Source organism: Pedobacter sp. CFBP9032 (assembly GCF_034045265.1).
Lineage (GTDB): Bacteria > Bacteroidota > Bacteroidia > Sphingobacteriales > Sphingobacteriaceae > Pedobacter.
In genome coordinates, this window is the sequence record NZ_JAXCWE010000010.1 from 57672 (window position 1) to 242781 (window position 185110).

The window sequence follows — 185110 nt, forward strand, 5'->3', positions numbered from 1 at the left end:
TTATTAGAAATGAAAGATAATAAGGAAGGTAAATTCACTATTATTAAATTTCGAGAAAGAACCATTTAATGTTGCAATGGGTGCTAAAATCTAAGATTGATACTAAATCGAATTAATGATGCTATAGGAGATTTCAAAATTAGATAGTTATTCCATCATAGTTTATATCATTGTAGTATTTTCTACAACCTCATCCCCCTTAAAAAATCCGCTATCAGCATACGTTTCTTACCTTCAAACTGAATATCCAGCAGCTTAATAAAACCATCTTTAGTCGCAAATTTTAGGTAAGTTTTATTATCTGTTAAAAAGCCTCCGGCAGCAATTGCAGGTTCTGTATGTTCGGGTTCGGCTTTAAAAATTTTTAGTGTTTTATCATTTAATAGCGTAAAGGCGGTAGGATAAGGACTTAAGCCTCGAATCAGGTTATGTATCTTTATTGTTGAATTGTTCCAGTCTATTTTGCAATCTTCTTTGAAAATTTTCGGTGCATGTTTTAATTCATCACTTTTAGGTTGTGGTTGTTCTGAAACATTACCTTCAGCAATTGCAGTAACTGTTTTTACCAACAGATTAGCTCCAATTACCATTAATTTATCATGCAATTCACCAGCTGTTTCATCATCACCAATGGGTGTACGATCACTTAAAATAATATCGCCGGTGTCAATTTCGTGAGTTAAAAAGAAAGTGGTGACGCCACTTTCCTTTTCGCCATTAATAATGGCATGGTTAATCGGTGCAGCCCCACGATATTGCGGAAGCAACGAACCATGAAGGTTAATTGTTCCTTTAGATGGCATATTCCAAACCACTTCAGGAAGCATTCTAAAAGCAACAACCACTTGTAAATCGGCTTGATAAGATTTTAATGCTTCCAGGAATTCAGGGTTTTTTAGTTTCTCAGGTTGTAAAATGGGAATGGATTTTTCTATTGCATATTTTTTTACCGCACTTTCATTAAGTTTTTGCCCGCGACCAGCAGGTTTGTCTGGAGCCGTTACCACTGCAACAATATCAAAATTTGCTTGTACCAAAGCATCAAGAGAAGCAACTGCGAAATCGGGCGTACCCATAAAAACTATTTTCATACGGAAGTGTTGTGTTCTAAAATAATGTGATCAGTCACCTTAAGTTTTACAAAATAACTAAAAATTAATTCATCCTGATTAGTAAAAATGGTACAAGGCGAAGATGTTGTTAAAGCAAGTGGGTTAGTTTATGTAACCGATTCTATGCCTGGTATTTATAGAAAAGGCATGCCAGGTAAATTTTACTACGAAGATAAAAAAGGCGATAAAGTTACAGATGAAAAGCATCTTTCGCGGATCAAAGCCTTGGTTATTCCGCCTGCATGGCAAAATGTTTGGATTGCCAATAAGCCAAATGCATATTTACAGGTAACCGGAACTGATGCCGCAGGCCGTAAGCAATATCGGTATCATGCTAAATGGACAAGCAGACGCTCTGAAGACAAATATTTCAGACTTTACGAATTTGGAAAAATTTTGCCCGAAGCCAGAAAGCAACTTGCTAAAGATTTAAAGCGTAAGGAATTGGATGAGCGAAAAGTACTTGCTATATCGGTAGATGTATTGCAGAAATCGCTCATTAGAGTAGGTAATGAAAATTACAAAGAGCTTTACGGTTCTTTTGGTTTAAGCACCCTGCGAGACAAGCATGTGAAAATCGAAGGGAGCAAGATTAATATTGATTTTATTGGTAAAAAAGGTGTTCGGCAGACGCTGGTATTAAACGATAGAAGTCTTGCCAAACTGGTAAAGAAATGTCGCGATATTCCCGGTCAGGAGTTATTTCAATACTATACCGATGGCAAAGCGCACCGGGGAATTGATTCAGGAAAAGTTAATAATTACATTAAAGAGATTACACAAAACGACTTTACGGCGAAAGATTTTAGAACCTGGGGTGGAACGTTAGAAGCGTTAAGGCAATTTGCCAAATGCTCGGTTGATGCCAACGTAGAATTAAATACCAAGAAAACGGTAATTAATGTACTTGATTGTGTGGCGAGAAAGTTAGGGAACACGCGGGCAGTTTGTAAAAGCTCTTACGTTTATCCCTTGCTGATTACCGCTTTCGAAAATAACGAATTGGTGAAGTACATGAAAAAAATGAATAACAATAAAACAGTTGGTAAATTAGGTTTGGAGCACGATGAGAAGGTTTTGCTCTCTTTCCTGAAATCGACAGGAAGCAAATAATATTTTATAGTTGTTTTGCATATGCATCAAAACTTAACAGACAAATCAGATTTCTTCAATATTTTAATAGAGGAATCAGAAATGCCGATTGGCCTTTACGAAGGCGAAAACTTTATTATCAGGGTGGCGAATAAGGCGATTTTAAAAGCCTGGGGTAAAGATGCTGGTGTTATAGGTATGGAAATTGCTGAGGCGCTGCCAGAAATTTTAGATCAGCCATTCTTACACATTCTTAAAAATGTATTTCAAACTGGAGTTGCCTACGAGGCAAAGGAAGACAAGGTAGTGCTAAGCATTAACGGCAGCATGCAAACATTCTACTTCGATTTTGTGTACAAACCTTTATTTAACGAAGAAGGAAAGGTGTGGGCCATCCTCAACAATGCTACTGATGTAACTGAGCTTGTAAATGCAAAATTTAAGTGTAAAGAGAGCGAAGAGTTATTTCGGCAGATGATTTATGATGCACCAATTGCCATCGGAATTTTGCGCGGGGAAGATTTTATCATAGAGGATGCCAATGTTGATCTTCTTAAGATCTGGGGGAAAACAAATCAGGTGATTGGCTTGAAATTGTTCGATGGCTTGCCAGAAATAGTAAACCAGGCTTTTCCAAAAATATTGGAGCAAGTATACAAAACGGGTGAAGCGCATTATGGTTACGAGACGCTGGCACGCCTTGAACGCAATGGTATTATAAGCGATTATTATTTCAATTTCGTTTACGATCCGATATTTGATCAGGAAAAAAAAGTGTCGGGCATTATGATTGTTGCCAACGAAATTACCGCACAGGTTGTCTCGCGACTTGAATTACAGGAAAGTGAAGAACGATTTAAAAACCTCGTACTCGACAACCCTGTGCCAACTGCATTTTATGAAACTGAAAACATTGTAATAAAAATTGCCAATAATGAAATGCTGAAGTTGTGGGGAAAAAGCGATAAAATTATAGGGCTACCGATGGGCGAGGGTATTCCAGAATTGGTGGGTCAGCCCTTTATTCCCCTCCTGCAGGAAGTGTACAGGACTGGTATTCCTTATCATGCCGATCAGCAGGAAGCGACATTGGTTTTAGATGGAGTACCCACTACGAACTGGTATAATTTTACCTATAAGCCACTGCGTGATGCGGAAGGGAAGGTGTTTGGAGTTCTTCACGCTGCCATCGATGTAACCCGGCAAGTTCAGTTGCAACATCAAAAAGACGAATTTCTGGGGATTGCTAGTCATGAATTAAAAACTCCGGTCACGAGTATTAAAGCTTATGCGCAGGTTTTAGAGAAGATGATTAGAGCAGAGGGGGATGAAAAAAAGGCAGGTATGGTACGCAAAATGGATCTTCAATTGAATCGTTTAACCGGGTTGATTGGAGATTTGCTTGATGTAACTAAAATCCAGGCGGGGAAAATAACTTTTAATGCTGTAGCATTTGATTTCGATCAATTGATTTATGATATGGTTGAGGAAATGCAACATACCACTTCGCAACACCATTTAAATGCAACACTTAACAGCAAAATAACAGTTATTGCTGATCGCGAAAGAATCGGGCAGGTCGTAACTAACTTTTTATCAAACGCGATTAAATATTCTGTAGATGCAGATAGTATTATTGTAAAAAGCTATCGAATGGGAGACGAAGTAATTCTGAGTGTACAGGATTATGGGATTGGGATTTCTGAAAACCTACAAAAATTCGTATTTGACCAGTTTTATCGCGTTAGCGGCAATCAGCAACATACTTACCCCGGTTTAGGTTTAGGATTGTATATATCAGCTGAAATTATAAAAAATGAGGGCGGGAGAATTTGGGTTGAAAGCACAGAAGGGTCGGGCTCGACTTTTTATTTTGCTTTGAAAATCAAAAAATAAATCAAGGTGATTAGCTTTTTTGAAGTTAAATCACCTCGATAAATTAATCTTCTTTGGGTGCATCTTTAACGGGGTGAACGGGTTGTTCCTCATTTTCCCGCTGCTTCGCCGGTTCATCTGTTTTAACAGGCTTGTTCGGTTTACTATCATTCGGCTTTCTAACCGTTTGATTATCTACAGGCTTGCGTCCTTTAGGCACCTCTTCTTTGTAATTGCTCCCGGGTTGATCACTTGTTTCTTTCGGTCCGCTCATGATATTAGTTATTGAATTAGTGAGTGATTGAATGTTATTAGCAATATTCTTAGTCTGCTGAATACACAACAAAGCTTGATAAATATTGTTTAAAAGTATTGTTGCCTGAGCAAATTCTGAAGGATGAATACCAAAAACTGCCAATCATTACTTGCATATTTTACCATGTATTCATGTTCTCCTTGGATTATTACGTAATCATTCTCTAATTCACTCCTTCAATCATTAACTCGTCAATACCTATTTATAAATCAAGTATTTTAAACGCATTTTTTTATAAGCATTTAATCCCGGTTCCCAGCTGGCTCTGATTTGCTTTTCACTTTTGCCTGCAATAATTTGTTGTCGGAAATCGGCTACACCAACTAAACGTTCAATAACACCCATTTCTTTACTGAGCTTGGTATTAAAAAAATCTTCTTTTTTTGGTGATGCATTGTAAAGCTCAATCAGCCAGGAAATATTAAGTTGTTTCGATTTCCTCAATTTTGCAGTATCATAATCTCTTAAATCCAGTCCATAACAAAGCTGATCTTGAAACAATGGAGTTTCTGACATTCCCTTGATGCTTTTTGGTGTAAAGTTGAACGCGAATTTACCTTTAAGGTAGGGTGCGCCTACAACTGTAAATGGAAACATCGTTCCACGACCATGGTTAAGATAAGTACCCTCAAACAGGCAAGTAGATGGATAGAGCAAAATGGCTTGCTGCGTATTTAAATTGGGTGACGGCTTTACTGGCAGAACATATTCCATGTCGTGATCATAGTTCAGATTTTCAATCACAGTAATCTTACATTTCACTTTATTCTTTAACCAGCCTTCGCCATTTAACATCTGCGCATATTCGCCAATAGTTAAACCGTGTGCAATCGGAATAGGTTGTACGCCAATGCCTGATTTAAATTTAGGATCTAAAAGTGGTCCATCAATTAAATAGCCATTAGGATTTGGACGATCTAAAATAATAAGCTCTTTATTATTCGCAGCACAGGCTTCCATCACATTTTGCAGGGTGTTAATGTAAGTGTAGAAACGTACGCCAACATCCTGGATATCGAATACCATAATGTCAATGTCAGCCAAATCTTCTGCAGTTGGTGTGCTATGTTTTCCATATAAAGAAACTGCTTTTATCCCTGTCTTAGCATCAATTGAATCGTCGATTTTTACACCCGCACTGGCATTGCCTCTAAAACCGTGCTCCGGACCAAAAATTTTTTGAATTTGTATGCCCAAACTAATCAGGCTATCTACAGAAGTTTGTGTGCCAATAATGGAGGTTGGATTCACCACCATGCCTACCCGTTTCCCTTGTAAGAGCGGAAGGTATTTTTCAGTCTGCTCTGCACCAGTTTTAATAGAAGTTGGTAATTTAAAATTATCTTTAATAAGCGTTTTTCTGGTTCGAAATGTACCTTGCCCAATTTGTTCGTCTCCAGGTTTTGGGTTCTGGCCACAGGCAGAAAAAGCAATTAAACAACCAAAGGCAAAGCTGATGTGTTTTTTCATATTCAATCTTTATAAATCAAGAATAAAACAATTTAAGATTATAATGATTAAGTAATAAACTATTGCCATTATATTCCAAATATATGTCATTTTTAAAAAGGATTTAAGCATTTTTGCTGTTACAAAATTATCAAATTGAATTTCGAATATTTCATAGCAGGCCGTATAGCCATCAAATCTGAACGGACTTTTTCCAAGTTAATTGTTCGTATTGCCATTGCAGGCGTGATGCTGAGTCTGGCAGTCATGATTCTGTCTATTGCCATTATTAAAGGTTTCAAGACTGAGATTCAGGATAAAGTAAGGGGTTACCTCGGCGATGTACAGATTACCCGTTACGATCTGAACAATTCCTTTGAGCATTCTCCTTTTATATTGGATGCTGATACTAAAAGGCAGCTTAAAAATAATCCGGATATCGATTTTTATTATCCATTTGCCACCAAACCAGCCATTCTTTCTGCCAATAATGAGATCGAAGGCATCAATTTTAAAGGCGTAGATAAAAGTTATAATTGGGATTACATTAAACAACACATTATTAGTGGCACCATTATCGATTTTACTGATAGTACCGCCGCCATGCAAGAATTACTGATTTCGAACTATACGGCAAATAGATTGAAGCTTAAAACTGGTGATGATTTCATCATGTACTTTGTACAAAACCAGTTGAGGCCAAGGAAATTCAAAATAGTAGGGGTTTATGATATTGGCGTAGAGGATATAGATAAGGGGTTTGTATTGGGAAATCTGAATATTATCAAACGTTTAAACAACTGGAAGCCGGAAGAAATTGGAGGTGTTGAAATCCGGATTAAAGATTTTAACCGATTAAAACCAGTTGCTGACGAAATTTTTGAAGGCTTACCGCAAACTCTCAGGTCATTTTCCATTAAAGAAAACTTTCCAAATATTTTTACCTGGCTCGGTTTGCTGGATGTGAACACACGAGTACTATTAATTTTGATGTTGATTGTTGGCGTTATCAATATGGTAACTGCATTGCTTATCATGATCCTGGAACGTACTAATATGATCGGAATGCTAAAATCTTTTGGGGCGAGTAACTGGTCTATTATGAAGATTTTTCTTTATAACTCTGCTTATCTGATTGGCATTGGATTGCTGCTTGGAAATATTTTAGGCCTCGGGTTAGGCTTTTTTCAACAATCTACGCATATTTTTAAATTGAATCAGGCTTCTTACTTTCTGGCGTATGCACCTATAGAATTCCATTTTCTGGATGTGCTGGCATTAAATGTAGTTACTGTTGTGGTGTGTTTGGCTGTATTAATTATTCCTTCTTTATTAATCAGTAAGGTATCTCCATTAAAAGCAATCAGATTCAAATAAGAAGACTTTTAATTCAGATGGTATTGATGTTTAAAATTAATGCGGCAATAAAATCGCCGCACCAATTTATCATTATAACATTGCCAGGTAAGCTTCTCTCCATCCGGAGAGAATACTTATGGCTTTAACTAACCATTCCAAATCGGAACAGAACTAAGAATTGAGATTTTATAAAATATAATATGAGCCTACTGATGCCAGTTCAGTTTGTGGCTTATCTTCATATATTTTATCGTCGTCGATCATTTGCAAAAGATCCCGCTCTATATTTCTACAGATGGTTGTGGTTGGCGTATCTGTAGGTTTATTTTCAAACGGATCCTGTAAATGAACGGCCATTTTTTCTACCAATAAAAAGAATGCTGCAATGGCTATCACTAAAGGCACTTCCATGTAGCCAAAATATTCTATCAAACCAAAAGGCAAAAGCACAATAAACAGGTGGATAGACATATTGATGTATTTACTGTAAGTAACAGGAAACACCGTGTTTTTGATCCTTTCACAGCCGCCCATATGGTTACATAATGCAGTAATCGATTTATCAATTTCAATTTGCTGGTATTTATTAATCCAACCCTCATTTAGTGCTTTTTTCAAGTCCATTCCATGTAACTCCAATAAAGATGCGGTTACATTTCTGCGTTTTTTAATAAAAGCAAGTTCTTCAGGACTTAGAAATTCTTCCAATCCTTTGCGGGCATTGAAACCCCGTAGCGTTTGACTCAAGGCGTAGCACCACGCAATTTGTCTTTTAAGAAAACGATCTTTAAATTGATTCACATCTTCTAATCCATAAGGATTTTCTACGAAGGACAAGATCTGGCGGGAGATTGATCTCGAATCATTTACGATCGCACCCCATAGCGTTCTGGCTTCCCACCACCTATCATAAGCCTGGTTAGATCTGAAAGCCAGTAAAAGAGATATTATTGTTCCCAATAAAGCTGGCACAGCAACAGGAATAGAGATTCTGGTGACGTGAAAATTCTGATAAAGCACTACAATACCTACAGAATAACTGATTACAAAAAGTAATTCGGTCTTGATTTTTCCAAAGGTGTAGGTGAGTGGAATGTTATTTCGTAGTAGCATAATATCTGATATTTATTCGTTAAAAACTAGGCGTTCGACTCTTTTAACTGTGATTCCGGAATGCGGCTCTCGATTAAACTTTCATGAACATGGATGGTCATGATGTTTAAATAAATCACTTCGCAGCCTGATCTCTCGGTTAAAAACTTAGGATCGATGCTGTATTTATTTAGGGCTTTAAAATTATAATCCTTTGGATACGCAATGCAGTCAACATCAAATGCCTCTATAAAATTTTTGAAAGCCGATACCGTACTTCCATAAAAGTATTCTATGCCTATATTATTGATTTGATGGGCATATCTTTTTTTGTAATCATTTAATTTCTGATAGAACTCATCGCTTACGTTTTCATAATCACGGCTGCGACGACTTAACATAAGCATATCACTTATAGAGTCTGATAATTTGAAAGCATGTAGAAATATCACGTTCAAGGTTTCAAGAGGTTGAGCCTGAACAAGCGCATCAATAATCTTTGTACTTTCTAAATTGAAGTCGGTTGGTACTAATACTGTTTTCATTGCTTACTTGTTTAAATGAATAATTAATACAAGTTTAAGCCAATGAGATTATAGCCAAATAAGAACGGGATTAGAATGAGATTAGAATTTCAACTAGGAGGGGTGTATAATGACAAATATATAAAAAATACTGCTACAGGCTAAATAATGGTAGTATTATTTTGATTTCCGTTCCAATTCCCTCCTGAGATTTGATGGCGATGCTCCCGCGGTGCAACCTAATAATATTTAAAGATAGGGGTAAGCCAACACCATAACCTTTATAAGCGTTGGTGTTGGATGCCCGATAAAATGGTTCAAAAATATGCTGAATATCAGTTTGCGGAATGCCTATTCCCCGATCTGTTACCGCGACTGACAGGGTTTGTCCATTACTTTCAATTCCTATACTCACGGGCTTCTCGTTAGAATATTTGCAGGCATTGCTTACCACATTAGATATAGCCAGCTTGATCAGGTTTTTGTTAACCTTCAGTACTAACAGCGATTCCTCTTCTGGTAATTTACTAAAGTCAATTTGAATAGTGCTGTGGGGATAAACCTGATTCACTGAATCTTTGATTTCCCAGAGCAGTTCATCCATCCGTACTTCTTCCCAAGGCTGGTTTTTTCCATTAAAGCCTGATTGTGCCAGGCCCAGTAAGCTGGTGAGGATATGTTCCAGTCGTTCAGCTTCATCTTTAATTTTAACCAGCGCCCGTTGCTGTTGGGTCGGATCCTGACCAGGTTTCATAGCTAGTTCAACTTCTCCGCTAATGACTGTTAGGGGTGTTCTCAGTTCGTGAGAGGCATTGCTGATGAAATTATTTTGTGTCTCGAATGCAGTTTCCAGGCGGTTTAACATATTGTTAAAGGTTTGGGCCAGTTGCGACATTTCATCGCTTCCTTTTTTAACCTCCAGGCGCATGTGTAAATTTTCTGCCTTTATTTTCTTTACACTTTTAATGATGTTTCTAAGCGGAGTAAGCATGTAATCGGAGAACTTCCACCCCACTACAAATGATAAGATAATGGAGAGGAAAAATCCAATGATTAGAATTTTCTGCAAATCCTCCAGCTCGCGAAAGCCAAAAGGATCGTTGGCTGAAATAATAACAATGTAGCCGCCTTTGGATGTTTTAAAATATTTTCCCGCATAAAAATGATTTTCCACCCTGTAGCGAGCCATTGCACCCGAATTTATTTTGCTGTAAAAACTTTTAGGTAGCTCACGGTCAACCTGTGAGGTGGTCTTTTTAGGATCGATGATAAATTCCTGCTCCGATGGAAGACGCTCCAGATATTGGTTACGCATTTTAGCATAAACACCATTGTTATGGTCTTCGTATAATTTAATTTGTGCCGCGATATTTACCCTGGCTTCCAGTCTTTTATAGAAATCTTCAAAAGCAAATTCATTAGAGAAATACCAGACAAAACCACTTAACAACGAAATGATTACCGCCGAAAGAATAGCAAAAAGTAAAGTGATTTTTTTGGCGATTTGCATTATTTTTCTTTTAGAACATAGCCCAGGCCTACCGCAGTATGAATTAGTTTTTGGTCAGCAATTTTATCAATTTTCTTCCGAAGGTAATTCACGTAAACATCTACCACATTGGTTCCAAGGTTGAAGTCAATGTCCCAAACATTTTCAAGGATATCGATTCTGGAGAGTATTTTACCTTTATTTTTTGCCATATATTCCAACAAGCGGTATTCTGTTGCGGTAAGCACCACGTCGGTTTTATTGCGATTAACCGTTTTTGCACTGAGGTTAATCTGTAAATCCGCAATGCTGATAATCTGATCGAGGTTAACCGTGCCGTGGTAGCGGCGTAGTAGCATTCTGATTCTTGCGAAAAGTTCGGCAAATTTGAAAGGTTTAACCAGGTAATCGTCCGCACCATTATCTAATCCGTTGACTACATTTTCGGTAGTACCTAAAGCAGTAAGCATAATTACAGGCGTACTGGGTTTAAGGTCTTTGATAATTTTACAAAGTTCAAGACCGTTAATGCCAGGAAGCATAATGTCCAGAATGATCAAATCGAAGTTATTCTCAATTGCCATTTGCTTGCCAATGAGTCCATCAGGAGCGATACTTACCGTAAAACCTTCATCTGTTAAACCTCTCGAAATTACTGAAACCACATTTGGCTCATCTTCTACTACTAATAAATTCATTTAGGGCAAAATAATTGTAAAAATTGCAGATTTACAAAATCTAAATTCATGTAATTTTCCAATATAATTGTTTTCAATGAAAGGAAGGTATAATTATTTGCCATTTTCTTAGCAGGTGTGGCCAATGGTGGGGAAAATGCTTTTCAAGTTTTAGGGTAATGTCAATAAAGCTTGCGAAATTCTTGAGTGCACAGGCGTTTGAAATTTTGTGAATTGATATCTAATTATTTCAGACAGCTTCTTAATGGGTTGCAGAACGCACAGCTTATTTAGCCTGTATGTTAATTTTTGCTTAGGTCTGAGATTCAGAAAATTAATTAAATGCCTTTTGCCACGAATACAATAGCGAGCACGATAATGATGTCGATCAGGATTTTAAAGGATTTCATATTAAGTTTATTTGGTTAAATAAATTTAGTATAAAACGCTCAAATCAAAGTGTTTAAATGATGTTGAGTTTTGATTTCGGAGAATTAATTTTGAAATGCATCAAATCCGCAATAGATTGGGCTTTTTGCTTAATGGTCTCTGCGTTTTCTCCAGCGAAAAGTTCATCAACAACCTCGTAAAAGATTGTTTTCCAGGTATTAAATTCTTCCGTTTTTAGAGGTGCTTTCTCGTTAAGTGCAAAGTGTGTGAGCATGGGGTTGCCTTTGTAAATCGCTTTTCCAAAAAGAACACTTTCCCAGAAATCGTACATTTTAGGCAAATGATGAGACCAATCAACATTGGCCACCTGGGTAAAGATAGGACCAATGGTTTGGTTATCTTGTACTTTACTATAAAAGTGATCAACTAAAAGGATAATGTCGGCTCTGGTTTCAATATCTTTCATAGTAAAATTTTCAATTACAAATGTCAACGAAAATGCCTGTATAAAAATGACTTAGGTTACTAAATGAATATGTTTGTTATTTATATAATCTCATAAGGAGTTTATCATAATTAATGACGGCTTTATATTGCATTAAAATATCGCCGCCAATGATTCCAACTATGGGTGGGTGACCAAACTGCTGATAAGTTTCACTAACCGATTGTAGATCAAACGCAACTGTTTCATAATTCTTCAACTTTAATTTGCCAATTTTAAGTTCTGGAATGGTGGCTTGAATAGTGGTAGTGGTGGTGAAGAGTGTTGCTGCATTAATTTCATCTGAAACATGAAGGGTTTCGGAAAGATGCTTTTCTATAATCGCTTTGTCAAACACACTTCTTGAAGCACCGGTGTCTAATACGGCAAAATGCGTTTCTTTAAAAACAACGATTTCAACCAGTAAGTGGAAACCATCATCTTGTAAGTTTATTAGTTTTAAAGGGATAGGGATTGATTTCATGTTTGTTTTTACCACCTGAGGCTAACGAGTTTTAATCATCTGGTTTATTTGGTGGTTGATTTATATTTTTACCACCTAAGACACCTAAGTAAGTTGAAGTTGCCTTAACTACTTATTCTAAGGTGTCTTAGGTGGTTAACTTATATTTTACCACCTAAGACACCTAAGTGAGATTAAGTTACCCTAACTACTTATTCTAAGGTGTCTAAGGTGGTTGATTTATATGTTTTACCACCTAAGACACCTAAGTAAGTTGAAGTTAACCTTATTCTAAGGTTTCTAAGATGGTTGATTTATGTGTTTTACCACCTAAGGCACCTAAGTAAGTTGAAGTTAACCTAACTACTTATTCTAAGGTGGTTGATTTATATTTTTGCCATCTAAGACACCTAAGACATCTAAGTAAGTTAAAGTTATCCAACTAATTATTCTAAGGTTTGTAAGTTGGTTAATAATGGTTTAAACTAACTTCATTTCTGCCAGCACACTGTTCATATTTCTAACCGCATCAGCACTTTTATTAAATGCCGCTTGTTCCTCTTCAGTTAATTTGAAATCGATAATTTTTTCCCATCCCCCACGGCCAATAATTACAGGAACCCCTAAGCAGATATCTTGCTGACCATATTCACCTTCCAGAGAAACACAGCACGTAAATAGTTTTTTTTCATCACGAACAATAGCTTCTACCAAAGTTGCACCAGCTGCACCGGGCGCATACCATGCAGATGTGCCAATTAATCCTGTTAAGGTAGCACCACCGACCATAGTATCTGCTGCAACTTTTTCAAGTGTTGCCTCATCTAGTAAATTGCTTACAGGTAAACTTTGGTAAGTGGCCAAACGTGTAAGTGGAATCATAGTTGTATCGCCATGACCGCCAATTACGAAACCTTGTAAATCATTTGGATTACAATCTAAAGCCTGAGATAAATAGAATTTGAAACGGGAGCTATCTAAAGTGCCACCCATACCAATAATACGGTTTTTAGGTATACCTAACGATTTCAGTGCCAGGTAAGTCATGGTATCCATTGGGTTGCTGATTACGATGATAATGGCTTCCGGAGAGAATTTTAAAATATTCTCTGCAACACCTTTCACAATGCCTGCATTGATACCAATCAAATCTTCACGAGTCATTCCCGGCTTGCGCGGCAGACCAGAGGTTATCACCACGACATCAGAACCGGCAGTTTTACTGTAATCATTAGTTACACCAATAATCTTGGTGTCAAAGCCGAGCAGGGTAGCGGTTTGCATCATGTCCATTGCTTTGCCTTCAGCAAAACCTTCTTTGATATCGAGTAGAACGAGTTCGTTGGCTAATTCCCTACGGGCAATATTATCTGCACAGGTAGCACCAACAGCGCCTGCACCTACAACCGTTACTTTCATATATCTATATTTTAATGGTTTGCTTCTCTAAATATTAATCGAAGGTAGAAATAAATATAAGGTTAAAAAATGCTTTTAAAACTTTATAATTCTGCCGGGGTTAATGATTGAGTAGAAAGGCTAAGGTTGAAAGATAAAGCAGAAAGGGCTAAGGCTGAAAAAATGATAATATAATAAAAAAAATATGGAAAATAAACCCATCCCCGATATTGATTATAAGGCCTTCGAAGGCAAGTGGTATTCTCTTTACTCCATCCCAGCTTTACTGGATAAAAATTGGAAACAGACCACTGAGACTTATACACTTAAAGATGACGATCATTTTGATGTACTGACGACATACCATAAAGAAGGTAATCCGGAAGAGAAAACGATTACTTCCAAACTGTTTTTCGATCACAATAAGGCTGATGGAGATATGAAAGCTCAGTTTTTATGGCCGTTTAAAATTGGCTATTGGATTATCGAAATTGGAGATGATTATAGCTACGTAGTGGTGGGGCATCCAGATGAAAAATATCTCTTTATTATGGCCCGTGAACCAAAGATGGAAGCTGATTTATTGGTAGATATTATTGAGAATTGCCGGGTGATGGGTTATGATGTGAGTGAATTGGTAAGCCAGGAACATTTTTAATCTGGGTCAATCCTGCATTTAGTTCGGGACGATTCAATGCGTAAAATTATCATTGAGAGGAGGCACGACGAAGCAATCTCTTTTATAGATTTCTTTGATGGAAATTGCGTCGGTACCGCATTTGGTCAAAATAATTTTCCCGCAGATTAAAAAAATTTCCACTGAAGTGAATCATAAAATTTGCGATGATCATTTAAATCTGCGGGAATAACCTTTATATCATGCTCGTCCATTTATATCCAAAAGATGCTAAATCAAGTTCAGGAGGACGATTCGCTGAGTAAAATCGTCTCTGAGAGGAGGCACGACGAAGCAATCTCTTTTATAGGTTTCTTTGATGGAGATGGCGTGAGTACCGTATTTGGTCAAAATAATTTTCCCGCAGATTAAGAAGATTTCCGCTGAAGTGAATCATAAAATTTGCGATGATCATTTAAATTTGTGGGAATAACCTTTACATCATGATCGTCCATTTATATCTTTAAGACTGAATCAAGTTCAGGGAGACGATTCTTCGAGCGGAATGGTCTTGGAGAGGAGGCATGACGAAGCAATCTATTCTGTGATTTCTTTGGTAGCGATTGCTTCAGAGCTGAAGTATCCGCTCTGCAATGATTTTTTCAAAACCCTGTTACTCAACTCTTAGCTATTGTTGATAAAATGTGACAAATACCCCTGTCAAATTCCTTATTTTTGAAGAACCGTTATCATTCCTGAACGGCTAATTCTTTAGATTACAATATGTACTTAATTTTCGATACAGAAACCACGGGTTTGCCTCGTAACTACAACGCACCAATTACCGATACGGATAACTGGCCACGTTGTATTCAAATTGCCTGGCAGCTACACGATGAGATGGGGAGGATGGTTGAGCATCAAGATTATTTGGTTAAGCCAGAAGGTTTTAACATCCCATACGATGCTGAACGCATTCACGGAATTTCGACCGAACTGGCCGACGAACAGGGCATCAGCTTAGCAGAAGTGCTGGAAAAGTTTAATGCAGTTCTTGCAAAATCAAAATTTATTGTCGGCCAGAATGTTGGCTTCGACGTAAATATTATGGGCTGTGAATTTCACCGTTTCGGGGTAGAAAATCGCATGGTAGAGATGCCTGTATTAGATACCTGTACCGAAATTACAGCAGATTTATTAAAACTTCCTGGCGGTAGAGGTGGCCGTTTTAAATTGCCAACATTAACAGAGCTGCATTCTTACCTGTTTGGCGTTCCTTTCAATGAAGCACACAATGCAACTGCCGATGTGGAAGCCACAACCCGTTGTTTCCTGGAGTTAATTAAAAAAGAAGTTTTCAAGAAAGAAGAATTACTGGTTGATGCGGAGTATTTTCCACGTTTCAGGGAAGTAAATCCCGTATCCATTCCCAGCTTTGGTATACAGCACGTCAATCTAAAATCAGCTTCTGATGAGATTCGCAAGCGACTGCAAAAAGCCGAAGGTGGCGGTGTTTCTAAACAGGAAATTGCCAGAAACAAAGAGGAACTGGCTTCTGCAACTTTCGTTCACCTGCATAACCACACCCAGTTTTCAGTTTTACAAAGTACCATTAGCATCCCCGCATTGATTAAAGCCGCTGCATCATTAAAAATGCCTGCTGTAGCCATGACGGATCACGCGAATATGATGGGTGCGTTTCACTTTGTAAATCATGTTTTAAATCATAACAAAGCAGCAGAGGCTAAAAATGCGGCCTCTATTGAAGCTGGTGAAAGACCTACCGAAGTGGTGATGACGCCGATAATTGGCGTTGAGTTTTTTGTTTGTAATGATCACCTGGATAGAAAGGTGAAAGATAATGGCTACCAGATGGTATTGCTGGCGAAGAACAAAGCTGGCTATCATAACCTGGCGAAAATGTCATCCATTGCTTATACCAAAGGGTTCTATTACGTACCCCGGATAGATAGGCAGGTAATTGAGCAATATAAAGATAATATCATTGTACTTTCAGGAAACCTTTCCGGAGAGATTTCTAACAAAATCTTAAATATGGGTGAAAACCAGGCAGAGGAAGCTTTGATCTGGTGGAAAGAACAATTCGGCGATGATTTTTATGTGGAGGTAATGCGCCACAGCCAGGAAGATGAAGACCGCGTAAATGCATCTTTAATTTCATTGGCCAAAAAGCACGAGGTGAAATTAGTCGCAACTAACAATACCTATTATATTAATAAAAAAGACGCCAATGCCCACGATATTTTACTTTGTGTAAAAGATGGGGAAAAGCAGGCCACGCCAATAGGTCGCGGACGTGGTTACCGTTACGGTTTACCTAACCAGGAATATTATTTCAAATCGGGCGATGAAATGAAAGCGCTTTTTGCCGATTTGCCCGAGGCGATTTTAAACATACAGGAGATTGTAGATAAGATTGAAATCTACAAACTTGCCCGTGAAGTACTCTTACCTAAATTTGATATTCCATCACAATTTCTGGTAGAAGAAGATGAAGTTGATGGCGGAAAGCGTGGGGAAAATAAATTCTTAAAGCACCTCACTTACGAAGGTGCTAAAATCAGGTATGGAGAACTTACGCCACCCATTATTGAGCGGTTAGATTTCGAACTGGCCACGATTGAGAAAACGGGTTATCCGGGTTATTTCTTAATTGTGCAGGATTTTATTGCCGAAGCGCGACGAAGAGATGTATCTGTAGGGCCGGGCCGTGGTTCTGCTGCGGGTTCTGTAGTAGCCTATTGTTTGTGGATAACCAATATAGATCCAATCAAATACGATTTGCTTTTTGAGCGTTTCCTGAATCCGGATCGTGTTTCCATGCCCGATATTGATATTGATTTTGATGATGAGGGCCGTGGACGCGTAATGGAATACGTAATTAACAAATATGGTTCCAGCCAGGTGGCGCAAATTATTACCTATGGAACAATGGCGGCTAAGTCATCCATTCGCGATACGGCTCGTGTGTTGGACTTACCATTGTTTGAAGCAGATAAAATTGCGAAGCTGATTCCAAATATGAAGCTGGCGAAAATTTTCAACCTCGATGAAAAGAGTTTGAAAGATGCTTTACGTCCGGATGAATATGAGCGGGTTCAGGAGTTGAAAGCAATGGGCTTGCTTAAAGATTTAAGTGCAGAAACCATTCAACAGGCGCAGGTTTTAGAAGGTTCATTAAGAAATACAGGGATTCACGCCTGCGGGGTAATTATCACCCCGAGCGATATCACCAATTTCGTTCCCGTTGCAACGGCTAAAGATTCTGATTTATATGTTACCCAATTTGATAACTCCGTTGTAGAAAGTGCCGGTTTATTAAAGATGGACTTTTTGGGGTTAAAAACATTAACCTTAATCAAAGACACCGTTAAACTGGTGAAGAAAAGGCATGGCATTGATCTCAACCCAGATAATTTCCCGATTGATGATGTCATGACTTATGAGCTTTTCCAGCGTGGAGAAACCATCGGTATCTTCCAGTACGAAAGTCCGGGAATGCAAAAGTACATGAAGGAATTGAAGCCTACCGTTTTCGACGATTTAATTGCCATGAACGCATTATATCGACCGGGACCAATGGAGTATATTCCAAGTTTCGTTCGACGTAAAAATGGGGAAGAGGAAATTCAGTACGATTTAGATGCCTGTGAAGAATACTTAAAAGAAACTTATGGAATTACCGTTTACCAGGAACAGGTGATGCTTTTATCGCAAAAATTGGCAGGCTTTACAAAAGGTGAGGCCGATGTTTTGCGGAAGGCGATGGGTAAAAAACAGAAGGAAGTTCTGGATAAAATGAAACCTAAATTTGTAAAGCAGGCCGCAGAAAAAGGCCATAATGCCACAACTTTAGAAAAAATCTGGAAAGATTGGGAGGCATTTGCGTCTTATGCATTTAACAAATCTCACTCCACCTGTTATGCCTGGATTGCCTATCAAACGGCTTATCTGAAAGCACATTACCCGGCAGAGTATATGGCTGCGGTACTGTCTAACAACATGAGCGATATTAAGCAAGTGGCTTTCTTTATGGAGGAATGTAGACAGATGGGCGTGGTGGTTTTAGGCCCGGATGTTAACGAATCAGACCTCAAGTTTTCCGTAAATGCCAAAGGCGAGGTTCGTTTTGGGATGTCTGCAGTAAAAGGTGTGGGAGAAAAAGCCGTAGAAAGCATTATTGAAGAACGCGGCGCTAACGGTCCTTATGCTTCAGTTTATGATTTCGCAAAACGCTCCAACACGCGGATTGTCAATAAAAAAGCTTACGAGAGTTTCGTATATAGCGGTGCGTTTGATGCTTTTGGAGGTCATAGGGCACAGTATTTCTATATTGGTCCAAATGATAAAATGAATGGTATCGAAAAGATAATCAAATTTGCCAACGACTTCCAGAACAATGAAAATACCTCACAGGCATCATTATTTGGAGGTTCGAAAGCGGATCTGATTTTAGAACCCTCCTTACCGGTTTCACCAGAATGGGCATTGATGGACCGTTTAAAATATGAAAAGGATGCGATCGGGATTTTCCTTTCGGGCCATCCCCTGGATAACTATAAGCTGGAACTTGATAAATTCTGTACCCATGGCGTGAGGCAATTGAGTATTATTAATAAAGTGCGGATGGGCGATACCAATGAAGATATTTTGGCTGAGTTTGCCAAACTTCAGAATAGGGAACTTTGTGTAGGAGGATTAGTGGTTGCAGCTTCTCAGCGAATTACAAAAACAGGTAAGCCTTTCGGTACATTTGTTTTCGAAGATTATGAGGATGCTTGCGAAATGGCACTTTTTGGAGAAGATTTCCTGAAATTTAAATCGTTCCTAACCGAAGGATATTTCTTGCAAATAAGGGGTAGGGTAGGCGAAAGATTTGGAAAGGCAGGCGATTGGGAGTTCAAAATTACGGCGATTAATTTAATGTCTGAGTTGCGGGATAAACTTACCAAAAGCCTAACTATCCAGGTACCAATCGAGCGGGTTAATGATGAGTTGATGAAAGAAATAGAATTGATTTTATCAGACAATAAGGCAAATTCCGATCAGCAAAACTGCCAGCTTAACTTCGCCGTTTTTGATAGTGAGAAGCAGATTATGCTAGATTTATCATCTAAGAATATAAAAATCAACCCTAACAATAAGTTTCTAGAACAATTGCTGGGTCTTAATGTTGTTAATTACAAGCTAAACTAAAGGTTTATTGTTGGTTATAGTTACGAGTTAAATGTTTAGATGTTAAATGAAAAGCTTAATTTTTATTCCCTCAATTAACAGATAACTTATAACCCATAACCTGTAACACAACAATGTCAAATTGACATTACATTATAGTTGGCATTGCAATTGAATACATATATTTGAACATAAAAAAATAATTATGGCATTAGAAATCACAGATGCAAACTTCGAGGAGCTTGTATTAAAATCAGATAAACCCGTATTAGTAGATTTTTGGGCAGAATGGTGTGGCCCTTGTCGCATGGTTGGTCCTGTAGTAGAAGAGATCGCTAAAGAATATGATGGGAAAGCAGTAGTTGGAAAAGTAAACGTTGATAACAACCCACAAATTTCAATGCAGTTTGGTATCCGTAACATCCCAGCTTTATTGTACTTTAAAGATGGTCAGGTTGTAGATAAACAAGTAGGTGCAGTTCCAAAATCAGTGTTGGCTGATAAATTAAACAAGCAATTAGCTTAATCATAATTAAGTTAGTCTACATATACTACCCGAATTCGTTACAGAGTTCGGGTTTTTTATTGCTTTATTTTTTGTTTATTTAATAAAAATATTTGATCATGCCTATCAATCTATTCAACAACAAAACATTAGGAATTATTATTGCGGGATTTGCCTTAAACTGCGTAAACGTGAAAAGCGTTTTAGCTCAAAATCCGGTAGAAACAGAGAAGCCTACTGCAGATTATAAACCTGCTTTTGCAGGCCAAACCAGAATAGCAGGGGTAAAAACAGAAACACCTTTGTCTATTTCCATCCTCAACGAAAAACTGGAAAACCCCTGGGGAATTGCGGTATTGCCGAATGGTGGATTTCTAATTACGCAGAAACAAGGATCGATGGTGATTTTAGGTGCGGATGGAAAACTGCTAAAGAAGGTTGAGGGTTTGCCAAAGGTTGATGCCTCCGGACAAGGTGGTTTATTAGACGTAACATTGGATCCTGATTTCGCAAAGAACAGAATGGTTTACTGGGCTTATTCTGAACCTCAGGCAAAGGGCGTTTTATTAGCTATTGCCAAAGGGAAATTATCCGCCAGCGAAACTAAGATAGAAAACCAAACCATTATATATCGGGCTACACCCGCACATACAGGTAAATTACAGTATGGATCAAGAATTGTTTTTGATCAATCTGGAAATCTTTTTGTAAGTGTAGGGGAAAGATCTGATAAAGAAGTCAGAATCCAAGCACAGGCTTTGAACTCTTCGCTCGGCAAAATTGTGCATCTCACAAAAGATGGTAAGCCAGTGCCTAACGGGCCATTTGCGGGTAAAGCAGGAGCAAAATCAGAAATTTATGCTTATGGATTTAGAAATCCAGATGGTTTGGCCATAAATCCTTTAACTGGCGACCTATGGGAGGCAGAATTTGGCCCACGTGGTGGTGATGAAGTTAACCTGATTAAACCAGGTAAGAATTACGGTTGGCCGATAATTACTTATGGGATTGAATATAGCGGAAAGGCTGTTGGCGATGGAATTCAGCAGAAAGAAGGAATGGAGCAGCCAGTTTATTACTGGAATCCAGTAATCTCGCCGGGCTCAATCGCCTTTTACAACAGCGATAAGATTCCGTCATGGAAAGGGAATTTATTTGTGGGTGCATTAAGCGGCTCACATATTATCCGTTTGGTAATCAAAGACAACAAAATTGTAGGCGAAGAAAGATTACTGGAAGGAAAAGGCGAACGCTTCCGTGATTTAGTAGAAAAAGATGGTGCTTTGTATGCGGTGACTGATAACGGCAAACTGTACAAAATAGCGGCTAAATAATTCCTGTTTCTGCAGGTGGAGACACACCCACCAATTGAAATGTCAACCTCGTAGAACTTAAAATCTACGAGGTTTTATTTTATTGCATATCGCTTTTTAGGCGCTTCAGTATACCAGCTGATAGAATAATGCTAAATTAATAACTCCTTTTTTATTAGCTTTACGATATGCAGGCAGTAAACTATGATCATGAAACCAGTTTTGGAAATCTCGAATTATTAGCGAGCCAGGTGGTAGAAGGTTTTATCACCGGATTACATAAAAGCCCTTTTCATGGTTTTTCTGTCGAGTTTGCTGAACATCGCCAATATAACAGTGGCGACAACGTCAAAAATATCGATTGGAAATTATTCGCCAAAACAGATAAGCTTTACAGCAAAAGGTTTGAAGAAGAAACTAATCTTCGTTGTCAGTTCGTAATTGACGTTTCTTCCTCAATGTATTTTCCAGAACCGAAAAGCAATAAATTAACCTTTTCTATTCAGGCGGCGGCATCATTAATGTATTTGCTCAAAAAGCAGCGGGATGCCTTTGGCCTAAGCCTTTTTACCGATGAAGTTTTGCTAAACTCACCTGCAAAATCAACCACTGTTCATCAAAAATTTCTCTTCGCAAAATTAGAAGAGCTTTTGGAAAAACCGAAAGTTAATGCTCAAACAAATATCAGCGAAGCCCTTCATCAGGTGGCAGATCTGATTCACAAAAGGTCGCTTGTAATTATCTTCAGTGATTTATTAAATACACAAAGCAGCCCGGAGCAAACCGATCAGTTTTTCGACGCTTTGCAGCACCTCAAATTCAATAAGCATGAGATCGTAGTTTTCAATGTGGTTGATCAAGCTAAAGAAGTGGATTTTAATTTTGAAAATCGTCCGTACCAGTTTATTGACATGGAAACTGGTAGTACCATTAAAGTGCACACCAATCAGGTAAAAGAGAATTATCAGATCGCCATTAATGCTTACCGTCAGCAAATTGCGTTGAAATGTGCGCAATACAAAGTAGATTTAATTAATGCTGATATTGCAGCTGGTTTCTACCCGGTACTTCAGGCCTATCTGATTAAAAGACAAAAGCTGGGATAATCAGTTTCTTAGTCAAATATTACAAAACCCTGTAAATCCCTGCAAACAATCCCATTGGTTTTGAAGTATAAATAGTAATCATAATAACTAAGGCGAATTGCCTAAACTTTAAGAATTATATCATGGCTAAAAATGTTGCAGAGCAATTAGTAGAAATGCTGGTTGAAGCTGGCGTAAAGAGAGTTTACGCGGTTACCGGCGATAGTTTGAATTACTTTAACGATGCAGTACGAAGGAATGGAAAAATTAAGTGGATCCATGTTCGGAACGAAGAAGTAGGTGCATTCGCCGCTGCCGCAGAAGCGGAACTGGATGGCTTAGCTTGCTGTGCAGGAAGCTGCGGCCCTGGTCACGTACACCTTATTAATGGTTTGTATGATGCACATAAATCTCACGTTCCGGTTATTGCCATAGCCTCTACCATTGATACCGGACAATTTGGAATGGACTATTTTCAGGAAACCAATACCACAAAATTATTTGATGATTGCAGCTCCTATAATCAGATTGCAACCACTGCCGCGCAGGTTCCCAGAATGTTTCAGGCTGCGATACAGCATGCTGTACACAATAAAGGCGTTGCCGTTTTTGGTTTGCCGGGTGATGTTGCGCAGCTGGATGCTATTGAAAGTGAAACTTCGATGCAATTATTTAATAGTAAACCGGTAATCAGGCCGAATGATAGCGACCTTAGTTTATTAGCACAAAGCCTCAACGAAGGTAAAAAAATCACCATCTATTGCGGTATTGGTGCTGCTGAGGCACATGATGAAGTAGTGGCTCTTGCAGAAAAACTCAAAGCACCAGTTGGCTTCTCTTTTCGGGGAAAAATGGGTATCCAACATAATAACCCTTACGAAATTGGAATGACGGGTTTGCTTGGTCAGCCATCTGCCTACCACAGCATGCACGAATCTGATGTGGTAGTGCTATTGGGAACGGATTTCCCTTACGAGAAATTCATGCCCGAAAAAAACAAAATCATTCAGATTGATGAAAGCCCGGAACGACTGGGAAGAAGAGCAAAACTTCATATGGGGCTTTGCGGCGATATCAAAGACTCGTTATCCGCTTTGCTCCCGTTAATTACTCCAAAAACAGACGACAGCTTTTTAAAGGCTCAACTGGAGTTTTATGGAAAGGTAAAAGAACATCAGCTTAGTTATGTGAAGGATCAGGGAACGGAAAATAAAATTCAACCAGAATTTGTAGCGGATACCATTAACAGATTAAGCGATCAGGATGCAATTTATACTGTAGATACCGGTATGTGTTGCGTTTGGGGTGCCAGATTTATAGATGGAACCGGACAGCGGAAAATGCTTGGATCTTTTAATCATGGATCAATGGCGAATGCGATGCCCATGGCGATAGGTGCGGCTCTTGCTTATCCTGAAAAACAAGTGATTGCCCTTTGCGGTGATGGTGGTTTATCGATGCTGCTTGGCGATCTGGCGACCATCAAACAATATAACCTGCCAATAAAAATCATCGTGTTTAACAATCGTGCATTAGGAATGGTGAAACTGGAAATGGAAGTTGATGGTTTACCTGATAATGAAACTGATATGATTAACCCCGATTTCGCACTGGTGGCACAAGCCATGGGTTTCAAAGGAGTTACGATCAGTAATCCTGATGATGTTGAAACAGGTATTGCAAATGCATTTGCCGAAAAAGGGCCTGTGTTATTAAACATCATGACTAATCCTAATGCGCTGGCAATGCCGCCAAAAATTGAATGGGAACAAGTAAAAGGAATGACCATTTCTATGACCAAATTAATGCTGGGTGGAAAAATGGGAGAAGTTTTCGATACCATAAAATCTAATTACAAACACCTGGGTGAAGTTTTATAACTTGAAAAAAATATAAAAAGATGTTAGAAAAAGGAACAGTAGCACCTGACTTTGAACTGCATGCCACTCCAGATCAAAAAATTAAATTGTCAGATTTTAAAGGCAAGAATGTTATTCTGGCATTCTATCCTGCAGATTGGAGTCCGGTATGTGGCGACCAGATGGCGTTGTATAATGAAATGCTAAAGTTTTTTAGTAAACACGATGCGCAGATGATTGGCATCTCTGTAGATAGTACCTGGTGCCATAACGCTTTTCAGCAGGATAGGAAATTGCATTTTCCGCTCCTGGCAGATTTCGAACCGAAAGGTGGAGTTTCAAAAGCTTACGGCGTTTACGATGATGAAGTAGGCGAGAGTAAACGGGCACTTTTCGTAATTAACAAGGAAGGGAAAGTTGCTTGGAGTTATTTATCACCAACGGCAGTAAACCCTGGCGCTGATGGAATATTAGATGCATTGGAAGAATTAGAAAAATAATAGACGCTTTATGAGCACATTAAAACCCGAAGTAAGCGGCAAAGATCATGTAGAAGGATCTGAGTCTGCATCCATTACCATTGTAGAATATGGTGATTACCAGTGTCCGCATTGTGCGCATGCCTATCCAATTATCAAAGAAATAGAAGAGACCTTTGTTAATCAGATCAAGTTCGTTTTTCGTCACTTCCCGCTTCAGGAATCGCATGAATTTGCCTTTCCGGCGGCAGTTGCCGCAGAAGCAGCTGGCCTGCAAGAAAAATTCTGGGACATGCACGATGCCCTATATGAAAATCAGTATAGACTAAGTGAGGATCTCTTTGCAGAACTTGCGGAAACCATTGGTTTAGACGTTGAGCAATTCCAAAAAGATGTTTTAGACAGTGGTGTAAAACAAAAGGTGGAAGATGATTTTGAAAGTGGTGTGCGGAGTGGTGTTAATGGAACGCCTTCTTTTTATGTAAACGGAACCAAGTTCGATGGCGGCCCGGATGAGCTTTTCGAAATGCTAAAAGAAAGCGCTGAATAACAAACAAAAAAACCTCATGTATTTTGCAATACATGAGGTATCAGATAAGGGTAACCGGAAAACTAAAAAACTAATTATGAAGTTTTTAGAATTTAACAAAACGGAAATCGCTTCTGGTGTTTTGTTATATCAAAGGTGCACTTCGTTTATGAAGTTTTAGTGAAGAAATCAATTAGGAGAAATGATTAAAGGCTTTTACTGCACATCAATCCTTGTTCCTTAATCTTTGCTCTTTTTTCTTTGCTCCTTAATCTTTGCTCTTTGATCCTTGATCTTTGCTCTTTGCCCTTTGATCTTTGCTCTTTGATCCTTGCTCCTTAATCCTTGATCTTTACTCCTCCTTACAAATTTCCTCTTAATTCCTGCTCACGTTCCAACGACTCGAAAAGTGCCTTAAAATTGCCAGCACCAAAACTTTGAGCGCCTTTCCGTTGAATAATTTCGAAGAATAGTGTAGGTCTGTCTTCAATTGGTTTGGTAAAGATTTGCAATAAATAGCCTTCCTCATCGCAATCCACTAATATCCCCAGGCTTTCTAACAACGCAATTTCTTCATCTATTTTACCTACACGTTGAGGCATCATATTATAATAAGCCTCTGGTGGCGCACTTAAAAACTCTACCCCACGAGACTTTAATTCCTTCACGGTCTTTACGATATCTTTTGTAGCTACGGCAATATGCTGTACACCTTCACCTTCATAATATTCTAAATATTCTTCAATCTGTGACTTCTTTTTACCTTCAGCAGGTTCATTGATTGGAAATTTCGAAAAACCATTCCCGTTGCTCATTACCTTGCTCATCAGCGCAGAATATTCCGTGTTGATCTGTTTATCATCAAAAGAAAGGATATTAACAAAACCCATCACTTCTTCGTACCATTTCACGGCTTCATTCATACGGTTCCAACCCACATTGCCTACACAATGATCAATGTACAAAAGACCGGCATCTGCAGGTTGGTAATCACTTTCCCAAACCCTGTAGCCAGGCAGAAAGGCACCTGTGTAATTCTTGCGTTCAATAAACATATGCACCGTTTCACCATAAGTGTAAATACCACTCATTTTAACTTCACCATTTTCATCAGTGAGCGTTTTCGGTTCCATATAAGGTTTTGCGCCGCGTTTAGTGGTTTCTGCAAAAGCACTATAAGCATCATCAACCCATAACGCAAGGATTTTAACCCCATCGCCATGCTTTTTTACATGCGCTGAAATGGGATGATCAGATTTTAAAGCTGTAGTTAGGATCAACCTGATTTTCCCTTGCTGTAATACATAAGATGCACGATCGCGAACGCCTGTTTCTGGCCCGGCATAAGCGAGACTTTGAAAGCCAAAAGCTGTTTTGTAATAATGAGCGGCCTGCTTGGCATTTCCTACATAGAATTCAATATAATCCGTTCCGTTTATGGGCAGAAAATCTGGTGCCTTTGATATCTTTTCTGCAAAAGTTTGTGTTTCCATTTGTGGTATTTTTGATGATCATTTTTCAGATCGTATATTAATAATTGTAAAGTTGTTTCTTGTGAAATAGACTATAGACTTTGAACTAAAGACTTCCGACTAACCATTACACCTGCCAGCTTTTGTGGTAATTTTCATCCTCAATCGAAATTGCATCTTCCGTGAGCATCAGGGGTTTAAAAGGATCAATCATTACCGCCAGTTCATCCGTTTTTTCTTTGCCAATAGATTTTTCCACAGTACCTGGATGTGGTCCATGCGGAATACCACCCGGATGCAAAGTGATTTGCCCTTTTACCACACTTTTACGACTCATAAAATCGCCATCTACATAATACAGTACCTCATCGCTATCCACGTTGCTATGGTTATAAGGGGCAGGAATAGAATCCGGATGGTAATCGTATTTACGCGGAACGAAGGAGCAAACTACAAAATTATGTCCCTCAAACGTTTGGTGTACGGGTGGCGGTTGGTGAAGGCGGCCGGTAATGGGTTCGAAATCGTGAATGGAAAAGGCGTAAGGATAGTGATAGCCATCCCAGCCTACGTAATCAAAAGGGTGTGTGCCATAAGTATATGGGTAAATTAACCCTTGTTTTTTAATCAGCACTTTGAAGTCACCATGCTCATCGTGGGTTTGAAGATGCTCTGGCAATCGCAAGTCCCGTTCGCAGTATGGGGAGTGTTCCATCAATTGCCCGAACTGGTTGAGGTATCGTTTTGGCGGTCTTAGCGGACTAAAACTTTCTACAATGAATAGCCTGTTTTGCTCATTATCAAATTCCAGTTGGTAAATTGTTCCCCGGGGGATGATCAGGTAATCGCCATAAGCAAATTTTATCTCACCAAACCCTGTTTTAAGCTTTCCTGATCCTTCATGAACGAAGATCATTTCATCAGCCTGGCTGTTCTTGTAGAAATAATCGGTCATTGATTTTTTTGGTGCCGCAAGTACAATGTGTAAATCACTGTTCACCAAAACGGGTTTCCGGCTTTTTAAGTAATCATCCTCTGGCTTAATATTAAAACCAATCAGGCTGGTATGTTTAAGGTGTTTCGCTCTCGCAATTTTTGGTTCTACGTTATAAGGTTCACCCAGGTGTTTTACAATGGTAGGTGGATAACAGTGGTAAACAAGCGAATATAAACTCGAAAAGCCTTCAGTAGAAACGAGTTCTTCAGCATAAAGATTTCCATCTGGCTTGCGAAAAACCGTATGGCGTTTTGCGGGTATCTGCCCCAATTTATGATAAACAGGCATATAGATTGATGTTAGGTTAGAAATAAAATCTAAAACAGTAAACAATAAAAAACGACGAGGCGTTCTAATTAAATACGATGGCGGAAAAGGCTATTAAGAATATTGTGCCATGATCAACTTAGATAGCATTTTATAGCGACGTGCAGCAATGGCGTCGTTCACTAAATTGATATGTAATGCTTTTAAGATCATGGTTTTGATGTTGCTAAAGTAAGTAATTTTTTGGCAAGAAGAAACTTTTAGGAATTTTAATTCGTTTGCTTTTATAGGTTAGAGATCTGAAATTTTTATCCAACGCAGATTTCTTCCTTTGGGCCTAACTCTAGTTGTGATGATTTTGAACACTATACCTTTTTACTATATTTACCACGTATTTTAACCAAATCCTATGAAATTCGTATCCTATAAAACCGAAGAAATTGTCCATTTAGGTCTGTTCATCGACGGACATATTTATAATTTAAATAGCTGTGATAAGTTACTGCCAGATAACATGAATGAGTTTTTGCAAGGTGGCGAAGTATTAATGGAGCGGGCTAAAAAGATTGATACGCAGATAAAAGAGGGAAGCCTGGAAGCCAAGGAAGAAATTTTTTACGAGATCCTTGCGCCAGTGCCAAACCCTACCAGCTGCAGAGATGGATATGCATTCAGACAGCATGTAGCTTCCGCTCGACGGAACCGGAAATTAGACATGATTCCGCAATTTGATGAATATCCTATCTTCTATTTCACCAACCATAACGCTATTCAGGGTACTGGCGAAATTGAGTGTATGCCAGATCATTTTGAAAAACTGGATTTTGAACTTGAACTTGCTGTGGTAATCGGCAAAAAGGGCAGAAATATTAAAGCAGCAGAGGCTGATGAATATATCGCCGGCTATATGGTGATGAATGATATGAGTGCCAGAACCCTTCAAATGGAAGAAATGCTATTAAATTTAGGGCCTGCAAAAGGAAAAGATTTTTCGACTGTTATTGGTCCGTGGTTAGTTACGCCAGATGAAATAGAACAATATAAAGTTGCCGCTAAAGATGGCCATATGGGGAATGCTTACAATTTAAAAATGACCTGCAGGGTAAATGGAATTGAAGTGTCTAAAGGCAATGCCGCAGATATGGACTGGACTTTTGCAGAAATTATTGAGCGTTGTGCTTATGGTGTGGATGTTCTTCCAGGAGATGTAATTGGATCGGGTACCGTTGGAACAGGTTGTTTCTTAGAACTGAATGGCACCGGGTTACTAAATGATCCCGCTTACAAAGCGCAATGGTTACAACCGGGTGATGTGGTAGAAATGGAAATCACCGGCTTAGGTGCCTTAACCAATACCATCACGAAAGCAGAAACTGATTTTTCTATTTTAGCTTTGAAGAAATAAGTTTATCGTTGAGAAAAGGTTGGGGAAAGTTGAAAGGTTCGAATGTTTTGGGCGTGAGTTGTATGTTAAAAGGTTGAAAAGTTTCTAAGCGTTTGGTATGCTTATCGCTGAATAATAGTATTCATGTTTTCTACAATATATTTTGAGAATGGCAAAAATTGAGAAATTTGAAGATTTAGAAATATGGCAGATTGCAAAACAGGTTGGGGTGGAAGCTTATCGTATTTCCGATTTGGAACCAATGAAATCTGATTTTGGATTAAAAGATCAGTTTCGACGGGCTGCAATGTCAATGTCTGATAATGTAGCAGAAGGATTTGAGTATAACAATAACCCTGATTTTATCCGTTTTCTGACCTATGCAAAAGGCTCATCTGGAGAGTTTCGAAATAAAATAATTATCATGTCAGAAGCAAAGAAACTATCTGATGTTAATTTTAAATTTCTCTATGACAAATGCATAGAATTCTCTTCCAAAACGAAACGATTCATCGATTATCTTCGAGACTTCGAAATGAAGAAAAAAGCATTGAAGAAAGGTATTTAGTCACCTATATTTCCGGTTGCTTATAGCTTCAACAATTTTACCCAAAGTGTAATGCATGCAAACTTTTAAACCATTTTCCACGTTAACTTCAATTGTTTTTAGCTTCAACAAGCTCTTAATTAGGCGCAATGCAAGCAACTTTTTACCCTTATTCCAACATTTAAACTTTCCAACATTTAACCCCTAACCCACACTAACCGCTAACCAATACTAACCCCTTTACTCAAAATGTTAACCTTAAAAACTGAAGACTTATCACCGGTGCAATTGCAGGATTACCTTCAATATGCGATAGCGCCTCGGCCGATATGTTTCGCCTCAACAATCGATGTTGATGGAAATATTAATTTAAGCCCATTCAGTTTTTTCAATATGTTTAGCACTAAACCGCCGATTTGTGTTTTTTCACCCGCCCGAAGGGTGCGCGATAATACAACAAAGCATACGCTTGAAAACGTGCTCGAAGTAAAAGAATGTGTCATTAATATTGTGGATTACGATATGGTGCAGCAGATGAGTTTAGCCAGTACAGAATATGCCAAAGGAGTAAACGAGTTCGAAAAAGCAGGTTTCACAATGCTTAAATCTGAACTCGTTTCACCACCAAGAGTGGCAGAAGCACCCGTGCAGTTTGAGTGTATTGTGAATCAGGTTATCCCATTAGGGGAGAGTCATGGGGCTGGTAATCTTGTTCTGGCAGAGATCAAGCTCATTCACATCAATGAAAACATTCTGAATGATGAAGGGAAAATTGATCAGCAGAAGATCGATTTAGTTGCCCGTTTGGGCGGTGATTGGTATTGTAGGGTAACAGCAGAAAATTTGTTTAAGGTAGCCAAGCCACTTGCTAAATTAGGGATTGGGGTAGATGCCTTGCCTAAATCGGTTCGCTTATCTAAAGTATTAACCGGGAATGACTTAGGGATGTTAGGGAATGTAGAGCATTTGCCATCTGATGAAGAAGTTGACCTGGTCGCTTCACTTCCGGAAGTAAAAGAAGTTCTAGACGCCACCATTGGTGATACCACGAATCGTGAGCGGGAATTGCACGAGCTTGCCCGGCAGTACCTAAGCGATGGTAATGTAGATGTGGCATTGAAGATTGTTTTGCTTTAGTTTATTTTGAGCAGACCAATCATAAAACGTTCGTTTAGATTTAAGGTCTTTTGATAGCTTTGATTATGCCTGGGGTTTTTACGATCCTTTCGAAGACAGAAAGTTGGGCTATTTAAGCTTTCTCAGGGTGAGTTATGATCTAATATTTTAAGTGACGCTAAGCGGCAGATTACAAAAGAATTTAAAGTCAACTTCAGAATGGGTACATTTAGGGGCGTAATTAATATTTTCGGTAAAGAAGCAAGTTTGCCGCTTGTTAAGCTTCAAACTTCAAAACAGATTATTTGGTAATTTTACAGCTATGCATACCTCTGTACAAGTAGATCAATACATTATAAAATCGGCGCCGTTCGCCATTCCAATTCTGGAGCATTTAAGAATCCTTGTGCACCATGCGGATGCCAGAATTGTAGAAACCATCAAATGGGGAATGCCATTTTTTGATTTGAAAGGTTCTGTTTGCCATATCGCCGCTTTCAAACATCATTGTGCATTTGGTTTTTGGAAGGGTTCATTAATTGAAGATGATTTTAATATTTTCGAAAAGAACACCAGTAATATGGGAATGTTAGGGAAGATTAAATCTTTAGCTGATCTTCCTGCTGATGATATTTTGATTGCCTACATTCAACAGGCAATTCAATTAAATGAAGATGGCGTCAAACTGCCTGCTAAACCAAAGGTGACACCGCAAGAATTGATTATTCCAGAATATTTCATTGATGCCCTGCAAGAAAATTCTTTGGCGCTGCAGGTGTTCCAAAATTTCAGCGCTTCCAATAAAAAAGACTATGTACTTTGGCTGGAAGAGGCAAAAACGGATGCGACAAAGCAAAAGCGTTTAGAAACGTCGATAGAATGGATTAGTGAAGGAAAAACCAGGATGTGGAAGTATAAAAAGTAATTAGATTATACTCACAATCTTCATGAACCGATTTCTATAGTGACCATTCAGTTCGGTAATGGTAACACTGTGTGCTTTACCAGAAGAGGCATGAATAAATTTTATTCCATTTTCATCAATAGAGTAAACAATGGCTACATGTCCAATTCTTCTCACGCGAGAGTTGCTTCCGGTAAAGATTAATACGTCGCCAACTTTAGCATTCTCGAGGGTGGTTTCTTTACCTGCGCCGCTGAATTCTCTGGAAGAACGTGGAACCTTGAAGCCAAAATTACTGAACACGTAACTCACGAAGCCTGAACAATCAAAACCGATCTTAGGGTTACTGGTAGCGTAGCGGTAGCGAATCCCAAGCATGCTTTTGGCAAAATCAATTAGGGTTTCAGAATTTGCAGATGAGCTATTGCTGTAATTGGTAGAAGTAGTTTTTGGTAAAGTAGCAACTAACTTTTTAACCAGATCCTGATATTGGGCAGGGATGATGTTTTGAGCTTTCACTGCTGTTGCAGACAAAATGAAAAACAGAATTGCAAATGTTATTTTCTTCATATGTTGATTGGCAAGATATAAAAAAAAAACAACCGAGGTTCAGAATGTGGAAAACTCGTTAAAACAAAAAAAGCCTGAACGAATGTTCAGGCTTCCTTCAAAATACAAAAAAGTATTAAATACTTGAAAATAACGTTTGTGCTTTATCGCCAATAACTGGCAAAGGCTTATTTTGTAAATTGCTTGCACTAATTGCACCCATTACGATAAAGATTAAATAGATAATACCAATTGCGTAACTGATATAAGCTAAAAATGCTAATGGCGCAATCGTCAGGATTATCGTAATTAAAATATTAATAACGATCATGCTTAAGTGAAGCAATAATGACTGACGTAAGTGATAGGTTGATAAAGAAGTTTTATTTTCTTTATAAATTGCGAAAAAAGAGATCAACCAGCCGATTAAAAAAATGTAGCTTACAATTGCAGCGCCTTTACCATTGTCTGTTGATGTTGTGAAATTTGTCTTTGTTTCCATGATTTATTAATTTTAGATTTAGACTCTTTAACAAACAAACCATGAAAATGTTGGAGCAAATCAAAAATTTTTATGGTGTACTTACTGCCACTGGTAAAATCTTACCATTAAAAAATTTACTACCCGTTTTAGCGAAGTCTGCTACATATTTCCCCATTTCAAAAGCCATTACCGGACTCTGATAACCTGGGAATGCAGTCTCCAACATTTCAGTTTGCGCTGACCCCAAAGCCAGGCAATTGACTTTTATACCAGTTTCCGCCAGCTCAAAAGCCAGGCATTCTGTTAACGTGTGTAATGCGGCTTTACTGGCAGAATAGGCAGATAAACCGGGGAATTTAACGCTTCCCTGAAAGCCGCCCATGCTACCGATATTTACAACATGGCTTCCGCTTTGCAGCAAGGGTAACACATTTTGTATCATTCTGAAATGCGAGATCACATTGCTTTGCAGCATTTCGCCTAAATCAACTTCTGTGGTCTCAATAAAAGGTTTGTTAATGAGTGATCCGGCATTATTAATCAAAATATCAACATGACCTAATCTTTCTTTCAAGAAGGGAATCAGCGCTGCGTAATCATCATTTACGATATCAAATTCTACAGGAAAAAGCGTACAATCAGGGTTAATTCCTCTGGCAATTTCCAAGAGTTTACGCAGTTTTTCTGCCGAACGGGCAATGGCAACAATTTTATTCTCTTTCTGTAAACTAAATTCTAATGCGGTTTCAAATCCAATTCCGCTGCTCGCTCCTGTAATTATAATGTTCATTGTAAAGTATATTTTTGATGGATATAAGGATCATTGGTTTATAGAGAATAGCTATTCTCCGTTGTCTAACTCATTAAAGGATTAAACAAGCCAACTGGTCCGTTTATTTTGTCGAAATCTGCAATATTGTTTGTGAAAAGTTTTCCATGTAGTACTTGCGCGGTTGCATAAACAATTGCATCAGGCAACTTAATTTTATTATTTTTTCTTAGTGTTATCGTTGTATCTACAATAGCGTCACTAAGAGGTACTACATTTAGCGAATTGATTAAATTGGTCAGAAATTCTTCCTCAAACCTATTTCTAAATGCGTAACCCAATAATTCCATTTTAGAAATAACAGAAATATAGTAAACTACATCTTTTTCAAAAATTTTTTCTGGCTTGATTATTTTTTTAGATAGATAGATTAGAATGTTGGTGTCGAATATAATATTACCATTCATCCCTTATATTCTTTTGCCATTTTGATGGATCATCAATGTCTGTTAAAAGATCATGTCCCTCGGCCTTATCAATTGCTTTTTTAAGTTTTTTATAAGATCCTTTGGGTTCTTCCGCCAAGAAAGGGTGATCAATATTAACAGTTTCTACAAAAGACAATGCCCTTAGCATCTTTTCCAAAAGAGCCGCGTTTTGTTCATTGTCTACAAGTACAGTTACGGTTGTCATAATCGTAAAGTTAATAAATTAATCGCTAACAATTAACTGGCTTACCGGGTTTTTAATCACATGCAAACCATCATTAATGAGTTTTTTATGATCCGGTTCTCTTCCCGCCTTTATTTCCAGATAGACCTGAATTTCTTTTTCTAATTGGTGGTAAATCTTTTTATGATAAACAATCTCTAGAACTTCTAATGCACAAAGCCAGTCTTGACGGTGGTTTCTCTTTAAATGGTCAAATATTTTGCTTAGTTCTTCCAGATTCTGGCCGCTTTCGCGAATCTCACGAACCCTCTTATACAATTGATGCAATTGTAAGGTCTTCTCATCATAGACCATGCGATGTGTTTTTTCTTCACTGATCAATGTGATCACTTCAAAGGCATCCTTATCAGCCGCTCCATTAAAGACTGAAACTATTTTCTCGCCCACAGCCATATCATAATTGCCCCATTCAGGTTTGAAAAGGATATTTTCGTTACTTTCTGTTACTGTGCAGTTCGTAAAAGTGATTAATAAAATTTTTCCATCTTTTCTTAAGGTATTAGTGATTTGCCCTTCTACTTTTATTCCACTTTCAAAAATCAACCGTGAAGTGTGGTCATCTGTTTTCAAGCGCTTAATATCGTCGTCACTATAATCTTCTAATGGCTTACTTCCATCTTTAAGTTGACCAACAGGCGATGAAAATCCATCTGCGTGGTATGTTTTTCCATGGTTATCCAATTGCTTTCCTTTATAAGCTAGGGCAGAGGCACCAGTAGTTTTAATAAAGGTTACTTCATCAGCTAAGCCTACACCTATATCTGTAAACACACCACTTACCTGCAAGCCAGAAGAGTAAACAGCGGTAGCAACATTTTTGCAGGCAATGGCTTTCATAATGCTTTCCATTCCGCCCCGGCGGAAAGCCATAGTATCTGCAAATTGCTCCAGTACGTCTTTTAAATTTTGAAACGTCTCAGTGACGAAAAGCTGCGGCTGCGTTTTGGTTATATCATATTGATAATTTATGGTATCAATGTTATACCATAATTTTTCTACCTTTTGAGTCATGCACGATGCACTTTCCCCAATGGATGACAATAAACCTGCACCGTAAATTTTTGGGTTTTCCAGCGTTCCAATCAATCCATATTCCACTGTCCACCAGTGTAATCGGCCGAGCAAAGCCATTTCCGAAGGCTCGCCCATATTTTCGCTGATGTAACGTAATGCTTTTTCTGCTTTTGCGATTTGATCTTCATCGGCATCAACCGCTTCCTTTAAAATGGAAAGCTTTCTGATGGCTTCATAAAGTTCGAAATCTTTAGCAGAAAACATGGCTTTTGCGCCAATTGAACCAAAGTAGCTGAGGTAATTGTTGTAGTCTGTATCAGCGATTATTGGTGCATGGCCAGCACTTTCATGGATAATATCTGGCGCCGGAGTATATTCTATGTGATTAATCTGGCGGATATCAGCCGCAATTACCAGCACCCGATAAGCCTGGTACTCCATAAAAGCAGCAGGTGGAATGAAACCATCAACGGTAACTGCGCCCCAGCCAATTTTCCCCAGGTTGTCATTCATGGTTTGTAGATCCGGAATATATTCAATACTTAAACCTGCCCTTTGCAAACCTTTGATGTATGGATAATAGGCGACGTCTTTTAAGTAGCTATAATTCTGACGCATCACATAGCGCCAAACCGCCTGATCTATCGGAGTGTATTTTTCGTAATGCTGATTAACAATAAATTGCTTTAAATGATTAGGCAATTTTGCTACCTGAGCATTATTAAAGTCATTAAAATGGCTCATAGGGATCATGAAAATAAGTTGGTCGAAGGCTAAGTTAGGATGTTGAATTTATCCAAACAAGAAACCCGCCGACTAAATTAACAGCTAGGCGTAATAATTGGTTTGCACAGTATTTACAGGAATTGCAATCTAAAGGTTATTGTTCCGGGGTTTTACTAGTGCCATTAAGTTTCTTCACACTAAAAGTAAAATAGTGCTGATATAAATAGCTGAATAACGCCATTAGAATCGAAACAGCGATTCTGGAAAGCATTGCCAATGTTGGGTAATCTCTTAACAATTCAAGCAAAAACTTAAGCAATACATAATTAGCAAGGATGTTAATGAACTGAAGATTTAAAAAACGAAACAGTTGAACTCTTCCTTTTAATTCACTGTGCGTAAAAATAACGTATTTATTGAGCAAGAAACTGGTGGGAATGGCTACGGCATAATCTACCAGAAGAGAAGCAGTTTCTCTTTGCAAAACGATAAATCCGAAATTAACCTCAGAAGTTTTGAAGATGAAAAAGTAAGCAAAATAGTAACTTAAAATGCCAAGAAGCAAAGTGCCGCCGCCTGTAGCCAGATACCGGAAGTTATGCAAGGAAATGAATTTTTTAAACGGTGGATAAAAAAAATCTATAAAGGCGAGAATAGCTTTACGCATTGTTGTTTCAATAGTTTTGGCTGCAAAGGTAAATTATTTTTTTACTTGTTAGTTTTTCGAGTTTAAAGTAATAAGTTGATTTTACTCTGGCTGCAAAATGAATTTAGTTAGCAGTTTGATTCAATGGATTGGCATACTTTGGTTTAGCGACATAGTCGATCACGGCGCACCAGCTGTAAGATGGGTGCCGTTGAATGCTTACGCCAACTATGTTCATCTTATTTTTCTGATCCAAAATAGTAAATCGGTGGCCAAGTGAGGGCACGCCGCAGTCTAAGAGCAAATGACATACAATATCCAAACCATTGGCATTTCCAAAATCTATATTCTCACTCATGGTTCTGTTGGGGTAATACTTAGAGATTCTTTTCGAGAACTTATCGCCGTTACTGCTTTCGTGGGTATCTAAATTATTTCTGTTCAGATCAATCGCATGGTTGCGACTTACGAAAGATAATTTGTCTTCGGGATAAAACATGGGGAGGTTTTTAATACCACGTAAATGCGTAAGTAAAGAAAGGTAATAAGGGTTATTATTAGAAATTTTCAGATCATTATAATTGCGGAACTTGCGGACTTTTGAATTGTAATTATTAATGTAATCCTCGATAACAGTATAATAAAATTTCTCTCCATCAATACGGGCCAAATTCATGTACAACACGATATTTTTTTCCTCATTACTGAGATAAGTCACATTTGCGGCGGTGTTGGCTTGCTGATATTCTGTATCAGTCCAGCTTTGCGCCTGAGCCAGGATAGCTGAGGAGAAGAATAAAATAGCAGTTAAAACTTGCTTGATCATTAGGGGGCGATTTACAGAGATAACGCCAGGAAAAACGGTTTATTTTTAAATTTGATTTTTATTGGTCAACGATTATTCTAAAATATACAGTAGGTGAATTAAATAATTTGAGGAAAGGATTACAAGCAAGAGCTTGCCGAAGCACTATTTAGCGCATCAACAAGCTCAAATTGATAACTTCGATTTACAAAAACATACCACCAGAAATCTCGATGCGTTGTGCATTGATCCATCTGGCTTCTTCCGTACATAAAAAGGCAACTACACCGCCAATATCGTCTGGCAAACCAACACGGCCCAGAGCCGTTTGTGAAGCTATTCCAGCATTCATTTGTTCGTTATCACGTACCACACCACCACCAAAATCAGTTTCAATGGCGCCAGGAGCGATAATGTTTACGCGAATGCCTTTAGCACCCAGTTCTTTTGCCTGATACTTAGTAAGTGTTTCCATAGCACCTTTCATTGCGCCATAAGCGGCGTAGCCTGGCAAAGAAAAACGGGCCAATCCTGATGATATATTAATAATTGCGCCACCATTATTGATAATCGATAATGCTTTTTGGGTAAGAAAGAAAGGTCCTTTGAAATGGATATTAACCAGACTGTCGAACTGTTCTTCTGTTGTTTCTGCGAAAGAAGCATGGATTCCGATTCCGGCGTTATTTACCAGGAAATCTAACTGATCAGCCTGAAAAGTTGATTTCAAAGTTGTCTTTACTTCAGTTATGAAGTGATCGAAAGTGCTGCTGTCAGATACATCAAGCTGTAATGCGGCGGCATTTACACCCAATTGCTTTATTTCTTCAACCGTTTTTTCGGCTTCTTCCTTTTTAGATTGATAAGTAACAATTACATCAATCCCTTTTTTAGCTATTTTGATTGCTGCATTTTTTCCTAAGCCACGGCTCCCGCCGGTAACTAAAGCAATTTTATTTTGTTTTTCCATGTTTTTTAATTTGATAAACAAAGTTAAATGGAAACTGATTAAAAAAATGGTGACTGCTTAAGTATTATATGGCGATCATTTCCTTATTTGCCAAAGACATAATATATTCTTCACGATATTGCTTTGGCGTTTGGCCTGCAAAATGTTTAAAAAACTTGGTGAAGTTTGAAGGATCGTAAGTCAAAGTACGTGCGATTTCTGAAATAGCCATATTGGTGTTTTCCAACATTGATTTTGAAATTTCCATCAGGCGCTTTTCAAAGAAATAACATGGAGAGTGGCCGGTAGCGGCTTTAATGGTATTGCTTAAGTGAACCGCGTGCACATGAATGATATCAGCAAAATCTCGCACTTCGAGCATTTCTGTCGCTCTGCCACAAACGATATCGTCAAGATGTTTATCTAGCTCCTTTAAATAATCGGCCGTAATTTCATGCCGGCGGGCAAATAATTTTTCAGGAAGTTTCATCTGACAATATAATTAAGGGGTAGACAAATATAATTTACAATTCAATAAACCAGAATCCTCAAATATTAATTGTCTTCTTTTTTTACTTTTGAATTACCTTCAAGATTCTATTTTGTTATAAACGAAATTCGTGTAGTTTCTTTACAAACTTTTTGCGTTGATACCAGTCATTATAAACCAATTCCATTTCCTGTACATCAAAGGTGCCAAAGTCGAAGTCTCGGTATTTCTCTACTATTTCCAGCAATTGATCTTTATTTTTTAGCGCCTGTTTGAATCTGATAATGGTTGAATGTGCAGTTTGAATAGCATAACGTTTATCAATACTTTGCTGCAGATCAGTGGTTTTGAAGCCAATGCGCAAATCATCTCTTATCTCGTTTAAAGTATCAGTTAAAAATCCTTGAAGCAAAATGCAGGAAGGAGAGGCTGTAAGTCCTTTAAACTGAATTTTGAAACTTCGGTGTTTCAATAAAACATCCTCAATGAGCTTCACATATTCCTGTATGTTAATTTGCTCCAGCTCGAAACCAACGTAGCAAGAAATAATAGACATTACCGTGATGTGAAGATCGCTGTTCTGATAATAATACTGGTTTGGGTCTATGGCCTTAACCTCATCCAAAAAATGCTGAATGTTAGCTTTCGTGCTTTGATCTGGTCTGATGACCAAAGTAATTCCAAAACGACAATCATCTTTCGAGTCAATCAACTCATCTATCTCATAATTCCCGCCAGCAATTTTAGCTTTTGATTCTTGATAGAGTTTGTTGTAGTGTGCTGGTAAATCCATTTTTTACAAAAAAAGTCGCAGGTTTAAACCTACGACTAAATGTGATAACCTAACTAGATTATTCTTAGGTGGTTAATTATGCGAGTAGGTTTTTCCAGCTCACTGCGTTGCCAATGATGGTGGCTAAATCTGCAATGGCAACACGCTCTTGTTCCATACTGTCGCGATGGCGAATGGTTACTGTATTATCTTCTAAACTTTGGTGGTCTACCGTAATACAAAATGGCGTACCAACAGCATCCTGACGGCGGTAACGTTTACCAATGGCATCTTTTTCTTCGTAAATACAGTTGAAATCGAATTTCAATGTATCCATAATTTCGCGTGCTTTGTCTGGTAAACCATCTTTTTTAGTCAGTGGGAAAACAGCCACCTTATATGGTGCTAAAGCAGGGTGCAAACGCAATAGAGTACGACTATCCTGTTTGTCTTCAGTGCTTAAATCTTGTTCTTCAAATGCATTAATCATCGTTAACAAGAACATACGGTCTAGCCCGATAGAAGTCTCAATTACATAAGGAACATAATTACCATAAGGTTTACCATCTTCATTTAAGTCGTTATCAAAATATTGCATTTTTTTGCCAGAAAATTCCTGGTGTTGCGTTAAATCGAAATCCGTACGACTGTGAATTCCTTCTACTTCCTTAAATCCGAATGGGAATTCAAATTCAATATCCGTAGCGGCATTAGCGTAGTGTGCCAATTTAACATGGTCGTGGTAACGGTATTTTTCAGGTGCAGTTCCCAAGGCTTTGTGCCATTTCAAACGTGCTTCTTTCCAATATTCGAACCATTTTTTATCATCACCCGGGCGAACAAAAAACTGCATTTCCATTTGCTCAAATTCGCGCATGCGCATAATGAACTGCCGGGCAATTACCTCATTTCTGAATGCTTTCCCAATTTGTGCAATACCGAAGGGAATTTTCATCCTTCCTGATTTCTGCACATTTAAAAAGTTCACAAAAATACCTTGTGCCGTTTCCGGGCGAAGATAAACCTCATCGCTGCCTTCTGCCATCGCACCAAATTGTGTGCTAAACATTAAGTTAAACTGACGAACATCTGTCCAGTTCGAAGTTTTAGAAATTGGGCAAATTACTTTATAGTTAACAATTAAATCTTTCAGCTGTGCTAAATTTTCAGATTTAAGTGCCAGGTTCATTTCCACTTCAAGTGCTAAGCCTTTCTTTACAAATTTCCAGCTGGCTTCATTGATAAATGGATATTTTTCGCTTTCCAGAATATCGTTTTCATCTTTGAAACCTGGAATCCACGCTGCCTGACCTTCATCACTCAGGCCTAAAATTTCTTGTTGAAATTCCTGAAATTTCGTTTTGTTTTCGGGGCTGAAATTGTTTAACTCCGAATATAGCTCATCAATTTTATTTTCTAATAACTGGTCAGCACGGTAACGTTTATTCGAGTCTTTATTGTCAAGCATTGGGTCGTTAAAACCATCCACGTGTCCGCTGGCTTTCCAAACCTTAGGGTGCATAAAGATAGCGGAATCAATTCCTACTATGTTTTCGTGCATTTGTACCATGGCTTTCCACCAGTACGATTTAATATTATTTTTTAACTCGGCACCTAGTTGCCCATAGTCGTAAACAGCACTTAAGCCATCATATATTTCGCTGCTTTGAAACACGAAACCGTATTCCTTAGCATGTGAGATTACATTTTTAAATTGTTCGTCGTTATTCTTTTGAGCCATAATGGAGGCAAAGATAATAAAAAGGTAGAGGGTTTAAAGGTATAAGGCTGAAGGTTTTTAACCTGCCTTTTATAATTGGCTTACTTGATTATGAACTTAGATTTTGCTAAGGTGCCTGACGTGGTTGAAGGTTTTAGAAAAGCGGTTATCATGCTAATCGGTGTCTACTGTCCCGCTGTACGCTTTACTTCGTTGCACTTTGTGTTCGCTGCCATCGGGTTTAGGTGGCTAAAACAGTAATAATATGGATGTTCTAAAGGCTTAAACATTTCATTTTTCCACTTTAAAACATTGCAAATTTTAATCTATTTTTGCCTTATGAAATTTTATCATCTCCTATTATTGAGTTTCCTGGCAATTTTCTCAGCCTGTGGCCAGGAGGAAGCTCACCAATATATTAAGTTTAAAACCACCCAGGAATTATATCAATTTTTGAAATGGACACCAGAAAACCGATTTCCATTAATCAGTGCACACCGCGGCGGACCAATGCCTGGCTTCCCGGAAAACTGTATCGAAACGTTTATAAATGCCACCACTTATAACCCGATGATTATCGAATTTGATATCGCTTATAGCAAAGACTCGGTGATGGTAATTATGCACGATGATAATTTAGACCGGACTTCAACCGGAAAAGGGCCGATTGGAAATTACACTTACGAAGAGCTTAAAGCCTTCAATTTAAAAGATGAAGACGGCAAGGAAACCAGTTTCAAAATTCCTACACTGGATAGTGTTTTAAGCTGGAGTAAAGGAAAGGTATTGTTAACAATCGATTTGAAAAAAGGTGTTTCTTACGCGAAGGTGATTGAGAAAGTGAAACAATATCACGTAGAAAGTAACTCCATCATCATTACTTATAATGCAAATCAGGCTGAAGAAGTTCATCGCCTGGCACCGGATTTAATGATTTCTGCTTCTGTACAGAAACAAGCAGAATTGAAACGACTGAACGATTTAGGTATTCCAAATGAGAGAATTGTTGCTTTTGTTGGCGTGTCGGCACCTGATAAAGAGTTATACCAGTTTCTGCACGGAAAAGGAATCACCACGATATTAGGTACAATGGGTAATATTGATAAAAGTGCGATTGCCAGTCCGGCCAGAAACATTTATTATCACCTGGTAAACAATGGAGCGGACATTTTATCTGGCGATAATATTCCGCAAGCTGCTGAGCAACTGGATAAATTCAGATATAATAAGAAATTGAAATCAGTACATGTGAATTAAATCCTTTACTCAACCAACTTTGCGGTCTTTGCGAACGACTTAGCGTTCTTTGAGGTTAAATAAAACACAAATGAGTATATCAGTTAAAAACCTATCCAAACATTATGATGCGCAAAAGGCTGTAGATTCAATTAGCTTTGAAGCCAGGCCCGGTCGGATTTTAGGCTTTCTAGGTCCAAATGGTGCAGGGAAATCGACTACCATGCGCATGTTAACTGGTTACTTAACGCCAACAGCGGGTGAGGCAGCGGTTTCTGGTAAAAACATCATCAGTCAGCCTATTGAGGCTAAAAAACGTATTGGTTATTTGCCAGAAAATACACCGCTCTATCCAGATATGTACGTAAAAGAGTTTCTTCGTTTTGTTGGCGAAACCTATGCCTTAAACAATCTTTCAAACCGGATTGATGAAGTAATTAAGTTAGTGGGCTTAACGCCGGAACAGCATAAAAAAATTGGGATGCTATCTAAAGGCTATCGCCAAAGGGTTGGCCTGGCGCAAGCGATTATTCACAACCCGGAGGTTTTAATTCTGGATGAGCCGACATCAGGTTTGGATCCTAACCAATTAGTAGATATTCGTGCGTTGATAAAAGAACTCGGCAAAAATAAAACGGTGATTATTTCCACACATATTATGCAAGAAGTTGAAGCCATTTGCGATGACATTATTATCATCAATAAAGGTAAAATTGTTGCCAATAACTCATTGGAAGGGATAAAGAAAGCACATAACCAAGATTCACTCGAGGATATTTTTAGAAAACTTACTGCCTGATTTTGGTTAATATTTTATCGGGCTTTAGCTATTTCTTGGCATTTTATTTAATAAATTATTAATCTGTGTTTTAAGTTTTTTTTATAACTTTCTCTTCTCTAAAATAACTTATGAAAAAGCTCTTCACTGCATTATCCATCCTGGTCACATCTGTTTGTGCATTCTCTCAAACTAGTCAGGTTAAATTCGGCATCAAGGCTGGCGTTACTTTTCCTACCATATCTGCTAAGGGCGGTGCTTCTGCCTATGATGGACCTGAACCTCCGGATTTTAAAACGAATACATCTTTTTATTTAGGTGGTACAGTTGATATACCTGTTTCGGCAGTATTTTCTATTCAACCTGGCTTAACATTAATTGGAAAAGGAGGTAAAGCATAGGTTTATAATTCAAATTTTGAACCTGGATCAAACTTATATATTTTCGAAGGTTCTTATAAACTAAATACAATGTATTTGGAAGTTCCTGTAAATGCAGTTTTTAGTTTTAATGTTGGTGATGGGAATATCTTTTTGGAGCTGGCCCATATTATGGATTTGGAATAGGCGGTAAAATAAAATTAGATGGCGTTGAAACCAGGTGAGATATTAAAGCAAATGAAAAGTCAGAGCAAGATGTTAAATTTGGCAATGATGAGGTTTTTAAAAGAGGAGATTTCGGTTTAAATTTTTTAGCTGGTTATCAGCTGCGAAACGGTTTTAACTTACATGCAGGTTATGGCTTGGGTTTAAAAACCATCACTGGCCGTTCAGTTGCATATTATCAGGAAAAAAATCGGGTCCTCTCCGCTGGAATAGGTTTCACTTTTTAACTGAAAATAACCAGTTGGTATTTCTCTCTATAATCCGATAGCTAACATCACTTAAACAATTTAGTACTTTTAATATGCCCGAATATTTAAGTAACTTCGGCATTTTAACGTGGTATGTACGCAGTTTTTAAACGCGAGTTATTCAGTTTTCTAAGTTCGATGGTTGCCTACATCACCATTGGCATTTTCTTGTTGGTATCCGGGCTTTTACTCTGGTTTTTTCCAGATACTTCCATTCTGGAGTATGGTTATGCTGAAATGGGTGGTTTCTTTAGCCTGGTGCCCTATTTATTTATGTTCCTGATCCCTGCCATTACCATGAGGTCTTTTGCGGAAGAGCGCAGGGAAGGAACTTATGAACTTTTAATTACACGACCCATTACCCTTTGGCAAATTATTTTTGCTAAGTTTTTGGCCAGTTTAGTGCTGGTGTTTTTTGCTTTAATTCCAACATTGGTTTATTATTATTCCATTTCAAAATTGGGTTTTCCGGAAGCTAATATAGATTCTGGAGCGGTAATTGGATCTTATATTGGGCTGTTTTTTCTGGGTGCAGCATTTACAGCCATAGGAATTTTTGCTTCTTCATTAACGAAAAACCAAGTGATTGCCTTTGTAATTTGTGCTGCGTTATGTGCCTTTGCCTTTTTAGGTTTTGATTATACCAGTCAGGTTGCTGCCCTCGGAGCCATTGAGGGAAGTATCACAAGCTTGGGTATCAATCAGCATTACACTTCCATGAGCAGGGGCGTACTTGATACACGAGATTTGATTTACTTCATCAGCTTTGCAATGTTCTTTTTATTACTGACTAAATTAACTGTGGGAGGGAAGCGATAATGGTGAAAAATAAAAAATGGCTGAATATAATACTGTTGTTAATTGCCCTCCTTGCCATCAATATTATTGGTAGCTATGTTTTCTATCGTTTTGATTTTACTGCAGATCAACGGTTTACTTTAAGCGGAAAGACCAAAGCCATTTTAGCGAATAACAAAAAGCCGATTATGGTTACGGTTTTTTTAGATGGAGAACTGCCACCTGCATTTAAACGTCTGCAATATGCCGTAAATGATATTTTAACAGATTATGAAGCGTATTCAAAAGGAGATTTAAAAATTGTTTTCGTTGATCCATTGGCTGGATTAAATCAGTCGGACCAGGATACGGTGATCAATAATTTATATGAAAGAGGTATTGAAGCGACCAATTTAAGTGTGAAAACCGAAGCCGGGTTGACACAGAAACTGGTTTATCCGATGGCGATGATTGAAACCGATAATAAGGAATTTCCGGTTAAGCTTTTCCAGAATCTGGATACCCGTGGCAGTTACGAAGACAATATTAACCGGGCAATTGAAAACCTGGAATACGTATTCACTTCAAGTTTGAAGAAGGTAATTGAAGGGAAAAACCCACGGATCGGATTTACAGAATCAAATGGCGAACTGAACGATTTACAAGTAGGAGATGCCATTCGTAGCCTTTCGAGTAGCTATGAAGTTGGCCGGGTAGATTTAAACACGATAGATAAAGCCGGGCTGGATAAACTCAATATGTTGATTGTGGCGAAGCCCACTAAGCCCTTTACAGAAACGGAAAAATATAAAATCAATTATTTTGTAATGAATGGCGGTCGGGTACTTTGGAGTATCGATCAGGTGAAGGCTGAATTAGATAGTTTGAGGGGGCGAAATGGGCAAATGGCCACCAATAGCAATTTGAATCTTGACGATATGCTCTTTATGTATGGTGCTAGAATCAATTATAACATCATTGCAGATCCGGCAAACTGTGCAGAAATTCCGGTTTCAACCGGTATGGTTGGGGGACAAAGCCAGATGGAACTCCTGCCATGGATTTATTATCCGATTTTACTTCCGGATACGAGCCAAAATGTGGTTAAAAAACTGGATGATGTGAAAGCTGAATTTCCAAGCACTGTAGATAGCATTGGTGTTAGCGGAATAAAGAAATCTTTTATTTTAAGTACATCGGCGTTTAATAAAGTTTACAATACGCCTAAGCCATTTAGTTTACAGATGGTAAGCGAACAACTAGACCCAAGGTCTTTTCAAAGTGTATCACAACATGTTGGTTTAATGCTGGAGGGTAACTTTCCGTCTGTATTTGCCGGCAGACCACTACCTGCAGAAATTGCTTCGGCGTATACCACGGTGGCCAATGGTAAAGCCAGTAAAATGATCGTACTGGGTGATGGTGATATCTTCAGAAATCAGGTTTCAGAACGAGAAGGTACGCCTTATCCATTAGGTTTTGACCGCTATAGCCAGCGCACTTATGGAAACAAGGCGTTGCTGTTGAATATTGTAGATTATTTTACGGATGATGATAACCTGATTATGCTTAGAAATAAAGAAGTAAAAATCAGATTGCTGGATAAATCAAAAATAAAGCTCGAAAAAACCAAATGGCAATTTATAAATATTGTGGTTCCTTTGTTATTGTTAATATTCTTTGCAATTTTTCAACATTATTACCGTAAATACAAGTACGCTAAATAATTTTTATATTTTTGAAGAAGACTAAATGATATCATGAGATTTATTGTATCCACATCAACTTTATTAAAACACCTACAAACTGTAAATGGTGCTTCCAGCAGCAGTACAGTTTTACCTATACTAGAAAATTTTCTTTTCGAAATTAAAGACGGAAACTTAACGATCTCAGCTACCGATTTACAAACCAGCATGACCACCTCGTTAGCTGTTGAGTCTAAGGAAGAAGGTAAAGTGGCTGTTCCATCGAAAATTTTATTAGATACCCTCAAAACACTGCCAGATCAACCAATCGCTTTTAATATCGATGATAGCACTTTTGCAATCGAAATCAGCGCTGGTGATGGTAAGTATAAACTGAGTGGAGAAAATGGTGATGATTTTCCAAAAATTCCGGTGGTAGAAAATGCATCATCTGTTAATTTGCCTGCTTCGGTTTTAACTGAAGCGATTACGAAAACCATTTTTGCAGTAAGTAACGATGAATTACGTCCGGCAATGACGGGTGTATTTTGCCAGTTATCTCCTCAGCACATTACCTTCGTAGCAACAGATGCGCATAAACTGGTTCGCTACCGCCGTATGGATAGCAAGGCAGATAAGGCAACATCATTTATTCTTCCTAAAAAAGCATTAACACTTTTAAAAGCCGCACTGCCATCTACAGATATTAATGTTTCAGTAGACTACAATGCAACAAGTGCTTTCTTTAAATTTGATAACATTAATTTGGTGTGTCGTTTAATAGACGAGCGCTATCCAGATTATGAGGCAGTTATTCCTCAAAATAATCCAAATAAATTGGTGATAGACAGGGGCTTGTTTTTAAATACCCTTCGTCGTGTAGTTATTTTTGCTAATAAAACTACGCACCAGGTAAGATTAAAAATCAACGGTAGTGAGTTAAATATCTCTTCAGAAGATTTAGATTTCGCTAACGAAGCACACGAACGTTTAAGTTGTCAGTATGATGGTGAAGATCTTGAAATTGGCTTCAATGCACGTTTCCTGATTGAAATGCTTACTAATTTAAGCGGTGATGAAGTAACATTAGAACTTTCTACTCCAAACAGAGCAGGTTTATTAATTCCTCAAACCAATGATGAAAATGAAGATGTTTTAATGTTGGTGATGCCAGTTATGCTTAACAATAGCTATTAATGTACTAAGTACTTAGTTTAAATATTAGGAATGGCTTGGTTTTTGACCAGGCCATTCTTGTTTGCAACCAAACCTAACCTATGAAACGCTATTCTAATCACCTTGCCTTTATTCTACTTTCTATCATTTTATTCTCTGTATTTGCTTCCTGTAAAAAAACAGATCCAGATCCGGTAGTAAAGGGTGAATCAAAAGTCAAACTCGTTAACGCGGTGCAAACGGAATCAATAGCGGATATTTCGATAGATGGAGAAAAAGTTTCCAATTCGACTTTAGCTTTTGCAGAATCTACAGATTATTTAAAACTGGTATCTGGTGATCGGAATTTAAAATTTACAAGTGTGAGCAATGCAGAGACAATAGGTGCTATGAAGTACACATCATCTATTACTTATACCACTTTTTTGGTAAGCAATAGAGCAGGTGCAAAAGAAATTGTATCGTACGAAGATAATTTAAGCAATACCGAAGCGGGCAAAGCAAAGATTAAGCTGATCAATTTAAGCCCTTTTTTTACCACCGGAATTAATGTTAGCGTACAGGCGGGAGCACTTTTTGTAAATGCCTTACTCTATAAGGAGGCTTCTGCTTATTTTTCTGTTGATGCAGACTTGAACCTCAGGTACAACGTTGTGGGCTCTGGAACAACGAAGACAATCGATAACTCCAACTTTGCGGCAGGTAAAATTTACACCATCTGGTTTAGTGGCAATACGGCTGCAACCATACAAGCTCATGTAATCACAGATAATTAATTGCCTGTTTTAATATGCTTTCTGCTATCTTTACGTTTTAATAGTGTTTATATATTTATGAAGGTCAATTCGTTTCTAATTCCTAAACTTGTTCTCTTAGCTTTCACTACTATATGTATCGGTGCATGTATAAAAAATGACAATTTCATCAGAGGCGATGCAAAAGTTAGAATATTCAACAATGTGATCAATGATACTTCAAGGAATTTTTTCTTTAATAATGTTCTTCTTCAAACTGCGCTCACTTACAATACCAATTCGGCCTATCTAGTTGTTGAAGGCGATAAAAATTATACCATTGAAGCTAAAAACAACATCACTTCGGCTGCAAGCGGTTCTTTAGTTTTGCGTGATAGTTTCAAGCTGGGCAAAAACTATTCGATCTACTATACGAAAGATGATTCACTGCGATCAACCGTTCCGAAGATGTTAATGTTTGAAGATGAGGTTAAACAAAATATAAATGAGGCACGCGTAATGTTCATTAATTTAGGATATACTTTAGGTTCCAACGTGCATTTCAGAAGCGAAGACCGAAAAGTAGACCTGAACTTAAAAAAAGGTGAAAAAACCGACTATATTTCCTTCCCTAACGTAGATTTTAATGCCAGACTTTACTTCAATCTCGTAGATTCGGCTACGGTAGTTGATACTATCTCCTATACTAACTTCGTTAAAGGCAGAGTTTATACCATATTATTCGATGGTACCCGTGCCGGCAAAGTTAAGTACAGAGTGGTAACAAATTAAATTTATTAATCTACCGTTAATCACTTTCATATTCATATTTTTGCCCAAAATAAAATAACTTGGATTTACTACATCAACTGCTGGATTTTATACTTCACATCGACGTTCATCTGGCTCAAATCGTTAACGATTATCAAACCTGGACTTATCTCATACTGTTTCTTATCATTTTTGCAGAAACCGGGCTGGTGGTTTTACCATTCTTACCAGGCGATTCTTTATTGTTTGCCATGGGCGCGTTAATTGCCGGAGAGCATGAAACTGGCTTAAGCATTTGGGTGATGCTGGTGATTCTGATTATTGCTGCAATTTTAGGCAATACCGTCAACTTTAAGTTGGGTAGTGTTCTAGGTGCTGGCGTTTTTAAAGAAAGTAATAAGGTCTTAAAATTAAAATACTACGAACAATCACACGAGTTTTTCGAAAAGCACGGCGGAAAGGCGATCATCTTCAGCCGCTTTTTGCCAATTTTCAGAACAATTGCACCCTTTGTTGCGGGGATAGCGAAAATGCCTTTCGGTCGTTTCACCTACTTCAACGTAATTGGCGGTGTAGCATGGATTGTTGCATTACTATTAGGTGGCTTTGTACTAGGACAAATTCCGATCATTAAAAATAACTTTGAACTTGTTATTGTTTTCATCGCGGTGGTAACTTTTGTGCCTGCAGTATGGGCTGCGGTAAAAAGCAGGTTGCAACCTAAAAAGATTGAAGAAATTATAGAAGGAGATGATGTTAAAAAATAACATCACAAGTAAATAGATTTAAAGAGGCGAGCATTGGTGTTCGCCTCTTTTGTTTTAACTTAAATTTCTCGTCCGATGATTGTACCTTTTTGATATTTCTGCTCTGTTTCCACATCTTTCTTTTTTACATCAGGCTCAAGTTCTATCTTGATCAGGTTCTTGAGTGCAGGCTGCCCGGCATCTACCCAGGCTGAAAACCAGAAATTCCCGATTTCTAATACTGCAGATCGCATCTGTTTCTCTACCATGTTATTCATTCTGTCATGATAAGCTTTAGAATACGCAAGAGAATACTGTTTCAAAACTACATTGTTGCGTTCAGAGAAGCTATATTTTTGATCAGAAGGGAAGGATGCAGTAAGTTGGGCCTCGAAGGTTAATACCGTATCAACAAGGCTGTGTGTATGCTTTAATATTTTCCAGGCTTCTTTTAAAGGGTTTTCAAGGTAGCTTGCGCGGCCGACAACGTAATTGTATTTAGTCGAGAATAGTTCTGGTAAACGACTTTCCCAAAAAGCATGAATTCCAACCTGATTGGTTAGTTGCCCATTGTGATTCGATGTAGTGTGAAGCGGAACGTGTGCATCACCAATGTAATGACCTAAATCTGCACTGTATTTTAAAATTTTAATGGAATCTCTTGTTTTAAATGCTTTAACCAGGCTAAAGTAAGTACGCTGAATCTGCCAGGGAAGTATACCGTTGTTGCTTAGTGATTTTGCTCCATATTTTGCTAAAGCATCGTTCCATTTTTCTGGAATGCTGTCAATTTTCTGCTCATAATTTTCAACGTCCAGATAGTGTCGGGGAGGTTCCAGGGTATCTGCATACCTGCGTTTATCTGGATCTACCGCATGTTCTGTAATGTATTTGATATTCTGTTTATAGAAACCAATCATGCCAGATGGCAAAGTAAAAATGGCGAGGTTGTTAATTCTTTGGTGTGCAAAGAAACCCCAGGATGTACACAGAAATAGTGGGATGATTAACGCTGTTAAAATCGCTAATCTTTTCATGCCCTAATGTAAAACAAATATTGCTAATGATTTATTCCGATCTAATTTAAATCAATCTCATTTCGGTAGATATTAAAAATTTCGGATCCTATTTTATCTAATTTTTCATGGAAAGGTTCAAATCCATTGTCCATAATATAAATTCTTTCATTTTCACTAATAGGTACCATCCATAAAATATTCACCTGACTATCCCGGTAATCATCAAGTTCTATATCAGGTAAATGAGTTAAATGTTTTACCAGTACTACCGATTTCATTTTAGTATCGCTGAGCACATTAAATGTAATAGTATGTCCATTCCCAAACCAAGAGATTCTTTTCCATGGAATGCTTGCCTGGCCGCTAATCCAACTCCCGATGAGATTAAGTTCTTCCTGAGACAGACCAGCATTTACGAGTAAGCCTAACTCTATTCTGTTAACCTCAAGAGGATGTTCGTTATACATTTCAACTGTTGGCATAGGTAGTAGTGAAAGGCCTACGGTTACAAATACATCCTTAACTTCTCCTTTTTTTAAGAATAAGCCTCTGGGTGGCCATTCATTGCCATCTATCGCGAAATATTGATCATTAATACCTAAGTTATTTTCATATTGTTGAAGTAATTGAGGTTGAATAATCTGAAATGGATCAATTACCTGATCCCACAATTGCCAGTATTCTTTTGACTTTTCAACTCTTTCTAACAAGGTATTAGAAGATTTAAGTTCCCAGCCATATTCTGCTTCTCCAACAGCATCTCTAGTATAGCCCGAAAAACCGTTTATACCTGCCCAGGATGGAATAATGGTAATAACTTGTCCCTGTTCAATTAATGCCGCCCCATCTCCTTCTTCAAACCAAACAATTTCCAAATCATTGATTTGCAAAGGTGTCTGTCCTTCCGGAAATTTGCAGTATGCTCTGTTCAACATTGGTGGAGTTCCTTCTTCCAATTGTTTTAAATCCGTCTCAGGCGGGGCTTCATCCAGATTTCTGATCCAGCATGCTTTAACCCCGAAATCTGAATCCTCATCACCCCACAAATAAAAATAGGCAACTTGATTATCCTGCTCAACAATGGCAGTAATCGGACAACTCGGACTTCTTAACTCTATGAGTACTTTTGGCTCTTCTCTCTTTGGAGAATCTGAACCAAATAGTTTTTTTAAAAAGCTCATTTAGTAATTTAATTTTTTAACATTTTAAAAGAAAACCAGCCTAGAAGACCAATAATAACTACCATTAAAGCCCAAAGCCAGAGTTTATTTTCAAATAATGGTTTTTCCGTTTTAATAGCATAGGCCGGATTTTTTTCTTCTTGCCCAACAGAAACTGAAGTCAGGTTTAAGGGAATTTTATTCTCAAATTTTTCAATTTCATAACTTGGTGCGGTTACCATTTCATTGCCGTAATAAATGGAATAATTACCCTTAGGGTCATCAAAGCGTGCTAGAATCTCATATACATTGCCTTTCATTTCCAGATGACTAATACGCAAGGGCTTGTTGTCGTTATTTTGAATGGTTATTTTGAGTTTTGAGGTAATGGTGTTGGGAAAGGTAAATGCAGCATCTTCTAACGAACTGATTGTACCATCATAAATCTGTGCATAGTTATACTGCATCCCTTTTTCGCTTTTAAAGCTGTCTATTGCTGCTTCAATTTTGAAAGAACGATAGAAGTCAAAATCACTTTGTGCTTTCAATTTCAAGTACGAAAGGGGTACAGGATTCTTTAAGTTGACATCTATTATGGTTTCCTTGTGTACAGCATCATTAGATAAACGATAGTTTAAAGCATTGGCTTCCTTATAAATTCCACTAATGGTATCTGTTTTGTTCAGCTTGGCCGAGATCAAATCAGGTTGAATGCTACTTTTAATCGCAATCCGGAAATATTGATATTTGGAATCTGGAAACTTCAGTGTGGTAAACTGATAGTCTGTATCATTATTTTTAATTGATAGTATCCGATAATTTTTTAAAATGCCGAACCACTCTTTATTGTTATTGCTGCCCTCTAAAATTACCTGCCAATCAAAATTGGTTTGTTGAAAATTCAGTTCGATTTGATTAATTGTATTTCCTCCAGGTGATTGAAAGGTGTAATAATAACCACTGTTGTTCGCGCTTTGATTAAGCTGTTTAAAAGAAATTTCTTTGGTATTAACCTGGTCAGCGCGTTGTTTAAGCAAATAAGGCACCTCAATGGTATCTTTTCCGCTTATGCCGTAAATCCGAAGATCGTTAAAACCTGCATTTGCATTTTTATAAAGTTCATCTGGCAGGGAGATGCGATGCCAGATCGTATTTACACCCGTAATTTGCCTCTTAAATTTATAAATATTGGTCTGCGCATGCGTTGTTGCAACGTAGACAAGCAATAATAGGAGCAGCTTAATCTTCTTTTTGAACATCATCTATTATTAAATGTTTGTATTTATTGTAAAGGAAGGAAATGATGAGTAACAATATCCCCAGTGATACAAAAACGATCGTTTTGGAAATGGTACTCAGGTAGGACATATCGTAAACAAAAAGCTTTATCAGCGTGATGCCAAACAAAACCATGGCGCCAATGCGTAAATGTTTTTTGTTTTTCGCTATGCCCAAACCAATCAGGAATAATGAATAAATACCCCAAACTATACTTAAGCCGAGTTTGTAGCTATCTGTTAAACGTGATAACGATAAAATGTTAATTAATTCACTGCTGATGATCCACAATAAAGAAATGTAAAGCAGGTAATCGAACATGACTGTTAAATCTTTTTTCAAAAGATCTGATTTCATTAGTTTATAACACTGAAAAATTAACAATGCAAAAAAAGCAATGCTTAAATAACGGATGCCGATATTAAATGAACTCACATTGAAGTAGCTACTCTCATTAAATAAGTACCCATCTCTAAGCTCACTTAAGTTATACAAGCCATGAGTCAGATAGGCAATTATCGTAATTAAGCTAATGATTAGGTTGGCTACAGCAAGTTCTCCGTTCCTGAATTTTCTGATATTCACAAATGTTAATAACGATACAAAGAATAAGGTGTAGATATAAGTCCAGGCCGTTTTAAGTTGGTCGTAATTATTATTGTATATGTATTCTGCATACTCTTCCTTAACGGTAGGCGTGGCGTTAATCCTTGTAAGTTCACTGAGGTTGTTAAAATATTTGGAAATTTCTATGCTAAAAGTTAAATAAGTAACTAACAATAAAACTGATGGGATAAAATAACTGAGGATTTGTCTCATCCATATCCATTCCAAAGGTTTTTCCATCGATTTTTTTCCAACAAAATATATCCAGGTAAAGCACGAAATAAAAATAACAGCGGTTAAGAAACCAACATTAAATATCGGGGTGACATTAGTATCATAAGAATCTATTCGGACACTCCAGTCCTGGATCAAACTAAAGAATGCCAGAATGATCAGCGGAAAAGAAAGTTTCTCGTAAATGGCAATTGCTTTTACCCTGCCAAGATAGAACAATATGGAGGCTTCAATCGTCCAGAAAATAGTTACCCAGCCACCATCCAGTTGAACAGGAATAGCCATGGTGATGAAGGTAATTACTGTCGCAAGAATGAGGTAGAAAAGATTTCTATCAGCCAATTTTCTTTTGTAAATAATCACACTTACCACAAAGTGAATGATGGCATTTGCCAGCGTAAACAAACCCAGTAATTCCACACTGTTTTTATTTTGAGAAAGGATCGAATAGCCAATTACGTAATAAATAAAGGCGTTTAAAAGAATCAACGCCACATCACTTAAACCAAATATTTCTTGTTTGCTTACTTTGTATGCGAGATTGGTAACGTAGAACGTAATAAAGAAAACACCAGAGAATAACAATGACAAAAGAAAGAATGGGTTTTCGTTAGGTAAATTCATCCTCCAGGAGAGAAAAATGATCCAGGTTAGGACAAAAGATGCATACAGCAAGGGTTTCCAGAATTTTTTGAAACTGAGTATTAAAATGCCGATGTTAATGATCGCCATGTAGGTAAAAAGGACGCCAACCTGCCCGGAGCCGTTGCTTAATAAAAAAGGGACACCATATGCACCAACGAGTCCTATGTGTGCAATAACCTGCTTGTCGTATTTGATTGCTGCAACAACAGTAAATGAGGTAAAAATCACCATCAACGCAAAGGCAAGAGGCTGGGGAATGAGTGAATAAAAATCGTAAGCGGCATAAGTGATGAAGTACATAATCGCGATAGCGCCACTAACCAGCACAGCTGAAAAATTCTCATATTTGTTTTTTAGTTTAATGGCAAAAGCCATCAAACCTGCACCCATAGCATAACCCAATACAATTCTGGTAAGTGGACTAATCATTTCGTGATCAATGGCATACTTTGCACCAATGGCTACCCCAATAATTAAAATCAGAATACCGATTTTGCTAATCAGATTTTCTCCGATAAACTTTTCAAAATCAGACTTAACCAGGTTTTCTCGCTTAAATTTCTCGGCAAAGTTTGGCTCCTTCTGATCATTCTTAGGTGGCGGAACAACAGCGGGCCTGGCTGGTAATGGCCTAATAGATGAAACTTCTGGAATAGACTGATCTGCGATTGGAGCGGGTGGAATATTAAGCACATTCGTTTTTTCTATTTCTAGGCTATAACCCGGAGATTGTAATGCCCTTACTTCTTCTCTTAAGGCTGTGATTTCTTCTTCAAATCCCTGTTGCCGAATTAGCAAATTCTCGAGCTTAATTAACAACAGATTCAATTTTTTCGAATCATCCATTCTATATTTCTAAGTGCGTTATATTTTTTAAATATAGGAATGAAATTAAAAACTAAAGAATTAATGTAAATGGATACAGGATGGAGGCCGACAGTAATCGGCGCAATAAAGGAATTTGATTCAAGCTTGTTAAAAAAATAATATCTTTGAGATGAAAAATATACTATGGAAATTTCTTGTCCGATATCTGCTGAACGAGTAAATGAAAATGTGGTCAGAATTATTGCTTTTATGGTTGCAGTAATAGCAATGTTCTGTTTAATTTTTTCAAACTATTGGGCTATGGTATTTTTATTGCTTGATTTTGCAGCAAGGGCATTTAGTGCTGGTAATCTAAGCCTACTGAAGTTGGTTTCCGTTCAAATCGCCAAAACTTTAGCCTTAAAACCAAAGATGAAAGACCTGGCACCAAAAAAGTTCGCCGCAACTTTAGGCTTTGGATTTAGCTTACTGATTACGGCGATGTTTTTATTTAATTTTTCTATTGCGGCAATGGCTTTCACTTCAATCATGATTGTTTTTGCCCTTCTGGAAAGTTTGTTTGCAGTTTGTGTGGGCTGCTATGTTTACAGCTTTATTCAGACTTTTAAAAGGGCAAAAATTTAAATTTTATTTCTGCAACGCTTTCCTTACTGCTGGTGCGATCTGATTCCCGAAAATTTCAATGGATTTCATCATAGCTGTATGAGAGGGGCCGCCAACATCCATATGTGCAGAGAAACGCGTTAGACCAAAGGTTTCTTCCATGGCCAGGATTTTATCTACCGATTCATTTGCATCGCCAATAATCAAAGCGCCATTGGTACTTCTTCCGGCTTCAAACTGGTTTCTCTGGAATGGTGCCCATCCACGGGTTTTGCCAATTCTATTCATCTGCGCAGAATATAATGGAAAGTAGTAATCTGAAACCTCCTGACTGTTTTCTCCAAATAACGAGTGCATGTGTACGCCAACCTCAAATTTTGCCATATCATGACCATAAGCCTGGTATACTTTTTTGTAGTAATCAAAAAGGGGCTTAAATTGATTGGGCTGTCCGCCAATAATGGCGAACATTACGGGTAAGCCTAATCTTCCTGCCCGTTCCACTGATTCTGGTGTTCCCCCAACGGCTACCCATATTTTCAGATGATCATTCACTGCTCTGGGTAAAACTTCCTGATTAACCAGGCTGGCTCTGAACTTGCCCTTCCAGTTAATTTTTGGTTCGCTGTTTATTTTGAGAAGCAGTTCTAGTTTTTCTTCATAAAGTTCATTATAGTCTTGCAAATTATAACCAAATAGCGGAAATGATTCAATGAAACTTCCACGGCCAGCCATTAACTCGGCTCTGCCATTTGAGATTAGATCTATGGTAGCGAAGTTCTGATACAACTTTACCGGATCAGATGAGCTTAACACCGAAACGGCGCTGCTTAATTTAATGTTTTTGGTAACGGTCGCCGCTGCGGCCAGAATAATTTCCGGGCTGGAAACGGCATAATCAGGCCGATGGTGTTCGCCAATGCCGTAAAAATCCAAACCCACTTCATCCATGAGTTTAATTTCTTCTATAATTTCCTGAAGTCTTTGTTGTGCGGGTTGAATTTCTCCATTTGCATTGATTTGCAAATCTCCAAACATGCCAATACCTAGTTCCATAATTACTAAAATTTGTTAAACAAAGTTAAGATATTGTGAGTTGATGGCATTTGATTTATGGTAAGAAAAGATAGTTTACTAAATTGGAGATCTTTGTTAATTAACCGCAAAGGACGCAAAGTACAGCAAAGGTTTAGTTGATGAGAAACATAGAAGCTTCTAAAATAACATCATCGAACTTTGTATTTAACCGCAAAGGGCGCTAAGTTTTTCGCAAAGTACCGCAAAGGTTTAGTTAATGAGAAACATAGAAGGTTTTAAAATAACATCATCGGACTTGTTTTTAACCGCAAAGGGCGCAAAGTTTTTCGCAAAGTACCGCAAAGGTCTAATCGACGAGAAACATAGAAGCTTTTAAATATAATATCATCGGACTCAGATTACGGACTTTAGACTCAAGACTTGAGATTTTAGACTACGGACTCAGGACTAAAGACTACGGACTCAAGACTAAAACCCACCACTACTCTATCTTCTTTCCCTTCATTGCTGTCGAAATCGCGGCATCCATCACACGTTCGGCAAAGGGGCGGGTGAATTCATTTAATTCATCAGCTTTTTTAAGGATCGTGTCTTTATCTGCATCGGCTAAGGCCGTTCTTAAGGCTTCAATATGAGTTTTCGTTTCCGAAATTTCAGTTTCTGTTAAATGTTCAGCATGTTTTTGAATGAAACGTTCTGCAGTGTAAAGCAATTGTTCGCCTTCGCTTCTGGCTTCAATCAACATACGTTGTTCCACATCACTTTTCGCATGAGTAATGCTATCAATCAGCATTTTCTCCACGGTATCGTCACTTAAACCGTAGCTAGGTGTAATTTCTATTTCTTGTTTCACTCCAGAACGGAGTTCGATGGCTTGAACAGTTAAGATGCCATCGGCATTTAACAGGAAGTTGATGTCAACTTTTGGCAGGCCGGCAGGCATGGCAGGAATTCCCTTTAGCTCAAATTCAGCAAGTTTACGGTTTTCCTTCACTAAATCACGTTCACCTTGATAAACTGAAATTTTCATGTTCACCTGTCCGTCAATAGAGGTCGTGTATTGTCGTCCGGCCTTCGTTGGAACTTTACTATTTCTGGCGATGATTACATCCATCAAACCACCCATGGTTTCGATTCCCAATGAGAGTGGCGTAACATCGAGCAATAAAATGTCAGAGCGGTTTCCGGCCAGTACATCAGCCTGGATAGCGGCACCAAGGGCGACAACTTCATCGGGGTTAATATTATCCTGTGGACTTTTGCCAAAGAAATTTTCCACCTGCTGTTTTACAAAAGGGGTACGGGTAGAGCCGCCAACTAAAATCACTTCATCAATATCTGCGGCAGTTAAATCAGCATCTTTCAATGCATTTTTGCATGCTGTGATGGTTTCCTCAACTTTGGAAGAAATGAGTTGCTCAAAAGTTTGCTTATCCAATGTACACCATATTTCACCAACTTTTTCATTATATAAATTTTGCGTTGATAAAGCTTTTTTCGCCGCTTCGGCCTGTAAGCGTAAGGTTTGCATCAGAATATTATCTTTTGCCAACACTTTAATGTCTAAATTATTTTTTTCTATCCAATGGTTTAAAATGGCATTATCAAAATCATCACCGCCTAAATAAGTATTCCCATTTGTAGATAATACCTCAAAGATTCCATTTTGAATTTGAAGGATAGAGACATCGAAAGTTCCGCCACCTAAATCGTAAACAGCAATAGTTTTTTGTTGTGAAGGATCTAAGCCTATGCCGTAAGCTAAACTAGCTGCGGTTGGTTCATTTACGATGCGCATTACGTCTAAACCGGCAAGTTTACCGGCATCACGTGTGGCCTGGCGTTGACTGTCATTAAAATAAGCAGGTACGGTGATAACTGCCCTGTTTACAGGTGTTTTCAGTGCGTGTTCTGCTCTTGCTTTCAACTCCTTTAAAATTTCTGCTGATAATTCAATAGGTGTATAAAAGCGGTCTCCAGCCTGGATTTTTACCAGGGCATCACTGTCATCATCAATAATTTTGTATGAAAAAGTAGCCGCATGATCGGCAACATCTTTATAAGAGCGACCTAATAATCTTTTAACCGAGAAAATTGTATTAGCAGGGTCAGTAGTTAAAAATTCCTTCGCCTCGTTACCTACAATGGCTTCATTCTGGCCGTTAAAATAAACTACAGATGGTACCAATAAGCCCTTGCCGGCATCGTTTATAACTTGTGCATTTTTATCAGGATTAATAAAGGCAACTAAACTATTTGTAGTGCCCAAATCAATGCCAACTATAATTTCTTCTTTCTGAAACGAACCTGTAGCAAGGTTAATTGATATTTTTGCCATGGGAACAAAAATATGATTTTTAACTAAAGGTTATGTCATTCATTTGTTAGCAAGAATATCCGGTCATTATAGGGGGATTAACAGTCAAATTAATTCTTTACTGCATTTTAATTTCTTTAATCACTGAAAATTAATGTTTGTGATTATTTTTAGTTCGATAAATTAAATTTTATAGTTAAAATGATTGCCTTGGTTTGTAGTTGGTTTGTTTTATTGGTATTTGGTTGATATGTAGGGTGTAAAAATCAGAATTTAACCTATATTGCTTCTATAATCTATTTAAATACTATGAAAAAACAATTACTTTGCATTTTTATTTGGGTTTTTATGCTCCCAATTGTCTCTTTTGCACAGAATGTGATCAAAGGAAAAGTTAAATCAACCAAAGGAGATGGCGTAATCTCTGCTACTGTTAAAGAAAAAGGAACAACAAAGGCTGTGGTTACCGATCAAAATGGAGACTTTCAAATTTCAGTTGCAGATCAAGCCACTTTAATTATTAGTGCCATTGGCTATGAAACGAAAGAGGTTGTGGCATCAAATGGATCACTAACCATTACTTTGGCAGAAAATACGCAGAGCCTGGGCGATTTTGTAGTGGTTGGAACGCGTGGTAAAGGTCGTTCTTCTATTTTGACTCCCGTTCCGGTAGATGTAATTAAAATTAACCAGGTAAATATGCCAACTGCTAAAATGGATTTAACTTCCATTTTAAATTCAGCTTCTCCATCGTTTAATTTTAACAAACAAAGTGGTTCTGACGGTGCTGATCAAATAGATTTGGCTACGCTAAGGGGCTTAGGTCCTGATCAGACTTTGGTTTTGGTAAATGGCAAACGCCGCCACCAAACTGCTTTCGTTGCCGTTTTTGGCACCAGGGGAAGAGGCAATTCTGGAACAGATTTAAATGCGATACCTGAGTCTTCTATAGATCGTGTGGAGATTTTAAGGGATGGGGCTTCGGCACAGTACGGATCTGATGCAATCGCAGGGGTAATCAATTTGATATTGAAAAAGGATGTTGGTGTTTTAAGTGTAAATACAGGTTATTCCGGCTATTATGATCCTAGAAATAATACCCATTATGCAAAGGAACTTGGGCAATATCGCCATGCTGGTGCAATAGACGGGAATGCTTTTTCTTTAGGTACTAATTATGGGGTTGCACTGGGTAAAAACAATGGTTACATTAACTTTTCCGGAAACTTCTTTGCCAATGGTAAAACCTTTAGGCAAAACTTAAATACTGATTTAAGCACAGAAGATGGTCTTCCCATAAATACGGTAAGAAGAGCTACCGGAGATGGGTCCGTAACATCCGGCGGATTGATGTACAACATGGAATTGCCTGTAGCCAATACCAAAACTGTTATTTATTCATTTGGTAGTGGAAATTTTAAGGCTTCTGAATCATTTGCCTATACCAGAAATTTATCAGAAAGACCAGAACGTTTTCCTGATGGTGTTGCCGGAAATCCGATTTTACAAACCACTATAGACGGGGAAACGTATTTTGATCCGCTAATTCAGACTAAAATTCTGGATTTATCTTTTGCGGCAGGGGTAAAGGGAATCTGGGGAAATGACTGGAATTGGGATTTGAGCAATACTTTAGGTCGCAATAATTTCCATTTCTATGGTGATCAAACTTTTAATGCGTCTTTAGGTGCTGGTAAAACCCATTTTGATGACGGCGGATTTTCGTTCCTGCAAAACACAGTTAATTTTAATTTAAGTAAAGCGATACCAGATGTTGCCTCTGGATTAAATTTGGCTTTCGGTTTGGAGCATAGGTATGAAAACTACCAGATCAATGCAGGAGAACCGGATTCTTACGCGAATTATAACTCCAATAAAGCTACCGGAGCTCAAGGTTTTCCAGGTTACCAGCCAGCCGACGAAGTGAATGCAAGCCGATCGAATGTTGCGGCTTATGTTGATGCAGAATTAGATGCAACTGATAAATGGTTACTTGGTGTAGCCGTAAGGGCCGAAAACTACAATGATTTTGGTTTCACTAGTAATTATAAGTTTGCTACCCGTTACAAACTAACCAATAACTTTAATGTACGGGGATCAATCAGTACTGGTTTCCGTGCCCCATCATTACAGCAAATTAATTTCAGCAATACTTTCACTAATGTTCAGGGTGGTAATGTTTTTGAAGTTAAGATTGCACCTAACTATAGTCCGATTACCAAAGCAGCAGGAATTCCAGATCTGAAACAGGAAAAATCTGTTAATGCTAGTCTGGGTTTTTCCTGGAAGCCAGCACCTGCGCTTACCGTAACATTGGATGGTTATCGCATTAACATTAAAGATCGAGTGGTGCTTTCTGGTCAGTTTGATGAAAGTATTCCGGCGTTGCAACCCATTTTAAATCAACTCAACGTTTCGCAGGCACAGTTTTTTGCAAATGCAGTTAACACTACAAATTATGGTTTGGATTTGGTGGTAGATTACAACAAACGTTTCGATAATAAGAGCATCAGGGTCCTATTTACAGGGAACCTTAATCACCTAAATATCGATCAGATCAATATTCCAAATGCCTTGAGTGCTACTTATGAGAATCAACAGGCTTTTTTTAGCGACCGGGAGCAGGCATATATTAAAGCATCCGCTCCTCCTGTAAAACTAGGTTTGAATTTAGATTATGGTTTCGGCAACTGGATGCTTGGAACGCACTTTCTATACTATGGAAAAATTTCTATTTTAGGTTATGGTTATGAAAATACTTATCCGCCATTGGTAGCGCTTGATAATGATCCTAATTCGAGGGTGCTGGAACAATTTAATTATTCGGGCAAAATGGTAACCGACCTTTATGGATCATACAAATTTTCAAAAAGAGTAACCATATTTTTTGGGGCAGATAATGTGTTTAATATCCACCCGGATTATGGTTATGTGAAAGGCGCAAAACTATCAGCTTACGATGGTGAAACAGGTGGTGCCTGGGATGCCGTTCAAATGGGCTTTAACGGTCGGAGATTATTTACTAAACTTGCCTTTAATTTCTAGCAAACCACTTAAATTCAGGAGTGGCATTTCAATTAGATACCACTCCTGAATAATTAATTTTTTTCTTCTTCTTTTTACCTAGCCAGATTAAGAAACCAGTTGTTGGTAAGGTAGCTATAATCAGTGATGCTAAAAAGGCGAGTACCTGGGTAGGCCAGCCAAATATTCCGCCATCATGAATGTCGAGATTTGAATTCCGCCACTTCATCCCCAATGATTTATCCTGATGTAATATCTTATCGAAAAGTGTTCCGGTATTTGGATTGAAGTAAAAATAGCTTAATCCCCGCCAGGCATCTCCGGTTTTAACAATTTGAACAGTAGCCATCATACTCATTTTTTCATCTTCCGGATAATTAAGCAGGATAATTTTAAAATTACCATTATTCAATTTTTTGATGGTATTTAATGCAATGTTGCTTGCTGTTTTTGTGCTTACCTCACCAGGAAGGGATACGTATTCCTTTAACAGGTTCGGTCTTTTAGCTGTACCTAAAGATTTATAAATCCCCAGTTCCCACCATCTGAATGACCACACTAATCCAGTAATGACAAGTATAAGGGCAAATGGAATTACATAAAAACCAAACACGCTGTGAAGATCCCAGTTCAGCCGTTTAAATTTTGCATTCCATTTAACAACTAAACGTTGCTTTAAATTCTTTAATTTTTTTGGAAGCCAGATTACGAATCCGGTAAGGATGATAAATAGAAACATTAGAACCGAAGAGCCAACAATTAAACTACCTATTTCTTTTTTTAATAATAGAAATTGGTGCGTCATTCTCACCAGTCTGAAAAATTCATATTTGCGGTTAATCACGCCCTTTACCTTCCCTGTAAACTGGTTAATGTAAACATCTTTATTGTAAGCAACCTGATCCAGGAAAAAAATAGATTTAGATTTTTTGTTGGCCTTGTTTGCTGAAAACAGATAGGCATCTGAATCAGACTTTACCTGGAGTAAATTAATTTTTTCCCCTTTAGGAAGTGCTTTTTGTGCATTTTCCTCCAAAACGTAAAGGGGCAGCGGTTTCGCCGCTGCCTTTACATAAACAATATCCTGATGGAAAAAATTAAAGAGCTCGTCTTCGAAAACGAAAATACATCCGGTTATCGCCACAATGGTAATAATGACTCCGCTGATTAAGCCTAGCCAAAGGTGAAGAAATGCGGCGATCTTTTTAAAGTTTTTCAAGCGGTTTAATTAAATGTATAACCCAAAGTAAATAAGTAATTTGAAGGTGTACCAGGAAATAACCTGATATAATCGTATCCACCAACCCAATGTTTTTTATTGGTAATGTTATTCATATTAAATTGCACCTGCACCTTGCCGATGTTGTAATATAGTGCAGCATTAAATAAGGTATAGCTTGGAATCGTTTGGTTAAAATTCAAAGATAAAATTCTTGAATCTACATAATTTGAACCACCACCAATTCCCAGGCCTTTTAACGCTCCATCAGTAAAGTTATATTTGGCCCAGATATTGGCTGTATTTTGTGGGGCATTGGGTTTTTGTACCCCAATTTCTGCTGCAACAGGACTATCTGTAATTGATGCCTTATTGTAGGAATAAGAAGCTAAAACACTCAACTGAGGGATAATTCGCCCGATAATATCGAATTCAATTCCTCTTGAACGTTCTTCGCCTACGGCACGTAAAAGATCTGGCTGGCCTACCACATTTGCGTTGTATAGTACGTTGGTTTGTTTGATCTGGTAAATGGCCGCAGAGGCGGTTAAGCGGTCATCCAGCCAACTTGTTTTTGCGCCAAATTCGATCATATTACTTTTTAAAGGATCAAATGGTCCGCCGGCATTTGGGTTAGAAATGGCCGAAGCAGTTTGTGGTGTATAACCCATTACATAAGTTCCGTAAAGATTAATATTTGATGTGGCAGAGTAAACCAGACCAAATCGAGGGAGCAAAGCTTTAGAATGTGCTTTTGCTTCAGTAGGTTTCAGGTAATTTGCGAAATCTGTATAATATTCATAGCGAAGCCCAAGTAATGCCTGCAATTTGCCAAACTTAATGTTATCCTGTACATAACCTGCATGTAAAAAATAGTAAGTTGGATCAAACGGGGCCTGGACAAAAAAGTTTTTACTGTCATCCTGCAATCTTTGCGAAGCCATTACATCGTTTAAGTTAAACGATGGCACGTTTGGAACTAGTAAATTGTTCACTACAAGAAAACGTTTGATATAGTTGGTTGGATCTTTATCATATTCAGATTTAACAAATGCAATTGAACCCGTATTTGCTGCATTCCGATAATTTGAGGCCGTCAATTGTGAGGCACCGACAGGAAGTTTTTCACTGGCATAATCGTAACCGGCAACAATTGTTTGTTCTATCTTCCCCGTGCTAATCTTATAATTAATAAAGCTGGAGAAGTTATCAATGTACCGTTTACGGATTCGATTGAAAATCTGCATGGCTATCAGATTGTCCACTACCTTTCCGGTAGCATCCAATGCATATGAATTGGCACTTCTATGTTCATATAAATCTTCACTATAACCAGTCTTCATGTAGGAAGCCGTAAAATTCAGGTTATCGCTGAAACGGTGATTTAGAGAAAGCGCAACATTATAAGTTTTCTCATTTAAACGATCGTTTCCAGTATTTAATGAAGTTGATTGTGGCGTAGAATACAAGTTTCCATTTCCAAAAACTGATTGTCCGCGATCTAAGCGGCTTTTCGAATCATTATAAACCAGGTCGAAATTTAAACTGGTATTTTTTGATGGTAGAAAAGTGAGGGAAGGTGCAATGACTACATTCTTATCAAATTGTAAATCACGGAATGAATTGGCATCTTCATAACCAAAGTTTAAACGATATAGTAAGGTACTGTCTTTATTTGCAGGTCCGGTTACATCTGCAAGTGCACGGAAGGTGTTATAACTCCCCATCGAGAGACTCAATGATTTACGGGTTTCTGCTAAAGGTTTTTTGGTAACCCGGTTAATCACACCACCTGGACTTGCATTTCCATACAATGCTGATGAAGGGCCTTTTAATACTTCTACACGTTCCAGGTAATTTGCCAAAGGCTGTTTCCAGAAACCAGTGCTTGTGCGCATGCCGTTAATTAGCTGGGTATTACTGCCTCCGTTTATTCTAAAGCCTCGGATGGTGATATCATCATAAAAAGTAAATTGGTTTACACCGCTGAAGTTTTTCACCACATCGCCCACACGTACGGCGCCCTGATCTGCAATTAGTTCTTTACTGGCATAAGAAACCGACTGGGGTAAGTCTTTCAATAGAATTTCAGATTTACTTCCGATAAATGTTGCGGTATTTTTATAAGTTTTTTCTTTTCTGCCCGTAATTTCAACTTGCTGTAAATCTGATTTTGTAGGCGATAGGCTAACGTTTAAAGTGACTTTATCCCTATTTAAATTGATATTTCTGCTGGTAGTGATATAACCAACATAACTGAATTTAATCGTTGCCGTGTTTTTAGTTACAGACAAAATGAAGTTACCCTTATTATCGGTAGTTGTTTTTTCATTCCCGTTTTCAGCGTAAACATTTACGCCAGGGATGACGTCACCAGATTCATCAGTAACTTTTCCGTTAATTGTGATAAGGTTTTGAGCTGAGGCAAGGGCATAAGCGCCCATAAAAATGATCAATAATGATAATTTTTTGTAGATATGGTACATTCGATTCTGTTTGGTTTTTATTTAGACTTAATTTAAATAATGCGCAAATCTATAATATATTTCGGAAATGTTACAAACGAAATCTAAAAAAAATATTAATGCTGTTTAGGGTTGTGGCTAACTTATTGGAAATCGCTAATCAAGCAGATTATTTGTGCTTATTTTTTTCTTCAATCCACAGTGACATGTATTTGGTGTATTGAATGGCCTGGTGATTTAGAATTTGTCCGAAAAAATTACGCTGACGGTGTATCATGAGTTGCGTTCGCAATTCTGTAATTCTGTAGTTAAAATCTGTGGTAAAATGGTGTGAGTGATAACGCTGGTTCAGAATTTGGATCCCATTTGCCTGAGCGGCGTGCCAGAGTGTTTTATTGTGGTAGAGATCTGCAGCTTTATTTGTAAAAATTTCATAATCATCTTCCACAAAACCATTCCAGGGCAGGTTGCCTTTCATTGCTTCGGCACCAATAGTTGTCGTTACAGATGGCGTTCCAACTTGCATAGAATCAATGAATTTTCCCTTAACACCGGCTCCAAACTGAATCGGAGCAAGCAGAATTTTATGTTTTGCCAAGGTTGCCCTAGCACTATCTGTTCTGCCTTTAATAAAGAATTTCTCTTTTTTATTCTCCAGTTGTATTACTTTTTGAGAAACATAGGCCCCATAAATATTCAGGTTAGCATCAGGACATTTTTTTCTTAAGGCTGGCCAGATCCTGGTTTTCAAGGTTTGCACCGTGTGCCAGTTTGGTTCGTGAAGAAAGTTCCCAATAAAAACAAAGTCTGCACGTTGTTCAAATGGAATCCAGTATGCTGCTATCTCTGGTGTAATTTCATTTTCTAAAAATGGCAAATAATACAATATTGAACTATCAATTTTGAACTGTTCCATTAAAATTTTCATCTCCGCTTCGGAAATCATTAATGATAGATCACAGCGTAAGATAGAGGCGATCTCCCGTTTTGCAAGATCTGAGAATAAATTTGTTTCTGTTTGCTTTTTGATGCTTTGTTCTCTCGCATTTCTTAAAAAGTGCAGGTCTTCGGTGTCTAGAATTCTTATCGCATCAGGGCATTCCTGCTGAACGCGCCAGCCATATTGTTCTTCAACCATGAATCTATCGAACAATACCATTTCAGGGTTTAAGTCCTTTACAAATGTATTGAAGCTACTATCGTTCAACTTGATTTTATATTCAAGCACATTTCTGCCCGTGAAATCGAAACTAAAATCGGTTTTTAATGCTGCACACGCAAAGGTAATCTGATAGCCGTTGGTTAAAAATAAATCGATCAATTGGATCATCCTCGTTCCTGCTGCGGAAGAAGTAGGTTCCGGCCAGACTAATCCAATAATCAATAATTTTTTTACGCTTCTACTCATTTTCTACAAAATAAGCTCTTTTTTTTTGCTCCCGCAGATAAATGTGATTTTCGTAGATTAAAATATAGATCTGTGATTATCCACTAAATCTTCGGGAGACATTAAACGTATCTTAAATATTCCTAATTTTGCAACTCAATTACAAGTACCAGATGTTAGGATTAAAATTGTTGACAGACCCCCGTTGGGCAAATATTGCCGAATCTAATTTAGAAGAAATTTTATCTGATCACGCCTGGTGCGAACAAAAAGCAGCTACAAATGCCATTACCTTAATTACACAGAACTCCGAACATCAGGATCTGGTAGAAGAATTGACAGCAATTGCAATCGAAGAAATGCAACATTTTCAAATGGTAATTGATATTATTAAGAAACGCGGTTATACGCTTAGTCGCGAGCGAAAAGATGACTACGTTGGGCGTTTGGTGAAATTCAGTAAAAAAGATGGCAGCCGGAATCAGTCGTTTATTGATCGGCTTTTATTTGCAGCAATGATTGAAGCAAGGAGTTGTGAACGTTTTCGTGTACTTTCTCAAAACATTAAAGATGAGAAACTGGCTAAATTTTACCATGAATTAATGGTTTCTGAAGCCGGACACTATACTACCTTTTTAAACTTCGCCCGTAAATATACCATTGATGTGGATGTAGATCAGCGCTGGAAAGAATGGCTGGAATTTGAAGGTGAACTCATCCAAAGTTTTGGGACGAGGGAAGCGATACACGGGTAGGAGGTTACAGGTTGCCAGTGTTGAGTTAAAAGTTGTGGGTTACGGGTTGCGGGTTTGGATGCATAGCCTTTGAACTTTTAACCTTTAACTTTCAATTCATCCTTATGTATATTCCACAACCAGATCACAATATCCTGGTAACTATCAATTCCTTTTTTCTGGTTGTTTAGTTTCAGAAAGCGATCAAAAGCAGCATCCATATAGGCGAACATTTCTCCATTGTACTTGCGCCAGAATTCTTTTTCAGTTTTAAAATCAGCTAAAACTGAAGGCGATAACGTATCATGGAGCCGCTTGTAATCTTCTGGCGATTTCATCCTGATTTCGAATAAGATGTACCTCAGCATTTCATAGTTTGCAGAATATTTATAATTCACATCAGAACTGTTGCTGGCTGTTAAATAACCTAAAAGGTTGGCTTCATCTTCATAAGCAATGCCTAATTGATGGGCAATCTCATGACAGGAAACATAGGGCTTCACAAATTCAGGCAAATTCATGTTCATATTGGCTTCGCCAGATAATGGTGCATAATAGCCTTCAATTCCGACTTTACTCACGATCCATGGAATCAAAACTGATTTTAAACATGGATTTGGATAGCTGAACAATGGATTTTTTTTCTCCATCAAAGTATAAGCTTTCGCTGAATTGGTTTCTAAATCTTTAATAGAATATGCAGACGCTTTGGTTTGTTTAAATTTTAAGTCGTTTGTCTTTTTAGCAAAGTAATCGCCCAATAAAACTAATTCTTTGACAGTATACTTTTCGTTTCCAATGCCCAATTCCTCACTGATGCTCGGCCTGCTGTAATTCAATCCCCAAACCAGTTTGAAAATGATATAAAGAATGAGGAAGAAGTTTAAAATTTGAACAGGAACTATGATCCTATGTTCACGTTTTAATGTTTTTCTTTTTTTAATAAATCTGATGATTTTGTATAGTACAAAACCGATTAGTACCGCATAAACGATATCGCCAATGGCAAAGGGAAAAATCGCGGATATGAATCTTAATGAGGAAGAAATATAAGGATAAACCCCTGTAGAATAATATTTTTGAACAAGCGCAGAAAATAGGCCGAAAATGAAAATCAGTACAGAGATACTGATTGAAACAAGGATAGATCTATATGAGGAAGGCTTAAACACTACTAATAATGGCCTTTCAAAGATAGAATCTCGAGGATAATAATAGTGGAATCATCGTGGATTTCGTAAACAATTCTATGCTCTTCGTTTATTCTTCGAGACCAGGCCCCAGATAATTCATATTTAAGTGCCTCGGGCTTGCCAATACCTGTAAATGGATTTTCTTGAATGGCTATAATTAACTGCTTAATTTTGTTTTGAACAGCCTTGTTGCCAGATTTTTTCCAGTAATTTAGATGCTCAAGAGCTTTTGGAGCAAATATTACTTCCATAACTCTTCGACCGCTATTTTTACGCCCTTGCCACCTTTGATGTCTTTGCGTGCCTGTAATATGTCTTTAACAAACTCAGGATTATAAGAATTTTCCGCTGTTTCGAAATCGATGCTCAAAACCTTCATCACCGCTTTTAAGGCTGCCGCCTGGTCTTCATTTTTCGGGTGTGCAATTAAAGTTTCCATATCATTTAAATTCTCTTACAACAAATATAGCAAACAATAATTTGAAATGATAGGTCAGTTTAAAAGTTTCAAGTCTTTAATATCCTGAAAATGCCTCTGATTGAGGGTGTCGAAAGTTAGGTTGTTTGCCATGGCTTCAAAAAGCCGAAGGTTATGGAAAAGGTTATAGAAGAGGTTAGATAGGTTATAAGGTTAGAACCTTGGACTTTTAACTTTAAAAAGGATTATAGAAGAGGTTAGATGGGTTATAAGGTTATGTATCCGGAACTTTAACTTTAAAAAGGATTTATAGAAGAGGTTAGATCGATTATAAGGTTAGAGCCTGGAACTTTTAACTTTGAAAGGGTTTATGGAAGGGGTTAGATAGGTTATAAGGTTAGAACCCGGAACTTTTACTTTAAAAAGGGTTTATAGAAGAGGTTGGATGGGTTATTGGCTAGGCATCCAGACTGCAGACCAATAATTTTGAAATATTCTATTAATACTGATGTATCAACCATTATCAGGTTCGCCAATCATTTATTGAATTGCTTTTTTTTATTTTGTTGATTTGATCTTCTGAAAATACAGGCCCCTGAAGCAAGAAAGTGGTTAAATCTGACTTATAGATTGCCGGAGGTTTTTCCAAGATTTTTTGTGACCAGTCTCTCTATTATTTTACAAAAAAAGCTACCTGCTCCTTAGGGTTAGAAGGCAATGAGGATATTCCGGAAAATAGTCTTAAAACATTAATTATGAGTTATTGAATAGACAAATTCGTCAAAATATCCTCAAAATCTCTTAAAAATAAATGATTTTGCATTGAGAATCTATCTCTCAAATGTTAATCGCTTGCCAATCTGGTCGGTGGTGAATCTGCCTTTTTTATAGGCCAGGTTTCCTGATACAAAAGTATGGGTTACGCTAGCCTGGAAAGTATCACCATCAAAAGGACTCCAACCACATTTATAGAAATTGTTTAAGGTAGTTACCTTCCATGAATCTTTTAAATCTACTAAAACCAAATCCGCCCAGTAGCCTTCGCGAATATAACCACGTTTTTCAATGTCAAAGCAAATGGCCAGGTTGTGAGCAGTTTTCTCCACAATTTTTTCTAAAGAAATTTTGCCCTGTAAGTGCATTTCCAATAGCGCTGGCAAAGCGTGTTGAACTAAAGGTCCGCCGGAGGGCGCTGTTGCGTAAGGTTGCTGTTTTTCTTCCAGCGTGTGTGGTGCATGGTCAGTTGCGATAACATCAATATTGTCATCTAAAACACCCTGGAGCACACCATTTTGATCTGCTTCGGTTTTTACTGCCGGGTTCCACTTAATAAAGTTTCCTTTCGCCGCATAATCCTGATCATTAAACCAAAGGTGATGAACGCAAGCCTCGGCAGTAATTTTTTTATCTTTTAATGGAATACTATTATCAAATAGTGCAATTTCTTTTGCTGTCGAGATGTGAAGGATATGCAATCGGGTTTGATAACGTTTCGCTAGTTCAACTGCAAGTGATGAAGATTTGTAGCAAGCCTCCGCACTGCGGATCAATGGGTGCATATCAATAGTGAGATCATCACCATATTTTGCTTTATATTCTGCCAGATTATGTCGGATGGTCGCCTCATCCTCACAGTGTGTGGCCACTAAAATTGGTGCTTTGCTGAAAATGTTTTCCAATGTTTTTTCATTGTCGACCAGCATATTCCCAGTCGAAGAGCCCATAAAAACTTTAATGCCACATACATTTTTAGCATCTGTTTTTAGCACTTCTTCGATGTTATCATTGCTGGCGCCCATATAAAATGAGTAATTGGCTAAAGAAGTTTCTGCCGCTATTTTATATTTATCAGCCAATAAATCTTGCGTCAACGTATTTGGAACGGTGTTAGGCATCTCCATAAAGGAAGTAATCCCGCCAGCTACAGCAGCCATGCTTTCTGTAAAAATATCCGCCTTATGTGTTAAACCAGGTTCACGAAAATGCACTTGATCATCAATCATTCCTGGCAAAAGGTATTGTCCTTCGGCATTAATTTCCTGTGTTCCAGGTGCAGAAAGATTTTGACCAATTTGAGCAATTATGCCATCTTTAATAAATACATCGGCTACAATCTTTTGTCCTTCGTTTACTATTGTGGCGGCTTTTATCAGGTAAGAGTTCATGGTTTCAAAGGTAGTAAATTAGTGTTAAGTTAGTAAGTATCGGGGAGAAAGGGTTACGTAGGAAGTTTTAAGTGTTAAGTTTTAAGTATCAAGTATCAGGTATCAAGATTGGGTGGATAAAAGTGGATTGTGGGTAAATCATCTGCCTTACGTCTTCAAATCCTCAACCTTAACAATAAATTAGATTTTTTTAATTGCGTTTAAACCTTATGTCTTACGCCTTCAAACCCTCAACCTTAATCACTATCTTTGTGCGCTATGGCAAAATCGTTTGAAGAATTTAAGTTAAACAGGCAAATTTTAAATGCAGTTGCCGATGCAGGTTATACCGTTGCCACTCCAATCCAGGAAAAAGCAATTGCACCTGTATTATCAGGGCAAGATATTTTTGGGATTGCGGAAACAGGAACAGGTAAAACTGCAGCTTTTGTTTTGCCAATTTTAATGCAATTGAAATATGCGCAGGGCGAAAACCCGAGGGCTTTGATTTTATCACCCACGCGTGAATTGGCCATGCAAATTGCAGAGCAAGTGAAGCTATTTTCTACTTATACTGATCTGCGTTCGCTTGTTATTTTTGGTGGCATCGGACCAAAAACACAGAAAGAACAAATAGCCAAAGGTGTTGATATTTTAATTGCGACCCCAGGAAGATTCCTTGATTTGTACTTGGCAGGCGATATAAACACGCAAAGTTTAAAGTTTCTGGTGTTAGATGAAGCGGATAAAATGATGGATATGGGCTTTATTGGTTCCATCCATAGGATATTAGAAATTGTGCCGCGTAAGCGTCAGAACCTACTTTTTTCTGCAACAATGAGCGATTTAGTGCAAAAGATAGCTGGCGATTTCTTAAATAATCCGCTAGTAATCGAAGCTTCTGCCCAGGCTACACCAGCAGCTAATGTTACGCAGGCTTTGTATTATGTTCCGAATTTTAAGACGAAAATTAATTTGTTGCAACATTTGTTGAAGAATGATGAAGCTTTTAGTCGCTTAATTATTTTCTGCAAGACAAAAACGGTTGCCGATAATATTTTTAGTTTCATTGAGCGTAGATATGGTGCTGATAACGTTCGCGTAATCCATGCCAATAAAGGGCAGAATACCCGGATTAACTCGATCAACAGCTTTAAAGAGGGGAATATTCGTGTTTTGGTAGCAACAGATGTAGCAAGTAGGGGAATAGACGTAAGTGATGTGAGCCATGTAATTAACTTCGATGTGCCAATTATTATTGAAGATTATGTACATAGAATCGGTCGTACAGGAAGGGCTTTTTCTAAGGGCGATGCCATTACCTTTGCAACAGATGCAGAAAAATATTATATCCGAAAAATTGAAAAACTAATACGTCAGTATATTCCGGTTGCCGAAATTCCAGAAGGTGTTTTTATTGATGAAACACCTTATGAAGAGCGCCAGCATATTGCCAAAGAAATTGACATGCAAAAGCGCAAGGAAGATCCTGATTTTCAAGGTGCCTTCCATGAGAAGAAACATGCTGCCGCAATAGAGAAAAAAGCAAGGGAAAAGGCTAAGGCCAAGGCTGGAAAAGAAATTAAGAGTTTCAAAAAAGGTAAAAAATTCGATAAGAAAAAATAAATGAAGCTTAGGATTACCCCTTTAAATATCATTGGCGCAATTGCATTGGGATTGGCAGCTCTTAATATTTTAAGCCCTAAAAACAATGCGCCAGGGCATGTTGATATGAGTGGTTTTTACCTGCTGATTTTAGGTTGTTTAATTCTGGTTACTTTTGTTACAGATTTGATTTTTCGATTTACTTTAAAAGATTTAAAAAGAATCTGGATTATTGAATCATTATTTATAGTTTTCACCACAATTCTTATCCTGATCATTCAAAAGTTATCGTAATTCGATAGTAAAAAAAACAGGTGTAATACAGTCATCCACGTAAGCAAACCAAAAATTAAGCATCTTTGCAACCGTAAAAAAAATAAAATAATGCAGGTTAATCTTTATAATCAGTTTTAATCTGCGAAAACATTGTATGAAGACAGCAGAAATAAAATTAACAGTTGAGTTAGACGAAGGAAATAATCCAGATAATATTCTTTGGGAAAGTACTGATTCTGGAAATGCAGATAAAGTGCCGGCAAAAGCTATGTTTTTATCAGTATGGGATCATAATTATAAAAATACCCTGAAAATAGACTTATGGACTAAAGATATGCCTGTTGATGAAATGAAAAGATTCTTCTATGAAACTTTACAAACCATGGGCGATAGTTTTTTAAAGGCCACGAATGAAACTTTAATTGTTGAAGATTTACGCGATTACTGTGCGCATTTTGCAGAAAAAATGGGTATTGTAGAAGGGCAGTAGGTAGTCATTAGTCATTAGTCATTAGTCATTAGTCATTAGTCATTAGTCATTAGTCATTAAAAAATACCAGGTAAGTTAGCGATTAAACCATTAACTTCCATTACAAACAATTACCAATCAGTGGAATCGTTAAAATCAGTGTAATCATTTTTAAGTATGTTAATCTTAAATAAATTCAGGGCTTTTGTAGGTATTTTGCTTTGCATCATTGCCAGTTTTTGTCCGATGTTGAAGGTGCCAATTAAAGGAAATTGGAATCTGTATCAATCTGATGCACGTCTTTTTATGATTACTTATGCTATCATAGTGATCTCAGTGCTTTTCTTTTTTATAAGGAAAGCTGGTGCATTCAGGTTCATGAGTTTTGTAATGGCCATCTGGTATATATTAGCCGTTGTGGCAGTTTATTTTACGGCTAATAACTATACAAAATACGGCTTCGCAAATAAACTAATTGGTAAAGTTGTTCATTTTCAATGGGGTTGGATTGTGTTTTTGGTTGGCGTATTATTTATGCTTTTTAGCACCAAACGCGGTGATAAAATTATAGCTACAACTAATCCTGAAATGGTGAAGTAAGCTTGCTTACTCAATATCCTTTCGCTTTAATGCAGGAGATTATTTCATCATGGATTTTTTTGTAATGGTTGGAGTGCGAATCATGATGAATAGCAATTTAATTATAGGCGTTGAATAACCCATTATTCAACGCCGCAACTTGAACTTTGCTTTCTTTGCGCCTCCTCTTTGCGGCCTTTGCGGTTAAACTTTTTCATCCTGAAATCACCTCGTTAAAACGAAAGCAACTACTTCGCGTTCTTTGCGCCTCCTCTTTGCGACCTTTGCGGTTAAACTTTTTACCACCACTTCCTCTTCTCAATCTGCTATAAAAAGATCATCTGTATCATCATCTAATGGGATATAAATTCTCTCCCATTCATCACCTTCTACAATTTCCCAGGTATGTCCGATGCCTTTAGTGTCATTCGCAATTAAAACTATTCCGGGTTCAAGCATAAATGTTTCGCCATTGGTTACACCAAATTTTAGCTTGCCTTTAATGGTAATTACATATTGCCTGCGCGGCGCCGGATGAGGAATTCCTTCTAAAGTAGAAACATCAGTTTTAGCAAAGAAATAGCTTGCCTTAATATTTTGTAGGACTGGAATTTTTCCGATCTCAAATGCACAATCATCATTTTCTGTATTAATTAGCCTAATGGCTTTTAGGTAATCTTTTGTTTCGGCTTTTTTTAATATCATCCTTAATATATTTTTAAAATTTAATTGTGGTTTGTCCCTTTTGCGCAATTGCTCTTTCGTGTTCCAATAACCACTGTTTTCGCCACAACCCCCCAGCGTAACCAACCAGTTTACCAGTGCTTCCAATTACCCGGTGGCAGGGAATAGCGATGGCGATATTGTTTTTTCCGTTGGCTGCGGCAATGGCCCGAATGGCTAAAGGCTGATGCGCAGAGAAATTCGCATAGGATATTGTTTCTCCATATGGAATGTTCAATAAGTTCTGCCAAACTCCTTTTTGAAATTCTGTCCCCTTTTGTCTTACCGGGAAATCGAAATCTTTTAAATCCCCTTTAAAGTAGGCTTCCAATTGCCTGGCGACCGCTTTGGTGAGCTCATTTTCCTTCAATAACTCGATATCCTTATCAGAAAAGGTAATGGCATAAACAAAATCGTCATCAGCGAAGATGGTGATTCTGCCTACAGGAGATTCGAGGGTTGATGCGTAATGATTTTCCATTTGTGTGCAGCAGACTCGCGGATTTTGTTTTTGATAATTACAAACCAATAATATTAAAAATAATCTGCTAATCTGCGGTTAAAAATTATTTTCTGTAGAAGTTTAAATCTAAAATTGTAATTCTAAAATCTGATTGCAATATTACAACAATCCAACAAAATTACCCTTCGATAATTTATCAATAAAAGTATCTTTGCAGTTATGCAACTGGCCAAAGAGGTTAAATATTTAATCCATAAGGAAGTACTGTTAGAGTGGCGCTCCAAATATACCATCAATGGAATTCTATTGTATGTAGTTTCTACCATTTTTACTTGCTACTTATCTTTTGTTAGTCTGGGTGATAAGCTGGCCTGGAATGCTTTATTCTGGATTATTATACTTTTTGCATCCATTAACGGAGTTTCAAAGAGCTTTCTGCAGGAAACGAAGGGGCAGCAGTTATACAACTATATATTGGCGAGTCCGGCGGCAATATTAATTTCGAAAACGGTTTATAATATTGTGTTGATGCTGGTTTTAACCACCATTGCTTTAGGTTTTTATACCTTGGTTTTTGATACGTTTACGCCACCAGATTTGTTACTCTATTATGTTGCCGTAATTATGGGAAGCATAAGCTTTTCAACTGTTTTTACCATGGTGTCTGCGATTGCAAGTAAAGCCGGCAATGGTGGAATGCTGATGGCTATCCTCAGTTTCCCGATTATTATTCCGGTATTAATCCTGTTAATAAAGTTGGCTAAAAATGCGGTAGACGGTTTGCCATGGGAAAATAGCTATGATGAAATCGGGATGTTGCTTTTGGTAAATGTATTAACCGTTGCTACCTCTTTGTTGTTATTTCCTTACCTTTGGAAAGATTAAAATTAACGATTAAACGAGAAAATAATTGGCTTATAGAATGACTGAATCACTATTTGGCAAATATTCTCTCATTCAAAATTCACGCAGTCAATAATTAAATATATATGAATAAAATTTGGTGGAAAATTCTGGGATCGGTGTTGGTAATTTATACGGCAATAGCAGGATTATTGCTTGGTGTTCCACGGTTACCTATTCTTAACGAATCAATCCGGAATTTATATTTTCACGTTCCGATGTGGTTTGCCATGATTGTTTTGTTTTCTATATCTGTTTTTTATAGCGTAAGGTCGCTAAGCTCCAAGAGCGAAATAGACGATATGAAGGCTGTTGAAAGTGTTAATGCCGGGATTGTATTTGGTCTTTTAGGTTTGGTTACCGGGGCATTTTGGGCAAAATATACCTGGGGCCAGTTTTGGAGTTTCGATCCGAAACAGAATTTCGCTGCCATTTCAGTTCTATTGTATTTTGCTTATTTAATCCTTCGCAATGCGATAGACGAAGAACAAAAAAGAGCTAAAATATCGGCCATCTATAACATTTTCGCTTTCCCAATGATGGTGGTTTTACTATTTGTATTACCCCGGTTGAAAGATTCACTTCATCCCGGTAATGGGGGCAATCCGGGCTTTAACAGTTACGATTTGGATAGCAGAATGCGGATGGTCTTTTATCCTGCTTGTTTAGGCTGGATTTTAATAGGTTACTGGGTTTATACCATTCGTTTCAGATTACGCTCAATTGAAAATAATCAACAACAAAATTAATGGGAGCGAAGAGTAAAGAGCAAGGAACAAAGAGTAAAGAACAAAGAATGAGGAACAAAGAGCAAAGATTAAAGATGTGTTGCACAACCTTTACCATTTTGTCTTTTAGCGCTCCATTATCATAACTTTTCAATCTCCTAACAATCCAATAAAAACTTACATGAAAAAAATATTGTTCTCCCTAATATTAATGCTTTTAACTGTACAATTATTTGCACAGGAAAACGGTATAGAAATGGCTGATCAGTTGCGCAGCGACGGTAAAATCTACGTAGTGGTTACTTGTATCGTGATCATTTTAGTCGGTTTATTAGCTTATCTTTTCTCAATCGATAAAAGATTAAAAAAAATAGAAAAAGAAAACGACGGCAAAAAGTAAGCTTAAACGTTTTAAACCTGTTTTTTCTGTTATTTTCAATTGGTGTTTCCTTTACACTAAGTCTTTTTTCATTTGGATATATGCAGTTTTTTTAGGCAATTTTGCGGCATACTTAATTCATAAAAGATAAATAATGGCTAATCTAGCAGACGAGAACAAGTTTTTTGCAGATGTATGCAAGAACTTTGACAGTGCGGCTCAATTTACCAACCACCCGGAAGGTTTATTGAACCAGATTAAAGCGTGTAATAGTGTGTATCGTTTCCAATTTCCTATTCGTAGGGGAAACGGTTTTGAAGTGATAGATGCATGGCGTGTAGAGCATTCGCATCACATGAGTCCAACCAAGGGCGGTATTCGTTACAGCGAAATGGTAAATGAGGATGAAGTGATGGCACTTGCCGCCTTGATGACATACAAATGTGCCATCGTAAATGTACCTTTCGGAGGTGCAAAGGGTGGAATTAAAATTAACACCAAACAATATAGCGTAGCTGAGTTAGAAACCATCACTCGTCGTTATACCACAGAATTAATCAAAAAGAACTTTATCGGCCCTGGTATTGATGTTCCCGCTCCGGATTACGGGTCAGGTGAACGTGAAATGAGCTGGATCGCCGATACATACATGACCATGAATCCTGGTCAGCTGGATGCTTTAGGTTGTGTAACTGGTAAACCAATCGCATTGCACGGTATCCGCGGACGTAAAGAAGCTACTGGTCGTGGTGTTGCTTATGCGGTGCGGGAGTGTGTGGATGTTGCTGAAGATATGGCTAAAATTGGCTTGAAAGCCGGTTTAGGAGATAAACGTGTAATTGTTCAGGGTTTGGGTAACGTAGGTTACCATTCCGCAAAATTCCTTGCCGAATTTGGTGCAACTATTGTTGGTTTGTGTGAGTACGAAGGGGCAATCTACAACCCTAACGGTTTAAATGTTGATGAGGTTTTCGCTCACCGTAAAAATACAGGTTCTATTTTAGGTTTCCCTGGTGCAACAGATTTCAGAAATTCAATGGAAGGCCTGGAGCAGGAGTGCGATATCATTGTTCCTGCAGCCTTGGAGAATCAATTTACCGAACTAAATATCCGCAACGTAAAAGCAAAAATTATTGCTGAAGGTGCAAACGGACCAACTACACCAGAGGCTGAAGCCATCTTTACTGAAATGGGTGGAATCATCATTCCGGATATGTATTGTAATGCTGGTGGTGTTACGGTATCTTATTTTGAATGGTTAAAAAATCTTTCTCACGTAGCCTTCGGACGTATGGAAAACCGTTATGCGGCAAATTCAAACGCCAACTTAATCGCTACTTTAGAAAATTTAACAGGAAAAACCATTCTTCCGGAACACCGGTTAATGATTGTTAAAGGCGCATCAGAAATGGAATTGGTAAACTCTGGTTTAGAAGATACCATGATTCATTCCTACCATGAGATCCGTGAAACTTTAAAAGTAAAACCGGGCACACAAACGCTTAGAACAGCTGCTTTCGTAAATTCGATCGATAAAATTGCAGTTTCTTACATGAACCTCGGCGTTTGGCCATAATTATAATCAGGTAAAGGGTAGAAAGGCGAAAGCTTTAACAACCCTGAAGCTAAAAGATAAAAATCCTTGCAGATATAGCATTTGCAAGGATTTTTTGTTTTGGAAAAGTACGGTTCTGTGCGATGTAGGATAAGATCGGCCCCGCTTTTTGTTTCTGCCGATAGAAAAAAAATCGGCATCCACTTCAATCGGGTTTAGATACAGCAGTTTGTTTAGCGAGTGTTAGATCAGCCATCAAACCCATCAGAACCAACTAAGAAGTGATACTTAACTCTTCCAGATCTAACCGCCATTCCTCTTTTCTGATAATATCATCATCATAGCTTTTATTACCCTTTAAATGGTGCAATTCATCCCGCTGAACCTGAATCAAAGCCAGCACAATTTCGTTGTATGCTTTTAAGTCAACAGCATTAATCTCGCCCTTTTTAAAGGCATGGATGGTATCTTTCTTCTCCTTTAACGAATGCTGCAATTCAGCTTTTAAGTTCACCATTAACTCATTGTGAGTGCACTGAAACTGATAATCTTTTACCAATTTATCAAGTGAAAGGTCAACCAGTTTTAACTTAATCTGATTAATTTGTTCCTGTTCCGGTAATTTATGTTTTGCTTCAGGAATTTTCAATAGTTTGATAAAAAGCGGCAGCGTTAGGCCCTGCACTACCAGCGTTACAAAAATAACGACGAAGGTGATGAATAGAATCAGATTCCTTAAAGGAAAAGGAATTTGATCTGTGATCATTATCGGAATAGAAAGTGCTGCGGCCAATGATACCACACCCCTCATGCCTGCGTAAACAATCACCAATGAGGAATGCCAGGTAAGATCCTGATAACGGATTCTGCTTCTTTTATTCACTATCCTGGTGATGCTCGAGGTAGAAAAAAGCCATATAAAACGAACAATAAGTGCCAGGAAGCTGATGACAACACCATAACCAATTGCCCTGGTAATTGGATAATCCGGACCTAAGCCAGCCACAATATCTGGTAAAGCCAATCCGATTAAAATGAAAACCACGCCGTTAAGCAGAAATATTAATGCAGACCAAACCGAAACGGCTTTAATTCTGGAGTTGGAGGTGAGAATGATATGCGATTGACTAGAAAGTAATAATCCGCCAGAAACCACGGCCATTACCCCTGATACCTCGAAATGCTCGGCAACGATGTACATAAAATAGGGGGTAAGCAAAGTAAGTACCGTATCGATGTTTTCGGTTGTGGGCAACCAGCGATGAATGGCGTAAAATATGCCGCCAATAGCTAAACCGACAATTATACCTAAACCCGCAACAGAAACGAAGTTGACAGCAGCATCCTGCAGGATAAAAGTTCCGGTAGTTACTGTTGCCAGTGCAAACTTGAACACAATTAAACTTGACGCATCATTCACTAAACTTTCTCCTTCTAAGAGTGCAGTTACTGTTTTAGGGATTTTCATTCCCTTAAGCACTGCCGCGGCTGCTACCGCATCTGGTGGCGAAACAATTCCACCCAAGAGAAAACCTAGCGCTAAGGTAAACCCAGGAATAAATGCTACTGAAGCATAAGCAACGGCCACAGAGGTGATAAAGACCAAGCCTACAGCCATCAAAAAGATAGCCCCCTTATATTCCCAAAAAGCTTTCCATGAAGTGAACCAGGCCGCTTCATAAAGCAGGGGTGGTAAAAACAGAAGAAAAACAAGATTCGGATCAATTTTAATATGCGGCATCCCCGGGATAAAACCAATAATTAGTCCTGCCAGAACCAAAAATATAGGGTAAGAAATCTTAAGTTTCTGGCCCACCATCACTAGGAAGGTTACGCCAAGTAAAAGCACAAGAATGAGAATTAGATTGTCGTGTAGCATGTTAAAGAGATGATCATTCAAATATCAGAAATATAAAAAGAAAATCGATGCGAAAAGTACCGATCTAACACTTAAAAATCTTTCAGCAACTGGTACAAAGAATTAATATCACCATTAACTAAAGTAGCTTTTCCATCTAATTGAATCTGCTTAGGATCTACAGCCTTACCTTTAACTGTTAGTCGATCCAAATGCTTTAGATATTTGCCAAGCCCTGGAACATTAAGTTGGTTATTTAATTTCTTGAAATTAACATCGAGAGAAAAGAAATCTGTGGAGTTAATATTGCGACTATCTATTTTACCAGGTTTTTTAGTTCCCAGAACAAGATATTGACTATTCCCCCCAACAAAAGTTTTATAAAGTGGAAAAACCGATTTGTTCACTGTAGCACTATCGGGATTAATTATTTTTTGCCGACTTAAATAAGTGCTTAAACCCATGGCATCAGCAGCGACAATGAACGATGCATTTGGAATATTTTTTTCCTGAAGGGTTATTTTTTCTACCTTTTCAAAATCATCATTGTATGCGTAAGTAACAATAGAATCAGTTTGTTTGATGCTATTGGTCCATTCAAAATCCAGGTAACCTTTATAATATTTAAGCAGGCTATCTCGCTTTAATGTGGCGTTTTTAAGTCGATATGTTTTAGTTGAAGTTTTGGGGAAATCGGCGTTTAACCACATACTTACCACGCTTCCGGCATTTAACATACGGTGTTTAGGATTTGCGGAAGGCGTAATGGCAGATGTCGAAAAATCAGCATTAAAATTGATTGCTCCAGCAATAAAGTCTGTGGTGAAATTATAGTCATTATCGCTATAAGCAATGTGATGAGTTGACTTTTTGATTTTATTGAATTTACTTTCGCTCAGCTTTACAAAGTCATTTTGCCTCAGCAGGTCGATTAATACCGAATCGAAGTTTACCACTTCTCCAGAAAATGCAATTGCTGCGGCTTCAGTGTTGTAACAAATAATCACGTTACCTAAACTCGAAGATGCAAAGCTCATCCCATGCTGTTGCTTTAAAATTTTAAATCCAAGCCTATGTTTTATAAAAGTTTCAAAATCGCTAGGTGATTTCACTTCAAACCGTGTAAAGACCGCGGTTTTAGGCTGTTTTTCTAGAGAGTACAAATACAAGCTTGCCGGAATCTTTAAGCCGGCACCTGGTTCGCTTTTCCCATCTTTGGGTTTTTTCTTGTCACCTGATTTCAGATAAAAACCTGCATTTGAAACGATATTAGCTGCAAGGCTCTTAAGCATTTCATCAACACTGATTTTCAACACCGACGTTGCATTACGTGGAATAGAAACCTGGTTGGCCTGATATTGCCTGTATTTAAAAATGCCCACAAAAAATATTAGCAGTGATAGGATTATCACTGCTAATATTTTGAAAAAAATTTTCATAAATTTTTCAATCATAATTTTGCCACCGCATCACGAAAGGCAGAGAAGTACTTTTTTCCGTGACTTCTGTGTTTCCGTGGCAAATGTTTTTTTAATCAATCAATTTGTAAACTGAAAACTGCCAACTGAGAACTGTTAACTGAAAACTGTCAACTGAAAACTGAGAGCTGTCAACTGAAAACTACCTACTTCGCTGCATTTTCAATTAACGAGAATAAATATTTCAAAGCATTTTCATGTCCATTCGGAATTTCAGCGCTAATATCAGCAGAAACCATATTTCCTTTTATCGGATTTGATTTCATATAAACGTTACCCATTTTACCAAGCGTTTCATTATATTTCTTTGCTGTTTCTTCGCCGCCAAATTCCTGATCTGGCACCTTTCCAACCAAATTTTTTGCGTTAAACAAGAAGCTGAAATTATTTTTGCTAAGCAGGGTTTTATGTGCTTTACTGATGTTTGTGCGGAAATTATTGTTATTGATGTTTTTCATTTCCGTTAATGAGTTTCCGAAAAACACGATATTGTTTTTAATCATAAAATAGATATCAACCGGACTTTTCTTTTCCTCAATTTTATAAATATTATCTTCAATGCTTACCCGATTTTTATTGATGCCGTACTTAATTAGTTTATTCATCAGGCGCTGATCTTCAGAAGAAAACATGAAAAGAAAATCTGGTAAGGTTTCTTTTTTAGTTTTCGTTACCTCCGTCTGGTTATAATCTTCATCATAATCATAAGTAGTATAGGTGACATCGCGTGTATTTAAACCATTGATAATAAATAAAGCATCGCCCTTAACCACTTTGCTTACTGCTTCTTCGTCTAATAAAAGCGTAAATAAATCAGTGCCTAAAGAAAGCTCATCATCCATTCTGCCGCCCAAAAAGGAACCATAAGTTTGTTGCATCAATTTAGGAAACTCCTCTAAATAGGCCTTTGTATCTATGGCATAACCCATAAACCCAATTGCTTTTTCGCTATCTACATAGTTCAGGAACTTTTTGTTGATCTTCCTGTTCATGATTTTTTTGTAAGAATCAGCCTGCTCTTTTGCCAGTTCTAAGCCAGTAGAGATACGGAAACTTTTATCATCCATAAACAACTTAGCAGTTAAACTGCCATAGCCCTTCATAATCCCTGCTTTTCCATAGCTTCCAAATTCTGGTGAGATCGAATTGTAAACGTCTTGCAAACTGGAAACCCAGATTTCGGCAATGGCGTTTTTGTCTAGGCTGGCATTATAAGATTTATTACTTTCGATCGACTCGTAATTGGTATTAAAGATTTTATCTGCCTGTTCGCTGACCCAGATATAGGTTAAAGCTTTTGTTTTTGCATCCTGTTCAGCTTTTTCTTTTTGATAGCCATCATATTGGTCTGAGTAATTTGATCCTACAGAATCTGTTGCATAGTCTGTTGTTTCAATGGCTTCACCTTCTGCTACTTCTACCTGTCGAATTTTTTTGGCTTTAACAGATGGCTTTTTCTTTCCTGCTTTCTTTTTTGTACTGTGTTTCTTTTTTGCAGGTGTTTTGTGCGCTTTCGTGGGTGCAACTACAGGAGGCATAACTTCCGTTTCCACCATTGGCGCTACCGTATAGGTAGAATCTACCACAACTGTAGAACTATCTGCTAGCACATCATCGCTTTGATAGCGGAGATCTTTGATTCCGTATTTTGCAGACTTTAAAGAATCTGCAAAGAAAGCGCTTTTAATGCTACCCGTAACATAGTACATCATGGTATTATTCCATTTTATCAGACTGGTACTATCGGGCAGAAATAGGATCCTGGTTTCGCCATTAACCTTGAGTTTTTTGTCTTTATCTGTAATCAGGTTCTCGAATTTCGAAGCATCTTTGAGTGGAATAAGGAAACAATTATAAGTAATACTATCGCTCAACTGATTAAAATAATACATGTTTTTCTCCAGGTTGATTCCGAAGTCTTCAATACTGGTAAAGTTTTTATCAAGCGATTTGGAAGTTTCTGTTAATAACTTTTTGCCTAGAAAAGATTCGTTAAAATCTTTAACAAACATCAGTTTAAATACATTATCACCTTTAATGGTGGCAACGGTAAAGGCGTTGGCAGGAATTTTCTTTACTAAATCCTGAGCATAATTTTGGATGCTAAAGAACAGCAAAGCGAGCGCAAAGAGAAGTTTTTTCATTTTATTTCGATAGTTGTATTTGATTGGAAACGTTAACTTTTCCATTTATTAAATTGGTGATACTACTTTTCAGCATCACTGCCTTTTTAGTTTTCGACAGGTTTGATGCCAGGTTAGTTACATTTGTTACAGGAGATTCAAATCGGTAGATGCTGGTATACATGGCACCATTAAAAACGGCTTTATCCTGATTTTTCAATTTATTAAACTCGGATTTAGCAGTAGTTACGGGTTGATACTTTCGTGCAAATGTTTTAGTGGCTTTGTTAAAGCTATAAGAAGAAGTATTGGTGGCTTTAATTTTTTGCTTGGCCAGGATGTTCCTCGTGATGTTATTGATATTTGACACATCTTTAAATGTGAAACTGATGGTTGCAATGTAATTGGTAAAGTCGCTGCTGCTTTTTACATTAGAAATGCCCTCCGATTTTTTGAGGTAGGCAACTGCTTCTGCCAGTTCTTTTTGAATTTTTTGCTTGCTGGGCACTTTATAGCCCTGTACACTATCTAAAAGCATTACCGAAGCTACTTTTGTTTTACTCTGGCTAAGGTTGATCGTCAGTATCACATCACCAGTTCCATCATTACGGAGGTTAATTTCTTCCACTACTTCGAAGCAGGAAGATAAAGTGGGAATTAAAAAAATAAAGAGCAGAAGTTTATAAAACTGCTTAACATCCATATCTATAGCATTAAGTTATTCGGTGCGTTAAAGGACAATTATCTGATCGCCAAACTTAATCATTTAACCTATGATTATTGTTCTTCTTTTTCTTCAATGGCGATAATCAGTGCTGGGCATATTCAGCGCAGGCAATGCATGAAAAAAATTGAATTCAGAATTATCATTACAAATTAATTTCTTAATTGTTTTAGGGATGAAAATAGATAATCAGTTAATTGTCAATATAACGACACGAAAAAGCTAAAAGAATGTTCGCTAAGGCTATTTTTCTATCTTTGTTGCCAGCTTTTACCACAACAACACAACATGAAAAAAAGTGCAATCATTGGATTAATTACAATCGCAATTTCTGTAGGCATCTTATTCAGCTTAAATGCAAATACAGATACTTATTCAAATTTTAAAGAAGCTGCTTCTTCTCAAAAGGAAGAGCATGTAATGGGCTATTGGGAAAAATCTAAAGGAACCTATTATGATGCCGCGAAAGATGCGAATCATTTTGCTTTCCACATGAAAGATGAGAAAGGTGAAATCAGAGAGGTCGTTTATAATGGTACAAAACCTCAGGATTTTGAAAAATCTGAGAAGCTGGTATTGATTGGCAAAATGGATGGAGAGAAATTTTATGCTTCAAAAATTTTGATGAAATGCCCATCTAAATATAACGATAACCTGGTTGAAGTGAATCAGAATGGTAAGGTTGATACTGTTGGTAAGTACGGCGAGAAAAAATATAACTAATTTTAATGGATATTCAATTTGTAGGCGAAAACCTATTGCCGGGTAAAATCGGACAATTTTTCATTGTGCTGGCGTTTAGTGCATCGTTACTTTCAACCATATCATATTTCTTCGCCAGTCGTGATAAAGAATTACAGGATAAATCTTGGCTTAATCTTGGAAGAATTGGTTTTTTAATTAACTGGGCCAGTATAATCGGTATCGGTGTTACTTTATTTTACCTCATATTAAGTCATCGTAATGAATATAGTTATGTGTATTGGCACTCTTCAAAAGAATTACCAATCTACTACATTGTTTCTGCTTTCTGGGAAGGGCAGGAGGGGAGTTTCTGGCTTTGGGCTTTCTGGCAGTCCTTTTTAGGCGCATTACTCATTTGGAAAGCAAAAACATGGGAGCGCCCGGTAATGACTGTTGTGGCTTTTTCTCAAGTTTTTCTAACCTCGATGCTTTTAGGTGTCGAAATTTTTGGTGAGCGGATCGGGAGTTCGCCATTTATCCTTTTAAGAAATTCGCTTGATTTGAAATCGATGGCTCCTGTAGTTTTCGCCAATCCAGAGAATTTTGCCAACTATTTAAAGTTTATTACCGATGGAAGAGGATTGAATCCATTGCTTCAAAACTATTGGATGGTTATTCACCCGCCAACACTATTCTTAGGTTTTGCAAGTATGGTTGTTCCTTTCGCTTATGGTATAGCCGCCCTTTGGCAAAAACGATATAAAGAATGGATTAAGCCTGCAATGCCATGGACACTCTTTGCCGTTATGGTTTTGGGAACTGGGATTATTATGGGTTCATTCTGGGCTTATGAAGCTTTAAACTTCGGTGGTTTCTGGGCATGGGATCCTGTAGAGAATGCTTCTATAATTCCTTGGTTAACTTTAATTGGGGCAGTTCACGTGATGATCGCTTATAAAAATACTGGTCATGCTTATTTCACGGCTATTGCCTTGGTTTTTTTAAGTTTCTTATTGGTGCTTTACGCATCATTCTTAACCCGAAGTGGAATTTTAGGTGATACTTCCGTACACTCATTTACCGATATGGGCATGTTCGGACACCTGATTCTTTATAACGTGGTGTTTGCAGTATTGGCTATAGTGCTCATCATCATAAGATGGAAAGAATTGCCCATCACTACTAAAGATGAAGAAACCTATTCCAGAGAATTCTGGATGTTTATTGGTGCCTTAGTGGTTACCGTTGCTTGTATTCAGATCATTTTCTCTACCTCAGTTCCGGTATTTAATAAAGCTTTTGGAACAAATTTCTCTCCGCCAATTGATGCGGTAAAATATTACAACCAGTGGCAGGCACCATTTGCTGTTTTAATCACTTTAATTTCTGGTTTTTCTCAATATTTAAAATACAAACGTACTGATCCACGTAAATTCTACAGCAGTTTAGTTTCTGCAATTTTATTTGCACTGGTAATCACTGCTGGCCTGGTTTGGGTAGCAGATATTTACACCAACACGATGTACATCATGATTACATTTAGTTGTGTATTTGCGGTGCTCTCCAATGCGGCCATTTTGTATCAGGCTTTTGGTGGTAAAGCCAAATTAGCTGGTTCTGCAGTGGCACACATTGGTTTTGCCTTTTTAATTTTAGGTGCATTAATTTCAGCTGCTACGAATAAGCCATTATCCATTAATGCCAATAACTTTATTCCGGTAAAGGATTTCGAAAAAACAGAGAAGCCTGGTGAAAACATCATGTTATACAAAAACGAGCCTAAAGAAATGGGCAAGTACACCGTAACTTATGTAAGCGATACTACAGAGGCTCCAAATACGATTTATACGCTTAATTTCAAAGTCTTGGATAAAGAGACCGGAAAGGTTAAAGAAGATTTTAACTTACATCCCCATGTTCAGGATAATGAAAAAATGGGACTGATTGCATCACCGGATACGAAGCACTACTTAACTTATGATGTGTATACCCACATCACCAGTGCAGCAATTAAGCAAGAAAGTCATGGTGATCATGAAGGTCATTCTGACGATGAAAATTATAAGGCACCAAGAATTGTTAAGGTTTCTGCCGGCGATACCATTCACACCTCAAGCGGTGTGGTTACAGTGAAAGCACTTAACAATAAGCCTGTGGCGAAGGATTTGGTACTCGCTCAGGGCGATTATGCAGTTGGTTTGCCTTTGGAAATCAATTCAGCAGGTAAAATCTACAATGCTGAGCCCATGTTCTTAATTAAAGGAAACAATACATTTGATTTTGCTCGTAAAGTAGAAGGCCTAGACCTTAAATTCCGCTTCTCGAGGGTTTTGCCAGATGAGAAAAAAGTAGAATTACAGATTTTTGAAAAACCTCAGCAAGCGAAAGACTGGGTTGTTTTCAAGGCTATAGAATTTCCATTTATCAATTTATATTGGGCCGGAACTATTGTGATGGTTGTTGGTTTCTTACTTTCTATTTTTAGAAGAAGAAAAGAAGCGAAAATCGTATAGCTGATGAAGATTGTTTTATTAGGTTCTGGAAATGTGGCAACACATCTTGCTCAGGCTTTGGTAGCCAAAGGCGAAGAAATGGTGCAGGTTTTTAGCCAGAGTCTAAGAAATGCGATCTCATTAACAGATTTAGTTGGTGGGGAGCCGATTGATGATTTGACCCAGGTAAATAACAGTGCTGATTTATATATAATCGCAGTTAAGGATGATGCGATAGCAGGAATTGCAGATCAGTTAAAATCAGTTACTGGTCTTGTAGTGCATACATCCGGAACAACCGATATGACTGTAATATCATCGAAGGTTGAACATGCCGGAGTATTTTATCCGCTGCAAACTTTTTCGAAAGCTAAGCCAGTCTTTTTTGATGAGATTCCATTGTGTATAGAAGCAACTGATGAAAAACAGTTAAAGGTGTTAAATACCCTGGCTTCAAAATTAAGCAATCGTGTTTACCAGGTTGATGGAAATCAGCGGAAAATACTACATCTTGCTGCTGTTTTTGCCTGCAACTTTCCTAATCACCTGTATGCTTTGGCGAATCAATTGCTTCAGCAACATCAGTTGGATTTTGAGATCATCAGGCCGCTAATTAAAGAAACTGCAGATAAGGTAATGACTAATTTACCAGAAAGCGTGCAAACCGGGCCAGCGATACGAGAGGATGAAACGACTTTAAATAAGCATTTTAGCATGTTAAGTAACGTGCCTGAACTGCAAAATATTTATCAAACTTTAAGCGATAGCATAAAATTAAAGGCAAAATAGCATATATACCGCTTTAGCTTATTACTTTTGCAATACAATTATGAGCATTTTTAAACTAAAAATAAATTTTGAAGAGGCCGATCACGAGTCTCTAGAGTTACCCATTGCAGCCGGTGAATCTGTGTTAGACGTTTGTCTCGATAACGGAATCGATCTTCAGCACAATTGTGGTGGCGTTTGTGGCTGCAGTACCTGCCATGTTTATGTAACTAAAGGAATGGATAATATCGAAGAGATATCTGATAAAGAAGAAGATTTTATCGATAGAGCTGTTCGTCCGAGGATTACTTCCCGCCTGGGTTGCCAGTGCGTGGTTATTAATGGCGATATCGAAGTAACAATTCCAGATCAGTCTGGCTTTATGGGGCATTAGATTAGTCTTTAGTCCAGAGTCTTCAGTCTCAAGTCTGCAGAATTCTTTCAAAAAAGCACGATGCTACTGATAGCGCACATAGATACGTACCTTTCAACCCGTAACCCTTAACTTTAAACCTTTAACTTTCAACTTTACAATAACATGAACAACGATAAATTTGCATTACCTTTTTACTGGAACGATTATGAAGATATTGCAATGTCTTTGTACGAAAAATTTGGCGACGACTTTACAGAAGCTAAAATCTATCGTGTCCGTTTCACAGAGCTTTTAGAATGGATTTTAACGCTTCCAAACTTTAAAGGTACCCGCGAAGAAAGTAGCGAAGGGCATTTGGAGCAAATCCAATCTGCCTGGGTTTACGAGTGGAGAGATAACCAAGATTAGTGCTAAGTCTAAAGCCTGTAGTCAAGTCTAACACTTATCGCCAAACACCACGCTAAATGTTTCTTCAGAAGTTAAAAGAAATTACTACTTTCATTTTTGATGTTGATGGTGTATTAACCGATGGATCGGTACAGGTAACTGATAACGGACAATCGCTGCGGACTTTCAATATCAAAGATGGTTATGCCATGCAGCTAGCTGTTAAAAGGGGTTATCATCTTTGCATTATTTCTGGCGGAGATGGGATTGCTATGGGCAGACGGTTCTATAACCTGGGGATTACCGATGTATTTCTTGGTGCCGGAGATAAGGTCTCGATCTTTAATCAATATCTTAAAGATAAAAATATTACTGCCGCAGAAGTGCTTTATATGGGGGATGACATTCCTGACCTCAAGGTAATGAAACTAGTTGGGCTCCCAACTTGCCCAGCCGATGCGGTAGAAGAAATCAAAGCCATTTCTACATTTATATCTCCCTATAATGGCGGCAAAACTGCTGTTCGCGATATTATCGAAAAAGTAATGAAAGTGCAGGGTAAATGGCACGACGAAAACCCAAACGCTGCCGATTCTGGTAAGTAAATTGGTTCAATAGTCATCAGTAAATAATTCAATAGCCACTCATCGTTTTTGGCTCACAGACCATTTAATCTTCTTTTTAAATGTTTTTTTGCGTCATTCAAATTACATCATCAATAGCGTATAAATTAGTACTCTCATTTGCAACAACTACGTTACGTTTTAGGATTAAACTTTATTTCCCCTGCCACACTCCAACAGGTCTAAACATCAAATAAAAAACAACAACATGAAAAAATTAATGATGATCTGCGGATTAATGCTAGGAATAGCTGGGTTCGCTCAGGCACAGCAAGGTGGCGGAAGGGGCATGATGATGAAACCTGAGGAGCGTGTTAAACAGCTTGATGAAAAACTGAAACTTTCTGATGACCAGAAAACGAAGTTAACGTCTGTATTTACCGAACAGGCGAAGTCTATGAAAAAGATGCGTGAAGAAATGCAAGGCGGAGATCGTGATGCCATGAGAGAAAAAATTCAGAAATTTCGCGCTGATGGGGATGCTAAAGTTTCTGTGGTATTAAATGATGAGCAAAAGAAAACTTATGAGGCCTGGCAGAAAGAGCAGCGCGCTGAAATGCAAAAACGCATGCAAGGTGGTAGCAGTAATTAATAAGATAAAAACATTGAATAAGAAAAGCGGCTTTAAAGTCGCTTTTCTTATTTTAGCAAAAAATTATTTATGGCTACTACTTTTCCAAAGATTATCCTGGCATCAAAATCTCCTCGCAGGCAAGAACTTTTAACCTTAATGGGACTAGACTTTGAGGTATTGCTTAAAGATGTAGATGAAAGTTATCCTGAAGGCTTAAATCCAGCAGAAATTGCAGTTTATATTTCGGAGCAGAAGGCAAAAGCGTTTACAGCTGGCGATGAAATTGTAATCACCGCTGATACCATCGTAGCATTAAATGGCGAAATCCTTGGGAAACCTTCCAGCCGGGAGCATGCACAAGAAATGCTGGCTAAGTTATCTGGCAGCAAACACGAGGTGTATACAGGTGTAACTTTAGTGAAAGGGGATAAGTTCCACTCCTTTTATGATCGAACCGAAGTCTACTGTAAATCGGTTACCAATGATGAAATAGATTTCTATATCGACAACTATCAGCCTTATGATAAAGCAGGCAGTTACGGTGTGCAAGACTGGTGGGGGGTGGTAGTGGTACAGCGGATTGACGGATCTTATACCAATGTAATGGGTTTGCCCACTGAAAAGTTGTATGGTGAACTCAAAGTTTTCTTAGGTATATGATGGAGAATCCTCCTGTGACTAAAATAAACCATCAATGAAAGGATAATAGTTATACTTTAGATATGCTAATTAACGAGTAACATCTGAAATAGGGAATGAAGATAGCCATTCCCTATCTTAGAGTGGTGTTTGAAAGTTGGGATCGTTAGCTAAATTATTAGTTAATACTACTTCATGTTATAATCGAGCTCCGGTTACCAAGTTTTATTTTGTTAACTCTGCTACAATATCGCTTTTATGATTAACAGCATAAGATAGGGCGGTTTTAACAAAATCATTTAAAGTCATTTTATATTGTGAAGCAGAAAGAGCAACTTCTTTATGTAAACTTGAAGGCACCCTTACATTAAACACCCCTTTATAAGTTTTGTCTGGCGATTTTGCCATTGCTTGGCAGGATTCTAGGTAATCTTCTATAGCTTCTGCAAATCCAGTTTTAAGTTCGCTTACTGATGAGCCTTCAAAAGTAATAAGATCATTTATGCCCACAACTTTGCCAAAGAATACTTCATCGTTAGCACTATAATGAACTGTTGCGGTATAATCTTTGTATTTTAAGTTATCAATCATTTTAAAGTTTTCCTTTTTCTCTCAAATATTCTAATACTTGTTCAATTACATAATATTTTACAATTGGCTTTGGATGGGGTTTATGTAAACTTATGATATCTTTATTTTTATTAGCAAATTTTCTCCTGGAACCACCTGTTTTTCCTGTTGTCAATTCTTCAAAACCATAAAATTTTAGCACCATTATTAACTCCTCCCAGGTTAAACCTTTAGGCTTTGATAAGAATCTAGCATTAAGTTTTTCTATTTTGCTTAATATGTAACTGAATTTTAGTTACAAATATATGGTTTTTTTCCTGATTAACAGTTCGTCAAATTAGTTCATTATCAAGATTTTGATGTAATTAATATCTTTTCACTAGCATATAATGAAGCGTTGAATTTATATGTTTTAAATTCCTTATGGAATTTTATTCTTCTGGTCATCATCTAAACAAATCCAAGATGATGAAAGACTTACAAACAAAGATTACCATCGCTAAACCCTGTACACAAAATTGGGCAGAAATGGAAAAAGAAGCAGATTTTGGTTTCTGTACAGTCTGTTCAAAAAACGTGATCGACTTTACGAACTATTCCAACGCAGAAATTATTTCTGTATTAACGCAAGCCAGCGCTTCAGTTTGCGGCCGTTTAACGGTTACACAGCTCAACCAGTTGAATTATTATAGTTTAGATATGCCAGCCAATCGAAACTGGATGAAGTACTTGGGCGTGCTTGCTATCGGTGCAGCAATTTTTGCCCAGGATGCCAATGCTGCTATTCCACGTGTAGCTACAGAAATTTCTATTAGAACAGGTGAGAAAAGGGCAGAAAAGCCACTAGTGGTTAATAAAATTACCGGTAGAATACTGGATCCAAATAAAAAGCCAGTTGCCGGAATTCGTTTAGTTATTTTAAATACTCCATATTATGCTACGACAGACCAAAATGGACAATATGAGATTCTTTTAAAGAATAATTTAAATATCAAAGACAATAAAATCTCTGTTCAAAGTGCCAGGTATTCTGCTATTCTGATTATCAATTACACAAAAGTAAAGCAGAATGACATCATGTTGAAAGATGAGCCGATGATTATGGGAGAAATAGTAATTCCAACGCCAAAGAAAAGTTAGTGGCGCTGTATTTGGTCGGCCAGGATGCCCATCTTTAAATCATAAGTAGATAGCCGAAGCTGATTAATCTTAAGTCTGCCTAAAACAAAATTTGTAATCAGCGCTGCAATCACGATTAAATCTACTCTGAGTGGAATAATGCCAGGCATTTCTAGCCTTTGCTGATGTGTGGAATTGATAAGCCTGATGGAAAGTTCGATGTATTCATCGAAGTTGAAAGGATAATACCTGATGGTACTGATATCTATCTCCTCATTCTTAACAGCGCTCACTAATTCTGCAAAGGTTTCGAAAGCGCCAGCAGATCCGATTAACGTTTTGGGTTGATGGTGCTCGCAGATTGCAAATAAGTCCTTTAGTTTCTCTTGAATGTGTGCCAGAATATTGTTTTTATCATGATCAGCAATCGGATCTGATTTAAAAAAGCGTTGCATTAACCGTGCTGCGCCAATATTGTAGCTTTTCTTCCAGATTAATTTATCGGTATCACAAAGGATAAATTCTACACTTCCACCGCCAATATCCATAATTAGAGATAATTCTTCGATAGCACCACTTAACTTTACGCCTTCATAAATAAACTCAGCTTCTTCCGCTCCTGACAAAATCTCAATCTCAATTTCAGTTGTTTCTTTCACTGCCTTTACAAAATCTCTCCCATTATTTGCACTGCGTACAGCAGATGTGGCTGTTGCTTTTACCTTTTCCACCTGGAAACTTAATATCGTTTCTTCAAAGTTTTTAAGGCAATCAATTCCCCTTTCAAATGCTGCTGGAATAATAATGTTATCGTTTATTCTGCCTTCGCCCAGCTTTACCGGAACATTCGTTTTGTAGAGCACTTCAAAGTTTTGATTACTAATTTCTGCAATCAATAAATGAAAAGTATTTGTACCAAGGTCTATAACCGCTACGCGCATACATGTTGAATATTATGGGAATTTGTCAGAACTTAAATACTTTATAAATCCTAATGATAACTTACGAAGTTTACTGGTCTTTTTTATGGGAGATAATTCGAAGTTTTATGTTACCGTTATCAAAACCTGCTAAACTCTTCAGCGAACAGCTTTTTACACCAGATTTCTTAACCCGTCAAATATGCTTTCGAAAAACGTAGAAAGATTTAGGCCTGCGCTATGGTTAAAATATACAAATACCAAAAATGCAATAACAACGAAGATGATCAACTTCCTGAATGCAAAAGCTATAAAAACAAGGGCAATTGGAATAATGAACAACCACAGGCTATTGATAGTGTAAGGGTTTAAATCATTTTCTTTTTTGTACACATAAACGAGTTTACTATGCGTGCCTGAGTCATTTTGATGTTTAATGTAAACAAAAGTAGATTTATCCACAGGTAATGGCAATACCGCTATCCCATCGTTAAATTTAAGTATCTGGGTAAAACCGCTTACACTAAAAGTATAGGTTCCGTTAATATTTTCATTGGGAACATTTAGCGAATCGGCAGCTATAATAGCCAATTTATTGTTTTTAATCAGATTTTCCTTTACCAGGAAATTGTTAATGCCTGCGGTTTGAGCCGTGCTGAAGAATGTAATTAAGCAGAGCGAGCAAAATAGGATAATGTGTTTCATTCGATAGAACGTTTATTGTAAATTAAATAACCGATGTGCAATAATACACCATTTCTTTTAATGGCGTCATTATATAAATTATAACTTAAACTTACCGGGCCAAGTGGGGTGTGATAAACCATGCCAGCTGTTGCGGCATAGCGGATTTTAGTAACTGCTTTTGCGTAGGTTACATCCTGCAAGCCAGCACGTTCAAATTCCCGATGTGGCAAAAACAAGTAAACCTCACCTCTAAAATCGAGGTTCTTTTTAAGATTGTAAATATTTTTTAATCCGCCTGCAGCATAAGTTGATGCACGAAATTTATCAAGGAACAGCGATCTGCTATCCTGAAGCGGGTAGAAGGCTGGAGAAACCAGCAATGTTGAATAATAATTGTTAAATAATGGCTGATTGGAAATCACACCTTCTACAATATAACCAAGCGTATATTTTTTTAAATGGAGAAAATAGTTTTCCTGAGTAAACTTGATACTGCCCCAATGGTGTAGTCTGCTAATTGGATCTGCTTCAATATAGCCTAGTGTATTGCGAAAAATGTTGCCCGGATTATAGTTTTCTCTGCCCGTAGTATAATTAAAACTTAGCGAAAAATTTTGTCCGTTGGTGGCATATTGTTTCCTGTTTAATGAGTTTTTTTCCAGGTTTAAAGACCCCCTGAAACCATTAAAAATCGTTTGGTCGAACAAATCACCTACCGAAAATGTATTGTTTGGACTATAACGGTCATTATTGTTAATGAAAGTAGAATGGAAAACAATTTTGGTATTGTAATTTAGCGGTACACCTATCATCAAATCTATCTTTCTATCTGATTGTTCTATATAAATTGGACGCGGGTTTTCGATAAAAATCTGGCTGGTATTGTAATAATTCCAGTGGTTGTAAGTGAGTTCTGCAGCTAAAAAAAGAGGTAATTTGGTTGGGTAGTCTATCCGGCCATTGAGCTGAACGGATTCGTAAAAGCGACCAGAATAAAAACTGGTGCCAAAAGTATAGGCCTTTCGGTTAAGGTAATTGTATTCTGCACCTAAAAAAACATTGCTAATGGGTCGGGTAGAGATGTTACCACCCAGCTCAAGCTTAAAACTCTTCTTTGGTTGTGCCACCACTTCAAAAGTATAACTATCGGTTGAGGGTTGATAAGAAATTTTTGGATAAACAGTTTCAAAAGTCTGATCGGCAACCAATTTATAATAACCACGTTTAATATCCTCTAAATTGAAAGTGGCCTGATCGCTTTTAAACAACCTTTCGATGTATTTCTTTTGCTGGCTATTAACCCCGGAAACTGAGATGCTGCTAAACTTTAAGTCGGGTTTTCTAGAATTAAATTGGGCTCTTTTTTGTGCAAGTTCATCATCGTTCACCCGTCTTTTAATTAATTCTTTTATACGGGGCATATTTGCCATGGTGGCATCATAACCTTTTTTAATCAGTTCTTTTACAGGGCCGAAGTTGGTTACACTATATTCTGCCAGTTCTGGCTGAATATAAACACCATTTTCGCCAATCATGGTGGAGTCTGATTTGGAAAGAAACATATAAACCAAAAAACGGTTCATTAGCCTATCGTCAGTATTTTTGGGATATTCATTATAGGTTTTGGAAGATACATTGGCCCCAATCATGTAATCGGGCTTAAACTCTTTCGCCATCACATCTGCAGGGAAGTTATTGTATAAACCACCATCAAAAACGTATTTCCCATCCAGTTTAATAGGGCGATAAATAATGGGAACCGTCATGGTAGCCCGAACGGCTTCTGCTAAACTGCCTTTACTTACGGTAATGCTTTTTTGAGAAAGTACATCGGCAACCATACATCGATAGGGTACAAAAAGGTGATTAAAATCGTCTTTAGATACGGCAGATGCCTGTGAAAAGAGTTCTAGAAATGCAAAATTTAAAGGGATATCGTTAATCAGATTAGACCGGAAACTAAAATGAAAACCAGTATCTATGGCTACCTTAGCCGTAAGCATAGAGGCGTTTGGTGCTTTTTTCTGAAAATAATAGGTATAATCGCTGGTGTAACGGCCGTTAACCCAATTTTGAAATTCATCGCTTACGGCTATTTTTTCTATTTCTAAGGGCGTATAGCCTGATGCATACATGGCACCAACAATCCCACCCATTGATGTTCCGGTGGTGTAATCAATTGGAACATGGTTTTCTTCGAGTGCCTTTAATGTGCCGATATGGGCTAAACCTTTTGCTCCACCGCCACTAAAAACCAGGCCCACCTTTTGCGCACGCAATTGGGTATAAAATAAAACGAAGAGGATCAGCAAAAATCTTTTAAAAGCTACCACTCTCCTAAAATAAGGTTTTCTTTTAAAATTAATTCAATATGAAGATGTTATAAGTTAAAAATGATGCAAAACTTACCCATATAATGTAGGGAATAAAAATTAAACCCGCCCATTTGTCAATTTTGTAAAACATCACCGCATTGATAATAATTGCAGCCAGAAGCATTAGGATTTCTGCCAGAGCAAAGCCAATTTCATGGAGATAGAAAAATATGAACGACCAGCCCAGGTTTAAAATTAACTGGATGAAATAAACGGCAACCGTTCTCGGGAAGTGCGTAATCTGGTCACGTTTTATCCATACTAAATAAGCCGCAACACCAATTAAAATATAAAGGCTTGTCCAAACCGGGCCAAATAACCAGTTCGGTGGGTTAAATGATGGCTTATTTAAGGTTGGGTACCAGGTTTTTACCGATTGTGCTGTTGCCAGGCCACCTAATGCGCCTATGGATAAAGTGATGGCAATATTGATAATAAATGCAACAGGCTTAAATTTCATGTTACTAATTTGAGGTTAAACTATTAAAAACCCAGTATTTTTTTAGCGGCCAATCCCCGGTACAACTGGTAAACTTTCATTATCTTCATTGCCAACGCTCTGCACGGCGAATAAATAATTATCCTTACTATATGGAATTCTCAATTCTGTGGCGCTAGTGAAAAATTTCTTTTCCCAAACCGGACTGCTGGTTTCACGGATCAAAACATAATAGCCTTTCACGCTTCCGTTTGCTGGCGCTTTCCAATATAATAAGGAAGAATTGCTCAGGTTTTTTACATCTATCTTAACTTCTGTTGGTACTGCTGGTGCTTTGGCCAGGTTGGCTAAAACGGCAATATTAACGCCTGTGTTTTTTCTAAGGTATTCAAAATCCATAAATTCCTGTAAATCTCCATATCTAATTCCATTTTCTGTTCTCAGATCCTGGTGCTGATGTTCGAAGTTTTCATTCATCTCGGTAATCCGAACGGCAGTAAATCCATTTTCCACAAACGGGGTATGATCGCCACCGCGGAGAAATCTATCGTTTCTGTAAATCAGTTTAACTTCCAGCTGATCAACATAACGTTCGCCAATTTCTTTAACATAACGCGCTAACTGCCGGCTTTTGCCATCATTTTCCAGGCCAAATTGCCTGATGTTTTTAGCATTTTTATCTAGGTCGTATGCTGGCAGTCCTTCGCTAAATACACGTAACCTGGTATTATCAATAATCTGTGTTTCGGAACTGTTGTTGCTACCAATCATATCATTGTTCAGCATGGCATCAACATTCCAGCCTTCTTTTTTTGCTGTAGCAGCCATAAAGCCAGATCCAAGAAGCGATTGCTCTTCGCCACTTACCGCTACAAAAATAATAGTAGCAGGAAACTTATATTGGCTCATTATTCTAGCTGCCTCCATTACACCGGCTACACCGCTACCATCATCATTAGCTCCCGGAGCATTACTTGTTCTGTTCATCACGTCAGTAACCCGGCTATCTAAATGCCCGCTCACTACATAAACTCTTTTATCATTGGGGTCTGTTCCTTTTAACACAGCAACGGCGTTTCCTAAAAGTGTTGGTTGATCAACGCGTTTTCCATCAGCCTTAAATGTTGTGGTGTCCAGGTAAGCTGTAAGCCTGCCATCACTTTGCCTTGCGAATTGGTTAAACTTACTTACTACCCAATTTCTAGCTGCGCCAATCCCTTTGGTTTTACTCTTCACATCACTTAGCGTGTTCCTGGTGCCAAATGAAACCATTTTTGTAATGTATGATTTCAGGGAATCCTGATTTACAGATTTAACCATTTTATCAATATCTGCATGCCGGTTAACCGTAGTTTGCGCACGAACCGATGTGATTAAAAGTGAAACAAACAGTAAGAAGTAGGTTTTTTTCATATGAAGCTAATTGATTTGCTAAGATATTGAATGTTTAGAGAATTGAAATCGGTTATGTATAGAAATGCTGTAACATTTTGAGCATAAAAAAAGCCCATGAACCGAAATTCACGAGCTTTATTTTAGACAACAAATATTTTATTTGGCTTCGGTACTCATTTCTCGCGTACTATTTTTTTTCCAGCCTCCGAAAGCTGTTTTTACGGCAGCTTTAGCATTTGCTAATTCGATATCTCCTGCCACCGTTAAAAATGTTTTTTCAGGTGAAATTTCATTGTAAAAAGCTTGTACATCTGAGAGGGTTAATGCTGAAATAGATTCTTCATTAACTGCCTGATCAAAGTCGTAATCCTTTAATTTTAAATTGGTTAATAGTTTTGCTTTTCCGATATTAAATGTTTTTTGATCGATGGTTGCGTTTTGGATAACTGCTGCCATTTTAGTCAGTTCTTCGGTAAGATTAGCATTGCTGGTTGAAAGTCTTCCACTGTTATCTTTAAAGGATATGCTTCCACTTTTAGCCACCTGCTCGTTAAGTACTGCATTTAGTAATTCTACAATACCGTCTTTTTTATTTTGAAATGATTTTGAATCCAGTGTAAAACTTGAGAATGCACCATTCGAGCGGCTATTTTCGGAAATGATAATTTTCATACCATTTTTTAAAGTGTAATCTACTGGCTCGCTCATGCCATTTTGTGCGTTACTAATGTATGCAGATGAAATAAGTAATGAAAGGGTGAAAAATTTCTTAATGATGTTCATGTTTTTTTGTTTTCTTAAATTTTGTTAACGTCCTGTTAGATATGTCATTGAGCGTTTGAAATGCATACATTTTCAGGTTAATGGGTGTATGTACGTTTTAAAAATTTAATTGGTTTTTAAAAATGAATGATTTGTTCATTTTATTCATTGTATGACATTCATATTGTAATTCTCCTTTAAAGCAGTTTGAGTAACTGAATAGTTACACTATATATGTTTTATGATAGCTCACCTTGCTATAAATCGGGCGAATTTATGAACAAATATCTTAAATGAACAACTCATTATGAGACTGTTCCATTTTGTGACATATCAAATTGAATGTTATTTATAAAGATCTTGAATCCGCACTTTGCTGAGGTGAGACGGCATGATAATCGGAATACGCTAATTATCCAAAGCGCTTTGTCAATCAGCTGTGGCAGTTCACAAATCGAATACCTATTCAAAAAACTGCGACATTTCTTTTTGTGTTCAATATGCTTCTAAGCTTCTAACCATCATTTATGAATACAAAACCACTGCATTTAAGGTTTGTAACTACTGTAGATTCTATTGTGCACTTTTTCTTTGATTTCCCTGGCCTATAGAATTGACGGCGTTCTTAGATAAAGCCTGTTTTTTATTAAAGTTGTCAAAAGAAGATGGCCGCTCCGACCAGGACTAGGTAAGTCTTTTAGAATAAAAATCACAAGATAAATTAGGTAACGTTGGCCACAAGCGATACGTGTGCGTTACCAATTTATGTAATTAAAGGGAATCTATTTGATATATACTGAAGTGATGTGAAGGCAATAAATTACGGATTGCTCGTATTTGAAATAAATTTTTTAATTTCCCTTAAGGTTTCTTCAGGCGCACAAATGTGTGGATAGTGGCCCGTGGCTTCCATTACCACTAAAAAATTATCTGGTGCATATTCTTTAATGTATTCGCCAACATTTAAAGGAACCATCGGGTCGTTTTTGGTAGATAGGGTAAGACTCGGAACGGATAAGTCCTTTAATTTCTCTCTATAGTCTGATTTAAAAGTGGCCATTGCAAAAGCCAAAGCGATGTCGGGACTGGTTTCTTCGAAACATTCCAATAAAAAATTGGTCAACTCTGGTTGGTCTGGACAAGCCATCACCGCAGGTGAAATTGATTTTGCCCAGCCCAGGTAATCCTTTGAAATAAGGTTGAAAATAGCTTCAATGTCTCCTGCTTCAAAACCGCCTATATAATCGTGATCATTTAAATACTTAGGAGAAGGCCCTATAAATATTAATTTTTTAAAAACAGCTGGTTTTTGCAGCGCAGCGATCATGCCAATCATACTGCTTACGGAGTGGCCCACAAAAATAATGTCTTTAAGATCAAGTGCTTCAATGATATCAATTACATCACATGCATAACCATCTAATGTAGCGTATTTATGATAATCATATTGGCTGATGTCTGATTGCCCTGAACCCACATAATCAAATAAAATGACCTTGTAATCTTCCAGAAATGCATCGATAATGTATTTCCAGGTGGTTTGCGCACAGCCGAAGCCATGTGCAAAAACAATAACCTGGCTTCCTTCACCAAGAATTTTAACATTATTTCTAATTAGGATTGGATGCACAGCTATTGATTTAGATTCCATATCAAGAGGTCAATTTTCGCTGAATTTAAAAATTGTTGATACAATAACAAAACAATCCTTAGATAATGAACAAAAAGATAAAAAAGCTACACAAAGCTATCCTGATTACCAATGGTATACAAGTTAACTTTGTGTAGCTAAAGAATGGATTCTGGAAGTGAATTAAGAGTTATTAATTTTGCACTCTGATTTCTGTTCTTCTGTTTAATGTTCTTCCTTCTTCATTATTATTTGTACTGATAGGTTCTTTTTCGCCATGTCCAACTATCGTAAAGTTATCGCCGTTTAAACCAGCGTTTACAAAATAAGATTTTACAGAATTTGCGCGATCTACAGAAAGCGACATATTATGTTCTGGTGTACCCTCTGCAGATGAATGGCCATGTAATATGAATTTAGTTGTTGGCGATTTTTTCATTTCTGCCACTGCTTTATCTAAAATAGCAAATGAGGAAGTTTTAAGTACAAAAGAGTTAAATTCAAACTGGATATTGTCGAGGTTAAAATTTGGTTTATCAGATGGTGCTGGTTCAGCTTCTTTTTCTGGTACTGGCTCTGGTTTTTTCTCTTCTACAGGAGGAGCTGGTTTAGCTACCGGTGCAGGTGCTGGTTTTGCAGCCAGTTTTTTCGTTTTGCAAGAATAGAAGGTTAACGTAGATAAAGCAATGAGTGTAGTAAATAAAATGTTTTTGATATTCATCTTTTTTTAATGGTTTAAGGGTTAAAATTTGTGTCTGAATCAAAAATACAAAATTCAGATTATAGCTATAACGATCTTTTTTAAAGAACTTGTATAAAACATTAATCTGTTAACCGATTGGATACCCTTTGACGGATGTTTTAAAACTGGTTTGATAAATTAAAAATACAATTGAAAAACCTTAATTAAACTTCTTGCGTATATGAAGAGACCAAAATAACAGAACCTATGAAAGATTTCACTATTGCCGCATTATTGGGTGGCCCGGAAATGATCATCCTCGGCGTAGCCATATTATTATTGTTTGGAGGAAAAAAAATCCCCGAACTGATGAAAGGCTTAGGCAAAGGGATTAAAGAATTTAAGCAGGGGCAGGCAGAAGAGCCAGTTTCGGCACCAGTAAACGAAAAGGCTTAATTAGTATTGATAAGAAGCAACACCATACCAGTGTTGCTTTTTTAATGACTAGATTTTTCTAAACTTTGACAATTTATGCTAGCTGTTGGTTGTCTTACTAACAGCAAACACATGTCTATAAATTGGGGATTAACGTAGTTGCGAGATCCAGCAGATGATGGTGAGACACCAATTCTTGGGCTAAAGTATTCCGATCACTCCAAAGTACCAGTTAATCTTTCCCGAAAAAATTGAAAAGAGGGGTAACTCTCGATCGGTCATTTTGTTAGAAATAATGTGGTGTTGAATCTCTGGCTTAAGAGGATAAAAAATATTATAGATCACTCTACTTGTTTTAAATTAGATACAAAACGCTAATTCATAAAATAATTTTTCAATACCCGATCATCAACTTTTTGTATAAGGAAATAGAATTTTTTTAAATCGAAACAAAATAATGTTTACAAAAGGTGCAAATCTGTCTTGCAAAAAAGGCTTGTTTCGTTAAAAAAAGTACAATTGCTAAAACTGAAAAGAGTAAGGGTTTTAGTCATAATATAGAAGACTACAGTGAGATCGGCGATTGAGCACGCTGAGCTGAATTTTTACTAAAAGGCTTTAGTGTAGTCTATTAAGGTATAATAAAAAGAACCTTTAATCTCTGTATTTAGAAACGACAAAATGTAAGGGGTAGCCCTAAGTATAAATTGTTTTTGTGAACGTATTTATACGCTATTTACCTCAAACATATCTTTCCCTCGGCTGTTAATGCATTGAAAATGATCGAAAATACCTTTGGCATCAACATCGTGCCCGAAAATGATGATGATAGACTGAAAGCGCTTAAGCGTTACCGAATTTCAGATACACCATCCGAAGATAGCTTCGATGGGATTGCCAAACTGGCTACTCAAATTTTTAATGTTCCCATTTCTTTACTTTCATTAGTAGATGCAGAAGCTGTATTTTTTAAAGCAAAAATAGGGATGGGGAGAGCTAAAGAAGCCAATAGGGGGAAAAGTTTATGTGCATTAGCCGTATTAGATAAAAACGTAACTGTATTTGAAGATGCGTTAAAGGAACCCTGTTTAATGGCCAACCCGAATGTGGTAGGCGATTTTGGATTAAGATTCTATGCAGGAGCCCCTTTAATTACGAATGATGGTTTCCTTATCGGTACACTTTGCATCATCGATCAACACCCAAGGGTATTCACAGATTTAGAAAGAAGCATTCTGGAAGGATTGGCCAGCACGGCCATGGATCAGATTGAGTTGCGAAGATCTGCATTAGATACCATTGATGAACTCACTACCTCAAATACTGCTTTAATTACAGCCCAACTTGATCTTAAGGCAAGTATCGAAGAACTTGCAGCAACCAATGAAGAACTTAACGCAGTACATGAAGATTTGAATAAATCTTATGAACTCGCTGTTCTCTTAAATAGCAACCTGGCGAAGAGCGAGCTTCGGTTCAAATCTTTTATTAAAAAAGCGCCTATTGCCATCGGAATCCTGAGTGGCAGAGAACTGACAATTGAGGTTGCAAACGATATGTTACTAAGCGTTTGGAGTAAGCAAAAATCAGTAATTGGAATGCCCTTCGCAGTAGCAATGCCTGAGTTAAAAGGCGAGGCCATTTTAGCTGTTCTGGATGATGTTTTTACTACCGGCATAATGTATAATGGAAAAGAAGTAGTGGTACAACTGGATTCTGAAGGCTTGTTGAAGGACCATTATCTGGATTTTATTTACTATCCTCTTAAAAATGATAAAGGTGAAACTTCTTCGATTATGGTAATTGCTAACGATATTACTGATCGGGTAACCGCACGTGAGGAGCAGCAAATGCTTAACCATCAATTAGAAATGGCATTGCGTGCAGGCAGACTTGGTTCTTATAGTATGGAGATTGCCACAGGTGATATTACCTGTTCAACGCAATGGAAACATAATTACGGGCTAACGGGTGAAGATAAAGTTAACCAAACTAAATTGCTGGAATTGGTTGTTCCAGACTACCGGCTTTATGTAACAGCGCTTTTAGAAGATGTAATTGCAAAGCAATCTGAATACCATGCAGAATATGTGGTGAGATGGCCTGATGAATCGTTACACTGGATCAACGCATCTGGCATGCTGCTTTATGATGCAGATGGGAAAGCTACCCACTTAACTGGTGTAAGTGTAGATATTACCACCCGAAAAAACTATGATCAGCAGAGGGATGATTTTCTGAGTATTGCAAGTCATGAGTTGAAAACGCCAATTACCAGTTTAAAGGCCAGTTTGCAATTGCTTTCAAAGTTGAAAAATAAGCCTACGCACGAAATGCTACCGAAATTAATCGAACAATCGAGTATAAGCATGGAGAAAATAAATGCTTTGGTTAATGAGTTGCTTAACATGAACCGCATTAGCGAAGGACAGTTGGAATTGGAAAAAACAACTTTTAAAATATCAGAAATGCTAAATAGCTGTTGCAACCATGTTCGCGTGGCTGGTATATATGATTTGGTTATCAAAGGCGATTTGGACTTAGCGGTATTTGCAGATGAACATAGAATTGATCAGGTGGTGGTAAACCTCGTAAACAATGCGGTGAAATATGCCTCAGACTCATCAGAAATCCAGTTGATTGTAGAAAAGATTGAAAATGAGGCAAAAGTTACGGTAAGGGATTTCGGGAATGGAATCAGTGCTGACGTTCAACCCTATTTATTTGATCGGTATTACAGAGCAAGCTACAATGGCAGGGCTTATTCTGGTTTAGGGCTGGGCCTTTACATTTCATCAGAAATTATCAAAAGGCATGGAGGGAAAATGGGCGTGGATAGTACGTTAGGTGAAGGAAGCAGCTTCTGGTTTACCATCCCGTTAAAATAATTTCGCAATAACCTAAAGTATATTCTTATCGTTTATTTTTTTTTGACATTGTAGCTAAGCTGATGCCTTCTATCGGGCTGAAGAACTTTCTCCTGTCATTGATGTACTTTTTTCTAAATGTTTCGTTTACACCCGAAAGGATATAAATGTTAACTCCCTTAAGGTGGGAATTTTCCAATTGCAATTCTTCTGAAAATAATACATGCCGGGCGAGTTTAGACACTACGTCTCTGGTATCTTTAGATAGATAGAGGATTGTTCCGGAGGGAAGATTGGCCGGAGACTCCAGCATGAAACTATTGTTGGCCGAGATAACCTGCGGTGATGAAAATGTAGCGTAAAATTTTAAGGCGCCAGCAATGGCATAGTTATCAGTGAGCAGCACCATAGGTTTGCTGTTCAAATTATTGCGCTGTACTGTAGAGATCTTATCAGAAAGCATTTTCCACCCTGTCATATCTGCAAAAAACTGTGGAATAGTACCACTCGATCCATCTTCCCACACCATTGGTCTGGAGAATGAAGTGTAAGCCACCATTTTTTTAATGTAATTGCGGCAAATGTAAATAGGGAATACCGGGATAACGAGTGGCAGGCAAAGTAAACCGAATAAATAAATAGTGCCTACAAAAATATACTTTGGCCACACACGAGACTTAAACATCATTTCCCAGCAACAACCTCCGGCAGCAAACAGTATAGGGAACATCCCTAGGCCATAATACAGTTTGCCTTTTAATAAAGCGAGCAAAATTACGAGTATCACCAGCGTAACCGGCCATACCTGGTTAAATTTATTTCCGTTTTTCCTTATGATGAGGAAGAAAAAACCTGCTGTCCATACAGAAACACCCGCACCATGAAAGAAAAAGAGCTGGAACAAGTAATCAGATATGTCAAGAGAAAAAGCCTGTGTTCCTACCAATTTCAGGTAACCAAAAATTGGAAAGCCGTAAAACCATTGCCACAACAGGTTTGGAACAATAAGTAATGTAAACAGCAAACTAGGGCCGATCAGCTTTCGTCCAATAATTTTTAAATTCCTGTTATAAGTGATCAGCCAGCCTACAACAATCGCTGCCAGGTACATTACAATGGTATATTTATTTAGCATCCCAAAGCCTAAAGTGCTGGCAGCAAGATATAGAAAAACTGTTTTCTTCGTTTGCTGAAACCTCAGTATAGAGAAGGCCAGAAGTGCCCAGAAAAATTCGTCGAATACAACTGGCTGTAGTAAATAGGAGGTAGCTAAAAAAGCAGGTGAACAGATTATCGCAGAGCAGGCAATGGTAATTCCAAGTTTCTTTGCGCCCAGATAGTGTGCCATAAATCCGGTAAGCATTACCGTAACGGCAGCAAAAATGCAAGGTATAATCCGCCAGGCGGTAATAGAAGTGCCAAACAAAGCCGATGCTATTTTTGCCATCCAGGTTACAAAAGGAGAGATATCTAAAAAACCCCAGGCAAAATGTTCACTTAATGAAATATAATAGAGTTCATCTGCATGGAGCCCATAGTTAGCAATACCTGTTAAATGAATGCCAAATTTTAAAAGACCAAAGAAACCAATAAGTAACCAGGTATCTCTGCCTGTTTTTGAAACTGGCGATGTGGTATTAGAGAAAACTTTCTGCGTTGAATGATGATCTTTTTCCTGGCTAGATACGTAAAATGAACTTCTGCTAACTATATTCATTATTTACAAACGCCATTTTTTTTCCATCTGATCAACCCTAAAAGGATGAATAGGATATTATCATTCATGAATTTGTATCTTTTTTAAATTTAATTGACTCCAATTTTGTTGACTCATGATGATGTGCATGACTTATATAACATCAATTTACATAAATTGATTTTAAAAAAATATTTTAGGTGAATCTGTAGATTTTTTTAACAATTAGTCACTTAATTTTCGTGATAATTTATCCTTTAAATCTCTTCAGTAGTTATTCTTTAATACTGCTAATATGTTACTTAATTATACTAAATTTCCTTGACCAAATTCAATTAACTTCTCTATAATCGGCATTGTTTTTAGGCCAAGTTCTGTCAATCGATATTCTACTCTAGGAGGGATCTCAGGATAAGCTTTCTTAATAACAAGTTTCTTTTCAACTAGCATATTTAACTCTTGAATAAGCATTTTCTCACTTATACTTGGAATAGCTCTTTTCAGTTCACCATATCTCATCACATCATCATTAATCTGGAAGATAATCAATAGTGTCCATTTACCACCTAGAAGACCTAAAGATGCTTTAACAGGACAATTATCGTCGCAAGGGATAATTTCTTTTACTTTTTTTTCCATTGATATTCAGTTATTCTAACTAAAGAGTAAGTACCCTACTAGTAGGTAGGTACTTGTACAAAGGTATGTAATTATTGAAATTTGTTCAAGTTTAACTTTATAACCATAGAAAAAATGAGAATTTTAGTCTTTGGAGCCAACGGCTCACAACAGTTCCATATTATAGCAGAAGCAAATAAAAAAGGTGCCGAAGTAATTGCTGCAACCAGCGCTGAGAAAAATTTTGGAAAATTAAAAGCGGCTGGAGCGGAGCCTATTTTAGGAGATATGAGTAACGCCGCCACAATGTTAGCGATTACCAAAAACATTGATGCAATTGCCTTTATGATTCCGGTTTCTTTACCAAATCCGTTTGATGGATTGGAATTTTCTAAAAATGTTATTGATGCTGCCCGGGTTAATAAAATCAAAAAGATTGTTTGGAATACCAGTGGCTGGCTTCCCGAACAAAAAACTGGTATACCCACTGATGATGTTAAATTAGATATTAGAGATTACCTGGTAAAAAGTGGAGTGGATTATGTAATTATCGAACCCACAATTTATATGGAGAATATGATGGGTGGCTTTTGTGCCCCATTTATTTCTAGTGAAAGAAAATTAGCATATCCTACTCCTGAAGCAATGCCTATCGGATGGATCGCTTCCAGAGATGTGAGTGCACTAGTGGTTGAAGCTATTTATCATCCTGATTTAAAAGCTGATACTTTCCAGGTGAGTGGTTTGGAAAACCTAAGGGGCAAAGAATTGGCAGATAGATTTTCAATCGGCGTTGATGAAAAAATAGTTTATTATACCCAACCACCTGCAGAATTTAAAGGTATTCTTGCTCCATTTGTAGGTGAAGCAGCTGCAGCAGCTGTTGCATCCTATTACGAATTCTTGCAAAATGCAAACGAATATCCTTCTAGGTTTAATCCAAACATGGGTGATGTTCTGGAAAAATTGCCAGTTGAAATGACTTCTTTAGCGCAATGGGCAAAAGATAACAAAAGCTTTTTTATTAAATAATGAACATATGTAAGCAAAAAATGTTGCAGCATCAATCTTTGCTCCCTTGGCAAATGGTGAAAGCCCTTTCTTTAAACCCAAAAACAAGTGGAGCCAACCAGGAAACAATAAGTTTTCTGATTTGAAGAACAATCTTGATAAAGTTTGTAAAATGTCTGAGCGCGTAATGATTGATACATCGGTGAACATGACAGTGAAACCCGATGGTACAATGATAAAAAGTGTAGGACTGGTAGCAGTACCTCTTTGGTCTGCCGCAAAAAAAGAAATGAAGAGTATGGTGCTGGCCGGAACAGACTTATTTGGAGTTAAAGCAGCAAAGATTGTTTACGTCTGGACATTCTCATATGATCAACAAGTCCATGATGAATTTTGGGGGAACTAAAACCTTAAATAATATAGACGGAGACGGTTGGCAATTTAAGCTATGCCGCTTCGTTTTTTATCTTAAACGAAGTAGGGTAGGGTTATGTGCTGTGCTTTGTGGATTCTTCGCTGCGCTCTGAATGATAATAATTCTTAATACCTAAATAGTTAATTACACTGATGAAGTTCTGCTACGCGCTTTCGCTTTGAAACTTCGTAAGTTAAACTTGGTGCCCTGATCTTCAATTTCAGGTTCTCAAAATTATATTACACTATTTTTATTTTCATACGCCAAAATTGAATGGCAAGTTATATATTTGCCGCTCAAAGTTCCCATAGTTCAATGGATAGAATTGTGGTTTCCGGTACCACCGATGGGGGTTCGAATCCCTCTGGGAACACTTAAGAATTTATTCTGTTTGGCATTAAAAAGAAAAGGAAGCACCAAGGCTTCCTTTTCTTTTTAGGCTTAAAAATAAAGATTAATCATTTCGATCAATAATTTATCTACAATATTAGTTTATCAAACTAATTAACATCCCACCATAAACGATCTACAATTTTGGCTCTTTGCTGCGGCTGTGGATTTGCTGTGATTTCAGAATTTGGATATAAAACTCTTCTCGGAATTTCAGAAAGTGCATTTCTTACTTTCGTTAAAGCAGGAAATCCGGTTCTGCGCCAATCAGTATAATTTTCAGAATTGAGGAAGTTCGATATAGATTTCTCTTCCATGATTAAACGTAATGCGTTTGATGCATTTAACGTGCCTCTTGCAGCAAGATAGTTGTTTGCATCAGCAGTGCTTACCCCAACCTTTTCCATATGGCGAAGTACACCTTCCATATAAAACGGTTGTGCTGCACTCGCACCCGAGATAATCAATGTAGCTTCAGCCTTTAAAAACGCCGCCTCTGTATAATTTACAAGGTAGTTGCTGGCGCTTGCACCAGCGTAAAACGCTGCAGGAATGGAGTAAGATTCCAAACTTCCAATTTCGTTAAGACCGATTTCCCTGCCTGTATATAAGCCAGTTTGAACAGATGGCTTAATCATTTTACTTAATCTTGGATCGTTTCGTGTTTTAAAATTATCTACAAAAGTATTTGCAAGTACGAAGGTGGTACCTGGTAAAAAGTTCTGTTGCCATGGGTTTTCTGCACCTGCGGTACCGTTAAATGCAACTTTAAAATCGTCGTCGTTGTTTAGCATGCCATTGGTTAAGGCGGTCAGCGCCAGTTGCGCCTGTGCAGCAGGGGTTGTTCCCGGTGCTTTGGTCAGGTGCATATAATAGCGGGCTTTCAATGTATAGGCTAGTTTTTTCCACTTGGCCATATCTCCGAAATAGACAAGGTCATCGGCACCGGGTGCCAGTCCGGTATTTTGGTCTATATTGGTAATACTTTCATCTAACAAACGCTGAATCTGCACGTAAATCTGTTGTTGAGTATCGTAAACCGGAGTAGGTGTTGTTGTTCCTTTAAAAGCCTGGCTGTAGGGAATATCACCCCAGGCGTCGGTTGCATAACCCAAAGTGTAAGCGGTTAAAACTTTACCAATTGCTGCGTACTTGGAATTACCATTTGTAGCCGCTTTGGTAGTCAGTAAATTGAGGTTATTTAGTGTTCTCACATAAACGTTATTCCAGTCACCATCCATGTCTACACTGAACATTTGGTAAGTGCCAAAGTTGGGTGCAACCTGGTTTAGTGCCATAACCTGCAAATACTGCTGAAGAATAACACTCAGGTTGGCATCTCCAGATGCATTGATGTTCTGTGAAATCAGCATCTGTATTGGGGGCAACATTAGCGATTCCTTTACATCAATTGGTCTGTTCGGATCGTAATTAACGTCTATATATTTTTTGCATCCAGCGAAAGCTGTCATTAATGCGAAACTTAGAATAAAATATATCTTTTTCATGATGATTGTTTCTTTGTGATACCTATAATGTTAACTTCAAGGCAAAATCTACTGACCTTGATGTTGGGGTGGAGAAGGAGTAAATTCCTTGCGAACCGTTTGACGATCCGAAAGAACTTACTTCAGGGTCGCCGCCGGTAAAATGTGGTGCATAGATCCATAAATTTCTACCGGTTACCTGAAGGCCTAATGTTTTGAAAGGGGTTTTTTGAAGCCATGCTGGTTTAAAATTGTATCCAAAACTTACGTTTCTCAATTTTACATAGGTACCATCCTGAATTACAGATTCCAGTACACTGTTAATGCGTTGATAATAAGCCTGGCCAGAAACTGAAACTGCGTTCGGTAAACCTGTGTTAGCGTTTATACCATCTACAATACGGGGTTCGCGGTTCTCCGTCACTTTTGGTGTGCCATAGAAATAACCGTATCCATCAACATTGTTCTGGATGTCGCCACCCTTTTTCATGTCGAAAGAGAAACTCAGGGTGAATTGTTTATACCTGAAGTTGTTAATGATTCCACCCATCCAATGTGGATTAATGTCGCCGATAATTCCCTGCTCATCTGCCGCAAACGGTAACCCATCATCTCCGGTTAATATTTTACCATCGCTGTTTCTGGCATAACGCGTACCGTAAATTACACCGTATGGTTGGTTTACAAGGATAAAAGTAAATCCGTTACCAACCTGGTTGAGGTTATTATAGATGGACGTAACCTTATTTCTGATTCTGCTATAATTTAAGGTAAGGTCCCAGCTAAAATCTTCCGTTTTGATTGGTCTTGCAGTTAGTAATACTTCAATACCTTTGTTTTGCATACCAGCTGTATTTACACTGGTAGAATTGAAACCGGTAGATGGAGCCAGTGCCACATTCGGAATAATCCCATTTTTGGTTTTTTTGTCAAAATACGTAACTTCTAAACTCAAACGGTTTTTGAAGAAGCCAGTTTCCAGGCCAACTTCAAATTCGTTGATCCGCTCATTTTTTAAGTTTGGATCGCTTAAGGTGCCGCTAATTAAGAAGCCGGATTGTCCTTGATATGGAAAGGCAATGTTTCTAACAGTTTGAGATTCGTAAGGAGTTAGTAAACTATACGGGCCAATACTTGCATTTCCAACCGTACTGTACGATAACCTTAATTTACCGAAACTCATGATATCAGAAACTTCTTTAGAGAAGAAATTGGAGAAGATGAAGCTCGTAGCAGCCGATCCGTAAGGATAAAAACTATTGTCTTTTGCTAATACAGAAGTACCATCATATCTACCTGTTAGCGATAAAATTAAAAACTTTTTATAATCAATGTTCGATTGAAGATAGAAGCCGATTTTTCTGGTAAGGTAACTTCTTTCTGAAAAATTTATCGTTGATGTAGAGGCGATGTTATCAAAACCTGGAACAGTGATTCCAACGCCATTGGCATAAGAACTTTGATAATAGGTAGAGATGATGTTATTACCCAGAATTGCGTCGATATTAAAATCGCCATAATTCTTGTTCGCAGAGATAATTAAATCATTATTGTATTGTCTGAAATTAGAAGAGTTGTTTACAATTCGTCCGTTAGGATTGGATACGGATAATAAAGATTCGTGATACTTTCCTAATTCGGTATAAACATCAGCTCCAAAACGCTCTGTAATGGTTAACCAACTAAGTGGCTTGTAATTGGCGTTAAAGGTGGGCAAAAACCTGTTCACCACAGAGGTGTTACTGATATTATCTAACACCCAGTAAGGGTTGTTCCGGGAGAAACGGAATAAGCGTTGAGATCCATCCGGATTGGTAGCTGGCTCTAAATTATAAGAGACTGGGGCAGAGAAAATGGTCCATACCGGACTTTCCAAAGCATAACCTTCTGGTAACCTGTTATTTTTGGTATTGGCGTAATTTAATGAAAAGGTCATGTCGAGATTCTTTAAAATCTGCGTGCTAAACTTTCCAAAAACAGTATTTCTATCGAAAGAGGTAGTAGGTACCGTTCCTTCCTGTGCCAGATTAGTGTACGATAGAAAATAAGAGCTGTATGTTCCACCACCATTTAAACCAATGGTATTGGTGTAGGTTTTGCCCGTTTTAAAGAAAAGATCGGATTGATCATAAACCTGCGCAGGCTGGCCGTTGATTTTCAGGGTGTCCATTCTGGCACCCCAGGAGGTGCTCGTTTTTTCTGTAACGCCATCGAAATATCTTCCATTCGATCCCAGAGAATACTTGTTCTGGATCTCTGGCAATAACGGTGTTTCTAATGATAAGGAAGAAGAAAAACTAAGCGAAGGTTTTTTGTTCTGTGCGCCTGCTTTGGTCGTAATAATTATCACGCCTTTGGCGCCATCAGAACCATAAAGCGCAGTTGCTGCTCCACCTTTTAATACGTTGATGCTTTCTACAATGTTGGGGTCTAAATCCGCAATCCTGTTTGTACCAGGTCCTGAATTTAAATTACCTGTTTCGTCGTTATTCACGGGAATACCGTCAATAACCATTAGGGCTTCATTATTTCCATAAAGCGAATTAGCCCCCCTGATTACAATTCTTGATGAACTCCCTGGTGTACCTGAAGAACTCGTGATTTGCACGCCAGAAACTTTTCCGGCCAGTGCATTAACTAAATTTGGTTCTTTAGTTTGTGTAAGCTGCTCGCCTTTTACTTCCTGAGAACTGTAAGTAAGGTTGCGTTTTTCGCGCTTCACGCCAAGGGCTGTTACCACGACTTCACTTAAATTCTGCTGATCGTCTTTAAGTGAGATTATAATCGGGTTTTGCCCGGCGTATGTAAATTCTCGCATTTCAAATCCTATTCCGCTAATGACCAGTACCGAAGGGTTTGTTGTTTTAATTGCGAAATTACCTTGTGAATCTGTTGATACACCTTGAGATGTACCCTTAACTTTTACCGTAATACCTGGAAGTGCTGCTCCAGACGCATCAGTTATTTTACCATTTACAAGTACCGTTTGGGCATGTAATTGAATAAAACAGAGCATGGTTACGGCTAGTAAAGCAGTCTTTAGTTTAGTTAGCATGTTGTTTGTAAGTTGGTTTGCTCAAATTTAAGCCACTTTCAAACCACATCTGCTGATGATTTTATCAGGTATTAACCGTAAATTAACAAGAATGTTACTTGTTTTGCCGTTTACAAGTTAAAACTCAATGTTTGTTAACTTCTTATAATCTATCGGCTGATATCCTTAATACACTTTATAGAAAAACCATACTTCATAAATTTAGCATCCCGCTCAATGTTAGCAAAAGCCAAGAAAACCCTCGAACTCCAATGGTAAAATTCGAAACTTCCTTGAGTAGTCCAGTAGTAACCATTGCTTTTTCGCATATAAGATTGTCCATCTGCGTCTTTATAACCGCCTGGTAATGCAGAAAATCCTGTGGCATTGTTCCCTTCAGTAAAGGATGGCAACCAATGTTGAGTTCCTCTTTCTTTTAAGAGAGAGGCGGCAATAGAATCTGAACCAACAAATTGTAACAACTCTCGTAAGTCTGCTTCTGTTGGAATTCGCCAACCTTCCGGCGCTATCTCGCGTTTATCACTGATACAATACCAATTATAGAGTAACCCGTAATCAGTGGCAAGAGAATCGTTGTTGGCATAATTACTATATGCAGCACGGCCATCTATAGTCCACTCGGATGCATTTTTGGCAGCGGCAATGAGATCTCCATTGTTAAATCTTGTTGTTCTTAAATTTTCAGCCATCCAGGTCTGATTTCCAATTCGAATACTATGGTATTCATTCCCATCGATATCTGTAAACGTATCGTTTTTACCACAAGCAAAAAGTGTTGCAATAAACAGGGTAGCAATCAGTAGTTTTATATCACGTATTAAAAATGTCTTCATCGTTTAAAAATCTGTTTCGCCATTCAATTCGAAAGAAATGATTTCGCCCTTCTGCTCATAGAGGATCAGGTAATCCTGTTCCAGCTTTCTAATTAAAAAACCATTCTTTTTAAGCACAAGCGATTGTGCTTTAGGTTTAACAATATCCGTTTGGCCAGTCGGCTTCACATCCAATGCTATTTCTACCCCTTTTTTTTCAAATTGCCCCAAACTAAATGGAGATTGCCAATAGTGGTATTTCTCATTATCTGAAATGGCAATTACGATCTTGATAACATGATCTGTTTGTATAAGAAATGCAAAATCACTTTTTTGATCATTGTTTATATCAGTTGTTGCCATCGAAGGAACAGTGTTGGCATCATAAAAATCCCAGAAAAGAGGAGCGTAGTCAGATTTTTTGATGAGTATGCTATTGGAATATTTCTGCTGTATCGCTTCCGTTATTTTCTTTGGAAAATTGTAGCCAGCATTATTAACCAGAACTGGAGAAGGTTTTTTATCCAGTTTAATTTCATCCGGATTGCTACAGCCTGTAGATAATATCTGCATGAGGTAGAAAAGGAACATGCCGATAACAAATCTTTTAATTTTCAATAAGCGGGATTCGAATACCCGCTTATTGGAAAATTGGATGTTACCAGCTACCATTTGCAGCTGTGTAGGTTTGTCCGTTAACTTTTGTACTGCAATTTACTGCATTTTGATGTTGTACGTTCGGATGACCATTGCTTACTGTGCCTGCTAAAACTTTTGTATTGGTGGCATCTTGTAGGAAAATCCCCTGGATGGCTGTGTTTGCAATATCAACACTATTCACGGTACAGCCGTTACTACCTGTAACACTGAAAAAACCGCGACCACTGCCACGCGAATAAACTTTCGTACAGGTAACATTTGGTCCATTGCTATTGGCCACACGGAAAGTTGCATAACCAGTAACTGAGCCAGTGGTGCTATTGTTTGTTCCCGTAACTGTACCTACAGTACCATTTTTGGATTGATTGAGTAAAACGCCACAGGCCGCATTATTGCTGGATGTTACATTACCGATAGAGAAGCCATCAAGCCCGTAGGTTTCGATAGAATTATCTCCGCCGGTAATATTAATTGTTCCACTAATATTGAGGTTACTGGTAGAGCCACTACTGTTATCTACCCGGATGCCCAGGCCGAGATCAGTTGCCGGTACAGCAATATTCATGGTAATGTTGCTGATGTTCATACCATTGCAACCCTTAAACCAGATGCCATAACGTGGCTTGCCCGTTACCTTTAAGTTTTTAACCTCTATGTTTGATTTTCGATCCGCCCAAACCGGAATAATTAATGCATCGCCGCTATTGGCATTAAAAGTTTGGCCAGAAAAATCCAATCCGGTATTACTTGCCATGTTAACATACTTCAGCGCTCCGCCCGAACTTCCTGATGCGCCGGAGACACGAATAGTAACCCACTCTTTCGCCGTTCTGCCAGCGGTAAGTCCGTTTATTGCAGCCTGAATAGCCTGAATGTAATTTGTACCCGTGTATTTATTTACGCCATTTACAGTGGCTGTAAAGTTCCCGCCAGAACCGGTAACTTCTCCAGCTGAGGTGGCCGCGGTTGCTGCGGCTGTTGCCATTAATTTTGACTGATTACTAAAAGTTTCCAGTTCTGAGGAATCTTGCAAATTGTCGGATTTCTTACATCCATTTAAAGAAAATAGAAGCATAAAAACAGCCAGGCCTTGCCAGGTTATTTTTTTAATTTTTTGATTCATATGAGTTATATATTTTGGTTTACTCAAATCTATTAACCTTTAATTCATAAACCGTCATGTACAGTTATGTCTATTAAAACATGCATTTTTTGTTTTGCCTAAGGGGTCTGTAACATGCCATTCACTGATACTCATTTTTAGTAGTAGGGATATTATGGTACACCAAATCATGGAAAGGGTTCCAGTGGAAAGTTTATAGGTATATTTTGGATTAAAAAATCATTAAATCTTTTCTTAGAAACTAAGTTGTAACTTATTTGTATCTATTTCTGCTGGATTGGAGCATTTTGATCATTGAATTTGGAAGTGCATCGTTTGCTTTATAAAAATAAAAACGCACCTTTGCGAACCGTTAATAGAGGTTAAGGCATGTAGTAAAAATAAATAGTTGTTTATGGAAGAATTGGTTGTAGATGAGGTTCGGGAAATACTCGAAAGAGAGGATGATAAGGCGTTAAAGCAATATCTGGATCAGCTCAATATCTCTGATGTTGAAGCTTTGATTGACGAACTTCCCCAGTGTGCAGCCAAATTTATAGATACCATTTCGCTTAACCGTGCAGTAAACGTTTTCAGAATTCTTGATTTTCCTACCCAGGAACGGATCATTAAAAAACTTTCAGGCAATAAACTGAATCAAATTATCAAAGATTTGCCTCCTGATGATCGTACAGCACTTTTTGGAGAGATGAAAGGCGATGTAGTGAAAAAAATGATTTCACTCTTACCTTCAGAAGAACGGAAGGAATCGCTTGCCCTTTTAGGCTACAACGAATATAGCATTGGCCGTTTAATGACGCCAGATTATATAGCCGTAAAGCCAGAATGGTCTGTTACCAGGGTATTGTCGCACATTAGGCGGTATGGAAAAAACTCCGAAACCATTGATGTGGTTTATGTGATTGATAAAGATGGGGTTTTACTTGATGATATCAGGATCAGGGAAGTATTACTTGCAGATCCGGATGCGATTATCGGAGAGCTTACCGATAAACGATTTATTGCATTAAAAGCGAATGATCCACAGGAAGATGCCATCAATATCTTCAGAATGAATAATCGGGTAGCCCTACCGGTAGTGGATGAAAATAATATTCTTCTTGGTATTGTAACGGTGGATGATATCCTTTGGATTGCTAACGAAGAATATACGGAGGATATGCACAAAATAGGGGGTACCGAAGCATTGGATGAACCCTACCTGGATACCTCTATTTTTAATCTCGTTAGAAAAAGAGTAGGTTGGTTAGCAATTTTAATGCTCGGAGAAATGCTCACCGCTACAGCTATGGGCTTTTTTGAAGGACAGATTCATAAAGCAACGGTTTTGGCTTTGTTTATTCCATTGATAATTTCCTGCGGAGGAAACAGTGGTTCACAAGCCTCCACCTTAATTATACAGGCCATGGCTCTGGGAGAAGTAACCATAAAAGATTGGTGGCGGGTAATGCGTAGAGAACTTACTTCTGGCTTTTTACTGGGTTTTTGTTTAGGTATTATTGGCTTTGCAAGAATCTTTTTCTGGCACTTAGCCTGGCCTAATGCTTATGGAGAACATTGGGTGTTAATTGCATTTACCATTAGTGTTTCATTGGTTTTCGTAGTGCTATGGGGATCATTAAGCGGATCAATGTTGCCAATCATTTTAAAAAGACTTGGGGCCGATCCTGCAACTTCATCAGCACCTTTTGTAGCAACCCTGGTAGATGTTACCGGCTTGATTATATATTTCAGCTTTGCTTTACTATTTTTAAAAGGCGTTTTACTTTAAGTTAAAATTATGCAAAATAAAATCACAACTCTGTTTACTGATATTGGTGGGGTACTATTAACTAATGGCTGGGATAGACATGCCAGGGGAGAAGCTTCTGTGTTATTTAACCTCGATTCTGTTGATTTGGAAGAACGTCATCACCTTACCTTTGACACCTATGAGGTTGGAAAGTTAACACTTGATGAATACCTGGAACGCATTGTTTTTTTTAAAGAACGCACATTTTCTTACGATGATTTTAAAGAATTTATGTTCAAAAAATCATTGCCTTATCCGGAAATGATTGAACTGATCTGCGAGTTGAAAAAGAAATATAACCTGAAAGTTGCGGTAATCAGCAATGAAGGAAGAGAACTGAATCAGTACCGCATCAATACTTTCAAATTGAATGAGTTTGTAGATTTCTTTGTTTCTTCTAGTTTTGTTCACTTCCGTAAGCCGGACGCAGATATTTTTAAGGTGGCTATTGATATTTCACAAAGTGATGTAGAAACAAGTTTGTACATCGATGATCGGATGCTTTTTGTACAGGTAGCAGAAGGCTTAGGTTTAAAAGGTATTCATCACACTACTTATGAAGATACAAAAGTACAGCTCGCAGCCTATGGACTGGAAATGTAGTTGTTTTAAGCGGTTTTAGAGGTAATAATAAAGTATCCCTCAGCGTGCAGGGATTTACGCAGCATATTCCGCGAAATCAGTGTCATCTGCTTGAGGGAATGAAGTGTAACATCCGTTTTTCAATTACGTGTGATAACTAGCCTTTTCATCAGGTAAGAAAAAATGCTGTTTACAAAAAAAGCCACCCGAAGGTGGCCTTTATTCTAATATTCTTTTGCACTTAAACATTAAACCTAAAGTGCATAATGTCTCCATCTTCCACTACGTAAGTTTTACCTTCAACACCCAATTTACCAGCATCTTTACATGCATTTTCAGATCCTAAGGTTACGAAATCATTGTATTTGATTACTTCCGCACGGATAAATCCTTTCTCAAAATCAGTGTGAATAACCCCGGCAGCCTGTGGAGCCGTAAATCCTTTGGTGATCGTCCAGGCGCGTACTTCCTGTACACCTGCAGTGAAGTAAGTATAAAGATTTAATAATTTGTAAGCTGCACGAATGAGTTTGTTAACACCAGATTCATCGAGACCTAAATCGGCTAAAAACTCCTGACGCTCTTCGTAGCTTTCGAGTTCTGCAATTTCTGATTCTATTTTAGCAGAAATTACCAAAACCTCTGCACGTTCATCTGCAACACTTGCTTTTACCAAATCAACGTATTTGTTTCCGGTAACTACCGAAGCCTCATCCACATTACAAACGTACATCACAGGCTTCTGCGTTAACAAACCTAGATCTTCAATGAAATCAAAATCATCCTGTGCCAAAGTAGCTGTACGGATCGACTTACCATTTTCTAAATGTGCTTTAACCACTGTTAAAATTTCGTAAGTACGTTTAGCATCTTTATCACCGCCTGTTTTAGCCATTTTCTCAACTTTTTGAATCCGTTTATCAACGGTATCTAAATCTTTAAGCTGTAACTCGGTATCAATAATCTCTTTATCACGAATCGGATCTACGGAACCATCAACATGGATTACGTTTCCATCATCGAAGCAACGCAAAACGTGGATAATGGCATTTGTTGCACGAATATTTCCTAAAAACTGGTTACCTAAACCTTCGCCTTTTGATGCACCTTTAACTAAACCCGCAATATCTACAATTTCGATGGTATTGGGTTGCACCTTATTAGGTTTAACCAACTCGGCAAGTTTAGTTAAGCGATCATCAGGAACGGTAATTACGCCCACATTTGGTTCAATTGTACAAAAAGGGAAGTTTGCCGCTTGCGCTTTTGCGTTTGATAAACAGTTAAAAAGTGTCGATTTCCCTACATTTGGTAAACCAACAATACCACATTGTAATGCCATTTATTATAGTCTATAGTGTTTTGCAAAAATTAATTATTTCTAAGCGTCTCTTCGCTTTCGGCTTTCCGCTTTGAGCTTTAAGCTTTCCGCTTTGAGCTTTGAGCTTTCCGCTTTGAGCTTTCCGCTTTCCGCTTTCCGCTTTCCGCTTTCCGCTTAAAAATCGGGCAAAGATAAGCTTTTAAACTGTTTAATTAAAGCTGCTAATTTGTCGTAAAGGGATATTTTATCTAAGTTTATCGAAAATTACAGATTATAAATATGGAAGATTTAGAAAACGAAGAGCCGCAGGAAGTGAAATTGATTGTAACAGAAGAAATGCGGAGCTATATTTATGATATTACCAAATGGGCAAAATTCTTGTCGTTTGTAGGGTTCGCACTTGCTGCGCTGTTGGTTTTAGTTTCATTTAGCGTTCCGTCTCTTCTAGGAAGTAATCCGGCGTTGGCCAAACAGTTTGGTGCGTTAGGGCAAAGTGGCTCAATAGCAATAACGATTATCTATTTATTATTGGGTTTATTTTATTTCTATCCAAGCCTGTTGCTTCTCAAAATAGCTAACCACGGGAAACAAGGTGTTTTATTTGGAAATCAGGAAAGTTTAAACACAGCTTTGCAGAATGTAAAATCGCTGTTTAAATTTTGGGGAATCATTACCATTGTGGTAATTGTTAGCTATTTCTTTTTGATATTTATGGGTGGGTTAAGCATGGCTGTTGCGTAACTTTTTTGAACAGCAGTTATAAAAGTCATAGTACAAAAAAAAGCCTTTGTTTTAGACTGCCCCCAAAAAGTTGGACACTATTGGGGGCATTTTTATGAGAAAAAACAGAAGTCACACAGCTGAGTTTAGGCTAGAAATTGTGAAAGAAAAGCTACGTGGTATTTCTATCCGCGCGCTATCAACAAAGTGGAAGCTATCCACTTCTATCATCAGGAAATGGGTTGACCATCATCAGGCTTCGGGTGCATTAGGTTTATTACCTAAAAGCTATCATTATTATACTATCGAATTCAAGAGAAGTGTAATTGAGTCTTATCATAATAAAGGATTATCTTTACGGGGTTGCTGCTTGGCTTTCAATATTCCTACCCAAAGCACCATTATCTCCTGGCTCAAGAGATATGAGAAGTTTGGCATGGAAGGTTTAAAAGTACAGCACGGAAGACCCTGTGTTATGAAAAAAGATAAACCGGCCACTAAAAAAGATGCCCCCATTACCAGGGTAGAGGAACTTGAAAAAGAGATCTTATATCTGAAGGCCGAAAATGACTATCTAAAAAAGCTCGATGCCTTGACTCAAGCGAAACAAACACCGCAAAGGAAAAAGCGCTAGTTGTTTGTGAGTTAAGGCAACAACATCCGTTGGCTATTTTATTGAAAATATCAGGAATTGCCAGGAGTACTTATTATTACCACTTCAAAACAAAGTTACATCCCAGTAAGCATGCTGAGGCAGTTGAAGAAATATCAAAAATTTATCATCATCATAAAGGAAGGTATGGCTACCGAAGGATTACTATTGAAATGAAGAATAACGGGCGCCATATCAATCATAAAACTGTTTCAAAGTTGATGGGCTCCATAGGCCTGAAGTCGTTGATTAGAGGGAAGAAATATGTGTCCTATAAAGGTGAACTGAATACAGCAGCACCAAACTTATTCATGCAAAACTTTAGAGCCGATCAGCCATGTTTAAAGTGGGCAACAGACGTTACAGAGTTTAAAGTTAAAGACAAAAAGCTTTATTTATCTCCCGTTATAGAGTTGTTTAACGGTGAGATTATTAGCTATAACTTATCTGAATCACCTAACTTCAAACAGATATCCACTATGCTAACGAAAGCATTCAAGAAGTTTGACGGAAACTCTAAGCTAATTTTACATTCTGATCAAGGGTGGCAATATAGAATGGATAAATATAAAATTATGTTGAGGGCAAAGGGAATAACCCAAAGCATGTCTAGAAAGGGAAACTGTTATGATAATGCTATAATTGAAAATTTCTTTGGCACCCTTAAATCGGAGTTGTTTTATCTTAAGAAATACTCAACTATCAATGAGCTTAAAAAAGATATAAAAGAATATATTCACTATTATAATAACGACAGAATCAGACTTAATTTAAACGGGATGAGCCCGATAAAATATCGAGCTCATCAGTCTAATTAATTTTTTAACCTTGTCCAACTTTTTGGGTTCAGTCTATTTTTAGCAAAGGCTTTTCTGTTATATTTTATTTAGAACGAAAAATCGTCTGTTGTTTTAGGACTGTGCTCGCCATTTTCGGAGTATTCATAGCGTTTTTCAACAACGTCCTGGTGAGATTTAATATAATCGACAGTCTCATTTAAGCCTTCTGTAAACTTCTCAAAATCTTCTTTGTATAAGAATATTTTATGTTTTACAAATACACCGTCTTCTAATCTCTTTTTACTTTCGGTAACTGTTAAATAATAATCACCTGAGCGAGTAGCCTTCACGTCGAAGAAATAAGTTCTCTTGCCTGCTCTTACTTTCTTTGAAAAAACTTCTTCTCTTTCCTTGTTGTCGAATTCTCCCATGGTTGGTATTGATGTTGGTTTTTGGTTTCGGTAAATATAAAGCAAATATTTAAAGTTCAAAATACAATTTCATACAAATTAAATACTTCGTCCTTCTTCCTCCAAAAGTTGATTGTTATAAAGTTCCGTATAACGAGCATTTAAGCTAAGTAATTCACTGTGTGTGCCTTGTTCGATGATTATTCCATTATCCAACACTAAAATTTTATCTGCGTTTTTTATCGTCGAAATTCTATGTGCAATCAAAATACTGGTTTTTCCGTTCATCATTTTTCCTAGATTTTGCAGAATTTCTTCTTCCGTTTTAGTGTCAACAGCAGAAAGGCAATCATCAAATATTAAAATCTTCGGCGATTTTATGAGGGCTCTCGCGATGGATACGCGCTGTTTTTGTCCGCCAGATAATGTAATTCCGCGTTCTCCGAGCATGGTTTCAAACTTTTCATCAAAATCAATAATGTTATGGTAAACCGATGCATTTTTAGCCGCATTATAAACCTCTTCATCTGTAACCTGATCTAAGCCAAAGGCAATGTTGTTTTTAATCGTGTCAGAAAACAGGAAAACTTCCTGTGGAACAAAGCCAATCTGGGTTCGAAAGTTCTTTAAATTTAGCGACTTCAGGTTTTTTCCGTCGGCGGAGATGGATCCATCCTGTACGTCGTACATTCGCATAATCAAGTTTGCTAAAGTAGACTTTCCAGACCCGGTTTTACCGATGATGGCTACAAATTCCCCTGCTTTGATCTCAAAATTTAAATTTTTCAATGCCTGGATGCCAGTATCAGGGTAAGTAAAACTAACATTTTCGAACTTTAAATTACCCGTTATTTCTGTATTGTCTGTTTCGTTCGATTGAATGTCTGATGGAATATCTAAAAACTCATTAATTCTTTTCTGAGAGGCAGCAGCCCGTTGGATGAGTGAAGTAACCCATCCTAGCATGGTAACCGGGAAGGTAAGTTGGTTAATATAGATGATGAATTCTGCAATATTACCAGTGGTGATGCTTCCATTCATTACCTGGATCCCGCCAATATATATGGTTAAAATGGTGCTTAAGCCAATTAAAAGTAACATTGTTGGATAAAATAAAGCAGAAACTTTTACGAGGCTCATGGAGTCTCTCTTGTAATCATTGCTTTGAATCTCGAACATGTTCCTTGTATAATCTTCCCGAACATAGGATTTAATAATCCTAATGCCCGAAAAACGCTCTTGCACAAAGCTGGATAGCTCGGAAAGTCGTTCCTGAATTTTACCACTCTTCTTAAAAATCAATGTGTTTACATAATATATGATGATCACCAGGAAGGGGAGCGGCAATAAACAATAAGTGGCCAGCTTGGAGTTTACATCAAACATAGACCAAACAATCAGTACCGATAAAACAAAAGTATTGATTGTATACATGATGGCTGGCCCAACATACATCCTCACCCGGTTTACATCCTCAGTCGCCCGATTCATCAGGTCGCCTGTGTTATTCCGTCTGTAAAAACCTAAACTCAACTCCTGGTAATGCTGATAAATGTCGTTTTTCATGTCGAATTCGATATGCCTCGACATTAGAATAATAGTTTGACGCATAAAAAACAGGAATAAACCCCTCATGATGTAAAGTGCAATCACTAAAAAGCCAAAATAAAGGAGGTTGCTGCTAAATATACTGTAGATAATTTCTTGTCGCTCAAAACCATGAAAGAGGTTATAGATCTGAACGTTTTCTGTGATTAGATCTACCGCATAACCGATTACCTGTGCTGGCACGACGCCAAAAATATTGGAAATGATTACAAAAATACTTCCCGGAATAATCCACCATTTATATTTCAGAAAATATTTGTTTAGTCTGCGCAGATGTTTCATGTAATACAAACTTAGATAATTTTGTTATTTCATCCTGAATAATTATTCAATATAGCGGCTTATTAAACTTCATAGGTTTAATAGTGGCTTATAGAAGGATAAGGCTAAGTCAATATCAAATCGATTGGTTCGATCGATGCCACATTAACTTCAATAAATTAAAACTTGATTAACTAAAGATTAGAATGAAATTAATTTCGTTATAGTTATTGAAAATACACGCATTAATGGTTTTTTTATTTTAATTTTGCAGCCAGTTAGCCGAACGTTCATATGCCAGCAAATTCTTCGTCAGATTCATCTATTTTAGAGCAATTAAGTGCTTATGGGCATAAGAAATTGGTTTTTTGTAATGATCCAGACACTGGTTTAAAGGCAATAATAGCCATTCACGATACCACACTTGGTCCAGCTTTGGGTGGAACCCGCATGTGGAGTTATGCTACAGAAGGAGAAGCTTTAGAAGATGCCTTGCGTTTATCGAGGGGAATGACCTATAAAGCCGCTATTACAGGTTTGAATCTAGGTGGCGGAAAGGGCGTAATCATTGGCGATTCCAGAAAAGACAAAACTGAAACTTTAATGCGTAGCTATGGCAGGTTTATTAAAAACCTGAATGGCGAATTTATTACTGCAGAGGAAATGGGTACCAATACTAAGGATATGGAATATATCCGGATGGAAACCAATCATGTTACCGGAGTTCCAGAATCTATTGGTGGTGCCGGAAATCCTGCGCCATTTACTGCTCAAGGTGTTTATTTAGGGATTAAAGCAAGTGTTAAAGAAGTTTTTGGTACAGACATGCTTGCTGGAAGAACCATTGTAGTGCAGGGAATAGGAAACGTTGGAGAACATTTGGTTGCGCTGCTTAGAAAAGAAAATGCCGAGGTATTAATTAGCGACATTAACCAGGAGCAACTTACGTATGTTGCACGCAAATACAAAGCAAAACCAATAGAGGCTGATAAAATTTTCGGTATTGATGCGGATGTTTATGCGCCTTGTGCAATGGGTGCCACCGTAAACAATAAAACCATAGCGCGGATGAAATTTGCTATTATTGCTGGTTCTGCAAATAATCAGCTTAAAGATGAAGTTCTGGATAGTGAATTGTTATTGAAAAAGGGAATTTTATTTGCGCCCGACTACCTTATTAATGCTGGCGGATTGATTGCCTGCTATTCTGAGTTAACAGGTTTTGGTAAAAAACGGACCGTTCAGCTTACTGAAAATATTTACGATGCCACCAGGAGCGTAATTAAGTTGAGTAAATCTGAAAAAATATCTACAAATATTGCTGCAAATCGAATTGCTGAAAAACGAATTGCCGACATTAAAAAAATTAAATCATCATATTAATAATTATTAAAAACAGGTTTTATAAACCGCACTCGTTCTTACATTCATGTTAAACAGAAGGCACTTAAGAATCAAAGCTTTGCAAAATATTTTTGCATGGCAGATGGCAGACAAAAAAGACATTAAAGGAGATTTAAAACTTTTAATGCAAAGCATCGACAGCGTGTATGAAATGTACATCTGGATGTTATCGCTCATGGTAGAAGTGACAGAGTTCACTGCCAACGATGCGGCGGAGCGCGCAAATAAGCATTTAAAGACCGCAGAGGATTTAAATCCAAATTTAAAATTGCTGCATAATAAATTCAGCGTTTTAATGCAGCAAAACCCTGAGTATGTATCGGCGGTTAAGAAATACAAAGTTGATTGGGGGTTCGATCCCGAAATTCGTAAAACGGTATTCAATTCCTTAAAAGCATCTAAAGAATATGCAGACTATCTGGTAGATCCTAACGAAAGTTTAGAATCGTCAAAAGATATCATCAAATACATTTTCAGAAAAATTATCTTAAAGAACCAGGCTATTATCCAGGTTTTTGAAGAAAAGTTTATTAACTGGCAGGTTGATCACGAAGTGATGAAAGGGATGGTAGCTAAAACTTTGAAGAATTTTACTTTTGATGATCCATTCAAAAACAAATTAACTGAAATTAGTGCCGACTGGACGGAAGACAGCAAATTTGTGCAGGATTTATTTGTATATACCTTGCAAAATGATGTGAAGTATCAAGAAATGATTGCCGAAAGAACTAAAAACTGGGAATCGGAACGGATTGCTTTAATGGATACCATCTTAATGAAAATGGCTATCTGTGAACTGCTGAATTTCCCGTCAATTCCTGTTAAAGTAACCATCAACGAATATTTGGAATTATCAAAAGATTACAGTACACCGAAAAGTAACTCGTTTATAAACGGTATTTTGGACAAAATTTTAGGCGATCTGAAGAAAAATAATACCATTAAGAAAATCGGTCGCGGGTTAATAGAAGAGTAATTATGAAAAAGGTATTCATTCTTGCCATAGCTGTATTATCTTTTACAGCATGTCGTAATGCAAACAATTCAACTACAGACAATTCAACTACAGAAGTTGCTGGTTCAGATAATAAAACAGTGGTTTCAGCAGATGCGCCTGTAATCGTTTTTGAAAGAGAGATTTTCGATTTTGGGAAGATAGCTCAGGGTGAAAAAGTAAATCACGAATTTAAATTCAAAAACAAGGGAAAAACTCCGCTAATTATATCAAACGCTACTGCAACTTGTGGTTGTACGGTTCCGGAGTTTCCAAAAGAACCGATTTTACCAGGCAAAGAGGGTGTAATTAAGGTGACTTTTAATAGCCAGGGAAAAGAAGGAATGCAGGATAAGGTGATTACTTTAAACTCTAATGCAAACCCTGCAACAACTAGTGTGCACCTGGTGGGCGATGTTCGCGTGGCAAACTAAAAAGAATGGCTAATTTTAGCCGATTAAATGTTAACATACAAATCAAATTAATAAGAAATGACATCAACAGTAATTTTACAGGCAGCAGGTGGGGGCAATATGCTAACTACGATTGTACCAATGGTCTTAATCATGGTGGTATTCTACTTTTTCATGATCCGCCCGCAAGTTAAAAAAGCTAAAGAGCATAAAAAATTAGTAGCTGAATTGAAAAAGGGTGACAAAATCATCACTACAGCTGGTATCCACGGACGTATTGCAGATATGAACGATACTACCTTTTTAATCGAAGTAGAAGGTGGTGTGAAAATTCGTTTTGATAAATCAGCAGTTTCTTTAGATGCAACCAAAGCAGCAACTGCACCTGCAAAAGTTTAAAATATTCACTTACAATAGAAAACCGTCGTTCACCAGAGCGACGGTTTTTTTGTTTAAACGTTAATGGAAAATGTACCACATTTGCAGAAATGTAAAACTTCAAGATCAGGCACTTCTTTTACTTCTTTGCATCATTTCTATTTGAGCACCTGTTTACTTTTGCTACATTTGGCGATATTGTTGTAAACGGTTTCGCATCGATAGTCAATTAGATCATAAAATATGCCTTTTATTAGATTAACCCAAATAGAGAAAAGACGTGTGTTTACACTCTTGGCTTGTTTGTTTCTGGCAATTGCAGCATGGCTTTTTATGGCGTTAAACAACAAATATATTTATACGGCCAAAACGGTTTTAGTTTTTAAAAATACGCCCATCCGCCGTGCGTTTTATCCTTTACAATCAGATACTGTAGATTTGCAGGTAGAGGGAACGGGTTGGCAATTATTGTTTTCACGTTTAAGGATTAGTCCACCATCTATATCAGTTAACCTTAGTCAGCTTAATACAAAGGATTTTATTACGTTCTCCGATCAGTTGTATAACGTAAACAGGCAGCTTGAAAGCACACAAAAAGTTATTTCTGTAAGGCCAGATACCCTTTATTTTGATTTTACCAAGAGAACGGTTAAAAAGGTTCCCATAAATCTAGTGAGTAAACTGGATTTTATCAGCCAATATGGGATATCGAGTGATATCATTTTAAATCCAAAATATGTAAAGGTTGCCGGGCCTGCCGAAGAATTGAGTAAAATTACTGTCTGGCCAACAGACACCTTGAAATTGAGTAAAATTCAAGGCAGTACTACTGCTCGGGTAGGTTTACAGCACAGCATCCATAAAAATGTGAGTATTTACCCGTCATCAGTTGAAGTTAAATTGCCTGTGGATGAGTTTACTGAAAAAACGATTGAGGTGCCTTTAAAGATCAGTAATAATAAGAACTATAACAGCATCCGGTTATATCCGAAAAAAGTAAAGGTTACTTTTTTGGTTGCCTTGGGTAACTATAGTCAGGTGAATGAGAATTTTATCACCGCAATGGTAGATGTAAATGAATGGCGGGATCTGGCTCATAAGCAGTTTACAGTAAAGATAACCGCGTTTCCAGATTATTGTAAACTGATTAACATTAATCCATCAAAGGTAGATTTTGTAGTAGAAAAATAATGTATAAAGTAGGTATTACAGGTGGAATAGGCAGTGGTAAAACAACTGTATGCAAGATTTTTGAGGTTTTAGGCATCCCGGTATTTTATGCTGATATCGTGGCTAAACAAATCATGTTATCTGATCCATTGCTGGTAGCGGGCATCACCTCTACATTTGGTAAAGAAAGCTATTCTACGGATGGTAAATTAAATAACAAATACCTGGCTGGAATCGTTTTCAGTAACGAAGCACAACTGGCTAAACTCAATGCTTTGGTTCATCCTGCTGTGTTCAGGGCATTTGAAAATTGGGAAAATCAGTTTGATTCCACAATACCTTATACATTGAAAGAGGCAGCGCTGTTGTTCGAGAGTAATTCTTACAAAATGTGTGATACTTCTATTCTTGTTACTGCACCCATAGATTTAAAGTTAGCAAGGGTAATGCAACGGGATCAAGTTTCTGCAGATCAGGTGAAAGCCAGAATGGATAAGCAAATGAGTGATGAAGAGAAAGCAAAAATGGCAGATCATTTCATTGTGAATGATGAAAATAGTTCCCTTATCGAACAGGTTTTAGCGCTGCACAAGCAATTTTTGCTAACTGCTAAAGAGTATTAGCCTTTTGTGGTTACACACATATTAATGTTTTCAAATTCCTGCCTTAACCTTGAATTTTATAATTCTTGATAATGATTTTAGACGATTTTATCACCATCACACCAACTGGTTTATATTGTGTTTATGGTGATTTCTATTTAGATCCGCAACAGCCGGTAAGAGAAGCGGTTGTTTCTCATGCCCACGGAGATCACGCCATTGGTGGAAGTCAGAATGTGTACTGCACGGCTGCCACGGAATCATTCATGAAACATCGTTACCGGAAATTTGCAGCTGTAGATTTTCACATCAAAACCTATCATCAGCCATTTAAGATTAAGGATGTAACCATTACTTTCTATTCCGCCGGGCATATTTTAGGTTCTGCACAGGTATTAATGGCATATCAGGGGGTAACGTACCTTTATACTGGAGATTATAAAATTGAACCCGATCAAACCTGCGAACCTTTTGAGTTTGTTAAGGCTGATGTGTTGATCACAGAAAGTACCTTTGCTAATCCGGATACCAAACATCCTTCAGCCATAACAGAAATTGAGAAGCTAAACGCAACAAATGCTAATATTATGTTGGGCGCTTATGCATTAGGGAAAAGCCAAAGAATTATTCAACTACTTAATCAACATTGTCCGGATAAAAATGTAATGGTTCACCATAGTATTATACCTTTTGTAAAAATTTATGAGGATTATGGCGTGAAATTAGGGGACTATAAAATGTACGACAGAAAGGTGATGAAAAATAATCAGGAACAGCAGGTTTACATCGTTCCGCCTATGGTTTTTCACAGTTATCATAAAGCCATTAATGTCGTTCGTGTTTTTGCTTCAGGTTGGAAAAACCTGCAACAGCAAAATGGCATTTCTTTATATATTTCTGATCATGCAGATTGGGAGGCGATTTTGGAAACTATAGAAAAGGTGGCACCAAAGCAAGTTTGGACATTGCACGGTGACGGAACGCAGCTTAAAGACCATTTTAAAGATCGGTTGGAAGTAAAGATCTTGAACTAAGTAATAAGGTCTGACAAGAATTTAATTATACACAAATACCTCGCAACCAATTGTTTATTGATTTACACACTCAATAACTCACTCATGCATTCGGTCAATCATTCCAATAATATGAAAGAAGGAGAAGATTATTATTTCAATGAAGATGGTTTCATGGTTTTTACAGAAGCTTACCACCTAAAGCGTGGGGCATGTTGTAAAAATAGGTGTAAACATTGCCCGTGGGGATATGGCAAAAAGAAAGAGAAAAAATAAACGCAGTGCTTAAGTCTTGCCAGCAAATCTAACATGCTGATAAATAGCTTTCAGCAGGACATTAAAACCAAGGCTAAAAAAGTGTAGACTTTCATCTATATTTTTATATTCCTTTAGTTCCCAATTTTGATTTTCGTTGATGTGAAAAGCTTTGACAGAAATTTCGGTAGAATCGATCATAATGTATTCTTTTAATGAAGGAATATCTTTATAAAGATTAAATTTTTTACCCTTGTCGTAATTTTTAGTGGAAGGAGATAGGATTTCTATGATTACTGTGGGCAAAATTGAGGTGTCTTCATTAAATTTGCTATGTATTAAACCATTACAATAGATAGATATGTCAGGGTAAGTAAATAACGTATTCTCCGGAATACTCAACCGTTTATCACTTCCATAAGGTCTGCAGGGTTTTTCCTTAAGCTTATTAACAATTTCCCCGAAAACATTGCTAAAAATTTCATTATGGTTATCACTGGCACCAGACTTAGCAAATATCTCACCCTCGAAATATTCGTGCTTTTCTTGTGATGCATTTTCCAGTTCCAAGTATTCCTGAATGGTATAACGTCTCTTTCCGTATGCTACAGCAGGCTCATTTACAATATTATCCATATACTAATTTACCTGATTTATTGTTGAGGTTAAAAAATTAAACCCTTGAAAACAGATTGTGTTGTAAATGTTTATTTTACAGATTTTTAGTGTTTTTGTTTAGTTGTTAAATGCAATGCTTATGTCTTGCCAGCGAATCTAACATGCTGATAAATATCTTTCAGCATGATATTAAAACCCAGGCTAAAAAAGTGGAAACTTTCATCTATATTTTTATATTCCTTTAGTTCCCAATTTTGATTTTCGTTGATATGAAAAGCTTCGACAGAAATTTCGGTAGAATCGATCATAATGTATTCCTTTAATGAAGGAATATCCCGGTAAAGTTTAAATTTAAGGCCTCTGTCATATTCTTCCGTAGCGGGCGAGAGAATCTCTATGATAACTGTTGGTAGCAGAACGGTATCTTCATCCTCCTCCATGTGTTTAATTTCGTTGCAATAAATGGATATATCGGGGTAAGTGAAGAGTGTGTTTTGAGGGATATTCATTCTCATATCGCTACCAAAAGGTCTGCAAGGTTGGCCTTTCAAACTATCCCCAATCTTTAGAAAAAGATTAGTAAAAATTTCATTATGATTTATCCCGGTCCCCGACATGGAAGTAACATCCGGTCTGTGAAGTGGAAAAATCTCACCCTCGAAATATTCGTGTTTTTCTTGCGAAGCTTTTTCCATTTCCAGGTATTCCTGAACGGTGTAACGCCTCTTTTCGTATGCTATAGTAGGCTCATTTACAATGTCATCCATAAAGCAAGATAATCAAAATTATAGATTTTTTTACTGCTAGTTTTCCACTAGGCAGTTATAATTTTAATGATGACCTGCAAAAAAACCGATTAGTGCAACACCGATTCCTAATAGAACAGCAATCATTTTACGAAGATTAATTTTATGATCTGCACTGGATTCGAATAAGATTGTAGTAGAAATATGAAGGAAAATACCAATAACCACGCCCATAATTTTATTGAAGTAAGCTTCAACGCCACCGATACTTCCATTACTTAAGCCGAGGCTCACATAAAATCCAAGCGGTGCCATAATTGCGAAAACAGCGAGATATATGATTATGCTACCTTTTTTGAAATGATTTTGCATTAAAATGCTCCCTAAAGCAAATGCAGCAGGAATATGGTGTAAGGATATTCCAAAAATTAGTTCGTTGTGCTGTTCTTTAGCGAGTGGCATTCCTTCTAGAAAGGCGTGGAGACAAAGACTGATCATAATTCCAAATGGAAAAATGTGCCCATCGTGGTGCTTGTGGATATGGCCGTGTTCTACTCCCTCCGAAAACTGTTCTAAAAATACCTGCAATAGAAAGCCTACCAGAATAAAAATTCCAATTTCACTTTTATCAGGTCCGCTAAAGGCATCGGGAATTAAATGCAGAACGGTAATGGCGAACAAATAGGCACCACTAAAAGAAAGGATCAGTTTAAGTAATTTCGATTTATCACTTTTCACCAGGAATATTGAGGCTCCCCCCAGGAAGGCACAAAAAAATAATACACAAAGTTTCCAGATTTCCATAGCCTAAAAATCAGGTTGTAATTTTTTAAACATCTTTGAACAGATAAACCCAATTAATGTTCCTAGTACTGCACCTGCGGTAACATCTATAGGGTAATGGACACCAACATACACTTGAGCAAAACTTATTATAAAAGCCCAAAAGATACCAATTGGTAAAATGGGTTTCCACCGGCTATAAAAAATGCCAATCAGAAAAACAGCGATAGCAAAATGGTTAGTGGCATGTGCAGAAGGAAAGCTCATACCGCTACCGCAGGGTACTCGGTGAATAATTTCATTAGCCAAGCTAAAATCATTGCATGGACGAACCCTTGATACCAACGGTTTGATAAGCCTTGCAGAAATTAAATCACCTGCTGCAAAAGTAAAAAGAAGCATTGCAATAATATAATAGCCTTGTTTTTTATATTGCCTGATACAGAAGATAACAATAAAGGCATATAATGGCGCCCAGAAATAACGGTTACGCATAAACGGCATCAACCAATCAAAAAAGCCATTGGAAAGTCCACGGTGAATTTTAAGAAACAATTCCAGGTCAAATTGCTGTATGCTTTCTATCATGCTTTTTTACAAATTAGAATCAACCTGTCAGACGTGCCTTCATCGAAATCTTCCAATTCATAATTGCCAAATGTTTTATGAATGGTCATTCCTGCTTTCGTCATCATGCGCTCAAAGTCTTCAAAGCTAAAGGCCTGCACACGCTCTTCGAAATTGAAAATTTTTCCTTTATCATCAAAATTAATTTTTTTAATGATTTTTCCTTCAATCACGTTTTTGGTAATATTGAATGTAATTCCATCCAACGACTTTACCTCACAGGAATTGAGATTCCTGATGATTTTTCCAGTGTTGAAATAATCAATAACTAAAATTCCTTCAGCTTTTAGGCACTTCCTGAAAGTTTTCAGGGCATTTACATGTTCTTTCTCTGTATCAAAATAGCCAAAACTGGTAAAGAGGTTTAAGGCAACATCAAAATAATTGATATAGAAAAGTTTGCGCATATCATGCACCAGGAAATGAAGTTTATTGTTTTCAAATTGCCTGGCATACTTAATGCTTTGTTCTGATAGATCGATTCCGGTTACATCAAAGCCTTTTTTATTGAGGTAAATGGAATGCCTGCCTTTTCCACAGGCAATATCCAGCATTTTTGAATCGGTATCCGGATGAAGAAATTCAGTTAGCTTATCGATAAAAAATTCGGCTTCAGCATCATTTCTTTGTTGATAAAGAATATGATAATATGGCGAATTAAACCAATATTGAAACCATTTACGCTGCATAAAAAAGCTGTTTGTATTTTAAAAAGTTGCAAACTTAGATAAAATTGGATTAAACGCAGAACATTAAATTAAAAGCCGAAGCAGTTTTAACGCACTTTGAGCAACCGTTAAAATAACCAAATTTGCGCAAATATAAGATTTTACTATTGCTTAGGGATAGGTATTGAATTTTTATGCAACATTATTGCAATATTATTGATGTTAGATAATTGCTGAGGTACAATTAACAAAATCAAATCAATAACAATATTAATAGCTTTACTTCTACTAAATACATCGTATAAATAGATATAAACTAAATGTAAATTAAGTTCAGCAATGGCGCTAACATGGTCGTTATCTTGTTTTTTTTCTTATTTTTGATGCTTATCATTAAATATAATAAGTGACTTTAATAAAATCGATTTCAGGAATAAGGGGAACAATAGGCGGGCTTGCAGGAAATGGCTTAACGCCGATTGATGTAGTGAAATTTACTGCTGCTTTTGGAAGTTGGGTTGTTCAAAAAACAGGAATTAAAAGAATTGTTTTAGGTCGCGATGCGCGTATTTCTGGTGAAATGGTTAATCATTTAGTGATTGGCACTTTACAGGGACTAGGTATAGAAGTAATCGATTTGGCTTTATCAACTACACCAACTGTAGAAATTGCGGTGCCAGATGAAAACGCAGGTGGCGGGATCATTTTAACGGCCAGCCACAACCCTAAACAATGGAACGCCTTGAAGTTACTAAATGCTGATGGTGAATTTATTAGTGATGCAGATGGTAAAGAGGTTTTAGACCTTGCCGAAAGTGCCGCATTTGAGTTTGCTGAAGTAGACAAATTAGGTAAGGTTATCAATAACGATACTTACCTTCAAAAGCATATAGATAAGGTTTTAGCACTGCCCTTGGTAGATGTTGAAGCCATTAAGCAGGCAGATTTTAAGATTGTTATCGATTGTGTTAACTCAACAGGCGGTATTTTTATTCCAGCTTTATTAAAAGCACTGGGGGTTAAAAGGATAACGGAATTATATTGTACACCGAATGGGCATTTCCCGCATAATCCGGAGCCACTTCCAGAAAATCTGGGTGATATTGCCAAAGAAGTGCAAAAACAAAATGCAGATCTTGGTATTGTAGTAGATCCTGATGTTGATCGGTTATGTTTCGTAAATGAAGATGGTAGCATGTTCGGCGAGGAATATACTTTGGTTGCCGTAGCAGATTACGTATTAAAGAATACACCTGGCAATACGGTGTCAAATTTATCTTCTACCCGTGCGCTACGCGATGTTACTGAAAAAGCAGGTGCAGAGTATCATGCTGCAGCAGTAGGCGAGGTAAATGTGGTAAATAAAATGAAAGCTTGCAATGCCATTATTGGCGGCGAAGGCAATGGTGGTATTATCTATCCGGAATCTCACTATGGCAGAGATGCACTGGTTGGAATTGCGTTGTTTTTAACGCACCTGGCTAAGTTTGGCAAGTCTATTTCTGTATTGAGAGGCAGTTATCCACAATATTATATCTCTAAAAACAAAATTACGCTTACGCCAGAAATGGATATCGATAATTTACTAAAGCAAGTTGAAGAGAAGTATAAAAAACAGCCACACAGTACAATAGATGGCTTAAAAATTGAATTTGATAAAACGTGGGTACATTTGCGTCGTTCAAACACGGAGCCAATTATCCGGATTTACAGTGAGGCAGAAAACGAAACCGTAGCAGAAAGCCTGGCAAATAAAATTATTTCTGATATCAAAGAAATACTGCATTTGTAAAATAAGGTTAGGATTGGTTCAAAAAATAGAATAAAATTAATTCATGAGATCATCTTGCAAGGATGAAATCATTTAAATAGGTTAGAACACATATGAAAAGGGTTTATTTAGATAATGCAGCTACCACACCGTTAGATAAAGAGGTAATTGCAGAAATGAGTAATGTAATGGAGAATTATTTCGGTAATCCCTCTGCCATTCATGCACTAGGACGAGAGGTAAGAACTTTAGTAGAAAAAGCCCGAAAAAGTGTTGCTAATCTTTTAAGTGCTTCTCCATCAGAGATCTTTTTTACTTCAGGCGGTACTGAAGCAGATAATACTGCTATTCGTTGTGGCATTTCAGCCTATGGAATTAAACATGCCATTACTTCTAAAATAGAGCATCATGCGGTAGAGCAGACTTTAAATATAATGCTCAAAAATGGTGAAATAGATAAATTGAGTTTTGTTAATATTGATGAAAGAGGCAATATTGATTATGCACATTTAGAGGAGTTGTTACAAAATAACGATCGTACTTTCGTTTCCTTAATGCATGCCAATAATGAATTGGGTACACTTACTGATATGATTAAAGTGGGTGATATCTGTGAAAAGTATAATGCCATTTATCATGCAGATACGGTTCAAACGATGGGTCATTACGTTCATAATGTTCGCGAATTAAAAGCACATTTTATTGTATGCGCAGCTCATAAACTTCATGGTCCGAAAGGCGTTGGCTTCTTATTTGTGAACAGCAATGTCAAAATTCCACCGATGATTTATGGTGGCGCGCAGGAGCGAAATATGCGTGGAGGAACCGAAAATGTTTATGGTATTGTAGGTTTGGCGAAAGCACTTGAAATTGCTTATTCAGAAATGGATGCTCATCAAAATTATATTCAATCTCTAAAAGATTATTTAAAAGATCAGCTGATTGCAGAAATTCCAGGAATTGCGTTCAATGGTGAAACTGATGCAGATAAAAGTCTTTATACTGTACTAAATGTATCTTTCCCAGAGATGGATATGGCAGATATGCTATTGTTCAATCTGGACATAAATGGTATCTGTGCATCAGGAGGTAGTGCTTGTTCATCAGGATCAAACATTGGTTCGCATGTTTTAAATGGGATAAATGCTGATCCTAATCGCCCGTCCGTTCGTTTTTCTTTTAGTAAATACACCACTAAAGAAGAATTGGATTATGTAATAGAAAAAGTTAAAATGGTGGTGAAGCAAAATGCATTAGCCTAAAATATCATTAACCAAATAGGAGCGTCCCGACGAAAGTTGGGACTTTTTTTATGGGTTGTTTTTTTTATATGTTGCGGTTTGAGTTAATTATTCAAGAATAAAAGTTTACCGATCATAGATGGCTAGAAGAAGTCTATGTTTATAGCGATGAAGTTTGGAATTATGCCCGGCGTGAATTAAATGATAAATTTAAAAGCAGTTCCAAATTAGAAGTATGCAATAATCTTATCTCCAGTTTTGAGTCTGTTAATGTGAAAATAAAGTATAAGTCTGACTTTGAAGTATTTATAAAGGAGTCTAAAATTGAGGATTTCTTTACTGCCCATGGTGATATGGTTGTTGTTTCTACGATTCATAAGTCGAAAGGCAAGGAGTATGACAATGTTTTTTTATTATTAAATGATTTTGATATAGAAAAAGATAGTGTTAAAAGGCAGTTGTATGTTGCGATGACGAGGGCAAAAAACAACTTATCAATTCATGTAAATCATTCCTTCCTTAATCAAATCGAAGTTGAGAATTTACAAAAAGTTGAAGACCATAGTGCCTACCCTCAATTGAAAGAGGTAATATGCAACCTCACTTATAGCGACATTTGGTTGGGCTATTCCACTAATAAACAGTCTTTAATCGATAACATCGTTTGCGGACAAAGATTAATCATTAAAAATGATGGTTGCTCGAATCTTAATGAGCAGTCAATCCTTAAGTTTTCCAGAAAATTTCTGGCAGAAATAGCGGTGCAAGCTTCAAAAGGCTTCCACTTAAAAGCAGCAAGGGTTAATTTTATTCTTCACTGGTTAAACGACGACACCCAAAAAGAGATTAAGATAATTTTACCAGAAGTTTTGTTCGTAAAAAGTGAAGCCAATTCTTAAACTTGATAGGTAGTTAAAATAGTTTAGCCCCTGAAGTTCATTTCAAAAAGTCCATTTTATAAAAAATAATGTTTGCAATAATTAGAAATTAATCTTAGATTTAAGAATACAAATAGATAAAAACAGCCTGAAAAATAGTAACATGAGCTATTTTTCTCGGATTCTCATAAAGCCTTATCAATACTTCCCATTTTAAGGTTAAGCTGCATTTTTTTTTGAACTTATCATTTCAGCAGTAATATTCAAAAATTTTTGTGTTATGGAAAATAATCAAACCAATGCTAATTCTGAAAATTCAGGATTAAACGAGAAACTATCAGCAGATAGAAAACACATTTACAAATTCATTCTATCCCCTTTTTCTTTTGAATCTTCACATCATTTCAATAAAATTCACAAGCGAAAATTTAATTCTTTTGGCTGTATTCATGAATTAAGGAAATTGCCGGGTGCAATGATCTAACTTTATCCAATAAATTGATGTCTTTTGCAAAAAGGATGGTTATAGCCTGCCTGAAGCTATTCCAAAAACAGCTATCAAAAACAATATTATTTTTGAGGTGTTCTTATTGTACATCAATTTAAAATCATTATGGAAACGAATAAAGAAAAAGGCAAAGTTATTGAGAATGAATTGCTGGATAAAACAGCCGAAGATGTTAAAGAAAACAGAAACCTTGATGAGAATAAATCATCAAGCGTAACCACAAACTTGTTCAACAAGGATAAAGGCAGGAAAAATAATGCCTTCGGCCCTGGCCATGAGCCTGGGACAACACCAGGTTCTGGCATATAATGTTTGAAAACATTATCATATTAAATTATTAATTTTAAGCCACAGCATGTTGTTGTGGCTTTTATTATGAGCAAAAAATGGAGAGACGAAACTTTATTAAAAATTCAGCGTTGGCAATGGCACTTTTGTCTATTTATAAAAGTGATGTTTTTGCTTATCAAAAATCTTTCGCACATATCTTTAAACCATTGCGAAACAATGTGGGTATTTTTACGGAACAAGGTGGAACCATTGGCTGGTTAAATTCTTCAAGTGGCTTTGCGGTGATCGATTCACAATTCCCGGCTTCAGCACCACATGTTATCGAAGAATTGAAAAAACTTGGAAATAAGCCATTCAAATATTTGATTAACACGCATCACCATGGAGATCATACAACTGGTAATATTGCGTTTAAAGGGATAGCAGAAAAAGTAGTTGCCCATCAAAACTCGTTGGTTAACCAGAAAAGAGCAGCTGAAAAGGCGAATAATCTAGATCAGGTTTTGTTACCAGATACCACCTTCGGTACAGGCTGGAAGGCTCCAATTGGTGACGAAAAAATCAGTGCCTATTACTATGGTTCTGGCCATACCAATGGCGATGCTATTTATCATTTTGAAAACGCTAATATTGTTCATGTTGGTGATTTAGTATCCAATAGGAAGTATCCTTATATCGACAGAGAAAATGGTGCCCACATTGGTAATTGGATCATCGCTTTGGATAAAATTCATAACCAATTTGATAATGATACCCTATTCATCTTCGGTCATAGTCGTGAACCCGAGAAGGTAACAGGTAGCAAGGCTGATGTGAAAGCCTTTCAAAACTATCTTCAAAACTTACTAACCTTTGTTGGCATGGAAATTAAAGCTGGAAAAACTAAAGAAGACATAATTAAAGCTACAACTATCCCTGGTGCACCAGAATGGCAAGGCGATGGAATCCAGCGAAGTTTAACTGCTGCGTATGATGAACTGAAGGGCGTTTGATAGTTTGAAGTTTATTGACAATTAATATTTAGGCTATTTTAGATAAGTCAGTAACTGACCACCAAATCTATTTTCAATTTAAAAACATTCTATATTTCAAATACTGATAAAGTAGTCAATTAAAAGATATATAAGTAATTCGCTATCAGTTATATTTGCGTCATACCAAATCCAATATCAGATATGGATGATTTTTTAGCAGCACGATCCCAGATGGCCTTATCTTTAGGCTTTCACATTATTTTCTCTTGCATTGGAATGGTGATGCCGTTTTTTATGGCTGTATCTCATTATAAATGGTTAAAAACCAATGATGAAGTTTATAAAAACCTAACTAAGGCCTGGAGTAAAGGTGTTGCTATTTTCTTCGCTACCGGCGCCGTATCTGGTACCATGTTATCCTTCGAACTTGGTCTGCTTTGGCCAAAATTTATGGAGCACGCTGGCCCGATTTTCGGAATGCCCTTTTCACTCGAAGGAACAGCTTTTTTTATTGAAGCGATTGCTTTAGGCTTTTTCCTTTACGGATGGAACAAGTTAAATAAATGGTTCCACTGGTTTACGGGAATGGTAGTTGGCGTAAGCGGACTGGCATCAGGGATTTTAGTGGTGGCTGCAAATGCATGGATGAATAGTCCGACAGGATTTGATTTTGTAAATGGGCAGTATCTCAATATTGATCCTATTCAGGCCATGTTCAATAAAGCCTGGTTTTCGCAGGCCTTACATATGTGTTTAGCAGCATTTACAGCGACAGGTTTTGCTGTTGCCGGGGTGCATGCATTTATGATTTTAAGAAATCAAAATAAAGAATTCCATTTAAAAGCCTTTAAAATAGCAGCAATATTTGCTTGCATTGGTGCTATATTACAACCATTAAGCGGCGATATATCTGCAAAAGATGTGGCTAAAAGACAACCTGCAAAACTTGCAGCCATGGAAGCGCTGTACAAAACGGAAAAGCCAGCCCCACTACTTATCGGTGGAATTGTAAATGAAAAAGATAAAACGGTAAAGGGGGCGATAAAAATTCCTGGTGCATTGAGTTACCTGGCTCACGGCGATTTTAAAGCTGAAGTGAAAGGTTTAGATCAGATCCCCAAGGATGAGCAACCCCCCGTGGCTATCACACACTATGCTTTTCAGATCATGGTTGGAATAGGAACACTTCTGGCACTGATCTCTGTGGTTTATTTTATTAACCTGCTTAGAAGAAAATCACTGTTAGAGAAACGGTGGCTTCTGAAATTATTTGTGCTTGCCATTCCTTTAGGTTACGTCGCGCTGGAAGCAGGTTGGGTGGTTACAGAAGTTGGCCGTCAACCTTGGATTATTTATGGCATTATGAGAACCAAAGATGCCGTAACGCCAATGCCTGGAATTGCTTATTCATTCTACATTTTTTCAGCAATTTACTTGTCTCTTAGTATTATCGTAACCTTCCTTCTTTACCGGCAGATTAAAATGGTTCCGGTATTATACAACAATCCTGCATCCGAAACCTCAAATCATTAATTATGGAATATGTTGTCATTACTTTTTTATGTTTGAGCATATTGTTGTATTTTTTGCTTGGAGGAGCAGATTTTGGTGCCGGAATTATCGAACTTTTTACTTCGACTAAAAATAGAAGCAGAACCAGAAAAACCATGTATCAGGCCATTGGTCCGGTTTGGGAAGCTAACCACATGTGGCTTATTATTGCCATTGTAATTCTTTTTGTTGGTTTTCCGCACATTTACACCACCATGTCGGTTTATCTGCATATTCCATTACTCATTATGCTTGTTGGGATTATTGCCCGGGGTACAGCATTTGTATTTCGCCATTATGATGCGATAAAAGATGATATGCAATGGCTTTATAATCGCATTTTCAGGTATTCCAGCTTCGTCACTGCTTTATTTCTAGGTATTATTGCCGGCAGCTTAATTTCCGGGCATATTGATACGGAGGCTAAAGACTTTGTTTCTGCCTATATCTACAGCTGGTTCAATTGGTTTTCGATTGCCGTAGGTCTATTTACGGTTACCCTTTGCGGTTTCCTGGCTGCCATTTATCTTATTGGTGAAACTGATGACGCTCACGATAAGCGCAGGTTTATTAAAAAAGCTGAATACATGAACATTGCTGCAGTAATATTTGGCGCTATGGTTTTCATTGCCGCACAGCTGGATGAAATCCCATTATTTGATTGGGTTTTTAAAAATCCCGTGGGTTTAACAGCAATTATTCTGGCCAGCTTATCATTGGTTTTATTGTGGTATTTTTTAATTAAAGGCAAAACCAAGATTCTCCGTGTTTTGGCAGGCTTTCAGGTTACTATGATATTGGTCGCCATCAGTTACGCACACTTTCCAAATTTTATCCGGTTAAAAAACGGAGAGGCGATTTCACTTTTTGAGACGGTTGGACCTGAAAAAACGATTTATAGTTTGGGTTTAGCACTTCTTTTAGGCAGTGTGTTGATCTTGCCCTTTCTAGGTTACTTGTTTTATAAGTTTCAGAAAAAGGAAGAGTAGGTGCAAGATCAAAGTCGTTAGTCAATAGTCTGGAGTCAGGAACATGAAAACAATAATAACAAAATTGAAAAAAGTACGTATCTAAATCTGGTTGTAGCGTTTAAATCCAGTTGTAGCGTCTCGCTACAACTCAACGCAAGTAGCGATTGCATTAAGATTGCTTCTGCTGCTGAAGAAGTCTTCTCGTAAAGACGAAATGGAGACTGCGATACACAGATTACAATCGCTGTAAAAGCCTGGCGAAGCCAAACCACTGATTCTTCGTTCTGCTTTTAGATCGGCATGGTCAATTATTCGGGATAGCATTAACTAAGCCAACCTATTAACTTAGATAAAAAAATTGCGAGCAGGCAACTTTGCTTCTTTGGTTGCCCAAAGAAGAGGGCCCCGTCCGGCCAGGACGAGAATAAAATTTATGATTGAAAGAACTGATCAGGAAACAGCATACTAATTGATAAAAAAAGGAGCATCTATTTCCAGATGCTCCTTTTTAGAATATGTTTAATCGTAATTACAATCCACCTTTTCTGTTAGATTTACTTTGAACAGGCCAGGTTGCTGGTTTACCCGTTCTTTCATTTACAGGTAAGTCTGTCGCTTTTTCTGTAGAAGTTTTTTCAGGATCTTCGCAAGCCATATATACCATAATAGCAGCTAAGATTACATTGCTACGGATTTCATCAAAAACCAACTTATCGTAGCTGTCGCGATTGGTGTGCCAGGTGTACGTGCCGTAATCCCAACTTGTGGAGCTTAGGGAATAACCCAAAGCACCAGCAGCTACGAAAGAAGCAAAGTCAGACCCACCTGCACCAGGCATACCAGGGAAACTAGTTTTGATTTGATTTTTAATGGTATCAGGTACTGCATTTAGCCAACGGGTGATATAGTCTTTCGATTTTGCGAAGCCTTGCCCGCCAATATTTACCACTCTTCCAGTTCCGTTATCTTGATTAAATAGCGCTTGTAGATTACCTACAATCTCCGGATGATCTTCTACAAAAGCTCTTGAGCCATTTAGTCCCTGTTCTTCACTTCCCCAATGGCCAACTAAAATGGTGCGCTTAGGGTTTGGATAAAACTTTTTCAGAATCCGCATGGCTTCCATCATCATGATGGTGCCAGAACCATTGTCTGTAGCTCCACTTGCACCATCCCAGGAATCGAAATGAGCAGATAACATCACATATTCTTTCGGCTTCTGTTTTCCTTTGATTTCAGCAATAGTGTTGAAAGTGGGTACAGCACCTAGTTTTTTAGATTCTGATTCGATTTTAAGCATCGGCTTGTCACCATTCAAAGCCAGGCGGTACACTAAACCATAATCTTCCACTGATAAATCTAATGTTGGTACTTTAGTGGTATTGGCTCCAAAAATTTTATCTACTCCAAATCCTTGCGACCAGTTATTAATTACCACGGCAACTGCCCCTGCATTTTCTAAGGCCACAGGAAGCGTTTTGGTATTGTAACCTGTTTTAGCCATGCTGGCTGTCCACGCTTTTAATGCATCAGCTTTCTCTTTTTTGAATTTTTCAAATAAGTCTTTCGTCGCAAATTCTTCCCAGTTCTTTTCTGGTCTGCCAGAAAGTTGGTTCATGGAAATCAACACGATTTTACCGCTTACACTAGGCAACCATTTCTGGAAAGCTACAGAATCGGTAATTGTTGGAAGAATTATGGCTTCAGCATTAATCGTTTTTCCATTGGTAGATGGACTCCAGGCCAATTGTGTGCCTTCTAAAGTGCGTAGCCTTGGGCTTAGTAAATCAATATGTGTAATACCGCGTTCCCAGCCAGCCCATTCGCCCCATTTCTCGTTTTTGGCAGCAATTCCCCAGTCGCTGTATTTTTTTACTGCCCAATCGTTGGCTTGTTTCATTTGTGGAGAACCGACTAAGCGCGGGCCGACAACATCTAACAGCTCATGAGCCAGTTTCTCTAATTGCGAGTTCTCGTTTACTTCTTTTACAATGTTATCGATTACCTTTTTGTCTTGCGCAAAAGTGAAAGCGGAGGTAAATAGGAGTAATGTTGGTAAGAGTAGTTTTTTATTCATAATAGGGTTAGTTAATAATGCGCTAATTTAATGAATAAGGGATTTGGAAGAGGATGTTAATGGAAATGTTGCAGATTGAAATGGTTAGCGCGTTCTATTGCAAACTGGTGGTCGCTATAGACATCATCGCCGCCTGTTTTAACAGGCGGAAAGAATTAATTTATTGGGAATAGGTATTAGAATGGTATTGAATCAATTGCTATTGATATAATCTGCCATTGACTAAAGTCAATGGCGATGAATAGTATGGAGGCTATAGCGATCGCTATAGACATCATCGCCGCCTGTTTCAACAGGCGGAAGGAATTAATTTATTGCGAGGATAGGTATTAGAATGGTATTAAATCAATTGCTATTGATATAATCTGCCATTGACTAAAGTCAATGGCGATGAATAGTATGGCGGCTATAGCGATCGCTATATCGATCATCGCCGCCTGTTTCAACAGGCGGAAGGAATTAATTCATTGGGGTAGGTATTAGAATGAGAAGGGGATTAAATCAATTTAATATTATTGCCATTGCCTAAAGTCAATGGCGATGAATAGTATGGAGGCTATAGCGATCGCTATAGACATCATCGCCGCCTGTTTCAACATGCGGAAGGGATTAATTATTGTGGATAGGTATTGGAATAGGAAGGGTGTTGAATCAATTTAATATTATTGCCATTGACTGAAGTCAATTGGCGATGAATAGTATGGCGGCTATAGCGATCGCTATATCGATCATCGCCGCCTGTTTCAGCAGACGGAAGGAATTAATTTATGGGGATAGGTATTAGAATGAGAAGGGTATTAAATCAATTTAATATGATTGCCATTGACTAAAGTCAATGGCAATGAATAGTATGTCGGCTATAGCGATCGCTATATCGATCATCGCCGCCTGTTTCAACAGGCGGAAGGAATTAATTTATTGGGAATAGGTATTAGAATGAGAAGGGGATTAAATCAATTTAATATTATTGCCATTGCCTAAAGTCAATGGCAGTGAATAGTATGGCGGCTTTAGCGATCGCTATAGCCTTCATCGCCGCCTGTTTCAACAAGCGGAAGAAATTAATTTATTGCGAGGATAGGTATTAGAATGGTATTAAATCAATTGCTATTGATTTAATTCAATGGAGAAGATTAGTGTGGCCCTGGAATATCGAGTTTGAGGGGCGGACTTGAAACAAAAAGCAGGACTGAATTAAACGAAGTTATTCAAGCCCTGCTTTTCTGAAAGTTATATTTTTTTGCGGCTCCCTCTCTTCCAGAGAGGGTTGGGGTGACGCTTTTTAATTATTCATCATTTTAATAAAAGCACCTATTTTAGCTTTCATGGCTCTTCTATCCACAATAAAATCGAGGAAACCATGCTCCAGAACAAATTCTGAAGTTTGGAAACCTTTTGGTAAATCTTTTTTAATGGTTTCTTTAATCACTCTTGGGCCGGCAAAGCCAATTAATGCGCCTGGTTCTGCTATATTAATATCGCCAAGCATGGCATAAGATGCGGTAACGCCACCAGTTGTAGGATCTGTTAATAAAGAAATATAAGGAATTTTTGCCTGACTTAACAAAGCAAGTTTAGCAGAAGTTTTAGCCATCTGCATTAGCGAAAATGCAGCTTCCATCATCCTTGCGCCACCTGATTTTGAAATCATGAGGAATGGAATTTTATGTTTAATTGAATGGTCAATAGAACGGGCAATTTTTTCGCCCACTACCGAACCCATAGAGCCACCAATGAAGGCAAAATCCATACAGGCAATTACTAATTCCTGACCTTCAATTTTACCTACACCAGCACGAATAGCATCTTTCAAACCAGTTTTAGCCTGGCTTTCCACGATTCTGTCGGTGTAAGGTTTATTATCATTGAAGTTTAAAGGATCGCCAGATGTGAGGTTAGCAAATAACTCTTTAAATTCGTTGTTGTCAAATAAAACTTCAAAATATTCTTTAGAACCTACTCTCAAATGGTAATCGCAGTAATGACAAACGTATTTGTTTTCCTGCAATTCTGTTTGGTGTAGCGGTTTTTTGCAATTTGGACACTTATTCCACACGCCATCCGGTGCCTCTTTCTTCTCTTCTGTTGTGGTGATGATACCTTTGTTTTCTCTCTTAAACCAAGCCATATAATTTTTTAAAGAATTGGATTGCAAAGAAACGAAAAATATAATAAACATTAGGGATTACCCATAAGCAAAATTGGCAACATGTACCGATTGTTAAATATTTAATTAATGAATGATCAATAATCAAACGCATTAACACTTGAAATACCTGAATCAAGCAAAGAATTTAATAGCTGTTTTATAACTGCTAATAAAAAATGGCAATTGAAACTGCTAACTGTTATTGCCAACTGTTAACTGCCAATTGAAAACTGTTACCTGAAAACTTCCAACTAAAAACTGCTTACCCTATTGGTGTGTAGTTTCTACACTAAGGATAATGTGATTTTTACACTAAACAGGCTCTATTTAGTTGTTAAGCAAATAATTCTGTTGTTACAAAAGCTTGGAATGTTATTTTTTTTTATAACTTCGGACTTAATAAAATTAACAAGAGATGAGTTTAAAAGGCTACAAAGGCGTAATTTACGGAGATGCCGTTCAAGAATTATTTGAACAGGCTAAAAAACATCAGTTTGCTTTACCAGCAGTAAACGTAACCGGTACAAATACGGTTAATGCGGTATTGGAAACTGCTAAGGCAGTAAATTCGCCTGTTATGATTCAATTATCTAATGGTGGTGCGCAATTTTACGCAGGTAAATCTTTAGATAATGAGAAATTACAGGCATGTATTTTAGGTGCAGTATCTGCAGCTAAACATGTACATTTATTAGCAGAGCATTATGGTGTTGCAGTGGTTTTACATACAGACCATGCTGCAAAAAAATTATTGCCCTGGATTGACGGCCTTTTAGATCACGGTGAAAAATTCTTCGCTGAAACCGGAAAACCTTTATTTTCTTCGCACATGTTAGATTTATCGGAAGAGTCTATTGAAGAAAACATGGAAATTTCTGCTAAATATTTGGAGCGCATGTCTAAAATGAACATGACGATCGAAATTGAGTTAGGTGTTACCGGTGGTGAAGAAGATGGTGTGGATAACAGTGACGTTGATAGTTCAAAATTATATACTCAGCCAAGCGAAGTTGCTTATGCCTACGAAGAATTGAGCAAAGTATCTCCTCGTTTTACGGTAGCAGCTGCATTTGGTAATGTTCATGGTGTTTACAAACCAGGTAACGTAAAGTTACAGCCGGTTATTCTGAAAAACTCTCAGGATTTTGTGAAAGAGAAATTTGCATTAACAGCTGAGAAACCAATTAATTTTGTATTCCATGGTGGTTCTGGTTCTTCTCAGGAAGAAATTAGAGAAGCAATTTCTTATGGTGCCATTAAAATGAATATTGATACCGATATGCAATGGGCATTTTGGGAAGGTATTTTAGAATACTATAAAAAGAACGAAGCATTTCTTCAAGGCCAGATTGGTAACCCTGATGGCGATGATAAACCAAATAAAAAATATTACGATCCACGTGTTTGGTTACGTAAAGGTGAAGAAACATTTGTTAAGCGTTTAACAGCTGCATTTGAAGATTTAAATTGCATCAACGCAAACGATAAGTTGTAAGGAATCTGAATTTTGATGTTGAATAGTCTTATTCAATCACTCAAAAATCATTCATAAAATAATTAAACAAAGGCGCCATAGGTTGGAAAACTTATGGCGTTTTTGTTTGTTTTTATAATTACATTTAAGCAAATGAAATGTGATGACAAAATCTAAAACCAACAATAAAAAAAATAATTTTTTCGAGAAGTTTGCTAATGCCGCGACCAAATTTACAGGCAGTTCTTTTGCTTTCATTGCGGCAACCCTAATCGTTTTAATATGGGCAGTAACTGGTCCCGTGTTTCATTATTCAGAAACGTGGCAGCTGGTAATTAATACCGGTACAACGATTATCACCTTCCTGATGGTTTTTCTGATTCAGAAAGCACAAAATAAAGATGGGAAAGCGATTCAATTAAAGTTAAACGAACTCATTGCTGTTCAGCAAGGTGCGAGTAACCGCATGGTCGATATTGAAGATCTGAGTGAGCAGGAACTGGATCAGTTACATAAATTTTATGTTACGATTGCTACACTTGCCAAAAAAGAGGCCGATATTCATTGCTCACATTCCATTGATGTTGCAAAGGAATTGAATGAAACAAAATTAGAAAAGAATAAACATTTTAAACACCCTATATCATGAGCTTACAGGTTCAAAAAGTTATCCACCCGGAAGAGTTAGATAAAGTATTTGCCATACGTAAAATTGTTTTTGTTGATGAACAGAGTTGCCCGCCAGAATTAGAGTGGGAGCATGAGGATGAATCCATTCATTTTTTAGCTACACATAATGGGCAGCCTTGTGGCGCCTGCCGCTGGAGAAAGACGGACTTAGGCTATAAGTTGGAACGTTTTGCTGTATTAAAAGACTTCAGAGGTCAAGGTGTTGGTAGAGCTTTAATTGCTGAGGCACTATCTGATCTCCCTGAAGATGCGCATTATATTTACCTAAACTCACAATTAGATGCCATGAGTTTATATGCCAAGTTTGGTTTTATTGCAGAAGGCGAGCAATTTGAAGAAGCAGGGATACAGCACTTTAAAATGGTAAAGAAAGTTTAACTATTGCCGTGTAATTAATTAAATCACAGAATGGCTCTTTCTCGTGCCTTTGGCTTCCGTGGCAAAAAGAAGAAGGCTATCCAAATATTCTCTCTGATAAAACCATTGCCTCATGCCATTTAGCCATATTAAGGTTTAAATCTTCACCTTTTAAATTTAAAATGTTGATGACATCTTCTGTAGCAATATTTCCAGTAAGGTCATCAGCAGCCATTGGGCAGCCACCAAAGCCTTTCAATGCGCTATCAATTCGTTTTACGCCAGAATAATATGCTGCTTCGATTTTTTCAAGGCGATCAGCAGGAGTGGAGTGCAGGTGGATTCCAATTTCCGTATTGATAAATTTAGCAATGAGCTTCGGCAGTATTTCTTTAACTTTCTCTGGCGTTGAGATCCCAACGGTATCAGCCAGAGAAATTATTTCTACACCTTTGCTCACCAAAATATCTGCCCACTTTTCTACTATTTCGTAATTCCACTCATCCCCGTAAGGGTTTCCAAATCCCATAGACAAATAAACCACGGCCTTTTTGCTATGCCTGGCGCAAAGCGATAACATTTCCTCAACAGTTACTAACGATTGCCCGATACTTGAATTGGTATTTCTTTGTTGGAAGGTTTCTGAGATAGAAAACGGAAAACCCAGATAAGTGATCTCCTGATGTTTGATGGCCGCTTCGACTCCCCTTAAATTAGCCACAATGGCTAACAGTTTCGTCTGCGTTCCATCTAAATTCAGGTTAGCCAAAACCTCTGCAGTGTCAGCAAGCTGTGGAATTGCTCTTGGAGAAACGAAACTGCCAAAATCAAGTGTATCAAACCCGACCTGAAGAAGCAAATTCAGGTACTCAGTTTTTAATGCTGTAGGCACAAAATCGTGTAATCCCTGCATTGCATCCCGTGGGCATTCCACTAATTTAAATTCTTTCTCGCTCATGGATTTTAAAAATGATTGAATCGCAAGGTGCGCAAAGTTTCTCGCAAAGAAAAGATTTTGAGGAATAAAGGGTAAGGGTTAAACGACAATGCTCAACGTTTCATAATGATTTAAGTATGAACAAACGATAATCAAAACGATCAACAGAATTTCCCTAACCTACTTCTTTCACGCTTTCCACTTCCTTTCGGTAATCTACACTCCTATCTTTAGCAAAAGTCCTGATAATTAATCTGGTTCCACGGTCGTAACTAAAATAACTCCAAAGCCAGTTTACAAATACAATAATCTTGTTTCTGAAACCAACCAGACTCATCAGGTGAACAAACATCCAGGTGAACCAGGCAAATACCCCTTGAAAACGAATTTTACCAATATCTACCACTGCCTTATTTCTACCTACGGTTGCCATAGAGCCTTTATCAAAATATTTAAATGGTTCTAAAGGTCTATTTTCAATAATGTTAACGAGGTTTTTTGCTAAATGATGTCCTTGTTGAATGGCAACTGGTGCAACTCCAGGATGTCCATTTGGAGTTTCTTCATCAATAATTGAGGCCACATCACCAATGGCATAGATATTATGATAACCTACAATCAGATTTTGCTTGTCTGTCTTCAGTCTGCCACCACGAACCACCTCTGCCCGGTCTAAACCAGCTACTAACTCACCTTTAACACCAGCGCTCCATATAACCGTTGAAGCCATAATCGGATCTTTATCCTGAAGCGTGAGTGTTAATCCATCATAACCCAATACCCGGGTTTCATTCATCACCTGAACGCCCATTTTGATTAAAAATTCTTTGGATTTTACCTGTGCCTGTGGCGACATCGGCCCTAATAATTCTGGCGAATTTTCTACGAGGTAGATATTTATTTTATTCAAATCCATTTCTGGATAATCATTCGGAATAACATGTTTTTTAAGCTCTGCAATGGCACCAGAGGTTTCAACACCTGTTGGTCCGCCACCAACAACCACAAAGTTTAATAAGGCATGTTTCTTAATTATATCCGTTTCAATAAGCGACTTTTCAAAATTCTGAAGGATTAAACTCCTTAAATCCAATGCTTCAGGAATGGATTTCATTGGCATTGAATTTTGTTCGATCTCTTTATTGCCGAAAAAATTACTGGTAGAGCCAGTGGCAAGAACCAGATAATCATACTGCACATCGCCAATGTCGGTTTTCAAACAGTTATTTTCTGCATTAATCTCTTTAACCTTGGTTACCCTGAAAGTGAGGTTCTTTTGTCCTTTAAAGATTTTACGAAGCGGAAAGGCGATAGATTCAGCTTCTAAACCGCCGGTAGCTACCTGATATAGCAGAGGTTGGAAAGTGTGGTAATTATGTTTGTCCAACATCACTACCTGGAAAGGTTTGTTTTTCAGTCGTTTGGCCAGTTCAATTCCACCAAATCCGCCGCCAATAATTACTATTCTAGGGTGTTCACTTTTGGGAAGCTGTAAATCCATTCTATATCGGTTTATTCGTATACTAATCTAACAAAAAGATGGTTAAAAGGTTTAGAATGGGCCGTTTTGGTACTCAAACTTACGTTGATATTGCAATTTGAGTCCAATTGAATATCGCTGATTTTTCTGGTGTTTGAGTAGAAAGAATGTCGGCATTAAAGGGCAAAAAAAAACGCCCCGATCTTAATCAAGGCGTCTAATCTATTTTAAAAGGTTTAATCTTATTTTTTCTCTGCAGAACTACCTAAATCAATTACGATAGGAGTAGAGATACATAATGATGAGTACGTACCGATGATACGACCAATCAATAATGCGAAGATGAATCCGCGAATACTATCACCACCAAAAATGAAGATAACCAATAACACGAAGAATACCGTCAACGAAGTTAAAATTGTACGACTTAAGGTACTATTCAACGCGAAGTTGATTAATTGATTACGTTCTTCGCCATGTAAATCTTCTTTACCAGATTCTTTTAATTTCTCACGGATACGATCGAATACCACAACTGTTTCTGTCATGGTGTAACCCATTACCGTTAAAATAGCTGCAATAAAATCTTGTCCAATTTCTAAAGAGAAAGGCATTACTCCGTCTAAGATGGTGTAGAAAGATAGAACCATCAAAACATCATGTGCCAATGCAATTACCGCACCTAAACCATACTGCCATTTTTTAAAGCGGACAACAATGTAGATAAACATGAAGATACATGAAATCAATACTGCGTAAAACGCACCATTAACAATATCACTTGCAATGATCGGCGTAACTTTCTGCGAACTTACAATCTCATACTTAGAACCAGCTAAACCTTTGTTCAAAGCATCTTCAACAACTTTATCAGTTCTAATGTCCTGATCTTCGATGTGGAAAGTAGTAGTAATTTTAACCTGGCTATCTTCTCCTGCAGTTTTAACCTCTGGTGTTTCATTATCAAAAACTGGTGCTAATTTTGATTTTAAATCTTCAGTATTAACAGCTTTATCAAAGTGAACAAGATAAGTTCTACCACCTTTAAAATCTACACCTAAGTTTAAACCACCATTTTTGAAGTACATACCAATACCAGCAACAATAATTATTGTAGAAATGATATAGTAGATTTTACGACGACCAACAAAGTTGAATGCTAAGTTTTTGAATGCATTACGCGTTAAGTTATTATCAAAGTTAACCTCAATTTTACGAGACAATAATGAATCAAATACCACTCTTGAAATGGCAACTGCAGCAAATAATGAAGAAAGGATACCAATACATAACGTAGTTGCAAAACCCTGAACAGGACCGCTACCGAATACGTATAAAATAGCACCTAATATAAATAAGGTAACGTTTGAATCAATGATAGAAGGCATAGCATGCTTAAAACCTTCTTTAATTGCATTGGCTACTGTTTTGCCATGTGCAAGCTCTTCCCGAACACGTTCGAAAATCAGGATGTTCGCATCAACCGATAAACCGATTGTTAAAACGATACCCGCAATACCCGGTAATGTTAATACAGCTCCTAACGAAACCAGGATACCGATAACAAAGAATAAGTTAATCAATAAAGCAAAGTTAGCAACCCAACCTGCACGGTGATAATATAGCGCCATGAAGATTAAGATCACAATAAACGCAATTACGAAAGAGATTAAACCATCGTGAATCGCTTGTGCACCTAAAGTAGGACCAACTACATAGCTTCCTGCAATACGTGCCGGAGCTGGTAATTTACCTGCTTTTAAGATATTTGATAAATCTTTAGTATCCGCTTGAGTAAAGTTACCAGTAATGGAAGATACACCACCGGCAATTTCATTCTGAACAGTAGGAGCAGAGTAAACCTGGTTATCTAATACAATGGCGATCGATTTTTTATTGTTCGCATCAGCAGCAGCTTCAGCAGTAATTTTTTTCCATTTCGCAGCACCTTCGCTGGTCATGTACATGGTTACTTCTGGCTTACCTTTTTGATCGAAATCATCTTTAGAATCGCTGATTGCATCACCACCTAAATCAGGTTTACCATCAGCACTTACCGCTTTAATTGCATAAAGTTCGAAAACTTTAGAACCTTCTCTAGGTTTAACGCTCCACATAAATTTCATCGTAGATGGAATCGCAGCAGCAACCTCAGGTAATCTTAAATATGAATTCACTTTAGCAGTATCTTTTTGTAAAGACATACCCACTACAGCACCTGGCATTAATTGTTGCTGTCCGTTTTCTCCCTGATAAACAGGAAGGCTTAGTACAGCATATAATGGATTAGATTTTGCTAATTCTGCTTTTACAACAGTGGAATCTTTTTTACCTAAACCAGCAAGTTTACCACCTTTAGCGGTAGTATCTTTAGTAGCCGCTTTTTCTAAACCAGCTAATTTACCACCAGCAGGAGCTGCAGTAGTATCAGTAGTGGCTGCAGGAGCATCAGCTTTTAAAGTAGCAGCTAAGGTTTTGTTTATGTTTTCAAGCAAAGGAACAACTTCCTGAACCTGATAAACCTGCCAGAACTGTAGTTCAGCAGAACCTTGTAGCAGTTTTGCAATACGCTCTTTATCTTGTACACCTGGCATTTCGATTAAGATCCGGTTACTGCCTTCTTGTTTTTGCATGTTCGGACTAACTACGCCGAAACCATCAATACGAGAACGTAAAACAGTAAATGAACGATCGATTGCGCTGGTAGCTTCTTTTTCTAAGAAAGATTCAACCTCATTATTGCTCGCACTTGGTTTTAACTGAGATGCATTGTCTTGATTAGAGAAATAATCTGCAAGTTTAACACCAGGACTTAATTTTTCAAATTCATCAACAAAAATTTTGATGTAATCTTTACCGCCGGCATTTAATTGGATTTGTGCATTTTGAACAGCTTGATTAAAGTTCGCATCAGTAGGGTTACCCGCTAGAGATTTAACCAATTCAGCTAACGATATTTCCATCGTTACGTTCATACCACCTTTTAAGTCTAAACCTAAATTAATCTCTTTAGCTTTAACTTCCCCGTAAGTAAATCCAACAACTGGATAAACTTTCTCGGTACTCATCGAATCTAAATAAGCTTTTTCTTTAGCCAGATCACCCTTCGCATAGTCTTTGGCGGCTTTTTCTACATTGGATGCTACCAATGTAAATGAGAGCGCATACGCACAAACGATAGCTAAAACTATCGCTATAAACTTAATAAAACCTTTTCCTTGCATTGTTTGTTTAAAATAATTTGTCTTTCGCTGTTTTTTAACAAGTCGGCAAATCTAATTAAATTTTTAAACTATAGAACCCCTTAACAGATAATTTATTAAGATTAATTTCCATTAGCGCATAATACCAATGCAATCGTTACGTTCCATCCATTTTAATGTTCAAATTATACCAGCTGATTGATTTGGAAAGCAAGAACAGCGGCATTTGGTTTGAGTTCGGTCCCGCTAAACGCTGTAGCCCGGTAGAAAAAACCGGGGCTGCCGCTTATATCGGGTTTAGGTGGCGCGGGTAGTATTTCTATTTTCAGCTATGTGCTTAGAACTCTTGTCATCGTTTAGCAGTTAATGAAATTACTTCCGCTTTAGAACTTCAAAAGTATAATCATACTTATTTTTTTCATCGGCTTGATGAGGTTCAGAACTTAACACTTCCCATTCGTTTCTATCAAATTCTGGGAAAAATGTATCCGCATCAAATTGATGATGGATGGTTGTTAAATAGAGCAGATCAGTCTTTGGTAAAGCCTGGCGATAAATCTCTGCTCCTCCTATGATGAAAACTTGTTTTTCCTCATTTTGGGTGATTAATAATGCTTCGTCTAAGCTATTCACCACTTCAGCACCTTCAATTTGCAAAGAGGCATCCCGGGTGATCACAATGTTCCTGCGGTTAGGTAATGGTCTGCCAACAGAATCAAACGTTTTACGGCCCAATATAACAGTATGACCGGATGTAGTTTGTTTAAAAAACTTTAAATCTGCTGGCATGTGCCATAATAACTGGTTGTTTTTTCCTATTTCTTTGTTTTCTCCTGTGGCGACAGCGATGGAAAGCGAAGGGCTTTTTTGTTCATTAGTCATTGGTCATTTGTTTATTAGTGTTTGCATGGTGTATCATTTGCTTAGGGTTTTGATTCCATTTATAATTGGTCGTTTGTTTATTAGTGTTTGCATGGTGTATCATTTGCTTATGGTTTTGATTACATTGATAATTGGTCATTTGTTTATTAGTGTTTGCAAGGTGTATTAAGCACTGTTTAATAGGCCAGATTCAAACATTCATTCTTAGATTATGATGAATCAGGTCAAATTTTTGCCAATATATTTTATGTAAGCATTAAGCTTTAGATGAAGGGTTTGTAGTTCGGTATAGAGTTCTAAATAACATCCTTCAGATATCAAATTCCTGTTTTTCGATTTCCTAAGGAACGACTTAACCTCCAAAATAGAACCCCGGCTGTAGTAACAAAAGTTTTTATTCTCTTTAAAATGGTATCGGCCATATCCTTCTGCAATGTTAGCACTGATAGAATCGGCAGCCCTACAGAGTTGCTTCCCTATGGTATCTTTTGCAAAATATTCCCATCTGGTAACTATATTCCAGATTTTATCTGAGATTATTTCTGATAAATTATACACTTCTAAATCCTCTAATTTATAATTCATTCTCTATTAAATTATTGAAATTAAATAAGGATGTAATAAAATAGGGTATTTAGGTATGCACCAAACAAATGAACCAATGGCTAATGACCAATGAACAGAAATCTACACCGCCACTACACCTTTAATATGTGGATGCGACTCGTAATTCTCCAAAGTAAAATCTTCAAACTTGAAGTCAAAAATACTTTTAACATCAGGATTGATCTTCATTGTGGGTAGTGGTTTTGGCTCACGGCTTAATTGTAAGTTAGCTTGTTCAATATGATTGTTATACAGATGTGCATCACCTAAAGTATGAACGAAATCGCCGGCCTCCAGGCCGCAAACCTGCGCAACCATCATTGTTAATAGCGCATAAGATGCAATGTTAAAAGGAACACCTAAGAAAATATCAGCACTGCGCTGATATAATTGGCAACTTAATTTGCCATCGGCAACATAGAATTGGAAAAATGCATGACAAGGGGGCAAAGCCATATTTTCAATCTCTGCTACATTCCATGCCGAAACAATAATTCTCCGTGAGTCAGGATTATTATTGATAGTGTTAATGATGTTGGTAATCTGATCAATGTGTTTTCCATCCGGCGTAGGCCAGCTTCTCCATTGCGAACCATAAACGGGTCCTAAATTTCCTGCTTCATCTGCCCATTCATCCCAGATACGAACACCATTATCTTTCAGGTATTTAATATTAGTGTCGCCGGTTAAAAACCAGATCAGTTCATGAATAATAGATTTTAAGTGCAGCTTCTTAGTCGTCACCATCGGGAAACCCTCCTGCAGGTTAAAACGCATCTGATAGCCAAAAACACTTACGGTTCCTGTTCCTGTACGATCATGTTTCTGAGCGCCGTTATCCAACACATGTTGCATTAAATCTAAATATTGTTTCATATAACCAAACCTAAAAAAGGCTTTTAATTTGCGAATAAATTTTCAGTTACAAATATCTAAAATTTATCAAAAGTAAAGGGTGTTAATTATAGACAATATGCCATTTTAACATTTTGATAACTTGATTACTTTGTTCTCACACCGCAAGGATGTATGTTTGCAGTGAGGGTGGTTGCTACTTTTGCAATTCAGACTCATGACTTACGAATCAAGACTCCAGACTAAAAATGCTATCTTTTCCAAACGCAAAAATAAATTTAGGCTTAAATATTACAGAGAAACGTGCTGATGGTTATCATAACTTGGAAACGGTTTTTTATCCGATAAATATTAAAGATGCTGTAGAAATTGTGGATGCAACAGAGACTTCCTGCAGAATCCATGGGATAGCCATTCCAGGAGATGCGAACGATAACCTGTGTTACAAAGCCTACCAGCTGATTAAAAATGATTATGATATTCCTGCGCAGCAAATTAATCTATTAAAAAATATTCCGGTAGGCGCGGGTTTAGGGGGCGGATCGGCAGATTGTGCTTTCGTAGTTAAGCTCATCAACGAAAAATTTAAATTGAATTTGTCTGTTGAACAAATGGAAGACTATGCGAAAAGGCTTGGTGCAGACTGCGCTTTTTTTATTGAAAATAAACCTGTTTATGCTTTCAATAAAGGTGATGAATTTGAAAAGTGCGAAGTGGATCTATCAGGTTGGTTTAAGGTTCTGGTAAAGCCACCCATTCACGTGAGTACTGCTGATGCCTATGCGTTGGTAAAACCTCAAAAGCCTTTGCAATCTTTAAAAGAAATGATACATTTGTCTCCAACAACATGGAAAGATAAGGTTATTAACGATTTCGAGCAATCGGTATTTGTAAAGTATCCCCAAATTCATCAAATAAAAACCAGTTTATACGATGCAGGCGCAACATTCGCTTTAATGAGTGGGAGCGGCTCGTCTGTTTTTGCAATTTTTAACGAACCTGTTAAACTGCCTGAACTGGAAAAAAACAACTTAGTTTATTATAATATTTAAAAGCTAAAAGGTAAAAGCAGAAAGACTAAAGCACGATCAGTCTTGATACTTTGAAAGCTAAAAGGTAAAAGCAGAAAGACTAAAGCACGATCAGTCTTGATACTTTGAAAGCTGAAAGGTAAAAGCAGAAAGACTAAAGCAAATCAGTCTTGATACTTTGAAAGCTGAAAGATAAAAGCAGAAAGACTAAAGCAAATCAGTCTTGATACTTAATACTAACTACTTGATACTAACAACATGAATATAAATCTCATCCGCAAGAGCGGGAAATTCAATTTTGAAGCAGAAAACGAAAATGGTTTTACTGTTGAACTAGATGCGAAAGCTGCGATTGGCGGCGAAGGTAAGGGTTTCAGGCCGATGGAAATGCTGTTAATCGGGCTTGGGGGTTGCAGTGGAATTGATATGGTAAATGTGTTAACTAAGCAGAAAGAACCTTTAGATGATATTAAAATTGCCATCAACGCCACCCGAAAAGAGGAAGAAATGCCACCCATTTTTGATGAGATCGAAATCCACTTTGAACTAACCGGCGATTTAAATACTGGAAAAGTAGAACGTGCATTGGCGCTCACTTTTGATAAATACTGCTCGGTCTCAAATATTTTAGGTCGCTCAGCAAAAATTAACTTTACTTACGAAATAAAAAAATAGTGAGATTCAGGAGTAGTAAGTACTAAGTATCAGGTATCAAGTTTGGGGAGGTCAAAATGCATGAGGCCAAATCTATACTCCATACAAAATCTTGATACTTGATACTAAAATCTTGATACTTGATACTAAAATCTTGATACCAACAAAAAATGAAATCCGAAAACTTTGAAACCATAGCGATTCGCACACAAACCGAAAGAAGCTTACATAAAGAACACTCTGCACCAATTTATTTAACCTCAAGTTATAAGTTTGATGATGCAGAAGAGATGCGTGCTTTGTTTGCCAATGAAAAAGAGGGAAATGTTTACAGCCGTTATTCTAATCCTAACACTTCAGAATTTATCGAGAAGATGTGTCTTTTGGAAGGTGCTGAAGATGGTTTCGCAACGGCTACCGGGATGGCCGCTATTTTTACCACCTTCGGCGCATTTTTGAAAGCTGGTGATCATATTGTATCAAGCAGATCGGTTTTTGGCTCTACCCACCAATTGCTCACCAACGTGTTTTCTAAATGGGGGGTAACATTTGATTATGCAGACTTGGATAAACCGGAAGATTGGGAGGCATTGATTAAGCCCAATACTAAAATGATTTTTGTAGAAACCCCATCAAACCCCGGAATAGATATCATTGACCTGGAGTTTCTTGGTCAGTTGGCAAAAAAACATAATCAACTTTTAGTGGTCGATAATTGCTTTGCCACGCCGTATCTGCAGCAGCCGATTAAACTGGGAGCGCATATTTCCATTCATTCAGCTACCAAGTACATCGACGGACAAGGTCGCGTTTTAGGTGGAATTATTTTAGGGTATAAAGATCTGATTGCAGAAATTATCGGCTTCGCCCGCCATAGCGGTCCGGCTTTATCACCTTTTAACGCATGGATTTTGTCTAAAAGTTTAGAAACTTTAGCTGTCCGGATGGATCGCCATTGCGAAAATGCATTAAAAGTTGCAGAATACCTGGAGAAGCATCCGAAAATCAAACTGGTTAAATATCCATTTTTAGCTTCACATCCTCAATATGAAATTGCGAAAAAGCAAATGAAACAAGGTGGTGGAATTGTAACCATCGTTGTAGAAGGTGGTATTGATGCCGCCCGTAAATTTATGGATAATTTGCAACTGTTCTCTATTTCTGCCAATTTAGCGGATACTCGTTCCATTGCTACACATCCGGCAACAAGCACGCATAATAAGCTTACAGAAGAAGAAAGAAATGTGGTAGGGATCGAGCAAGGTTCCATCCGTTTATCTATTGGCTTAGAACATATCAACGATATTCTGGCTGATATTGAACAGGCGTTGGTGACCATCTAGCCCTATAAAGGGAAATTGCAGGCGAGATGAGTAAGCATAGCTTATTGATCTCGCTTTTTTTTATATTATCTATTGAAGCTTATAACAACAATTATTTTAGTTCTGACGGGCGATTCTGAAACCTAACTTCTACGTCAAGTCATTCAAAAACAACCAACGATTAACTCAGAACGATTTCCTCCTCCAAACTTCTTACCCTACATCAATGCATAGCCGCTATGCCCGCAGTACATTTGTATCATAAACAAGAAAGGAAATTTATGTCACAGTTTATTTTGCACAAAGAAAACACCAGAGGCCATGCCAATCATGGATGGTTAAACGCGCACCACTCATTCAGTTTTGCTAACTATTACAATCCTGAAAGAATGCACTTCGGCGTTTTAAGAGTTTTAAATGATGACTTGATTGATGGTGGAATGGGTTTTGGTGCACATCCGCATGATAATATGGAAATCATTACGATTCCATTAGCTGGTGCTATTGCACATAAAGATAGCATGGGTAACACGGCAGAAATTAAAGCTGGCGAAATTCAGGTAATGAGCGCAGGTACAGGTGTAAGTCATAGTGAGTTTAATGCACTACCTGATGTTCAGTTGAATTTGCTGCAGATCTGGTTGTTCCCAAATAAAAAAAATGTAACACCTAGGTATGATCAAAGGGCTTTAGATGTGGCTGCCCGTCACAATAACTTCCAGCAGATTTTATCGCCAAACAGTGAAGATGATAATGTTTGGATTCATCAGGATGCCTGGTTCTCATTAGGGAAATTTGATGAAGGCTTTGAAACCGAATATAAAATTAAAAAAGAGGGCAATGGCGTCTATGCTTTTATAATTAATGGGGAAGTAACCATCAACGGACAAACCTTCAGCCGCAGAGATGGGATTGGCGTTTGGGATACCGATAGTATCAGTTTTAAAGCAAACTCTGCTGGCGCGGAGGTGTTGTTAATGGATGTTCCGATGGAATTATAATTAAAGTTATTTGTTGAAAGTTGCAGATCGATAGGTTTGGTTTGCAACTTTTAACCGATAACTCTTAACTTAAAAAAATATGCAAACTACGATACTTTACATTGGCAGAGATTCTGAAATTACGGTTGTAATGAACCGTTTGTTAAATGCCAGGCCTGAATGGAAAGGCATTTGTGTTTGTACAGATGAAGAGGCGGTTTCGGTGTTTAAGGAAGAGGCCATCGATCTGGTACTACTTGGTAATGGCATTGATCAGCAATGTGAACAGGCGCTTAGATTAAAGTTGCAAGCGATTAAGCCAAACATCAAAATCGTTCAACATTATGGTGGCGGAAGTGGATTACTTTATGGGGAAATTATGACTGCGTTGAATTAGGGTTTTATAATGCTAGGATTTTAGTATTTTTTTGTCAAATGCTTAGCATATATTTTTAGTTTATCTGATATTGAGATAGTCATATCTTAACTCATAAACAGTATTATCGGCTTTACTTTGATTTTAAACCCCGAAAATACCCGATATTGCAACCCTGATATTAAAATCATCCTGGGAGGAGCTAATTAATATTAATCAATTGGCAACGAAAAATAGCATTGCTATAACTGCGCTCGATATCTACATTAACATTAATCGTTAAGATCAAAATTATCTGAAAGCTAACCTCAGCACTTCAAATGCTATAATCCTTATAAATCTTAGCTAATGTACTCTCTGTCCTCGTCGCTTAATTCTTTCTTATTCGAAACAGGCTGATTTCTTTCAATTTCATTATCATAGCTGCTAAAGGTTTTTTTCGGGCGACCAACAATGTAGCCGATAATAAAACCAAGGATTACGCAGATGCCGATGACCAACAGTTTTGATACGGGAACGGTTGCCACCAGAAAATCAAAATCAACAGGGTCGGTGTTAACGGTTAAAAAAATAGTGAGTAATACGGTAAGGATGACGATGAAGATGGTTTTAGCACTCATGTTATTTTTATTTATCCTTTTTCAAGGTTTTGGTTTAAAAGCTGTAATTGAAAGAAAACTCTAATATAGGATTTTGATTGTATATCTTATTTACAAATACCAACCTCGCACCAAGATCTACAACAGGTTGGTACCGTAAAATGTTTACGCTGGTATTCAATTCTACGCCATAAGTTTTTGGTTCGCTAATATTAGTGCTTTTTCCAATGTTTTCATAGTGAGAAAATACACCCGCTCTAAAATTTCTAACGTACGCCAGCGGACCTAATTCCCAATCGGGAAATGCAAACGGGAAACGATAATTAAACAATAAGCTATTTTGCAGTTTGCTTTTTGCCAGGATGTTGTTATAACCATAAACCGTGGCAATCTCAGTAGCATATTGATTTACGCCACTTGCTTTTTGATAATTAAAACTTGCCAGAAAAGAATGGTTTTTTGCAAAGCCCGGAAAATAGAAAAAACTTTCAAGTGCCATAATTTCGCCATTAAGATTTTGATCAAATGGCTGATGATTATAAGTGGCTCGTAACACTTGTGCCCATCTTGGTGCAATATCTCTTTCGGTTGTTCGTACACTGTGATTAAAAGTAAAATTATACTCCATCGGGAATCTTAAAGTTTTAATAAAATTAGATGGCATATTTTCAGGTGCGTACCGTTGTGTAAAACTTGTAGCTGTATTTAGGGTAAAGGAATAGGTTTGATTCCTGGCATTGAAAGAGAGTGGAAGTGATGCATTTAATTTTACATAGTTTTCCCGCCAATCTCCTTGCTGAATTACATTCTTAGCGTGATAGAACGTTCGCTTTGGTCTGTTGCGATAGGTAACGCTTAAAACTGGATAGAGCGCCTTATAACGAATATCTGCAGTGTATTCAAAACGCTTTAAATCTCTATGGTATTTTGCGCCCGTATAGAAATCCATCGTGTTCAATAGATTGTTCGACTGAAGTTCTAAACCAAAAACGTATTCATTGTCGATAACAGGAATCAGACTGTGTACGCTGAAAAGGTTTAGACTTTGACGATACCGTTTTGATTGAAAAATCGAGTCGGGAATATTGTTGAAAACGTTGCCGATGTTTTCCTGTTTTTCTGCCGCTGCTGCAAAATCAACAAAGCCGTTTTCGCCAATGGGTTTTTGCGCGATGTCAGTTTCCGCTATTTCATACCCGTTGATTTTATAATCATTAAAAATGACTTTTCCATCCATTGTTACCGAAGGATTGAAAGCCCCATATTTCGATGCTGTTAGTGCTGATATTTTTTTAGAATTAATTGCGATTTCATAAATATTATCGATGCCATTGAAGTGTGCATTAAATGCAATTTTATCGTCGATAAAAATTGGCCTGCTCAGTTGCTGTCTGCTCTCCGCTATGAGCAAAGTTTTTTTATCACCCTCCAGTAAGCATAAATTTTTTCCCTTTTCCGTTACGCTGATGTATGCAATTTTATTTTCGGTAAGATCATAACTTGGGGTCTGCAAAATTTCATTTTCAAGGTTTGGAAAGGTCGTTAAAATCTTCCCGGTAGACGCATCAATTTCTACCAGATTAAACTGGTTGTTAAGTTCAACCTTTATAGCGATTATCTTTTTGCCATCGCTGGATAGGGTGGGGGAGAAGAGCCTGCTTTGGCTACTTAATTTTCTGAACTTTTTGGTCTGTAAATTATAGGAACAAATTACGCTATAGCTCCTTTGTTTGTAGCGTGGATCGTAGCGAATTTCATCCCAAACAATCATATTGTTTTTTAAGCTAAACCATGGATATTCCTGGTAACCTATTCCGAATAATTTTTGCTCAGATTGATCGTCGTTGATCAGTACAAAATGCCTTGCTTCCTGCTTACTTTCTTTGAGTGCTAAAACCTGATTTTTATTTAACCTTACAGGTAGAAAATAATTGGTTGCCAACGTAGTTTTTTTGTTGAGTGATTCATAGCTTTTTGCCACTACAATATCTTGCTGGTTTTTCCATTTTTCAGCAACATTATTCTGGGTGGAAAGAAAGTATGTTCTGGTATTTTTTCCAGTATATTTTTTTAAGCTTTTCGAGAAAGGGTAAATTCTAAATGGACGTTTCCTGATGTCTCCGAGTAAGCTATCTGATATGAACTGCCCGAATTTTTCTTTCATGTCTGCAACCATCAAATATCCTGTTTGATAATATCCAGGTGTGACGTCTTTATTAGATCCAAAATAGGCTTTGCTGTAAGATAATTTTTTGCCCTCCAAAAGTGATGTGCGATATGGCATGATCCAATTCGGCTGGCGTCCTCTGCCTGACCCGGTCAATGCGGTTTCGTTAACCACCGCATCACCCTCAAAAAACCAGATCGGGATGCCCGCTCCAAAGTAGGCAAAGTAAACCAGTTCGGGGAAAGGTCGCGCTTTTGTTCCTGTCAGTTTGTCAAACTGTGCAATATGTCGAAGTTCATGAACAGCAAGATTATTCAGCCAATCCTGACTATCAAAATACTGTGGAGGTGTAGTGTAGAACTCAGATTTCTTCGGGCCAAGCTGGACAAAACCATTGGCGATTGTTCCCTGGTTTTGGAGTAGGAGCGGAATCGAGGTTTTGTGTTGTCTTAATCCCAATCCAACTTTTGAGTAAATAAACGGCAATGTTCTCGCCATGCGCTGGGCATCATTTTCAAGTTCTTTGGGATAGATGATCTTAAAGCCGCCAGACTCAATAGCATTCCAATGTACACTAAGTGGGTTCTGTGCAGTGCTGAAGATTTGACCAAAAACAGAATGTGAAACGATACTTAATGAAATTGATGTTAAGTAACTGATAATTAGTTTACTGTTTAGTTTATTTGGTTTCATTAATTACGAATGCTAAAATTATTAGTTTTTTAAGATTTGAACTTGGATGTGATTCTATTATTTAAATTTATATAGTACTATTTTAAATTTTGATAATCAATAACTTATGTTTTTATTGAATTCCATATTTATTGATTTTATTTACGGTTTTGTTATTCATTATATAGGTTGGAACGCTTTAAAAAAGGCTTTAGTGATGCGTTCGATATAGTGCTTTAAATTACACTTATTAATCTATTTTAAGCAATTATTTTTCGTTGTTTTCTAAAATTATGATGGAGATGTGGTTGATTATTACTGCTTGCTTTGACCTGTGATTCGCTTTCGATTGTAAATCGCTACACCTAGAAACGCTCACGAAACCATTCGAGAATTTAAAATTTATCTAAGTAATATCTGAATCATCTCAATATTTGGCGCAGACAATAATAACCAGATCCCATTTTTAACTTCAGAATCTATTTGCAAATTGATATTGAGTCGTTAACTTTTATATAAATTAGACATATTAATAATGAATGTGGATAATGTCATTATGTCATCTCGTTGGTGTTTATATCTTTCAAGTTTAATTGGAGAAGATAGGTAATCATATTAAATAAGATTTCATTCAACAGTCTTTTAAGCAGATTAGGGGTATGTGATAATGCTCCTTTTTTAGTTCGTAAACAATAATTACAGGTCTTATGGCAAGTGATTTTTATCAAATACAGATGTCGATTTTTTTGAATGATGTATAAATTTTAACTGTAATAGTATCTGAAATGCACCTAATTTTATATTCCTAATGGCAAATCTTTCAAATATTCAGGAACAGTAGTCCGTTTTTAATCTTTTAGCCATAAATATCACTGTTCATTGCTTTGGTTATGTAAGTATCTTTTATACAGTGGTTTGTATTTTTTTTCGTATCTTTTTATTATTTGTAAGATGCCTGGCTTTGCCCCTTTAAAATTTATCTAATCTAACTGACTTTCACCTCAGAATGGTCAAAATCTGGTCTGATATTTTAAATTTTAAGGTAGTTGCATTATTGGAATGGAGGTGGTTTTTGGCTTTTATTTGACTGTAAAAGTCTCAGGTTTCATACCCTGCATTTGTGATATTATTGAATAACATACGGCTTAATAACCAATGTTCTACAGCCTGTTTTAGCTTCTAATCTGATGGTTAAACTATTTAAAACGCCGATGAAATCAGCTGCAATATTTAAAGATTTAATCTCAGAATATAATGCCCTCAAGTAGGGTATTATGGCCTAGATTTAGTATTAGAAATAACAACTATATCAAAGTTAAATCACCTAAGATTTAGTCGCTTTTTTTATAGCATTTTACGGTGATAAATAGTGTTAAAAAAGGATTTTGGAATACGCTATTCTTAAAGTTTGTTTCTTCGTTTTTTGTAAATAGGATAGAAGAATATAGTGCTTAGTATAATGGCTGCTCCGATGTAAAATCCAGCGGTCATTTGCTCTTTATCTTTGAAGAAAATAAAGGCCAAAAGTATTCCGTAAACGGGTTCCAGATTTGTGATTAATGCTACCCGAAATGCTGATAAAGTTCGCATTACGGAGACACCTGCCACGTAAGCTACTGATGTGCAAAGCGTACCTAAAAGGCCTATATAAAGCCAGTCTTTCAGGCTAAGGTTAAAAGGAGAATGGATTAAAGATCCATCGTATAAACGGTATAAAGTGATCCAAAATAATCCACCAACCAGCTCATAAAAACCAATAATAGAAGGCTCACTTTTCTGAACAAGGGTAGAGTTTATCGTGGAGAAAAGACTTGACGCTACTGCGGCAAGAAGTCCGAAAATTATACCTAAAGTATATTGGCCTTCAAATTTAAAGATCATATAGATGCCGAGAATGATGATCAATCCGACCAAGATATCTCCAATCTGAATAGGCTGTTTTTTGATCAGTGGCTCTAGAATTGCAGTAAATAAAGTGAAGGAAGAAAGGCATACTAACGTCACTGAAACGGTAGATACTTTAATCGCATGAAAGAAAAATATCCAGTGAATGGCAACGATGGCGCCAGTTAAAAAGAACTGAATAAATTGTTTTCTTGAAATTTTAATATTCTTTTTCGTGATTATAAACCACGCAAAAAGCGTAGTTGTTGCGATCAGTACCCGGTACCAAACCAAGGGTACTGCATCTATCGAAATTACCTTACCGAGCACTCCGGTAAAGCCCCATATTAACACTGTAAAATGAAGAATTAATAAGTTTTTTTTAGTGCTCTCCATCTTACTTTGGCGCTCTTTTCAATAAATAAATGCCAAGTAAGCCAAATGCAATAGTTGGAGAGATTACAGCGATAACAGGTGGCAATCCACCCTTGGTAGAAAACATCTGCGTAAACTGATTGAAGACGATGTAAGCGAAGCTAATAAAGATTCCGATCCCAAGGGAAACACCTACCCCACCTCGAACCTTACGCGATGATAATGCTACGCCAATCAGCGTTAAAATATAGGCAGAAAGTGGATGCAGAAAACGTTTATACTGCTCAAACTCCAAGTCGTTCATGATGCCTGTTCCCCTGATTTTTTCTTTCCGGATTTTGTCGGCAAGTTCTTCTGTAGATAAGTTCTGAACCACATTTGCATAGGCAGAAAAATCATCAGGGCGCATATCAAAAATGGTATCTTTTAGTTTACCGTTTCCATAAATCATTGTTTCTTTAAGGCTGTTTATTCTACGAATAGAGTAATTGCTCAGTTGCCATTTTCGCTTTGTAGAGTCCCATTTAATATTATCGGCTACTATCTTTTTTACCAGCACATCACCATTAAAATTATCCAATGAAAACCGATAACCATAATTGGTTTTGTTGTCAAAACTTTCCAGATAGATATAAGTTTTGTCGTCCAGTTTCATGTGGATATTTGTTTTTGTTGAGGGATCGTTACGCTTCACATAGGTATTCTCAAAACTATTTTTTAACGTATTGGTGTAGGGTAAAACGTAAAGATTTGAACCGAGATTGGCTGCAAATATCACTGTAGCTGATACGAAATAAGGTAAGAGAAATCTGTTGAAACTAACTCCTCCACTTAAAATCGGAACGATCTCTGTTTGATCAGCCATTTTAGCCGTAAAGAAAATTACAGCAATAAAGTTGATTAGCGGCGAGAGCATGTTTACATAAAATGGAATGGAGCCCGCATAATATTTAGAAAGAATGCCCCAGAAACTGAGGCCACTCTTCATAAAATCATCCATTTTTTCGGACAGATCAAATACCACAATAATGATCACGAAAATAGCCAGGGTATAGATAAACGTACCCAGATATTTACCGATAATATACTGATCAATGATTTTAATCTTTCCTTTTAACAGACTCATTCTTATAATTTTTGACCTAAAACCTTCACCATTTTATTCTTCCAGTCATAAAATTCGCCTGAAATTATTTTCTCCCGGGCCTGCTTAACTAACCACAGGTAGAAATGTAGATTATGTAATGTAGCAATTTGCGCTCCAAGCATTTCTTTGCTGTGCACTAAATGTCTTAAATAAGCTTTGCTGGTTACCTTGTCTGCATGTAAATCACTTTCAGCATCCAATGGAGAAAAATCATTTTCCCACTTTTTGTTTCTAATGTTGATAATCCCGTTTCGGGTAAAAAGCATTCCATTACGTGCATTTCTGGTTGGCATTACACAATCAAACATGTCTACGCCAAGTGCGATGTTCTCCAAAATGTTGATTGGCGTACCCACACCCATTAAGTAACGTGGTTTTTCGTAAGGTAATATATCACAAACCACTTCGGTCATAGCGTACATTTCTTCAGCAGGTTCACCCACAGATAATCCACCGATGGCATTGCCTTCACGGTTCATACTGGCAATAAATTCTGCAGATTTTATTCTCAGGTCTTTATATACCGAACCTTGAACAATAGGAAATAGTGTTTGATCGAAGCCGTATTTTGGTTCTGTATTATCAAAACGTGTGCAGCAACGTTTTAACCAGCGGTGTGTCATTTTAATTGACTGCGCGGCGTAAGTATAATCGCAAGGGTAAGGTGTACACTCATCAAAAGCCATAATAATATCAGCGCCAATGGTACGCTGAATATCCATGGCATATTCTGGGGTAAAAAGATGCTTTGATCCATCAATATGCGAATGGAAAGTAACACCTTCTTCTTTAATTTTACGCACTTTACTTAATGAATAAACCTGGTATCCACCGCTATCGGTTAGAATCGGACGATCCCAGCCGATAAATTTATGTAAACCTCCGGCGGTTTCCAAAATATCTAAACCCGGTCTTAAGTAAAGGTGGTAAGTATTGCCTAATATAATTTTAGCATCAATATCTTCTTTTAATTCCCGCTGGTGAACGGCTTTAACTGTTCCGGCGGTGCCAACAGGCATAAAAATTGGCGTTTGTATTTCGCCATGGGCAGTGGTAACGGTCCCGGCTCTGGCCTTTGATAATGGATCGTTTGCCTGTAAAGTAAATTTCATATAGGTTACAAAAGTAACAAATTTAACACACCTATATATACTGTTGAAGAGTTTAATAGCCTGGATTAAACAATTCAGATACCAGGAATGAATTGATAGTGGGAAGAGTTGGTCGATTCATGTCCTTAATCCTATCAGGAAAATAATAATCTTAAGGTTTTTTTGAACATCAGGTATATTGCAGATTTAAAATGCGAAATTTGCGCCTATTTATTTTACCATTGTGATCTTAACCTTAACAGAAATTATCCTGCTCTCGATATTGGCTTTCTGCCTTTTAGTTCAGCTTTATTACGTATTATTTGTTCATTTAAAATTAGCTACTGCTACGATAGAGGTAATCCCTTTCATCGGTAGAAAACCGTTAAGTGTAATTGTATGCGCCCGAAATGAAATTAAAAACCTAACTGAATACCTGCCTGCACTGATGACACAGAATTATCCTGAATATGAGGTGGTTGTGGTTAACGATCGCTCCTGGGATGGTACAGAAGAATTCCTGGAGCAGATGGCAGAGCAATACAGCAATTTAAAAGTTGTAAAAATATTAGATAACGATAAGTTTTTGGCTGGTAAAAAGTTTGCCGTAACGATGGGCATCAAGGCTGCTAAACATGAATGGTTGGTTTTCACCGATGCAGATTGTACGCCTGCATCTGATCAATGGCTAATGAACATGCAGCAACCCGAAGATGAAAACATAGAAATCGTTTTGGGTTATTCACCATATATTAAAAGACGTGGATTATTAAATGCGCTGATTCGGTTCGAAACATTTTTTACTGCCGTCAACTACCTTTCATTTGCATTGAAAGGAATGCCGTATATGGGCGTAGGTCGGAATATGGCTTATAAAAAGGCATTGTTTTTTAAAAATAAGGGTTTTGCCGCACACATGCATATTCCATCGGGGGATGATGATTTATTTGTGAATGCGCATGCGAATAAGTGTAATACCGAAATTCGTATCCATGCAGACAGCCATGTGTGGAGCGAACCTAATCGTACCTGGAACGGTTATCTTAAACAGAAAAAGCGTCACTTTGGTGCCGGAAAAATGTATAAGGCGAAGCACAAATTCATTTTAAGTTTACAAATTATCTTTCAACTTCTTTTCTACGGATTTTTTGTGGCCAGTATGTTTTTAAGCAGGGAAGCCCAATACGTAGCGGGAGGTATTCTGTTACTGAGCATCCTCATTAGGAGTTTTATCTATCCAAAACTACTCAAACGTTTAAACTATGGCGATTTACGTTGGTGGTTCCCAATATTAGATATACTTTTGTTTCTGTTTTTAACGTTGAACGGATTCTTAGCCATGTTTGGCAAGAAAAAAGTAAATTGGAAGTAAGTTACAATCATTAAGAGTTACCCTATGGCTGATGTAAAACCAGATATTATTTTAAAATATTTTCCAGACCTGACCGAGAAGCAGATTGCTCAGTTTTCGCAACTGTTTGATTTGTATAGTTACTGGAATGCGCAAATTAATGTGATATCCAGAAAAGATATTGAGGAATTATATGAGCGCCATGTTTTGCATTCGCTTGGGATAGCCAAAGTTTGTACGTTCAAATCTGGAGAATCTGTTTTAGATGTAGGAACGGGTGGTGGTTTTCCGGGTATCCCATTGGCTATTTTATTTCCTGAAACGAATTTCCATCTGGTAGATTCCATCGGCAAAAAGATTAAAGTAGTTAAGGAAGTGGCTTCTGCTTTGGGGTTAGAAAATCTACAGGCTGATCACTTAAGAGCTGAACAGATCAAGAGTAAGTTCAATTTTGTGATCTCAAGAGCAGTTACCCGTTTAGGGGAATTTTATCCGTGGATTCAGGGCAAGTTTAAAAAAGATTCGATAAATGCCATTCCTAATGGTATTCTTTATTTAAAAGGTGGTGATTTGGAAGAAGAGATTAAAGAATCAAAACTGAAAGCAGAATTGTACCCGCTTTCAGCTTATTTTGAGGAAGATTTCTTTGATACAAAATTTGTGGTTTATGTACCGCAGTAATTGATTAAGAGTATTAAACCATTTTCATTGCAAGAAGTGTAATATTGTAATGTGTTTTATTTATGAATATATCACTTTATCTAAGTGTTTGTTTTTGAAGAATTTGTGTTTATTTTTTGTCCTAATCCGGAATTCAATTCCGGATTAGTCCAGATTATTTTTATATTTGCTTCATGATTCAGCGAATTGGAAAAAATAAATTAAAACAGTTGGCTTCTAAGTTTAGAGTGGTTGCTGTTGTCGGGCCAAGACAAAGTGGCAAAACTACCATTTGCAAAGCTACTTTTCCACGTAAACCATATGTATCATTAGAAAACCCTGATATAGCTGATTTTGCCATTACCGATCCCAACGGTTTTTTAAGGCAGTTTAAAAATGGAGCCATTTTAGATGAGGTACAAAAGTTACCTCATTTATTCTCATATATTCAGCAAATTGTTGATGAAAATAATAAAGCTGGTTTTTTTATACTTAGTGGCAGTAATAACTTTTTAATGCAGGAAAGTATCTCACAGACTTTAGCGGGGAGGGTAGCATATCTCCATCTATTACCTTGTAGTTTGAAAGAATTGAAAACAGCCAAACTATTATCCAGTTACGAAAACCATATTTTTAATGGGGGTTATCCTGAACCTTTATATAAAAACATTACGGCTACAGATTGGTATCCCAATTATATTAACACCTATGTAGAAAGAGATGTTCGCCAATTAAAGAATATAACAAATTTAGTTTTGTTTATGAAGTTTTTACGTTTGTGCGCAGGTCGAACCGGGCAAATACTAAATATGCAGTCATTAGGAAATGATTGTGGTATTGATGCTAAAACAGTGCAGGCATGGCTAAATATTTTAGAATCCAGTTACATCATTTATCTGCTGAAACCATTTTATAATAATTATAATAAGCGGATCATTAAAGCCCCAAAGCTCTATTTTTACGATACAGCAATCGTTTGTAGTTTATTAGGGATACAAAATAAGGAACAGTTAAAATCTCATTCAAGTATTGGTGCTTTGTTCGAAAATATGGTGATCATAGATTTATTGAAACAACGCTTAAATAATGGCTCTCAGGATAATCTATACTATTGGAGAGATAAAACGGGCAATGAACTTGATGTTTTGCTCGATACGGCTACTTCGGTTACTGCTATAGAAATTAAGGCAGGAGCTACAATGAATGCCGATTATCAGAAAGGCTTATTGTATTTTAAAAATATCGTAAATGACAAAAAAGTTATAAAAACTATAGTTTGCTATACTGGTTCGGCTACTCAAAAAAGGAGTAATGGTGTTGAAGTAAAGCCTTGGGAAAAAGTAATATAATGCAAAAACCGAAAGCAGAATTGTATCCGCTTTCAGCTTATTTTGAGGAAGATTTCTTTGATACAAAATTTGTGATTTATGTACCGCACTAAGTATTAGCTTTTAGGAAGGACTTCTACATAAACTACCTCTTTTTTAACAGGTTTTGTTTTTGCCTTTAACGGTACCGGTTCTGCTATCACAACAGTTAATTCTTCAGGCTTATCCATCACTTTTGCGCCCTTAACCGTAGTGATACAATTTTTTGATTCTTTCGCTTTTCCTTTTGGCTCAATCGGAGGTGGCGGCGGAAGTGTTGGTGTATTAGGTGATTTTGGGATTTTTATCTTCAAAACTGTTGGCGGCGGCGGAGGTGGCGGCGGAACTTGTTTTGATCCTTTTCCAGTAGGTACTGGCGGAGCAGGTACGATCTTAATTTGTTTTACCTTCCTCTTTTTTGTGGTATCTTGCGCAGTTGTTAGTAACACTGCATTCTTGTTTGGATAAAGGTCTACCACGCCGTAATTTTTAGTAAAAGCCATTGTTGATGCGCAAATTAAAGCGCCTGTAACAGGCAATACCAACAGCAATCTGAGCCTGGCCCATTTTGCGGATTTTTTCTGATTTAACATGTTTATTCTTCTTTTTAAAATGGATGAATTAAATATCTGATTCGTTAATTGGATAGATTGGTCGCCATAAGAATTTTGGATCAGGAACATTGCATATTCATATTTATTGATCCCTTTATCAGTCGTTTCTTCGTCCGCCAGGTATTCATGCAATAGTTTTACATCACTTTTAAGCTTATAAATTATAGGATTAAACCAGATCAGGCATCCAATAATCTCAAAGAATAGCACATCAATGCTGTGCCTCTGCTTAATATGAGCCATTTCATGATTCATGATCGTGCGTTTCTGAGGCAGATCAGGATCAGAAAACAGAAGGTTGAAAAATGAGAATGCCGATTTTGTATCCTGTAATTCTATAATGACGATACCGTTATCAGTTTTATGATCTGATTGTTTGAGCAGTCTAAATAGATGTCTGAACCCCCAGGCCAATTTGGAGAGAAAAAACAATGCCGGGAGGAGATAGACAATGAGGATAATCTGGACTGAAATTAGACCATCTGTGCCGGATTCGGTTTGTTGATTCATTATGATTTGACTTTCAACAGCATTTGTCTGCAAAAATCCAAACTGGAAAAAAGGAATAGTGAAAGCAATTAAAGCGCTTACAATCAGAAAGTACCTGTTTAAGGTATAAAAGGTTTCCTTGTGCAGAAATATTTTGTAGAACCCATAAAATATTATTAGATATAGGTTGGCTTCTAGTAGATAGTACATCAGATTCATGATTGGTCTTTTTTAAGTTTTTCTGCAAGCCGAATTAACTCTGTCAATTCATTATTGCTCATGATTTTATCATTTACCAGGAATGAAACAAGACTTTCGTACGAGTTCTCAAAATAATTGTTCATCACTTTATCGAGTGCAAACTTCTTATAATCTGCTTCTTTAATGATAGGGAAGTAGATATAGGTATTCCCAATGGCTTTATGGTCTACAAAACCTTTTCCTTCTAAAACCCGAATCACCGTAGAAACGGTATTATAGGCAGGCTTAGGTTCATTCATTTTTTCAATCACATCTTTAACCAACGCTTCTTCCATATCCCAAAGAATTAGCATAATCTGTTCTTCAGCTTTAGTAAGTTCTTTTATCATAATAACTATTTATATAGTTTGCTTATTTGAATATACGACTATAAAAATAGTTAAAAAACTATTTTTATAGTTTAATTATAAATTACTGTATATCAGTAGATTAATTTTTAGTCGAAAATATCGGCGCATTAAAAAACCTGCTTTATGGGCAGGTTCAGATCTTTAATGAAATTTGTTTTCGTTATTTTTTCATGATCATTTTATCCTTTAGTGATTGTTGCAAACCAGTTTGCCTATCAATATTTTTAACAACATCTAATACCGTAACAGCAGCATCGCTGAAGAACTGTTTGGTGATGGTAGAATATTCATCTGTTGCTTTGTGATAATCTTTATGATCTTCCACACCGAAGTAGAGAAATGGAATATCCTTGGCGTTAAATGCACCTTGATCACTTTGGTTTGTCCAATCATCATGACCAAGTTTAGGATCATCGTGCCCTAAAGAAACCTTAATATCTTTTCTGGTAGTATCAATATACTTCTTCAGATTTGGATATTTATAGGTGCCACAAACATATAACTCAGCCTTTTCACTATGGCCAATCATATCCATATTAAGGTTTACGGCAATTGTGCCGATTGGCACGGGGGGATTGGCAACAAAGGCCTTAGCCCCTTGTAAACCCATTTCTTCTGCATCAAATGAGGCGAAAATGATGGTGTTGTTCGGTTTGTTTTTTGCGAAGTAAGCAGCAATTTTCAATAATCCCGCTGTTCCGGATGCATTATCATCTGCACCATTAAATACTTCCTCCTTTACCGTTCCAAGGTGGTCATAATGAGCGGAAACTACAATGACGTTGTTCCCTTTACCCGGAATGTATCCGATTACATTGGTACCGTTTACCTTTGCCCCATTTCGGGAATTAAAGGTAAATTCTTGCGCATAATTTATATTTTGAGGATAAGATTTCAAGCCCAGCTTTTGAAAACGGGCAATGATGTAAGCCCTTGCCATTTCTGCACCTTTGGTACCGGTTCTCCGACCTTGATAAGCATCAGAGGAAAGGATTTCTACATCTTTTAAAAGTTGTGCATCTAACTTGCCGGAGCCTGCTGTGCTTTGATTTTTTACTGATGAACAGCAACTGAGCATCATGGCAAAGGGAATAATATAAAGGATTTTCATAATTTTTTATTTACATCACGGCAAGGATTAAAGCAAGCCGTACTCCAGGACGATGTGTATTCAAATTTTTTTAAAGATATTAATTATTTAATGTCGAATTGAATGCTATTTGGATTATAGTATTTCATTTTCAAAGTTTAATTAACATTGAAAATATGCTTTATCAAGATCAATTTTATGAATAATGGCTATAGAAAGTATTGATTTTCCTTTACAAAATAAGTTTCTTCATCAGGTCGAAAAGCCCTCTCCTGATAATATAAATACAAAGGTTCGCTTTCGGCTTTGGTCTTCAAGCTTTCGGCTTTGGTCTTTAATCTTTACTCCTTACTCTTTGCTCCTTGATCTTTACTCTTAAATCCTGCCTCCTTACTCTCTTTCCACTAAGCCGCTACTTCTCTTAAATCTACGGCAACCACCCTTGATACACCTTGCTCTACCATCGTTACGCCGTAAATGATATCAGTACTCGCGATAGTTCGTTTGTTATGAGACACAATAATAAACTGCGACTGATCTGAAAACTTCCGGATGATGTTATTAAACTTATCAATATTCGTATCGTCCAGTGGGGCATCAACTTCATCAAAAATACAGAATGGTGCAGGTTTTAAGAGGTAAAGTGAAAATAGGAGGGCAGTAGCGGTAAGTGTTTTTTCACCGCCAGATAGCTGGTTAATAGATAGCGGCCTTTTTCCTTTCGGACGGGCAATGATGTCGATATCGGCCTCAAGTGGATTATTGATATCTGATAAGATCAAGTCACAGCTATCTTCCTCATTGAAAAGTGAACGGAATACAACGATAAAATGTTCACGTGCTTGTGTAAAAGCCTGCATAAATTTTTCTTTTGCCGTATCATCAATCTCTTTAATGGTTTGTAAAAGGTCTGTTTTGGCTGTATTTAAGTCTTTTTTCTGGTTTTGGATAAACACATAACGTTCTTCCATCTCTTTAAAAGCCTCCATCGCCATTGAATTGATGGCGCCAAATTCATCCAGCTGCCGTTTCATTTTCTCCACTTTCTGACGAATTTCGAATTCACTTTCCATCGCTTCGACCTCCGTTTCGGTTTCCAAAAGATCGTTAATGTCGATGTTAAACTCAACGGCTAAACGTTCTTTCAATGAGTTTAAATCTATTTTCAGGGTGTTCTTTTTATCCTTAATTTCTGTTAAAAGAAGATCTGTTTCCTCGCGGTTTTTGCGAATGTTCGTCAAGGTGTTTTCTAATTCATTGATATTCCCCTTGCTTTCAAAATATTCTTTTTCTGCTTCTGCCAGACCTTTTTCCATCTCTTCACGCTGCTGGTACATTTCTAACAGTGTATCATCGCTGAGATCTGTATGCTGTAACGTTGCTGTAATTTGTATTAACGTTTCCTGAAATTCTTTATCATGCTGAGCTATTCTTTTATCCAAAGCCTCTTCCTGAACAAACCGGTAATCGAGGTCTTTCTCCAAGCTGGATAATTTATTTTGCTGTTGATGAAAACGGATATTATCCTGATTATATTTCTGGGCACTGTCATTAACCTGATCTGCGATATCTTGATAGTTTAATTGCTGTTCCTGAAGGTTTAAGTGATTTTGTTGCTGTTTCTTTTGCAATTCAATTAACGCCGGTAACTTTTCGGAAAGCGATTTCTCTATGGAGACAATTTTTTGCGCTATATCGGTTTTACGATTCTCACTCGTGGTAATAAACTCCTGATACTGATCGCGACGGGTTTGGAGAGAGATCTGTTCGTTACTCAATCGGTTAAGTTCCTGTTGTAAACCGTTGATTTGAGTAACCTTAGAAGACGATTTTAACCGCAGAATTTGTTCCGTTGCCGCTGAGATAGCTTGATTATATTGATTGATAAGCAATTCAGATTGTTTAATCTCTTTCGCTAAATTCTCTAAATTTTTCGCACGACCGATTCTTTTTCCTTCAAATAGTCCTACAGAACCACCTGATAATGTAAATTTAGTTTGTGCATATTTGCCGTTTTTAGCCAGGACGGTTAAACCATCTGCTGACGATTTTTTGAACAGATTTTCCTGTTCATCAATGGCGATGTATACGTTTTGCAAAAGGAGATTGCAAAGATGCTGATATTTCTTATCCACTTCGATCACAGAAAGTGCCGAAATTAAACCTTCATAATCGCTTGATGTAGCTTTTTTTTCTGGAATATTTTCCAAAATAAAGAAGTTAGCCCTCCCTCTGGTAGCATCAGTTAACAGGTTAATGGCCTGAACAGCATCGGCATAAAAATCAACCACATAATGGTTCATCACAGGCTCCAGGTAGTTTTCTATCGCAATGCGATAATCTTCGCTGCAAAATAAAATGTCTGATAGGAGCAAGGCACTTTTTGCAAAAGTATTGTTCTTTTTCAGGAAACGGATAGACTCCGGGAAGCCCTCTAGGCTATCAACTAGCGATTTGGTTAGGTTATACTCGTTTTGTCTGGCATCCTTTTTACGATTCTCGGAAGTTAACTTTTCCTTATTGGAATTTAGGCTTGCTTCCGTTTCTGCCAATTGCTCCCTGAGTATTTCTTCTGCTTCTTTTAGTTGTTTAATAGCGTGCTGCTTTTCCGTAATTTGGATATCAAGCTCAGCGAGGGCATGATCGAATGCTTTTAGTTCTGACGTTTTCGTTTCGGTATCATCAACATTTCGATTGGTTTCCTGTACCAAAGCATCTTTTTGTATATTGAAAATATCAATCTCTTTTTGGGCCTGATAAACCAGATTTTGTAATTCACCTAATGATTTAACCAGGTTATCAATTCTATTCTTTTCTGTTTGTTGCTGTTCTCTTGAGGTATCGAGTGTAATTTTTAGTAATTTCAAATCACTATCCAGGCGATCAAAAACCGCTGTTTCTGTTAAAACTTCTTCATTTAAACGCTTAATATTATACTTAATGTGATTAAGCTGGTTTTTATCTTTTTCCAGTTCACTAGCCAAACGGGTTTCTTTTTCCTGAAGGAAACGCATTTGCTCGTTTTTTACTTTTTTTTCGCTCTCGTAAGCACGGATTTTTGAAACCAGCTCATTCGTTGCTTTCTGTTGTACAGAGAGGTTTTTTTCCTGATGGATGCTGCCCAGCTTAAGCTTTTGTAGTTCTGCTTCAGTTTGATCAATTTTTGTGCTGAATGCTGCTCTGGCAACCTGTTGGTTTTGTTCCTGCGTTTCCAGTACATTTAAATCGGTACGGAAAAATGCAATTCTGTGCGTAGCCAATTGAATGCTCAACTCCCGATACTGCTCTTTTAGTTTATAATAACGTTCGGCTTTTCGAGCCTGATTTTCGAGTGTTTTCAAATTCTTCTCAATCTCGAAAAGTAGGTCTTCCAAGCGTTCTAAATCAGCTTCTGTATCTTTTAACTTGTTGAATGTTTGCTTTTTGCGAAGCTTGTATTTTGAAATGCCCGATGCTTCTTCGAACAATGAGCGCCGGCTATGTTCTTTGTTGGTGATGATCTCATCTACCATTTTGAGCTCAATGATAGAATAGCTATCAGAACCTATCCCGGTATCCAGAAAAAGGTCTGTAATGTCCTTGAGGCGGCACTGCACATCATTTAAGCGGTATTCACTATCCCCATTACGATACAATTTCCTCGTTACGGTAACTTGTGAATAGGCTGTTGGGAGAATATTTTTAGTATTATCAAAGCTTAAAGAAACCTCTGCCAATTGTGCCTGCTTGCGGTTCTTAGTGCCATTAAAAATGATATTTTCCATTTTTTCTGACCGTAAAGCCTTGGTGCTTTGCTCGCCTAAAACCCAACGCATGGCATCAATTACGTTTGATTTTCCGCAACCATTAGGGCCAACAATAGCCGTAACTCCTTCATTAAAATTGATGGTTACCTTGTCGCCAAAGCTCTTGAAACCCTTAATTTCTAATCGAGTAAGTTGCATGGTTTTTAATCGGAGGAACTGAACTCAATAATAAGGAAAATTTTGAGGTTTTTCAAGTAGAAGTTTTAGGTTTAACCGCAAAGGAAGCGAAGGTTTTCGCAAAGAAAACAAAGGCGGGTAACACAGAGCACGCAGAGATTTCACCGAGGGCACGAACAAAATCAGAGAAGATTTTTAGAAGTGTTGCCACGGAAGCACTAAAGTCACAGGAAATTAGTGAAATTGATTTCGTGCCAATACGTATTATTATTTTGGCAAATAAAATATTGCCACGGAAGCACTGAGGGCACGGAAAAGGTCAATCAATTCCGTGTCCAAATTAGCTAAGGCTATAACCTAACCAATTTAAAAGTCATTAAGTTCGAAGACTTCAATGGCAATTGTTTATTGGCTAACCTTGAGCAAAGATTTATAATTATCGACAAGTCGGCACCGAATTCACTGAAAAGCCCAATTAATTCCGTGTCTCTGTGTTTCCGTGGCAAAATAGCTAAGGCTACAACCTAACCAATTTAAAAGTCATTAATTTCTAAGACTTCAATGGCAATTGTTTATTGGCTGACCTTGAGCAAAGATTTATAATTATCGACAAGTAGACACCGAATTCACGGAAAAGCTCAATTAATTCCGTGTCTCTGTGTTTCCGTGGCAAAATAGTTAAGGCTATAACCTAAGCTACCTCACAATCATCAACTTCGCGAACTTCAGCAACAGCTGTTTATTACCAAGTCCCTGAAAAAATACGGTTGCTTTCACATCAGGTAGATTGCCTTCTAAACTGATAATCTTTCCGAAGCCAAATTTTTCATGTTCCACTTCCATACCGCCTTGAAATTCATTGGGTTGAGAAGGGGTGAATCCTGGTGTAGGTACGTGTGCTTTCGCCAGTAATGAAGTTGTTTTCGGACGCGTTGGTGCAGATGTAGTGGCTGTTGGTTTCGGTTTGCTCAAGAAATCGCGGGGCTGTGAAGTCCAGGTCTTGCGTTCATCGTCAAAATTGCCCTCAATCATATTGCTTTTGGCAGGTTTAACATCTAACTCTAAGAACCTTGGATTAATCTCGTTGATGAAACGACTTGGCTCACAGTTGGTTAGTGTGCCCCAACGGTAGCGCGACGTGGCATAAGTAATGGTCAGTTTTATTTCTGCACGGGTAATGGCTACATAAAACAAACGGCGTTCTTCTTCCAGATCGGAGCGGGAATTTACCGACATTTGTGACGGGAAAAGGTTTTCTTCTAACCCAACAATGAATACGTTTTTAAACTCCAGACCTTTGGCCGAGTGAATCGTCATTAATGAAACGGTGTCTTTGTTTTTATCGCCGTCTTTATCATCATTGGTTAAAAGTGCCACATCCTGCATAAAAATATCCAGACCTTTTTCTTCGATATCTTCACGCTCTGCGAACTCCTTTATACCATTTAATAATTCCTGAATATTTTCATATCTCGACCTACCTTCTACGCTGTCATCAGTATAAAGTTCTTTTAAAATACCAGCATGTTGTGCGATGAATAAAGCAGAATCATAGGCATCTAATTTTTTCGCTTCCGCCTGAAAGCTTTGAACCATCATCGAAAAATCATTCAGTTGATTGGCTAAACGACCGTCGACATATTGATGTGCATTGGAAATTACATCCCACAACGTTACATTGTTCTGATCTGCAGCTACAATGATTTTATCTATAGAAGTATCTCCAATACCACGTTTTGGATAATTAATCACCCGTTTTATCGCTTCTTCATCCTTCGGATTAAAAGTTAAGCGGAAGTATGCAATTAAATCTTTAATCTCTTTACGTTGGTAGAATGACTGTCCGCCGTAAATGCGATATGGAATATTCAGCTTCCGTAAACCTTCCTCCATTGCCCGGCTTTGCGCATTGGTTCGATAGAGGATGGCAAAGTCGCTATGCTTGTATCCTTTTAGTCCACGTTCCTGAATGATGGATTCTGCAACCAGTTTTCCTTCTTCATTATCCGTAAAAGCACGGGCAACCTTGATTCTGTCGCCCTCTGCATTTTCAGAGAAAACATTTTTCTCTAACTGATTTTTATTATTGGCGATAATGCTGCTTGCTGCATCAACAATGTTTTGTGTAGAGCGGTAGTTTTGCTCTAGTTTATAAACTTTTAAATCAGGGTAATCACGTTCAAAATTTAGAATGTTCTGAATGTTCGCCCCACGGAAAGCATAAATACTTTGCGCATCATCACCCACTACACAGATATTCTGGTAAGCTGCGGCAAGTTTTTTTACGATGGTATATTGCGAAAAGTTGGTATCCTGATACTCATCTACCATTAAATACCTGAATTTCTGCTGGTATTTATTTAAAACATCCGGATGTTCTTTTAACAGGATATTGGTTTTGAAAAGCAAATCATCAAAATCCATTGCACCACCTCTGAAACAACGTTTAGCATATTGCTCATAAATCTGACCAATTAACGGACGTTTATTTTGAATATCTTCTGCCTGGATCTGATCATTGGCCTGATATTCACCCCAGGATATCAAATTGTTTTTTGCAGAAGAGATTCTACCAAAAACAAAGTTGGCTGCATATAATTTGTCGTCAAGTTGCATTTCTTTCAAAATGGCACGGATTACACTCTTGCTATCATCAGTATCGTAGATGGTAAAGTTATTTGGATACCCTATTTTCTCTGCCTCCACCCTTAATATTTTCGCGAAAACGGAGTGAAAGGTTCCCATCCAGATGTTTTTCGCCTCTGCACCAACCACCTTTCCAATCCGCTCGCGCATATCTTTACTAGCTTTATTGGTAAAGGTCAAAACCAGGATATTAAATGGGTCGGTACCGGTTTGAATCAAATGCGCCACACGGTATGTAATTACGCGTGTCTTACCTGAACCAGCACCCGCAACGATCATTACCGGTCCTTTTGTATTCTCTACTGCTGCTCTTTGCTGTGGGTTTAATCCTTCTAAATAGTCCAAATTGGCTCCTGTTTTTTTGAGGCTCAAAAATAACAATTCTCTTGTCTTTTTGCTAAAGGTGTTGGTAATTAGTTTCTCATTTGTGTGAATGTGGCAGCTCTGATTATCCGTGGAGGTTAGTTGAAATTGCTCAGGCAATGGGTTTATCTCAAAGTATTGAGGTTAGTGTAGCGATACCACTAAGCAATCGGCTGATTTTTCACCATCTAAGACATTTAAGAACATATAGGCCGTGGTGTTTAAACATTTGCTGTCTAGCTTAGGTGTCTAAGATGGTTAACCAATCAATGATATTTAACAATTAGCTAAATTTTTCACCACCTAAGACATTTAAGAACATATAGGCCATGGTGTTTAAGATTTAGCTGTCTAGCTTAGGTGTCTAAGGTGGTTAACCAATCACGATATTTTACAATCAGCTAAATTTTTTCATCACTTAAGACATTTAAGAACAACTTAGCCGTGGTGTTTAATATTTTGCTGTCTAGCTTAGGTGTCTAAGGTGGTTAATAAATCAACGATATGTTTTACAAAAAGTTAAGTTTTTTACCATTTAAGACATTTAAGAACAACTTAGCGGTGGTGTTTAATATTTTGCTGTCTAGCTTAGGTGTCTAAGGTGGTTAACCAATCAAAGATATATTTAAAATCAGCTAAATTTTTTCACCATCTAAGACATTTAAGAACATATAGGCCGTGGTGTTTAACATTTTGCTGTCTAACTTAGGTGTATAAGGTGGTTAGCAAATCAAAGA

165 protein-coding genes, 1 tRNA gene and 2 pseudogenes (1 of these 168 running past the window's edge) are annotated in these 185110 nt (G+C 37.5%); 82 read left to right on the forward strand and 86 right to left on the reverse strand.

Going from position 1 to position 185110, the window contains the following annotated elements; genetic code table 11:
* Nucleotides 1-69, forward strand: the 3' end of a protein-coding gene (locus SOM16_RS17280; RefSeq protein WP_320465251.1) for a hypothetical protein. 402 nt of this gene lie to the left of the window's left edge; the window shows 69 of its 471 coding nt (coding positions 403-471); the start codon falls outside the window, past its left edge; the stop codon is at nucleotides 67-69.
* A gap of 113 nt (nucleotides 70-182) precedes the next feature.
* Here SOM16_RS17280 and fmt read toward each other — a convergent pair whose 3' ends face one another.
* Nucleotides 183-1091 carry a methionyl-tRNA formyltransferase gene (gene fmt / locus SOM16_RS17285; protein WP_320465252.1) on the reverse strand — a complete coding sequence of 303 codons (909 nt, stop codon included), beginning with the start codon at nucleotides 1089-1091 and terminating at the stop codon, nucleotides 183-185.
* Nucleotides 1092-1178: 87 nt separating this feature from the next.
* Between fmt and SOM16_RS17290 the strand changes: the two genes are divergently transcribed.
* Nucleotides 1179-2225, forward strand: coding sequence for a DNA topoisomerase IB (locus SOM16_RS17290; protein ID WP_320465253.1), 1047 nt, complete (start codon nucleotides 1179-1181; stop codon nucleotides 2223-2225).
* Between the two features lie 21 nt (nucleotides 2226-2246).
* A complete protein-coding gene (locus tag SOM16_RS17295; protein WP_320465254.1) occupies nucleotides 2247-4100 on the forward strand; it encodes a PAS domain-containing sensor histidine kinase in 1854 nt (617 codons plus the stop codon).
* 43 nt (nucleotides 4101-4143) lie between these two features.
* On the opposite strand, the gene SOM16_RS17300 is transcribed toward SOM16_RS17295, so the two are convergent.
* Nucleotides 4144-4497 (reverse strand): hypothetical protein, encoded by a 354-nt coding sequence (locus SOM16_RS17300; protein ID WP_320465255.1) that lies wholly within the window; start codon nucleotides 4495-4497, stop codon nucleotides 4144-4146.
* A 96-nt stretch (nucleotides 4498-4593) separates the two neighbouring features.
* Nucleotides 4594-5865: a DUF1343 domain-containing protein gene (locus tag SOM16_RS17305; protein ID WP_320465256.1), complete on the reverse strand. Its 1272-nt coding sequence runs from the start codon at nucleotides 5863-5865 to the stop codon at nucleotides 4594-4596.
* A gap of 135 nt (nucleotides 5866-6000) precedes the next feature.
* Here SOM16_RS17305 and SOM16_RS17310 point away from each other — a divergent pair, with 135 nt between their 5' ends.
* On the forward strand, nucleotides 6001-7221 hold the full coding sequence (locus SOM16_RS17310) for an ABC transporter permease (RefSeq protein WP_320465257.1): 1221 nt from the start codon (nucleotides 6001-6003) through the stop codon (nucleotides 7219-7221).
* A 168-nt stretch (nucleotides 7222-7389) separates the two neighbouring features.
* On the opposite strand, the gene SOM16_RS17315 is transcribed toward SOM16_RS17310, so the two are convergent.
* From SOM16_RS17315 to mdh, 7 genes are all read right to left on the reverse strand, one after another.
* The gene (locus tag SOM16_RS17315; protein WP_320465258.1) at nucleotides 7390-8316 is read right to left on the reverse strand and encodes a bestrophin family protein; all 927 of its coding nucleotides are present in this window, start codon (nucleotides 8314-8316) and stop codon (nucleotides 7390-7392) included.
* A 26-nt stretch (nucleotides 8317-8342) separates the two neighbouring features.
* Nucleotides 8343-8840, reverse strand: a complete 498-nt coding sequence (locus SOM16_RS17320) for a hypothetical protein (protein WP_320465259.1) — start codon at nucleotides 8838-8840, stop codon at nucleotides 8343-8345.
* A 133-nt stretch (nucleotides 8841-8973) separates the two neighbouring features.
* On the reverse strand, nucleotides 8974-10329 hold the full coding sequence (locus SOM16_RS17325) for a HAMP domain-containing sensor histidine kinase (RefSeq protein ID WP_320465260.1): 1356 nt from the start codon (nucleotides 10327-10329) through the stop codon (nucleotides 8974-8976).
* On the reverse strand, nucleotides 10329-11006 hold the full coding sequence (locus tag SOM16_RS17330) for a response regulator transcription factor (RefSeq protein ID WP_320465261.1): 678 nt from the start codon (nucleotides 11004-11006) through the stop codon (nucleotides 10329-10331). Before SOM16_RS17330 ends, SOM16_RS17325 begins: the two co-directional genes overlap by 1 nt.
* A gap of 442 nt (nucleotides 11007-11448) precedes the next feature.
* Complete coding sequence (locus tag SOM16_RS17335) at nucleotides 11449-11841, reverse strand: group III truncated hemoglobin (protein WP_320465262.1); 393 nt, start codon at nucleotides 11839-11841, stop codon at nucleotides 11449-11451.
* A gap of 76 nt (nucleotides 11842-11917) precedes the next feature.
* Nucleotides 11918-12343, reverse strand: a complete 426-nt coding sequence (locus tag SOM16_RS17340) for an aspartyl protease family protein (RefSeq protein ID WP_320465263.1) — start codon at nucleotides 12341-12343, stop codon at nucleotides 11918-11920.
* Between the two features lie 459 nt (nucleotides 12344-12802).
* The gene (gene mdh / locus SOM16_RS17345) at nucleotides 12803-13741 is read right to left on the reverse strand and encodes a malate dehydrogenase (protein ID WP_320465264.1); all 939 of its coding nucleotides are present in this window, start codon (nucleotides 13739-13741) and stop codon (nucleotides 12803-12805) included.
* A gap of 184 nt (nucleotides 13742-13925) precedes the next feature.
* Here mdh and SOM16_RS17350 point away from each other — a divergent pair, with 184 nt between their 5' ends.
* From SOM16_RS17350 to SOM16_RS17385, 8 genes are all read left to right on the forward strand, one after another.
* On the forward strand, nucleotides 13926-14378 hold the full coding sequence (locus SOM16_RS17350) for a lipocalin family protein (protein WP_320465265.1): 453 nt from the start codon (nucleotides 13926-13928) through the stop codon (nucleotides 14376-14378).
* A 741-nt stretch (nucleotides 14379-15119) separates the two neighbouring features.
* Nucleotides 15120-19553: a DNA polymerase III subunit alpha gene (gene dnaE, locus SOM16_RS17355; RefSeq protein WP_320465266.1), complete on the forward strand. Its 4434-nt coding sequence runs from the start codon at nucleotides 15120-15122 to the stop codon at nucleotides 19551-19553.
* Between the two features lie 184 nt (nucleotides 19554-19737).
* Complete coding sequence (trxA, locus tag SOM16_RS17360) at nucleotides 19738-20058, forward strand: thioredoxin (RefSeq protein WP_010602362.1); 321 nt, start codon at nucleotides 19738-19740, stop codon at nucleotides 20056-20058.
* A gap of 98 nt (nucleotides 20059-20156) precedes the next feature.
* Nucleotides 20157-21371: a PQQ-dependent sugar dehydrogenase gene (locus SOM16_RS17365; RefSeq protein WP_320465267.1), complete on the forward strand. Its 1215-nt coding sequence runs from the start codon at nucleotides 20157-20159 to the stop codon at nucleotides 21369-21371.
* A gap of 167 nt (nucleotides 21372-21538) precedes the next feature.
* Nucleotides 21539-22456 carry a DUF58 domain-containing protein gene (locus SOM16_RS17370; RefSeq protein ID WP_320465268.1) on the forward strand — a complete coding sequence of 306 codons (918 nt, stop codon included), beginning with the start codon at nucleotides 21539-21541 and terminating at the stop codon, nucleotides 22454-22456.
* A 122-nt stretch (nucleotides 22457-22578) separates the two neighbouring features.
* Nucleotides 22579-24315, forward strand: coding sequence for a thiamine pyrophosphate-dependent enzyme (locus SOM16_RS17375; protein ID WP_320465269.1), 1737 nt, complete (start codon nucleotides 22579-22581; stop codon nucleotides 24313-24315).
* Between the two features lie 20 nt (nucleotides 24316-24335).
* A complete protein-coding gene (locus SOM16_RS17380) occupies nucleotides 24336-24794 on the forward strand; it encodes a redoxin domain-containing protein (protein WP_320465270.1) in 459 nt (152 codons plus the stop codon).
* 10 nt (nucleotides 24795-24804) lie between these two features.
* Complete coding sequence (locus tag SOM16_RS17385) at nucleotides 24805-25323, forward strand: DsbA family protein (protein WP_320465271.1); 519 nt, start codon at nucleotides 24805-24807, stop codon at nucleotides 25321-25323.
* Between the two features lie 341 nt (nucleotides 25324-25664).
* Here the strand turns inward: SOM16_RS17385 and hppD are convergent, their stop codons facing one another.
* Both hppD and SOM16_RS17395 read right to left on the reverse strand, forming a co-directional pair.
* Nucleotides 25665-26795 (reverse strand): 4-hydroxyphenylpyruvate dioxygenase, encoded by a 1131-nt coding sequence (hppD, locus tag SOM16_RS17390; protein ID WP_320465272.1) that lies wholly within the window; start codon nucleotides 26793-26795, stop codon nucleotides 25665-25667.
* 106 nt (nucleotides 26796-26901) lie between these two features.
* Nucleotides 26902-28059, reverse strand: a complete 1158-nt coding sequence (locus SOM16_RS17395; protein ID WP_320465273.1) for a homogentisate 1,2-dioxygenase — start codon at nucleotides 28057-28059, stop codon at nucleotides 26902-26904.
* Nucleotides 28060-28447: 388 nt separating this feature from the next.
* On the opposite strand from SOM16_RS17395, the gene SOM16_RS17400 reads away from it, so the two are divergent.
* The 4 genes from SOM16_RS17400 (at nucleotide 28448) to SOM16_RS17415 (ending at nucleotide 32010) form a co-directional block, all read left to right on the forward strand.
* Nucleotides 28448-29443, forward strand: a complete 996-nt coding sequence (locus SOM16_RS17400) for a fumarylacetoacetate hydrolase family protein (RefSeq protein ID WP_320465274.1) — start codon at nucleotides 28448-28450, stop codon at nucleotides 29441-29443.
* A 148-nt stretch (nucleotides 29444-29591) separates the two neighbouring features.
* The gene (locus SOM16_RS17405) at nucleotides 29592-29990 is read left to right on the forward strand and encodes a four helix bundle protein (RefSeq protein WP_320465275.1); all 399 of its coding nucleotides are present in this window, start codon (nucleotides 29592-29594) and stop codon (nucleotides 29988-29990) included.
* A 228-nt stretch (nucleotides 29991-30218) separates the two neighbouring features.
* Nucleotides 30219-31106: a flavin reductase family protein gene (locus SOM16_RS17410; protein WP_320465276.1), complete on the forward strand. Its 888-nt coding sequence runs from the start codon at nucleotides 30219-30221 to the stop codon at nucleotides 31104-31106.
* A gap of 301 nt (nucleotides 31107-31407) precedes the next feature.
* Entirely contained in the window at nucleotides 31408-32010 is a 603-nt protein-coding gene (locus SOM16_RS17415) for a YdeI/OmpD-associated family protein (RefSeq protein WP_320465277.1), read from the forward strand.
* On the opposite strand, the gene SOM16_RS17420 is transcribed toward SOM16_RS17415, so the two are convergent.
* The 12 genes from SOM16_RS17420 to SOM16_RS17475 form a co-directional block, all read right to left on the reverse strand.
* Nucleotides 32011-32559 carry a C40 family peptidase gene (locus SOM16_RS17420; RefSeq protein ID WP_320465278.1) on the reverse strand — a complete coding sequence of 183 codons (549 nt, stop codon included), beginning with the start codon at nucleotides 32557-32559 and terminating at the stop codon, nucleotides 32011-32013.
* A gap of 115 nt (nucleotides 32560-32674) precedes the next feature.
* The gene (locus SOM16_RS17425) at nucleotides 32675-33040 is read right to left on the reverse strand and encodes a DUF4870 domain-containing protein (RefSeq protein ID WP_320465279.1); all 366 of its coding nucleotides are present in this window, start codon (nucleotides 33038-33040) and stop codon (nucleotides 32675-32677) included.
* Nucleotides 33041-33110: 70 nt separating this feature from the next.
* Nucleotides 33111-33812: an SDR family oxidoreductase gene (locus SOM16_RS17430; RefSeq protein WP_320465280.1), complete on the reverse strand. Its 702-nt coding sequence runs from the start codon at nucleotides 33810-33812 to the stop codon at nucleotides 33111-33113.
* A 65-nt stretch (nucleotides 33813-33877) separates the two neighbouring features.
* On the reverse strand, nucleotides 33878-34258 hold the full coding sequence (locus SOM16_RS17435) for a type II toxin-antitoxin system VapC family toxin (RefSeq protein WP_320465281.1): 381 nt from the start codon (nucleotides 34256-34258) through the stop codon (nucleotides 33878-33880).
* A complete protein-coding gene (locus tag SOM16_RS17440; protein WP_320465282.1) occupies nucleotides 34248-34484 on the reverse strand; it encodes a hypothetical protein in 237 nt (78 codons plus the stop codon). The genes SOM16_RS17435 and SOM16_RS17440 overlap by 11 nt, the downstream gene beginning before the upstream one ends.
* Nucleotides 34485-34502: 18 nt before the next feature.
* On the reverse strand, nucleotides 34503-36281 hold the full coding sequence (locus tag SOM16_RS17445; RefSeq protein ID WP_320465283.1) for an aromatic amino acid hydroxylase: 1779 nt from the start codon (nucleotides 36279-36281) through the stop codon (nucleotides 34503-34505).
* Between the two features lie 136 nt (nucleotides 36282-36417).
* Entirely contained in the window at nucleotides 36418-36930 is a 513-nt protein-coding gene (locus SOM16_RS17450) for a GtrA family protein (RefSeq protein ID WP_320465284.1), read from the reverse strand.
* Nucleotides 36931-37033: 103 nt separating this feature from the next.
* On the reverse strand, nucleotides 37034-37735 hold the full coding sequence (locus SOM16_RS17455) for a CAP domain-containing protein (protein ID WP_320465285.1): 702 nt from the start codon (nucleotides 37733-37735) through the stop codon (nucleotides 37034-37036).
* Nucleotides 37736-37919: 184 nt separating this feature from the next.
* Entirely contained in the window at nucleotides 37920-38684 is a 765-nt protein-coding gene (locus tag SOM16_RS17460; protein ID WP_320465286.1) for an SDR family NAD(P)-dependent oxidoreductase, read from the reverse strand.
* 64 nt (nucleotides 38685-38748) lie between these two features.
* Entirely contained in the window at nucleotides 38749-39153 is a 405-nt protein-coding gene (locus tag SOM16_RS17465) for an AraC family transcriptional regulator (protein ID WP_320465287.1), read from the reverse strand.
* 115 nt (nucleotides 39154-39268) lie between these two features.
* Nucleotides 39269-39946, reverse strand: a complete 678-nt coding sequence (locus SOM16_RS17470; protein ID WP_320465288.1) for a mutarotase — start codon at nucleotides 39944-39946, stop codon at nucleotides 39269-39271.
* Between the two features lie 76 nt (nucleotides 39947-40022).
* Nucleotides 40023-41666 carry a glycine--tRNA ligase gene (locus SOM16_RS17475; protein ID WP_320465289.1) on the reverse strand — a complete coding sequence of 548 codons (1644 nt, stop codon included), beginning with the start codon at nucleotides 41664-41666 and terminating at the stop codon, nucleotides 40023-40025.
* A gap of 318 nt (nucleotides 41667-41984) precedes the next feature.
* On the opposite strand from SOM16_RS17475, the gene SOM16_RS17480 reads away from it, so the two are divergent.
* The 9 genes from SOM16_RS17480 to SOM16_RS17520 all read left to right on the forward strand — a co-directional run bounded on the left by SOM16_RS17480 (nucleotide 41985) and on the right by SOM16_RS17520 (nucleotide 50425).
* Entirely contained in the window at nucleotides 41985-42902 is a 918-nt protein-coding gene (locus SOM16_RS17480) for a glycerophosphodiester phosphodiesterase family protein (protein WP_320465290.1), read from the forward strand.
* Nucleotides 42903-42972: 70 nt separating this feature from the next.
* A complete protein-coding gene (locus SOM16_RS17485) occupies nucleotides 42973-43680 on the forward strand; it encodes an ATP-binding cassette domain-containing protein (RefSeq protein ID WP_320465291.1) in 708 nt (235 codons plus the stop codon).
* 110 nt (nucleotides 43681-43790) lie between these two features.
* Nucleotides 43791-44060: a hypothetical protein gene (locus SOM16_RS17490; RefSeq protein ID WP_320465292.1), complete on the forward strand. Its 270-nt coding sequence runs from the start codon at nucleotides 43791-43793 to the stop codon at nucleotides 44058-44060.
* A 545-nt stretch (nucleotides 44061-44605) separates the two neighbouring features.
* Nucleotides 44606-45331, forward strand: a complete 726-nt coding sequence (gldF, locus tag SOM16_RS17495) for a gliding motility-associated ABC transporter permease subunit GldF (protein WP_320465293.1) — start codon at nucleotides 44606-44608, stop codon at nucleotides 45329-45331.
* Nucleotides 45331-47016, forward strand: a complete 1686-nt coding sequence (gldG, locus tag SOM16_RS17500) for a gliding motility-associated ABC transporter substrate-binding protein GldG (protein WP_320465294.1) — start codon at nucleotides 45331-45333, stop codon at nucleotides 47014-47016. Before gldF ends, gldG begins: the two co-directional genes overlap by 1 nt.
* Before the next feature lie 33 nt (nucleotides 47017-47049).
* A complete protein-coding gene (dnaN, locus tag SOM16_RS17505) occupies nucleotides 47050-48174 on the forward strand; it encodes a DNA polymerase III subunit beta (RefSeq protein ID WP_320465295.1) in 1125 nt (374 codons plus the stop codon).
* 80 nt (nucleotides 48175-48254) lie between these two features.
* Complete coding sequence (locus SOM16_RS17510) at nucleotides 48255-48929, forward strand: DUF4397 domain-containing protein (protein WP_320465296.1); 675 nt, start codon at nucleotides 48255-48257, stop codon at nucleotides 48927-48929.
* 57 nt (nucleotides 48930-48986) lie between these two features.
* Nucleotides 48987-49679 (forward strand): DUF4397 domain-containing protein, encoded by a 693-nt coding sequence (locus SOM16_RS17515; RefSeq protein ID WP_320465297.1) that lies wholly within the window; start codon nucleotides 48987-48989, stop codon nucleotides 49677-49679.
* Nucleotides 49680-49738: 59 nt separating this feature from the next.
* Nucleotides 49739-50425 (forward strand): DedA family protein, encoded by a 687-nt coding sequence (locus SOM16_RS17520; RefSeq protein ID WP_320465298.1) that lies wholly within the window; start codon nucleotides 49739-49741, stop codon nucleotides 50423-50425.
* A 59-nt stretch (nucleotides 50426-50484) separates the two neighbouring features.
* Here SOM16_RS17520 and SOM16_RS17525 read toward each other — a convergent pair whose 3' ends face one another.
* From SOM16_RS17525 to SOM16_RS17540, 4 genes are read right to left on the reverse strand one after another with little or no spacing between them, the layout of a single operon-like run.
* Nucleotides 50485-51441 carry a zinc dependent phospholipase C family protein gene (locus tag SOM16_RS17525; protein ID WP_320465299.1) on the reverse strand — a complete coding sequence of 319 codons (957 nt, stop codon included), beginning with the start codon at nucleotides 51439-51441 and terminating at the stop codon, nucleotides 50485-50487.
* Nucleotides 51442-51482: 41 nt separating this feature from the next.
* Nucleotides 51483-52604: a suppressor of fused domain protein gene (locus tag SOM16_RS17530; protein ID WP_320465300.1), complete on the reverse strand. Its 1122-nt coding sequence runs from the start codon at nucleotides 52602-52604 to the stop codon at nucleotides 51483-51485.
* Nucleotides 52605-52612: 8 nt separating this feature from the next.
* Nucleotides 52613-53845, reverse strand: coding sequence for a hypothetical protein (locus SOM16_RS17535; RefSeq protein ID WP_320465301.1), 1233 nt, complete (start codon nucleotides 53843-53845; stop codon nucleotides 52613-52615).
* Nucleotides 53823-56192, reverse strand: a complete 2370-nt coding sequence (locus tag SOM16_RS17540) for a DUF2339 domain-containing protein (RefSeq protein WP_320465302.1) — start codon at nucleotides 56190-56192, stop codon at nucleotides 53823-53825. The genes SOM16_RS17535 and SOM16_RS17540 overlap by 23 nt, the downstream gene beginning before the upstream one ends.
* Before the next feature lie 165 nt (nucleotides 56193-56357).
* Here SOM16_RS17540 and SOM16_RS17545 point away from each other — a divergent pair, with 165 nt between their 5' ends.
* Complete coding sequence (locus SOM16_RS17545) at nucleotides 56358-56798, forward strand: DUF4395 domain-containing protein (protein ID WP_320465303.1); 441 nt, start codon at nucleotides 56358-56360, stop codon at nucleotides 56796-56798.
* Nucleotides 56799-56801: 3 nt separating this feature from the next.
* On the opposite strand, the gene SOM16_RS17550 is transcribed toward SOM16_RS17545, so the two are convergent.
* Together SOM16_RS17550 and dnaK are read right to left on the reverse strand one after the other, a co-directional pair.
* The gene (locus SOM16_RS17550; protein ID WP_320465304.1) at nucleotides 56802-57833 is read right to left on the reverse strand and encodes an Atu2307/SP_0267 family LLM class monooxygenase; all 1032 of its coding nucleotides are present in this window, start codon (nucleotides 57831-57833) and stop codon (nucleotides 56802-56804) included.
* Nucleotides 57834-58296: 463 nt separating this feature from the next.
* Nucleotides 58297-60153: a molecular chaperone DnaK gene (dnaK, locus tag SOM16_RS17555; RefSeq protein WP_320465305.1), complete on the reverse strand. Its 1857-nt coding sequence runs from the start codon at nucleotides 60151-60153 to the stop codon at nucleotides 58297-58299.
* A gap of 288 nt (nucleotides 60154-60441) precedes the next feature.
* Here dnaK and SOM16_RS17560 point away from each other — a divergent pair, with 288 nt between their 5' ends.
* Entirely contained in the window at nucleotides 60442-63177 is a 2736-nt protein-coding gene (locus SOM16_RS17560) for a TonB-dependent receptor (RefSeq protein WP_320465306.1), read from the forward strand.
* A 28-nt stretch (nucleotides 63178-63205) separates the two neighbouring features.
* Here the strand turns inward: SOM16_RS17560 and SOM16_RS17565 are convergent, their stop codons facing one another.
* From SOM16_RS17565 to SOM16_RS17575, 3 genes are all read right to left on the reverse strand, one after another.
* Nucleotides 63206-64375 (reverse strand): PepSY-associated TM helix domain-containing protein, encoded by a 1170-nt coding sequence (locus SOM16_RS17565; protein WP_320465307.1) that lies wholly within the window; start codon nucleotides 64373-64375, stop codon nucleotides 63206-63208.
* A 5-nt stretch (nucleotides 64376-64380) separates the two neighbouring features.
* The gene (locus SOM16_RS17570) at nucleotides 64381-66861 is read right to left on the reverse strand and encodes a TonB-dependent receptor (RefSeq protein WP_320465308.1); all 2481 of its coding nucleotides are present in this window, start codon (nucleotides 66859-66861) and stop codon (nucleotides 64381-64383) included.
* Nucleotides 66862-67009: 148 nt separating this feature from the next.
* Entirely contained in the window at nucleotides 67010-68248 is a 1239-nt protein-coding gene (locus SOM16_RS17575) for a glycosyltransferase (RefSeq protein ID WP_320465309.1), read from the reverse strand.
* Nucleotides 68249-68400: 152 nt separating this feature from the next.
* Between SOM16_RS17575 and SOM16_RS17580 the strand changes: the two genes are divergently transcribed.
* The gene (locus SOM16_RS17580; protein ID WP_320465310.1) at nucleotides 68401-68982 is read left to right on the forward strand and encodes a tRNA-(ms[2]io[6]A)-hydroxylase; all 582 of its coding nucleotides are present in this window, start codon (nucleotides 68401-68403) and stop codon (nucleotides 68980-68982) included.
* Nucleotides 68983-69059: 77 nt separating this feature from the next.
* Here SOM16_RS17580 and SOM16_RS17585 read toward each other — a convergent pair whose 3' ends face one another.
* The 4 genes from SOM16_RS17585 to SOM16_RS17600 form a co-directional block, all read right to left on the reverse strand.
* The gene (locus tag SOM16_RS17585; protein WP_320465311.1) at nucleotides 69060-70133 is read right to left on the reverse strand and encodes a DUF3810 domain-containing protein; all 1074 of its coding nucleotides are present in this window, start codon (nucleotides 70131-70133) and stop codon (nucleotides 69060-69062) included.
* 2 nt (nucleotides 70134-70135) lie between these two features.
* Entirely contained in the window at nucleotides 70136-70405 is a 270-nt protein-coding gene (locus SOM16_RS17590; protein WP_320465312.1) for a Txe/YoeB family addiction module toxin, read from the reverse strand.
* A complete protein-coding gene (locus SOM16_RS17595; protein ID WP_320465313.1) occupies nucleotides 70396-70593 on the reverse strand; it encodes a DUF2683 family protein in 198 nt (65 codons plus the stop codon). The genes SOM16_RS17590 and SOM16_RS17595 overlap by 10 nt, the downstream gene beginning before the upstream one ends.
* Nucleotides 70594-71402: 809 nt before the next feature.
* A complete protein-coding gene (locus tag SOM16_RS17600) occupies nucleotides 71403-72737 on the reverse strand; it encodes a dihydroorotase (RefSeq protein WP_320465314.1) in 1335 nt (444 codons plus the stop codon).
* A gap of 258 nt (nucleotides 72738-72995) precedes the next feature.
* Between SOM16_RS17600 and SOM16_RS17605 the strand changes: the two genes are divergently transcribed.
* The 4 genes from SOM16_RS17605 (at nucleotide 72996) to SOM16_RS17620 (ending at nucleotide 75666) form a co-directional block, all read left to right on the forward strand.
* Entirely contained in the window at nucleotides 72996-74342 is a 1347-nt protein-coding gene (locus SOM16_RS17605; RefSeq protein WP_320465315.1) for a DEAD/DEAH box helicase, read from the forward strand.
* The gene (locus SOM16_RS17610) at nucleotides 74343-74615 is read left to right on the forward strand and encodes a hypothetical protein (RefSeq protein WP_320465316.1); all 273 of its coding nucleotides are present in this window, start codon (nucleotides 74343-74345) and stop codon (nucleotides 74613-74615) included.
* A gap of 136 nt (nucleotides 74616-74751) precedes the next feature.
* On the forward strand, nucleotides 74752-75087 hold the full coding sequence (gene gldC, locus SOM16_RS17615; protein WP_056871223.1) for a gliding motility protein GldC: 336 nt from the start codon (nucleotides 74752-74754) through the stop codon (nucleotides 75085-75087).
* 156 nt (nucleotides 75088-75243) lie between these two features.
* Complete coding sequence (locus tag SOM16_RS17620; protein WP_320465317.1) at nucleotides 75244-75666, forward strand: hypothetical protein; 423 nt, start codon at nucleotides 75244-75246, stop codon at nucleotides 75664-75666.
* A gap of 297 nt (nucleotides 75667-75963) precedes the next feature.
* Here the strand turns inward: SOM16_RS17620 and SOM16_RS17625 are convergent, their stop codons facing one another.
* Together SOM16_RS17625 and SOM16_RS17630 are read right to left on the reverse strand one after the other, a co-directional pair.
* On the reverse strand, nucleotides 75964-76350 hold the full coding sequence (locus tag SOM16_RS17625; RefSeq protein WP_320465318.1) for a hypothetical protein: 387 nt from the start codon (nucleotides 76348-76350) through the stop codon (nucleotides 75964-75966).
* A gap of 13 nt (nucleotides 76351-76363) precedes the next feature.
* Nucleotides 76364-76849 carry a methylated-DNA--[protein]-cysteine S-methyltransferase gene (locus SOM16_RS17630; protein ID WP_320465319.1) on the reverse strand — a complete coding sequence of 162 codons (486 nt, stop codon included), beginning with the start codon at nucleotides 76847-76849 and terminating at the stop codon, nucleotides 76364-76366.
* Nucleotides 76850-77050: 201 nt separating this feature from the next.
* On the opposite strand from SOM16_RS17630, the gene SOM16_RS17635 reads away from it, so the two are divergent.
* The 4 genes from SOM16_RS17635 (at nucleotide 77051) to SOM16_RS17650 (ending at nucleotide 80417) form a co-directional block, all read left to right on the forward strand.
* Complete coding sequence (locus SOM16_RS17635) at nucleotides 77051-77716, forward strand: heme exporter protein CcmB (RefSeq protein WP_320465320.1); 666 nt, start codon at nucleotides 77051-77053, stop codon at nucleotides 77714-77716.
* A 104-nt stretch (nucleotides 77717-77820) separates the two neighbouring features.
* The gene (gene ccsA / locus SOM16_RS17640; protein ID WP_320465321.1) at nucleotides 77821-78483 is read left to right on the forward strand and encodes a cytochrome c biogenesis protein CcsA; all 663 of its coding nucleotides are present in this window, start codon (nucleotides 77821-77823) and stop codon (nucleotides 78481-78483) included.
* Nucleotides 78484-78643: 160 nt separating this feature from the next.
* The gene (locus SOM16_RS17645) at nucleotides 78644-78862 is read left to right on the forward strand and encodes a CcmD family protein (protein WP_320465322.1); all 219 of its coding nucleotides are present in this window, start codon (nucleotides 78644-78646) and stop codon (nucleotides 78860-78862) included.
* 133 nt (nucleotides 78863-78995) lie between these two features.
* The gene (locus tag SOM16_RS17650; RefSeq protein ID WP_320465323.1) at nucleotides 78996-80417 is read left to right on the forward strand and encodes a Glu/Leu/Phe/Val dehydrogenase; all 1422 of its coding nucleotides are present in this window, start codon (nucleotides 78996-78998) and stop codon (nucleotides 80415-80417) included.
* 253 nt (nucleotides 80418-80670) lie between these two features.
* Here SOM16_RS17650 and SOM16_RS17655 read toward each other — a convergent pair whose 3' ends face one another.
* The 4 genes from SOM16_RS17655 to SOM16_RS17670 all read right to left on the reverse strand — a co-directional run bounded on the left by SOM16_RS17655 (nucleotide 80671) and on the right by SOM16_RS17670 (nucleotide 86558).
* A complete protein-coding gene (locus tag SOM16_RS17655; RefSeq protein WP_320465324.1) occupies nucleotides 80671-82275 on the reverse strand; it encodes a Na+/H+ antiporter in 1605 nt (534 codons plus the stop codon).
* Between the two features lie 71 nt (nucleotides 82276-82346).
* Nucleotides 82347-83693, reverse strand: a complete 1347-nt coding sequence (locus SOM16_RS17660; RefSeq protein WP_320465325.1) for a hypothetical protein — start codon at nucleotides 83691-83693, stop codon at nucleotides 82347-82349.
* Nucleotides 83694-83878: 185 nt separating this feature from the next.
* Nucleotides 83879-85876 (reverse strand): hypothetical protein, encoded by a 1998-nt coding sequence (locus tag SOM16_RS17665; RefSeq protein ID WP_320465326.1) that lies wholly within the window; start codon nucleotides 85874-85876, stop codon nucleotides 83879-83881.
* Nucleotide 85877: 1 nt separating this feature from the next.
* Complete coding sequence (locus tag SOM16_RS17670; protein ID WP_320465327.1) at nucleotides 85878-86558, reverse strand: hypothetical protein; 681 nt, start codon at nucleotides 86556-86558, stop codon at nucleotides 85878-85880.
* A 309-nt stretch (nucleotides 86559-86867) separates the two neighbouring features.
* On the opposite strand from SOM16_RS17670, the gene SOM16_RS17675 reads away from it, so the two are divergent.
* From SOM16_RS17675 to SOM16_RS17710, 8 genes are all read left to right on the forward strand, one after another.
* A complete protein-coding gene (locus SOM16_RS17675) occupies nucleotides 86868-87302 on the forward strand; it encodes a cytochrome c maturation protein CcmE (protein ID WP_320465328.1) in 435 nt (144 codons plus the stop codon).
* 5 nt (nucleotides 87303-87307) lie between these two features.
* Nucleotides 87308-89776, forward strand: a complete 2469-nt coding sequence (gene ccsA / locus SOM16_RS17680) for a cytochrome c biogenesis protein CcsA (RefSeq protein ID WP_320465329.1) — start codon at nucleotides 87308-87310, stop codon at nucleotides 89774-89776.
* 3 nt (nucleotides 89777-89779) lie between these two features.
* A complete protein-coding gene (locus tag SOM16_RS17685) occupies nucleotides 89780-90544 on the forward strand; it encodes a Rossmann-like and DUF2520 domain-containing protein (protein ID WP_320465330.1) in 765 nt (254 codons plus the stop codon).
* Nucleotides 90545-90584: 40 nt separating this feature from the next.
* Nucleotides 90585-90917 carry a 2Fe-2S iron-sulfur cluster-binding protein gene (locus SOM16_RS17690; protein ID WP_154279410.1) on the forward strand — a complete coding sequence of 111 codons (333 nt, stop codon included), beginning with the start codon at nucleotides 90585-90587 and terminating at the stop codon, nucleotides 90915-90917.
* A 144-nt stretch (nucleotides 90918-91061) separates the two neighbouring features.
* On the forward strand, nucleotides 91062-91307 hold the full coding sequence (iscX, locus tag SOM16_RS17695; protein WP_320465331.1) for a Fe-S cluster assembly protein IscX: 246 nt from the start codon (nucleotides 91062-91064) through the stop codon (nucleotides 91305-91307).
* A 56-nt stretch (nucleotides 91308-91363) separates the two neighbouring features.
* Nucleotides 91364-91891 carry an HAD-IIIA family hydrolase gene (locus SOM16_RS17700; protein ID WP_320465332.1) on the forward strand — a complete coding sequence of 176 codons (528 nt, stop codon included), beginning with the start codon at nucleotides 91364-91366 and terminating at the stop codon, nucleotides 91889-91891.
* A gap of 226 nt (nucleotides 91892-92117) precedes the next feature.
* A complete protein-coding gene (locus SOM16_RS17705) occupies nucleotides 92118-92501 on the forward strand; it encodes a hypothetical protein (RefSeq protein WP_320465333.1) in 384 nt (127 codons plus the stop codon).
* A 69-nt stretch (nucleotides 92502-92570) separates the two neighbouring features.
* Nucleotides 92571-93143 carry a Maf family protein gene (locus tag SOM16_RS17710; protein ID WP_320465334.1) on the forward strand — a complete coding sequence of 191 codons (573 nt, stop codon included), beginning with the start codon at nucleotides 92571-92573 and terminating at the stop codon, nucleotides 93141-93143.
* A 204-nt stretch (nucleotides 93144-93347) separates the two neighbouring features.
* Here the strand turns inward: SOM16_RS17710 and SOM16_RS17715 are convergent, their stop codons facing one another.
* Both SOM16_RS17715 and SOM16_RS17720 read right to left on the reverse strand, forming a co-directional pair.
* Complete coding sequence (locus SOM16_RS17715; protein ID WP_320465335.1) at nucleotides 93348-93713, reverse strand: type II toxin-antitoxin system HicB family antitoxin; 366 nt, start codon at nucleotides 93711-93713, stop codon at nucleotides 93348-93350.
* Nucleotide 93714: 1 nt separating this feature from the next.
* The gene (locus SOM16_RS17720) at nucleotides 93715-93972 is read right to left on the reverse strand and encodes a type II toxin-antitoxin system HicA family toxin (RefSeq protein ID WP_320465411.1); all 258 of its coding nucleotides are present in this window, start codon (nucleotides 93970-93972) and stop codon (nucleotides 93715-93717) included.
* 185 nt (nucleotides 93973-94157) lie between these two features.
* Between SOM16_RS17720 and SOM16_RS17725 the strand changes: the two genes are divergently transcribed.
* Nucleotides 94158-94832: a carboxypeptidase-like regulatory domain-containing protein gene (locus SOM16_RS17725; protein ID WP_320465336.1), complete on the forward strand. Its 675-nt coding sequence runs from the start codon at nucleotides 94158-94160 to the stop codon at nucleotides 94830-94832.
* Here the strand turns inward: SOM16_RS17725 and SOM16_RS17730 are convergent.
* The 8 genes from SOM16_RS17730 to SOM16_RS17765 all read right to left on the reverse strand — a co-directional run bounded on the left by SOM16_RS17730 (nucleotide 94829) and on the right by SOM16_RS17765 (nucleotide 103740).
* Nucleotides 94829-95752 carry an exopolyphosphatase gene (locus tag SOM16_RS17730; RefSeq protein WP_320465337.1) on the reverse strand — a complete coding sequence of 308 codons (924 nt, stop codon included), beginning with the start codon at nucleotides 95750-95752 and terminating at the stop codon, nucleotides 94829-94831. The two genes, SOM16_RS17725 and SOM16_RS17730, sit on opposite strands and share 4 nt — an antisense overlap.
* 153 nt (nucleotides 95753-95905) lie before the next feature.
* Nucleotides 95906-96436, reverse strand: a complete 531-nt coding sequence (locus SOM16_RS17735; protein WP_320465338.1) for a hypothetical protein — start codon at nucleotides 96434-96436, stop codon at nucleotides 95906-95908.
* Nucleotides 96433-98730, reverse strand: a complete 2298-nt coding sequence (locus SOM16_RS17740; protein WP_320465339.1) for a patatin-like phospholipase family protein — start codon at nucleotides 98728-98730, stop codon at nucleotides 96433-96435. Before SOM16_RS17740 ends, SOM16_RS17735 begins: the two co-directional genes overlap by 4 nt.
* A gap of 49 nt (nucleotides 98731-98779) precedes the next feature.
* Nucleotides 98780-99253, reverse strand: a complete 474-nt coding sequence (locus SOM16_RS17745; RefSeq protein ID WP_320465340.1) for a TspO/MBR family protein — start codon at nucleotides 99251-99253, stop codon at nucleotides 98780-98782.
* A gap of 42 nt (nucleotides 99254-99295) precedes the next feature.
* Nucleotides 99296-100645: a M28 family metallopeptidase gene (locus tag SOM16_RS17750; RefSeq protein WP_320465341.1), complete on the reverse strand. Its 1350-nt coding sequence runs from the start codon at nucleotides 100643-100645 to the stop codon at nucleotides 99296-99298.
* A gap of 138 nt (nucleotides 100646-100783) precedes the next feature.
* Entirely contained in the window at nucleotides 100784-101410 is a 627-nt protein-coding gene (locus SOM16_RS17755; RefSeq protein WP_320465342.1) for a hypothetical protein, read from the reverse strand.
* Nucleotides 101411-102209: 799 nt separating this feature from the next.
* Complete coding sequence (locus SOM16_RS17760; protein ID WP_320465343.1) at nucleotides 102210-103040, reverse strand: alpha/beta hydrolase; 831 nt, start codon at nucleotides 103038-103040, stop codon at nucleotides 102210-102212.
* Nucleotides 103041-103212: 172 nt separating this feature from the next.
* Entirely contained in the window at nucleotides 103213-103740 is a 528-nt protein-coding gene (locus SOM16_RS17765; RefSeq protein WP_320465344.1) for an OmpA family protein, read from the reverse strand.
* 228 nt (nucleotides 103741-103968) lie between these two features.
* Here SOM16_RS17765 and SOM16_RS17770 point away from each other — a divergent pair, with 228 nt between their 5' ends.
* On the forward strand, nucleotides 103969-104157 hold the full coding sequence (locus SOM16_RS17770) for a twin-arginine translocase TatA/TatE family subunit (protein WP_320465345.1): 189 nt from the start codon (nucleotides 103969-103971) through the stop codon (nucleotides 104155-104157).
* A gap of 758 nt (nucleotides 104158-104915) precedes the next feature.
* Nucleotides 104916-107024 (forward strand): ATP-binding protein, encoded by a 2109-nt coding sequence (locus SOM16_RS17775; protein ID WP_320465346.1) that lies wholly within the window; start codon nucleotides 104916-104918, stop codon nucleotides 107022-107024.
* 25 nt (nucleotides 107025-107049) lie between these two features.
* Here the strand turns inward: SOM16_RS17775 and SOM16_RS17780 are convergent, their stop codons facing one another.
* Together SOM16_RS17780 and SOM16_RS17785 are read right to left on the reverse strand one after the other, a co-directional pair.
* Nucleotides 107050-108720, reverse strand: coding sequence for an ArnT family glycosyltransferase (locus SOM16_RS17780; RefSeq protein ID WP_320465347.1), 1671 nt, complete (start codon nucleotides 108718-108720; stop codon nucleotides 107050-107052).
* A 285-nt stretch (nucleotides 108721-109005) separates the two neighbouring features.
* Entirely contained in the window at nucleotides 109006-109338 is a 333-nt protein-coding gene (locus SOM16_RS17785; RefSeq protein WP_320465348.1) for a helix-turn-helix domain-containing protein, read from the reverse strand.
* A 114-nt stretch (nucleotides 109339-109452) separates the two neighbouring features.
* On the opposite strand from SOM16_RS17785, the gene SOM16_RS17790 reads away from it, so the two are divergent.
* The 3 genes from SOM16_RS17790 (at nucleotide 109453) to SOM16_RS17800 (ending at nucleotide 111116) form a co-directional block, all read left to right on the forward strand.
* Nucleotides 109453-110349 carry an SDR family oxidoreductase gene (locus SOM16_RS17790; RefSeq protein WP_320465349.1) on the forward strand — a complete coding sequence of 299 codons (897 nt, stop codon included), beginning with the start codon at nucleotides 109453-109455 and terminating at the stop codon, nucleotides 110347-110349.
* A 46-nt stretch (nucleotides 110350-110395) separates the two neighbouring features.
* Nucleotides 110396-110734, forward strand: coding sequence for a hypothetical protein (locus SOM16_RS17795; RefSeq protein ID WP_320465350.1), 339 nt, complete (start codon nucleotides 110396-110398; stop codon nucleotides 110732-110734).
* Nucleotides 110735-111044: 310 nt separating this feature from the next.
* Nucleotides 111045-111116: transfer RNA gene (locus SOM16_RS17800), tRNA-Arg, on the forward strand.
* A 127-nt stretch (nucleotides 111117-111243) separates the two neighbouring features.
* Here the strand turns inward: SOM16_RS17800 and SOM16_RS17805 are convergent.
* From SOM16_RS17805 to SOM16_RS17825, 5 genes are all read right to left on the reverse strand, one after another.
* A complete protein-coding gene (locus tag SOM16_RS17805) occupies nucleotides 111244-112641 on the reverse strand; it encodes a SusD/RagB family nutrient-binding outer membrane lipoprotein (protein ID WP_320465351.1) in 1398 nt (465 codons plus the stop codon).
* A gap of 22 nt (nucleotides 112642-112663) precedes the next feature.
* Entirely contained in the window at nucleotides 112664-115675 is a 3012-nt protein-coding gene (locus tag SOM16_RS17810; RefSeq protein ID WP_320465352.1) for a SusC/RagA family TonB-linked outer membrane protein, read from the reverse strand.
* Nucleotides 115676-115824: 149 nt separating this feature from the next.
* Entirely contained in the window at nucleotides 115825-116508 is a 684-nt protein-coding gene (locus tag SOM16_RS17815) for a fibrobacter succinogenes major paralogous domain-containing protein (protein WP_320465353.1), read from the reverse strand.
* A gap of 3 nt (nucleotides 116509-116511) precedes the next feature.
* The gene (locus tag SOM16_RS17820) at nucleotides 116512-117060 is read right to left on the reverse strand and encodes a hypothetical protein (protein WP_320465354.1); all 549 of its coding nucleotides are present in this window, start codon (nucleotides 117058-117060) and stop codon (nucleotides 116512-116514) included.
* Between the two features lie 85 nt (nucleotides 117061-117145).
* Nucleotides 117146-118270: a hypothetical protein gene (locus tag SOM16_RS17825; protein WP_320465355.1), complete on the reverse strand. Its 1125-nt coding sequence runs from the start codon at nucleotides 118268-118270 to the stop codon at nucleotides 117146-117148.
* Nucleotides 118271-118664: 394 nt separating this feature from the next.
* Here SOM16_RS17825 and mgtE point away from each other — a divergent pair, with 394 nt between their 5' ends.
* Nucleotides 118665-120041, forward strand: coding sequence for a magnesium transporter (mgtE, locus tag SOM16_RS17830; RefSeq protein ID WP_320465356.1), 1377 nt, complete (start codon nucleotides 118665-118667; stop codon nucleotides 120039-120041).
* Between the two features lie 9 nt (nucleotides 120042-120050).
* On the forward strand, nucleotides 120051-120665 hold the full coding sequence (locus SOM16_RS17835) for an HAD hydrolase-like protein (RefSeq protein ID WP_320465357.1): 615 nt from the start codon (nucleotides 120051-120053) through the stop codon (nucleotides 120663-120665).
* 220 nt (nucleotides 120666-120885) lie between these two features.
* On the opposite strand, the gene ychF is transcribed toward SOM16_RS17835, so the two are convergent.
* Nucleotides 120886-121986, reverse strand: coding sequence for a redox-regulated ATPase YchF (ychF, locus tag SOM16_RS17840; RefSeq protein WP_320465358.1), 1101 nt, complete (start codon nucleotides 121984-121986; stop codon nucleotides 120886-120888).
* Nucleotides 121987-122244: 258 nt separating this feature from the next.
* Here ychF and SOM16_RS17845 point away from each other — a divergent pair, with 258 nt between their 5' ends.
* The 3 genes and pseudogenes from SOM16_RS17845 to SOM16_RS17855 all read left to right on the forward strand — a co-directional run.
* Complete coding sequence (locus tag SOM16_RS17845; protein ID WP_320465359.1) at nucleotides 122245-122706, forward strand: DUF5362 family protein; 462 nt, start codon at nucleotides 122245-122247, stop codon at nucleotides 122704-122706.
* Nucleotides 122707-122800: 94 nt separating this feature from the next.
* On the forward strand, nucleotides 122801-123319 hold the full coding sequence (locus tag SOM16_RS17850) for a helix-turn-helix domain-containing protein (RefSeq protein WP_320465360.1): 519 nt from the start codon (nucleotides 122801-122803) through the stop codon (nucleotides 123317-123319).
* Nucleotides 123320-123321: 2 nt separating this feature from the next.
* Nucleotides 123322-124155: pseudogene (locus tag SOM16_RS17855) on the forward strand (IS3 family transposase); the annotation flags it as partial.
* A 68-nt stretch (nucleotides 124156-124223) separates the two neighbouring features.
* Here SOM16_RS17855 and SOM16_RS17860 read toward each other — a convergent pair.
* Entirely contained in the window at nucleotides 124224-124547 is a 324-nt protein-coding gene (locus SOM16_RS17860; RefSeq protein ID WP_320465361.1) for a DUF3276 family protein, read from the reverse strand.
* 78 nt (nucleotides 124548-124625) lie between these two features.
* Nucleotides 124626-126416, reverse strand: a complete 1791-nt coding sequence (locus SOM16_RS17865) for an ABC transporter ATP-binding protein (protein WP_320465362.1) — start codon at nucleotides 126414-126416, stop codon at nucleotides 124626-124628.
* Nucleotides 126417-126689: 273 nt separating this feature from the next.
* Here SOM16_RS17865 and SOM16_RS17870 point away from each other — a divergent pair, with 273 nt between their 5' ends.
* From SOM16_RS17870 to SOM16_RS17905, 8 genes are all read left to right on the forward strand, one after another.
* A complete protein-coding gene (locus SOM16_RS17870; protein ID WP_320465363.1) occupies nucleotides 126690-127778 on the forward strand; it encodes a Glu/Leu/Phe/Val dehydrogenase in 1089 nt (362 codons plus the stop codon).
* A gap of 46 nt (nucleotides 127779-127824) precedes the next feature.
* Complete coding sequence (gene nusB / locus SOM16_RS17875; RefSeq protein ID WP_320465364.1) at nucleotides 127825-128775, forward strand: transcription antitermination factor NusB; 951 nt, start codon at nucleotides 127825-127827, stop codon at nucleotides 128773-128775.
* Between the two features lie 2 nt (nucleotides 128776-128777).
* Complete coding sequence (locus SOM16_RS17880; protein WP_320465365.1) at nucleotides 128778-129227, forward strand: DUF1573 domain-containing protein; 450 nt, start codon at nucleotides 128778-128780, stop codon at nucleotides 129225-129227.
* A gap of 57 nt (nucleotides 129228-129284) precedes the next feature.
* Nucleotides 129285-129605, forward strand: a complete 321-nt coding sequence (gene yajC / locus SOM16_RS17885) for a preprotein translocase subunit YajC (protein ID WP_320465366.1) — start codon at nucleotides 129285-129287, stop codon at nucleotides 129603-129605.
* Between the two features lie 222 nt (nucleotides 129606-129827).
* Complete coding sequence (locus tag SOM16_RS17890) at nucleotides 129828-130775, forward strand: YbbR-like domain-containing protein (RefSeq protein WP_320465367.1); 948 nt, start codon at nucleotides 129828-129830, stop codon at nucleotides 130773-130775.
* On the forward strand, nucleotides 130775-131377 hold the full coding sequence (gene coaE, locus SOM16_RS17895; protein ID WP_320465368.1) for a dephospho-CoA kinase: 603 nt from the start codon (nucleotides 130775-130777) through the stop codon (nucleotides 131375-131377). The genes SOM16_RS17890 and coaE overlap by 1 nt, the downstream gene beginning before the upstream one ends.
* A 71-nt stretch (nucleotides 131378-131448) precedes the next feature.
* The gene (locus SOM16_RS17900) at nucleotides 131449-132390 is read left to right on the forward strand and encodes an exonuclease (RefSeq protein ID WP_320465369.1); all 942 of its coding nucleotides are present in this window, start codon (nucleotides 131449-131451) and stop codon (nucleotides 132388-132390) included.
* A 111-nt stretch (nucleotides 132391-132501) separates the two neighbouring features.
* Nucleotides 132502-132645: a DUF5522 domain-containing protein gene (locus tag SOM16_RS17905; protein ID WP_320465370.1), complete on the forward strand. Its 144-nt coding sequence runs from the start codon at nucleotides 132502-132504 to the stop codon at nucleotides 132643-132645.
* A 9-nt stretch (nucleotides 132646-132654) separates the two neighbouring features.
* Here the strand turns inward: SOM16_RS17905 and SOM16_RS17910 are convergent, their stop codons facing one another.
* From SOM16_RS17910 to SOM16_RS17930, 5 genes are all read right to left on the reverse strand, one after another.
* Entirely contained in the window at nucleotides 132655-133260 is a 606-nt protein-coding gene (locus SOM16_RS17910) for a Uma2 family endonuclease (protein ID WP_320465371.1), read from the reverse strand.
* Between the two features lie 119 nt (nucleotides 133261-133379).
* Entirely contained in the window at nucleotides 133380-134009 is a 630-nt protein-coding gene (locus tag SOM16_RS17915) for a Uma2 family endonuclease (protein ID WP_320465372.1), read from the reverse strand.
* 63 nt (nucleotides 134010-134072) lie between these two features.
* The gene (locus tag SOM16_RS17920; RefSeq protein ID WP_320465373.1) at nucleotides 134073-134792 is read right to left on the reverse strand and encodes a ZIP family metal transporter; all 720 of its coding nucleotides are present in this window, start codon (nucleotides 134790-134792) and stop codon (nucleotides 134073-134075) included.
* A gap of 3 nt (nucleotides 134793-134795) precedes the next feature.
* Nucleotides 134796-135359 (reverse strand): phosphatase PAP2 family protein, encoded by a 564-nt coding sequence (locus SOM16_RS17925; protein ID WP_320465374.1) that lies wholly within the window; start codon nucleotides 135357-135359, stop codon nucleotides 134796-134798.
* Entirely contained in the window at nucleotides 135356-136087 is a 732-nt protein-coding gene (locus SOM16_RS17930; RefSeq protein ID WP_320465375.1) for a class I SAM-dependent methyltransferase, read from the reverse strand. Before SOM16_RS17930 ends, SOM16_RS17925 begins: the two co-directional genes overlap by 4 nt.
* Before the next feature lie 385 nt (nucleotides 136088-136472).
* Here SOM16_RS17930 and glmM point away from each other — a divergent pair, with 385 nt between their 5' ends.
* From glmM to SOM16_RS17970, 8 genes and pseudogenes are all read left to right on the forward strand, one after another.
* Entirely contained in the window at nucleotides 136473-137858 is a 1386-nt protein-coding gene (glmM, locus tag SOM16_RS17935) for a phosphoglucosamine mutase (RefSeq protein ID WP_320465376.1), read from the forward strand.
* 92 nt (nucleotides 137859-137950) lie between these two features.
* Nucleotides 137951-139099 (forward strand): cysteine desulfurase family protein, encoded by a 1149-nt coding sequence (locus SOM16_RS17940; RefSeq protein WP_320465377.1) that lies wholly within the window; start codon nucleotides 137951-137953, stop codon nucleotides 139097-139099.
* 137 nt (nucleotides 139100-139236) lie between these two features.
* A pseudogene (locus tag SOM16_RS17945) lies at nucleotides 139237-139977 on the forward strand (3'-5' exonuclease); the annotation flags it as partial.
* A gap of 259 nt (nucleotides 139978-140236) precedes the next feature.
* Nucleotides 140237-140440, forward strand: a complete 204-nt coding sequence (locus SOM16_RS17950) for a hypothetical protein (protein WP_320465378.1) — start codon at nucleotides 140237-140239, stop codon at nucleotides 140438-140440.
* A 129-nt stretch (nucleotides 140441-140569) separates the two neighbouring features.
* Entirely contained in the window at nucleotides 140570-140773 is a 204-nt protein-coding gene (locus tag SOM16_RS17955; protein WP_320465379.1) for a hypothetical protein, read from the forward strand.
* 77 nt (nucleotides 140774-140850) lie between these two features.
* Nucleotides 140851-141747, forward strand: coding sequence for an MBL fold metallo-hydrolase (locus SOM16_RS17960; protein ID WP_320465380.1), 897 nt, complete (start codon nucleotides 140851-140853; stop codon nucleotides 141745-141747).
* Between the two features lie 183 nt (nucleotides 141748-141930).
* Nucleotides 141931-143262 (forward strand): cytochrome ubiquinol oxidase subunit I, encoded by a 1332-nt coding sequence (locus SOM16_RS17965; protein WP_320465381.1) that lies wholly within the window; start codon nucleotides 141931-141933, stop codon nucleotides 143260-143262.
* Between the two features lie 2 nt (nucleotides 143263-143264).
* Entirely contained in the window at nucleotides 143265-144269 is a 1005-nt protein-coding gene (locus tag SOM16_RS17970; RefSeq protein WP_320465382.1) for a cytochrome d ubiquinol oxidase subunit II, read from the forward strand.
* Nucleotides 144270-144780: 511 nt separating this feature from the next.
* Here the strand turns inward: SOM16_RS17970 and SOM16_RS17975 are convergent.
* Both SOM16_RS17975 and accD read right to left on the reverse strand, forming a co-directional pair.
* Nucleotides 144781-146328 (reverse strand): M20/M25/M40 family metallo-hydrolase, encoded by a 1548-nt coding sequence (locus SOM16_RS17975; RefSeq protein ID WP_320465383.1) that lies wholly within the window; start codon nucleotides 146326-146328, stop codon nucleotides 144781-144783.
* A gap of 1282 nt (nucleotides 146329-147610) precedes the next feature.
* Nucleotides 147611-148456: an acetyl-CoA carboxylase, carboxyltransferase subunit beta gene (gene accD, locus SOM16_RS17980; RefSeq protein WP_320465384.1), complete on the reverse strand. Its 846-nt coding sequence runs from the start codon at nucleotides 148454-148456 to the stop codon at nucleotides 147611-147613.
* A gap of 436 nt (nucleotides 148457-148892) precedes the next feature.
* On the opposite strand from accD, the gene fbaA reads away from it, so the two are divergent.
* From fbaA to SOM16_RS17995, 3 genes are all read left to right on the forward strand, one after another.
* Nucleotides 148893-149972: a class II fructose-bisphosphate aldolase gene (gene fbaA, locus SOM16_RS17985; protein WP_154279366.1), complete on the forward strand. Its 1080-nt coding sequence runs from the start codon at nucleotides 148893-148895 to the stop codon at nucleotides 149970-149972.
* Between the two features lie 142 nt (nucleotides 149973-150114).
* A complete protein-coding gene (locus SOM16_RS17990; RefSeq protein ID WP_320465385.1) occupies nucleotides 150115-150600 on the forward strand; it encodes a low affinity iron permease family protein in 486 nt (161 codons plus the stop codon).
* A complete protein-coding gene (locus tag SOM16_RS17995; RefSeq protein WP_320465386.1) occupies nucleotides 150597-151019 on the forward strand; it encodes a GNAT family N-acetyltransferase in 423 nt (140 codons plus the stop codon). Before SOM16_RS17990 ends, SOM16_RS17995 begins: the two co-directional genes overlap by 4 nt.
* A 76-nt stretch (nucleotides 151020-151095) precedes the next feature.
* Here the strand turns inward: SOM16_RS17995 and SOM16_RS18000 are convergent, their stop codons facing one another.
* From SOM16_RS18000 to SOM16_RS18025, 6 genes are all read right to left on the reverse strand, one after another.
* The gene (locus SOM16_RS18000) at nucleotides 151096-151956 is read right to left on the reverse strand and encodes a hydroxymethylglutaryl-CoA lyase (RefSeq protein WP_320465387.1); all 861 of its coding nucleotides are present in this window, start codon (nucleotides 151954-151956) and stop codon (nucleotides 151096-151098) included.
* Between the two features lie 154 nt (nucleotides 151957-152110).
* A complete protein-coding gene (locus SOM16_RS18005) occupies nucleotides 152111-153436 on the reverse strand; it encodes an NAD(P)/FAD-dependent oxidoreductase (RefSeq protein ID WP_320465388.1) in 1326 nt (441 codons plus the stop codon).
* Nucleotides 153437-153657: 221 nt separating this feature from the next.
* Entirely contained in the window at nucleotides 153658-156639 is a 2982-nt protein-coding gene (gene secDF, locus SOM16_RS18010; protein WP_320465389.1) for a protein translocase subunit SecDF, read from the reverse strand.
* A 351-nt stretch (nucleotides 156640-156990) separates the two neighbouring features.
* The gene (locus SOM16_RS18015; protein WP_320465390.1) at nucleotides 156991-157500 is read right to left on the reverse strand and encodes a dihydrofolate reductase; all 510 of its coding nucleotides are present in this window, start codon (nucleotides 157498-157500) and stop codon (nucleotides 156991-156993) included.
* 219 nt (nucleotides 157501-157719) lie between these two features.
* A complete protein-coding gene (locus SOM16_RS18020) occupies nucleotides 157720-158085 on the reverse strand; it encodes a four helix bundle protein (protein ID WP_320465391.1) in 366 nt (121 codons plus the stop codon).
* 102 nt (nucleotides 158086-158187) lie between these two features.
* The gene (locus tag SOM16_RS18025; RefSeq protein WP_320465392.1) at nucleotides 158188-158982 is read right to left on the reverse strand and encodes a thymidylate synthase; all 795 of its coding nucleotides are present in this window, start codon (nucleotides 158980-158982) and stop codon (nucleotides 158188-158190) included.
* A gap of 227 nt (nucleotides 158983-159209) precedes the next feature.
* Here SOM16_RS18025 and ispE point away from each other — a divergent pair, with 227 nt between their 5' ends.
* The 5 genes from ispE (at nucleotide 159210) to SOM16_RS18050 (ending at nucleotide 163345) form a co-directional block, all read left to right on the forward strand.
* Nucleotides 159210-160013 carry a 4-(cytidine 5'-diphospho)-2-C-methyl-D-erythritol kinase gene (gene ispE / locus SOM16_RS18030; protein ID WP_320465393.1) on the forward strand — a complete coding sequence of 268 codons (804 nt, stop codon included), beginning with the start codon at nucleotides 159210-159212 and terminating at the stop codon, nucleotides 160011-160013.
* 237 nt (nucleotides 160014-160250) lie between these two features.
* A complete protein-coding gene (locus SOM16_RS18035; protein WP_320465394.1) occupies nucleotides 160251-160667 on the forward strand; it encodes an OsmC family protein in 417 nt (138 codons plus the stop codon).
* 149 nt (nucleotides 160668-160816) lie between these two features.
* Nucleotides 160817-161989: a trans-sulfuration enzyme family protein gene (locus SOM16_RS18040; protein WP_320465395.1), complete on the forward strand. Its 1173-nt coding sequence runs from the start codon at nucleotides 160817-160819 to the stop codon at nucleotides 161987-161989.
* A gap of 260 nt (nucleotides 161990-162249) precedes the next feature.
* Nucleotides 162250-162969: a pirin family protein gene (locus SOM16_RS18045; RefSeq protein ID WP_320465396.1), complete on the forward strand. Its 720-nt coding sequence runs from the start codon at nucleotides 162250-162252 to the stop codon at nucleotides 162967-162969.
* Nucleotides 162970-163048: 79 nt separating this feature from the next.
* The gene (locus SOM16_RS18050) at nucleotides 163049-163345 is read left to right on the forward strand and encodes a hypothetical protein (RefSeq protein WP_320465397.1); all 297 of its coding nucleotides are present in this window, start codon (nucleotides 163049-163051) and stop codon (nucleotides 163343-163345) included.
* A gap of 320 nt (nucleotides 163346-163665) precedes the next feature.
* On the opposite strand, the gene SOM16_RS18055 is transcribed toward SOM16_RS18050, so the two are convergent.
* The 5 genes from SOM16_RS18055 to tgt form a co-directional block, all read right to left on the reverse strand.
* On the reverse strand, nucleotides 163666-163944 hold the full coding sequence (locus SOM16_RS18055; RefSeq protein WP_320465398.1) for a LapA family protein: 279 nt from the start codon (nucleotides 163942-163944) through the stop codon (nucleotides 163666-163668).
* 34 nt (nucleotides 163945-163978) lie between these two features.
* Complete coding sequence (locus tag SOM16_RS18060; protein WP_320465399.1) at nucleotides 163979-166783, reverse strand: hypothetical protein; 2805 nt, start codon at nucleotides 166781-166783, stop codon at nucleotides 163979-163981.
* Nucleotides 166784-168163: 1380 nt separating this feature from the next.
* On the reverse strand, nucleotides 168164-169042 hold the full coding sequence (locus SOM16_RS18065) for a DMT family transporter (RefSeq protein WP_320465400.1): 879 nt from the start codon (nucleotides 169040-169042) through the stop codon (nucleotides 168164-168166).
* 1 nt (nucleotide 169043) lies between these two features.
* The gene (locus SOM16_RS18070; RefSeq protein ID WP_320465401.1) at nucleotides 169044-170147 is read right to left on the reverse strand and encodes an LptF/LptG family permease; all 1104 of its coding nucleotides are present in this window, start codon (nucleotides 170145-170147) and stop codon (nucleotides 169044-169046) included.
* A gap of 2 nt (nucleotides 170148-170149) precedes the next feature.
* Nucleotides 170150-171280, reverse strand: coding sequence for a tRNA guanosine(34) transglycosylase Tgt (gene tgt, locus SOM16_RS18075; RefSeq protein ID WP_320465402.1), 1131 nt, complete (start codon nucleotides 171278-171280; stop codon nucleotides 170150-170152).
* A 223-nt stretch (nucleotides 171281-171503) separates the two neighbouring features.
* Between tgt and SOM16_RS18080 the strand changes: the two genes are divergently transcribed.
* The 3 genes from SOM16_RS18080 to SOM16_RS18090 all read left to right on the forward strand — a co-directional run bounded on the left by SOM16_RS18080 (nucleotide 171504) and on the right by SOM16_RS18090 (nucleotide 174619).
* The gene (locus SOM16_RS18080) at nucleotides 171504-172631 is read left to right on the forward strand and encodes a glycosyltransferase (RefSeq protein ID WP_320465403.1); all 1128 of its coding nucleotides are present in this window, start codon (nucleotides 171504-171506) and stop codon (nucleotides 172629-172631) included.
* Nucleotides 172632-172655: 24 nt separating this feature from the next.
* Nucleotides 172656-173291, forward strand: coding sequence for a 16S rRNA (guanine(527)-N(7))-methyltransferase RsmG (rsmG, locus tag SOM16_RS18085; protein ID WP_320465404.1), 636 nt, complete (start codon nucleotides 172656-172658; stop codon nucleotides 173289-173291).
* Nucleotides 173292-173464: 173 nt separating this feature from the next.
* A complete protein-coding gene (locus SOM16_RS18090) occupies nucleotides 173465-174619 on the forward strand; it encodes an ATP-binding protein (RefSeq protein WP_320465405.1) in 1155 nt (384 codons plus the stop codon).
* A 95-nt stretch (nucleotides 174620-174714) separates the two neighbouring features.
* Here the strand turns inward: SOM16_RS18090 and SOM16_RS18095 are convergent, their stop codons facing one another.
* The 5 genes from SOM16_RS18095 to SOM16_RS18115 form a co-directional block, all read right to left on the reverse strand.
* Nucleotides 174715-175761, reverse strand: coding sequence for a M56 family metallopeptidase (locus tag SOM16_RS18095; protein ID WP_320465406.1), 1047 nt, complete (start codon nucleotides 175759-175761; stop codon nucleotides 174715-174717).
* A 194-nt stretch (nucleotides 175762-175955) separates the two neighbouring features.
* Nucleotides 175956-176330, reverse strand: coding sequence for a BlaI/MecI/CopY family transcriptional regulator (locus SOM16_RS18100; protein ID WP_320465407.1), 375 nt, complete (start codon nucleotides 176328-176330; stop codon nucleotides 175956-175958).
* A gap of 181 nt (nucleotides 176331-176511) precedes the next feature.
* The gene (locus SOM16_RS18105; RefSeq protein WP_320465408.1) at nucleotides 176512-177462 is read right to left on the reverse strand and encodes a M28 family peptidase; all 951 of its coding nucleotides are present in this window, start codon (nucleotides 177460-177462) and stop codon (nucleotides 176512-176514) included.
* Between the two features lie 383 nt (nucleotides 177463-177845).
* Nucleotides 177846-181385, reverse strand: a complete 3540-nt coding sequence (gene smc / locus SOM16_RS18110) for a chromosome segregation protein SMC (protein WP_320465409.1) — start codon at nucleotides 181383-181385, stop codon at nucleotides 177846-177848.
* A 675-nt stretch (nucleotides 181386-182060) separates the two neighbouring features.
* Nucleotides 182061-184355 carry an ATP-dependent helicase gene (locus SOM16_RS18115; protein ID WP_320465410.1) on the reverse strand — a complete coding sequence of 765 codons (2295 nt, stop codon included), beginning with the start codon at nucleotides 184353-184355 and terminating at the stop codon, nucleotides 182061-182063.
* Nucleotides 184356-185110 lie beyond the last annotated feature (755 nt).

Bases quoted from the DNA above. Each gene is read 5' to 3' on its own strand.
- SOM16_RS17860 (WP_320465361.1), bottom strand. From the start codon at position 124,547: ATGGGAGAATTCGACAACAAGGAAAGAGAAGAAGTTTTTTCAAAGAAA.
- SOM16_RS17940 (WP_320465377.1), top strand. From the start codon at position 137,951: ATGAAAAGGGTTTATTTAGATAATGCAGCTACCACACCGTTAGATAAA.
- iscX (WP_320465331.1), top strand. From the start codon at position 91,062: ATGAACAACGATAAATTTGCATTACCTTTTTACTGGAACGATTATGAA.
- SOM16_RS17545 (WP_320465303.1), top strand. From the start codon at position 56,358: ATGGAAATTTCTTGTCCGATATCTGCTGAACGAGTAAATGAAAATGTG.
- SOM16_RS17910 (WP_320465371.1), bottom strand. From the start codon at position 133,260: ATGGATAATATTGTAAATGAGCCTGCTGTAGCATACGGAAAGAGACGT.
- SOM16_RS17775 (WP_320465346.1), top strand. From the start codon at position 104,916: ATGATCGAAAATACCTTTGGCATCAACATCGTGCCCGAAAATGATGAT.
- tgt (WP_320465402.1), bottom strand. From the start codon at position 171,280: ATGAAATTTACTTTACAGGCAAACGATCCATTATCAAAGGCCAGAGCC.
- SOM16_RS17620 (WP_320465317.1), top strand. From the start codon at position 75,244: ATGTTAATCTTAAATAAATTCAGGGCTTTTGTAGGTATTTTGCTTTGC.
- SOM16_RS18025 (WP_320465392.1), bottom strand. From the start codon at position 158,982: ATGAAACAATATTTAGATTTAATGCAACATGTGTTGGATAACGGCGCT.
- SOM16_RS17475 (WP_320465289.1), bottom strand. From the start codon at position 41,666: ATGGCTCAAAAGAATAACGACGAACAATTTAAAAATGTAATCTCACAT.
- SOM16_RS17465 (WP_320465287.1), bottom strand. From the start codon at position 39,153: ATGAAACTTCCTGAAAAATTATTTGCCCGCCGGCATGAAATTACGGCC.
- SOM16_RS17385 (WP_320465271.1), top strand. From the start codon at position 24,805: ATGAGCACATTAAAACCCGAAGTAAGCGGCAAAGATCATGTAGAAGGA.
- SOM16_RS18015 (WP_320465390.1), bottom strand. From the start codon at position 157,500: ATGACTAATGAACAAAAAAGCCCTTCGCTTTCCATCGCTGTCGCCACA.
- SOM16_RS17485 (WP_320465291.1), top strand. From the start codon at position 42,973: ATGAGTATATCAGTTAAAAACCTATCCAAACATTATGATGCGCAAAAG.
- SOM16_RS17510 (WP_320465296.1), top strand. From the start codon at position 48,255: ATGAAACGCTATTCTAATCACCTTGCCTTTATTCTACTTTCTATCATT.
- ychF (WP_320465358.1), bottom strand. From the start codon at position 121,986: ATGGCATTACAATGTGGTATTGTTGGTTTACCAAATGTAGGGAAATCG.
- SOM16_RS17590 (WP_320465312.1), bottom strand. From the start codon at position 70,405: ATGGAAGTAATATTTGCTCCAAAAGCTCTTGAGCATCTAAATTACTGG.
- SOM16_RS18105 (WP_320465408.1), bottom strand. From the start codon at position 177,462: ATGAAAATCCTTTATATTATTCCCTTTGCCATGATGCTCAGTTGCTGT.
- SOM16_RS17635 (WP_320465320.1), top strand. From the start codon at position 77,051: ATGCAACTGGCCAAAGAGGTTAAATATTTAATCCATAAGGAAGTACTG.
- SOM16_RS17440 (WP_320465282.1), bottom strand. From the start codon at position 34,484: ATGACAACCGTAACTGTACTTGTAGACAATGAACAAAACGCGGCTCTT.
- dnaK (WP_320465305.1), bottom strand. From the start codon at position 60,153: ATGGCAAAAATATCAATTAACCTTGCTACAGGTTCGTTTCAGAAAGAA.
- SOM16_RS17535 (WP_320465301.1), bottom strand. From the start codon at position 53,845: ATGATGTTCAAAAAGAAGATTAAGCTGCTCCTATTATTGCTTGTCTAC.
- SOM16_RS17405 (WP_320465275.1), top strand. From the start codon at position 29,592: ATGGCAAAAATTGAGAAATTTGAAGATTTAGAAATATGGCAGATTGCA.
- rsmG (WP_320465404.1), top strand. From the start codon at position 172,656: ATGGCTGATGTAAAACCAGATATTATTTTAAAATATTTTCCAGACCTG.
- SOM16_RS17925 (WP_320465374.1), bottom strand. From the start codon at position 135,359: ATGATAGAAAGCATACAGCAATTTGACCTGGAATTGTTTCTTAAAATT.
- SOM16_RS17610 (WP_320465316.1), top strand. From the start codon at position 74,343: ATGAAGCTTAGGATTACCCCTTTAAATATCATTGGCGCAATTGCATTG.
- SOM16_RS17650 (WP_320465323.1), top strand. From the start codon at position 78,996: ATGGCTAATCTAGCAGACGAGAACAAGTTTTTTGCAGATGTATGCAAG.
- SOM16_RS17645 (WP_320465322.1), top strand. From the start codon at position 78,644: ATGAAAAAAATATTGTTCTCCCTAATATTAATGCTTTTAACTGTACAA.
- SOM16_RS17865 (WP_320465362.1), bottom strand. From the start codon at position 126,416: ATGAAACATCTGCGCAGACTAAACAAATATTTTCTGAAATATAAATGG.
- SOM16_RS17395 (WP_320465273.1), bottom strand. From the start codon at position 28,059: ATGCCTGTTTATCATAAATTGGGGCAGATACCCGCAAAACGCCATACG.
- SOM16_RS17725 (WP_320465336.1), top strand. From the start codon at position 94,158: ATGATGAAAGACTTACAAACAAAGATTACCATCGCTAAACCCTGTACA.
- SOM16_RS17630 (WP_320465319.1), bottom strand. From the start codon at position 76,849: ATGGAAAATCATTACGCATCAACCCTCGAATCTCCTGTAGGCAGAATC.
- SOM16_RS17880 (WP_320465365.1), top strand. From the start codon at position 128,778: ATGAAAAAGGTATTCATTCTTGCCATAGCTGTATTATCTTTTACAGCA.
- SOM16_RS17665 (WP_320465326.1), bottom strand. From the start codon at position 85,876: ATGAAAAAACTTCTCTTTGCGCTCGCTTTGCTGTTCTTTAGCATCCAA.
- SOM16_RS17480 (WP_320465290.1), top strand. From the start codon at position 41,985: ATGAAATTTTATCATCTCCTATTATTGAGTTTCCTGGCAATTTTCTCA.
- SOM16_RS18050 (WP_320465397.1), top strand. From the start codon at position 163,049: ATGCAAACTACGATACTTTACATTGGCAGAGATTCTGAAATTACGGTT.
- dnaN (WP_320465295.1), top strand. From the start codon at position 47,050: ATGAGATTTATTGTATCCACATCAACTTTATTAAAACACCTACAAACT.
- SOM16_RS17305 (WP_320465256.1), bottom strand. From the start codon at position 5,865: ATGAAAAAACACATCAGCTTTGCCTTTGGTTGTTTAATTGCTTTTTCT.
- SOM16_RS17600 (WP_320465314.1), bottom strand. From the start codon at position 72,737: ATGAACTCTTACCTGATAAAAGCCGCCACAATAGTAAACGAAGGACAA.
- SOM16_RS17460 (WP_320465286.1), bottom strand. From the start codon at position 38,684: ATGGAAAAACAAAATAAAATTGCTTTAGTTACCGGCGGGAGCCGTGGC.
- SOM16_RS17900 (WP_320465369.1), top strand. From the start codon at position 131,449: ATGATTTTAGACGATTTTATCACCATCACACCAACTGGTTTATATTGT.
- secDF (WP_320465389.1), bottom strand. From the start codon at position 156,639: ATGCAAGGAAAAGGTTTTATTAAGTTTATAGCGATAGTTTTAGCTATC.
- SOM16_RS18005 (WP_320465388.1), bottom strand. From the start codon at position 153,436: ATGGATTTACAGCTTCCCAAAAGTGAACACCCTAGAATAGTAATTATT.
- SOM16_RS17970 (WP_320465382.1), top strand. From the start codon at position 143,265: ATGGAATATGTTGTCATTACTTTTTTATGTTTGAGCATATTGTTGTAT.
- SOM16_RS18045 (WP_320465396.1), top strand. From the start codon at position 162,250: ATGTCACAGTTTATTTTGCACAAAGAAAACACCAGAGGCCATGCCAAT.
- SOM16_RS18070 (WP_320465401.1), bottom strand. From the start codon at position 170,147: ATGAGTCTGTTAAAAGGAAAGATTAAAATCATTGATCAGTATATTATC.
- SOM16_RS17670 (WP_320465327.1), bottom strand. From the start codon at position 86,558: ATGGATGTTAAGCAGTTTTATAAACTTCTGCTCTTTATTTTTTTAATT.
- fbaA (WP_154279366.1), top strand. From the start codon at position 148,893: ATGAGTTTAAAAGGCTACAAAGGCGTAATTTACGGAGATGCCGTTCAA.
- SOM16_RS18095 (WP_320465406.1), bottom strand. From the start codon at position 175,761: ATGAATCAACAAACCGAATCCGGCACAGATGGTCTAATTTCAGTCCAG.
- SOM16_RS17595 (WP_320465313.1), bottom strand. From the start codon at position 70,593: ATGGAAACTTTAATTGCACACCCGAAAAATGAAGACCAGGCGGCAGCC.
- SOM16_RS17765 (WP_320465344.1), bottom strand. From the start codon at position 103,740: ATGAATATCAAAAACATTTTATTTACTACACTCATTGCTTTATCTACG.
- SOM16_RS17690 (WP_154279410.1), top strand. From the start codon at position 90,585: ATGAGCATTTTTAAACTAAAAATAAATTTTGAAGAGGCCGATCACGAG.
- SOM16_RS17435 (WP_320465281.1), bottom strand. From the start codon at position 34,258: ATGAATGGTAATATTATATTCGACACCAACATTCTAATCTATCTATCT.
- SOM16_RS17560 (WP_320465306.1), top strand. From the start codon at position 60,442: ATGAAAAAACAATTACTTTGCATTTTTATTTGGGTTTTTATGCTCCCA.
- SOM16_RS18055 (WP_320465398.1), bottom strand. From the start codon at position 163,944: ATGAGTGCTAAAACCATCTTCATCGTCATCCTTACCGTATTACTCACT.
- SOM16_RS17525 (WP_320465299.1), bottom strand. From the start codon at position 51,441: ATGAAAAGATTAGCGATTTTAACAGCGTTAATCATCCCACTATTTCTG.
- SOM16_RS17400 (WP_320465274.1), top strand. From the start codon at position 28,448: ATGAAATTCGTATCCTATAAAACCGAAGAAATTGTCCATTTAGGTCTG.
- SOM16_RS17930 (WP_320465375.1), bottom strand. From the start codon at position 136,087: ATGCAGCGTAAATGGTTTCAATATTGGTTTAATTCGCCATATTATCAT.
- SOM16_RS17845 (WP_320465359.1), top strand. From the start codon at position 122,245: ATGGAAGATTTAGAAAACGAAGAGCCGCAGGAAGTGAAATTGATTGTA.
- SOM16_RS17790 (WP_320465349.1), top strand. From the start codon at position 109,453: ATGAGAATTTTAGTCTTTGGAGCCAACGGCTCACAACAGTTCCATATT.
- SOM16_RS17710 (WP_320465334.1), top strand. From the start codon at position 92,571: ATGGCTACTACTTTTCCAAAGATTATCCTGGCATCAAAATCTCCTCGC.
- ccsA (WP_320465321.1), top strand. From the start codon at position 77,821: ATGAATAAAATTTGGTGGAAAATTCTGGGATCGGTGTTGGTAATTTAT.
- SOM16_RS17955 (WP_320465379.1), top strand. From the start codon at position 140,570: ATGGAAACGAATAAAGAAAAAGGCAAAGTTATTGAGAATGAATTGCTG.
- SOM16_RS17295 (WP_320465254.1), top strand. From the start codon at position 2,247: ATGCATCAAAACTTAACAGACAAATCAGATTTCTTCAATATTTTAATA.
- SOM16_RS17375 (WP_320465269.1), top strand. From the start codon at position 22,579: ATGGCTAAAAATGTTGCAGAGCAATTAGTAGAAATGCTGGTTGAAGCT.
- SOM16_RS17920 (WP_320465373.1), bottom strand. From the start codon at position 134,792: ATGGAAATCTGGAAACTTTGTGTATTATTTTTTTGTGCCTTCCTGGGG.
- SOM16_RS17575 (WP_320465309.1), bottom strand. From the start codon at position 68,248: ATGAGTAGAAGCGTAAAAAAATTATTGATTATTGGATTAGTCTGGCCG.
- SOM16_RS18100 (WP_320465407.1), bottom strand. From the start codon at position 176,330: ATGATAAAAGAACTTACTAAAGCTGAAGAACAGATTATGCTAATTCTT.
- SOM16_RS17735 (WP_320465338.1), bottom strand. From the start codon at position 96,436: ATGAAACACATTATCCTATTTTGCTCGCTCTGCTTAATTACATTCTTC.
- SOM16_RS17685 (WP_320465330.1), top strand. From the start codon at position 89,780: ATGAAGATTGTTTTATTAGGTTCTGGAAATGTGGCAACACATCTTGCT.
- SOM16_RS17815 (WP_320465353.1), bottom strand. From the start codon at position 116,508: ATGAAGACATTTTTAATACGTGATATAAAACTACTGATTGCTACCCTG.
- SOM16_RS18060 (WP_320465399.1), bottom strand. From the start codon at position 166,783: ATGAAACCAAATAAACTAAACAGTAAACTAATTATCAGTTACTTAACA.
- SOM16_RS17730 (WP_320465337.1), bottom strand. From the start codon at position 95,752: ATGCGCGTAGCGGTTATAGACCTTGGTACAAATACTTTTCATTTATTG.
- SOM16_RS17425 (WP_320465279.1), bottom strand. From the start codon at position 33,040: ATGGAAACAAAGACAAATTTCACAACATCAACAGACAATGGTAAAGGC.
- hppD (WP_320465272.1), bottom strand. From the start codon at position 26,795: ATGGAAACACAAACTTTTGCAGAAAAGATATCAAAGGCACCAGATTTT.
- SOM16_RS17990 (WP_320465385.1), top strand. From the start codon at position 150,115: ATGACAAAATCTAAAACCAACAATAAAAAAAATAATTTTTTCGAGAAG.
- dnaE (WP_320465266.1), top strand. From the start codon at position 15,120: ATGTACTTAATTTTCGATACAGAAACCACGGGTTTGCCTCGTAACTAC.
- mgtE (WP_320465356.1), top strand. From the start codon at position 118,665: ATGGAAGAATTGGTTGTAGATGAGGTTCGGGAAATACTCGAAAGAGAG.
- ispE (WP_320465393.1), top strand. From the start codon at position 159,210: ATGCTATCTTTTCCAAACGCAAAAATAAATTTAGGCTTAAATATTACA.
- SOM16_RS17530 (WP_320465300.1), bottom strand. From the start codon at position 52,604: ATGAGCTTTTTAAAAAAACTATTTGGTTCAGATTCTCCAAAGAGAGAA.
- SOM16_RS17315 (WP_320465258.1), bottom strand. From the start codon at position 8,316: ATGCTACTACGAAATAACATTCCACTCACCTACACCTTTGGAAAAATC.
- SOM16_RS17450 (WP_320465284.1), bottom strand. From the start codon at position 36,930: ATGCGTAAAGCTATTCTCGCCTTTATAGATTTTTTTTATCCACCGTTT.
- SOM16_RS17580 (WP_320465310.1), top strand. From the start codon at position 68,401: ATGTTAGGATTAAAATTGTTGACAGACCCCCGTTGGGCAAATATTGCC.
- SOM16_RS17780 (WP_320465347.1), bottom strand. From the start codon at position 108,720: ATGAATATAGTTAGCAGAAGTTCATTTTACGTATCTAGCCAGGAAAAA.
- SOM16_RS17410 (WP_320465276.1), top strand. From the start codon at position 30,219: ATGTTAACCTTAAAAACTGAAGACTTATCACCGGTGCAATTGCAGGAT.
- SOM16_RS18035 (WP_320465394.1), top strand. From the start codon at position 160,251: ATGAATATAAATCTCATCCGCAAGAGCGGGAAATTCAATTTTGAAGCA.
- SOM16_RS17365 (WP_320465267.1), top strand. From the start codon at position 20,157: ATGCCTATCAATCTATTCAACAACAAAACATTAGGAATTATTATTGCG.
- SOM16_RS17785 (WP_320465348.1), bottom strand. From the start codon at position 109,338: ATGGAAAAAAAAGTAAAAGAAATTATCCCTTGCGACGATAATTGTCCT.
- SOM16_RS17490 (WP_320465292.1), top strand. From the start codon at position 43,791: ATGAAAAAGCTCTTCACTGCATTATCCATCCTGGTCACATCTGTTTGT.
- SOM16_RS17770 (WP_320465345.1), top strand. From the start codon at position 103,969: ATGAAAGATTTCACTATTGCCGCATTATTGGGTGGCCCGGAAATGATC.
- smc (WP_320465409.1), bottom strand. From the start codon at position 181,385: ATGCAACTTACTCGATTAGAAATTAAGGGTTTCAAGAGCTTTGGCGAC.
- mdh (WP_320465264.1), bottom strand. From the start codon at position 13,741: ATGAAAGTAACGGTTGTAGGTGCAGGCGCTGTTGGTGCTACCTGTGCA.
- SOM16_RS17320 (WP_320465259.1), bottom strand. From the start codon at position 8,840: ATGAAAACAGTATTAGTACCAACCGACTTCAATTTAGAAAGTACAAAG.
- SOM16_RS17915 (WP_320465372.1), bottom strand. From the start codon at position 134,009: ATGGATGACATTGTAAATGAGCCTACTATAGCATACGAAAAGAGGCGT.
- SOM16_RS17700 (WP_320465332.1), top strand. From the start codon at position 91,364: ATGTTTCTTCAGAAGTTAAAAGAAATTACTACTTTCATTTTTGATGTT.
- SOM16_RS17850 (WP_320465360.1), top strand. From the start codon at position 122,801: ATGAGAAAAAACAGAAGTCACACAGCTGAGTTTAGGCTAGAAATTGTG.
- SOM16_RS17430 (WP_320465280.1), bottom strand. From the start codon at position 33,812: ATGAACATTATAATTACAGGAGCGAGCAGCGGAATTGGATTTGAAACC.
- SOM16_RS17325 (WP_320465260.1), bottom strand. From the start codon at position 10,329: ATGCAAATCGCCAAAAAAATCACTTTACTTTTTGCTATTCTTTCGGCG.
- SOM16_RS17870 (WP_320465363.1), top strand. From the start codon at position 126,690: ATGCCAGCAAATTCTTCGTCAGATTCATCTATTTTAGAGCAATTAAGT.
- SOM16_RS17660 (WP_320465325.1), bottom strand. From the start codon at position 83,693: ATGAAAATTTTTTTCAAAATATTAGCAGTGATAATCCTATCACTGCTA.
- gldG (WP_320465294.1), top strand. From the start codon at position 45,331: ATGGTGAAAAATAAAAAATGGCTGAATATAATACTGTTGTTAATTGCC.
- ccsA (WP_320465329.1), top strand. From the start codon at position 87,308: ATGGATATTCAATTTGTAGGCGAAAACCTATTGCCGGGTAAAATCGGA.
- SOM16_RS17515 (WP_320465297.1), top strand. From the start codon at position 48,987: ATGAAGGTCAATTCGTTTCTAATTCCTAAACTTGTTCTCTTAGCTTTC.
- SOM16_RS17675 (WP_320465328.1), top strand. From the start codon at position 86,868: ATGAAAAAAAGTGCAATCATTGGATTAATTACAATCGCAATTTCTGTA.
- trxA (WP_010602362.1), top strand. From the start codon at position 19,738: ATGGCATTAGAAATCACAGATGCAAACTTCGAGGAGCTTGTATTAAAA.
- SOM16_RS18020 (WP_320465391.1), bottom strand. From the start codon at position 158,085: ATGAATTATAAATTAGAGGATTTAGAAGTGTATAATTTATCAGAAATA.
- SOM16_RS17340 (WP_320465263.1), bottom strand. From the start codon at position 12,343: ATGAAATCAATCCCTATCCCTTTAAAACTAATAAACTTACAAGATGAT.
- SOM16_RS17470 (WP_320465288.1), bottom strand. From the start codon at position 39,946: ATGGATTTACCAGCACACTACAACAAACTCTATCAAGAATCAAAAGCT.
- yajC (WP_320465366.1), top strand. From the start codon at position 129,285: ATGACATCAACAGTAATTTTACAGGCAGCAGGTGGGGGCAATATGCTA.
- gldC (WP_056871223.1), top strand. From the start codon at position 74,752: ATGAAGACAGCAGAAATAAAATTAACAGTTGAGTTAGACGAAGGAAAT.
- SOM16_RS17755 (WP_320465342.1), bottom strand. From the start codon at position 101,410: ATGAACATCATTAAGAAATTTTTCACCCTTTCATTACTTATTTCATCT.
- SOM16_RS18065 (WP_320465400.1), bottom strand. From the start codon at position 169,042: ATGGAGAGCACTAAAAAAAACTTATTAATTCTTCATTTTACAGTGTTA.
- SOM16_RS17655 (WP_320465324.1), bottom strand. From the start codon at position 82,275: ATGCTACACGACAATCTAATTCTCATTCTTGTGCTTTTACTTGGCGTA.
- SOM16_RS17905 (WP_320465370.1), top strand. From the start codon at position 132,502: ATGAAAGAAGGAGAAGATTATTATTTCAATGAAGATGGTTTCATGGTT.
- SOM16_RS18040 (WP_320465395.1), top strand. From the start codon at position 160,817: ATGAAATCCGAAAACTTTGAAACCATAGCGATTCGCACACAAACCGAA.
- accD (WP_320465384.1), bottom strand. From the start codon at position 148,456: ATGGCTTGGTTTAAGAGAGAAAACAAAGGTATCATCACCACAACAGAA.
- coaE (WP_320465368.1), top strand. From the start codon at position 130,775: ATGTATAAAGTAGGTATTACAGGTGGAATAGGCAGTGGTAAAACAACT.
- SOM16_RS17625 (WP_320465318.1), bottom strand. From the start codon at position 76,350: ATGATATTAAAAAAAGCCGAAACAAAAGATTACCTAAAAGCCATTAGG.
- SOM16_RS17820 (WP_320465354.1), bottom strand. From the start codon at position 117,060: ATGCAGATATTATCTACAGGCTGTAGCAATCCGGATGAAATTAAACTG.
- SOM16_RS17960 (WP_320465380.1), top strand. From the start codon at position 140,851: ATGGAGAGACGAAACTTTATTAAAAATTCAGCGTTGGCAATGGCACTT.
- SOM16_RS17350 (WP_320465265.1), top strand. From the start codon at position 13,926: ATGGAAAATAAACCCATCCCCGATATTGATTATAAGGCCTTCGAAGGC.
- nusB (WP_320465364.1), top strand. From the start codon at position 127,825: ATGTTAAACAGAAGGCACTTAAGAATCAAAGCTTTGCAAAATATTTTT.
- SOM16_RS17455 (WP_320465285.1), bottom strand. From the start codon at position 37,735: ATGATCAAGCAAGTTTTAACTGCTATTTTATTCTTCTCCTCAGCTATC.
- SOM16_RS17380 (WP_320465270.1), top strand. From the start codon at position 24,336: ATGTTAGAAAAAGGAACAGTAGCACCTGACTTTGAACTGCATGCCACT.
- SOM16_RS17540 (WP_320465302.1), bottom strand. From the start codon at position 56,192: ATGGATGATTCGAAAAAATTGAATCTGTTGTTAATTAAGCTCGAGAAT.
- SOM16_RS17890 (WP_320465367.1), top strand. From the start codon at position 129,828: ATGCCTTTTATTAGATTAACCCAAATAGAGAAAAGACGTGTGTTTACA.
- SOM16_RS17330 (WP_320465261.1), bottom strand. From the start codon at position 11,006: ATGAATTTATTAGTAGTAGAAGATGAGCCAAATGTGGTTTCAGTAATT.
- SOM16_RS17705 (WP_320465333.1), top strand. From the start codon at position 92,118: ATGAAAAAATTAATGATGATCTGCGGATTAATGCTAGGAATAGCTGGG.
- gldF (WP_320465293.1), top strand. From the start codon at position 44,606: ATGTACGCAGTTTTTAAACGCGAGTTATTCAGTTTTCTAAGTTCGATG.
- SOM16_RS17370 (WP_320465268.1), top strand. From the start codon at position 21,539: ATGCAGGCAGTAAACTATGATCATGAAACCAGTTTTGGAAATCTCGAA.
- SOM16_RS17415 (WP_320465277.1), top strand. From the start codon at position 31,408: ATGCATACCTCTGTACAAGTAGATCAATACATTATAAAATCGGCGCCG.
- SOM16_RS17950 (WP_320465378.1), top strand. From the start codon at position 140,237: ATGGAAAATAATCAAACCAATGCTAATTCTGAAAATTCAGGATTAAAC.
- SOM16_RS17420 (WP_320465278.1), bottom strand. From the start codon at position 32,559: ATGAAGAAAATAACATTTGCAATTCTGTTTTTCATTTTGTCTGCAACA.
- SOM16_RS17570 (WP_320465308.1), bottom strand. From the start codon at position 66,861: ATGTACCATATCTACAAAAAATTATCATTATTGATCATTTTTATGGGC.
- SOM16_RS17760 (WP_320465343.1), bottom strand. From the start codon at position 103,040: ATGGAATCTAAATCAATAGCTGTGCATCCAATCCTAATTAGAAATAAT.
- SOM16_RS18090 (WP_320465405.1), top strand. From the start codon at position 173,465: ATGATTCAGCGAATTGGAAAAAATAAATTAAAACAGTTGGCTTCTAAG.
- SOM16_RS17445 (WP_320465283.1), bottom strand. From the start codon at position 36,281: ATGAGCCATTTTAATGACTTTAATAATGCTCAGGTAGCAAAATTGCCT.
- SOM16_RS17550 (WP_320465304.1), bottom strand. From the start codon at position 57,833: ATGGAACTAGGTATTGGCATGTTTGGAGATTTGCAAATCAATGCAAAT.
- SOM16_RS17750 (WP_320465341.1), bottom strand. From the start codon at position 100,645: ATGAAAAAAACCTACTTCTTACTGTTTGTTTCACTTTTAATCACATCG.
- SOM16_RS17965 (WP_320465381.1), top strand. From the start codon at position 141,931: ATGGATGATTTTTTAGCAGCACGATCCCAGATGGCCTTATCTTTAGGC.
- SOM16_RS17805 (WP_320465351.1), bottom strand. From the start codon at position 112,641: ATGAAAAAGATATATTTTATTCTAAGTTTCGCATTAATGACAGCTTTC.
- SOM16_RS17605 (WP_320465315.1), top strand. From the start codon at position 72,996: ATGGCAAAATCGTTTGAAGAATTTAAGTTAAACAGGCAAATTTTAAAT.
- fmt (WP_320465252.1), bottom strand. From the start codon at position 1,091: ATGAAAATAGTTTTTATGGGTACGCCCGATTTCGCAGTTGCTTCTCTT.
- SOM16_RS17995 (WP_320465386.1), top strand. From the start codon at position 150,597: ATGAGCTTACAGGTTCAAAAAGTTATCCACCCGGAAGAGTTAGATAAA.
- SOM16_RS17810 (WP_320465352.1), bottom strand. From the start codon at position 115,675: ATGCTAACTAAACTAAAGACTGCTTTACTAGCCGTAACCATGCTCTGT.
- SOM16_RS17835 (WP_320465357.1), top strand. From the start codon at position 120,051: ATGCAAAATAAAATCACAACTCTGTTTACTGATATTGGTGGGGTACTA.
- SOM16_RS17290 (WP_320465253.1), top strand. From the start codon at position 1,179: ATGGTACAAGGCGAAGATGTTGTTAAAGCAAGTGGGTTAGTTTATGTA.
- SOM16_RS17745 (WP_320465340.1), bottom strand. From the start codon at position 99,253: ATGAAATTTAAGCCTGTTGCATTTATTATCAATATTGCCATCACTTTA.
- SOM16_RS17825 (WP_320465355.1), bottom strand. From the start codon at position 118,270: ATGAATCAAAAAATTAAAAAAATAACCTGGCAAGGCCTGGCTGTTTTT.
- SOM16_RS17975 (WP_320465383.1), bottom strand. From the start codon at position 146,328: ATGAATAAAAAACTACTCTTACCAACATTACTCCTATTTACCTCCGCT.
- SOM16_RS17715 (WP_320465335.1), bottom strand. From the start codon at position 93,713: ATGATTGATAACTTAAAATACAAAGATTATACCGCAACAGTTCATTAT.
- SOM16_RS18000 (WP_320465387.1), bottom strand. From the start codon at position 151,956: ATGAGCGAGAAAGAATTTAAATTAGTGGAATGCCCACGGGATGCAATG.
- SOM16_RS17335 (WP_320465262.1), bottom strand. From the start codon at position 11,841: ATGAAAGATATTGAAACCAGAGCCGACATTATCCTTTTAGTTGATCAC.